This window comes from Streptomyces sp. NBC_01497 (assembly GCF_036250695.1).
Taxonomy (GTDB): Bacteria; Actinomycetota; Actinomycetes; order Streptomycetales; family Streptomycetaceae; genus Streptomyces.
Window position 1 is genome coordinate 7420969 of the sequence record NZ_CP109427.1, and the last position, 230686, is coordinate 7651654.

Genomic DNA, 230686 nt, shown 5'->3' on the forward strand with positions numbered 1-230686 from the left:
GGCGGTGGACTGGGTCGCCGCGAGCACGCCCCGCGGCTCGGGTCCGGCCGACACCACCCCGCTCTCGTCGCTGGTGCAGTCCTCCACGAGCGGCCCTTCGTCCGTGAACTCGTACCCGCCGCGCGCGCACCGCTCCGTGCGGCAGCGGCTCAGGGTCGTGCGGCACCCGTCCATGATGTGGAAGCCGTAGCCGCCGCTGCCGGTCACCCGGCAGCTCCGGAACGTGCCGCGGCCCTCCGCCGAGACGTAGAACCCGGCCTCGGTCGGTGAGGTGATGACGCAGCGCTCGATCGTCGGGTCGGCGCCCTTCGTGACGATCACGCCCGTCTGCACGGAGTCGATCGTGCACGCGGCGAGGGTGCCGCCGCTGCCGTGGTCCCTGAACCAGGCACCTGTGGAGGCGTGGCTGATCCGGCAGTCGTCGAGTTGCACCGTCGCGCCGTCACTGACGGAGACCGCGGTGTTGCGCACCTGCGAGAGGTCGCTGTCGACCACGTCCACGCGCGAGCCCCGGTCCAGGACGAACAGTGCGTCCGGCACGTCGTGCACGCGGCACGCGTCCAGCACCGCCGTCGCCCCGTCGCTCACCCAGACCGCCGGGTAGTCGCCCGTGGAGTCATGTATCTCGCACTGGTTCGCGTCGACACGGGTGCCCGGGTCCCAGACCGACAGGCCGTTGCGGCCGAAGCGGCGCACCGTCGAGCGGGTCAGCGTGAGGACCGACCGCGAGCGCAGGTCCACCGCGTTCTCCGGCACGTCGTGGATGTCGCAGTCGGACAGGGTCAGCACGGCGTCCGTGTCGAGCGTGACGCCGTCCGCGGTCGTACGGTGAATGGAGGAGTCGGTGAGATGGGCGGCGCCGCGCGAGGAGACATGCACGCCGGTGCCCTTGACCTCGTAGACCTCGCAGCCGATCGCCTCAAGTCCGGTGTTGTCGCCGGACACGCTGATCCCGGCGCTGGAGGCGTGGTGCACCCGGCAGCGTTCCAGGCGCGGATGCGCGCCGCCGCTGACCGAGATGCCGGCCTGGCCCGACGCGACGATCTCGCACTCCTCGTAGACGCCGCCCGCTCCGTCGAGGACCGCGATCCCGACACCGGCGGGGTTGTCGACGGTGGTGCGCCGCACCGTGGGCCTGGCCCCGCCGCGCACCTCTATGCCGCTGGCGGACCGCGTCACGATCCTGAGGTCGAGCAGTTCCGGCGTGCCGTCCTCGACGAGCAGCGCGGGCGCGGCCGAGTCCTGGCCCTCCACATGGATGTCCTGCACGGTGGCCGAGGCGCGCACCGTCAGCGGCACCCCGTCGTACGGCGCGATCCTGACGGAGCCGAGCGAGCCCTCGGGGCCGCGCAGCGTCACCGCGCGTCCGACGACGAGGTTCTCCCGGTAGGTGCCGGGGGCGACCGTCAGGATGTCTCCGTCGGCCGCGGCCTCCAGGGCTGCGGCGAGAGAGGTGTACTCACCCGTGCGGCGCCGCCACCGCGATGTTCCCGAGTGCGTCACCTGGACCGTGCCCTGTGCCATGGCGCTGTGCTGCCCCCACCTCGTGCGACTGTGGTGCTCCCGGCCGCGGCTTCAGGACCGGGCCGCGCACCACGTTAGCGCGCGCGGCGGAGGTGAGTTGACGTCACGACCGGACGCCGGGGGAGGCACCGGGGTGCGGACCGCCCCCGCGAACGCGCTCCGCACGCCCCGCGTCCCGGGCGGCAGGCCGCCCGGGGGCCTCAACTGCCCGTGCCCGTACGTCCCCAGCGGGGCCCGACTTCGGCCCACTGCCGGTCCAGGCGCTTGTACCGCCGGTGTACGAGACGCCATACGGCGAGCCGCCAGGCGCCCAGCAGCAGGGCAGCGGCGAGGAGTGCGGCGACGATCCCGGAGAAGACGGCGTGGAAGTGGGCCACGTCCCCGTTCAGCGGGGGCTGCACCTGAGCGCCGTGCGTGTCGGTCCAGATGCTGAAGGTGTCGCCCGGCTGCAGCCGGGCGCGTGGCGCCGTGACCGTGCCGACGTGCTTCACGTTGCCCGGTGTGGTCCACCGGGCGAGCACGCGCGCGTCGGAGTCCTGGGTGGCCGCCGCGTTGGGGTCGAAGAAGCCGACGTTCCCGTGCTGTTTCGCGTCGCCCACCATGACGGCCTTCGACTCGTGCCTCTCGTCGTGCTGGGTGGCGACCGTCCGCTGCAGCGACGAGTTGAGCGCCGCTCCGCTGAGCCAGCCCGCCGCGGGCGCCCCGAACACCAGCAGAAGGGCTGTCATGACTGCCAGCCACGCCTCCACCAGGTCCGTTGTACGACGCAGGGGGTTGTGCCGCCACTGCCAGATGCCCAGTATCACTCTCACTGTCCCGCGCCCCCTTCCGTCGGAAGCAACGCACCTGCCGGAGGCTCGGGTTCCCGCGGTGGTGGGGCTCACACAGGAGGCGCACAAAGAAACAGGGCGGCTTCGTAGCGAAGCCGCCCTGCCGTGGCGTACGGGACCTCCCATTGGGTCCGGTGCGTGCCCGTCTGTTACGGGTCAGTACCCCCTGCCCTGGTAGGGCCTGTTGTACGGGTCGTCGTACGGCGACTGGGCCGCCGGGGCGGGAGCGGGGCGCATCGGCGCCGCGGGGCGCATCGCGTCGTACCCGCCGGCCGGCGCGGGGCGCTGCTGCATCGGGCGCTGCGGCTGCTGCTGGTAGCCGGGCTGCGGGCCGGGGTAGCCGCCGCGCGGCTGCTGGACCTGCTGCGGGATGTAGGGCGCGGGCGCCTGCTGGAGCGGCACGGGCTGCTGCTGCATCTGCGGGTAGCCGTACTGCTGCTGTATGGGTGCGGAGGGCGCCGCGGGCAGCGCCGGGAGGGACGACGGGAGGGCCGGCAGGTAGCTGGGGCCCGAGTCGTACGCGGAGGGCACGCGGATCGGAGCGATCTGCGGCGTGCCTCGCTCTGCGACGAGTGAGTCGTAGATCGGAGTGTCCGGAAACGACGGAGCGGTGTAGTAACCGCCGCCGTAGGAGCGGGGGGAGGTCATGGGACAGAGATTAAGCCCACCATGTGTCGATTGGGGAGTCTGCTTAGACGGTTCTTTAGGCAGCTCTGGGTTACTTCGGATCGCCAATGCGAGCGAACTTGCCAAAATCGGTCGTCGTGGCGCGTTTGAATCCTGTAAAGGGCAAGTGAGAACCGGGTTACCGACGGGTCGCACCGCGTCCTGATGCGCCGCCGCGATTACGTTGGGAAGATGGACCGAGAGGTACGGACGCGGCGCGATGGGGGAGATCATGTCCATGCTTAAAGGGGCCAATGTGCGGGTCCCCGTGCCTGCCGTCCGCGTGGAATTGGGCTGGAGTTCGCGGCCCGGTGTGCCGGACGTCGACGCCTCGGCGCTGCTGCTGGTCGCCGGCCGGGTCAGGTCGGACGCCGACTTCGTCTTCTACAACCAGCCGTCCGACACCGCGGGCACCGTCCGCCACGAGGGGAAACACCCCGGGGCATCGGCGTTCACGGACACCCTCTCCGTCGATCTGGCGCGCGTCGAGCCCGCCGTGGACCGCATCGTGATCGCCGCGTCCGCCGACGGCGGCACCTTCGGCCAGGTGCCGGAGCTGTCCGTACGGATCACCGACGCCGCCACGGGCGAGGAGATCGCGCGCTACGACAGCGCGGACGCCACCGTGGAGACGGCGTACGTCATCGGGGAACTCTACCGGCGCCAGGGGGAGTGGAAGTTCCGCGCGGTCGGGCAGGGCTACAGCACCGGACTCTCCGGTCTGGCACGGGACTTCGGCATCTCGGTGGACGAACCGGGAGGCGACGCAGGGGCGTTGGGCGCCCCGACCGCTCCGCCGGTCTCGCCCGCAGGCTCGGGGGCGCCCGCGCCGGCGACACCCCCGCCGCCGTCAGTGACACCGCGGGAACCACCGGCACCACCGGTGGCCCCGGCCGCTCAGGTGCCACCGGCACCGCCCGCACCGTCCGCCGCACCGCTCTCTTCCACACCACCGGCCCCACAGGTCCCACCGGCGGCGCCGTTCACACCGGCCTCACAGGACCCACCGGCCCGTCCCGTTCGCCTGTCGAAGGTCACTCTCACCAAGGACGCCCCCTCCGTCTCGCTCGCCAAACAGGGCGGCGGCTCGGGAGCACTGCGGGTCAACCTGCACTGGCAGGTGCGCAAGCAGCAGCAACCCAAGGGCTGGGGAGCCAAGTTGAGCCGCGCGCTCGCCGCGCCGGGCAACCTCGACCTCGACCTGTGCGCCCTCTATGAACTCGCCGACGGACGCAAGGGGGTCGTGCAGGCGCTCGGCAACGCCTTCGGGTCGCTGGAGAGGCCCCCGTACATCCACCTCGACGGCGACGACCGCACCGGCGGCCTCGACGCGGGCGAGAACCTGACCGTCAACCTCGACCGTACGCGCGACTTCCGCCGCATCCTGATCTTCGTCACCATCTACGAGGGGGCCAGCAGCTTCGCCGACCTGGCGGCCACGGTCACCCTCCAGCCGCAGCACGGTGCCGCCATCGACTTCGACCTCGGCGAATCCACCGTGCCCTCGCGGGTGTGCGCGCTCGCGCTGCTCACGAACACCGGTTCCGACCTGGTGGTTCAGCGCGAGGCGCAGTTCCTCGTACCCGACCGGGGAGTGAGCCCGCAGCGAGCGGTCGACCGGGCGTACAACTGGGGCATGAACTGGACGCCGGGCCGCAAGTAGCGCGCGGGCGGGGCCGGGTGCCGGTCACCCGCGGCCGGACGCGGGTGACCGGGCGCGCGGGCCGGGCGGCTCAGGCCTCGGGCGTCGCCTCGGCCTCGGGCCGGGAGTAGGTGCGGCCCTTCCAGGCGGCGCCCCGCCCCCGGTAGTGCTGCACGGCCGAGTCGACGGTCATCAGCAGGTACAGCAGCGCGGTGAAGGGCAGGAGCGGCGCCGTCCACCACGGCTCGCGGTAGTAGCGCAGCATCGGCAGGTACGTGCCGGTCATCAGGGCCCAGGCGGCGGCACCTGCCCAGCCCGCCCAGGCGTCCGCGCCCGCGAGCCCGGTGACGGTCATGACCGGCGGCACCAGGTAGATCAGCGCCAGCCCCACCACCGTGCCGAACAGCACGAGGGGGTTGTGCCGCAACTGCGCGTACGCGCTGCGGGAGACCATCTTCCACAGGTCGGCGAGGCGCGGGTAGGGCCGGACACTGTCGACCCGGTCGGCGAGGCCCAGCCAGATCCGGCCGCCGCTGCCCTGCACGGCACGCGCCAGCGACACGTCGTCGATCACGGCCTGCCGGATCGACTCCGGCACCCGGGCACGCTCCGCCGCCTCGGTCCGCAGCAGCACGCAGCCGCCCGCGGCGGCGGCCGTGCGCGACCCGGCCCTGTTGATCCAGCGGAACGGGTACAGCTGGGAGAAGAAGTACACGAACGCCGGCACCACGAGCTTCTCCCAGAAGCTCTCGACCCTCAGCCGCGCCATCTGGGACACCATGTCGTAGCCGCCGCCGCGCGCCGACTCCACCAGTCGGCGCAGGCTGTCCGGCTCGTGGGCGATGTCCGCGTCCGTCAGCAGCAGGTACTCGGGCTCCTTGGCACGCGCCCGCGTGATGCCGTGGCGTACGGCCCACAGCTTGCCCGTCCACCCCGCCTCCGGCTCACCGGGCGTAAGGACCGTCAGGGGCAGTCCGCCGTCCCGCTCCGCGAGCGAGCGCGCCAGATCGCCGGTGCCGTCACTGCTGCCGTCGTCGACGAGGAAGACCTCGGCCGTGCCGGGGTAGGCCTGTGCCAGCAGCGACGGCAGGCTCAGCGGCAGCACTTCCGCCTCGTCGCGCGCGGGCACGACGATCGCGACCGAGGGCCACCGCTCCTGCGCGGGCACGCCCTGCGCCCGCTCCGGCAGGCGCTGGTCCGTACGCCAGAAGAAGCCCTGCCCCACCAACAGCCAGCACCAGAGGGCCAGCGACACCACCGAGATCCACCCAACGACGCTCACCCGCCGCAGTCTGCCCCACCGGGGCCGGGCGGTCACGGTCGACTAGGGTGGCGTCGTGAAGATCGCGCTCATGGACTCCGGCATCGGGCTGCTCGCGGCGGCGGCCGCTGTACGGGGGCTGCGGCCGGACGCCGAGCTCGTTCTCTCCCATGATCCCGACGGTATGCCGTGGGGCCCCCGCACCCCGCAGGACGTCACCGCGCGGGCGCTCGCCGTGGCCCGCGCCGCCGCCGAGCACCGGCCCGTCGCGCTGATCGTCGCCTGCAACACCGCGTCGGTGCACGCCCTGCCCGCGTTGCGCGCCGCGTTCGAGCCCGGTCTGCCGGTCGTCGGTACGGTCCCCGCGATCAAGCCCGCGGCGGCGGGCGGCGGCCGGATCGCCGTGTGGGCGACCCCGGCGACCACCGGCAGCCCCTACCAGCGGGGACTGATCGCCGACTTCGGCGCGGGCGCCGACGTCACCGAGGTGCCGTGCCCCGGTCTCGCGGACGCGGTCGAGCACGCCGACGACGAGGCGATCGACAAGGCTGTCGCCGCCGCCGCCGCGCTCACCCCGCGCGACGTCCGGGCGCTGGTGCTCGGCTGCACCCACTACGAACTCGTACGGGAACGGATCGCCGCGGCCGTCGCTCCCGGCACCCTGCTGTACGGCTCGGCGGGCGCTGTCGCGACCCAGGCACTGCGCAGGGCGGGACTCGAACCGGATCCCGAGGCGGCCCCGGCGGGCCCGCCTGCCGTCCTCGCGAGCGGCCGGGACGCCGAACTGCCCCGGGCGGCGCTCGGCTACCCCGAGGGCCTGCTGCTCGCCATGGTGGGCCAGCCGGGCTGACGCGGGGGCGGGCTCCGTCCGTGGCCCGGCTCCTTGCGGCGAGCGGTGGACCCCGGCCACCGACCGCCTGCGGTCACCGGCGCCCCGACCGTCGGCCGCCCGGTACGGCCCGGGCCCTCTCCGGCCCCCGGGAACGGTGTGTCCCGGCCCCCTCCAAGGGCCCCGTTCTTCCGGAATCTGGGTACGCTGCATGCCATGACGGAGCACTCACGGCACGACGGCGCCCCCGCCGACGCCGCGACGAACCTGACCGAGATGTGGTCGGGCCGGGCGAGGAACCGTGTGCAGTGGCTGCTGGCCGCCTGCGGGGCCGGGTGCATCGCGCTGGGCGTCGGGCTGGTCGTCAACGCGAACTGGACCTCAGGGGTCGCCGCCCTGCTGATCGCGATCATCGGCTGCTTCGCCGCCGGGCTGCTGGTGCTGTTCGGCACGCTCGCCTTCGTGCATGTCGGTGTACGGATCGACGAGGAGTGCCTGGAGGTGCGGTGCGGGCACATGGGCGTGCCGCGCCGGCGCATCCCGCTCGCGCAGGTCGTCGACGCGGACTTCGCACCGCGCGTGACACCGCACCAGTGGGGCGGCTGGGGATACCGCTGGCTGCCGGAGAAGGGCACCGCGGTGGTGGTGCGCCGGGGCGAGGGCCTGGTGCTGCGCATGCGGGACGGGCGCGACTTCACCGTGACGGTGGACGACGCCCAGTCGGCCGTACGCATCCTGCGCGCCCGCTGCCGCGGAGGGCGCGCCGCCGCGTAGGGCGGGCGGGCCGGCAGCGGATCGAGTCGCGGCGCGCCGCGAAGCCGGCTGCTCCCATCCCGCCTCCCGTGCCCCCGTGCCGAAGACGCCGAGCCGCACACACCGGGGCGGGACGCGCCCGTGAACGCACCGGGCGGGACGCGCCCGTGAACGCACGCGCCGAGCCCGGGCGTGTCCCTCCAACCGCTCGTCGCCTGAGCCCCGCACGTCGTCCCCTCGCGCCTTATCCATCCCCGCCCGCCCTGGACGGCCCGGGCCGTGAGGGTCCGCGCGTCACCCGTACGGCGCAGCGCCCGCCCGGTTCGTCGTGGCCAGGCCGGCGAGGACGCCCGCCGCCGCCGTCACCGGCGCGAAGCTCAGGGCGTCGCTGACCGTCGCAAGGACCGCGAGGCTCGTCAGCGACGCGCCCGCCGCCACCGCGACGGGCGTCGCGCACGGCGAGCGCGCGAGCCCGTACAGCAGCCAGCCGTATCCGCAGGCCAGCAGGGCGAGACCGACCACGCCCTGTTCCGCCGCCTCCTGGAGCGCCGCCGAGTGAGGGCTGTCGTCCGGCGGCACCGACAGCGCGGCGGCCGGGCTCAGCTCCGCGAAGCGGCCGGGACCCGCACCGAACACCGGATGCCCGGCGGCGATGGCCGCCGCGTCGCGCCACAGCGCGACCCGCTGCGCGGACACCGCGCCGCCCGGCGCCGGCTCGCCGCGCGCGAGAGCCCAGGTGCCGCCCACCGCCGCCGCCGCGACGAGCCCGAACACCGCCAGCGCCAGGCCGCGGACCCGCCCGCCCGACCGCTCCCGTACGGCCAGCGCGCTCAGTGTCACGGCGACGGCGGCCACACAGCCACCGGTCGAGCCCAGCGCGACGGCTTCGGCGATCACCGCCGCGACCAGGAGCCGCAGCGGCCAGGCCCACGGCCCCGTGGTGACGGCCCGGGCCGCGCAGCAGGCCGCGCCCGCGGCCAGCGCCAGCAGCGCCGCGACCTCGCCCAGATGGTCCGGGCGCAGGGCCCGCGCGGTGACCACGGCCAGCGCGAGCAGCGTCAGCGACGCGCTCGCGGCCGCGGCGACCGGCACGAGCGATCCGCTGATCCGCCCGCACGCGTATCCCGCCACCACGGCGAGCACCGCGAGCAGGACCCCCTCCGGCCTGCCGTTGCCCGCCGCCGCGCTGATCAGCGCCCATACGGCACAACAGCCGGGCACGACGACCCCCACCGATCCGGGCGCCCCGCCGCGCCCGGAGACGGCAGGTCTCTCCTGTGTCGCTGCCAATCCCTCGACCCCCCGTCGAAGACTGGCGACACCGTAACGGCTTCTCTCCCCGGCGCGTGCATACCGTGCGAAGGAAAGAACGCTCGAACAAGAAGACCCACGCCCCGGACACCCCACGAGCCCCACCGTGCTCGGCTGACGTCCACACAACTACGCGCCGTACACTCCCGAGGGTGAGCGCCACCGTAACGTCGGTCGAGACCCCGCAGCCCGAGCCCGCCCCGGCTCCCGCCACCGCCAAACAGCGCTTGCCGGCCCGGCTGGCCAGACCGGCCGCCGCGGTCGCCGGGGGGCTCCTGCTGTACGCGAGCTTCCCGCCGCGCCCCCTGTGGTTCCTCGCCCTGCCCGGCCTCGCGCTGTACGGCTGGAGCCTGTACGGACGCAGGCTGCGGGCCGGCTTCGGCCTCGGCCTGCTCGGGGGACTCGCGTTCCTGCTGCCGCTGCTGGTGTGGACGAGCGTCGAAGTGGGGTCCTTCCCCTGGATCGCGCTGTCCGTCGCCGAGGCGGTGTTCATGGGCTTCGCCGGTCTGGGCATCGCGGCCGTCAGCAGGCTGCCCGTATGGCCGCTGTGGGCGGCCGGGATGTGGATCGCCGGGGAGGCCGCCAGGTCCCGGTTCCCGTTCGGCGGCTTCTCCTGGGGAAAGATCGCCTTCGGCCAGGCGGACGGCGTGTTCCTGCCCCTCGCCGCCGTCGGCGGCACGCCCCTGCTGAGCTTCGCCGTCGTCCTGTGCGGCTTCGGACTCGCCGAGGCCGTCCGCCAGGCCGTCGCGTACCGCAGGACCAAGGTGGTGCCGCGGGGGGCGGTGACCGCCGCGGCCGTCACCGTCCTCGCGCCCCTCGCGGGCGCGTTCGCGGCGCTGCCCCTGGTGTCGAACACCCCCGAGAAGGGCTCCGCCACCGTCGCCGCGATCCAGGGCAACGTGCCGCGCATGGGCCTCGACTTCAACTCCCAGCGCGCCGCCGTGCTCGACAACCACGCACGGCAGACCCTCAAGCTCGCCGCGGAGGTCAAGGCGGGCAAGCGGCCGAAGCCCGACATCGTGCTGTGGCCGGAGAACTCCTCGGACATTGACCCGCTGCATGACGAGGGCGCGCGCCTGACCATCGACGCCGCGGTGAAGGCCATCGGGGTGCCCACCGAGGTCGGCACCCTCGTGCAGAACCCGGGGCCCGACGGGAAGCTCTACAACACGCTCATCAACTGGAGCCCCACGAGCGGCCCCGGCGCGATCTACGAGAAGCGCCACATCCAGCCGTTCGGCGAGTACATGCCGATGCGCTCCATCGCGGAGAAGTTCAGCAAGGACGTCGACCTGGTCCGCGAGGACTTCACCCCGGGCACCAAGGTCGGCGTGTTCACCATGGCGGGCATCAAGGTCGGCTTCGCCACCTGCTACGAGGCGGCCTTCGACAACGACGTGCGCGACCCGGTCACGGCGGGTGCCGAGATCCTCGCCGTACCCAGCAACAACGCGACCTTCGACCGCAGCGAGATGACGTACCAGCAGCTCGCCATGGACCAGGTGCGCGCGGTGGAGCACAGCCGCGCCGTCGTCGTCCCGACCACCAGCGGTGTCAGCGCGATCATCCGCCCCGACGGCACCGTCGCCCAGCGCAGCGGCATGTTCACGCCGGCCATCCTGGAGGAGAAGGTCCCGCTGCGCACGTCGCTCACCCCGGCGACGCGGCTCGGTACCGGTCCCGAGTGGCTGCTCGTCGCGGTCGGCGCCGCGGGCGTCGTCCTCGTGGTGGTGCGTACCGTACGGGCCCGGCGCAGCGGTGCGGCGGCGTCCGACGCCTGACCTGTTCGCACGGGGCCGCGGGGGCGGGCCGTAGGGTCGGGCGGCATGGGAACACCTGACTTCATCAAGGACATCCGGACCGGCGCCGGTCACCAGCTGCTTCTGCTGCCCGGAGTCACCGCGATCGTCTTCGACGACGACGGACGGGTACTGCTGGGCCGCCGCGCGGACAACGGCGAATGGGCGCTCATCGCGGGCATCCCCGAGCCGGGTGAACAGCCCGCCGCCGCCGCGGTGCGCGAGGTGTACGAGGAGACGGGCGTGCACTGCGAGACGGAACGCGTCGTCTCGGTGCACGCGACGCGACGGCCCATCACGTACCCGAACGGCGACGTGTGCCAGTTCATGGACATCACCTTCGCCTGCCGGGCGGTCGGGGGCGAGGCGCGCGTGAATGACGAGGAGTCCCTGGAAGTGGCCTGGTTCCAGGTCGACTCGCTGCCCCAGTTGCGGGACTTCGCACTGTTCCGCCTCAAGCAGGCGCTCGCCGAGGCGCCCACCTGGTTCGAGCCGGCGACCGGCTGACCGGCACCGGCCGGCCCACGCCGCACGCGGTGCCCGGCCCGGAGGAGCTCGTGGTCCCCGTCCCGGAACAGGCCGTGATGCCCGCCCCGGAACGGTCCTTGATCCTCGGGCCTAGGCTGGGCGCATGACGCAGACCGACGCGAGCGGCACCGCCCCCCACCCCTCAGGCCGCCCGGGCGGCCTCGCCGGTCTCGACCTGCGGGGCCGCACCGCCCTCGTCACCGGTGCCGCGAGCGGCATCGGCAGGTCCTGCGCGCTGCGGCTCGCCGCCGCCGGGGCGAGAGTCAGGGCGCTGGACCGGGACGCGGCGGGGCTCGACGCGCTGACCGCCGCGTACGCCGCCGGCGGTGACGGGAGCCTGGCGGCCGAGGTGCTCGACCTCACCGACCTCGACGCCGCCGAACGCGCGGCGGCCGGCGCGGACATCCTCGTCAACAACGCCGGGCTGCAACTGGTGAAACCCATCGAGGAGTTCCCCGGCGAGGTCTTCCACACCGTGCTCACGGTGATGCTGGAGGCGCCGTTCCGGCTCATCAAGGGCGCGCTCCCGCACATGTACGCGTCCGGGTGGGGCCGGATCGTCAACATCTCCTCGGTGCACGGGCTGCGTGCCTCGCCCTACAAGTCCGCGTACGTGGCCGCCAAGCACGGCCTGGAGGGGCTGTCGAAGACCGCCGCGCTTGAAGGCGCGGCCCACGGGGTGACCTCCAACTGCGTCAACCCCGCCTACGTACGCACGCCGCTGGTGGAGCGGCAGATCGCGGACCAGGCCGCGGCGCACGGCATCCCGGCGGAGCGCGTGGTGCGCGAGGTGATGCTCACGGACACGGCGCTCAAGCGGCTGCTGGAGCCCGAGGAGGTCGCCGAGGCCCTCGCGTACCTGTGCACGGAGCAGGCGTCGTTCATCACCGGCTCGTCGCTGCCGCTGGACGGTGGCTGGACCGCGCACTGAGCGCCGGGCGGGGCCGGGCGATCCCCGGCCCCGCGTGGTCCGCCGCGTGCGACGGCCGCGGGCGCCGCTGTGCGTCAGCGGCCGGGCTCCGGTGGGAGCGGGGCGAGCGCGGCGAACGCGCCGTCGTGGTGCACGAGCGCGGGACCCGAGTGATGGCCGCCGCCCCGCTCGACCTCGCCCACCACCAGCAGGTGGTCGCCGACCACCTGACGCAGGGTCACCTTCGCGGTGAGCCACGCGGGTACGCCGTCGAGGAGCGGCAGCCCGTCCTCACCCACCGTCCAGGACGCGCCCGCGAAGCGGTCGACGCCGCTGCGCGCGAACCGCGTCGCGAGCGCCGTGTCGGCCGTGCCGAGCACATGGACGGCGAACCGGTCCGCCGCGCGGACCGCCGCAACCGTCGAGGCCGTGAGCCCCAGGCAGAACGAGACGAGTGCCGGGTCGAGCGAGACCGAGGTGAACGACGTCGCGGTGAAACCGGCGGGGCCCGGCACGGTGATCACCGTGACACCCGACGCGTGGCGCCGCAGCGTGCGCCGCAGGACCGCACCGCTGTGCCCGCCCGGACCGGTGGCCGGTGGGCGATGACCGGGCGAGGCGGCCTCCTGCCCCGCCGCCTCGCGGACGGGGTGCTCGCGGGTGGTGCTCTCACGGGCTGTGCGGTCACGGGTCGCGGTCTCACGGCCCGGGGTGTCGCGGGTCGCGGTGTCGCGCGTGCTGTGCTCACGGGCGGCGGGGGAGTGCTGCGCGGAGACGGTCATGCCGCTTCTTCCCTTCGAGGAGGACGGTGCGGGCGGGTCCTGGCGGCGGCGCGGGCCGGCCGCCTTCATGCGTCGGTGAGGGTGAGCAGCGGCCGTGCCGCGCCGTTCGCGCGCAGCCGCTCCAGCCAGAGCACGACCGTGGCCGCCGTGGTGCGGTGCGTGATGTCGTTGAGGGTGTCGTGCACCCCGCCGTGCACCACACCGAGCGCGGCGCCCGGCAGGCGCCCGGCCCGCCGCACCGCCTCCTCCAGGGGGGTGACCGGGTCCGCGTCGCCGTGCAGCAGCAGGACGGGGACCCCGGGCACCGCCTCGGCGCGCAGCGAGTCCGGCACCGGGTCGGCGAGGCCCCCGCGTACGAACACCTCGTCACCGCTCAGCCGCGCCCGGTGCGTCGGGCAGGACGTACGGGCGGCCAGTTCGGCGTCCCAGCCGGCGTCCCTGTGCCGTGTGCCGCCGGGCCCGGTGGGCGCGGTACCCGCCGCCACCACGGCGTCGATCCGCGGCGCGGACTCGCGCGAGGCGGCGGCGTGCAGGGCCTGGAGCGCCCCCGTGTCGGAGCCCACGAGGACGACGGGTGCCACCGGGTCGGGTCCCGCCGCCGTGTGCGCGGCGGCCAGCACCTCGGCCGGCCCGTCCTCGGGACGGACGGGGACCGCGTGCACCACATAGCCGTCGAAGGCGAGGCGCCTGCCGAACCGCTCGTACACCAGCGGGTGTTCACCCCGGCCGGGCAGGACGAGCAGGGTGCCGCGCGGGGCGATGCCCGCCGGCGGGTGCCAGCCGGCGCGCGCGGGGGAGGACGTCACGGTCATCGGGTGCTCCCCGCGGTGGCGGGCCGCGCCGCGGTTGCCGCGCGGTGCGCCAGCTCCTGGCGGACGAGCGGCAGCAGGTGCCGGCCGTAGTCGATGGCGTCGTCCAGGGGGTCGTATCCCCGGATCAGGAGGGTCGTCGCGCCGATGTCGACGTAGTCGAGCAGGGCCCGTGCCACCGTCTCCGGAGTCCCCACGAGGGCGGTGGTGTTGCCGCCCGCGCCCGTCGCCGAGGCGGTCGGTGTCCACAGCGCGCGATCGTGCAGGTCGCCCTTCGCGGCGGCGGCGAGCAGCCGCCGCGAGCCGGCGTTCTGCGGCGCCCCGAGCTGCGGGCCGCGCCGCGCCTGGTCGAAGAACGCCCGCCCGGAACCGGACTTGATGGTGTCGAGGATGCGGTGTGCCCGCTCCCAGGCGAGCTCCTCGGTGGCGCCGAGGATCGGCCGGAACGACACACTGATACCGGGTCGTCCGGCGCGTCCGGCTTCAACGGCCGCCGCGCGTACGGAGGCTATCTGCTCCGCCGTCTCGGCGAGGGGTTCGCCCCACAGCGCGAACGTGTCCGCGTGCCTGCCGCCGACGCGGTACGCGGCGTCGGAGGATCCGCCGAAGTACAGCGGGATGCCGGTGCCATGGACCGGTGGCACCCCGTTCGCGTAGTCCTCGAAGCGGTAGTGGCGGCCCTCGTGGCTGAACGGTTCCGGCGACGCCCAGGCGCGGCGCACGATCGACAGGTACTCGTCCGTGCGGTCGTAGCGCTCGTCCTTGTCCAGGAAGTCGCCGTCCCTGCGCTGCTCGGTGTCGTTGCCGCCGGTGATGATGTGCACGGCCACCCGGCCGCCGGTGAACTGGTCGAGCGTCGTGAACGTACGGGCCGCCAGGGTGGGCGCGATGAACCCGGGCCGGTGCGCGACGAGCAGACCGAGGCGCTCGGTGTGTGCCGCCACGTATGCCGCGACCTGCACCCCGTCGGGGCGCCCCGAGCTGTAGCCGATGAGGATGCGGTCGAAGCCCGCGTCCTCGTGGGCCCGGGCGAAGCGCGCGGTGTAGGCCCGGTCGATGGCGGGACCGCTCGGCGCGTGGGTCTCCGAGGCGTGCTGGGTGCCGATCATGCCGATGAACTCGACGGTGGTGGGAGCGGCGGCCCCGGCCGCCGGCGCGTCGCTGGGCGCCCCGGGCGCCGGTGTGTCCCGCGCGGGTGTGCCGGCTCCGGGCGTGCTGGTCGTCGGTGTGCTGGTCATGGTCAGTTCCCCTTCTGGGTACGGGATGTGGTGGCGGGCGGGGTGCCGTGCGAGGTGGCGGCGGGGGAGCCGGGCGCGGCACGGTCGAGGACCGCGCCGCCGAGGGCGAGGAGCACGGAGTCGTCCTGCGGGGTGTGCACGCGGGAGCACAGCACGTCGCGGTGGTGGCGCTGGAGCGGGTTGGCCCGGGTCAGGCCGTGGTTGCCGGTCAGTGCGACGGCCGCTTCCACGGCGCTGATCGCCGCGCGGGTCGCCAGCACCTTGATGGCGCCCGCCTCCCGCGCCGCCTCCGCGTCCCCCGCGTCGACGCGCCGGGCGTAGGTGTCCACCAGCGTGTCGGCACCGAGCAGGGACGCCTCGATCTCACCGACGGCCGTCCGGAACCGGGGCAGGGTGGCGAGCGGTGCGCCGAGCGCGGTCGGCACGCGTTCGTGCAGGAAGCCGGTCAGCCAGTCGAGGGCCGCGCGCGCGACGCCGAGGTAGAGGGCGGGCAGGCCGAGCGCGTTCCACGCGCCGGTCACCGCGTCCGGGCGGGCGCCGGGGGTGTCACCGGCCGGCGCGAGGTGGAGCACGTCGTCGAGCGGTACGCGTACGGAGTCGAGGACGACGTCGTCGCTGCGGCTGGCGCGCAGACCGACATGGTCCCAGGTCGGCTCCACGGTGAGGCCGGGCCTGCCGGCCCTGACGACGAACGAGCCGACGCGCACGGGGTCCTCGTCGGTCCTTGCGAAGACGAGCAGGTGGCTGAGGCCCACCGCGCCCGTCGAGTAGATCTTGCGCCCGGTCAGCCGCCAGTTCCCGCCGTCCCTGCGGGCGGTGGTCGCGGGCAGGCCCCCGCGTACGGGGCTGCCGAGTTGGGGTTCCACCCGCAACGCGTTGACCAGTGCGGGCCCTTCGGCCGACGCGGCGAGGAGCTCCGCGTAGGCGGCCCCGGGCCAGCTCGGTGTACGGGCCTCGGCGGCATGGGTGAACAGGGTCATCGCGCTCACCAGGGCGACGGCCGGGTCGCCCGCGCCGAGCGCGCGCAGGATGCGGACCGTGTCGGCGAGTGAGGCGCCGGGGCCCCCGTGCCGGGCGCCCACCGTCGCGGTCAGCAGCCCTGCGGCGTGGACGTGCGCGAACCCCTCGTAGGGGAAGGTGGCGTCGCGGTCGTGCTCCGCGGCCCGCTCGGCGAGGGCGGCGGTGACGGCGGGCAGCCGCCCGAGGTCGAGGGGCGGGGGCGACCCGCCCCTGAGGGGTGGTGTGTCGGTGGTGGAGCGGGCACGGCTCATGGGACCTCGATCGGTGCGGGTGCGGGTGCGGGTGCGGGTGCGGCGGGGTGGTGCGTGGTCGCGGTCGCGGACCTGGGCTGCGGGGCGCGATGCCGCGCGTGTCGCCGGTCGTGACGGGGCTCGGCCGCTTGCCCGTCCGGCCGGGATCGCGCATCCGCCGACCGCCGGGGCGGGCGTACGCGTGGACCGGCGGAGGACGTCATGTGCCCAGCCGGGTACGCCAGTTCGCCGCGTGGTGGCACGCGACGGTGTGCGGGACGGCCCGCCCCGGCGCTCCGGAGGCCGGACCACGCGCGGCACGCGAACTCGTGCCGCCTGCCGACGCGTTCACTTCGCCGCCCGTCGACGGCCCGCCGGGCAGCACCTCTTCGCTCCCGTTCCCGCCGGGCACCGGCTCGGCCGTGGGTTCCTCGACGCACTCCGGCCCCGCGAAGCGGCAGCGCGGCGCGAACACGCAGCCCCGGTCCTCGGGCCACGGCACCCGGTCCGGATCGGGCCGCAGCAGCGCGGGCCGGGGCCCTCGCGTCCCCGCCACCCTGGGCGCGGACGCGGTCAGCAGCGCCGTGTACGGATGGCGCGGCGCGCTCAGCACGCCGTTCGCCGGACCGTCCTCGACGAGGCGGCCCCGGTACAGCACGGCCACCCGGTCGGCGATCCCCGCGAGCGAGCCGAGGTCGTGCGAGATCACCACCACCGCGAGGCCGAGTTCGGCGCGCAGCCGGTCCAGCAGTCCGAGCACCAGGTTGCGGTTGGACGCGTCGAGGGCGCTGGCGGGCTCGTCGGTGATGAGCAGGCGCGGCCGGGTCACCAGGGCCCGGGCGAGCGAGACGCGCTGTCGCTGCCCGCCGGACAGCTCGCCCGGGGTCCGGGGGCCCTGGAGAACGGGATCGAGGCCCACGAGGCCCAGGGCCTCGTCCGCGCGGGCCGCGCGTTCGCGGCGGTCGCCGGTCCGCGCGGCGGCGAGCGGCTCGGCGACGACCGCGCGGACCGTCAGTTCCGGGTCCTGCGAGCGCAGCGGGTCCTGGAACATGTACTGCATCCGTCCCGAGCGGCGGAAGTCCCGCAGTTCCGCGCCGTGCGTCCGGGCCAGGTCGCGGCCCTCGAAGAGGACGCGGGCGCCCGGTTCCGGCCGTACGAGGCCGACGGCGGCGCGGGCCAGGGTCGTCTTGCCGGAGCCGGTCTCGCCGATGATCCCGACGATCTCCCCGGCCCGCACGGTGAGGCCGACGCCGCTCAGTACGCGGGTGGCCGGGCCGCGCGGGCGCGTGCCACCGCCGGCCGGCGTGCCGTACGAGACGGACAGTCCTGCGATGCTCAGCAGCGTCCCGTCCGCCCGCTCCCGTGGCGGGGACAGCACGCGCGACGCGGGTGCGGTGCTCACGCGCTCGCTCCTTTCGGTGCGGGGGCCGACGTGGTGGCGCCCGTCGCCTGCCCGGTCTGCGGCGGGGCCGCGCGGTCGGGGTTTACGGGGTGCAGGCAGCGGGCCGTACGCCCGTCCTCGAAGGTGCGCGTGGCGACGGGCCCCGCCGTGCACTCGGACGTGACGTGGGCGCACCGTTCCGCGAACCGGCAGCCCGGCAGGTCGGCACCGGCCTCGGGCGGCCTGCCCGGGATGACGGCAAGGTCGCGCCGGTCCGCCGGATCGACGGACGCGACCCGCAGCAGGGCCTCGGTGTACGGGTGCGCCGGTGCGGCGAGCACCCGCGTCGTGGGGCCCTCCTCGACGATCTCGCCCGCGTACATGACGAGGACACGGTCGCAGTTCTCCGCGACCACTGCCAGGTCGTGGGTGACCAGCAGCAGGGCGAGCCCGCTGTCCTCGCGCAGCCGCCTCAGCAGCTCCAGGATCTCCGCCTGGACGACGACGTCGAGCGCGGTGGTCGCTTCGTCCGCGACGAGCAGCCGGGGCTCGCAGGAGACGGCGGTCGCGATGAGGACTCGCTGGAGCATGCCCCCGGACAGCTCGTGCGGGTAGCGCCGGTACACCTCGTCGGGCTCGTGCAGCCCTACGGCGGCCAGGAGTTCGACCGCCCTGGCCCGTGCCCAGGAACGCGAGAGGCCGCGCCCCACCCGGAGCTGCTCGGCGAGTTGCCGCCCCACGGTGAGGGAGGGGTTGAGGTAGGAGGCCGGGTCCTGGAACACCGCGCCGATCACCCGGCCCCGCACCCTGTTCCACTGCGCGCGGGTGTACGCGGTGAGGTCGGCGCCGGTCGCGGGCAGGCCGATGCGCCCGCCCGTGACCGCGCAGCCCGGTGGCAGCACACCGAGCACCGAGCGGCAGGTGAGGCTCTTGCCGCTGCCGGACTCGCCGACCAGACCGACCGATTCCCCGTCGGCCACGGTGAACGAGACGTCGCGCACGGCGCGAGCGCCCGAAGGGACACTCACGTCGAGCCCGTCGACGGACAACACCGTTTCCACCGGCCGCCGGGGTCGCACCGGCCGCTCATCAGCCCGTACTGACATGGCTGTCCGCGTCCTGTTCACGGGCCGGGGACACCGGCTCGTCGTCGGCTGCCGGGGTGGGGAGCACCACCGGACGTGGGGGAGCGGGCGCCGCCACCGCCGTGCGCCGCGCGGAGCGCCGCCGGCTTGTGCCGGCCCGCCCGCCGGGCGCGGAGGCGTCCCGGATCGCGTCCGCGAGCAGGTTGAGGGCCCCGACCGTGATCATGATCGCCACGCCGGGCACCAGCGGTGCCCACGGCTGCTGCGACAGGTAGCCGAGATCGGAGGCGAGCATGCCGCCCCAGGTGGGCGCCGGGGGCTGCACCCCGAGGCCGAGGAACGTCAGCGACGCGACGACCAGCAGCGCCTGCCCCATGGCCTGGGCCGTCGTCACCGCGATCGTCGGGAGGATCTTGCCCCACACGTGGGTCCGCAGGATCCAGCCCCGCGACGCGCCCATCAGCTCGGCGGCCTCCACGTACTGTGCCTGCCGCAGGCCGAGCGCGGCGGCCCGGGTGACGCGGAAGTACAGCGGGGCGAACAGGAGACCGAGGGCGAGCATCGCCTGGTGCACACCGTTGCCCAGCACCCCCACCACGGCGATGGCGAACACCGTGAACGGCATGATCATCAGGGTGTCGGCGGTGCGCTGCGACACCCACGCGAAACTCCTGCCGAACCACACGGACGCGAGACCTGGCAGCACACCGAGCACCAGCGCGGATCCGACGGCCTCCAGCGCGCCGACAATCGACGGGCCCGTGCCCGCGAGCACCCTGCTCAGCACGTCGCGGCCCAAGTAGTCGGTGCCCAGCAGGTGGTGGCCGCCGGGGCCCTGGAGCAGGTCCTCGGGCCGCTGTCCCAGCGGATCGTGCGGGGCCAGTGCCCCGCCCGCGACGGCCACGACGGCGATCAGCAGGAGCACACCGAGCGCCACTCGGGCGGACGGCCGGGTGAGTGTGCGGCGCAGTGTCCTCATGACGCGTCCCGCCGTTCCGGGCGCCGGCCCTGCCTGCTGCCGCCGCGTGCCGCCGGGTTGAGGGCGGCGAGCGCCGCGTCGACCGCGAGGTTCGCGATCAGCACGACAGCGACCGTGACCAGGAGTGTGCCCTGGATGACCGGAATGTCGTGCTGCTGGGCCGCCTGGAGGGAGAGCTGGGCGAGTCCCGGCAGGTTGAAGATCTTCTCGGTGACGACGGCGCCGCCGAGGATCACCGGGACGCTCATCCCGAGGACGGTCAGCGCCGGTCCGGCCGCGTTGCGCAGCACGTGTCCGAACAGCACGCGGCGTGCGGTGAATCCGCGCATCTCCGCCCCCGTGACGTAGTTCTCGCGCAGCGCCCCGACGAGCGAGGTGCGCAACTGCCGGGCGATGGAGGCCGCCGCGTCGAGGCTGAGCGCGAAGGCGGGCAGCAGCGCGTACCGCAGCCATTCGCCGGCGCTCTGGTCGAGCGGCACGTACCCGCCGGTCGGCAGGGCACGGAACTGCACGGCGAACACCACGATCAGCACGATGCCGATGAGGAACGGCGGCAGGGTCGACAGCACGGAACACACCACCGTGACCGCCCGGTCGACGCGCCCGCCGCTGTGCAGCGCGGCCGTGATGCCCGCGCCGCCGCCGAGTACCACGGCGAACAGCAGCGCGAGCCCCGCGATCGAGAGGTCGACCGGCAGCGCCAGTCGCACACTGTCGGCGACCGGCACACTGGTGAACCAGGACGTGCCGAGGTTCCCCGTCAGCGCGTGCCCGAGCCAGTCGAGGAACTGACGGGGCAGCGGCTGGTCCAGGCCGAACTGGTGCTCCATCCTGGCGATGTCGGCCGGGGTCGCCGTGTCGCCGAGGACCGCGGCGGCCGGGTTCGCGCCGGACAGCGCGCCCAGGGCGAACGTGAGGACACTGGCCAGGACGAAGACCGTGCAGGTCGTGACCAGCACCCGGCCGGCGGAGCGCGGGGCACGGGCGAACCGGCCGCGCCATGCCGGGGCCCGGGGCGCCGGGGGCGCGAGCGGCTGAGCACTCATGCGACGGTCACCCCCTCGAACCGCTGCACGACGGGGAACGGTGGAATGGGGGAGACCTGCGCGGTGCGGGCGAGGATGCGCGGCACGGTGTAGAGGAAGACGTTCGGCATGGTGCGGACGGCGATGCCGGTGGCCTTGCGCAGTGCGGAGGGGTAGCCGGGTGAGTCGAGGGGTGTCCGGCTGACGGCGGCGATCGCCGCGTCCAGTTCACCCGGGCTGCGGCGGGCCGGGTTCATCAGCCCCTGCCTCCCGAAGAGGACCTGGAACGCCTGGGTCGCGGACTCCCGTCCCGCGAACTGGTCCACGTAGAGGGACTTGCTGCGCTGCACGTAGACGAGTTCGGTGGCGCGGGCCGTCGGGACCGTCTCGATGGACGCCTTGATGCCGACCTTCGCGAGCTGTGCCTGGATGACCTCGGGCACGCCCTCCGCGTTCTGTGCGGACAGGGTCAGGGCGATCTCCCGGCCCGCCCCGGCGGACTCCACCAACTGCCGTGCCTTTGCCGGGTCGTAGGGGAACAGCCGCTCCAGGGCCGGATCGTGCCCGACATAGCCGGCGGGGAAGGGCTGCCGGGTGGTGCGTCCGTGACCGAAGGCCGCTGTCTTCAGCAACTCATTCCGGTCCAGGGCGTACTTCAGTGCCTGCGCCACCTGGGGATGGGTGAAGGGCGACCTGTCGAGGTTCACGTCGAGGACCGCGACCACCATGGAGTCGATGACCTGCACCTTGAGCCCGGCCGCCGTCGCCGCCTCGACCTGGCTGCCCGGGATCTGCGCGAGGTTGTACTGGCCCGAGGTCAACGCGGCCACCACGGTGGAGGGTTCGGGGAGCGGATACACCTCGACGTCGCGGATCCTGATGCTGCGGGCATCCCAGTAGCGGGGGTTGCGGCGCAGCACCGCCTTCGAGTTCTGGACGTACGACCGCAGGGTGTACGGCCCCGCCCCGTCGGGCCGGGTGGCGAGCGACCCCGCGTCCTCGCCGAACGCGTGCGGGTTCACGACCATGCCGGTCTTGCCCGCGAGCAGGGCCGGTATCTGGTAGTCGGGCGCGGCCAGTTCCAGGCGCACCGTGCGCGAATCCAGCGCGATGACGTCCTTCACACCCACGAGCTGGGAGGCGATCAGCGACTTCTCGTCGTCGCGGCCCCGTTCGAGGCTCTTCTTCACGGCATCGGCGTCCAGTACACCTCCGTCGCCGAAGCGGAGCCCGGGCCGCAGGGTGAACGTCACGGCGGTGCCGTCCTCGTCGTACCGCCAGGACGACGCGAGCGCGGGCACGGGGGCGCCGTGCTGGTCGAGCTTGGTCAGGGCGGCGTACACGAGCGACAGCGCGTGGACGTCCCAGCCCGCGGACGAGGTCACCGGGTCCCATGAACTGGGCAGCGCCCAGCCCCATTTGAGGGTGGAGGCGGCGTTTCCCAGCGCGGTCGTCGCCTGCCCGCCGCACGCCGTCAGGGCGAGCCCCGCGCCGGCGCCGAGGGAGAGGCCGAGGAAGGACCGGCGGCGGAGGGCGGCCGGGCGTGGCCCCGCGCGGCCCGTGAGCGTGGGTGGGACGGGGAGTGTGGACATGGATGCGCCACCTTTCTCGGCCTTGCCTGAGAGGGGGAGGTACGCGGCCGCGGGGCCCGGCCCGATGGCGCAGTGACGGGAGGGCCGGGGCAAGGACGCGGTGGTACGGGGAGGGGAGCCACCCGCCACGACGTCGGGGCAGGGGTGGCGCGGTGACCGGCGGTGCGAAGGCGCCGGCGTTCGCAACGGCACGGGTCAGGGGTGTGCCGGACGGCGAGACGCCGGACGACGGGCGATGAGAAGCCCGGACGGACGGCGAAGCGCCCTGCCCGGTGGGCGTGGGGGAGCCGGTGACGCCGCTGAGGGCCGGGTGTTCAGGAGTGTGCGGGCGGCGGAGCGCTGAAGGGGCCGGCGGCCGGCCCGTCCGGGTGGCCGACGGGAACGGACCTACCCGAAGGGCGGGTTCCCGGGGCCCCGTCGCACGGCGGCGGCACGGGGCGCCACCGGCCGAGAGGGGCCGGCGGACGCGGTCGCGTCAGCGACAGAGGGCGCTGGAGGTGCGCAGGAAGTCCACGTAGCGGCAGACCACACCGGGGTGCATCGCATGCATGGCAGTCATCCTCGCCCCACCCCGGGGAGCTGTCAATGGACACCTGTAGGTGTCTCATTCACCGAGACCTCATCGACCTGCGCTTCTTGCCGCGGTTTCGGCGGGATGCAGCCACAGCGGGCCGCCCGCTGTGCGGATGCGCACGGCGTCGCGCGGCGGCGCCTGCTCCCGTGTGAGCAGCGCGAGTTCGGGCCCCGAGAGGCTGCGCCAGCGCTCCAGGGCGGCGCTCGCGGACGGCCTCGCGGCACGCTGTGCCGACGAGCCCGCCGCGCGTCCCGCCGCCGCGAGGAACGCGTCGAAGCTCTGCCAGCCCGGCGCGCACACCCGCCCGCCCGGCCCCTCGAACAGCAGCGTCGGCAGCGCGTAACGACGCCCGCGTGCCAGCTCCTTGGCGCCGCCCGGATGCGGACCGTCGCCGTCCAGGCCGACCACCTCGGCGATCGGCCTGCGCGCCTGCGCGCGGTCCGCGGCCACCGCCGCCCGGGTCGCGGCGGACGCCGCCTCGTCCATCAACCGCCCCACGTCCAGCCCCGGTACGCCGGTCACGGCCCAGCGGATGCCGTCCGCCGTGTCGGCCGGGGTGCCATGCACGAACGTCGACTCGCGCAGCCGCCGCAGCACCCGCTCGCCGACCTCGCGGCCCTGCGTCTCGGCTGCCTTCGCCGCCGCCGAGGCGGGCCAGCTGCTGCGCGTGAGCCAGCGCAGCGCCTCGGGGTACGGCGCCCCGGTGTGCGCGGCGACCTCACGGATGAAGCCGTCGTACCAGCGGGCCTCGGCCGACGGGTCGGGCGCCTCGTCGTCGTCCTCGTCGAAGAGGATCCCGAAGACGCGGCGCCAGCGCCAGAGTGGTCCGAGCGTGTGCCCCAGCAGCCGCAGCGCGGGCTCCGACCCCCACGCCCAGGGGCACGCCGGGTCGGTGAACTCGGTGACGGTGAGCGCGAGTTCGGCTCCTGTCGCCGGTTGCCGCACCGGCGCGGGGTCCGCGAAGGGCCGCGGGTCGGGCCGTCGTGGCTCCGTCGCCCGGGCGGCGAGTGGGCTCGTCCTGCCCGGCGTACGTGCGGCCGCGGCGCCGGGAGCCGTCATGCCCGCACCGCGGAGAGCGTGAGGTCGGCGATCGTGGTCGACGCCAGTACGCCGAGCGCCGCGTCCGCCGCCGCGCGCCACACGTCGGGCAGCGCGCCGGCCGCTCCGGGGTAGGAGAGCCCGGCGAGCGGGGCGCCCCGAAGGGTGAAGAACTCCCCGTCCACGGCCGTCATCACGTCCGCGACGGAGATCGCCGCCGCGTCCCTGCCGAGCCAGTACCCGCCCTCGCAGCCGCGCTGGCTGCGCACCAGCCCCGCCTGCCGCAGGTCGCGGAAGACCGACTTGAGGAACCGGAACGGAATGCCCTGCGCCGACGCCACGCTCTCGCAGTTGAGCGGTCGCGCGGCGTCGGCCGCCAGCTCGACGAGCGCCCGCACGGCGTAGTCGGTCCTGGCCGAAATCTGCATGGGAGGGCCTCTCCTCGGGGTCGCCCGGGGCCCGGGCCGACCGTCCCGGCGTGAATGGACACATCTTGACATCCATTCGCCCCGCTCTCTACGGTCGCACCGGGCCCGCAGCCCGCCGCACCCCGCCGAGCAGGGATGAACCCATGGCTTCGCAGACCTCTTCGTCCGACGCAGCAGCCGGGCCCGGGGCCCGCCCAGGACGCGACGCGTTCCACCCGGACCTCCCGGGACCGGACCACGCCACCGCGCCGCTGCGCACCCGCCTGCACCACGTACGTGCCGACGCGCTCGACGCCGACACCGCGCAGAGCGGTGGCATGCGGCGCTTCGCCGCGATCAGCGGACGCACCGTCGGCTCCGAACGCATCTGGATGGGCCAGACGCACGTCGCACCCGGCACCGCCTCCTCCGACCACCACCACGGCGCGTCCGAGACCGCCATCCATGTTGTCTCGGGCCACCCCGAGTTCGTCTTCCTGGACGGCACGGGCCCGGAGCCCGAGGAGATCAGGATCCGCACCTCGCCCGGCGACTACGTCTTCGTGCCCCCGTACGTGCCGCACCGCGAGGAGAACCCCAGCCGTGACGAGGAGGCCGTGGTGGTGATCGCCCGCAGTACCCAGGAGGCCGTCGTGGTGAACCTGCCCGGGCTCCACGTGCTGCGTGAGCGGACGGAAGAGGAGCGGGACGCGTGAGTCAACAGGCTTGGCAAAGTGCTCCGTTGGCCCCCGGCGGCCCGGTCGCCTGCGTCCCTGCCCTGCCACGTTCCGCGATGCTCACCCGGCGCGGCCACATCGACCTGCTGCGTGTCGCGTCCGCCGCGTGTCGTCCCGCGCGCTGACGCCGAAGCACCACCGCGCACCCCAGCCCCCCGCGCCCGGGCACCCCGACTCCCGGCCCGCCTCCCGGGCGGCCCGCCGTGCGGCCCCGCGGTGTGTTCGCGGGCGCGGCCGCCGGACCTGCCGGGGCCGGTCCGCGCCCTGACACACCGCCCCGCGCCGCTCGTCGGCCTGCTCTCCCGTCGTACCGACGAAAGGCACTGCGATGAGCCTGCACCTGCACTGGTTCCTGCCCACCGGCGGTGACGGCCGCACCCTCGTGGACCGGCACGCGTACGCCGGAGCCGCGGGGCCGGGCGGCCCCGTCCCGGTCCCGGGCATCCGGCCGCCCGACATCGAATATCTGGCGCAGATCGCCAAGGCCGCCGAACGCCTGGGCTTCGAGGGCGTCCTCACCCCGACCGGCACCTGGTGCGAGGACGCGTGGCTCACCACGATCGCGCTGTCCCAGCAGACCGAACGGCTCAAGTTCCTGGTGGCGTTCCGGCCCGGTGTGATCTCGCCGGTGCTCGCCGCGCAGATGGCGGCGACGTATCAGCGCGTCACCCGCGGCAGGCTCCTGCTAAACGTCGTCACCGGCGGTGACAGCACCGAGCAGCGCCGGTTCGGGGACCACGCGGACCACGACAGCCGCTACGCCCGCACCGACGAGTTCCTCACGGTGGTACGCGGAGTGTGGTCCGGCGCGCCCTTCGACTTCGACGGCGAGCACTACCAGGTGGCGGGCGGTCTCACCGCGCAGCCGCCCGACCCGCTTCCCGAGGTCTTCTTCGGCGGCTCGTCCAAGGCGGCGGGTCCGGTCGCCGCGCGTCACGCCGATGTGTACCTGACCTGGGGCGAACCACCCGGGCAGGTGGCCCGGAAGATCGAGTGGATCCGGGAGCTTGCCGCGCGGCAGGGACGTACGGTCCGGTTCGGCGTCAGGCTGCACACCATCACGCGCGATCGTGCGGCGGACGCGTGGGCGGCGGCCGGCCGGCTGCTCGACGACCTCGACCGGGACACCGTCGCCGCGGCCCAGGAGGCCCTGGGGCGCAGCGAGTCGGTGGGCCAGCGGCGGATGCTCGCCCTGCACGGCGGTTCCAAGGACAGCCTGGAGATCTCGCCGAACCTGTGGGCGGGAGTGGGACTCGTCAGGGGAGGCGCCGGCACCGCGCTGGTCGGCGCCCACGCGGAGGTGGCCGACCGGATCGAGGAGTACCACCGGCTCGGTATCGAGCACTTCATCTTCTCCGGCTATCCGCACCTGGAGGAGGCGTACTGGTTCGGCGAGGGAGTGATCCCGGAACTCGCCGCCAGGGGCCTGCTGCCGGACGGCGGGACCGCGCCGGTGGCGGCTCCGATCCTGCTCGCGCGGGGCCGCTGAGCGAGGTTCGGCGGGGCCGGCGGGCCCCCGCCGGCCCCGCCCGGCTACCTTTGCTCCTATTGACGCGAGCACGTCATTCTGTAGGGTCGGGGCCAGGGCGGTGCCGCTGTTCCCCGCACCCCGGCAGGGGAGCGAAAGGGCGGCTCCGCACCGCCGCCCTTCGCACAGCCAAGTCCCCACACTCGACCAGAGGCGCGCACCGCCGTCCGCGCGGCGACTCCCCACGGTCCGCGAGCAACCGGGGTGCGTGCCAGGTGAAGGAGTTCGCGATGCGTGGAAGCAGGAAGCTCAAGGTCGCCCTCGTGGCCGCGGTGATCTCACCGGTGGTCGCCGTGGCGCTCCCGGCGAGTCAGGCCGCCGCGCACGGCTACGTCTCCACCCCGCCCAGCAGGCAGGCGCAGTGCGCCGCCGGAACCGTCAGCTGCGGCGACATCAGATACGAGCCGCAGAGCGTGGAGGGCCCCAAGGGGCTCAAGAGCTGCAGCGGCGGCAACGCCAGGTTCGCCGAGCTCGACGACGACGCCAAAGGCTGGCAGGTCACACCGGTGGGCACCAGCACCACCTTCAGCTGGACACTGACGGCACGTCACGCGACCAGCACCTGGCAGTACTTCGTCGGCGACCGAAAGATCGCCGAGTTCAACGACGACGGCCGGATCCCCGGTGCGACCGTGACCCATCAGGTCGACTTCGGTGACCTGCGCGGCAAGCAGAAGGTACTGGCGGTCTGGAACATCGCCGACACCGCCAACGCCTTCTACACCTGCGTCGACGTGAACATCGGCTGACCGGCGGGGCCGGCCCGGTCCGCCGGGCCCGGCCCGTCAGGCACCGGGACGTACGTCCCGCAGCGCGGCGAACGCCGCGTCCAGGGTTTTGCGCAACCGCAGGCCGTCGGCCGCCACCGCGGTGGCCAGGGCGGCGGGACCGGCCAGCGGCGTGAGCACCGCACTCTCGCCGAGGGACCGGCTGGGTACCGGTGCGTTCTCGAAGTCCGGTTCCACGCAGAGGAGTTGGCCCAGGGCACGGTGACCGCCGAGCACCGCGCCGCCGTCCCATCCCGGCGGCGCGCCGGGGCCGGACGCCGTCTCCTGGTCCAGCAGCGGCATGCCCCCGTACCGGACGCTCAGGCGGCTCGTGACCGTGCCGGACGCTTCGCCGTGCCGGCCGAGCACCAGCTCCTCCCGCGCCACCAGCCGTGCACCCTGGGCCAGTTCGGCCCGCGTCCGCAGGAACAGCAGGGAACCGGCCACACTCACCAGGGGCCCTGGCAGCCACCGCAGCGTGGCCCCCGCCGCCACGACGATCCGCACGTCGTAGTGGGCGGCCCCGCCTTCGCGGCCCGGCAGCGCGATGGTCGCGGCGGCGGCGTCCACGGTGAGCTCCGCGCCGGGCCGTACGTCGATCTCGACGGCCAGCCGGTCCCCGCCGAGCGGTGCGCTCATCGCGCCGACCAGGGTGACCCGCAGGCCGCCGTCCACCGCCCGCGTCCGGCGCGGCGCCAGCGGCCCCTCGCCGCTGAGCACGGTGAGCCCGTCCCGGGTGGCGACGATGCGCGCCGTGGCGCGGACGCCCCCGCTCATGCCGTCCAGGCCGCAAGCCGCTCGCGCACCCAAGCGGCCACCGGTGCGATCCCGTCCGGCGCCTTCAGCGAGGTCAGCAGGACCGGCAGCGCGCCGCGTCGCTCGCCCGCGTCGCGCGCCATCCGGCCGAGATCGGACCCCACGTACGGGGCGAGGTCCGTCTTGTTGATGACCAGCAGATCGGACCGGGTGATGCCGGGCCCGCCCTTGCGCGGGATGTCGTCGCCGGCCGCCACGTCGATGACGAAGATCTGCGCGTCGACCAGACCGCGGGAGAACGTGGCGGTGAGATTGTCCCCGCCCGACTCCACCATGATCAGATCCAGCGGGCCGACCGTGGCCTCCAGATCCTCCACGGCCTCCAGATTGGCGGAGATGTCGTCGCGGATCGCGGTGTGCGGACACGCGCCGGTCTCCACCGCCTGAATGCGCTCCGGCGGCAGGACCGCCTCACGCAGCAGGAATTCGGCGTCCTCGCGTGTGTAGATGTCGTTGGTGACGACCGCCAGCGAGAGGGTGTCGCGCAGTGCGCGGCACAGCGCGGCCACCGTCGCCGTCTTCCCGGAACCGACCGGCCCGCCGAGGCCGATCCGCAGTGCCCGCCGGCCACCGTCGGGGCCTCGTGCGTCGGCACTGAGCGCACGGGGCCCCGCGTCCGTCAGCAGGGCGGATTCCGCATGGTCGAGGTGCATGGCATGACTCCTGTCGGGGTGGGCGGATCGAGGGCTGGCGGGGGAGGCAACGGGGGCGGGCGGATACGGATGGCGGCCGCGGCCGATGCGGCGACCGCGCGGACCGTCGTACGGCCGGACCGGACCGGACCGGGACCGCACTGGACCGGACCGAGCCGGCCGATCCGTGGTGCCGCCGCCGCGTACGGACCGGCCGCCCGGCTCAGGACGAGAACAGCCGGACCGGCCACGCCGCGTGCGCCTCCGCGCCGATGTCCAGCAGGGGTGCCGACGCGGCGGGCAGTGCGTCCGGGCCCTCGCGCGCCGCCCGTACGGCCCGCTCCGCGACCTCGTCCAGCACCGGCGCGAGCCGGGCCAGTACCGCCGTCGCCTCGAAGGGGTCGAGGCCGAGCAGGCGCACGGCGGCCGTGGCGGGTCCGCCGACCGCTTCGTACACCGCGCAGTGCGCGGCGTCCACGGCGCCGAGCCCGGCGGCCCGTGCCGTCACCCCGAGCACGACCGGCTGGTGCGCTCCGCGGGGCCGGGCCGCTGCGAGCGCGTCGAGTTCGTCTCCCGGCCAGGCGGCCCGCGCGGCCCGCATCAACTGCCTGCCCAGCCGTCGCGCGGTGGCCCGCAGTGCGGGGGACGGCGTACGGGCGTCCGCCAGTGCGTCGAGCGCCAGCGGCTCGTGTCCGTACGCGCACCCGTACGCGGCGGCTGCCGCGAGGCCGGCTGCGGTGAGGCCGGCCGTGTGCAGTCGGCCGCGGCAGAACGACTCCAGCGTCCGCGCGTCGTGCACGCGTCCGGCCGCGACGGCGGCCTCCATGCCGCCGGAGTGGGCGTGGGAGCCGGCCGGGAAGCGGCCGTCCGCGAGGACGAGCAGGGCGGCACGGCCCGTCCGGTACCGCCCGTCGCCCGGCCCGTCGTGGAGAGCACCGTCGCGTCCGTCGCCGGGCAGGTTCTCGAAAGCGCGGTCCCCCCTGTCGCCGGACCTGTCGTCCACCGGGCCGTCACATCCCGCGCCGAACGCGCCGCCGGCGCAGGCGCCGGCGCCTGCGTGCGGGGCTTCGCCCGGCCCCTGGCCGACCACTGCCGCTGCCATTCTCAGAAGAGGAAGTACCGCTGTGCGAGCGGCAGTTCGGTGGCAGGCTCGGGCTCGACCGGCTCGCCGTCGATACTGACGGTGAAGGTGTCCGCGTCGACCTCCACGCGGGGCAGCGCGTCGTTCTCCCGCATGTCGGCCTTGGTGACCTCGCGGGTGCCGCGGATCGCCGCGAACCGCTTGTCCAGGCCGAGCCGTTCCGCCAGTCCGGCCTCGATCGCGGCCTCGGACACGAAGGTCACGGAGCCCGCGGCGGCGGCCCGGCCCAGCGCGCCGAACATGGGCCGGGGCAGGACCGGGCCCGGCGTCGGGATCGACGCGTTGGCGTCGCCCATCTGCGCGTACGCGATCTGCCCGCCCTTGATGACCAGTTGCGGCTTGACCCCGAAGAACGCGGGCTCCCACAGCACCAGGTCGGCGAGTTTGCCGGGCTCCACCGAACCGATCTCGTGGTCCATGCCCTGCGCCACCGCGGGATTGATGGTGTATTTGGCGACATAGCGACGGGCCCGGTGGTTGTCCGCGCGGCCGTCGCCCGGCAGTGCGCCCCTGCGCCGCTTCATCACGTGCGCGGTCTGCCACGTCCGCATGATCACTTCGCCGATGCGTCCCATGGCCTGCGAGTCGGAGGAGATGATCGAGATCGCCCCGAGGTCGTGCAGGATGTCCTCCGCCGCGATGGTGGTGGGCCGGATCCGCGACTCCGCGAAGGCCAGGTCCTCCGGCACCGCCGGGTTGAGGTGGTGGCACACCATCAGCATGTCGAGGTGCTCCTCGACGGTGTTGACGGTGTGCGGCCGGGTCGGATTGGTGGAACTGGGCAGGACGTACGGCTCGGACACCACCGTGATGATGTCGGGGGCGTGGCCGCCGCCCGCTCCCTCGGTGTGGTATGCGTGGATGGTCCGCCCGGCGATCGCCGCCAGGGTGTCGCCGACGAAGCCCGCCTCGTTGAGTGTGTCGGTGTGGATGGCCAGCTGGACCCCGCTCTCCTCGCACACCCCGAGTGCGGTGTCGATGGCCGCCGGCGTCGCGCCCCAGTCCTCATGGATCTTGAATCCGGCCGCGCCGCCGCGCAGCTGGGCGTACAGGGCCGCACGCGATGTGGTGTTGCCCTTGCCCAGCAGGCCGATATTGACGGGGGAGGCGTCCAGCGCCTGGAACATCCGTGCCAGATGCCAGGAACCCGGTGTGACCGTGGTCGCCTTCGACCCCTCGGCCGGCCCCGTGCCACCGCCGACGAGCGTGGTGACCCCGGTGGCCAGGGCCTGGTCGATCAGGGTCGGGGAGATGAAGTGGACGTGCGCGTCGATCGCGCCCGCGGTCACGATCTTCCCGTTGCCCGCGATGATCTCCGTCTCCGGGCCGATGACCAGCCCCGGATGCACCCCGTCCATGGTGTCGGGGTTGCCGGCCTTGCCGATCGCGCGGATCCGGCCGTCAGTGATGCCGATGTCGGCCTTGACGATCCCCCAGTGGTCGATGATCACCGCGCCCGTGATGACGGTGTCCGGCGCGCCCTCGGCCCGTGTCGTCCGCGACTGCCCCATGGACTCGCGGATGACCTTCCCGCCGCCGAACACGGCCTCGTCGCCCGCCCGTCCGGGGCCGCCTGAGCGGTCCTCCTCGATCTCCACCAGCAGATCCGTGTCGGCGAGGCGTATCCGGTCGCCCGTGGTCGGTCCGAACAGGTCGGCGTACGCGGGCCGTGACAGTTCAGCCATCGAGAGGGCCTCCCGTCTCGCCGCGCAGCCCCGGCACGATCCGGCGCCCCGCCAGCGGTACCAGCGTGACCTCGACCGGGATGCCCGGCTCGAAACGCACGGCGGTGCCCGCGGCGATGCCGAGGCGTCTGCCGCGCGCCGCCGCCCGGTCGAAGTCGAGTCCGGGGTTGGCTTCGGCGAAGTGGTAGTGCGAACCGACCTGCACCGGGCGGTCGGCGGTGTTGAGGACCGTCAGGACGGTCGTCCGCGCCCCCTCGTTGAGGACGACGGGCCCCTCGCCGTAGAGGATCTCACCGGGAATCAAGGCGCCCCCTCAGACGATCGGCTCGTGGACGGTGACGAGCTTGGTGCCGTCCGGGAAGGTCGCCTCCACCTGCACGTCGGGGATCATTTCGGCGATGCCGTCCATCACGTCGGCCCGGGTGAGGACCGTGCGGCCCGAGGCCATCAGCTCCGCGACCGTACGGCCGTCCCGCGCCCCCTCCAGGATGTGCGCCGTGATCAGCGCGACCGCCTCGGGGTGGTTCAGCCGCAGCCCGCGCTCCCGGCGGCGTGCCGCAACATCGGCGGCGACATGGATGAGCAGGCGCTCCTGCTCGTGCGGGGTCAGTTGCACGGTGCACCTCACGTTGGTGGACCTCGCACGCTAGATCCGGCGTGTTACACCCGCGTTAACCAGCGTCCCCTGGCGGGGCCTTGACGCCTGAGCCGTGCGGCGGCCCCGGTCAGGCCGGGTGTTCCACGGTCCGCGCGAGGATGCCGAGCGTCGCGCGCAGCGCCGCTTCGGGGATCACCGGGAAGACCCCCTTCTCCCGGTACACCGGGTCGATGCCGCTCCAGTCGTAGTACGAGGCGACGCGGGTGCCGCCGCCGTCCGGCAGGGCGTCGAGCCGGTAGCCGTACAGGTGTCGCAGCGGCGGCTGGATGGTCCCCGAGATGGTCCACTCGACGTGCCGGTCCTGCTCGAACGCCGTGATGATCACCGTGACGTCGTACCGGCCCATCGGGCGGTCGCCCAGCGCCTGCCGGTCCATGTGCACGACGAACGCGTCGCCCACCGCCCGCACCGGCTCCCCGTCGGCGGACTGAAGCATTCCGGAACTGTCGATCGTCACATGGCCCCGCGGATCGCACAGGAGCGCGAACACCCGCTCGGGGGGCACCGCGACATCCCGCCGCACCTCGAACCGCTCTGCTGTTCCTGCCGTCCCGGCCGTCTCAGTCACCATCTTCGCACTCTCGCACACCGGCGGGCCGCCGGGGACAGGGCCCGGGAGCGGGCGTCGGCCTGCGGTCGTTCCCCGGCCGCCCGCGCGGCCCGTCGCACCCGTCACGGGGTGCCGCCCGCCGCCCGCGCCCCCGCCACGGGGTGCCGCCAGGGGGTGCCGCCCGTCCGCGGCTCCCCGCCACCGCCCCGATTGCCGTCACCGCGCGGCCCCTCAGGATGGGGCACATGCAGACCTTCCTGCCGTGCCCGGGCTTCGCGGCCAGCGCGGGCGTCCTCGACCCGCGCCGCCTCGGCAAGCAGCGGGTGGAGGCGCTGCAGGTGCTCAGAGGGCTGACCGTGCCCGGCCACGGGTGGCGACACCATCCGGCGGTGCGCATGTGGACCGGGTACGAGGAAGCCCTCGTCCGCTACGGCCTTGAGGTGTGCCGTGTCTGGAGCGAGGCCGGGCGGGCCGACACCTGCGCGGCCAAGCTCGTGGCCGGGTTCGCCACGCACCGTCCGGGTGCTCCGGTACGGGAGGCCCGGGTGCTCGCGGAGGCCGGCGAGGTCCCGCCGTGGCTCGGGGAGGAGGAGTTCCACCGCAGCCACCGCTCCGCGCTCGTCACCAAGGACCCGGAGTACTACCGGCCGCTTTTCCCGGACGTCCCGGCCGGGCTGCCGTACGTGTGGCCCCGCTCCGACCGCGATCCGCGCCCGGGAGCCTGAGCACGCGCCAGGAGAGATCACCCGGTCGGAGCAGTTGGGGCCGGCGAATCGGGGGCAGACGGAGTCACGCACGGCTCGGCAGTGACGACCGGCTCGGGGCGAGCATGCCGTGTGGCGGAGGCGGGTGCGGGCACCGGATACTGGAGCCGGTGTCCGCGTCCGCCCTTCGTCACCGGGAGGATCGGCGGTGACGGCGGTTCCCCGCGATGCCCGGGACTCTCCGGCGCGGGTCGCCGTGCAGCGGTCACCGCATGCCGGGGCGGGTGCGGGCGGGAGCGTTCCCCACGCCGGCGCCATCGAAGTCGCGGCCGCGTTCACGCCCACGGGGTGGGGGCGGTAGACATGACGGGACAGCACACAGCGCCTCCAGGGAGTCCTCGCGATGACCACCTCCTTCCCCGTCCGCACTCTGGGCGCCTCCGGCCCCACCGTGTCCGCCCTCGGGCTCGGCTGCATGGGCATGTCCGCCTTGTACGGCGATGCGGACCGCGCCGAGTCGGTCGCGACCATTCACGCGGCGCTCGACGCGGGCATCACCCTCCTCGACAGCGGTGACTTCTACGGCATGGGGCACAACGAGCTCCTCATCAACGAGGCGCTGCGGACCGCGTCGCCCGGCGCGCGCGAACGGGCCCTGACGAGCGTCAAGTTCGGCGGGCTCCGGGACCCCGACGGCGGCTGGTCGGGTTACGACGGGCGGCCCGCCGCGGTGAAGAACTTCGCCGCGTACTCGCTCACCCGCCTCGGTGTCGACCACATCGACATCTACCGGATGGCGCGGCTCGACCCGGCCGTGCCCGTCGAGGAGACGGTCGGCGCGATCTCGGAGCTGGTGCAGGCCGGACACGTGCGCCATGTGGGGCTGTCCGAGGTGGGCGCCGACACCATCCGCCGGGCCGCCGCCGTGGCGCCGATCAGCGATCTCCAGATCGAGTACTCGCTCATCTCGCGCGGCATCGAGGAGCGCATCCTGCCCACGCTGCGCGAACTCGGTATTGGCGTCACGGCGTACGGCGTCCTCTCACGCGGTCTGATCAGCGGGCACTTCAGCAGGGAACGGGAACTCGCGGCGAACGACTTCCGTGCTCACAGCCCCCGCTTCCAGGGCGACAACCTCGGCCACAACCTGGACCTCGTGGAGAGGCTGCGGCAGGTCGCGCGGGACAAGGGCGTGAGCGTCGCGCAGATCGCCATCGCGTGGGTGCTCTCCCGCGGAGACGAGATCGTGCCGCTGGTCGGCGCGCGCCGGCGCGACCGGCTCGACGAGGCGCTCGGCGCCGCGGAGGTCACCCTCGACGGCGACGACCTGGCCGCGATCGAACGGGCCGTGCCCGTGGGGGCCGCGGCGGGCGAACGGTACGCCGCCGCCCAGTTGGCCACCCTGGACAGCGAGAACTGACCGACCGCCCGCCGCACCCGCCGGCACGTACCGACGGATGCGCGGCGGACGGCCGGTGGCCGGGTTGCGGTGGGTGCCGTGCTCGCCTGATCGGCTCGGCACTCCGCGTGCCCCGGCCCTCCGGGGGCCGCACCTCGGCCCCCGGCAGGACCGGGGCCGGGGGTGGCCGGGCTCAGGATGCCGCGGTGCCGCCGTCCGCCGCGTGCGCCGCGGTGGTGGCGGGCGCGCGGTCGCGCCCGCCCGGGTGCCGGTGGCGCCACACCCAGAAGATCGCCGTGGACGGCGCCGCCCACAGCAGCAGTACCAGGTACGGGAAGGCGTGCTGCGCGTCGCCGAAGTACACCGCCGTGTGCTGGGCGTTCACCGACGCGCCCGGCGGCAGCCACTGCCCGATGCGGCCGAGCACCGACGGCAGCAGCGGCCACGACACCGCGCCCCCGGACGACGGGTTGCCGAGCAGTACCAGCAGTCCCCAGGTGGGCAGCAGCGCCCACCGTCCGAACAGGGTGTTGAACGCGGTGAAGACCATGCCCGAGGTGAACATCGTGCAGGCGAGGATCAGCCACGACTGCGCGAACGGCAGGTTCAGCGCGCCGAGCCACCAGTCCACCACCGCGGCGATGGTGAACCCGCCCAGCAGCGAGTTCGCGACGATCGCCAGCACGCGTTCGAACGGCACGAGCCGGCGCGCGTTCACGCTCAGCTGGATGGCGCCGACGAACCCGAGGATGGTGGCCGCCAGCGTGATGTAGAAGATCGCCAGGCCGCGCGGGTCCCCCTTCTGCAGCGGCTTGAGGTCCCCCAGCGTGAGCGGCACCGACGCGGCCCTGGCCGCCTTGGGCGCGGCCGTCGCCAGCACCTGGGCCACCGACTGGCCCGCCGCGCTCGCCACGTCCATCCGTACGGCCGTGCGGGCACCCGACGTGCGGAAGGTGATGACCGCGAAGACCCGCTGCTCCTCGACCGCGTGCCGGGCAGCCGCCGGGGACGGGTACGCGTGCAGGCCGATGGAGGTGTTGAGCCCCTTCTCCAGCCCGTCCGTGAAGGCCTTCGCGCGGGGCGCGGAACCGTCGCCCACGACGGCCGCGGGGATGTGCCGGGGCGTCGGGTTCGCCATGTTGTACGTGTACGAGCCCGCGAAGAGGCCCGCGCCCGCCGAGGCGATGAGCACGATGACGACGGCGGGCAGGAACGGCGATCGCGTGAACTCCCGCCACCGGTCCCGGACACCCCGGGGCCGTCCGTGCCCGCCGTGCCGGTGGGCGCCGCCGTCCGCGGGCGGGGCGGGCACGGGCTCCCCCGGGTCCGGGACGTGCCGGCTGTCGTCGTCGTGGTCAGGGGCCATGAGACCCACCGTATGCACCATCTGATGGCGTATACGGTAAATGCCGCCCGCGCCCGGGACGTGGTGCGCGGTCCGGCCGGGCCGCCCGCACCGGGCGCGTGCAGGGGCACTCCCGTCGGGGGAGTGCCCCTGCACGCCGGTCGCCGGCCACGCGCACCGGTCGTCCAGCGACGTCGTCCGCTCAGCGCAGGACGGTCGGCCCCCCGGAGTTGAAGCCGGTGAGCTGTACGGCCGGTGCGGAGCCGTGCAGGCCGGCCCCGTCGTACGACGCCGTCAGGGTGACCCGCTGGCCGGGGAAGAGGGTCACGTCGTTGTCGCTCCACGACACCGGCGCGATGTGCGTGCCGCTCGGGCCGCGCACCACGGTCGTGTGCAGGTCGACGGCGGGCACCTTTCCTGTGTTGCGCAGGGTGACGGCCGTACGCGTACGGCCGCCGTGCCCGGTGGTCTCCACCGTCGCGTGGATGTCCGCGCCGGCGAGCGACTGCAGCCCTGTCAGGTCGGCGTAGCCGCTCTGCGGGGTGTAGTACCAGGTCGTCCTTGCGTGGTTCAGGACGTCCGGTTTCGTGGAGTTCCAGTAGACGTTGCGGCTGACCTGCCGGCCGTGCGCGTCGGTCAGTGTCAGCTCCACGAAATAGGCCGTCGACAGCCCGGCCGGCGGCTTCAGCGTGAGCGCGGTGGCGGTGTGTCCGCCACCGACCGGCGCCAGATCCGCCCGCTGGTCCAGCCGTACCGACCCGTCGAGGTCACGCACCAGGACCCGCGCGGTGAGCGCCCCGGTCGGGTCCGGTGTGTGGTTGACGACCTGCACCGCGCCCGTGTCGTAGGCGAACTGGACGTGCACCGGCTCGTCCGCCTTCTTCGCGCCGAAGTAGGCGGCGTCCTGGTCCAGGTTGCTGTCGAACAAGTGCCAGTGCAGGCTCGGCCAGGCGTTGTTGAGCATCCAGTAGATGACCCCGGTCGCCGGCTGGGCCGCGTCCTGGTTCGCGCCGAACGCCTCGAACTGGGCGCGCGTCGTCTCGTAGTTGGACAGCTGCGCCTTGCGCACGTAGTCGCTCAGGCCCGTCGGCGGGCCGTAGCGCTCCGACAGCGCGTTGTCGAAGATCGACAGGTCCGAGAACTGCGAGCCGTTGCCGCCCGCGTGGTACTGGTCGGTCTTCGGCTCCTGCCACAGCTGACGCTGTTCCTGCGGCGTCATGAACTGGTCGAGGTTGTCCTGGTTCGGGATCGACTCGCCCGCGCTGACCTCGGAGTCGAAGCCGATCGCGCCCCCCTCGTCGTCCCGTTTCGAGTACCAGTAGTCGGGCGGGACGTACGCGTACGGGCCGTTCATCTTCATGCCCGAGTCGCCGGTGGGCTGCGTCGACTGGTCCGAGGCCGCGGAGATGAGCGGCACTGACCAGCCGGCCGTTCGAAAGGCGTCGGCGTAGGCGGTGGCGATGTCGGACGGCGGCGCGTTGTCGCTGCCGATGAGGAAGGCGACGACGGACGGATGGTTGTGCAGGAGTACGGCCTCGTCGGCCGCCGAGCGTGTGGCTACCGTGTGGTCCGCCGCGTCCCACGGCTCACCGCCGGTGCCGGCCCAGGCCTCCCACTTGTCACAGCATTCCCACCCCGCCAGCACCATGATGCCCGCGCGGTCCGCCAGGTCGTAGAACTCCGGGTTCTCCAGTTTCCCTTCGAGCCGGACCGTGTTGAGGCCGAGGTCGCTCACGTAGCCGAGCTGCGCGCCCGTGCGCCGCGGATCGTCCCGCAGGAACATGTCGGGCGCCCAGCCGCCGCCACGCAGTTGCACCGTACGGCCGTTGACGACGAACTGCTGCCCGCCACCCGGAGCCACCGAGCTGGTGACCGTCCGGATACCGAACGAGGCCGACGCCCGGTCGCTCACACGGCCGCCCTGCGTCGCCGTCAGACGCAGGCCGTAGAGCGGATGCGCGCCCTGACCCACGGGCCACCACACGGCGGGGTGGCGCACCGTCGAGGTGAAGGTGACCGTACGGGTCTGGCCCGCGGCCAGGCCGACCGTGCGGCGCAGGACGATGGGCGTGCCGTGGCCGCCGATCGTGCCGCCGACGGTGACGGTGGCCGGCCGGTCGGAGGCGTTGTGCGCGTCGACGGACACGGTGAGGGACGCCCGGTCGAGCGAGGGCAGATCGAGCGACGGTGTGACGTGGGCGTCGCTCAGGGAGACGCCGCCGGTGCGGAGGATCTCCACGTCCCGCCAGATCCCCATGTTGTTGTCCGGCGGGTCCTGATTCCAGTCGACCCAGCCGAGCGTGAGGTCCTTGTCGGGATCGGCGGGCGGGACGCTGAACGCGAGGGCGTTGGTGCCGGGGTGGACGACGTCCGTGATGTCGACGTCATGGACGGTGTAGCCGCCCCGCACCGTGTCGCGCGAGGCGACCTTCTTCCCGTTCACCCACACGTCGGCGCCGGGAATGATGCCGTCGGCGCGCAGCACCGTACGGCCCCCCGACGTGCCGCCCCGCACGGTGAAGGTGGACCGGTACCACCAGTCGACCTGGAACATCGCCGGGTCGACCTGGCTGAGGTTCTTCGAGTAGAAGATGTCCGGATACAGGCCGTCGGCGAGCATCGCGGCCATCACCGTGGAACGCGCGGGTGCGACGTACCAGCCGTGGGTGCCGTAGCCGGTACGGGACACGGTGCCGCCCGCATCGTGGGTGACGGCGCTCGACTGGACCTGCCAGGAGCGGATGGGGGTGGCCGAGCCCTGGCCGCCGACGGTGGTGTCGGCGAAGCGAGGGGTGCTGACGGGCGGGGGCGGGAGCGGTGCGGGGGCGGCGGACGCGTCGGCGCGCGCGTTCGCTCCCGCGCCGAGCGGCACGAGTGCCGCGAGCAGGACGCCGGACAGGGCCGCTGCCCAGTGCCGGTGACGTCGGGTCAGTAGGTGCACGAAGGGCCTCCGGACGGATGCGGTACGGAGCGATGGCAGGCCCATGATTCAGGAAAGATGCCTAACTAAGTCAACCCCGCGGGCGATTCTCGCCGCGGGCACCCGGCTGGCTCCCAGCTCACGCAGAACATTCTCGTTAAGTGGCCTAACTTGTCCAACTGGAGCGGACCGGCTCCGGACCGGGGGACGACGCGGCACGCCCGGTGGGGGCCGGCGCGGATCCGCGCGCGGACGACGCCATCGGGGCCGTGCGGCACGCCGGTGCGCCCACGGGGCTCCAGCGCTGCTCCGGCGGTGGTACGGACGAGGGTGCGACGGCCCGCCGGGACGCGCCTGCCGCACCGTAGCCGCGGGCCGCGGTGGATCCCGGACGGCCTCGGTCCCGCTCTCTCAGCGGCGCGGCCGGGCCGGAGGACGGGTCGCGAGCCGCGCCGTCGGCGCGGTCCGGTCCGGTCCGGTCCGTGGAGCGCACGGACGGGGCGGGCCCTGCGCGTGCACCCGGCGGGGCGGAGCGACCGCGCGGCGGGAGCGGGGAGTTCACTCGCGGGGAGCTGGGTGTTCACCGCACTCGGCCCGGGTGTCCACCGCCGCGACACACGCAGCCCGACGTGCTGCCGCCGTACGCCGGAGCCTGGGTGAGCGGCCCGTGGCTCACCGGTGCCGAACGGGCCGGCGCACCGGCAGCCGGGGGAGCCGCATCCATCCGCCCGATCCAGCAAGTCCCCGCGTGCGCACGGCAGGGCGGGGCGACGGGAGGCCGAGCCCCTGACGGTCCGACCCGGCCTGTCCCACCCGCTGGAGAGCCCGTTCGTGCCCGCGTGCCCCGGCGCTACGATGCGGACATGTCTCGACTTCAGTCACGCGATGAAGCCCGGGTCGTCGACCACGCCATGGAGCTGTTCTGGACCAAGGGGTACGAGAGGACCTCCCTGGGCGAGCTCACCGAGGAACTCGGCATCCCACGCGAGCGTCTGTACCAGGCGTTCGGCGACAAGCACGGCCTCTTCCTGCGCGCGCTCGAACGCTACCGCGACGCGCAGGCGCGCTCCCTCGCGCCCGCGCTGCTCTCGGAGGGGCTGGTACTGCCACGCATCCGCGCCATCATGCTGGGCTACCTCCAGCTCGCCGCCGAGGAGGCGGAGCCGCGGGGCTGCCTGATCGCCAACACCGCGGGCGAGGCGCTGCCCGGGGACCCGGCGGTCGCGGACTGCCTCGCCGAGGTGCTGGCGGTGGTGGAGGACGGCTTCCGCCAGGGCCTCGAACATGCCGTGCGGCAGGGTGAGTTGCCGGAGGGGGTCGACCTCGCGGCGAACGCCGCGATGCTCACCATGCTCCTTCAGGGCCTGCAGGTACTGGTGAAACTCGAACCGGACCCGTTGCGCCTCACCCCCGCCGTGGACGCCGCGCTCGCCGGCCTCAACGCGCTCAGCCGCAGGGCCGCACTGCGGTCCGTCTAGGTGCTGTCCGGGTTTCGGAGCCGGGTGGGGTCAGGCGTTCTCCTTCGGTGTCCTCGGCCACGCTGGTAGCGTGCGTGAATGGATGATCTCAGGCCCGTCGCCTGGCCGCCTGAGCCGATCAGGACCGAGCGGCTCGTGCTCCGTGAGTCCGAGGCCCGGGACCGAGCGGCGTTCATCGAACTGCTCGCCTCGCCGCAGGTGCACGCCTACCTCGGTGGCCCCCGGCCGCGTGACGAGATCGAGCGCGCGATGCCCGCGGTGCCCGAGCGGTGGCCCGGGAGCTTCGTCGTTGATCTCGACGGGTCGATGATCGGCCAGATCCTGCTCAGGAGAGCGACGGGGCACCGGCGCCCGGCTGCCGCGGGGAAGCCCGATCTCGGCTACCTGTTCCTGCCGCGGGCCTGGGGATTCGGGTACGCCGCCGAGGCCTGCGCGGCGGCACTCGGCTGGCTCGCCGGCGCGCTGCCCGGCGAGCCGGTGGTGATCACCACCCAGACCGCCAACGTCGGCTCGACGCGCCTCGCCGCGAAGCTGGGCTTCACCGAGGTGGAGCGCTTCGAGGCATGGGGCGCCGAGCAGTGGCTCGGCATGCGGTCCCCGCGCACGCCGTCGAGTTGATGTCCCGGCGGACCGCCGAGCAGCACCCGCCCTCCCCGCGCGAGCGGTCCGCCCACCGTGCCGTGCCCCGCGCATGCCGGGCCTCACCAGCGGTGCCCGGGACCCGGTGGTGTGCGCGTCGGGTCGCACGCCGGTCTCGGCGGGGAGGGGAGGACATGGGGAGGATGACGGCGACGGGTGCACACCACGCCCCTGCTCGCCACTTCCCGCGGGGGCGGCCGGAGTTCGGCGGCCCCCGCTGCCCGCGGCTGCTCCCTGCGGCGCCCGCTCAGGACGCGAAGACGCTCACCCCCGACAGCTGGCCCGCCGGCCAGCCGGTGTTCGCCGTGAACTGGAGGCGGACGTAGCGCGCCGTGGCCGCCGAGGTGAGGGAGACCGTGACGGAGTTGCCGGTCGCCGGGTCGAAGGTACGGCCGCCGGCGGCCGCGAGAGTGCTGAACGTGTGGCCGTCCGAGGAGCCGAGCACGGCGATGGTCTGCGTGCGGGTCGCCCACGCCGTGTCGGGCGGCAGGCTCAGCACCAGCCGCTTGACCGGCTGCGCCGTCCCGAGGTCGACCTGCCACCACTGCGGGAAGGCGTTGTTGGCGCTCTCCCAGTACGTCGAGGCGTTGCCGTCCACGGCGTTGGACGGGGCGTAGACCTGGGTGGTGCTGCTGGCGTCGGTCGCGCGGCCGCGTGCGAGGTCACCGGTGGGCTGCGTGGGTCCCGTAGCGCCGACGACGGGCTGGGTGGGCCGGGTCGGGGTGAGGGCGATCTGCTTCTTCAGCATCCGGCCGCCGTCCGCGGTGAGCCGCAGGTAGTAGTCGGCGGAGCAGGCGGTGCCGTCCTCGTCGAGCGGCAGGAAGCCGGAGCCGGCCGGGACGTCGGCCGTGGTCTCGGCCGTCTTGGCGATCTGGTTGCCCTCGTTGAACTCGTCGAACATGGAGATGTAGAAGCCCTGCACACCGATCTTGGTCAGGTTGTAGAACTGCCGCCACATCAGGTCGCCATGGGCCCGGTCGCCCGTCTGGAGGTTGCCGGGGATCACACACGGCTGGTAGTCGATGCCGTGTGCCTGGCAGTCCGCGAGGTCGCCGGTGTTGAGGTTGGCCAGGAAGTTGTCGGCGTCGGCGACGGTACTGATCCGCCCGACCATCCAGGGCGAGATCATGTGGAAGGCGTGGTAGACGTCGAGGAATCCGGGCCGTGAGTCGTCGGTGCCGGCCCGCCAATGGGTCGGCACCCCGCCGATCACGTAACAGCCCTGGCTCTTGAACCAGTTGACGACGTCGAGGCAGGCCGGTGCCGCGAAGTCCCGGTGGTCGTCGCTGAAGCCGAAGCCCCAGACGCACACGACCGGCTTGCCGTTCTGCGTCGCGTACGCGGCCGAGGCGGTGTGCGCCTTCATCTTGTTCGTCCAGTCGGTCTTGATCTCCGACTGCATGTTCGTCCACTGCGTGACGTCGTACATCACGTAGAACTTCACGCCGTGTGCCTCGGCTGCGGTGCGCACCTTCTGGGCCATGCCGTCGCGGGTGGGCCCCTCGCCGCCGACCGGGTCGAAGCGCTGGAGCGCCGCGGTGTCGCAGCCGTTCTCGGCCATCCAGCGGAAGTGGGTGTCGACACTCTGGTCGTCCCAGGACGAGAAGAGGGTGGCGGGCTGCCCGTTGCCGAGGTTCGCGTACGCCGTGCGGTAGGTGTGCTGGTACTCGCGCATGTCCGGCCAGGAGGTCAGCGTGGTGTTGCTGGGGGACGGCGGCTGGCCGCCGTTCGCGCTCCAGTGCCACCAGCTGTTGATGGGGGCGCCGTCGCCCGGGCAGGCGAACCAGCCCTGGTAGCCCACGGTGATCTTGCCGACCACGTCCCCGGGCCCGGAAGCGGCAGGCGTTGCGGTGGCCGCGGCGGCGGGGGCCGCGCCCGCGGCGGCGAGGCCGCCCGCGGCGGCGGTGGACGCCAGCGCGGAGAGGAGGACGGTTCGTCTGGAGATGCTCACGGGATCCCTCGCATTCGGCTTCGGAGCTGAGGTACCTCTGGCGGCGGTCCGCGTCCCGACGGGCCGTCGGCCGATAATCTATGGACATGACAAAGCATGGACAAGGCAGTTGACCGCAAATACTTGACCGGTTATCACAAGTCGCCGGTGAAGAGTCTGGAAAATTCCTACGATCGTCGCCGGTGCCCGGGAATCGGGCCAGGGCACCGCACCTGAGGGGCGGCCGGCGGCCCGGTGGTGCGCGACGCACCGGCGGGTGACGATGAGCGGGTACCGTACCGGCCCCCAGCGGCGCGGGCCGAGAACCGATCCCGACCCGGAGGCAGCCCCCATGGAGACCATGCGCGCGGTCCGCGCCCACGAGCGTGGCGGTCCCGAAAAGCTCCGCTACGAGACAGCGCCGCGGCCAGGACCCGGCCCGGGAGAGGTACTCCTCGCCGTCGCCGCGGCCTCCATCACCGCGGGCGAACTCGCCTGGCCCGCCAGCTGGACGGACAGCTTCGACGGCTCCGGGCGCGACCGGACCCCCGTCATCCCCTCGCACGAGGTCTCCGGCACCGTCGCCGCGCTCGGCGAGGGCGTCACGGAGCGGGCCGTCGGCGACGAGGTGTACGCGCTGATCCCCTTCACCCGCGACGGCGCCGCCGCCGACTACGTCACGCTGCCCGCGGACGTCGCCGCGACCAGACCGGCGGGGATTGGCCACACCGCGAGCGCCGCCGTACCGCTCGCCGGGCTCACCGCCCTCCAGGCCCTCGACGGACACGCCCGGCTGCGCGCCGGCGGGCACGTCCTCGTGCACGGCGCCGCGGGCGGGGTCGGCTCCTTCGCCGTGCAGATCGCCGTGGCCATGGGGGCGACCGTGACCGCGACGGCGTCCGGCAGCAGCGCCGACTTCGTCGCCGCGCTCGGCGCGGACCGCGTCCTGGACCACCGGACCACCCGCTTCGAGGACGAGGTCTCCGCCGTGGACGTCGTCCTCGACTGCGTGGGCGGCGAAACCCAGACCCGGTCCTGGCAGGTCCTGCGGCCCGGCGGGGTCCTCGTCAGCGTCGTCGCCCCGCCCGACGAACAGGAGGCGCGGCGCCACGGGGCACGCGGCGTCTTCTTCGTTGTCGAGCCCGACCGGCACGGCCTGGACCGGCTCACCGCGCTCATCGACGACGGGCGGCTCACCCCGCGCGTGGACCGGATCGTCCCGCTGTCCGGCACCCGGGCCGCGTACGAGGCGCTGGAACGCGAGCACCGCAAGGGGAAGATCGTCATCTCGGTCACCGAGGAGGACGCGCACACCGGCTAGCGCCCGGCCGAACGGCCCGGTGAGCCCGCCCGCCCGCGACCCGCCCGTCCGGCCCCGTCCCGCGAGTCGGGCGGGCCCGGACGGGTTCGGCGCGCCCGACCGCCACCCGAGCGTGCCCGGCCGGTTTCCGCTGGATAGGGTCCCCGCGAGGGCCCCGTCCCACGCGGCCCGCCCGCCCGGCACCCCCGGTGCGGGGACGAGGAGAGGACACGCTGTGGTGGAGCGTCAGCCCGCGACGGACGGCACCGACGTGGACGCGCCAGACCCGCGCCGCTGGCGCGCTCTCGCCGTCTGCCTGGTCGCCGGATTCATGACCCTGCTCGACGTGTCGATCGTCAATGTGGCGCTGCCGTCGATCCGTTCCGGACTGCACACGCCCGAGTCCGACCTGCAGTGGGTGCTGTCCGGGTACGCACTCGCCTTCGGCCTCTTCCTGATCCCGGCGGGCCGTCTCGGCGACGCGCGCGGACGGCGCGCGGTGTTCATCACCGGCCTCTCCCTGTTCACCCTCGCCTCCGCGGCCTGCGGTCTCGCCCAGACCAGCCTCTGGCTGGTGATCGCGCGGCTCGTGCAGGGCGTCTCCGGCGGCATGGTCTCGCCGCAGATCTCCGCGCTCATCCAGCAGATGTTCAAGGGCCGCGAACGCGGCAAGGCATTCGGCGCGTTCGGCACGGTCGTCGGCATCTCCACCGCCGTGGGCCCGCTCCTCGGCGGCCTGCTGATCCAGGCCGCGGGCCCCACCGAAGGCTGGCGCTGGGTGTTCTACGTCAACCTGCCCATCGGTGTGGTCTGCGTCCTGCTCGCCCGGATACTGCTCCCTGACACCCCCTCGGCGTCGCGGGTGCGGATGCGGGAACTCGACCCGCTCGGCGTGCTGCTGCTCGGGGCCGGCGTCTTCTGCCTGCTGCTGCCGTTCGTCGAGGCCCAGCAGTGGAAGGGCGGCGGGAAGTACCTGCTGGTGCTCGTCTCGGTGGTGATCCTCGCGCTGTTCGTGGCCTGGGAGGCCCGTTGCACCTCGCGCGGCACCCACCCCGTCGTCGAGCTCGCGCTCTTTCGTATCCGCTCGTTCTGGATGGGCAGTTCGCTCATCCTTCTCTACTTCGCGGGCTTCACCTCGATCTTCTTCATCAGCACGCTGTACCTCCAGAGCGGTCTGCACTACTCGGCGCTGCTCGCGGGTGTCGCCATCACGCCGTTCGCCCTGGGGTCGGGCTTCTCGGCGGGGATCGGCGGCCGGCTGGTCGGCCGGTTCGGCCGGCCGCTGGTCGCCATCGGGCTGGCCATGGTGGTCGTCGGGCTCGGCTTCACGGCGCTCGCCGTGCACCAGGTGAGCGGGCGGGGGGTCGGCTGGGCGATGGCGGCGCCGCTGCTGTTCGCCGGCCTCGGCAGCGGGCTCGTCATCGCACCCAACCAGACCCTGACCCTCTCGGAGGTGCCTGTCAGGACGGCCGGCAGTGCGGGCGGCACGCTCCAGACCGGCCAGCGGGTCGGTTCGGCGATCGGGATCGCGGCGGTCGGGTCCGTGTTCTTCGCACAGGTCGCGAGCGACGGCTGGCGCCAGGCGTACGACCACGGGCTGATCGTCTCCGTCGCCTTCGTGCTGGCCGGGCTGATCGTCGCCCTGATCGACGTGTTCACGGGGCACAGCTCGCGTACGAGCTGACGCCGGCCCCGCCCCGCCCGCCCCCGCCCGGTGCCGGGCTCCGGCGATCCCTTCGGCAGGGCTGCGTACCCCGGCCCGTGGTGGAAAGGTGGAGGGGGAGCACCGTCGGAGGGATGACTACCATGGCGACGCGCCCCACCACCACGACAGACACCGGCACTGACGGCGACGGCGGTACGCGCCCGGGCAACGCGGAGTACGGTCGCCGGCCCTTCAAGCGCTCGCGCAGCCACTTCGTCGACCGCGTCACGGCGGACGGCCGGGACGGCTGGCCCGTCGAGGCGGGCCGCTACCGCCTCGTCGTGAGCCGCGCCTGCCCCTGGGCGAGCCGCGCGCTGATCTCGCGGCGGGTGCTCGGCCTGGAGAGCGCGATCTCCCTCGCGGTCACCGACCCGATCCAGGACGACCGCAGCTGGCGCTTCACCCTCGACGCGGGCGGCCGTGACCCGGTACTCGGCATCCGCTACCTCGCCGAGGCGTACGACGCGCGCGAAAAGGACCATCCCGGCGGGGTGAGCGTGCCCGCGATCGTGGACGTACCCACGGGCAAGCTGGTGACCAACGACTTCAAGCAGATCACCCTGGACTTCGCCACCGAGTGGCGCGCCCTGCACAGGGAAGGCGCACCCGACCTCTACCCCGAGGCGCTGCGCGAGGAGATGGACGAGGTGATGGACGGCATCCACCGGGACGTCAACAGTGGCGTCTACCGGGCGGGTTTCGCCATCACGCAGGACGAATACGAGGACGCCTACCGCGCGGTCTTCGCCCGGCTGGCCACCGTCTCCCGGCGGCTGGCCGACCGCCGCTACCTGATGGGCGACACCCTCACCGAGGCCGACATCCGGCTGTTCACCACGCTGGTCCGCTTCGATGCGGTCTACCACGGCCACTTCAAGTGCAACCAGTACAAGATCGCCGAGGATCCGGTACTCCGGGGTTACGTGCGCGACCTCTACCAGACGCCCGGTTTCGGCGACACCGTCGACTTCGACCACATCAAACGGCACTACTACCTGGTGCACACCGGGGTGAACCCGAACGGCATCCTGCCGCTCGGGCCCGACCTCGCGGGCTGGCTCGCGCCGCACCACCGCGAGGAGCTGGGCGGCCGGCCGTTCGGCGACGGCACCCCGCCCGGTCCGGTACCGGCGGCCGAGGAGGTCCCGGCGGCGGGGCGCCCGTAGAGGGTCCGGCCCCCGGACCTGTCCGGCGGGGTCCCGCGGCGTGCCGCCGGGGCCGCGGCGGGACCGTCAGGCGGGCCGGGGCGGCCTGCGCAGGACGTACAGTCCCACGCACACGGCCAGCAGCATCACGCACGCGGAGAAGATGAGCCCCGCGTCCCGGAGCCCCGTCAGCAGGCTGATCGCGCCGACCCCCACCACCGGCAGCGAGATGCCCAGATAGGCGATCACGAAGAACGACGAGATCGTGGCCCCCCGATGCTCCGGCGGCGCCGCCGCGCTGAGGGCACCGATCGCCGCTCGGAACGAGAGCCCCTGGCCGAGGCCGCCGCACAGCGCGCCCGCCACCAGCAGCGGCAGCGACTCCCAGTAGAGCGCGCCCGCCACCAGCAGCAGGCCGGCCACCAGGACGAAGCTGCCGCCGGGCAGCGTGCGCCGGGCACCGATACGGTCCGTCAGCGACTGCCCGACGACGGACGCGAGGAACACCGAGAACACCACGGCGCCGGCCACCGCGAGGTCCCGCTCCTTCAGCGTCTGCGCGAGGAAGCTCGGCGCGACGGCCGTGAAGAGACCGAGCAGCGCGAACCCCGCGAACCCGGCGACCGCGGCGGGCGCGAACACGCCCCGCACCTCCGGCGGCACCCGCAGACCCTGGGGCCTGAGCCGGGGCCTGCGCCGCTGCGCCACCGTCTCGGGAAGGCCCCACAGCAGCAGGCACGCCACCACGATCAGGGCCAGGTCCACCAGGAACGGCAGACTCAGGGGTGAGGGCTCGAACTGCGCGAGCAGCCCCGCGATCAGCGGCCCGCAGCCGAGGCCGCCCATGTTCGCGGCGGTCGCGGCGAATCCGGCCCGCCGGGCCTTGTCCGGGGGAGCGACCTCCATGACGGTGACCGTGGCGGCGCCGCTGAACAGGCCCGCGGAGAAACCGGAGAGCAGGCGGCCCACCAGCAGCACCGCGAGTCCGCCCTCGAACAGGAAGCACAGGGCGCTCGCCGCCGACAGGGCGAGCGCACACAGCAGCACAGGCCTGCGGCCGGCCTCGTCGGAGAAGTTGCCCGCGAGCAGCAGCACCGCGATCACGCCCACCGCGTACACGGCGAAGACGATCGTCACCACGAACTCCGAGAAACCGAGTTCCTCGCGGTACAGCCCGTACAGGGGGGTGGGGAGTGTCGTACCCAGCATGCCGATGGCGAACACGAGGGCCGCCGCGGGATAGCCGAGCCGGGGACGCGTACGGGATGGATCACTCATCCCGCCACAGTACGAGGGGGCGCCGCCGCTGCCGCGGACCGGGCCCCGGGCTCACGGCCGCGTCATCGGCTGCTGCCTGACGCCCGCCCGGCGGACCGTCCGCCCCGGCGCCGTCCCGCGCGCCTGACGCGGTGCTGCCCGGCGGCCCGTCCGCCCTGTCGCCGCGCGTGGCGTGCCACGCGCGGGGGCGTCCCGGTCATCTCGGGCTGGTCGAGGTTGAGTTGCTCCGTCGCGGCCGGTGCCGGCTCCCGGCGCGCGTCCGGTCGGCCCGAACTCCACCGGCCGCCCGTGAACGTCCGACGAGGCCCGTACCGCCCCCTGGTCCCCTCGTCGTTGCGGCCGCCGCGGGGACACCTCCCCGGGCCTTTCGCTCCCGCACGCGCGGTCCGTACCCGAACGGATGGATGCCGTCTGCACTCTTGACGAGGACACGTCGGTGGGTATGGTCTAGTCCAAAGCCGGGGTCTTTGCGAACGCATCGAATCCACACCCCTCGCGCCCCCACCTGCGCGGGAGGTGTGACCCCGTTGTGCCCGGGGTCCCTCGCGGCTCCCACCCGCGTCTCCGGGCTCCCCCCACAGGATCCGGGCCGTCGTGGGGACGGTGGCCCGGGGAGGAGTGAACTCCCTTGCGTCGAAGCCTCATCGCCCTGTTCGCAGCCGCCGCATCCACGGCCGCGCTCTCCGCCCTCACCCTCGCCCCCGCACAGGCCGCCGCCCCGGGTACCTCCCCGGCCGCCGGCGCGCGGGCCGCCGCCTCCTTCGTGGTCAGCGAGTCCCAGTTCGACCAGATGTTCCCGAACAGGAACTCCTTCTACACGTACGGCGGACTGACCGACGCTCTCGCCGCGTACCCGGGCTTCGCCAACACCGGCACTGACACCGTCAAGAGGCAGGAGGCCGCGGCCTTCCTCGCGAACGTCGGCCACGAGACCGGCGGGCTGCAGTACGTCGTCGAGCAGAACACCGCCAACTACCCGCACTACTGCGACACCAGCCAGCCCTACGGCTGCCCCGCGGGCACGGACAAGTACTACGGGCGCGGCCCGCTGCAGCTGAGCTGGAACTTCAACTACAAGGCGGCGGGCGACGCGCTCGGCATCGACCTGCTCGACAACCCCGACCTGGTCCAGAACGACGCGTCCGTCTCCTGGAAGACGGGCCTGTGGTACTGGGACACCCAGAGCGGCCCCGGCACCATGACCCCGCACGACGCCATCGTCAACGGCAGCGGGTTCGGCGAGACCATCCGCTCCATCAACGGGTCCATCGAATGCAACGGAGGCAACCCCGCCGAGGTGCAGGACCGCGTCAACAACTACACGGACTTCGCCCAGATACTCGGCGTCGACCCGGGCGGCAACCTCAGCTGCTGACCGGCGAACGGCGAACGGCGAACGGCGAACGGCGTACGGCGACCGGCGTACGGCGTGCGGCGTCGCGGTGACTCACGGTGTCGCGGTGACCGGTCCTGCCGCGGGCCGGCGCGCCGGGCGCTCCGGTGCCCGGTGACGCACCTCGCCTGGCGGGCGCCACCGCCGCGCGGGTGCCGGCGGGCGCCACATCGGCACCGCGTCGGCACGTGCGGGCGGCCCGGGGCTCCTCAGCCTCCGGGCCGCCCGGGCCGTGTCGCGCCGCCGGGCTCCCGCAGCCGCTTCTGTGTCCGGTTCTCGTGGTAGAGCCGTCCCACCAGCGCTCCGCCGTAGACGACGAACCCCACGCCGACCAGCCAGGACTGGATCACCAGGACCGTGCCGAACGGGCCGTAGGTCACCGCGCTCGACGCGATCAGCGGCGAGAACACCAGCTGGGAGAAGATCCGCAGGCCCAGCATGCCGAGCGCCGTCGCGATGGCGCCGGGCAGCAGCGCGCCCCACCGCACCCGGCCCGCGAGCAGCACGCGCTGCGACCACCAGAGGAACAGGAACGCGGCGACCACGTCACCGATCGTGCCGAAGAGCTTCCAGGCCACCGAGTCCGATGTCACCGGTGTGTTGACGAAGATGATCAGGTAGACGACCAGGGCCGCCAGCCACACCACATGGCGCCACGCCGTGTGCCAGCGGGCCGTCGACAGGTCCCAGACCCGCTCGTACCCGGTCTGCACCGCGCCCCCGAAGCTCAGACCGAACACGGCGAGCGCCGCGAGGCCGAGGGCCGTGGTTCCCTGGAGCGCCTGCCTGGGCCGGCCGAACAGCTGCTGGATCTCCCGCTGCGGCCCCGCGGAGACGCCGATGCCCTGCCCCAGCCAGCGGGCGAAGCCGTGGCCGCTCGCCGGGTCGGCGGCCGCGACCAGGATCAGCAGGGGAACGAGGGTGAGGAAGCCGAGCGCCGCGAACCCCATGGCCCGGTGCATCAGTTCCATCTCGCGGCCCCGGATCCAGGCCAGCTCGACCGCGGAGCCCGCGATCCTGCGTCTGATGCGCAGGACCCGGCCCGGCCGGTCGGTCTCGCTGACATGCTTCCGGGTCATATCGCGTCGTTACCCCTCAGCTCGCTGTGGCTCGGCGGGTGTTCCCGAACGGCTGCTCGGACACGCACACGGCGTGGACCGGATCATATAGGCGGTTCGCCCGTAAACGACCGTCATCCCGGGGGTCGCACGCAGTCCGTAACCCGTTCACAACAGCCCGACTACCGGCTCTTTCTCCTGGAGGACCAGTCCCGCAAGATCACCTGCACGCGTGTCACCGTATGAAGCGGCACGGATGCGGGGCGGCCGGGAGACGCCGGGCCCCTGGCGGCCTCGGGTACCGCGGCGCCAAGCGGGCGGGGTGTCCCTCGGTGGAGCGGAAACGGGCCGGGGCCGAGGCGAAGGCGGGTGCTCGCACTCCGGCGCCGCGTCGGCATGACCTCGCCACGCCGTTCGCCGGCCCGGTGCAGCAGCGGCGCCCCCGCGCGGCCCGGCCGCGCTCACGACGGACGCGCCGCGCCGCCGGGGAGGCCGGCCGGGGCCCCGGGCAGGGCCGCGCCGCCGGGCGCGGCCCTGTGCCGTCCGCGCACCCCGCCGGTCGGCTACGCCTCGGCCGGGCCCGCGAGGTCCGCGAGTTCCTCGTCCAGCGCGCGCAGCGCCGTCGCCGAGACACCCGGCGTCGTCGCCGCCAGCTGGTACGGGGACCGGTCGGCGACACGCCGCGCGAACTCGGGGTTCGCCACGAGCGGCAGATGGCGCAGCACCGCCGCGCGCGCCCGCTCGTCCGTGAGCAGGTCGCCGAGCGGTGTCGTCACGTTGGGCGAGACGCGGGCGAACTCCTCGGCCGGGGGCATGGCCTGTGTCGACGCGAGCACCAGCGCGTACTGGCGGCGCGCCAGCAGATGCTCCTCGCACACCGGCCCCGTCACCGGCAGGCCGAGCCGCTCGAACTGGCTCTCCGGGGCGTCGGAAGCCCGCATCCGCTCCGTGAGCAGGGTCGCCATCCGCAGCTCCAGCTCGTCCGAGAGCAACGGACGCCGCTGCTCCGGATCGTTGTCCAGGTCGAACAGCAGCGTGCCGAACGCGTGCGGATTGCCCCAGGTGCTCCCCGGGATCCGCAGCACGGGCACGTTCTTGGTGAACGGCAGCGGCTTCACCAGCTCCGCGTCCCGGAGTTCCCCGGGCGCGAACCGGCTCGCCATGTGCGTCGGCATCAGTGTGTGCTCGTAGAGGGGGTCATTACTCTCCCGCAGCGGCGCCCGCATGTACACGTAGCGGCCGTCCGTCACGTTGACGTGGCTGCCGAACGCGCCGAACAGCCCCGCCTCCCGCACCGGCGCGTCCTCGGCGACCGTGTCCCCGAGCGAGGCGCCCTGCATCAGGCCGGGCGTGGGGACGCCGAAGTAGTCCAGCAGCGTCGGACCGAAGTCGATGGTCTGCACGAGGCTCGCGCGCCGCTCGCCCCGCACCGCGCTGCGCGGGTCCCAGATGAACAGCGGTGTGTGGATGTTCTCGTCGTACCAGGGCTGCACGTTCTTGCCCCACCAGCCGTGCTCGCCGAGGAGCAGGCCGTGGTCGGTGCAGACGATCAGCATCGTGTCGTCCCACAGCGCGTGTTCGTCCATCGCGTCGAGCACCCGGCCGAGCGACGCGTCGCACATCGTCAGCAGCGACGCGTACTCCGCGCGCATCCGGGCGACCTGCGGACCGCTCTCGGTGACCCGCCGGTAGGCGGGCCAGTCGGCCTGCACGGTGTCGTCGTCGGTGAGGTCGTGCACATAGTGCGAGCGGTGCTCGTCGTAGGTGAAGAACGGCTCGTGCGGGTCGAAGCACTCGATCTGGAGGAACCAGCGGTCGGCGGCGGCGTTCGTGCCGATGAACTCCAGACCGGCGTCGACCGTCAGTGTCTGCGGGTGGAGGTCCTCCGTCGCCATGTACTGCCGGTTGATCCAGTCCTGGCGGCGCCCCGCGTCCGACCGTCCGCCAAGGGCCGGCGGCAGCACCGGGTCGGCCACCTGCCCCTTCCACTTGTCGCCCTCCTGGCCGCGGAAGAACTCGTAGGAGTCGTAGCGGTTGTGGTACGTCGCGCCGCCGTCCTCCCAGTAGTGCTGGTGGTCGGTCACCAGGTGCGTGTGGACACCGGCGTGGGACAGGATCTCCGGCACCGAGTCGTCGTAGGGCTCCAGCGGGCCCCACGAGCGGTGCAGGAAGTTGTGCCTGCCGGTGTGGATCTCCCGCCGGGCCGGCATGCACGGCATGCTCCCCGCGTACGCGTTGTCGAACACGGCCGTGAGACGGCTCAGCCGCTCGAAGTGGGGCGCGTGTATGCCCTGGGCGCCGTAGGGCGGCAGGAAGCGCCGGTTGAGGGTGTCGAACATGACCATGATCGCGCGCACGCGGGGGGCTCCTTCAGGGGTGGGACGGTCCTCGTGGGCAGGGCCGGGCCGGGCCGGGCGGTCGCAGCGGTCAGGACGGCGCGGGCGGTGTGGTCACCCCGGCCGCGTCCAGCACGACCAGCATCTCCTTCAGCCAGGCGATCCAGGAGTCGATCTCGGCCATGCCCCGGATGTGGGTCAGCTCCTCCAGGAGCCGGGCCCTCGGGATGTCGACCTCGGGGACCGGCGAGAGGAACCGCGCTGCGCGATCGCGCCCCCGGTAGCGGGCCACCTGATCCTGGCGGGCGGCGAGTTCCGTGCAGATCAGCGAGCGCAGCCCGACGGGGTCGACGATCCCGCCGAAGTAGAACCGCGCGAGGAAGTCCGGGTCCTGCAGACGGGCCGGCGGCCGGTAGGGAGAGCGCGCCCAGGCCAGCAGTTCGGCGCGCCCCTCGTCGGTCATCGTGTAGACCTTCGCGTCCGGGCGCTTCTCCCGCGCGTCCACGGTGTGGGTGATCCAGCCGCTGTCCTCCATCCGGCCGAGCAGCCGGTAGATCTGGCTCTGGTCGGCGTTGGATCGGAAGAACTTGCCGCCATCCGACAGCCATTTCTTCAGGTCGTACCCGCTCCAGGGCCGTTGGGCGAACAGGCCCAGCAGGATGTGTTCGAACTTGATCACCACGCGGTCCCGTCTCCGGCCGGCCACGGGGCAGCTATAGGATTAGTCCCCTATTGGCCCGCGCCATTCTACGCAAGGAGGCGGAAGATGACAGCGCGCCCCTGCTGCGCCCCGCCCCGCGCCGGCGAGGAGAGACCACCGGGCGGCCAGGACCGGCAGCCGCACCTCCCACCCGCCGTGACACGCTCGCCCCGGACGCCCCCGCCCGTCGCCCGCGGCCAGCACCCCCTCGCCCAGGCGCGGATCCCGGCCGGCACGTTCCTGATGGGCGACGCCTTCGGGGAAGGCAGGGCGGCCGACGGCGAACTGCCCGTCCACCCCGTACGCCTCGGCGCCTTCAGCATCGACGCCGTACCGGTCACCAACGTGGCGTTCGCCGCCTTCGTCGCCGCGACCGGCCACACGACCGAGGCCGAACAGGCCGGGCACTCCGCCGTCTTCGCGCTCCACCTGCTCGCCGGACCGGCGGACGTCCTCGCCGTCTTTCCCGGGGCCCCCTGGTGGACCGACGTGCGGGGAGCCGACTGGCGCCACCCGTACGGGCCCTTCTCCACCCTCGATGACCGCGCCGACCACCCCGTCGTCCAGGTGAGCAGGACCGATGCCGAGGCCTACTGCGCCTGGGCAGGGCGGCGGCTGCCCACCGAGGCCGAGTGGGAGTACGCGGCGCGCGGCGGCGCCGAGTCCCTGCGGTACCCGTGGGGCGACGAACTCACGCCCGGCGGCGAGCACCGCTGCAACATCTGGCAGGGCACCTTCCCCGTGGAGAACACGGAGGAGGACGGCTGGAGCGCCACCTCGCCCGTGGGGACCTTCCCCGCGGGCGGTTTCGGGCTCCACGACACGGCGGGCAACGTCTGGGAGTGGTGCGCCGACTGGTTCGACCCCGGCTACTACGCGCGCTCACCGGTCCACGACCCACGCGGCCCGCGCACCGGCTCCGTCGCGGTCATCCGCGGCGGCTCGTACCTGTGCCACGACTCGTACTGCGACCGCTACCGGACGGCGGCGCGCAGCGGGAACACCCCGCACTCGTCCGCCGCCAACTGCGGCTTCCGCACCGTCGCCGCCTGAGCGGGAGGCCGGCGGCCCCGCCCCTGCCCGCGAACGGCGACGGGGCGGTCCTGTCCTCGAACGGCGGCCGGCTGTCCTGTCCGGTGCCTGAACAGGGGCGAGGCTGTCCGGACCGCGAACGGCGGCGGGGCTCTCCTGTCCGGTCCTCGAACGGCGGCGGGGTGGTCCGGTGCAAGAGCGGCGGGGCGGTCCTGGCACCCGCGCCCGGACCGCCCCGCCCCCGCCCTGCCTAGCGCCGCCCGAGCCGCCGCTCTCCACCCGCGCCGGTCTGGTACGGCATGCCGTAGTGCGCGAAGATCTTCGGCTCCTCCTCGGCCGGAAGCTCGCCGTCCACATCGATGGAGGGGGCCTCCTTGGCGAGCTTGCGATCCACCGTGACCTTCAGGTAGTCCGGACCCACGGTGGCGTTGACCAGCGGTACGAACACCAGCCGACGCTTCGTCGGCATGCCCACCGTCACCGTCGCGAACGACGGAAGGTCGGAGGCCGTGTCCACGTAGATGGCCTCCAGCGATCCGATCTTCTTCTTGCCGACGTCCACCACGTCATGGTCGCGCCACTCCCGGATGTCCTCTGGTTCGAACATCGTCCACTCGCCTCTCTGACCCGGTCTGCCTGCGTGGCATCAGTCTGGCGTCTACCCGGTGCGGACGCCTGATCACGGACACGGCGTGACCACCTGTACGGAGCAACGCGAACAGGGGCTGCGTGTCCGGCGGCGGGCCGGGTTCCTGCCTGCCGTCCGGCCGCGGGGAGGACCTGCGGCCCCCGGGCCCTTCAGGCCGGCCGGTCCTGGAGTACGGACAGCACATTGCCCGCCGGGTCGGTGAACCACGCGATGTACGGCCCGGCCTCGCGCATCACGCCCCGCTCGTCGGCCGGCATGCCCGGATAGCGCTCCATGCGCACACCCCTGCGCACCAGTTCGTCCACCGCCGCGTCGATGTCGTCGACCGGGAAGTTCAACACGGTGAAGGACGCGGGCGTGTGGCTCTCCTTCGGATAGACGATGACGTGCGTGCCGCCCACCAGCTCCAGGCTGAGCAGCCCGTTCTCCTCCGCCACGTCGAGCCCCAGGGTGTCCTCGTAGAAGCGCCGGGCCGCCTCGATGTCGTCCACCGCGAAGCCGCTGAACGCCTGGGATCCGCCGAGCATCACATGCCCCTCTCGTCGTCGGGCTGTCGAGGGGGGACCGTATCGGGCCCGCGAACTCATCGCTCCCGCCGCGCCGTGTACAGGCGCCCCTCACGCACCCACGCGGCGTAACCAGACCGTCTCGCCGAACGGTTCCGGCACGCTGCCCGCGAGCACGGGGAAGCGTTCCTCCGCGCGCGGCACGGCCGACACCAGCGGCACCGGTGCCGCTCGCTCCATCCGCAGCGCGTCCACGGACTCCGCGAGCAGCTCGTACTCCGTGGTGTCATCGCGTGTCGCCACCCGGATCAGCCGTCCGTGCGCCAGGTGCTCGGCGATCATCTCCTGGTGGTCGGTGTCGTCGCGCCAGGCCCGCAGGGTGCCCGGTACGTCCGGCACGTCGGCGCCGACCGGCGCGAGCGCGTGGGCGGGGATGCCGCCGCCGTCCGGCACCGGGTCGAGGCGCTCGGCGATCCAGGTCGCGCGGTCGCGCAGCCACCACAGGGCGAGGGCCAGGGTGGGCGCCCGGTAGGTGCCGAGCGGGACACCGACGCGCTGTCCGCCGCACACGCCGTAGGCGGTGACATGGCACAGGAATTCGTCATGCACGGCCGCTCTCCTTGCGCCGTCCGTCGGGGGTCGGTTGGCCGTGGGGCGATGTCCGGGAGAGCAGAGACGAAGTCGATCGCCCCACCGTGCGGCCACGCCATTATGCGAGCGGTGCTGACGCGCTGTCACTACCTGATTCCGGCCAGTTTCCACGCGGCTCCGGCACCGTCGACTGGCTGAAAGCGCGGCCGAGCCTGGCAGGATGAGCGGCCATGAACGCACACCGCAGCGCGGACGCCCTCACGGTCGCCGACGGCCGCAACGTCCTGACCATGGTCCGCGGGTTCCCGCAGCCGCCGAGCGCGGTGTGGGCGGCGCTCACCGAACCGGCCGCCCTGTCTCAATGGTTTCCCTTCCAGGTCGACCTGGATCCGCGCCCCGGTGGCACGATCGCGTTCGCGGCCCCCGTCAGCGAGGTCCCCCTGACCACCGGGACCGTCACCGAGGTGCGGGCCCCGCTCGTCTTCGCGTTCAACTGGGGCGCCGACCACCTGTCCTGGGCGGTCACGGCGGACGGTGAGGGATCACGGCTGACACTGGCGCACACCTTCGACGACCGGGCGGGCGCGCCCAGCTTCGCCGCCGGCTGGGATCTGTGCATGGCCGCGCTCGGCCGGCTGCTCGACGGGGCGCCGGTGGAGCAGCGCCGCGACGAGGGCCAGAGCCACGACGCGTACGTCCATCTCTTCGGACTGGACCGTGGCACCGTCACGGCGGTGGGCGACACCCGTACCGTGCGCTTCGAACGGCAGCTCGTCGGCGCGGCCGAGCGGGTCTGGGAGGTGCTGGCGGACGGCATCGAGCCCGTGCCCGGTCTGCCGGTGCCGGTCGGTTTCACCGACCGGGACGTGACCGCGGGACATGTCACCGAGGTGCGTCCGCCGCACTTCCTCAGCTACGAGTGGACCGACGGCGGCACGGTCGGCTGGGAACTGAATGAGGGCACCGGCTACGGCGCCCGGCTCGTGCTCACCCAGACGGGCCCGAAGACCTTTGACACACAGGCGGCGCTCGCCGCGTGGCGCGCCAGGATCGAGGATCTGGCGGGCCGCCTGCGAACGCGCTGACCGGGCCGGGCGGCCCGACGCGCTCTCAGATGCCCGCGTCCTCCTCGCCCCGCAGCGACGACACGCTCAGCAGCTCCTCGAACTCCGAGAGCTCCGCCACCAGGCCGGCCACGCTGCCGCTGCCCTCGACGTCGACGTAGACGAGCGCGGTGCCCGCTTCGCCGGTTCTGGGGAGCGCGCCTTCCTCGTCCGGCGGTGGCGCCGCACGGTCCACCCGTACCTGCACGACCTGGAACCCCCGCGCGGCGGTGAACTCCAGAACCCGCGTCAGCACGCCCGTGCCGATCCGGTACGCCAGATGGAGCCGGGACACCTCGGGCGTCGAAAGGGCGGGGATGCGCCGGGTCGCCCACGGATAGCCCTGGACGACCAGGTAGTGCACGCCCGTCACCCCGATGGCCAGCAGCGGCAGTCCGCCGCCGCACGCCATGCCCACGGCACAGGTCACCCATACCGTGGCGGCCGTCGTCAGGCCGCGCACCGCGTCGCGCCGTACGAAGATCAGGCCGCCGCCGATGAAGCCGATGCCCGAGATGATCTGGGCCGCCACACGCGACGGGTCGAAGGACACGTTCTGCAGGCCGAGCACCGCGTTGAAGCCGTGCTGCGAAACCTCCATGAACAGCGCGCTGCCGACGCCGACCAGGGTGTGCGTCCGCAGACCCGCGCTCTTCTGCTGACGGGCGCGCTCGGCCCCGATCAGCGTCGACAGGAGCAGAGCCAGCCCCAGCTCGGCGAACTGACGGCCACCTTGTCCGGCTGCCGGATCGAACAGGGGAACAGCCAAGGCTTGCAACGAAGAACCTCCCTCACCCGACGCCCTTCGACGGGACGGACAACGGGTACGAGGGTATGACAGACCCGGAACGTCCGGCTTCGCGCCACCGTCGAGCGGGCGGACCGGACATTCCTCGCGGGACGACGGCCCCGCGTGTCAGGGCGCGCCGCGCCCCGGCCGCACCGTCCGGCGGACGGCCCGGCCGGGGTCCGCCGCGGCGCCCGGCCGCGGCGCGGGGATCAGAGGTCGAACTCGTGCGGCGGCAGGCCCAGCGCGTAGCACGCCTCGCGGACCACGCCCTGCTCCGACTTGTCGAAGTCGCCGTCCGCACCGCCGATGACGATGCCGATCTGGATCACCGCGCGGGCCTCGGCCGGCTTCTTCTTCGCCTTCGCGATCTCCTGGAGCACCCCGACCTTGCCGAAGGCGAAGTCCGCCTGGAGCTTGCCGACGTTCTCGTCGAAGCGGCGCTGGAGGTCGGCCGCGGGGAAGTTCTGGAGCACGTCGTTGGCCGTGATCAGCGAGGCGACCCGCTGGCGCTCGGAGGGGTCGACGGAGCCGTCCGCCGCGGCCACCAGCGCGCACATTGCCATGCTCGCGTCACGGAACGCCCCGCTCTTGAGGTCGTTCTTCTTCGCCGTCAGCTGCGTCTGCATCGTCGCGGCGGATTCCTTGAAACGGTCCCAGAGGGCCATGCCGTCATCTCTCCTCGTAGATCAGGTCGAGCACTGGTGACAACGGCCGAGCGATGCGGAAGGTGCCCGATGTGACCTGGTGACTTGCGCCGTTCGGGTGCCGGCCCCGTCCCGTCCACCCCCTGCCCTCCTTCGATCCCTCGCCACCGTCACGGCACGCTCACGCCAACGGCCAGTGGCCGCGACCGCCGTCAGGACGCCGCACCCTGCCACAGCAGCAGCACCACATCCACCCCCGCCACCAGGATCGCCGTGAGGAACGGCACCCGGGGCCGCCGCCGCCCCACCACCGAACCGGCCACCGCCGCCGCGAGGGCCACTCCGACAACTACACCGCCCGCACCGCCCGCCGCCCCCGGCCGGCCGGCCGCCAGCAGCACCGTCGCCGCCACCAGCGGTACCGGAAGCAGCAGCCGTACGGCGCCGGGTCCCAGGCGCTGGGGCCCGCCCCGCACCCCGGCGGCGAGGTCGTCACCGATGTCCGGCAGTACATTGCCCAGGTGGGCGCCCACACCCAGCAGCGCTGCCGCCACAACCACCTGCCACGCGGGCGCCGGTCCGCCGGGCAGCCCCAGCGCGACGAAGGCGGGCAGCGAGCCGAAGCCGACCGCGTACGGCAGCGCGGAGAACACTGTCGCCTTCAGCCCCAGGTTGTACGCCCACGCGCCCGCCACCCCCGCCAGATGCACGGCCCCCGCGAGCGGGCCGTACAGCAGCGACAGCGGGACGCACAGCCCGAACGCGACGAGCGCCGCCGTCAGCACCCCCGACGCGGACACCGCGCCCCCCGCGACCGGCTTGTCGTGGCGGCCCGCCGCCACGTCACGCGCCGCGTCGACGGCGTCGTTGCTCCAGCCGATCGACAACTGCCCCGCGAGCACCGCCAGCGTGGCGAGTACGCAGCCGCCGGCCCGCACGCCCGACGCCACCGTCAGTCCCGCGACGAGGACGGTCACCGCGGCGGTCGGCCCCGGATGGCAGGAAGCAAGCAGTGCGAGGGCCCCGGAGCGGGGCCGCGGGGCGTCCGGATGCGCGGCCCGTGCCGGCTGTTCGACGGCGTCCATCCGGCCATCGTAGGCACGGGCGGTCCGCAGGGCGCCGCATGTCACGCCGCGGCGGGGGAAGAGGGAACGTCATACTTCCGTCAGGGGCCGAACCGGCGATCTGGCGTGTGACAGCACGCAGTACGGGCAGTGATGTTCCGTTCCCCACCTGATCGGACTCCAGATGACACGTATCGCAGCCGTCCACGGAGTGCTCCCTCCGTACCGGTACAGCCAGCGCGAGATCACCGAGATGGTGGCGCGGACGTGCCTGCCCGACGGCGCCGACCGCCGCCTCCTCGACCGGCTGCACGCCGGGGCCGGGGTCGCGGGCCGGGCGATGGCGATGCCACTCGAACGCTACCCGGACCTGGGCGACTTCGGTCACGCCAACGACGTGTTCATCGAGACGGCGGTGCCGCTCGGGGCCGAGGCGGTGACCGGCGCCCTGGACGCGGCCGGCCTGTCGCCGCGCGACGTCGACCTGCTGATGTTCACCTCCGTGACCGGCATCGCCGCGCCGTCCGTGGACGCCCGGCTGGTCGCCCGGCTCGGCCTGCGGCCCGACGTGAAACGGATCCCGGTGTTCGGACTCGGCTGCGTGGCGGGCGCCGCCGGCCTCGCCCGGCTGCACGACCACCTGCTCGGCCGGCCGGACGACGTGGCGGTGCTCCTCTCCGTGGAGCTGTGCAGCCTCACCTTCCAGCCGAACGACGCCTCCCCGGCGAACCTCGTCGCGTCCGGTCTGTTCGGCGACGGCGCCGCCGCGCTCGTCGCCTGCGGCGCGCGCCGCGCCGCGAGCGGGCCGGCCGTCATCGACACCCGCAGCCGGATGTACCCGGACACCGAGGACGTGATGGGCTGGGACATCACGTCCTCCGGTTTCCGCGTGGTGCTGGACGCGTGCGTGCCCGACCTCGTCCGCAAGAACCTCGCCGCCGACGTGGACCAGTTCCTCGCCGATCACGGACTGGCGCGCGAGGACATCACCGCCTGGGTGTGCCATCCCGGCGGGCCGAAGGTGCTGCAGGCGGTGGAGGAGTCGCTGGACCTGCCCGACGGGGCCCTCGACATGACGTGGCGTTCGCTCGAATCGGTGGGCAACCTCTCGTCCTCCTCCGTCCTGCACGTCCTGCGTGACACATTGTCCGAACGGCCACCGCCGGCCGGCAGCGCCGGACTGCTCCTCGCGATGGGCCCGGGCTTCTGCGCCGAACTCGTCCTGCTGCGCTGGTGAGAGCCCCGGGTCCGCGGGGGGAACGGACGAAGGAGATCGGGGAGCGACTGTGATCTGGTACACCGTGCTGGTCCTTGCCGTGGGCGCGGAGCGCCTCGCCGAACTGGCCGTCGCCAAGAGGAACACGCGCTGGAGCCTTGAGCGCGGCGCCGTCGAGCACGGCCGGGGCCACTACCCGCCGATGGTCGTGCTGCACACGGGCCTGCTGCTCGGCTGCCTCGCCGAAGTATGGTTCGGGCCACGGCCGTTCGTTGCCGCCCTCGGCTGGCCGATGCTTGCCGTCGCTGTGCTCGCGCAGGGGCTGCGCTGGTGGTGCATCACCACACTCGGGCCGCGCTGGAACACCAAGGTGCTCGTCGTACCGGGCCTGCCGCTGGTCGCCGGGGGGCCCTACCGGCTGCGGTGGCTGCGCCACCCCAACTACGTCGCGGTGGTGGCGGAGGGCGTCGCGCTGCCGCTCGTGCACACCGCGTGGCTGACCGCCCTGGTGTTCACCGTGCTCAACGCCTGGCTGCTGACGGTGCGGATACGGTGCGAGAACAAGGCCCTCACCCTCGCGGGCGCGCCGGCGTGATCGACGTGCTGGTCGCCGGCGGCGGGCCGGCCGGCCTCGCCGCGGCGCTGCACGCCACCGCCGCGGGCTTCGAGACAGTGGTGCTCGAACCCCGCACGGGCCCCGTCGACAAGGCGTGCGGCGAGGGCGTGATGCCCAGCGGCGTCGGGGCGCTGGCCGCGCTCGGTGTCGGCCCCACGCCGGGCCGGCCGCTGCGCGGCATTCGCTACCTGCGCGAACACCACCACGCCGAGGCGCTGTTCGACCCCGGGCCGGGCCGGGGCATCCGCCGCACGGACCTGCACGCGGCACTGCTGCGGCGGGCCGCGGCTGCGGGCATCGAACCGGTCGTCGGCCGGGTGACGGACGTCGAGCAGGACCCGGAGGGGGTGACGGCGGGCGGATTCCGCGCCCGCTGGCTGATCGCGGCGGACGGCCTGCACTCCCCGGTGCGCCGCGCCCTGGGCCTCGACCTGCCCCCCGGCCCGCGCACCGCGCGCCGCTTCGGGCAGCGCCGCCACTACCGCACGGCCCCCTGGTCGGACTTCGTGGAGGTGTACTGGTCGCCGGCGGGCGAGGCGTACGTCACCCCGGTCGCGGACGACCTGGTGGGGGTGGCCGTTCTCAGCTCGCGCCGGCAGGGCTACGACGACCACCTGGCGGGCTTCCCCGCGCTGCGCGCCCGACTCGGCGGCGAACCCGCGACGGCGGTGCGCGGCGCGGGCCCCCTGCGGCAGGGTGCCCGTACCCGTGTCGCGGGCCGGGTGCTGCTGGTGGGCGACGCGGCGGGTTACGTGGACGCGCTGACCGGCGAGGGCATCGCCCTCGGCCTCGCGTCGGCGCGCGCGGCCGTCGCATGCCTGGCCGCCGGACGGCCGGAGGCGTACGAGCGGCACTGGCGTGCCCTGACGCGCCGCCACCGGCTCCTTACCACGGCGCTGGTCGGGGTGGCGGGCAGCCCGGCGGCGGCCCGCCTGCTGGTGCCCACGGCCGCGGCGCTGCCCGGCGTGTTCACCGCGGCGGTACGGGCACTGCAGTAGCCCGTGGCCGGCCCGCGCACCGACCGGCAGCGGGTCAGCCCTCCTGCTCCGGGTCGAGGTGCTGGACCGTCGTCGCCGCCAGGTTCTGCGGCAGCACGTTCGCCACGTAGTCCTTCACCGTGGCCTCAAGACCGACGTCGTGCCCCGCCTCTTCGGAGAGGTACCAGCGGTGTTCCACCACCTCGTGGTAGATCTGCGCGATGTCGCTCTCGCCGCGCAGCGTGGGCGGTACGGCCCGGACCGTCGGCCGGAACACGTCCCGTACCCAGCGGTGCGCGAGGACCTCGGGACGGGCGCCGAGCGGGTCGCCCGGCGCGTAGTCGTCCTGCGTGGCCATCCACGACTCCAGGTCGCCGAGCAGCCGGCGTGCCTGGTTCTCCTCCGCGTCGAGCCCCGTCAGCCGCAGCAACTGGCGCTGGTGGTGGCCCGCGTCGACCACCTTCGGCAGGAAGCGGACGGTGTCACCCTGGGGTGAGCTCTCGATCCGCATCTCGGCCACGTCGAAGCCGAGGTCGTTGAGCCTGCGCACCCGCCGGTCGATGTAGTGGCGCTTGTCGAGGGGGTAGACGGACTCGCGGGTCAGCTCGTGCCACAGCTCCTCGTAGCGCTCCACGATCGCCGCGCCGAACGGCACCGGGTCGATGGACGGGTGCAGCGCCCCGGACGCCTCCAGGTCCATCAGCTCCCCGGCGATGTTCATCCGCGCCAGCTCGATGTCGTACTCCCGCTGCCCCTGGCTGAGGGCGGGGTGCATTTCACCGGTCTCCGCGTCCACCAGGTACGCGGCGAACGCGCCCGCGTCGCGGCGGAACAGCGCGTTCGACAGCGAGCAGTCCCCCCAGGCGAACCCCGCCAGATGCAGGCGTACGAGCAGCACGGCGAGCGCGTCCATCAGCCGCTTCACGGTGCTCGGCCGCATCGTCGACTCGAACATCGAGCGGTAGGGGAGGGAGCCCTTGAGATGGCGGGTGACGAGGGCAGACTCGATCTCCTCGCCGTCCGCCGCGACCCGGCCCGTGACGACGGCGAGGGCCTCGACGGCCGGGATGCCCAGCCGGTGCAGACCGCGCAGCAGCTCGAACTCCCGCACGGCGGCGCGTTCGGTGATCTCCTTGACCGCCACCACCTCGGGGCCTGCCGAGGCGAACCGCACGACGTGCCGCGAGATGCCGCGGGGCAGTGGCACCAGGCACGCCTCGGGCCACTCCTCAAGCACGGTCTCCCAGGGCAGGTCGAGCAGTTGGGCCGGATGCTCCGGATTGGTCGCGCTGATCTGCAGCGCCATGGCGCCTCCCGCGGTCGGCTGGGCAGGGTCGGGTGGGTCCGGGGACGCCGCTGTCCCGCCCCCAGTGTGCCGGGTGGGCGCGGCACGCCGGCGACCGCGGGCCCCGTACGGCCCGCCCGCGCCTCAGCGGCTCAGCAGCAGTTCCGTGTTGCGGTCGTCCGCCGAGCCGTACGCGGTGGTGCTCGCGCCCGGCGCGTTGTGTGCGAACTCGCGGTACATGGAGGCGAGTCCGGTCTGCGACAGGTCCTGCATGTCGGTACGCGCGGGAGCGCCCGACTCGATCAGGGTGGTGAACAGGGACAGGGTGCCGTCGCCGTTGTCCGCGATCTCGATGACACGCGCGAGTTGCGGACGGTCCACGTGCGAGGCGGTGGAGATCTCCCAGAAGCTGCCGTGCGGCAGGATCCGGTTGCGGTGGCTGTGCCCGTTGACCCACGCGCGGACGTTATGGTGCCGGCGCAGCAGCGCGACCATCTCGTCGCCGGTGTGCCGTGCCTCGTGCGGCTTCGCCGGGTCGGGATGGGTGTTCGTCATCGTCCAGCTGTTGTGGTGGCTGAAGACGATCACGTGCGCGTCCTGGTGGAGGGTGAGCGTGCGCTCCAGCCAGGTCAGCTGCTCGGTGCCCACCGAGCCGAGGAAGTGGCCGCCCCGGTCGGTGGTGTCCACGCTGACGCCGATGACGTTCTCGCCCATGGGGAAGGTGTAGTACTGCGTGTTCGCCGCGAGGTTGTCGGCCGTGTAGCCGTGGCCGTGCGGCCCGGGGCCGGTGCGGGACGGGTCCAGGTGCGCGGCGAGGTAGTCGCGCGGGGTGAACGGCGCCCTGCGCTCGTCCGGGGTGACCGCCCGCATGTGGCGCCGCTCGCGCCGGAGCAGGGCCACGAGTTCGTCGCCCGAGGGGTGGCTGCCCGCGGTGAGGATCTTTCGCAGCGGCTCGGCCTCGCTCTCGGTCACGGCGTACAACTTGCGCCCGCCCACGGCGAATTCGGCGAGGTACCCGGACCTGTCGGCCATGGCGCCGCTCGCGAGGGCGTCGTGGTTGCCGACCGTCGAGTACCAGGGGATGCGCAGACCGGGGCTGGTGACGGGACGGATCACCGCGTCGAGGTAGCCGGCGAGACGGGGGAAGCCGAGGCGTGTGTCGACGTCGCGGACCGTGGACCCGGGCTGCCAGTACAGCTTCTCGCCGGAGTTCTGCGTTCCCTCGTAGTGCCGCGGGTCACCGGTGTTGGGAGTGATCCGTCCGCCGCTCATCACGGTGAGGTACCAGTCGAGCTCGGCACGGGAGTTGTTGTCCGTGTTGTCCCCCGTGGTCACCGCGAAGGACAGGGGCGATCCGGTGGCGGGGCCGTTCCTGATCGCGTTGATCCGCTCGACCAGCGCCACCGCGCCCGGCACCGACAGCGCCTCCTGGGGCCGCCAGCCGGTCAGGTCCGCGCCGCGCAGGTACTCGGTGCGTACGGGGTGCTGCACGTCCGCCAGATGCAGGTCGGTCAGCTGGACGAACGCGGTGAGCGTGGTGCGCCGGGAGGCGCGTGCCGCTCCCGGCGCGGCCAGTTCGCGGCGCACCACCCGGCGCCATCCGGGGCCGTCCGCGAGCCGTTGGTAGCGGGTCCGGGTCTCGACGGGTGTCGCCACCGAGTCGAGGGTGGTGCGCGCCGGCACCCTCGGCGCCCGTGCCCCGGTCGTGGTGTCCGCGGCGCTGCGGGGAGAGGGCACGGCGGGATGCGCGGGAGCGGCGGCGGGAGCGACGGCCGTCGCCTCGCCCGAGCCCCGGCCCACGCCCAGCGTGAGGCCGATTCCGGCGGAGGCGCCGACGGCCCCGGCGGCGGTGAGGAAGTGACGGCGGTCCAGGGAGGTGACTGCGGAGCGTATGCGGGACATGGTGGCCTTCCTCGGGTGAGGATGCGACGTCGGGGTGGCCCCACGGGCGACGCCCCGGGCACACTTCGATGCTTGACACCGGGTGTGGCCTGTGCGTGAACGAGGTTCCAACGTCTGGCGCCCATCACCGGACAGGGATCACCGGCGCCCGGAGCCGTCCCCGACCTCATGCCCGCGCGACCGGATCCGGTCACTCACCGTTCACCGCTCGGGGAAGGGGAGCGGACAGCCGGCGCACAGACGGCCCATGGCGGCTGCCCGCCCCGCGGCCCCGACGGGCGTCCCCGGGGCCCCGGGCCCGCCGCCCCGGGGGGAGCCCCTTGCGAGGCTGCGCGGGCCGGTGTCGCGGCGATCCGCCGGGCACAGCGGGGGGCCTGGCGCCTCCGGGCCCGCGCGGCCGGGACACCCGACGGGAAGAATCTTGGAAGCGGCGTGCATGAGGCCCCCGCGCCCGGGGCACACGCATTCTCGACCCGAGCCCGCGGCCTCTCCCCCCTTGGCCGCCGGAGCTCGTCGGCCCCACCGGTCCGTCCCCCCGGCCGGTGGGGCCGCCCCTTTTCCGGCGCGGCCCGCCACCTTCCGGCGCGGCCCGCTATTTCTCCGGGGCGGTCCGCTGCCGCGAAGCCGTCACCGTGTGCCCGCCACGAACTCCCGCGCCAGCCGGTCGCCCATCCGCACGGCGGCCGCGTGGCTCTCCAGCGGCTCCACCTTCGTGTTCCTGAACAGGATGTACGTCACGTCCTTCGGCGTGCCCCCGCCCGCCGGGTCCGGCGTGATGCCGAGCGCGTGCGCCGTCGCGTACGACGCCTCGCCGATCAGCCCGGCCGGACCGGTGTCGCCGACGATCGCGTACTGCACCTGCCCGTCGTGCACGACGGCGGCGAGCCCGCCGCCGCGGATGCCCGAGGCCCGGTAGTCCCATGTGCCGCTCGGGTCGGGCACCACGACGTAGGGCAGTTCCTCCGCGTCGAGCGGCTGCCCGTCCGACTGCGGGAACGCCGTCATGTTCTGGAACTCGGAGTCCGTGTCCTCGTTGCAGTGGGCGGTGGCCCGGCCGTCGCAGTCGATGTCCAGGTCGGCCTTCCAGAACACGGCGCCCTTCGTGCCGCACACCGGCACGGCCGGCTCGTCGTCCTCGTCGTCCATCCGGAACATGCCGTTGGACTCCGGCTCGCAGCGAGCGGCCCGGGCGAGCAGTTGCGCCGCGGTCACCGAACCCTCCTGGAGGAAGGCGGTGGGCGGCCCGGCCGCGCCGGTGAGCGCGTCCGGCAAGGCGCCTCGCAGGGCGCTCGTCCGTTCGGCCGGCGCCGAGGAGGACAGGGACAGGTGGGGGAGTACGGACGCGGCGGCCAAGAACGTGCCGGCCGCGGCGACGACATGCGTGCGGTAACGCACCGAAGGGGGCCTTTCGTCATGACGGGGAGCGGAGAACGGAGAGCGGAGAACGAGCACGGGCGGCGGCGCCTGCCGTCCCGGCCCCGGCGGCGAGGCGAGGGCTGTGGCGAGGCGAGGGCGGCGGCCCGGGCCGGTCGGCCCGGCGCTGCGGCACCGGAGAACGGGTCAGCCGGCGTCGGATATGTGCAGGCCGAGCCGGTCGAGGAAGATCCGCTGTCCCGCGACCAGCCGTTTCTCGGCCTCCTCGGCGGACACCCAGGCCACCCGGTCGAGCTCGGGGAAATCGCGCTGGATGCCGGAGCCGCGCGGCCACTCCATGCGGAACGTGCCGAAGACGGCGTCGGCCGGGTCCAGCTCCCCCTCGACGGCCCAGGCCGTGACCGTCTTGCCGCCGCGCTGCCGGTGCTCGCCCAGGGGGATCCAGGGGCCCTCGGGCGGCGTCAGCCCCAGCTCCTCGCTGAACTCGCGGCGCGCCGCGTCCTTCGGCCGCTCGTCGTCCTCGTACTCGCCCTTCGGCATCGACCAGGCCGCGGCCTCGCGGCGCGCCCAGAAGGGGCCGCCCATGTGGCCGATGAGTACCTCCGTACCGTCGCCCGTGCGCCGGTACACCAGGAGTCCCGCGCTTCGCTTGCCCGACATGCCGTCAAGTCTGCTGCGGCCCGCGGCGCACCGCTCGAACTGATGCGCCATCCGGGCGCGGTGGCGGGCCGGCCGGGGACGGGGAGGGCGGGATCCGGGCCGCGGCCCGGCGCCGCGGCCCCGGGCAGGGGGCAGGGCCCGGCCGGTGGGGGGTGCGGGGGGAGCCTGGCCGGGCCCTGCGGGAGTGGTGGCACGGTGCCGGCGTCACGTCCGCGCGGGGCACGGGCGCGACGCCGGTGGTGGCGCCGGCCGCCGGCCCAGGACCGGCGGCCGGCGCGTCGTCACGGGTAGGAGACCACGTTGGAGGGAACGGTGCTGGTGCCCGAGGTGGCGGTGCCGGTGCTGTTGATGGCGTGCTTGTACTGGCCCATCCCGCCGAGCGAGACCACCAGCACGTCGTGGAACTTCACGCCCGACTTCTGCGGGACCTCGAAGCCGTGGTCCACCTGGATGCTCGGGGCCGCGGTGAAGTTGCAGTAGCTGCCGACCCCCCACGCCTCGTGCGTGTTGACCGCGGCGTCCACCTTGTAGGCGGCGTAGCCGGCCGTCGAACCGTTCTGGATGGCGGCCTGGTTGGGGGCGTCGTAGGCCAGTTCGTTCTGGAAGAAGATGGTGCGGCCGCCCTCGCCGCTCCACTCCACGCAGTACTTGTTGAAGTGCTCGACGAACAGGCCGGTGGCGAGCACGTTGGCACCGTTGACCTTGAGCCCGTAGTCGGCCCTGTTGGTCTCCCAGCCGACGCCCGCGCCGTGGTCCGCGCGCCAGATCCAGGTGTGGTCGATGATGGTGTTCGCGCTGTTGATCTCCATGCTGGTGGTGGCCTTGCCCGCGCCCGCGCCGCCGATCCGGACGAACACGTCCTGCACCGTTGTCGGGTTCGAGGCGTGGCTCGCGGACGCGCCCGCGGGCCCGACCCGCAGCAGGTACGGCGAGTTGGTGGTGCCGGCGTCGAGCAGGAAGCCCGCCAGCTTGATGCCGTCGACGTCGGCGGTCTGCATGGCCGTCACGCCGTTGTCCGGGATGATCGTCGGGTAGCCGATGCCGAGCACCACGGTGTTCGCACGGGTGATGTTGATCGTCTGGTCCACGTGGTAAATGCCCGGCGTGAACAGCAGGTTCAGGCCCTGCGAGAGGGCCTGGTTGATGGTCGCGGCGGTGGCTCCGGCCTTCACCACGTAGAACTGCGAGAGCGGGATGGACGTGCCGGGGGTGGAGCCGTTCGCCCAGGACACACCGCGGGCGTTCGTCCGCAGCGACGGCACGAAGACCGCGTAGTCACTGCCGTTGAGGTAGAGGTACGGCTTCTCCCGGGAGACGGGCGTCGTGTCGAGCGTGGTGTACACGGGGTTGGGGAAGCTCTGCCCGGGCGCGCCGGTCACGCCCGAGAACACCATGTTCCAGACGCCGTTGCCCCAGCCGCCGATCTGGCTGTCCCGGGTGTACCACTGCTGTTGCGAGTACGGCGAGATGGTGCCGTCGACTTTGCTGTCGGCGATGTAGCCGCCACTCGCCCAACCGTAGCCGTTGGGGGCGAGGTTGAGCCCGCCCTTGATGTGCATGCGGCGGAACGGGGCGGCCTGGGCGACCGCCCACCGGTCCGTGCCGCTGACCGGTGTCAGCGCCATGTTCTCGGCCGAACGCCAGAAGTTCTGCGTGGCGTTGCCGTTGAACCAGCCGGCGTCCACGGTCACGTCGCCGTTGATCTGCACGTCGTCGGGGTTGCGGCCGAGACCGGCGATCGAGGTGTAGAAGCCGATCTGCGCGTTGAGGCCGTTGTACGTACCGGGCTTGAACAGCAGCGCGTACCGGCCCGTGCCGAACTGCGCGGACTCCTGCTGGTGGAAGATCGTGTCCAGGGTTCCCTGGATGTTGGCGGTCGAGGGGTCGAAGACGATGACGTTGGGCCCGAGGTCGCCGCCGCCGGAGACGGCGGGCGACGCCGCTCTCGCCGGCCGGCCGGCGGCCCGGGGTGCGGCACCCGCCGTGGCGGCGGGCAGGAACGCGGAACCGAGGACGGCACCGGCGGCGGCAGCGGTGAACGCGCGGCGGCTGAGCCGGGAGGACCCGTTCTCGCGGGAAGGGTCCTGAGGAGGTTGCTGCATGGGGGGATGGACCTCCTGGGCAGAGGGAGACATGGGGGCGGGGCACCCGGAGAGCGTGAGAGCGCTCTCTGGGTAGGTGCGATGGTTCTCCGGTGTTACGTACGCGTCAAGACTTGTGCGCGAACGAGCGGTTCCCGGGACCAGATTCGTCAACAAGTAACGGCGAAAAACGGGTGGTTGGCCCTGCATGGCGGGCCTTGGGGCAGATGCCCGTTCGGCTTGTGACGGCAGGTTCGCGGCCCCCGAACCTGATTGACGCGGCTCCTGGCGGGAACCAGGAGGACCGAGGCCTGAAACCGCCCACGCAAAGTGGAGAGGAGTGGTCCGGATGCACGCGAGCGGGCACACCCACCGGGGTGCCGCACGTGTCACCTATACCTTGCCCAGTTCGGACACGTCACCGGGCTGGGCGCGCTACCTCACCGACGCCTACCTGACCCGTGACCGTGCGGGGAACATCGATCGCGAGCAGATCGAGGACGCCCGGATCGTCGTGTCCGAACTGGTCACCAACGCCACCCGCCACGGCAGCGGCAGCTGCCTCCTGCGCCTCACGGTGCGGCGGGGCTGCGTCACGGTGGAGGTCCACGACGACAACCCGGCCCGGCCCGTGCTCAGGGAGCTCCGGGCGGACGACCCGGTGCTCACCGCCGAATCGCCCGAGGCGCTCCCGGAGAGGGGCCGTGGCATCGCCATGGTGCGCGGGCTCTCCCACCGCTTCTCCGTCTGCGGGTCGCCCGAGGACGGCAAGACCGTACAGGCGGTCCTGAGCGGCTGACCCCGGCGGCTCCCACGGACGCGACGGGGGTACGGCAGCGCGGTCGCTGTCCGCCGAGCCACGGACAGGCCGGGAGCGGGACCCGGCCGTCCGCGATTCCGCTTCCCGTACCGGCGCTCAATTGGCCGATCACGGGATCGGACCACCCGCCGGATCCCCGGATCGCGCCGTCGGACCGCATCACCGGACCCCGGATCGCGCCGTCGGACCGCATTACCGGACCCCGGATCGCGCCGTCGGACCGCATCACCGGACCCCGGATCGCGCCGTCGGTCCGCATCACCGGACCCCGGATCGCGCCGTCGGACCGACCGCGGATCGCACCGTCGGACGGACGGACGAAGGGCCCGTCCGCTCCCGGCCCCGCCCCCGGCCCGCCTCCTGCCTCCCGCCTTCCTCCGGGTTCGCGGGTTGGCGGGTTCGGGACGATCCCCGCGCGTAGGCACCGGTCGGGGCCCTTCGCCCGGCGGCGGCCCCGGCCCGGACCGGAGCAGGCTCCCGCGCGCCGGCCTGTCACATGGCGTCGGCGACCGTGTCGAAGAAGCGCGCGTGCGCGTGGTGGCTCGCAGGCGGCTCCGGATTCCAGGGCAGGACCTGCGCCCGCTCCACGATCTCCCGCCAGCCCGCGCTCCCGGCCAGTTGCCCGGCCGGCGCGGCGTTCGCCCGCACGTCCGCGAGGACGATGTCGGGACGTAGCCCGGCGGCCTCGGCCCACTCGACGGTGCGCCAGTTCCCGCCCCCGTCGCCCTCCGGGTCGGCCAGGGAGACGCCGAGTTCGCTCAGGGCCCGCAGATCGGGCCACGCGGCCGGACGCGCCAGGTACGCCGTGTCCGCTCCCGCCGCCGACAGGGCAAGGACGCGCGGCCGTACCGTACGCGCCGCCAGCGTCCGCAACCGCTCCTGCGCGCGGGCGAGTTCCGCCTCGCCCGGCGCGCTCGCGCCGGACGGGGCGCCGAGCGAACGGGCAAGCTCGGTGAACCGGTCCCGCACCCCGGCCAGCGAACGGGACGTGCCCACGTCGAGCACGACGAGCGGCACCTGCTCGCCGAGGTGCTTCGCCGCGTCCGGGTCCAGGCCGTAGACCTGGTCGCCGCCGTAGGTCACCGCCACGACCAGGTCCGGCGCGGCCGCCACCAGCGCGTCGACGTCGACGCCACTGCCCGATCCGAAGGACCGTATCTCCGTCAGGGGCAGGCCGCCCGCCTTGGCCGGGTCCTGCCGCTCCCCGTCGTGGTGCGAGCCGAAGATGCCCGCGGGGTGCAGCCCGTGGTCCCACAGCGTCGCCCCGGCCTGGATGTATGCGACGAGCCGCGCGGGGCGGCTCGGTGCGGTGACCCGAAGGCCGCGATCGTCTGTGAAGTCCCAGGTGTGCTGCGCATCCATGGTCGAACCCGCCTCGATCCCGTCGATTCCCGTCCGTGCACGGCGCGTCGGACGCCTGGAGACTCCCTGCCCAGCCGGGAGCGCACGGATACCACCGGGATCGTGGGAAGGGCCACATAGCGCCACGGGAAGCGCACACGCGGTCAACGGGGCTCCCGCTACGGCCGGATGCGCCCGCGCCGAAGGCATCGACGTCGCACGGTGCCGCGCATGCCCGGCGGCGCTCCCGCCGCGCCCCGCATCGGGCGCACCCCGGCCACCGCATGGCCCCCGCGGCGGCCCGCACCCGGCGGCCGGGCGTCAGAGCGCGGGGGCGCGGCCCGCCGGCTCCAGGCGTACGACCAGCGACTTGGAGACGGGTGTGTTGCTGACCTCGGCGACCGCGTCGAGCGGGACCAGCGCGTTGGCCTCGGGGAAGTACGCGGCCGCGCAACCGCGGGCCGTCGGATAGGAGACCACGCGGTAGTCGAGGACGGCCCGGTCCACGCCGTCGGCGTATTCGCTGTGCACGTCCACGAGTTGACCGTCCGCGAAACCCAGCTCGGCGAGGTCCGCCGGGTTGACGAAGATCACCTGGCGACCGTGACGCACGCCCCGGTAACGGTCGTTGAGGCTGTAGATCGTCGTGTTGAACTGGTCGTGCGCGCGGACCGTCTGGAGGATCAGCCGCCCGACGGGACGCTCGACGTGTTCCAGCTGGTTGACGGTGAGCTGGGCCTTGCCGCTCGGCGTCGGGAACGTACGGGTGTCGCGCGGTCCGTGCGGCAGCACGAAGCCGCCGGGTACGCGCGTCTTCTCGTTGTACGCGTCGCAGCCGGGCACGACGTTCGCGATGTGGTCCCGGATCCGGTCGTAGTCGGACTCGAAGCCGGCCCAGTCGACGGGCACACTGTCGCCGAGCACCGCACGGGCGAGCCGGCAGATGATCGCCGTCTCGGAGAGCAGGCGCGGCGAGACCGGTTCGACCTTGCCCCACGAGGGGTGGACCGCGCACACGGTGTCCTCGACCGTGACGTACTGCTCGCCCGAGGTCTGCCGGTCGATCTCCGTACGGCCCATCGTCGGCAGGATCAGCGCCTCCCGGCCCACGACCGTGTGCGAGCGGTTGAGCTTCGTCGAGACCTGCACCGTCATGTCCAGCATCCGCATCGCCCGCTCGACGGCGGCCGTGTCCGACACGGCCCCCACGACGTTGCCGCCCAGCGAGACCCACATCCGCAACGTGCCCGCAAGCGCCGCCCGGATCGCCTTCACGGAGTCGAGGCCGTGCGCGCGCGGCGGGTCGAAGTGGAACTCGCGCTGGAGCGCGTCGAGGAACGGCTCGTCCATCTGCTCCCAGATGCCCATGGTCCGGTCGCCCTGCACGTTGCTGTGCCCGCGGATCGGCGAGGCGCCGGCGCCCGGCTTGCCGATGTTGCCGCGCAGCAGCAGGAGGTTGATGATCTCCTTGATCGTGTCGACGGCCTTCTTGTGCTGGGTGAGCCCCATCGCCCAGGTGACGATGGTCCGGTCCGAGGCGATGTACGCGTCCGCCAGGTCGTCGATCTGCTCGCCCGTGAGGCCCGTCGAGGCGAGTACGGCCGCCTCGTCGAGACCGTCCAGGTGCGCGCGGAACGCGTCGAGCCCCTCGCAGTGGCGCTGAAGGAAGGAATGGTCGAGGACGGTGCCCGGCGCACGGTCCTCGGCTGCCAGCACCCGCTTCGAGACGGCCTGCAGAAGCGCCATGTCGCCGGAGAGCCTGATCTGGAGGAACTCGTCCGCGATGACGGTGCCCCGGCCGGCCAGACCGCGCGCCGTCTGCGGGTTCTTGTAACGCGAGAAGGCGGCCTCCGGCAGCGGGTTGACGGCGACGATCCTCGCGCCGGCCCGCTTCGCGTCCTCCAGCGCCGTCAGCATCCTCGGATGGTTCGTGCCCGGGTTCTGCCCCATGACGATGATGAGGTCGGCCTTCTCGAAGTCGTCGTACTCGATGGTCGACTTGCCCACGCCGATCGACTCGCCGAGCGCGGCGCCCGTCGACTCGTGGCACATGTTCGAGCAGTCGGGCAGGTTGTTCGTACCGAAGGCACGGGCGAACAACTGGTAGACGAAAGCCGCCTCGTTCGAGGCGCGCCCGCTCGTGTAGAAGGCGGCCTCGTCCGGGGAGTCCAGGCCGGTGAGCCGCTCCGCGATCAGGGAGAACGCCCGTACCCAGCTGACCGGTTCGTAGTGATCGCCGTCGGCGGGTTTGTAGACGGGCTCGACCAGGCGGCCCTGCTGGCCCAGCCAGTACTCGGAGCGTGTGCTGAGGTCGGTCAGCGAATGCGCGGACCAGAACGAGGCAGGGACCGTCAGGGGAGTGGCCTCCCAGGTGACGGCCCGCGCGCCGTTCTCGCAGAACTCGGCCGTCTTGCGGTGCGTGGGATCGGGCCACGCGCAGCTCATGCAGTCGAAGCCGTCCCGCTGGTTCATGGCGGTGAGCAGCTTCGCGCTGCGGGACACCCCCATACGGCGCAGCGCGGGACCCATGGAGTGCATGATCGCGGGCAGTCCCACGGCGTAGTCGTGCGGACGCGACACCTCCACACGCTCCTCGCGCCGACTGGCTCCCCTGTCCGCCATCGCCATGACCTGCCGCTTTCTCTCGCCCGGGTGCCTACCAGGTGCGTGTACCCGCCTCTCACCGTGGAATTCTGGGGGCCGGGCCGCAACGTGGGGAGGAAGAATCCCCCGGAGATCGGTGGGGTCCGGGGGCCCGCGGTTCATCGGTTCCTGTGATGTCCCGGATGCGCGATTGCACGGGTCTCGATTGCACAGGTCGCGGTTGCATGGGTTCGTGGCGCACGGTGAGCGCATCGGGCCGCGAGGACGCGGGTGTGCTGGGGACGCAGGTGAGCGTGGGGGGCGCGCCGGACGTACCAGGGCCCCGTACGCGACTGTCGCATCGCGGACGGGGCCCAGGTGTGCAGGGGTCGGCCGACGTGCTCCATCCGGCCGGCGGGTGCCCGGCGGCCCGTGGACGCGGGTACACGGGCCCGCGGGCCGTGCGCGGCCGACACCCACGCCGCCGCAGGGTGCCGCAGCGGCGTGGTGCCCGGGCGCTCTACTCCTTGCGGTAGTCGTACGCCTCGGTCGCCGCCGCCACCACCGCGTCGAGATCGGCGCCCGCCGACGCGGTCACCACCGCGGCGAGCGCGCCCTCCACGAACGGCGCGTCCACCAGCCGTGAGTTCTCCGGCAGCTCGTCGCCGTCCGCCAGCAGCGTCTTCACCGTCAGGACCGCGCTGCCCAGGTCCACCAGCAGGGCCACCCCCGCACCGCTGTCCACCTGCGCCGCGGCGGCGCTGATCAGGTCGGCGCTGGTACCGAGGCCACCGTCCGGGGTCCCGCCCGCCGCCGCGACCGGCGCCGTGCTGCCGCCGCCCGCGAGGCCCTTCGCCAGTTCGGCGACGGCGGACGCGACAGCGGCGCTGTGCGAGACGAGCACGATCCCCACGAGGGGCGCCGGGCTCCCGGCGTCCGCCGCGCTCACTGTCCGCCCTCCGTCGAGGCGCCCGGCCCGACCGTCTCGGCGAGGGTCGCGACCAGCAGCGCGGCCGAGGTGGCCCCCGGATCCTGATGACCGATGCTGCGCGGGCCGAGGTAGCTGGCCCTGCCCTTACGCGCCTGGAGGGGCGTCGTCGACTCCGCGCCCTGCTCGGCCGCCTGCGCGGCCCCCGTGTATGAGCGGGCCAGGGCCAGGGCCGCCGGCTCCAGCGCGTCCAGCATCGTCTTGTCGCCCGCCTTCGCGCCGCCCAGCTGCGCCACCGCCGCGACGGCCTGCCCGAGCGCGTCGGCCAGCTGCCGCCTGTCGACCTCCGCCGCGTCGCCCAGGCCCTTGCCCATACGCCGCAGCAGCGTGCCGTACAGGGGTCCGGACGCCCCGCCGACCGTCGAGATCAGCTGCCGCCCCGCGAGGGTCAGCACGGCCCCCGGCGTGGCGGGTGCCTCCTTCGCCAGAACCTCCGCGACCGCGCGGAAACCGCGCTGGAGGTTGCTGCCGTGGTCGGCGTCACCGATCGCCGCGTCGAGATCCGTCAGGTGCGCGGCCTCGCGTTCCACGGCCGCCGCACACGCGGTGAGCCACCTGATGAAGAAGGCCGCGTCGAGGCCCGGCCCGGACTGTTGCTCTGCCACGTCATCTCCTCGCGCCCGTAATGCCTGCTGCCCGCACCGCGCGTGCGGACGAAGCCCTGCGAGCCGTACGGCTCCGTGGCATGTCAGCGGCCCCAGCGCAGGGCGGGTGTCTCCACCGGTGCGTCCCACAGTCGCAGCAGGTCCTCGTCCACCTCGCAGAGGGAGACCGAGCAGCCCGCCATGTCCAGGGACGTCACATAGTTGCCGACGAGCGTACGGGCCACGGATATCCCACGCTCACCCAGCACCCGCTGTACCTCGGCATTGAACCCGTACAGCTCCAGGAGGGGCGTGGCGCCCATGCCGTTGACCAGGGCGATCACCGGCCTGCGGGGCTGGAGGTCGTCGAGCACCGCGCCCACCGCGAAGTCCGCGATCTCGCGGGAGGTCATCATGGCGCGCCGTTCACGACCGGGCTCGCCATGGATGCCGATGCCCAGCTCCAGCTCGCCCTCCGGCAGGTCGAACGTCGGGCTGCCCTTGGCGGGCGTGCTGACGGCGGTCAGCGCCACGCCGAAGCTGCGCGAGGCCTCGTTGACCTGGCGGCCTATCGCCTCGACCCGCTCCAGCGGCAGGCCCTCCTCGGCGGCGGCGCCCGCGATCTTCTCGACGAACAGGGTGGCGCCCGTACCTCGCCGGCCCGCGGTGAAGAGACTGTCGGTCACGGCGACGTCGTCGTTCACGAGGACTTTCCCGACCTGGACGCCCTCGTCCTCGGCCAGCTCGGCGGCCATGTCGAAATTGAGCACGTCGCCCGTGTAGTTCTTCACGATGAACAGCACACCGGAACCGCTGTCCACGGCGGTTGCCGCGCGCACCATCTGATCGGGTACGGGGCTGGTGAACACCTCACCGGGACACGCGGCGGAGAGCATGCCCGGCCCGACGAACCCGCCGTGCAGTGGCTCGTGCCCGGATCCGCCGCCGGACACCAGCCCGACCTTTCCGGCCACGGGCGCGTCCCGCCGTACGACGACGCGGTTCTCGACATCCACGGAGAGGGACGGGTGGGCGGCGGCCATACCGCGCAAGGCGTCCGCGACCACGGTCTCCGGCACGTTGATGAGCATCTTCACGGGTACCTCCTATGTTGCGTAGCAGCAGGGTCAGCGACCTGTGTTTGTGCTGGTCAGAGCTAAGCGGGGTGGTTCGCGATCGTGGCGCTCCAGGGCGGTCGCGAGCGGGTTGAGGCGGTGCTGATGCTGACGGGACGCTGACATCACTGACGGGGCGTCAGGCCTCCGCGACGACTCGGCTGGAGCCGCTGGGAGCCCTACGGAGCCAGTATCGGCCTCGTAGGGGTGAAGGTCACCTGGGAGGACAACCGCAGTGTTCGGGCGGGGGAGGCGGCGTTTTCGCTGGACAGCTGTCTCATGATTCCCGGACCGGAAGCAGAACATGCGTGCGTTGCGCCGACATGGCGGCGTCAACACCGCCGCCCGAGCAAGGTCATTAGCCATCATGTGCTTCACCGCCGCGATGATCCGCTCAGGCCGTGGAAAGCAATCAGGTCCACGGCGTTGAGTTCTGCCGCTATACGGTCCTTCATGGTGCTCTTTCGCACTTTACCCCAGCTCAGAAGCAAGAACAGCTTGAGTGCCGACGTCGGGACCGCCGTAAGGGAAACGCCGCTCAGTGGAGATCCTCCCGGTGGACGCGATGGCCCGATCGTCCTGGTGACGCAGCGGCGTCACAGGTGGCTCTCCGTGTCCACCGATGTCCCGCGGGCCCGGCCGGAACGACTCTCGTGCGCCCGCTTCGGCGGCCGGCCCCGCGGGCCGATGACGCTGTTGCCGGTTGCTTCGGTTCGGCATTCCGCTGCCCGATCCACGCGCCAACCGCCCCACGTGCCCTGGTCGTTTCGCGGACGGCCGGTTCGCGTGTCTGCGTGCCGCCGTACCGCAACGGTCCGGCTCGGTCCCCCCGTGTTCACCCTCCCAACGCGGCCAGGGACGATGCGGTGAGCACACCGAGACGGCGGTGGATGCCTGCCGCGGCAAGACGGGAGGTGACGCGAACGTGGCGAGGCCGGGCAGGTTCGTCATGCGCGGTGCCCGCTGAGCAGCGCGGTCGGGCGGAAGCCCTGATGCGGCGGGCCTTCAGGCTCGCTTGACGCTCGGAGCCGTCAGGTGTGTTGAGGTGCGATCCGGGTGCGGCCAGCCCTGGACGGGAGCATGGTTCAGCGTGCACTCCGCACTCCGCACTCCGCACTGCGCGGTCCGGCCGTCGCTCTGATGAAGATCGCCAACGACATGCGCTGGCTGGCCTCCGGGCCGCGTACCGGCTTCGCGGAGTTGCGGCTGCCCCCCGAACGAACCCGGCTCCTCGATCATGCCCGGGAAGGTGAACCCGGCCCAGTGCGAGGCCATCGTGATGATCGCCATTCAGGTGCTGGGCGACGGGACGGCACGCGGGATCCTGGTCCTGCGTACCGGCCGGCCCCGCTCACACACACTCTTCCGCCGATCACCGCTGCGGCTATCACCCCAAACATCCGCCGAGCCGCCGCGACTCCGGCAAGAGTCGCGGCGGCCGGATACACGCGGCCTTCGTCAGATCAACTGGACAGGCCGGGAAGAGTCAGTGACCCGGGGGTCGCCTGATCCGCCGGGCACGGCCCCCGGCGCCGCAACGACCGAGCGAGGCCTGGGAAGAAGCTCATGCCGTGCCGCGCGCTCCACTTGTCACGAAACGCGTCACCGCCTGCGCAAAGGCTTCCGGCTCCTCGATGTGGCCGAAGTGTCCGCTCTTCTCCAGGATCAGCAACTCCGAACCGGGGATGAGCCGGTGCAGTTCCTCGGCCCACCGCACCCCGCAGATGACGTCGTGGCGGCCGACGAGAACGAGGGCCGGCACGGTGAGGGACCCGAGGTCCCCACGGTCGTCGATCACCTGCGGGGACAGGGTCTCGTCGAGCCCGGAGATGTGGGTGGCCCGCAGCGAGGAGCGCAGGGGAGCGAACTCCCCCTCCCGGCCCCAGTAGTCGGCGAAGTACGCGGGGATCAAGCCTCTGGCGACGGCTGTCATCTGTGCGTCGTCGGAGATGGTGGCGATGGCTTGGAAGGCAGCCAGGACCGCCGGGAGCTCCGGATGGTCGGCGTGCTGTGCGGCGAACAGCTCGACCTGGCGCATCGCTTCGGCGCCGTGCTCGGGCCCGGTCAGCGGCGCGCTCTCGTAAAGGACGATCCCGGCGACCTGTTCGGGGTGGTGCAGGGCGTGGTACTGGGCGACGAAGCCGCCGTGCGAGTGACCCAGAAGGTGCACCGTGGAGACGCCGAGGTGCTCGATCAGCGCTTCCAGGAACCGGCTGTAGCGGGTCCGGGTGTAGCCGTGGGGGTGGGAGGGCAGGTGGCCGGAGGTGCCGGTGCCGATCGGCTCCGGGTAGACGATGGTGAGGTGCTGTTCCAGCACGGGCATGCGCAGGTACTCCCAGTCGATGCCCGGTCCGCCGGAATGAGCGACGCACACCGGTCCCGTGCCGTGGACGTGGTAGCGCTGGACGACTCCGTCGATTTCGACGGTGTGCGTTCCGGTGGCCAGGGGGCTGGTTGCCGAGGTGGTCATGGGTTCTCCGTATCCGGCAGCTGTTGATGACAGCTGCAGGACGATGGAGGGATGACAAAGTTCGCGCGGGGGAATGTGATGCCCGTCACATTGGCGTGAGTGACTGGAGGGCCTGCACCGGCCTGGGATGCACGAGACGCAGCCGGTGCGGACGGCCGGCGTCGTCCTTGGTCATGAGCCAGGCCACCGAGGGCGGGCAGTGGCCGGGATCGTCGGCGGGGTTGAGGAGGTCCATCTCCCAGACGACGACGGAGCGGCCGGCCACGGCGTGGACCAGGCGCTGCCGTACGCCGGCGTCGAGATCACCGTTCATACCGTGCACGAGGACGCTCCTGCCACCCACGGGTTGCTGCCCCCTGAGCAGAGTGATCTCCGGCGACCAGCGCTCCCTCAGCAACGCGTCGAAGCGTCCGCTCTCGGCGGCGGCCAGTGTCTCGCGCGCCTCGCTGCCGCTGGCCCGGGTGCGCTGCGCGGCGTCGCCGTACGGGACGTCCGCAGTGGCGGCGAGGGCCGTCGCGAGCTTGGTGCGCCCCTGGTGGAGCCGGCTGCGGACCGTGCCGACCGGGACCCCGCAGGCGTCGGCAATCTGCTCGTAGGACGTCACGCGGGTGCTGAAGTGACGCAGTACCAGGGGCAGGCGCAGCACGGGGGACACCCCTTCCAAGGCTTCCCAGATCCAGTCCCGCATCGTGTGGTGCTCCAGCCACTGCTCCGGGCCGGCGTCCGCGGACGTCAGGTGCAGATCGTCGATCGGCCGGGTGGGAACAGAGCCGCGCACCAGGGAACGGCAGGCATTGCGCACGATCATCCGCAGCCACGCGCCCACAGCGGCCGGGTCGCGGACGTCGCCGACGCGGCGGAGTGCGGCAACCGCCGCGTCCTGGATCACGTCGTCGACGTCGGGCCCCGGCCCCAGAATGCTCAGCGCCACTGCCCGCATCCCTGCCCGGTGCCGTTCCAGCAGCAGACCCAGAGCGGCGACATCACCCGCCTGTGCGGCACGCGTGAGCACAGCGTCCTCGATGTGCGTGGCCTCACCGGCGTTCCAGTCCATGGGATGGCATTCCTCTCTCCACGTCTCCCGCCCTGCCACTGACGGTACTGCGGGCGGTTCGGTGGCGTCACGGCCGTCAGCGGGGCGCCGCACCGCGGACACCGCGGGGAAGGAGACGGCAGGCGCGCCGATGTGACCCTGCTCCTCACCGTGTCCCGCCGGTGACTGAACGTGACAGCTGGGCCCGCCGGAGGCGATCCCGGTGGCAGGGCCGGGGCCGCTCGGCAGGGCCGGTGCCGCCCCCAGGGTGGGGCCGTCGGATCTTCGCGTCGCCCGTGGCTGTCTCCTGGGACGTCGAAGCGGCCTTCGTGGACGATGACACGGTCGTTGGCGGCGCCTCCGAATGTCATCAGCACTATTTGACGGCTCGTCACTGGCTGGTCGACGTCGAGCATATGGACCTGCTGGATGGGCTCTCCTACTCCCCGGTCTCCGGGCCTGCGCGCGCGGCTGGGAGCGGCCGATGGTCCACGATCGCGAAGGACGGGACGGTGCACCTGTGGGAGTTGGGCCAAGAGAAGTGACGTCGGCCTGGTGGCACTCGCGCCGTTCGGGCGACGTCGCCTGTTGGCGCCCGGACGCGTGGGGCACGGTACGCGTGGGGCACGGTACGCGCGGGGAACGGGATACGTCCGGTGCGGCGGGATATGCGCGGTGCGGCAGGTCGGCGGACGTCGGGAGTGCCGACGTCGGGAGTGCCGACGTCGGGAGTGCCGACGTCGGGAGTGCCGACGTCGGGAGGGTCGGCGGAAAAGGGTTTGTCGCTCCAGGCCGTGGAGCGCTCCGAGGCCGGTCGGAGGAACCGGCAGATCACGATGTGCTGTTCCACCTCTCGTACAGCGCGGTGCGGCGCGTTGGTCGATGGTGCCGGCTTCGCCGCTCTCTCGGCGGTGCGGTGGCCCCGGTGACGGCTGCGACAGCTGTGACGGATGTGACGGCTGTCACGGTCTGGGACAGGAGGGGTGGGGTAACGGGATGTTGAAACAAGACGCGGCAGAGGCCTGGGGAGGTCAGTGCCGCGGCGGCCGCGAGGCCCCCGCTCCGGCGGGGCCCTCGCCGCCCGCGCCGAGTAACCGGGCCGTGGCCGGCGTGAGCACTGTGCCCGGCCGGGCACCGAGGCGAACCCCACGGGGCCGGGCGCTCGAAGGCTCCCAGGCCGACCACCTGGCGTCGCTGTGATCGCCGGCCCATGACAGGGGCCCACGGCCTCTTGTATGCAGTCAACTCGCCGGCAGCGGCAGCGGCAGCGGCACCGTCACGGTCCTCGCCGTCGACCGCCTCGCGCGGCTCCGGGTCGTCCCTCGGGCGGCGGGGCCCCGGTGAGCGTCGCTGTCCATGACGGACTCGTCTGCTCGGCGTGCGGCACGGCCAGTGAGGATTCCGCCCGTGCACCGACGGTCCGTTGCCGGGGCCGCTCCCCGAAGTCCCTTTAGGATGAGAGCCATGGCTGCCGCAGACGACGTCGACGAGGAGGATGACGGCGAGCCCGTCCTCGAAGCCTCAGGTGAGCGGCCCGGACAGCCCCCGGTCCTCCTCGATGCCGTGTCCCAGGGGTGGGTGGACGCCCTGGCGTCCCGGGGAGTGCGCTACGAGGAGGCGTGCTCCCGGTTGCACGCCGAGCTGTTGCGTATCGCGTTCAAGGAACTGCACCGGCGGCGGGGGCGGCACCGGATCTCGGGTCCCGAACTGGACGATCTCGCCCATCAGTCGGCGAACGACGCGCTCCTCGCCATCACCAGGAAGGCCGGCGGCTTCCGGGGTGAGAGCCGCTTCACCACCTGGGCCTACAAGTTCGTCGTCTTCGAGGTCTCCACCAAGATCGGCCGGCACTTCTGGCGGACCGCGGGGATGCCTCTGGAGACGGAGGACTGGGAGCGGCTGCCGGACCGGCTCGGCATGGATCCGGAGACTCAGTCGCAGGCCAGGGAACTGGCCGACGCACTGCACAGGGCCGTGGACGAGGTGCTCACCGTCCACCAGCGCCGCGTCTTCGTCGCCGTGGTCCTCCACGCGGTCCCCCTCGAAGCGCTCGTCAAGGAATGGGGGACGAACCGCAACGCCGTCTACAAGACGATGTTCGACGCGCGGCGCAAGCTGCGATCCCGTCTTGAGGCGCAGGGCTATCTCGACACCGGTGCCGGAGGGCGGGCATGAACCATATCGACGAGTCGGCGCCCGCGGCCCGGCTGAACGCCTTCCTCGCCACGGATCCACGCGACGTGGGCTGTGAGCGGGCCATGGAACTCCTGCACGTGTACGTCGACGTGGTCGCGGACGGCGGGAGCCAGGAACGCTTCGCCGGCGTCGTGGCCCACCTGCGGGCGTGCGGGCCGTGTTCGGAGGAGTTCGACGGGCTGCTCGACGCGGTGTCCGAGGGATGGGGCGGCCCGGGGGTTCCGCGAGACCGCTGAGAGCCGGGAGCCCCGGGGGAGCCGGAAGCCCTCGGGGGCCCGGGCGCGGCCTGGACCGTCGGTTCCGCGGGCCCCGCGGGTGAGCGGCTGCGACGTCATGGCCTCGCACACCCCGTCGGTGACGGCGAACCGATCGCCCGCGCGGCTCCCCGGCCCGGATCGGCTCCCTGAGCCGCGCGGCTCCGGCGCGGATCGGCTCCCGCTGCCGGGCGGCCCGGGCGGCCGGGCGGCCCGGGCGGCCCGGACGAATTCCCCTGACGTCCTGTGCGAAGGACCGTGTGCGCGGATCGTTGCGGACCGGATCGCCGAGAAGCCGGATCGTTGCGGTCCGGGCCGCCGAGAAGCCGGATCGTTGCGGTCCGGGCCGCCGAGAAGCCGGATCGTTGCGGTCCGGGCCGCCGAGAAGCCGGATCGTTGCGGTCCGGGCCGCCGAGAAGCCGGATCGTTGCGGTCCGGGCCGCCGAGAAGCCGGATCGTTGCGGTCCGGGCCGCCGAGAAGCCGGATCGTTGCGGTCCGGACCGCCGAGAAACCGAATCGCCGCGGACCGGACCGGACCGACGGGCGAGTGTGCCGTGGTGGGCGTACGGCCCGGACGGCCCGGCCGGGGAGACGCACGTTCCAGGACATGCCACCTGACGCCCTCGCCGCTCCTCGGGCCGGACTCGGCTCCCCGGGCGGGTCGGCTGTGTGCCACGATCGGCGCCCCTACCTGCCGGGGGAGGAGACACCCGCCGTCCTGGACGTGTCCGGCCCGCCACTGGCGCCGTCGGCGAACGCGGTCGCCTGGGGCATGTGGTGGGGGAAGCGGATACGCAGCACGCCGGCGGCCAGTGCCGCGGCGGCGGTGACGGCGGCCGCCAGGAGCAGGGCCTGGTGGTAACCGTGGTGCAGGAGCGGGGCGGCGGTGAGCGGGCCGAGGATCTGCCCCACGGAATAGCCGGCGGTCAGCAGGGCCACGGCACGCGGGAACCGCAGGTGGGTGCCGGTGGCGAGAGCCAGGGTGGCGACTCCGAGGAAGGTCGCCCCGAACAGGAACGCGGAGACCAGAGCCGCCGCGACGCCGCCGACGAGGGCGGGCAGCGCGATCCCGATGCCCTGGACCGTCAGGGACGCGGCCAGCAGGGTGGGGCGGGAGAACGTCCTGCCGAGCCAGGTCCACAGCGCGGAGGCGGGTACGGCCGCGAGCCCGACCAGGACCCAGGCGCCGCTGCCGATCCAGCCGGGCGAACCCTGGCCGATCGCCGCGACGAGGAAGGTCCCGGCGATGATGTAGCCGACGCCTTCGAGGGTGTAGCTGACGAACAGCGCGATGAACCAGCGACGGGTGCGCGGCACGTTCGCCCTCGCGCCTCCCTGTGCACGGGTGGCGCCGTTGCCGGCCTGGGCCTGCGCCTGGTCCTGTGCCGGCAGCGGGGCCTGTGGTGGCGGTGGTGATTCGGTGCGCAGATTCCACGAGGCAACGGCGAACAGGGCGGTCAGGGCCGCGGACGCCCACCAGGCGTCCCGCCAGTCCCCGGCGGAGCGCAGCAGCAGGACGAGGATCCCGGACAGGGCGATGCCGGCGCCGACCCCGCCGAAGGCCCAACCGGGCAGGTGGGCCGGGTGCTCCCGCAGGTGGCCGAGGAGCGAGTTGACGGCGATGACGAAGATCAGGGCGCTGGTCAGTCCGGCCAGCAGCCGCAGCGCGAGCCACATCGTGGTGCTCTGCGTCAGGGGCATGGCGGCGAGGGTGGCGACCAGGACGACCAGGGAGGCCCGCAGGAGCGCCGCTGAGCGGACCAGACGGGGGGCGAGGGTCCCGACCAGGGCGCCCGCGAGGTAGCCGACGTAGTTGGAGGTGGCGAGATCGGCCCCCGCCGATGCCGACAGACCCGCCTGCGCGTGCATCAGGGGCAGGATCGGGGTGTAGACGAACCGCCCGACACCCATGCCGGCCGCGAGGGCCGCGGCGGCCTGCACGACATGCGCCCAGGGGGACAGGGCGGCGGGGCTCCGCAGGGTTACCGCGCTCATGACAAGTACGTCCTCGAAGGATCGATACGCGCTGACGTGCCGGGCGACGGATGCCGGGAGCCGGACACCTCGTGCCGGTGGTGCCGGCCGTCTCGCGGAGAGAGGCGCCCGGGGTGCCGGCCGCCCTGCCCGTCCTGCCCGTCCTGCACGTCCTGCCAGGTGGCGTCCCGCCGGGGTTGCTGGTCCCGGCTACCGGGCGAGCGCCGGGTCCCCCGGATCGTTGGGGTGCGGCTCGACCGGGGTGATCACCGGTGTCATCCAGATGTGGAGCGGGAGGGTGCCGAGCACGTTCTCGCGCAGATCGCTCTCGTCGTCGGCGCGCCACAGGCCGATGCTGCGCAGCTCGCCCACCGGTCGCCACAGGCGCACCAGGTGCCCGTCGGCGGTGAGTTCCCCGGCACGCACGGCCTCGGCCGCCCGTCGCCGGTCGACTTCGGCGGGGTCGGTGCCTGCCGGGATCGTCGTGGTCAGTTCGACCAGGTATTCCTTCACGATGTCTCTCCCCTTCGTCCTGTGCGCCGGTCGGGACGCCGACGGCGGGTCATGCGGCACCGACGGTCCTGCCGACCGCACAGCGGCGCGTCCGTCCCGACGACCGGGCGGACGTCGGACGCCGGGCCGCGGTGGGGACCGCGGTCCCGCGTGTCTCCATGCTGCGCCGGTCCGTGCCGGAACGCCACGACCTGCTGCCTTCCTGCTGGGAGGCCAGGCCTCCTGCCGCACGTAGCATCGCCGGTGTGGAACTGCGTCAACTGCGTTACTTCGTCGCCGTCGCCGAGGAGCTCAACTTCGGCCGGGCCGCCGAGCGGCTGCTGATCGCCGGGCCCTCGCTGTCCCAGCAGATCAAGGTGCTCGAACGCGACCTCGGAGTCCGGCTCTTCGACCGGGACCGCCGCTCCGTCCGGCTCACCCCGACGGGCTCCGCGCTCCTGCCCCACGTCCGTGACCTGCTGGACCGGGCGCGGGACGTCGAGCGGCGTGCCGCGCAGCTCGCGGGATACGAGTCCGTGCGGCTCGGCTACGTCAACTGGCTGCCGCCGGACGTGGTGGCCCGTACCTCGCACGTGGCGCGGCTGCACGTCGACGCCTGGGTCGTCCCCTCCCACGCGCAGGCCGCCAGGGTGGCCGAGGGAGGCCTCGACCTGGCCATCTGCTGGGTACGCGAGCAGGATCTGGAGCGGCACGGCCTGCGTGCCCGCCTCGTCGGCGTGGACCGGCTCTACGCGGTCTCGACCGGCGGCGACACGAGCGAGGTCGCCGCTCGCGACACCGCGGTCCTCATCGACGACGACACGGTGTCGTGGTCGTCCTGGAACGACTACGCCGGCCGACTCGCCCGGGACGTCGGCGCCCACGTCGTACGGATCGACGACGGTGGTGTCACCGGGCCCGCGTTCTTCGACCACGTACGCCGTTCGAGCAGGCCCGTCGTCAATTCGCCGAAGGGGCAGGCCGCACCACTGCCGCCGGATCTCGTCCAGCGGCCCGTCGCGGGTCCCGCGCTGTACTGGACCTGGTCCCTGGTGTGGCGCCGCGGTGAGACAAGCGCAGCCGTGCTCGCGGTCGTCGAAGCCCTCACGGGCTCCGGGCCCGGCGCCGTCCCGGGGCAGGCCGACGGCGACGGCTGGCTGCCGGACGGGGATCCGTACAAGGCCGGATAGCGACTCGACGGGGAAGGCGGGCCCGTGTCCCGCCACGACCTGTCTCCGGACGACACCTGTGGCGGGACGATTCCGGTCCCTTCCCCTTGGGCTCCGCGCCCGGTCCTGCCGCTTGGCCGCCGTCTCTTGACAGGCTTTTGTCATGAGCGCAACACTCCGAGCGGGAGAGCGCTCTCCCAGGCAACCGGCTACCCGTCCGCGGCGGTGTTCGCGCGGCCACCGGTTCCGTCTTCCTCGACGCAGCACAGGAGGTCCCCATGGCACGCAGGTCCAGAGTCTTCTCCGGACTGCTCTTGTTCACGGCGATGAGTCTGACCACGGTCGGTGTGGCCGACATCGCGATGACGGGGAGCGCGTCGGCGGACAGCGCCGCCCCGGCGCACGCGGCGCCCGCCGCCGGTATGGCGGGTGCACGGATGGCGGGTATGGCGATGCCGGCGTCCACCCGGGCGTCGGGCGACGACCCGGACGGCGACGGGTACATCATGGCCGACCCACCGGTGACGGGCGTCACGCCGTCCACGTACGACCCCCCGCACGCGTACTTCCACGAGTTCCAGGCCAAGTGCGCCGCCGACCACACCCTCCCCGACGACCCGATCGTCTTCCCCGGACAGCCGGGGAAGTCCCACGACCACACCTTCATGGGCAACACCGGCACCAACGCCGCTACGACGACGGCCTCGCTGGACACCGCCGGGACCGCCTGCCTCGCGCCCGGTGACAAGTCCGCGTACTGGATGCCGAGTCTGTACAACGGGGATCAGAAGATCCTCCCGATCGGTCCCCAGACGATCTACTACAAGTCCGGTGTCACCGACTACACGAGCGTGCGTCCGTTCCCCAGGGGGCTGCGGTTCGTCGTCGGCGACCCGATGCAGACGCTCGACCAGTTCAAGAACCTGAAGGGAACGGTGGAAGGCTGGGAGTGCGGGACGTCGTACAAGAACTTCGACTTCCCCGCCACCTGCCCCACCACCCCCGACACACAGCTCAACCTACGCTTGCAGGCTCCGAGTTGCTGGGACGGCATGCACCTCGACACGCCGGACCACAAGAGCCACATGTCCTATCCGGTGGCCACGGGCAACAACCAGAACGTGTGCCCCGCCGACCATCCCGTCGCGCTGCCGATGATCGAGTTCAAGATGGCCTGGCCCGTCAACGGTGACATGTCCCAGGTGCGGCTCTCCAGCGGCACGGGACACTCCTTCCACTTCGACTTCTTCGACGGCTGGGACAACGCCACACTGAGTGCGATGATCACGCACTGCGTCAACGGCGGCCTTCAGTGTGACGCCCACGGATACGACGAGGCACAGCCCGGCAAGGGCGCGGTGCTGGACGACGACTACGAGCTGAAGTAGGGCGATCGGCACGACGCCGGTCGATCGGAACCCGCGCCGGGCGCCGCAACCCCCTCGACGGGGGCGGGTTCCCCGCCCCGCCCCGGCCCGGCGACTCGGCAGCCCGGCAGCCCGGCAGCCCGGCAGCCCGGCAGTCCGGCACGTCAGCTGGTCACCCCCCGAGCACTACGAGCGCCGATCGAGGACCCGTGGAGCGCTCTCCCGCTTTCCGCCTGTCGGCCCGGCGCGCTCCGTCGGGCCGGCCCTCTCCCGCCTTCCCGCACACCACGCGAACGCCCCCACGAGCCTGCCTCGCACATGTGCCGGTCCCGGCCCTCCCGTACCCCCGGCTCCCACCCCCACAGGCTCCTGAGCCAAGGAGAACACGATGCACCGATACCCCGCCCGGGGCTTTTGGCCCGCCGGAGCGAAGCGCGCAGCCGTGCCGCTCGCGGCCGCCGCCCTGCTCGCCGGAGCCATGGTGGGCCTCCGGGCCCCGGTGGCACACGCGGCCGGCAACGTCGTCAAGGTGACCGGCTCACAAGGCAACTGGCAGCTGACCGTCAACGGTTCCCCCTATCAGATCAAAGGCCTCACCTGGGGCCCCGCCGCCGCCGACGCGGCCAGGTACATGCCGGACGTCGCGTCGATGGGCGTCAACACCGTGCGGACCTGGGGTACCGATGCCACCAGCGCGCCCCTGCTCGACGCCGCCGCGGCAAACGGTGTCAAGGTCATCGCCGGGTTCTGGCTGCAGCCCGGCGGCGGGCCCGGCTCCGGTGGCTGCGTCAACTACCTCACGGACACGGCATACAAGAACGACATGCTCGCCGAGTTCCCGAAATGGGTCGACACCTACAAGGACAACCCCGGCGTACTGATGTGGAACGTCGGCAACGAGTCCGTGCTGGGGTTGCAGAACTGCTACAGCGGTGACGAGCTGGAAAGGCAGCGCGACGCGTACACGACCTTCGTGAACGACGTCGCGAAGAAGATCCACCAGGTCGACCCGGACCATCCCGTGACGTCGACCGACGCATGGACCGGGGCGTGGCCGTACTACAAGAAGAACGCCCCCGACCTCGACCTGTACGCCGTCAACTCCTACGACGACGTCTGCAACATCAAGAACACCTGGGAGCAGGGCGGTTACACCAAGCCCTACATCGTCACCGAGACCGGGCCCGCCGGTGAGTGGGAGGTCGCGGACGACGCGAACGGTGTGCCGGACGAGCCGACGGACCAGCAGAAGGCCGACGGATACACCAAGGCGTGGAACTGCGTCACCGCGCACAAGGGCGTCGCGCTCGGCGCCACGCTGTTCCACTACGGGACGGAGGACGACCTCGGCGGTGTGTGGTTCAACCTCCTGCCCGACGGGCTGAAGCGGCCGTCGTACTACGCGGTGAAGAAGGCGTACGGCGGCGACACCTCGCACGAAAACACGCCTCCGCAGGTCACGGACATGACGGTCGGCGGCGCGACGCAGGGCGTCGAGACCGGCGCCGACGTGAGCGTCAGCACCAGGACCACCGACCCGGACGGCGACCCCGTCACCTACCAGGTCCTCTTCAGCAGCAACTACATCGACCAGAACAAGGCGCTGGTACCCGCCGCCGCCACCGACCGGGGCCATGGCACCCTCACGGTGAAGGCGCCCGACAAGGTGGGTGTCTACAAGGTCTACGTGAAGGCCACGGACGGACACGGCAACGTCGGCATCGGGACGAAGTCCCTCAAGGTCGTCGCGCCGAAGCCCGCCGGCACGAACCTCGCGCTGGGCAGGCCCGCGACCGCCTCGTCGTTCCAGACCGACCCGACGGGCGGCTGCCCGTGCACGGCGGCCGACGCGGTCGACGGCAACGCGGCCACCCGCTGGTCGAGCGACTGGAGCGACCCGCAGTGGCTCCAGGTCGACCTGGGGGCCTCGACCTCGTTCCACCATGTCCAGCTCTCGTGGGAGGCGGCCTACGCCAAGGCCTACGAGATCCAGACGTCGAAGGACGGGCTGAGCTGGACGACCGTGAAGTCCGTGACGGACGGGAACGGCGACATCGACGATTTCGATGTGAACGGCACCGGGCGGTACGTACGCGTGAACGGCACCGCGCGCGGTACCGGATACGGCTACTCGCTCTACGAGTTCGGCATCTACAGCTGACGGCTGAGCCGGCAGCGGTGTGAGTGCGACGTGCGCCGCGTGATGTGTCCCGCTCGGCGGCGTCCGGACCCGGCGGGCTCCGGACGCCGCCGGGTCCTCGACCCGGCAGTCCCGCTCCGGGCGGTGCGTTCCCGTCCGGGTCTGCCGCAATGCTCCTGGACGTTCGGTGCGTCACGCGCCCGGGGGGTCAGGCCGACTCCCGTACGACCAGCTCCGGTGTGAAGATGACAGAGGTCACGGCGCGGTCCGGGTGCTCGATGCGTTCCTGGAGCAGCCTGGCCATCTCCGCGGCCATGGCCTCGACCGGCTGGCGCACGGTGGTGAGCGGTGGATCGCAGGCGGCGGCCACGGAGCTGTCGTCGAAACCCACCACGGCCACATCGTCCGGCACCCGCCTGCCGTGGTCCCGCAGGGCCTGGCAGGCGCCTTGCGCCATCAGGTCGTTGGCGGCGAACACCCCGTCCAGGTCCGGGCACCGCGCAAGCAGCAGGGCCATCGCCCGGGCGCCGCCGCGGAAGGTGAAGTCGGCCTCGGCCACGTCCGGATAGGGCAAGCCGTGCCGGGCCATCGCGTCCCGGAACCCGGCCAGCCGGTCGTGGCCCGACGCGACGTCCTGCGGTCCCGCGATCGTCACGGGACGGCGGCAGCCCCGGGCCAGCAGGTGCCCGGCCGCGAGCCGCGCGCCGTCCTGGTGGGCGAGGTCCACGTAACTGATGGGGACGGCGCCGGCCGGGCGGGCGAACAGCACGGCGGGCAGCCCCGCCTCGGTCATCATGGCGGGCAGCGGGTCCTCGGCGTGGGTGGAGACGATCAGCGCCCCGTCGGCGCTGCCCTGGCGCAGAAAACCGACCGCCTGGGCGCGGGCGTCGGGAGTCTCGGCGAACATCAGCACCGGATGCATGGAGCGGGGCCTGAGGTAGGCGATGACGCCGCTCACCACGCGTCCGAAGAAAGGGTCGGCGAACACCCGGGAGGCGAAGGCGTTCTGCTCGGTCTCCGAGTCGTCGCCCGCCCCGGAGACGACGAGGGCGATGATCTCGGCCCTGCGCGTCACGAGGGACCGGGCGGCCCGGTTCGGCGCGTAGCCCGTGGCGGCGACGGCCTGCCGCACGGTCTGCTGGATCGCGGGATCGACGTTGCGCACCCCGTTGACGACCCGCGAGACGGTCGCGCGGGAGACGCCCGCCGCGCGTGCCACATCCTCCAGTGTGGGGCCGCCGGACGAGGCACTCGACTCTTGGTTCATGACCGGAAACTCTACAGGGGAGAGCGCTCTCCATCGGCCGCGACGGTTCCTGAACGGCCTTCGCCGGCCGCGTTCCCCAGCTGGCGCCGGGAGGGACGGAGGCCGTGGGCCGCACGGCGGTACGGGTGGTGCGGTGTCCGGTTCCCTCGCCGGTCGGCCCGGTCGGCCCGGTCGGCCCGGTCGGCTCGGCACCGGGGCAGTCGGGTCCTGCGGACGGGGTCAGGCGCCGCCGCCCCGGCCGTGATGGCGTCGGTAGTGACGGCCGACCCGGGCCCGGTTCCCGCAGCCGGCGGAGCACCACTGCCGGCGGGGGTGGTCGCGCACGAAGTACCGTACGCAGCCCGGCGCGTAGCAGGCCCGTAGCTGCTCCCTGTCCGGGCCCGCGAAGAGCAGGACCGCCTCCTCCGCGATCTCGGCGAGCGCTCGCGTCATCACGTCGCCTGCGGCGAGCCGGTGCCGGTGCGGTTCCCCGTCGGCGGCCCAGGCGAGACGGGACCACGCGGAGGCGCCCGCGCAGGCCTCGTTGAGGACGCGGACGGCTGTCGCGAGGTCCGTCCCACCGGGCGTGCGGCCCGGCCGGGTGTCGGCCGTCGCCTCCGCCGCCAGGCGGCGCAGTGCGTCACGCAGCCGGGTGAACGACTCCGTCCCCGTGGTGGCCGGGGGCCGGCCGTCGGGAGGCGTGGCCGGGTGCAGCGAGAGGCGGGGGGCCACGGCGAGAAGCCAGGCGTCCGCTCCAGCGGAGCCGTCGTCGCGGGGGGCGAGGGCGTCGTGCACGCCCTCGCGGTCGGCCCAGACAGTGTTCATCAGCTCGACGGGCAGCGGCTCGCCGAGCAGCAGGGACGCCACGGGCGTGGCCGTCGCGGCGGGGTGGTCGCTCTCGCGGTCGGCGCTCTCCATGGCAAGGACTCTAAAGCGTGTTTCTAATGGTTACAACCATCGACAACCATTTGACACAGCGCATGAGGCGTGGTTTTCTGGCGCCGGTGGAGTGGGGGGAAACCCGTTCCGCGGACCGCGTGAGGAGTGAGGGCCATGACCCCCGTGAGTGGATTCCACGAAGGCGAGCTGGCTGTCCAGCGCAGGGCCGGGGTCCGAAGCGAGGCCCAGCGGCTGTCCCCCATGCTGGAACGGCCGTTCCTGGGGGGAGGGGCGGGACGTTTCCTCGCCGACCGGGACCTGGCCGTCCTGAGCGCCCGCGACGGGGACGGGACGCTGTGGGTGTCGCCCCTGGTCGGGGCCCCGGGCTTCCTCGACGCGTACGGCACGGCACTGCGCGTGGGCGTGCTGCCGCGGCCGCGGGACCCGCTGGAGGTGCCACTCGCGGGCGGAGCGGCCGGGCTGATCGCCATCGACTTCGCGACGCGCCGGCGGATGCGGGTCAACGGCACCATCGAGGCGAGCGGTCCGTACGGCTTCGCCCTGGCCGTCGACCAGGCGTACGGGAACTGCCCCCAGTACATCCAGCAGCGCAGGGTCGAGCACGGGCACGAGGACGCCGGAGGCGCGGATGCCGTGCCGGAGGCGGGCGTCGTCCGCGGACCGGGTGCCCGCGAGGACCGCCTCACCGAAGAGCAAGCGGCGCTGATCGGGCGCGCGGACACGTTCTTCCTGGGTACCGCCCATCCCGAGCGCGGCAGTGACGCCTCGCACCGGGGCGGCCCCGCGGGCTTCGTCCGGGTCGACGACGACGGCGGCCTGTGGTGGCCGGACTATCCCGGCAACAACATGTTCAACAGCCTCGGCAACCTGGCCGTCGACCCCACCGCGGCCATGCTGTTCGTCGATTTCGCGACCGGCGACACCGTCCAGCTCACCGGTACGGCGGCCGTCGACTGGACGCGGAGCGGCGTGCCCGGGGACGACGGCGGCACTGGCAGACGGGTCCGGTTCATGCCCCGCGCGACGCTGTCGGGGCGAGTCGACCTGTGGGCGGCCGAGGTGGCCCCGTACCGTCTCAATCCGCCGCTCACCGCCTGACCGGCGCCAGTTGCGGCCCGGCATCGCTGGACGAGCATCACCGGCCGGGCGCCGTCCGGGTGGCGTGAGCGGGGCGACGACGGCGGCCGGCCGGCCGGACGGACGGGACATCCCCAGCGGGAAGTCGGAAGGGAGACCGGAAACGATGGGCGAACACCCCCCGGCCGGCCGCCGTTCTGGCGGGAGTACCTCCGGCGTGGTGCCCGAAGGCGCCGCGGCCGGGTCCACGGAGGCCGGCGCCTCCCGGGCCGCCGCTGAACTCCGTGAGCGGGCCTACGGGGAACTCGCCGGGCGGGACGCCGTGTTGCGGCGGCTCGTCGAGACGCGCGGCCGGCCCGACCCGTTCGTCTGGGAGGACGGCGGGCGCACCGGCGACGACCCGTTCGCGGCCCTCCTGCTGCACATCGCGGGCCAGCAGATCTCCACGCGCGTCGCGTTCGTGCTGTTCGACCGCATCCGGGACGCCGTGGGCCGCATGCCCGACCCGGCCGGGATCATCGGGCTCGGCCCGGAGCGCCTGCGTGCCTGCGGCCTGTCACGCGCCAAGGCGTCGTACATGCTCGGACTCGCCGGCCTGCAGGAGGACGGCGGGATCGACGTGTACGGCCTGGGGGCGCTGGACGACGAGGCCGCCCTCGCGTCCCTCACGGCGGTGAAAGGGCTCGGGGTATGGACCTCGGAGATGTTCCTCCTCCACCAGTTGCGACGGAAGGACGTACTGCCCTCGGGGGACGTCGGTATCCGGCGGGCGATCGAGCGCGCCTGGGAGCTCCCCGGCATCCCCACGGTGCGGGAGACCGAGCGGCGCGGGCGGTCCTGGGCGCCGTACCGCTCCTTCGCGACGGCGCTGCTGTGGGCGTCCCTGCGCCCGGCCGCCGGGGCGGGCGCGGGGGGCACGGGAGCCCGCGCCTGACCGGGCCCGTCGATCGGGCCCGCACGGCGGTGCCGTGCTCACCGCCGTGCGGGCGCCCCACGGACAGCGTGCTTGACCGACGGTTGTGCCCGGCATTGAATGGATCACGGGAAAAGCTCTGTCGGCCCATGAGTTCGAGGAGGCGCCACCGTATGGCCGAGCTGCAGGTCATCGCCCGGTACACCGTCACCGAAGGCAAGGAGGCGGACGTCCTCGCGCTGCTCGGCGAGCTCGCCTCCGCCAGCCGGTCGGAACCGGGGAACCGGGCGTTCGAGGTCTGCCGGCGGGTGGACGAGCCGCGCGGTGTGGTCCTGCTGGAGCGGTACGCGTCGCGGGCGGCGTTCGCCGCGCACCGGGAGACGCCGCACTTCAAGGACCTCGTGCTCGGGCGCATCGTCCCACTGCTCGACAGCCGGGTCGTGGAGCAGTACGACGTTGCCGAGTAGTCCCGTCGTCCCGCGCAAGGGGGAGACCGGTGCACGTTGGGGTGCACGGGATCTCACGCGCCTCTCTCCTCACGCGGGTGTACGACACGTACAAGGACGCACGAGAGACATGAGGCGCATGTGAAAGGTGCCGGGGCCATGACCTTCCTGGAACTGCACCACCGAGACGGCCCGCCGCTCCTCCTTCCCAACGCGTGGGACGTCCCGTCCGCGCTCGCGTTCGCCGAGGCCGGTTTCCCGGCCGTCGGCACGACCAGCTTCGGCGTGGCCGCGTCAGCGGGGACCCCGGACGGCGCACGGACTTCGAAGGACGCGACGCTCGCGCTGGTACGGCAGCTGGCGCCGCTTCCCGTCCACGTGTCCGCGGACATCGAGGACGGATACGACGACACACCCGAGCGGGTCGCCGCGTACGTCGCCTCGCTGGGCGCCGACGGCATCAACATCGAGGACAGCTCGGCCGAGCGGCTCATCGATCCCCGGCGGCACGCCGCGAAGATCGCGGCGATCAAACAGCGCACCCCCGACGTCTTCGTCAACGCCCGTGTCGACACGTACTGGTTGCGGCAGGACGCCCGTCGTGCCGCGTCGCTCGAACGGGCGAGGGTGTACGTGGAAGCGGGCGCCGACGGTGTCTTCGTCCCCGGCGCGTCGGATCCGGCGGATCTCCGGGCGTTCGCGGACGCCCTTCCCGTACCCCTCAACGTCCTCGTGGTGCCCGGCGTGTCCCTCGCCGAGCTGGGAGAACTCGGGGTGCGGCGCGTCAGCACCGGCTCGTTGCCGTATCGCAGGGCCGTCGACGCCGCCGTCGAGGTGGCCGCGTGCGTGCGCGACGGCCGGCCTGTACCGACCGCGACGCCGTACCCCGTGATGCAGGAGCGCCTCGTCCGGTACCGGGACTCGCGCGGGAAGTGACCGCCGGGGTGGGCACGCCGCACGGCGTGGGAACGCGCCGGACAGGGAGGAGAGGACGAGCGGGGCGCGGACGGCGGCGGCCACGGGGGCCCACGCCGCACGAGACGGCATACGCCGTGTGCCCGGTGCGCATGGGGCCGATTGCGCGCTGTGCACGGGCGTGGTGCACGGGCGTGGTGGGCGTGGCATTCGGTGTGTGTGGCCCCGGTGGGTACGGCACTCGGTGCGTGCGCACGGCATCCACGGGACGTCCGCGCTGTGCCGGGCGTCCGACGCCGTTAGTGTCGAAGCAGGGTCGACATCGGTGCGGGGGCCGAAGCGGAACACGAGGAACGTCCCGATCGAGAAAGACACATCGCCGAGCATGAGGTGACGCCATGGCCACCCTGGTTTCGTTGAACGTGGGTCTGCCCAAGGATGTGCCCTGGCAGGGCAGGACCGTCTACACGGGGATCTGGAAGCAGCCCGTGTCAGGGCCGCGCAGGGTCCGCCGGCTGAACATCGACGGTGACGGGCAGGGCGACACCGCCGGACACGGCGGCGAGATGCGGGCCGTGATGGTGTACCAGCTCGACTCGTACCGCCACTGGGCGAAGGAGCTGGGGCGGGACGACCTCGGCAACGGTGAGTTCGGTGAGAACTTCACCGTGGAGGGGCTGCCCGACGACGAGGTGTGCATCGGGGACCGGTACCGGATCGGCGACGCGGTGTTCGAGGTCTCGCAACCCCGCGTGACCTGCTACCGGGTCGGGATGCGTCTCAACGAGCCACGCATGCCGTCGCTCCTGGTCTCGCACCGGCGCCCCGGTTTCTACCTCCGGGTCATCACCGAGGGCGATGTGGAGGCGGGCCAGGAGATCGTCAAGGTCGCCTCGGGACCCGGCGCGATGACCGTCGCCGAGGTCGACGGCCTGCTCTATCTGCCGGGCCACCCGGAGGAACGCCTGCGGCAGGCGGTGCGCATCGGTGCGCTGAGCCCGGGCTGGCACCAGTCCTTCTCCACGATGCTGGAGCAGGGCGACGCCCCCGCGACGGCACCCTCCGCCCCGGCCTGGGCGGGGTTCCGGCCGCTGCGGGTGGTCCGTACGAAGGTGGAGAGCCGCAGTGTGCTGTCGCTGTGGCTCGCCGCGGAGGACGGCTCCCCGCTGCCCGCCGCGTCACCCGGCCAGTACCTCACTGTGCGTCTGGACGCGGAGCGGTCGGTTGACGCCACCGGGGACGCGGAGGCGTCGGTCCACGCCACCGAGGATGTCGGCGCGTCCGTCCGGGAAGGCGCGGAACACGCCGGGCCCGGCTCCGCCGCGGCGCCTCGCGGTGCGGACGGGAAGACTCCGGCGGACGGGACCGCGGGGGCGGCCACCGCCGGGCCGCCGCTCGTACGGAGCTACTCGCTGTCCGGCAGGCCGGGCGGCGACCAGTACCGCATCAGTGTGAAACGCGAGTCGCACGGCGTCGCCAGTACCCGTATCCACACCCAGGTGCACGTGGACGACCTGCTCCAGGCCGCCGCCCCGCGCGGCGCCTTCGTCCTGGAGCCCGGCAGCGGACCGCTCGTCCTGGCGTCGGCGGGCGTGGGGGCGACGCCCGTCCTCGCCATGTTGCGCGCGGTCGTGGACCACGACCGCCAGCGCCCTGTGTGGTGGCTGCACGGCGCCCGTGACGGCGCCGACCACGCGTTCGCGCAGGAGGTACGGCAACTGCTGGACGAGCTCCCGCACGGCCGCCTGGTGGTCTGCTACAGCCGTCCTCGCCCGGAGGACCGCCGGGGCACCGACTTCACGTACGCCGGGCACCTCGACGCCGGGACCCTCGGCCCCCTGAGCCTGCCGCCCGACGCTGAGGCCTACCTGTGCGGCCCCGTCGCGTTCATGGACGACCTGACCGGGGCCCTCGTCGCCGGGGGAATGCGGTCCGAGAACGTGCGCCGCGAGGTCTTCGGCGCGGGATCCGCCCTCACGCCCGGCATCGCGGCCGCCGCGAAGCGCCCGCCGCATCAGCCGGAAGGCGCCTCGGCGACCGCCACGGGGCCCGCGGTGACGTTCGCCCGCAGCGGCCTCACGGTCCCGTGGGGGAGCGGCGCCGGCGCAACGCTGCTGGAACTGGCCGAGGCCTGCGACGTACCGGTCCGCTGGTCGTGCAGGACCGGCGTCTGCCACACCTGCGAGACGAGTGTCTTCTCGGGCGGTGTCGCCTACGACCCGGAACCCATCGAACCTCCCGCAGACGCGACGGTCCTCATCTGCTGCTCGCGGCCGGACGGGGACATCGTCCTCGACCTCTGACCCGGTCCTCGGCCTTCCTTCCGCCCCGGCCCTCCCCGCGGCCCTCGACCTGCCTCCCGCCCCCGGCCCGGGAGCGGGACACCCGCCGGTCTGCTGCCCGGCGTGCTCGGCGGCCCCCTACGCCATCGCCGCATACGATGCGGGGAACGGGGAACGTGCTCCGACGGCATGAGCCTGGGAGGCCGGTGTGACACGGAGCGTGACACCTGCCGGCACCGACGGCCCCGAGCGTTTCGCGGCGCTGCGTGACACGGGCCTGTCGGCCGCGCGGGACGACGGGATGGACCGCTTCGCGCGGCTCGCCGCCCGGGTGCTCGACACACCGGTGGCGTTCGTGTCGCTGCTGGAGGAGGACCGGCAGGCACTCCCGGGCATGTGCGGACTGGCGCAGCCGTGGGCGGGTCGCCGGTCCGCGCCGCTGTCCCGCGCGCCCTGGCGGGACGTCGTGGTCTCCGGTCGGCCGTTCGTGCCGGAGCGGCCGCGGCGGCAGGAGGCGCCGCACGCGCAGTGGGCCGCCCGGGAGCTGGGCGGTGCCGCCTGCGTGGCGATGCCGCTCACGGACGGCGAGGGCAGCCGCGTGCTGGGCGCGCTGTGCGTCATCGACGACAGGCCGCGCGAGTGGGGCTCCGCCGATCTGGCCGTCCTGGAAGACCTGGCCCGGGCGTGCTCGGCCGACCTCGGATCGAGGATCCTGGCCCGGCGGAACCTGGACACGCAGCGCCGGGCCCGCTCCGCACAGGAGACCGCCGAGATCACCGGCGCCCGCGCGGTCGTGGCACGCGGCAGGGCGGAGTCGGCGCGCCGCACGGCCGAGGTCGCCCAGGACGAGGCGGAGGAGGGCCGGCAGTCCGCACGCCTGCTGGAGCAGCAGGCACGCCAGGGCCTGCAGCACGCCGAACTGCTGCTGGCGGCCTCGGAGGGTCTCGCGCAGAGTGTCGGCGTCGATGACGTACGCCGTCGCCTGCGCGATCTGTTCGCCGAGCCGGTCGGCTATGTGGGGCTGCTGCTCGTGGAGGGCGGCGGACTGCGCCGCGTACAGGACCCCGACGTGGAGTACCGGGTGGAGGGCGACCTTCCGTACATGCCGCTGTCCGCGGGTTTTCCCAGCGCCCAGGCCTTGCGTGAGGGCCGGACCGTGATGGTGGCCGACCGGGAGGACTTCGCCGCGAGATACAGCGCCGAGGCGTTGTCGGGGCTGGACGCGCTGGGCATGCGGGCCACCATGTGTGTGCCGCTGACCGGCAGCCGGGGTGCGCTGGGTGTGCTCGCCCTGTGCTGGCCGGAGCGGCACGACGCGCCCGTGATCGAGCGCGCCACGTTCACGGCGGTCGCGGGTTATGTCGCGCAGGCCGTGGAGCGCGCCCTGTTCGTGGACGAACGGATCTCCGTGGCGCACCAGTTGCAGGCCGCCATGCTCACCGACCTGCCGGCGGTCGAGGGCCTGGAGATCGCCGCCGTCTATGTGCCCGCCGCAGTCGACGACATGGTCGGCGGGGACTGGTACGACGCCTACCGGCTGCCCACGGCCGAGCCCGGGGAGCCGGTCTCCGTGGCGATGACCGTCGGTGACATCACGGGCCACGACATGCACGCCGCCACCGTGATGGGGCAGGTCCGCAGCATGCTGCGGCAGGCGACCTTCGACCATGTCTCGGAGGGTCCCGCCGCCGCGCTGACCGCCCTCGACCTGACCTCCACCTCCATGGGACTCGAACCGGGCGGTACGCTCGTCCACGCCCGCCTGGAACGGTCCGTGTCCGACACCTGGGTCCTGACCTGGTCCAACGCGGGACATCCCGTACCGCTGCTGCTGGACGGCCCGGGACGGGCGGGCCGGCTGACGGAGCACGACGCGATGCTCCACCCGGTCCTCGGGATGCCGTCACGGTCGGAGCGGCGGCGCGTGCTGCGGCCCGGCTCGATCCTGCTCCTGTACACGGACGGGGTCGTGGAACGGCGGGGGGAGGACATCGACGCGGCCACGGACCGGCTCGCGGAGATCCTGGCCACGCACCGGGAGCTCCCCCTGCCGGACCTGCTCGACCGGGTCGTCCGCCACGTCGCGGCTCCGGGCGAGGACGACATCACCCTGCTCGCGGTACGAATCGGGCCCGCGGACGGTTCCCCGCGCCCGGCGCGGGCAGTCGCCCTACAGTGAGGTTCCGTCGGCGGGTGTCCGCCGACGGGTTTCTGTCCCGAGGGGCCTCACCCCGTGCCGACCCGGCGCGCGGCCCCCACACCGGTTGAAGGATGCTGCTTCATGGCTGTCCACGGCCTCGCTGGACGAGCCGACGTCGTCACCCGGGCCTTCGACCACAACGGGCACCGTGTCGTCGTGCTGCACGGCCCCCTCGACCGCTTCACGGAGGACGCCGTCCGCGAGGCCCTCGCCCCCGGGCGGGGCCTGCCGCTCGTGGTCGACCTCTCCGACGTCGGGCGGCTCGGTATCGACGTGGTGGCGGTCTTCCTCGGGGCTCGCGCCCGGGTCGGCCTCGTCCTCGCCGGTCCGTTCGCGCGGGGAGTGGTCCGCACACTCGAAACCTCCGGCACTGAGGACTTCTTCGTGAAGTACGGGACGCTGCGTGACGCCCTGCGGGCCGTCGACGCCTGAGGTCGCGGGGGTGCGGCTCCCGGGCAGCGCGCCCCGCCGGTCCATGGCCCACGCGGTCGCTGACGACACCGGTTCTGACACACGCGGGTCGCTGACGGACGTCCGTACCGTCCGGAGGCGCCACGAGGGGCCGGTCCGTACTCACCTCTTACTGACCGTCCCGCCTTCGGGTGGCCTGCCGCCGGGCCCCGGCGGCGCGGAGGGACACTCCCCGCCAGGGCTGGGCACTGATCAAGTGGCTCACCCGGAAGGGTCACGTCGGGTCGCGGATCGGTACAGGCGGTGCGGAAAGGGTGAGGGAACCGCTGTCACCACCACCAGCGGGAGGTACCGCATGCGTATGAACATCGTCCGCGCCGCGGCCGTCGTCGCCCTGGGCATGGCCGCTCTCGTCCCCGTCACCGCAACGGCGTTCGCGGATGGTCCCGACGCGGGCACCGGGCACGGCTTCATCGCCGGTCAGGGCAGCTTCACCAACATCGGCGGCCCCTACGGCATCACGCACGCCGAGGGCGGCTTCCTCGCGGCCGGCGCCGAGTAGTCGTACACGTCTGTTCGGATCCGGCTCTTTCCGCACGCCGCGACGGCCTCGCTCCCGACCGGGGGCGGGGCCGTCGCCCGTGTGCGCCGGGGGCCGGCGCGCTCGGCGGGTCAGCCGTCGCCGAGCACGGCCAGGGTGCGGGCGGCCATCTGCTGTTCACCGAAGGCGTTGGGGTGGACCGGGACGAAGTTCGTGCCGAACAGGATGGGTTCGATCCAGCGCGTGCCCGCCGGGGCACAGGCGTCGTGACCGTCCGACGCCGCCGCCATGTCGACGAAGGTCGCCCCGGTGTCGTGCGCCGCGCGTTGCACGGCCGAGTTGAGGTGGGTCTGCAGGTCCCTCAGGTACGGCACGTCGCCGGACGCGATCGGCATCTTCGCGAAGCACGACGGGTCGGCCGTCGCGGGCACGATCCAGGGGTAACCGAGAACGGCGACGCGGGCGTTCGGTGCCTTGTCCCGCACCTTCTGGAGCGCCGCGCGGAGCGCCGGATACGTGGTGTTGTCGATCGTGTTGTCGAACGAGTTCCCGTACAGGGCCTTGCAGGGGCTTCCGTGGCCCGCCGTGACGACGCCGGCGGAGCCGCACGCCAGGATCGCGTCGATGAACGTGTCGCTGTCGTTGCCGCCGATGGTGAGGGTCACCAGGCGGGTGCCGCCACTGAGCGCGTCGAGTTGCGGCGCCACGCCCGGGTACTGGGACCCGGCGAAGTCCGTGGTCTCGGCACCGCCACAGGTGACGTCGTGGAGCTGCGCCCCGAGGCGGGACGCGAGGACGTGGGGGTAGTCGGCCGTGGACCGGGCGCAGAGCAGGGGGGCGGTCGGGTCGAGCGGCAGGATGCCGGACCCGGCGCTGTAGCTGTCGCCGAGAGCGACGTAGGCAAGGGGCGTCGCGGCCTGGGCGGTGGGGGCGGTGAGTCCGAGAGCCACCGCGCCCGCGGCGGCAGCGGCGGCGGTGAGACCTCGGACCAGGGCGCGCATCGACATCTGTGTTCTCCTCGGATTCGGCGTGAGGGTGCCCGGCGTACGGCCGGGTGGTGAAGTGAGCGGCGCGCTGCGGAAGTTACTTGCGAGTTAAGTTCCGGTCAACGGTTCGCGCAACACCACTCGCGTACGGCTGGAAAAAGCCCCTGCCGGGGGAGGGGACCCGCCGGGCCGAACACGTTCAGGGGGCGGACCGCGCGCCTCGAAACGGAACGCGCTCACCTGCCCCGGGGCCACGGCCGGCGCGGCCCGCCGCGGACGCGGGGTCGTCGCGCCGGGCCGCACCCGGTCATGCCAGTAGATTCCGCAGGGTCTTCACCGTCTCGGCCGGTGCCTCCTCGGCCATGAAGTGACCGCAGGTGACGGTCGTGTGGCGCACGTCGGGCGCCCAGGCGCGCCACAGGGCCGCCGCGTCGTAACCAAGGGCGGCACCCCAGTCCTGCTGGAGCACGGCGACGGGCATCCGCAGCCGGTTGCCGGCCGCCAGGTCCGCACGGTCGTGGTCCACGTCGATGCCGGCCGAGGCGCGGTAGTCCGCCACGATGGACGGGACGGCAGTGCGGCAGGCGTCCAGGTAGGCGGCGCGGATCTCGGCGGGCAGGGCATCCGGGTCCTTCGTCCACACGTCGAGGAAGTGGCCGAAGAAGCCGTCAGGGTCGGCGCCGATCATCCGCTCGGGAAGGCCGGGCGGCTGCGCCATCAGGTACAGGTGGAAGCCGACGGCCGCCGACGCGCCGTGCAGCGCGTCCCACATGTCGAGTGTCGGCAGCACGTCCAGGCATGCCAGGTGGGTGACGGCGGCAGGGTGGTCGAGCGCCGCACGGAAGGCCACCAGCGCGCCGCGGTCGTGCCCGGCCAGGGCGAACCGGTCGTGGCCGAGCGCCGCCGCGAGCGCGACGACGTCCTCGCCCATCGTGCGTTTCGCGTATGTGCCGGGACCGGCCTCGGCGGGCTTGTCGCTCGCCCCGTAACCGCGCAGGTCCGGACAGATCACGGTGTGGTCCGCCGCGAGGTCGGCGGCCACGTGCCGCCACATCAGATGGGTCTGCGGGAAACCGTGCAGCAGCACGACGGCGGGACCCGTACCGCCGACCGCCGCGTTCAGGGACACGCCCTCGGCGACGCGGACACGGTGGTACGCGAAGCCGGGGAGGGCGGGAGCCGGGGACGTCATGGTTGGGGTTCCTTTCGTGGACGACCAGGGCCCAAGCCTCACGCCCGCAGATGAGCATCGGATCAGCACGGCCTACGCTTAGCGCATGGGGTGCCTGAGTGGGGCCCTGGTGGGCGTGGCGCCCTGTTGGACGGGCGGCCGGGCGGTTCGTACGACGTACGACCGGGCGCTCCCGCGCCGGGAACCACGGGTGGCAGCGCTCCACCGTCCCCGGTACCGGCGGGAACCGGGCGGTGCCGTCCGAGGGCCGGCGGCCGGGCCGGTGGTGCGCTTCCGCGGATCGCGGCGCCGTGCGGGCGGCGGCGCCGCGGTCGGTGCTGAACCGAGGGCGTCGGGTGCCGAACCGAGGGAACGGAGAGGAAGGGCGGGTCAGGGCGGTGCGGGTCGCGATCGGAGTACTCGGGCCCGTACAGGCCTGGGACGAGGCGGGGCAGGAACTCGCCCTGAAGGGGCCGCGCCACCGCGCCGTGCTGGCCCGGCTGGTCGTGGCGCGCCGCCGTGTCGTCCCCGTGAACCGGCTGGTCGCCGATCTGTGGACGGAGCCGCCCCCTGATGCCGTGGGCGCGGTACGCACCTTCGTCGCGGCCCTGCGACGGGCACTCGAACCCGAACGGGCACCCCGCGAACGCCCCCGCCTCCTGGTCACCGAGGGTCCCGGCTACGCGCTGCGCGCCGAGCCGGAAACGGTCGACGCCTGGTCCTTCGAACGCGACGCCGAAGCCGCGGCGACACTGCCCCCCGGCCCGGCCGCGAAGCTCCTTGGTGAGGCGCTGGCCCGCTGGCGCGGACCCGCCTACGCCGACTTCGCGGACGAGCCGTGGACCCGTACCGAACGGGCGCGCCTCGCCGAACTGCGCCTCCAGGCGGTCGAGGCCGAGGCAGAGGCCCGGCTCGCGCTCGGCCTCGCGGCGGAGACGGTCCCCGGCCTCGACGCTCATGTGGCCGACCACCCGTGGCGCGAACACGCGTGGGGTCTGCTCGCGCTCGCCCTGTACCGCAGCGGGCGGCAGGGCGACGCGCTCGCCGTGCTGCGGCGCGCCCGCGCCCTGCTGGCCCAGCGCCTCGGGATCGACCCGGGGCCCGCGCTGCGCCGGCTGGAACGCGACATCCTCGATCAGGCCGACCACCTCGGCCCCGGCCCCGGCGGGGTGGCGCAGCGTGTGTGGGCCGGCGCGTCCGCCGCGTACGACAAGGCTGTGGCGTCCGGCGCCCGGGTCCGCCTTGAGTCGACGGTGGGACTGCTGCGCGGTCTCGCGGTCACCGGCGGACCCGGGCTCGTCGCCGCCCGCGAGCACCGGCTCGCCGCTGCCCTCGCCGCCGAGGAACTGGGTGACGCGGAACTCGCGGCGCGCGTGATCGGCGCGTACGACGTGCCCGCCGTCTGGACCCGGGTCGACGACCCGCCTCAGGCCGCGGGGATCGTCGGCGTGGCCGAACGCACTCTCGCGGCGCTCCCGCCCGAGGGGTACGAGGCCGCTCGCGCCAGGCTCCTCACCACGATCGCCCTGGAGGCCCGGGGCGCCCCGCCGGCCGCCGAGCCCGGTCCGCTGCCCCGCGGCCGGCGGGCCGCTCTGGAGGCCGAACGGCTCGCCCGCTCCCTCGACGACCCGGCGCTGCTCGCCTTCGCCCTCAACGGCCGGTTCATGCAGAGTTTCCACCGCACCGGCCTCGCGTCCGACCGTGACGCGACCGGCGCGGAACTCGTCGAGCTGGCCGCCCGGCACGGCCTCGTCACCTACGAGGTGCTCGGTCACCTGATCCGGTGTCAAGCGCGGTCCGCACTCGGTGACTTCCCCGCCGCCGACCGGCACGCCGGGGCCACCGACAGCCTCGCGGAGCGCAACGAACTGCCGCTGGCGGGCGTGTTCACCCGCTGGTACCGGGTCCTGCGCCGTGCCGCCACGGGCGCCGACACACTGGCCGGAACCGAGGCCGCGTACCGGCGGGCCGCCCGGGTCCTGGACGGTGCGGGCATGCCGGGGCTCGAACAGGGCCTGCTCCCGCTCGCGTTGCTGTCCCTGCGCGTCGCACGCGGTCTGCCGGCGCCCACCGATGCGAAGGACACCGCCTGGGGCCCCTACGCACCGTGGATCCTCCCGTTGGTGATCCTGGCGCGGGAGGGCGACGATGGCCGTGCCCCCGCCCGCGCGGCTCTGCGGGCCCTGCCCGACCCGCCCGGCGACCTGCTGACGGAGGCGATGTGGTGCCTGGCCGCCCGGGCGGCCGTGGACGCGGGCGACCGGCCCACGCTGCTGCGTGCCCGCGCCGCGCTCGCCCCGGCGTCCGGCGAACTCGCGGGCGCGGGCAGCGGGTTGCTCACCCTCGGTCCTGTCGACGTCTGGCTCGGCGTCATCGGGGCCGCCCTCGAAGGACCATCCGGCCGGTAGCGCGTCCGCCCGGCACCGTCAGGGGCTGTACGGCCGTACGGCGTTGTGGGTCTGCGTCCGTACGGCGCTGTGATCCTGCGTACGCAGGGCCCGTCGGGTGCCCGGACCCGCGACGGCCGTGACGGTGCTGAGCCGGGTGTCCCCGTTCCGGGGGCGGGGCCGGGTCCGCTCAGTAGCGGGTGGGGCTCTCCGCCAGCGGCGGGTAGACAGTGGTCCGCACGCCGTCGACGGTCGCCCCCGCGTACTGGAGCATCGCGCCGACCTGCCGGTTGAGAGCGGCGGGGAAGTTCAGCGCGGGCTCCGAGACGGCGTCCAGGGTGGCGCGCTGGGACTCGGTCAACCGTACCGTGAGACCCGCCAGGTTCGCCTCCAGGTGCGTGACGCTGCGCGGCCCGATCAAGGTGGAGGTGACGCCGGGCCTGCCCTGGACCCAGGCGAGCGCGACGGCCGCCGGGCTCGCCCCGGCCTCCTCGGCGACGGCGCCGAGCGCGTCGATCACGGTGTACTGGGCCTCGCTCGGTTCGCCGAGGATCCGCGCTCGGCGGGTGTCCGCGGGAATCCCGCCCGTGCGCGTGTACTTGCCGGACAGGTAGCCGCTCTTGAGGGGGCTCCACGGCAGCATTCCCATGCCGGCGTCGCGCGCCAGCGGGATCAGCTCGCCCTCGATGGTCCGCTCCAGCAGCGAGTACTCCATCTGGAGCGCGGTGAGCGGGGTCCAGCCGCGCAGCAGGGCCGTCGTGTGGGCCTTCGAGGTGAACCAGGCGGGCGTGTCGGAGAACCCCACGTAGCGGATCTTCCCCGCCGTCACCAGGTCGTCCAGTGTGCGCAGCGTCTCCTCGACGGGTGTCGATCCGTCGTGGTTGTGCAGCCAGTACAGGTCGATGTAGTCGGTACCCAGGCGCCGCAGCGACGCCTCCAGTTGGGCGACGACCGCCTTGCGTCCGGCGCCGCCGCCGTTGGGGTCGCCCACGTGCAGGTTGCCGAAGAACTTGGTCGCGAGGACGACTCGGTCGCGCAGTCCCGGCTGACCGGCGAGGAAGTCGCCGAGGATCTTCTCCGAGTGACCGTTGCTGTACAGGTTGGCGGTGTCGACGAAGTTCCCACCGTGGTCGAGGTAGGTCCGCAGGATCCGTTCCGACTCGGCGACGTCGCAACCGTTCCCGCCGTCCTCGCCGAAGTTCATCGCCCCCAGGCAGAACGGGCTCACCCGGAGACCGGAACGGCCGAGGCTCACATAGGAATCGAGTGTCATTTTTCCGCTCCCGCGACAGATGGGATGTGCTGGTGTCTTCGAGTAAACCCGCACGACCTGCGATGACGTGAGACCGATCCTGCCGCACTCTTGCACGATCCTGGCGGCTTCGCCCGACGGCCGCCCTTGCCGTGCAAGGTCCCCGGTGGTTGGATCGAAGGGTGTCCCACCCCGACCCGGGGTCCTCCGGTGGACCCCCTTGCCTCGACGAGCTCCGCGAACTGATCACCTCGTACGTCCGGCGGCCGGGCCGCGCCCCTGCCGGCGTGCTGCTGTCGTGCGTGGAGGAATCCGGCCCCCCGGCCTCGTCGGTCGCGGAACCCGTCCTCGCCGTGGTCGCGCAGGGCGCGAAGCGGCTGACGGTCGGTGACCGTATCCACGACTACGGGGCCGGCCAGTACCTGGTCGTCTCGGTCGGCCTGCCGGTGACCGGCCACTACACGCGCGCCACCCCCGAGCGGCCCTTCCTCGGATTCGGGCTCACCCTCCGGCCCGCCGCCATCGCCTCGCTCCTGCTGGAGGCGGGGCCGGCCGGGTACGCGGGGGAAAGCAGCGGACCGGCGGGCGGGGACGGGACGCGCACCCCGCCGGGCATCGCGGTCGGGGACGTCTCCCGCGACCTGCTCGACGCGGTGGTGCGGATGCTCCGGCTGCTGGGCCGGCCCGGCGACGCGCCCGTCCTCGCGCCGATGATCGAGCGGGAGATCCTCTGGCGCCTCGTCACGGGACCGCAGGGCGCCCTCGTCCGCCAGATCGGCCTCGCCGACAGCCGGCTGTCCCACGTCGGCCGGGCGATCCGCACGCTGCGGGAGCGCTTCGCCGACGCGCTCCGCGTGGACGACCTGGCCCGGATGTCGGGCATGAGTACGTCCGCGTTCCACCGGCACTTCCGTGCCGTCACCGCGATGACGCCCATCCAGTACCAGAAGAACATCCGCCTCCAGGAGGCGCGCCTGCTGCTCGTCGGCGGGCCGCGGGACGTGGCGTCCGTCGGGTTCGCGGTCGGGTACGACAGCGCGTCGCAGTTCAGTCGCGAGTACCGCAGGCACTTCGGGGTGCCACCGGGCCAGGACGCCGTTCGCCTGCGGGAGTTGGCCGGCAGCGCGGCGACCGGCGCGGCCCCGCTCTGAGATCCGGCCGCGGTGCGCGTCGCCTCTGCCGCGCCCAGGTCGAGTCCGGGCCCCGCGCCCAAGGTGGGTGCGGGCCCGGACTGCGGAAGGCCCCGGCCGCGGGCGGTGCGGGTCCCCGCGCCGTCGTCGCCGAAGCGTCCTCAGGGGGACGTCAGTTGCCCGCCCGCGTCCCGTGGCGAAGAAGAGTCGTTCACCGCAGGGGGAGCGGCGGCTCCCGGGGGTCTGCCCGCGGCCGTCCTCAGCCCGTGTCGGGGCGTGAGCCCCGCGCGCCCCGGGGACCGCGCGCGGTGTGCTGCGCGCCGGACCCGTGCGTGCTCGCCTCCTGCCGCTCGGGGGCGGCGGACACGGTCAGATGGGCCAGGGTCCCGGTGATCTCCAGCATGCGCTGGAGCGGCGGCCGGCGGTTGTCCAGGTGCAGCGCGACGCCGGCTGCCGTCGTCAGGCGGCGGGACATCAGCAGCACGGACAGGCCGGTCGAGTCGCAGGCCGTCAGCTCCCCGCAGTCCAGGCGCAGTCCGTCGGGCCCGATACCGGGCAGGTGTGCGCGCACCGCGTCCAGCAGTTCGCCCGCGCTCTCGTAGTCCAGCTCCCCGGCCAGCCGCAGGAGGACCCCGCGCTGCGTCCGCTCCGCGCTGATGGTGAGGACGGGGTACGGAAATGTTGTCATGCCTGCTCCCCGGTGCCGTTCAGTGTGCTGTGTGCGTGTGTCAGGAGGCCGACCGAGCGGGGGAAGTCCGTCAGCCGGCGGGCCAGGATGTCGAGGGCCTGCCCGAGCGAGGCGGTCGGTACCCGGCGCGCCGTGAGGATCTCCGCCGTCCAGGCGACGAAGTCCGTGAACAGCCGCGCGTCGTCCACGTACAGGGCGCTCGCCAGGAACTCCACGACGTGGGCGATGTCCTCGGCCGTGTGCTGGTGCTGTGCCTCCGTGTAGGCGCGCATCGCGGGGAAGCGCTCGGTGAGGTCGGACAGCACCTCCTTCACCAGCTCGGGGGCCGACCGTGACACCAGCGTGTACTCCTGGTCCGCGAGGTGCGGCAGGTCGTCCAGGGGCTGGTGCGCGGAGCCGGGGGAGGGGCGTCGCAGGCCCCGCGCCAGCAGGTCGGCGGCGGCGCGCGCGTCAGGGGCCCAGGCGTCGGCGCCGAACGCCCTCGCGTAGCGCCCGTCGGCGCCGAAGGCGGCGCCGCCCGCGAGCACGGGGGTCCCGGCGGCCCGGCACGCCGCGATCGCGGCGTGCGCCGTGGGCAGCCGGGTCGCGAGCGAGGAGGACAGCGCGACCACGTCGGGCGCGCTCCGGTGCAGATGCGCCACGAGATGCGGCGACGGGACCTGCCCGCCGAGGAACTCGACCTGCCAGCCGCGCAGTCGCAGGACCTCGGTGAGCAGCCGGGCCGGCAGCGCGTGCCACTCGCCGTCGACGCATGCCACCGCGACCCGTCCGAGCCCCGGCTCCGGCCGGGCCCCCGCACGGTGGGCCAGCGCGCCGATGACCCGGTCGTTGATGGCGCTGGCCGCGTGTTCCGCCGCCACACTCAGCCGGTTCGCCGCCCATTCGGTGCCGACGTGGCGCTGTACCGGCGCGACCACGTCGAGCAGTACCGATTCCGCGGATATGCCCTCATCCAGCGCGGCGAACACGGTCGCGGCCGCGGCGAACTCGTCGCCGGCGCACACCGCGTCCCACAGTCGCTCACGCCACACGGCCGCGCCCCCGCGGGACCCGGTCCCGGTCGCGGACCGGTCGGGGGCCCGGGTGTTCGTGAGGTCCCCCGCCCGGGGGACCGGAGAGGCCGCCGAGGCGGCCGGTGTGGACGTCATGCGGTGAACCTGCCCCGCGTGTGGCCGTTCACCGCACTCAGATGCGTCGTCCGTGGTGCGGTGATCGCGACGACGGCCATGTCGTCGTGCCGTCCCGCGCCGACCCACTGCGACGCCAGCATCTGGACCCGCTCCACCACGGCCTCGGCCGGCAGGCCCGCACACTCCGCGAGTGCCCTGCGCAGGCGGTGCTCCCCGAACAGGTCGCCGCCCAGCGGCCCGCCCCGTGCCTCCGTGATGCCGTCCGTGAACAGCAGGCACGTCTCGCCCGCCGCCAGGTCGGCCGTGACCGTCCGGGACGTGACCTCGGGCAGCACACCGATCAGCGACCCCCGTGTGGCGGTCTCCTCGACCCGGCCGTCCGCGCGGACGATGAGCGGGGCCAGGTGCCCCGCGCTCGTCAGCCGCAGCCGTACGGTCCCGGCGAACCGGCTCACCGAGGCGAGCACCATCGTCGCGAAGCGGGTGTGGTGGGAGTTGACGAGGGCGCCGTTGAGGAGGTCGAGCACCCGCTGGTGATCGCCCGCCATCGGCAGCAGCGCCTGCACGGTGTTACGGATCTTGCCCGTGAGCACCGCGGCCTCCAGGCCCTTGCCGCACACGTCACCGAGGACCACCAGCGACTCGGCGTCCGCGTCGTCGCCCGGGTGCACGTCGTAGAAGTCGCCGCCCGCGTGTTCGCCGGCGCCCGCGGCCCGGTAGCCGCCCGCGAACTCCACACCGTGCACCTGGTGCAGCCGGGGCGGCAGAAGGTCTCGCATCAGCGTCTCGGTGATGCTGGACTGCTCCGCGTACAGCCGCGCCGCGGACAGGGCGGCCCCGGCGCGCGCGGCGAACAGCCGCGCGAAGATCTCCTCGCTCTGGTGGAACCCCTGCCGGTCGCCGTGGCGCAGCAGGATGATCGCGCCGGCCGGCACCCCGTGCCCGGGCAGTGGGGTGACCAGGACCGAGCCGGCCGGACCGGTGAAACCGGCCGGAACGGCCCAGGCGGGCAGTTGCGCGGGGTCGATCCACCGCGACGGCACCGGCGGGAAGCCCTGCAACGCCTCGTCCAGGCCCGGCACCTCGGCCGGGTCCGCGGCCAGGCTCCCCCGGGTCAGGGCGCCGTCGGGGCCCGCGTAGGCCACGGCGCGGGGGCCGGCGGACGGGACGACGACCACGGCCGCGTCGGCCAGGTGACGCGCGGCGAGTTCGGCGGTCACCTCCATGCAGCGGTCCACGTTCAGGGAGGCGAGCAGTGAACTCGACGCCTCGGCGAGGAACGCCGTGCGCTTCTGCTCGGTGCGCAGGGCCTCCTCCGCCAGCCGCCGGTCCGTGTCGTCGACGAGCCACCACACGACGTCGCCCGCGTCGACGGGTGTGGGGTGCGCCTCGAAGGTGCGGCCGTCCACCTCGCCGTGCACAGGCGCCGGCCGGGGGAGCCCCTCCGTCACGCCGAAGTGCGCCTCGGTCAGCCAGGCGGGGGCCACCTCGGCCAGCGGCGTGCGGGGCCGCGCCGACGGGAAGAGCGCCGCGGCGGCGGCGTTGAGGTCGATCACGGTGCCCGCGGCGTCGGCCAGCAGGACGGGGTAAGGAGCGTCGGCCCAGGCCGCGCGCAGTGTGATCCGGGCGCTGCGGGGCTCGGCCGTAAGGCCCTCGGAAGTCTCCACGATCAACGGCTCGCGCGATGCGGGCCCCACCACCCTTCCCATGGGACAGATCATTTCCAGTCGACAACCTTCCCGCAGACAGGAGGGTGAAGCAATCTTCGGCACATCCATGCGGAGATGGGTGTGATGAGGAAAGTGTCAGAAATACCCCCTATGGGGTAATGAGGGGGTTTGGTGATGAGGCCGGCCGCGAGGAGCCGCCGGCGGATCTGCCGGGTGGGAGCGGTCCGACGCCGCCCTTCCCCGCGTGCTCAGCGGCCGAGAGCCGCGGAGCGCGCCGAACCCGGCGAGGAGGACGGCGCGACGGGCCGTTGGAGGCCCCCGGCGATGCGCCGGTGATCCGCCGGCACGGATGCAGGTTGATCCGGCCCGTGCCCGATCGTGGCGGGGTCAGGGGTCGGGGGTCAGGGCGCGGGGCGCAGCGGCATCACCGCGCGGACGGTCTTGCCGGTCGCGGTCACGACCACGTCGGGCGTCCCCGCGAGCCGGCACACCAGGGGCCAGCCGTAGCCGCCCGCCGCGAAGTCCTCCCGCCGGGGACGGGCCGTGGGGATGCGCGTGCTCGCGTCGGCGACGACGAGCACCAGCGCGCCGTCCACGACGCTCGCGGAGAAGCCCGTCACGCCGCCGCCGTGGCGCAGCGCGTTGGTGACGAGCTCGGAGGTGAGCAGGAGCGCGTCGGCGAGCACCGTCTCGTGCGCGGCGTCCTTCGCCACCAGCCCCTCCCGCAGCAGCAGGGCGTGGACCACACGGCGGGCCTCCGCCGCTCTGGTCGGGACACCGGCGCCGTACGTGCCCCAAGCCCCGTCGCTCCCCGTCGCGTAGGTCACTGCGTCCCACCTCGTCCCAGCCGCGCGCGAATACGTCCTGTCACCACTTGCGGCACCAGTCGTCCCTCTGTCGTGGTGTGCCCCGGAACGGGCCCCGCGAAAGCCGTGCGTCGCTTCGCAGGTCGGGCCCGTCGCGTTCACAGTTCGAGAGCGTCCTGAACCGTCGCGGCGAAGGTGAACGCGGACCGGGTTCCCGTCACGTCGAAGAGGCGCTCCACCACAGCGCTGAGCGGCCCGGCGATCACGAGCCGCCGGCTCCTGCCCCGCGCGCGCAGCAGCACGTGCAGCACCGTCGAGTCGGCGAACGACACCCCGGAGAGGTCGACCACCACCAGCCGGGCGTCCTCCCGGTCCGCCTTCTCCAGCGCGTCGTCCAGCAGTGACGCGTTCTCGTCGTCGAGGGACCCGGTCGCCCGCACGATGCGGCTGCCGTTGTCCGTCGTACGGGCGACGACCGTCGCAGAGTTCTCCACCACGGCCACAGGTTCTCATGCCGCGTTCCGGTCCGGACGGGGACCTCCGGGGATCGCGTGAAGGAAGTGATCCGACGGACCCACAGGGGGCACGGCCCCGCGCGGTACGCGGCGTCCGCGGGACCGTGTCCGGTGGCCGCAGGACGGGCCCGCAGGGGTTCGGCCGGCAGGGGACGCCGTCGCGGGAGAGGTACGGACGTGACCGCCTCACCCTCACCGCGGCGGCGGCCCGGCCGAGCGGGTGGACGCACAGAACGGGCCGCGCCGGCCGCCGGGTCGGACGACCACGGGCACGCGCCGGCCGGAGCGCCGCTCGACGACGCGGAGTGCGCGCAGAGCGCCGGGCGCCGCCCGACGGAGTCGGCGCCGTACGGTCCGGAGCGCCGGCGGACCCCCGGGGGGCGTCCTCCACGACGAGGCCCGAGGGTGCGCGTGCTGCCCGGCCGCGGCCTCAGGCGAGGTCGAGCAGTTCCTCGTGGAAACCGCCGAAACCCCGTTCCCGGTCCACGAGGTGGATCTCCAGGATCCAGTGGCAGGTCCGGCCACGGGCGTCGGGGCGGCGCATCGGGCGGTCGCTGCCGGGTGTGATGTACGAGGCGATCTCGTCGCCGTTGATCTTCTCGTGCGGGAACTCGCCCACCAGGTGCCCGCAGTGGTGCCCGCCGAACTCCCAGCCCGCCTCCTGCGTGAGCCGGACGACCTCCGCGTACAACTGCTCGCCGGTGATCGCGCGGTCCGACTCGAAGACCCGGCGGCCCGCCCCGAAGATCTCCGGCAGGGCGTCCCGCAGCCGCAGCTTGGCCGGGTCGTCGCCCAGCACGAAGGTGCGGCCGAAGTCGGCCTCCCACTCCTCGAAGAGCGGTCCGAAGTCGGCGAAGAGGATGTCGCCCTCCTCGATCACCCGGTCCGGCGGGTTCTCGCGATACGGGTGCAGGGTGTGGGGACCCGCACGCACGATGCGCTTGTGCCAGAACCTGCGTACCCCGTACAGCTCGTTGGCCAGATCCCTGATCCGGTCGCTGACCGCCCGCTCGCTCTCGCCGGGGGCCAGCAGGCCGCGCTTCTCCACCTGGGCGAACAGATCCTCGGCCTTGGCCTGCGCGTCGAGCAGCCGCCGCGCGCGTTCCGTCTCTTCAGCTGCGCCATCACTCATGCGCCGAGCCTAGGGCCCCCGGGGCCTGGACCGCCCGGACATGGGCGCGGAGGGCCGGCCCGCGGTGGACGGGACGTCCCGACGGCCGCGGCGGGCGGGTGGACCCGGGCGACGGCGCCGGGCCGGGCGCTCGCATAATGCAGGGATGGCACGCAATGCGAAGACAGCACGGAAGAACCCCCTCATCACGGCCGCGACGGCGCTCGCGGCGCCCGCCGTGCTGGCGGCCTGCCTCACCGGCTGCGGCGGTCACTCCTCGCCCGACGCGTCCCCCGCCGCTCCCACGCCGAGCGGGACCCCGGGCCAGGTCGAGGCCAGTTCGAACGGTGCGGTGGTGTCCGTGACCGGGGCCGTCGCCCATCTCGACCACTCCGGTGACGGCACCCTCACCATGACCGTCAGCAACTCCGGTACGGTCACCGACCATCTCGACATGGTCGGCGTCCCCGGCGGGGCGCGCGGGGCGCTCGGCGGCGGCAAGAACCCCAAGGGCAACGGGGCGATGAACACCGCGGGCATCCTGATCCTGCCCGACGGCAGTACCACCTTCGGTTCTGCGGGCGGGCCCAGTGTGGCACTCCGCCACGTCAGCGGAGTGACGAGCGGTCATACCCTGCCGGTGATCCTGCAGTTCGGCGTGGCGGGACTCGTCCGCCTCCAGGCGCACGTAACGGACTGATCCGCCGGGTCACTTGATGTGCTTCATCGTCAGGTGCGAGTCCACGCGGGCGATGCCCGGCACGTCCTCCAGCATGTCCGTCACGAAGGACTCGTAGTGCTGGAGGCTCTCCGTCGCGACCCGCAGGAAGTAGTCCGGCAGGCCGAACATCCGCCGGAACTCGACGACTTCGACGAAGGACGTGGCACGCTCCTCGAACGCGAGCACGGTCGCCCGGTCGCTGCCGCCCGCCCGGGGCGTACCGCCGGCACCCGCCGGCGCGTTGGCGTGGCCGGTGGCGCGACTCGTTCCGGTGCTGGTCACCGTCGCCCTGCACGCCTGGCGTCGCTCCACCCTGCTGAGCATCGCGGCGGGCACGGCGGTGTCCCTGCTCCTGAACTGAGTGGGGGCTGGACCGCTGCGGGCGGACGCCGGGCGCGCGGGCCGGGTCCCCGCGCGGACGGCCGAGCCCGGGCTCTGCCGGTGGCGTAAGGGCCCGCACGCGGTCGGGTGCCGTGGTTGGTCTCGCCGTGACGGCACACATGCGCTCGACGGCCGGCGCGAGCCGGTCCACGTGCCGCACGTGCCCGGCCACACACCGGGCGGTGTCGCCGCCATCTGCTGGACAGTGGTGTGCTGTTCTCCGGCGACTCCGTCGCCACCGGCGAGGGGCGCCCCGTGTTCGGCCCCTTCCACGTGGAACGGACCACCGCGATCGCCTCGTTCCACCGGCTGGCCGCACTGGAGCCGACTCTGGTGTGCGTACCGCACGGGGACCCGTTGACCGAGTCGGGCCGCAGCGGCCCTGAGAGCGGCTGCCCCGGAGACGGACTGGCTCTGAACACCGCGTCGGGAGCGGGGAGTCGAGGTGGCCGCGGGCACCCGGGGTCCGCCCTGAGAGTGAGTGTTCGCGCATATGTGCCCGTGGGGCGCGGGGCGCTTCCCGGCCTATAGTTACACGCTGTCCGCCGCTCGGTAGGGCGGTCGCCGGCGATTCATGGTTCGGTTCGGCGTCAGGGGAGGCCGCTCATGGCCAGTGTGTTTCAGGAGCGCAAGCTCAAGGGGATATTCGCGGCGTTCGACGCGGACGGCGACGGCTATCTGCGGGAAGAGGATTTCAGGGCGCTCGTCGTCCGCTGGAGCCGGCTGCCGGGAGTGGGTCCCGGGACGGAGCTGCGCGGCCGGGTGGAGACGCTGCTGATGGGGTGGTGGGCGGCGCTGCTGGAAGTCGGCGACGCGAACGGGGACGGTGCGATCGACATGAGTGAACTGCTCGCCCTGGTCGACAAGCTGCCCGTGATGGTGGGCAGTGTGACGGCCACGGCCGAAACCGTCTTCGACGCCGTGGACGCCAACGACGACGGTGTCATCTCACCGGAAGAACACCGCAGGCTCGTCGAGACCTGGAACGGCAGGCCCGTGGACATGACGGGCGTCTTCGAACTGCTCGACCTGAACGGGGACGGTCACCTCAGCCGCGACGAGTTCGCCCTGCTGTGGCGGCAGTTCTGGATGAGCGACGACCCGGTGGAGCCGGGCAACTGGCTCTGTGGCCGGTTCTCGGTCTGAGGCGGATCGCCGCATGCCTCTGGGGGAGCGGCGGGCGGCCCTGGTGCGACGCGGGTGAGGCATCTTCCAGCAGCCCACCCAGGTCCGCCTGCGTGGCTCGGTGCTCGCCGACCCGTGTGAACGCCGAACGGTCCGGCGTCCACACCGAAACCGTCGTCTGATACGCCGTCAACGACGGCGAGGGCTCGTGCGTCGACCGGGCCGCCGCTCCTACCGCCTCGCGCCGGCGCGCCTGCCAGTGCGCGCGGGCGGGGGCGGCGGCCCGGCCGGTCGCGGCGAGATGGTCCGACACCGCCGGGACACCATCGCAGATCAGGGCGAGGTTGCTGGTGGGACGGATCAGCGCGAGGGCGCGGCCGGCCGCGCCGTGCGCCGCGGCACGGTGAGCCATCTCCGCGGTGCTCGGGGGGTGGTGCGGCAGCCCTGGTCCCGGACACCGGCCGACCGCCGCGGCACGTGACCATGAGCACGTCGGTCGGCCCCGGCGCTGTCGGCCGGCTGCCGGCAGCTCGGTGGGCCGCACCGACGGAGCCGAAGGGGCAGCGTCCGCGAGGCGAGGGCATGTGCCGGGGGCTTGCGCCGGGAGCGACGTCGCGGACTCGGCTCGGGGCCGGTCCGAAGCGGCGATCGGTGCCGGGGAAAAGGGATTGGAGGGACGATGATCAGGCTGGTAGCTTGCAGTCGACCGTGACACCGCCCGAGGAGGTGAGACCCATGAACGCTGTATCGATGTGGGTGCTCCCCCTTCCCGTCATGGCCGGCGACTGACGTAGGTGTCGCCGGGAGCGCCTCGACAACAAGGCACTCCCGAAAGGCAACACCCTTGCACGCACTGCAGTTCACCGCCGAGTCGTCGTCGAACGGCGTACGCGAACGCGATTTCACCGTGGGCGACGTCCCCGGCGTTCTCTGGTCGCCGGTCCCCGGCGACGATCCCGCGCCGCTGGTCCTGATGGGCCATGGCGGCGGCAGCCACAAGAAGCACCGGTCGATGGCGGGCCGCGCGCGCCTTCTCGTGACCGGCTGCGGTTTCCATGTCGCCGTCATCGACGCGCCCGGTCACGGAGACCGGCCGCGCACCGCGCTCGACGAGCAGGACATCGCGGCGTTGCGCACGGCGCAGGCGGCGGGTGAGCCGGAAAGCCCGATCGTCGTCCCGTACAACGCCCGCCTGGCGCAGCTCGCCGTGCCCGAGTGGCAGGCGACGCTGGACGCCCTTCAGGATCGTCCGGAGATCGGTGCCGACGGCCCGGTGGGCTACCTCGGCATCGGCCTCGGCACTGCGATCGGGCTGCCTCTGGTGGCGGTCGAGCCCAGGATCACGGCGGCGGTCTTCGGTTTGATGTGGCCCGATGCCCTGGTCGAGGCGGCGAAGCAGATCACCGTGCCGGTCGAGTTCGCTCTGCAGTGGGACGACGAGCGGATTCCGCGTGAGGACGCCCTCGCGCTGTTCGACGCCTTCGCCTCGAAGGAGAAGACGCTGCACGCCAACGCGGGCAAACACATCGACTTCCCCAGGTTCGAGGCCGACAGCGCGGTCCGCTTCCTCGCCCGGCACCTTGGGCGGGCGGTCGCCTCGACGGCCTGAAGGTGACAGGCAGCGGCGTCCGGTCCGCCGGGCGGGCGCCGCTGCCGCGGCTCGGGGCGGGGCTGCGTTCGCGGATGACGGATCGGCGTGGCCGGAGTCCCGCCACGTAACTCGCGGGCGCCCTGTCATAGCGGGGACGGCGGGGCCTCGGGGCCGAAGCGGACCGTACGGAGCGCGACGTCGGACAGGCTGTACCACGGCCGCCAACCCCTCGCAACCCTGTGCGAGAAGGAAAAGCTTGCGTTTCGCCGGGGCAGAGCCTACGGTCTTAACGGTACGAGGTCGTTTCGCTAGTGCCGCACGGAAAGGGGGCGACGGGACCATGATGGTGTCGCAGGCCTCCCCGCGGAGCGACCGGACGGACCCCGCGGACGGCGGGCCCTGTCCGCCGCGCAGGCGTAGCCGGATCTCCGCCGAGCGCGAGTCCGAGATCTACGAAGGCGTGCTGAGTCTGCTGCGTGAGGTGGGGTACGAGGCCCTCACGATGGACGCGGTGGCTCTCGGGGCGCGCTGCAGCAAAGCGACCCTCTACCGGAAGTGGAGCGGGAAGCCGCGGCTCGTGGCCGCCGCCCTGCGGCACAGCAGACCGTTCGACTTCGAAGGCCTGGACACCGGAAGCCTGGCGGGCGACCTGCACGAGCTGACCGTACGCATCGGAGAGGCGAAGAAGGACACCGATCTCCTGCAGGCCGTCGTGCCCGCGGTGACCAAGGATCCCGAACTCGCCGCGGCCTTCGGCGAAGTACTGCGACAGGACCATGACGCCCTCTACAGCATGTTCGACCGGGCCGCCGAGCGCGGTGAGGTCGCCGCCGACTGCCCGGCCCGTGCCTACCTGCCGCATCTCCTGCTGGGTGCCGTCGTCGCCCGCACGCTCATCGATCTGAAGGAACCGGACCCCCTCTATCTCCAGCGGTACGTGGACGCCGTCGTCCTCCCCGCCCTGACCCGGCGCTGAACCGCGAGTCGACAGGGCGTCGTCACGCCCCCGACCCCGCGCGTGACCGGGCGCCGCTCATCCCCTGAAAGACCTGGAGGACCCCGGCGTGTCAATATCCGCCGTCGACCAACCCGTTGAGGCCGCCACACACGTGGAGCGCCCCGGCGCCGAAGCGCGGCAGCACCCACCGAAGCGCTGGTGGGCCCTGGCCGTCATCGGACTCGCCCAGCTCATGGTCGTCCTGGACGCGACCATCGTGAACATCGCCCTCCCGTCCGCCCAGCAGGACCTGGGCTTCTCCAACGACGGCCGGCAGTGGGTCATCACCGCCTACTCCCTCGCCTTCGGCAGCCTGCTGCTGCTCGGCGGGCGCCTGGCCGACCTGCTCGGCCGGCGCCGTACGTTCATCATCGGCCTGGTCGGTTTCGCCGCCGCGTCCGCCCTCGGCGGCGCGGCCAACGGATTCACCATGCTCGTTGTGGCGCGCGCCCTGCAGGGTGTGTTCGGTGCCGTGCTCGCACCGTCCGCGATGTCCCTGCTGACGACGACGTTCGTCGATCCCAAGGAGCGGTCGAGGGCCTTCGGTGTCTTCGGCGCCATCGCCGGATCCGGCGGTGCCATAGGGCTGCTGCTCGGCGGCGTGCTCACCGAACACCTCGACTGGCGCTGGACGCTCTACGTCAACGACGCCATCGCGGTGTTCGCCGTGATCGGCGCGACGCTCTTCGTCCGCGGGGCAGCGCCGGCCCAGCGTCCCAAGCTCGACCTGCTGGGGACGGTCCTCGTGGCGGCGGGACTCTTCGGGGTGGTGTTCGGCTTCGCCAACGCCGAGACGCACACCTGGAGCAACTGGATGTGCTGGGCCTTCCTGGCCGTCGGCGGCGTCCTGCTCGTCGTGTTCACCCTGTGGGAGAGGCGGGCCCAGCACCCGCTGCTGCCGCTGCGCGTACTGGCCGACCGCAACAGGGCCAGTTCGTACGTCAGTGTGTTCATCTCCGGCGCGGGGATGTTCGGCGTCTTCCTCTTCCTCACGTACTACCTGCAGCAGACCCTGCACTACACGCCCGTCCAGACCGGTCTCGGCTTCCTGCCGATGGTCGGGATGCTCATGATCACGGCCCAACTGGCCACCAACCTGCTGATCCCGCGGATCGGGCCGAAGCCCGTCGTGCCCGTGGGGATGGGTCTGGCCGGCGCGGGCCTGGTCTGGCTGACGTCGCTCGACCTGCACAGCACGTACCCCGCGCACGTCCTGCCGGGTCTGCTCCTGCTGGGCCTCGGCCTCGGCCTGGTGATGCCGCCCGCGATGAGCCTCGCGACGCTCGGTGTGCAGCCCCGGGACCAGGGCGTCGCGTCCGCGACGGTGAACACCATGCAGCAGGTGGGCGGTTCCATCGGCACCGCGCTCTTCAACACCATCGCGGCCACGGCGGCCACGAGCTATGCCAAGGACCACATCGGTCAGCGTGACCTGCCCGTTCAGGCCGCGCTCCACAGCTATGCCAGTGCCTACTGGTGGGCGGCCGCCTTCTTCGCCGGGGGCCTGGTCGTCTCCGCGCTGCTCTACCGCCGCGGCCGGCCCGCCGCGTTCGCCCCGGCCCCCCAGGACACGGGGAGTACGGCCGCCGGCGCCGAGGCCGCCGACGCGGCGACCGCGGTGCCGCAGGTGGACACCGCTGTGCGTACGCCCGCACACCACGCCAAGGGACCGGCCCGGGCCGCCACCGCGGCGCCGGGCGTGCTCGGCCGTGTCCGTGACCGGGCCGGCCGGCCCGTGCACGGCGCCTCGGTCACCCTGATCGACGCGGCCGGACGCCAGATCGCCCGCACGGTCGCGGACCACGACGGCCGGTACGCCCTGCCCCACCCGGGGGCCGGTACCTACGTGGTGATCGGTTCGGCGTCCGGCCTGCACCCGCACGCGGCCACCGTCACGGTCGGCGACACGAACCTTGAGACGGACCTGCTGCTGACGGGCTCCGGCGGACTGACCGGCACGGTCCGCTCCGCCCTCGGTCCTGTCGCGGGTGCGCTGGTGGTGGCGGCGGACCAGTACGGGGACGTCGTGGGAACCGCCACCACGGCGGACTCGGGGTCCTATGAACTGCCGGACCTCACGCCGGGCGCGTACACCCTGGCCGTCACGGCCGAGGGACACCAACCAGGCGCGGTGGCCGTGGAGTTGACTGACGGCCTGCCCGGGACGTGCGAGGTGGAACTCCTCCCCGCCGCCCACATCCGCGGCACCGTGCGCAACACGGGCGGGACGCCCATGCCGGACACACTGGTCACCCTCATGGACCGGGCGGGAAACGTGCTGACACGGCACCTGACCGATGGTGAGGGAACCTATGCCTTCGAGGCGCTTCCGCACGGCGACTACACCGTAGTGGCCAACAGTTACCCGCCCCGGGCGGTTCCCTTCTCCCTCGCCGACAGCGGCCGGGCCGAGGTGGACATCGACCTCGGCCACGAGAGCCCGGCGCCCGACGGACCCCCCGTCGGCCGTACGGAGGCCGGCGTGCCGGACCAGGGCGCAGACCGGGAGCCGCTGGGCTGACAGCGGGACGGATACCGCGCAGACGGCAGTTCATGGGCGGCGGCACCGCGTCGGCGGTGCCGCCGCTTCGGCGCGCGGGGCCGCGGGGCCGGCGTCCGGCCGTGGCAGGACGGACCCCGGCAGCACCCGCCGCGCCACCGCGGTCCGCCCGCCGCTCCTCACGCGTCGGGCTGGATCTCCCGGGCGACCGCCTCGGCCCCCGCGGCCGGGCCGCCGTCCGAGAGGCCGTCCCGGTCCACCTTCAGGGTCCCCATGTCCAGCGCTCCGCGCACCGCCTCGCGCACCGCGCGGGCCGCCGGCGCCTCGCCGAGATGGTCCAGCATCATCGCCGCGGCCAGGATCTGGCCGACGGGATTCGCCCGGCGCCGCCCGGCGAGGGCCGGCGCGCTGCCGTGGACGGGACCGAAACAGGCGGCACGCTCGCCGACGGCGCCCGAGGGGCACAACGCGGTTCCGCCCACGGTGCCGCAGCCGAGGTCGCTGAGGACGCCGCCGAGGGGGTCGGCCGTGACGATCACGTCGAAGTGCTCGGGCGACATCACCAGGGCCTCCGCCGCGGCGCCCGCGTAGAGGCATTCCGCCTGGATCTCCGGGTAGTCCCCGGCGACGTCGAGGAAGACCTCACGCAGCAGACGCATGCCGCGCAGCGTGTCCGCCAGGTCGGCGCAGGTGACCCGGCGCACCCGGTCCCGCCGCGCGCCCGCACGGGAGCGGGCGAGGTCGAACGCGTAGCGCGCGATCCGCTCGCACCCCGCGCTGGTGACGGTCAGTGTGTCCGCCGCCGTACCGCCGCCCCCGTTCTCGTCCTGCCCGCCGGCCGCGCCGCGCGGGGCATGCGGGAGCCGGGTGTTCTCCTGTACGACGACGTAGTCGACACTGCCGTGGCGCGCCACCAGCCGCGTGGAAACGCGCGGCAGCAGTTCGACGGGCCGCACCCGCGCGTACAGGTCGAGTTCCGTGTGCAGGACAGCGCCGAGCCGGCCCGCCTCGCTGCCGTCCGGCAGGCGGACCGACGGGAGTCCCACGGGCCCCAGGAGGGTCGCGTCCGCCGCGCGTACGGCGGCACGCCCGGCGCCGGGCAGCGCCTCACCCGTCCGCTCGTACGTCCCGGCGCCGCCGTCGACCTCGGTGATGCCGAGGTCGAACCCGTAGAGGTCCGAGGCCTTCGCCAGGACGAAGAGTGCCGCGTCGACCAGTTCAGGGCCGACGCCGTCGCCCCTGATCAGCGCGATGTCATGGACGGTCATGCTTCCCCTCTCGCCTCGGCCGGCGGGCGCGCCGCCGGGGAGCCCCGTACCGGATCGTACGGCGGCCGTCCGCCATCGCTCCAGGAGGTGGGGGCGCCGACCGCTCCTCGCTGACGGGGCGTTACCGGTCAGCCGCTGATCGGCCCATGTACGGGGCTCCACCACCGTCCGCGTCCGCGCGTGGGCCGAGCGGCGTGGCGGGGAGCCGGCAGGGGCGGGGCCCCTGCGCGAGTGGACCGGCGCGGTGCCTCACCTCGGGCCGCCGGCGCCGGGGGTCGCGCGTCGCGAAACGATGCGTGCCGTGGCGGAACGGCGGGCGCGCTGCCGCGCCGCGATCAAACGTGACGGCTCCAGGATCGTCGACTGGACGCTGCGCACCGCACGGATGTGGTCGGCCGTCCAGATCATCCGGATCGCCGTCGCCGACCAGCCGCGGTCGTCGCCGGCCAGGTCCTGACGCACCGTGCCGAGGAGCCTGTCGGCCGCCGCCGCGTCGTGGGGGAGAGGGCCCGGCACCGGGCCGTGCCCGGTCAGGGCGCCCGCCACCGACTCGAACCACGTCACGAGCGCGTCGGCTGCCGCGTCGATCTCGCGGCGGGCCGCCGTGCGGTCGCCCGCCGGCCCCCGGTGGTCGCGACCCCACAGGTCGAGCACCGCGTCCCCCGTCAGCCTCAGTACCGCGACGGCCGTGATCAGCGCGGTGACGTCGGCCAGCGGCACGTGCTTCGTCCCGCGCTCGGCGAGGAATCCGCGGAACGCGTCGTCCAGCCTGCGGGCCGCGGCCGCCGCCCTGGACCGTTCGTCCTCGGGGGCGGGAGCCGTCGGTGCGAGGACGTCGCAGCGCGTCACCCCGTACCCGATCGCGCCCCGCACATACCGGGCGCTGTGCGTGAACGCGTCGGCCAGCGCCTCCCCGAGGGCGTCCCCCGCGCCACGCGGCCAGAACAGCACGCCGACCGCCACGCTCACCGCACAGCCGATCGCGACGTCCTCGATCCTGACGAGACCGATGCTCCAGCCGGCCGGCTGGATGATCGTGAACAGGATCAGGATCGACGCCGTGAACCCGGCCTGCCCCGCGGCGAACGAGATGGCCGACGGCGCGAGCCCGGTGAACAGCACCGCGAGCGGGAGCAACAGCCACAGAGCTGTCTGGTCCGAACCCACCCCGTAGATCACCGCACCGCCGATGGCGATGCCCGCGGCGGTGCCCGCCACCGCCCGCAGCGAGTTCTGCCCGGTCAGCAGGGCACTGGAACGCAGCACGGCCATCGTCCCGAAAGCGACCCAAAAGGAGTGTTCGACCCCTGTCAGCGCCGCGACGAGGACCGCGAGCCCCAGCGAGATCGACCCTCGCACACTGTTGTGGAGCCAGACCGAGTGCCGCTCCACGTGCGCGCCCGCGCGTTCCTGAGCGGACGCCAGCGGCGACTCCACCCCCGCCGGGCGACGCCCGGCCAGCCGCTGCCACCACGAGCGGCGACGCGCCGCCAGCGTCAGCTCGATGTTCTCCGCGATCGCCCGGATCGCGAAGCTCGTCTCCTGGGCGCGGAAGCTCGGTTCCAGACAGCTCACGAAGACGGCGACCGCGGAGGACCGCTCCCGCGTCGTCACCGCCGGGGGGCCGTCGGTGCCGGTGCGGTCCCCGGGGCGCGCCGCGGTGACCGTACGTTCCATGACGGCACGCGCCTCGTCCAGCCGCCGCATCGCCGCGTCGAGCGCACCCGGCGCGCTCCCGTCCGGGGTCCGCAGCCGCTCGGCGCCCTGCTCCAGCAGATCGGCCGCCGCCAGTCGCACCGCGTGCACCACCGCGTCCGCGGGACCCGGGCCGCGGTCCAGCGGCGTCCTCATCAGCACGGTCTGAAGCCACATGACCTCGTCCACCAGCCGGACCAGGGTGCGCGTCGCCGTACTGAGGCCGGTGGGCCGGTACGGCGTGCCGAAGAACGTCGTCCGCAGCTTCGCCACGGCCGCCTCCGCGTCGGACACCACCGCGTCGAGCGCTTCGCGGTCAGCGGCCGCGAACCCGCCGCGTACGCAGGCGACCTCCGCCCGAAGCCGCTCCGCCAGCGCGGCACAGGCCCGCGCGGCAGTCGTGCGCAGCGGGTCCCTGGCCGGGGCCGGCCACAGCACCCCGACGGCCACCAGCGAGGCGGCACCGGCGAGGCCCCAGCCGGCGAGGCGGTCCGGGACCGTGCCCGGCGCGCCAGGGAGCGTCACCGGCAGGATGAAGGAGATCAGCATCGTCGTGGACGCCCCGGCGACCGTGGAGCTGATGATCCCGGAGAACAGGATGCCGAACGTGACGACCACCGTGGCGATCGCGGCCGGCCACGGCGCCCCGGAGGCCAGCGTGCCGAGAGACACGAGGACGGCGCCCGCGCAGACCAGGGCCGACTGCGCAGCGAGCCGGTCGCGCACCGGTCCGCCGAAGTCCACGAACAGCAGCAGGGCGATCGAACCGAAGGCGGCGAACAGCCCCATCGTCTCGTTGCCGAGCACCTCGACACAGAGGGCGAACAGGCCCGGCGCCACGATCGCGGCGCGCCCACCACGGCGCAGGGCCGCGAATCCGGCGTCGCGGGCGCGCAGGTGGCGCAGGAGGTTCACGGTGACTCCCGTGGGTCGGGGGCCGCGGTTGCCCTGGTGGTGCGCGCCGCTCCGCTACTGCCCCGCACGGGCGCGGGCCCGTGCCTGAGGAGCCCGGCCAACTCTCCCACGGGTGAGCGGCGGTGCGTGCGGTGGCCCGCGAACTCCCGCACGGGCCGGCGCGCGTGCGGGAGGTGGCCCCGAAACCGAGCGGGTACGGCCCGCGCCGCCCGCCGCGCCGCGTACGGCAGCCCCCGCACCCGCTCTCCCGGCACTCGTTCCCCCACCCCGCTCGCTGCGCACCTGTCCCGCCCGTGACCGCGCTGTCCCGGCGCCCACTGTGCCCCTGACCGGTCTTCCGGTCGCCTGGCTGCAGGGCGGTGTCGGTGGAGACGCGCACCCGTACCGTCGCATGGCTGAGGCCGATCTCCTCGGCGGCGTTCAGCAGGGCACACCGGGCTCTGGCCGCACCGTTCGCCGAGGTCGTCGAGGGCGGCGGACTGTCCCGGGCCGGCCGGTTCGGCCCGCTATCGCGCGGCGGACTCCCCGAAACGCTCGTGCCCGTACCAGTGCCCCAAGGCGGTGGACGGCGCCACGTCCTTGGACCACTCGTCCAGCCGCGCGGCCTGGCGCGAGGGTCCCCGGGGCCGGCGCCGGTCGACGAGGACACGGGCCCCGCCGTCCGCTTCCGGCTACTCGTACACGCGCGCGACCCGCACGTCCGGTACGGTCTCCATCCGCCCGTTCTCCGACGTCCGCCGGGTGCCCCGCCAGTCGTGCGGCGGGCACCCCTGGGACAGAAAGCGCTTCTCCCGCCGTGCGCGAACGGCCGCCATCGACACGGTCGCTCCGCGCCCCTCGCCCGTCACGTCCGTCCAGGCCGTGCCCCCAGCGGTACCGGCCCGGCGCGGACCCGGTCGCCGCCCCCCGACCCCCGCGGAGAAACAGATGCCCCTGCGCGTGCCCGCCGACTCGACGATCCTCTTCCAGGGCGACAGCATCACCGACACCAGCCGGCGCACCCAGCCGGGCGACGGTCTCGGCAACGGCTACGTCAGGATGGCCGCGGACCTGATGCGCGAACGCCCACAACCGTGCGAGCTGACCTTCCTCAACCGGGGCGTCAGCGGGAACCGGGTGGCGGACCTGGTGGCCCGGTGGGACGAGGACACCATCGCCCTCAAGCCCGCCCTCGTGTCCGTGCTGATCGGTGTCAACGACACCTGGCGCCGGTACGACTCGGGCGAGGTGACGACGACCGCCGACTACGAGCGCGACTATCGAGGTCTCCTGTCGCGCGTACGGGACGAACTCGGCGCGCGGATCCTCCTGGTCGAGCCGTTTCTCGTGCCGGTCGAGGAGGAGCAGTGGGACTGGCGGGAGGACCTCGATCCGCGCATCCAGGTGGTACGCAGGCTGGCGGAGGAGTTCGACGCGGCCCTGCTCCCGGCGGACGGCCTGCTCAACCAGGCGGCACGCGAGCACGGTGGCGCGCCGGCGGTCGCGGGCGACGGCGTCCACCCGACGCCGCTGGGCCATGCGGTCCTTGCCCGCGCCTGGGCGGGCCTGGTGGAGACCGCCTGATCCCGCGGGCCGGGGGCGGCGCCTGAGTGGCGGCCTCGGCGTAAACCCGGCCGGATCTGATCGCCGGAGGAGGCAGCCCGAGCGTGGCCGGGGCCGCCCCGGGCCTGGAGTGGACCGGCCGGGCGGGGCCCCGGCCGCCCCGCCCCGACCGCCGCGACCGTTCTGACCGGGCGGCCTCCCCGAGGTCCTCGCCGAGTGGTGGGCCGCGTCCGGAGCCGTCGCCCCCGGGCGCACCGGACGCGGCGCGGCGCGTCGCTCCGCGCGGAAAGGGATCGTCGGGGCGTCGGCGTCGCTGTCCTGTCCTGACCCTTGACGGGGGGTCAGGCCACCGACAGACTCCACGGCGTGTGACAACGATGTCACATCATGGCGGCTGGACGCAGGGCGGCAGCAGGGAGGCCCACGGTGCATCGACGACGCGGTCAATGGAGCAGACTCGGGATCGGGGCGGTGGTGATCGCCGCGTGCGTGACGGCCGCCCCCGCGGCGGCCTCCGCCGCGCCCGCCCGGAGCGGTCCGGCGCACACGTCCCTCGTGGCGGATCCGACGGCCTATGTCGATCCGATGATCGGGACGATGAAGGGCGTCGACGCGGAGAACACCTTCCCCGGTGTCACCGCGCCCTTCGGCATGATGCAGTTCAGCCCCGACACCACCTCCGGGGCCACAGGCTACGAATACACCTCGAACGCCATCAAGGGCTTCAGCCTGGACCACTTCTCCGGTGGCTGCTCGTCGTTCGGCGACATTCCGATCCTGCCGGTCACCGGAGCGGTCGGCGACGACCCGGCCGCCCGTACCGAGCACTTCTCCCACGACGACGAACACGCCACGGCCGGCGCGTACTCGGTCACGCTGGCGGACTCCGGCGTGGCGGTGGACATCGGTGCCACCACCAGGACCGGTATCGCGAACTTCCGCTACCCCAAGGGGAGTCAGGCCCAGGTCCTGGTCAAGTCGGGAACGAGCCTGGGCGGTGACCTCGCGGCCCAGGTGCAGGTCGTGAACGACCACGAGCTGCGGGGGACCACCACCCCGCACGGCCTGTGCAACAACAGCCAGTACACGATGTACTTCGACATCACCTTCGACCGGCCCTTCACCGCCCATGGCACCTGGGGCTCCGGCAAGGTCACCGCGGGCGCCGACAGTGCGTCGGGCGCCGGCTCGGGCGCGTACCTCACCTTCGACACGACCCGCACGGCGAACGTGACGGCCAAGGTCGGCATGTCGTACGTGAGTACAGCGGGCGCCGCGCGGAACATGGCGACGGAGATCCCCGGCTGGGACGTCGCGCGGGTGCAGGACAGGACCCGCGCCGACTGGCGCGATGTCCTGGGCAAGGTGCGGGTCGGCGGGGGCACGAAGGACCAGCTGACGACGTTCTACACCTCGCTGTACCGGTCCTTCCAGTCACCGAGCGTCTTCAACGACGTCGACCGGCGCTACATCGGATTCGACGGCAAGATCCACACGGTGGCGCCGGGCCACACCCAGTACGCGACGTTCTCCGACTGGGACATCTACCGCTCGCTCGCCCCGCTGCAGACCATGCTCTACCCCAAGAAGGCCGGGGACATGGCCGACTCGTTGCTGCGCGACGCCCAGCAGCAAGGCGGCTGGTGGCCCAAATGGCCCTCGCAGAACATGACGGGCAACGTCATGAACGGTGACAACGGTGTGCCGTTGTTCGCCCAGTACGTGGCGTTCGGCGCGCAGGGCGTCGACGTCAAGGACGCGCTGCCCATCATGGAGAAGGGCGCCACCACCGCGCAGCAGGTCGGCTGGGGCTGGACCGAACGGCCCGGCGTCGAGGACTACGTACGTCTCGGCTACGCGCCCAACAACGCCGACTCGCAGGGCGACCACGGCCTCCAGGGCGCCTCCGAGACCCTGGAGTGGGCCACCGACGACTTCACGATCTCGCAGCTCGCCGCCACGGTCGGCGACCGGGACACCGCCGCCGAGTACGCCCGTCGCGGCCAGAACTGGCAGAACATCTTCGACCCCGCGACCGGCTACCTGCGCCCGCGCGACGACAACGGGGCCTTCCCCGCGGGCCCTGGCTTCCAGACGCCGCCCGCGAACGCCTTCGGCCAGGACGGCTACGACGAGGGCAACGCCGCCCAGTACAACTTCTCGGTGCAGCAGGACATCGCGGGCCTCGTCGCCGCGATGGGCGGCAAGGACGAGGCGATCCCGCGCCTCGACGACTTCTTCTCCCAGCTCAACGCGGGTGGCAACGCCCCGTACGACTGGGCCGGCAACGAGATCGACACCACGGCCCCGTGGATGTACGACTACGTCGGCCAGCCGTGGAAGACGCAGGCGGTCACCCGCCGGTTCGAGAGCGAACTGTTCACCACCCGGCCCGACGGACTGCCCGGTAACGACGACAACGGCGCGCTGTCCTCGGAGTACGTGTGGGCGGCGCTCGGCATGATGCCCGCCACACCCGGTACGCCGACCCTCGCGCTCAGCAGTCCGCTGTTCCGGCGCGCGGAGATCACCCTGGGCACCGGACACCGCATCGGCATCGACGCGCCGAAAGCGGCGACCGACGCGCCGTACGTCACCGGCATGACGCTGAACGGCCGGGAACACGAGTCCAACGCGCTGCCCGCGTCGTTCGCCACGCGCGGCGGTGACCTCGGCATCGCCCTGTCCACCCGGCCCGACACGCACCGCGCCACGTCGGCCGCGGACGCGCCGCCCTCGTACCGGGCGTACGAGGACCCGGCGATCGGCTACCTGACCCCGACCGGCGCGCAGGTCACACCGCCCGGTGGCAGTGTGCCCGCCACCGTCGGCGCCTCGGTGCTCGCGGGCGGCGCGGGCAAGGTGAGCTGGACGGCCCACTCCGACGTCCCCGGGGTGAGCGTCACCCCGTCCTCCGGCACGCTCGACCTGACGCGCGCGCCCACCGCGAAGGCACCCGTCACGATCAAGGTCGCGCAGGACACACCGTCCGGCTACCACCCGGTGACGATCGCCTTCCGGACGGCCGCCGGCCGCACGCTGCCCGGCGGCGCGGCGGTGATCACCGTACCGGCCGCCGACGGCGCCGCCACCGCCTGCGACACACTGGGCGCCAGCGACACCGAATGCGGGCTCAGGCTCCGGGACAACGGGGACGGGCACACCGTGCCGGTCACCGCGGGCGGCCGGTCCGGCCGCTCCACGACGGACGGCTCGCCGTACGCGTACTTCGACATCGACAACACCACCGTGCCCGGTGGCACCTACCGGGCGACGGTGACCGTCGACTACTACGACCACGGCACCGGCAGCTGGAGCCTGCAGTACGACGCCGTGGGCAACGCGTACAAGTCGACGGCGCCGGTGGCCAAGACGGGCACCGACACCTGGAAGACGGCCACGTTCACGGTCGACGACGCGGCCTTCCACAACGGCGAGAACGCCGGGACGGACTTCCGCCTGGCCAACAGCGGCGACACCGGCACGATCGGACGCGTGCACACCTCCGTCACCGGCGACAACGCGCTGGCCCTGCATCTGTGCCCGGACGACAACTGACCGCCGGCGTCCGCCGGATCCGAAACCGACGGCCGCCCCTTCGGCGCGAGGCCGGTCTCCCGAGCGGAGGCCGGCCTCGCGCCGTGTACGGGGGCGGCGAGGAGGCGCGCGGGTGACGCGCCGGCCGCCGGCGGCCGGGCCCGCTCCGCCGGCAGGCCCGCCGTCCCGGGGGCGAGACACGGCGGGCGCCTGCCGGCCCCGCCCGATCGACCTGCCCGATCGACCCGCCCGATCAACGGCCCGATCAACCCGCCTGAGCAACCGACCCGAACCCGCCGGTGACCGGTGCCGGCGATGGCCCTGCCGCAGAGAACTGCCGTTTCCGACAGAACTTTTGATGGATCATCAAGAACTTTTACCCGGTTCCGGTGAAACCTCTGGACAGTGCCCGGGAGCGGCCCCTAATGTCTCGGGCCACCGGGCGGATGTTTCGTCCGGGTAACGCCAGCTCCTCACGCCTCCCTCCCCCACGGGGGCCCGCCCCGTACGCGGCCGGGCCGCCCCGAGGCGCGCGCTCACGCAACCCGCAGCACCCCCGCTCCGTGCGGGGCCCGGCCGCGCACCGGTGCGGCCGTGTCGGCAGCAAGAAGGGGAAGCGCAATGAAGCTACGTACCTATGTCGTGACGGCGACCGCCGCCCTCATGGCCTCCGGGAGCCTGGTGGCGCTCGCCACGACCGCGCAGGCCGCGCTCTACACGACCTGTGTCGGGGACGGCGGGGCCGTCACCGTGCGCGGTGACCTGGTGGTGCCGGCGGGGGAGTCCTGCACCCTCGACGGCACCAAGGTCGCCGGCAAGGTCACCGTCCAGGACGGCGCCGACCTGGTCGCGTCCGGGGTCACCTTCAGCGGAGCCGTCGACGTCGGCGAGGGCGGCTACCTGGACGTCACCGACTCCACGCTCAAGGGTGCCGTCACCGCCACCGGCGCCTTCGGCACCCACCTCCAGCACTCCACCGTCAAGTCCGCCGCGGCGACCGGCGGTTTCCTGTACGCGGTCGACGCCACCCTGAACGGCGCGGTCGGCGCGGACGGCGGTGAACTGTACGTGTCCGGCAGCACCGTCAAGGGCGCGGTCGCCGGTGCCGACGGCCTCTACGCGGACGTCTACGACACCACCGTCAAGGGCGACCTGACCGTCAGCGGCAACTCCCTCGGCGGGGTGCTCTGCGCGAGCGAGGTCAACGGGAGTACCGACTACCACCACAACGGCGACACCCTTCAGCTGGGCGGCGACGGTCCTCTCGGCTCCTGCGCGGGTGCCACCTACCTGGCCAAGAACCTCACCGTCACGGACAACACAGCCGCCGCCGTGCTCGACAACACCATCGTCGCGGGCACGCTCACCGCGACGGGCAACTCCCCTGTTCTGAGCGTGGGTTCGCTTGCCCGGGTGCGAGGAGCCGTCGTCGGGGAGACCGCTCCGGCCACCGCCGCCGCCACGTCCTCGCGCGCCCTGAGGGCCGCTCCGCAGGACCGGGGCCGGGCACTCGCCGGGCAGGTGGCCGGGCGCGCCGCCGCCGCACGGGCAGCCGCGGGCGCGGCCGGCGACGCGGACCTGTGACAGCGGACCTGTGACCGTGCGGCCCCGGCCGCCGGCCGGCCGCCGCGGCGCGCCGCCCGTGCGGCACCCCGGGTGCGGCCACGCGCGGGCCGGACACCGCCGCACGCCCTGCGTCGCGCCCCGCCGCACCCGGTCCCACCGGGCCGCCGCAGGCGCCCCGCCCGTACCCCGCCGTTCATCCCCCGTCTCATCACCTGGAGTGACCGTGGGCCATCTGCAGAAGTCCTTCGACCGCAGGACGTTCCTCCGCGCCACCGCGCGCACCACCGTCGCCGTCGCCGCCGCGTCCGTCGTCGGGGCGTCCGCCGCCTCGGCATCCGCCGCTCCGGCCGCCGGCGCGCCCTCCCGGCTGCCCATCCCGAAGAACCGCGTCTCGATCCAGCTCTACAGCGTGCGCGACAAGGTGACCTCGCTCGGCTTCGCCGTCGTCCTGCCCGAACTGGCCAGAATGGGCTACAACGAGGTCGAGTTCGCGGGCTACACGCAGAACACCTCCATCCTCGGCCGGCAGATCACACCGAAGGAGATCCGCCGGATCCTCGACGACAACGGCCTGCGCGCCACCGGCAGCCATGTCGGCCTGGGCAACTTCGCGGGCAACCTCGAAGGCGAACTGGACACCGCCGAGATCCTCGGCATGCCGCACGTCGGCACCGCCAACGCCCCCTCCGGCACCAACACCGTCGCCGCCTACCAGGCGGCAGCCGAGGACTTCAACGAGTGGGGCCGGGCCGCCACGGCCCGCGGCCTCAAGCTCTACCAGCACAACCACTCGGGCGAGTTCGCCTTCGCGAGCGACCAGCCGTCGGTCCGCCTCTACGACGTGTTCCTGCGTAACACCGACCCCCGTTACGTGTATCTGGAGATGGACGTCTACTGGGCCTTCGTCGGCCAGTACCGCTATCCCGGGTTCGAACCCGCCGCGTACGTACGCGACCAGCCCTACCGCTACCCGCTGTTCCACCTCAAGGACGGCGTCTCGGCACCCGGTTCCGGTGACGGCTACAGCATGGTCGAGTTCGGCGCCGGCGACCTGCCGTACGAGCGGTTCGTGCGGGACATCGGTCCGCGCGACAGCCACATCGGCATCTACGAGCAGGACAACGCGGTCAACACCCTGCCGAACCCGCCCGGTTCGCTGGGTGCGGCGGAGCGCAGCCTGGGTGGCATCAAGCGCCTGCTGGGCGCCTGAGCACCCGCATCCCACCGTTGTCGGCACGCGACCAAGGAGACGCACCACCGTGCACCGAACCCTGAGACGTCTGATCACCGGGGTCGTGCTGGCGGCGCTGCCCGCGCTGGGCGGGGCGAGTCTCGCCCCGGCCGCGCAGGCAGCGCCCGCCGCGACGGCGCCCGTACACGCACCCGCCCCCCGGCACGCCCCCGCGCACGAGGGCGACGAGGCGGCCGACCCCGCACTCGACTGGGCCAACTACGAGAAGGTCACCCTCACCAAGGAGACCGGTGAGCCGATCGACCTCGCCGTGCTCCCCGACAGCCGCGTGCTGCACACAGCGCGCAACGGCGACCTGCGACTGACCGACCCCGGTACCGGTGTGACGAAGATCGCCAACCACATCGACGTGTACCAGAACTCGGAAATGGGTCTCCAGACCGTCACCCTGGACCCGGACTTCGCCACCAACCACTGGGTCTACCTCTACTACTCGCCGCCGCTCGACACCCCCGCGGGTGCGGCGCCCGAGCAGCTGCCGGCCGGACAGGACGACTCGTACTGGAAGCAGTGGGAGGGACACGACAGCCTCTTCCGCTACAAGTGGACCGGCGACAAGCTCGACCTGACGACGGGCCAGGAGATCATCCAAGTCAACACCAACCGCGGCCAGTGCTGCCACGTCGCGGGAGACGTCGACTTCGACGCGCAAGGCAACCTCTACCTGTCCACCGGCGGCAACACACCGGCGTCCGGCCCCAACGTCAACGGCTACAACCCCATCAACGACGCACCGGGCTACAACCCCGGCCTCGACGAGCGCCGCGGCTCCGGCAACACCAACGACCTGCGCGGCAAGATCCTCCGCATCCACGTGCGGGACGACGGGAGTTACACCGTCCCCGACGGGAACCTCTTCCCCGCGGGGACCCCGAAGACCCGGCCCGAGATCTTCGTGATGGGCCTGCGCAACCCGTACCGGCTCAGCGTCGACAAGGCCACCGGCGCGGTGTCCTGGGGCGACTACGGTCCCGACGCCGGCAACGCCGACCCGAACCGCGGCCCCATGGGCTACGTGGAGTGGAACACCACCACCAAGTCCCTGAACAGCGGCTGGCCGTTCTGCACGGGGGACAACACCCACCCGTACCGGGACTTCGACTTCGCGACCCTCACCCCGGGTCCCGCCTTCGACTGCTCCGCTCCGGTCAACGACTCCCGCTGGAACACGGGCCTGCGGGACCTGCCGCCCGCCCACCCCGCCACACTCTGGTACGGCGACAAGGACACCGACCAGCCCTGGCCCGAACTGACCGCGTTCCGCGGTCCCGGCGGCCCCGGCGGCCAGGCCCCCATGGGCGGACCGACCTACCACTACGACGCGGACAACCCGTCCACCGGCAAGTTCCCCGCCTACTGGGACGGCAAGGCGTTCCTGGGCGAGTTCTCCCAGGACTACGTGGCGGCCCTCACCCTGGACGGCCCCGACGGGCCGGTCAGCAAGATCGAGAACGTCCTGCCCAACAGCGAGCGGTCCGAGAACGGCATCCCGCCCTGGGACAACCCGATGGACCTGGAGTTTGGTCCCGACGGCGCGCTCTACGTCCTCGACTACGGCGACGGATTCTTCCGCCAGAACCCCGACGCGGGCCTGTACCGGATCGAGTACGCGGAGGGCAACAAGGCGCCCACCGCCGTCATCGCGGCCCAGCCGTCCTCCGGGCACGCGCCGCTCAGCGTGACCTTCGACGCGAGCGGTTCCACCGATCCCGAGGGATCCGCGCTCACCTACCAGTGGGACCTGGACGGTGACGGAACCTTCGACGCCACCGGACCGAAGGCCACGCACACCTACAGCGCGAACGGCCAGTTCCAGGCCCGCCTGAAGGTGACCGACCCCCAGGGCAAGACCGGCCTCACGAGCCACCAGATCACGGTCGGCAACACCGCGCCCACCGTGAAGATCACCACGCCGCCCAACGGCGGGTTCTTCAACTGGGGCGACACCGTCGCGTACGGCACCGACATCAACGACCCCGAGGACGGGACCGACGTCGACTGCGCCAAGGCGGCGTGGACCTTCGGCCTCGGTCACAACCAGCACGGCCACCCGGTCGACAGCGGCACCGGCTGCTCCGGCGCGGTCCTCACTCCGGCCGACGCCGGACACGGGGACACCGAGAACGTCTTCGGTGTCTTCGGTCTCACCTACACCGACAAGGGCGCGGGCGCCGTGCCCCCGGCCTCCAGCGACGCGCAGGTGATCCTCAACCCGGCCCTCATGCAGGCCGAGCACTACGACGCGGCCGAGGGCGTCACCGTCACCGACGACGCCACCGCGTCCGGACAGCGTCGCCTGACCTCCTTCGATCCCGGCGACTGGATCGCCTACGACCCGGTCTCCTTCTCCGGCATCACCGGCGTACGGACGAGGGCCACCGGTGCGGGCACCCTCTCACTGCGCTGGAACTCGCCGGACGCGGAGCCCTTCGCCACCGTCCCGGTACCGGCAGGCGACGGCTGGCAGACCGTCGACACCCCGCTCACCGGGGCGCCCTCGGGCAGCGGCAAGCTGTACGTCACCTCCACGGGTGGTGTGGAGCCCGACTCCTTCACCTTCCAGGGCGCGGGTGTCGCGGACCGTACGGCACCCACCGCGACGGCCACCCTCGACCCGGCGAAGCCGACCGGAACCGGGGGCTGGTACACGGGGGACGTGAAGCTCACCGTCACCGCGAAGGACAACGGCAGTGTCAAGAGCCGTGAGTACTCCCTCGACGGCGGAAAGACCTGGAAGGCGGCGAACTCCGCCGTCACCCTGTCCGCCGAGGGTGTGACGACCGTCAGCTACCGGGCAACGGACACCGCCGGCAACGTGTCAAACGTCGGGTCGACGACCGTACGGATCGACCGGACGGGCCCGTCCGTGACGGTCACCGGCGTCGAGGCGGACTCCGACCACGGCGACTCCACCGCGATCACGCCCGCGGTCACCGCCACCGACACCGTCTCCGGGGGCGCCACCGCAACGGCCACCCTGGACGGCGCCGCGCTCGCCCCGGGCAAGCCGGTCGAGCTGTGGCGGCTGCCGCTCGGCGGCCACGACCTGAAGGCCACCGGGCAGGACGCGGCCGGCAACTCCGCGACGAAGACCGTGCACTTCACCACGCACACGTCATTCGCGGAGCTCACCGCCCTGGTGGCCGGGCTCAAGGCCGACGGGCTGGTCACCGCCCAGGGGCAGCAACGGCTCGACGTACGGATCGGCCAGGCCGCGGCACATGCCGACGCCGGCCGGACCGGGCAGGCGGCCGCCGTACTCGACGCGGTGGCGGACCTCGCGGGGCAGCGCTCGCTCGTCCCCGACACGGCGGCAGGTGACGCGCTCGCGCGGGACGCGTCCGCGGTGAAGGGAGGACTGGCCGGCTGACCCGAACGCCGGTCGCGGGGGCGGGAGCCACCGGGTTCCCGCCCCTCGCGCGCCGGACACCCCCCGGCGGCGTACGGGGTTCCGCGCCCGTCGGGAGCGGGAGATCCATCGGCGGGAAAAGAACTTTCCCCGCTTCGTGCAAAACGGCGGGAGCCGGCCGTGACCCCGGTCTACGGTCGCCGTGACCGCGACCCGGATCCCGCCGTCGGCGGCCCCCGTGGCGGTGACCTCCCGCCGGCGACTTCGAGGATGTGAGCCCGTGAGCATTCCCTACCGGGTACTGAGCCTGCTGCGTGACCAGGGACCGCTCTCCCGGGCCCAGTTGCCCGACCGGCTGGAGGTGCCCCGGCCACGCCTGCTCGCCGAACTCGACCGGCTGGTCGCGGCGGGCCGCCTCCTCGAAGCGGGACCCGCCGCCTCCCGCGGCGGGCGCCGCTCCACTCTTGTCCGGCTCGACCCTGGACTCCGGTTCGCCGCCGTCGATCTCGGAGTGGGCTCCGTCGACATCGAGATCACGGACGGTTCACTCAGTACCGTCGCCGCGCTGTCGGAGGAGACCGACATCCTGGCGGGACCGGACGCGGTGCTGGCCCACGTCGGTGAACTCCTGCGCACCCTGCGGGAGGCGGGCCACTACGAACGGCTCGACGCCCTCGGCATCGGCCTGCCGGGGCCGGTCAGTTTCCGGGAGGGCATCCCCGTGTCGCCCCCGATCATGGCGGGCTGGAACCGCTTCCCCGTACGGGACACCCTGGCGCGCGACCACGGCTGCCCGGTCGTCGTCGACAACGACGTCAATGTCATGGCCATCGGGGAGAAGCACGCCGGCGCCGCGACCACCGTGGAGCATCTGCTGTTCGTGAAGATCGGCAGCGGCATCGGCTCCGGTGTGCAGGTCCACGGTCGCATCTACCGGGGTGCCGAGGGGTGTGCGGGCGACATCGGCCACATCCAGGTGGACGGGGACGGGCCGGTGTGCGCCTGCGGCAACTCCGGCTGCCTCGAAGCGTACTTCGGTGGTACCGCGCTGGCGAGGGACGCCACCGCGGCGGCCCGCTCCGGCCGTTCCGAGCAGCTCGCGGAACGCCTCGGCACCCGAGGGGCCCTGACGGCCGTGGACGTCGGCGCGTGCGCGGCGGCCGGCGACGCCGTCAGTGTGGGGCTGATACGCGACGGCGGGCGCCGGGTCGGCCAGGTCCTCGCCACCGTCGTGAGTTTCATGAACCCTTCCATGATCGTGATCGGCGGCGGGCTGGCCGGCCTCGGCCACGTCCTTCTCGCCGAGATCCGCAGTGTCGTCTACAAACGCTCACTGCCCCTGGCCACCGGCAACCTGCCCATCGTGATGTCGACCCTCGGCCCGCGCGCCGGTGTGGTGGGCGCGGCCTTCCTGGCGAGCGACGCGTGCTTCAGGGGCGAGAACATCGTGGCGGGCTCCGGCGCCGGCAGGCCGTAGAGGCGGCCGGGCGCGACGAACGCGAGCAACGCGGCGAACAGCCGTCCCCGGCACGCCGGTATCCGCCGTCGGGCGGCCACCGCCCGCTCCGACCACTGGGGCGTCACAGCCGCAGCCGCGCCGCGACCGGGAGGTGGTCGCTGCCGGTGCGGGGCAGGGTCCAGGACGCGACGGGGACGGCGCCCCGCACCAGGATCTGGTCGATGCGGGCCACCGGGAACGCGGCGGGCCAGGTGAAACCGAAGCCGTCACCCGCCACGTCCTGCGTCGAGTGCAGGCCGCGGACCACGGGGGACAGGGCGCGGTCACCGGTGCTTCCGTTGAAGTCGCCCATGACCACCGTGCGCCGCAGGGGGTCGTGGCCCAGGGCGGCGGCGAGCAGCCGGGCGGAGTCGTTGCGGCGGTCCGTGGCGAAGCCGGTGGGACCGACCCGGACCGAGGCGAGGTGCGCCACGAACACGGCGACCGGTCCCCGGGGCGTGTGCACGGTCGTGCGCAGCGCGCGGGTCCACGGCATGATCGCCAGGGGACTCGTGCCCGTCAGCGGGTATCTGCTCCACAGGCCGACCGTGTCCTGGACGGTGTGGTACCGGTAGGCCGCGCCGAGCACGTTCTCGTACGTGGAGGCCGCCGCGCCGCCCAGTTCCTCCAGCCCAACGACGTCGGCGCCCGAGGCGGCGAGTGCCCGCGCGGTCCCGGCGGGGTCGGGGTTCTGCTCGTCGACGTTGTGGCTGAGCACGGTGAGATCGCCGCCCCCGGACTGCCGGGACGCGAGCGTCCCGCCGAACATCGACAGCCACACCACGGACGGCAGCAGGAGGGCGATGAGGGCGATCGGAGCCCGGCGCACGAGCGCGGGCACGAGCAGGACGGGAACGGCGAGCCCCACCCAGGGGAGCAGGGTGTCCAGGAGACTGCCGAGGTGACCCACCCGGTCGGGCAGCGCCCGGTGCAGGAGCAGCACCAGCCCGTCCGCCGCCGCGAGGGCCGCGGTGGCCCGGCCGCGCCGCCACCCGCCCGTGCGGGCCAGGGGTGGCGCGGGCGGCGGCGCGGTTGCGCCCGGGGTGTCCAGGGCGCTCGTCACGGAGTCCGCACCCCCCTCGTCGCACGACTGCCGGTCCCGCTGCCCGCTCCGAGCACGTCGCGCAGTGCCACGAGCAGGGTCCTGCTGTTGTTCAGGGCAGCCGAGAGCCCCTCCTCGGAGTCCGTGCCGGCGTTCTGGTGCAGCACCACACCGAGAAGCAGCCGGTCGCGCCCGTCCACCGTGAGGTGCGCGGCCCACATCAGCGCACCGCCGGCCGGGGTGCTCGACCCCGTCTTGACGCCTATCACGCCGTAACGCCCCAGCAGAGTGTTGGTGTTGGCGACGGGACCCCCGCCGCGGGGCAGCTCGACCGTCCGCTCCGAGACGATCGACCGGAAGACGGCGTCGTCCATCATGCGCCGGGCCAGGACGAGTTGGTCGGCCGCCGTGCTGCGCGTCGTCGCCTCGATGCCGCTCGCGCCGGTGTAGGTGGTGTGGCGCATCCCGAGGGCGGCCGCCGCCGCGTTCATCTTCCTCACGAAGGCGCCTTCCGACCCCGCGTCCCAACGGGCCAGCAGGCGAGCGATGTTGTTGCCTGAAGGGATCAGCATCAGTTCCAGCAGCCGCCGTTCGGCCAGGTGCTGCCCCGGATCGACTCGTACGCTGGACTCGTCCGCCGTGCCCGCCTCGTACGCGGCGGTGCGGTCCACCGTGACGTCCGGCCCTCTGCCGTCCGCCCGCAGTGGGTGGTCCGCGAGGACGACACGGGCCGTCATGACCTTGGCGACGCTGGCGATCGGGACCGGTGCGGCGGCGCCGGTCGTCGCGGGCGCGCCGAGCCCGATGACCGTCACGGCCGCCTGGCCGCCCCCGGGCAGGGACCGCAGGGCGGCGGCGATCGCCGCACCGGCCCTGTCCTGACCGGTGCCCCGACGCGGGTCTCCGTGGCGCTGCGGGGCGGAAGGCACGGAGACTGCCACGAGGACGGTCAGGGCGGTCAGGACGGTGAGCGCGGCGAACGCCACCCAGAGTCCCGGGCGGCGCCCGGGGCGGCCACCGGGAGAGGGCTGAGCTCCGCCGGGGGAGTGTGCGCCGCCTGTGAGCGACGGGGGTGGATGGACAGCGGGCATGGAGAGGCCTCCGGCACCGGGAGTGGGATGGAACCGCGCGAGGATCGCGCAGGACCACCACTTTCCGTGCCGGTGATCTCCATGGTGCCGACGCCGCCCGTCTGCGGACGCTCAGCCGGGTATCAGCCGTGTGTCGGGCCGTCCTGGGCCGCGCGCTCCGGCAGCCGGAGGGTGGCGAGCGCCCCGCCGCCGGGGGCGTTCGCGAAGTCGAGGCTCCCCCCGACGACCCCTGCCTGGCCGAGTGCGACGGTCAGCCCGAGCCCGTGGCCGTGGCCCCGCTCCGTCGCGCCGGTACGAAAACGCCGCGGTCCGTGCGCGAGCAGCGTCGCGGGATACCCCGGACCGTGGTCGCGCACCACGACGGTGGCCCCCACCACACCGACCTCCACCGGGGCCGCGCCGTGCCGGTGGGCGTTGATGACGAGGTTGGCGATGATCCGGTCGACCCGTCGCGGATCCGTCTCGACCGTCGCGGCGCCGGCGGCGGTGAACCTGACGTCGAGTCCGGTACGGGCCACCGACTCCTCGACCATCTCGGCCAGCGGCACCGCCACCGGGTCCGCGACCTCGGCGCCCGCGTCGAGCCGTGAGATCTCCAGCAGGTCCTCCACGAGGACACGGAGCACCGCCACCCTGCTCCGCACCAGATCGGTGGCCTCCGACTCCGGCAGCAGTTCGGCGGAGGTCACCAGGCCCATGAGCGGGGTGCGCAGTTCGTGGGCCACGTCGGCGGTGAAGCGCTGCTCCCGCTCCAGCCGGTCCCGCAGGCTGTCGGCCATCTCGTCGACGGAGGCCGCGAGGCCTGTGATCTCGTCGCCCCGTGAACGACGCCTCGCGGCAGGGGAGTTCCTCGCGCCGAGGTCACCGTCCGCGACCCGCCGCGCGACCCCGGCCACCCGGCGGAGCCTGCGGTTGGGCAGTTCGGCGGCCAGCACGGACAGCGGTACGACGATCGCGAGGACACCCAGCGACGCCTTCACCATGTGCCGGTCGAGCGCCTGGCGGGTCAGCAGGTCGGACGTCGTGTCGACGTACGTGACGAACACCTCGCCCCGGTCGGTGGAGGCCGCCCACATGCGCGGGGCGGCCGGCGGGTCGTTCTCGTACCACGTACCGCCGCCGTGCCGCCGGACCTGCTCGGCGAGCTGCGGCGGCATGACCGCCGGGCTGATCAGCCCCTCCTCGCCGCCGGACCTGCGGTGTGCGGCCACGTCGCCGGCGAGGGCCACCAGGGCGCGGGCGCCGTCGTCGTTCATGGAGCGCGTCAGTGTGCTGGTGTGCACCAGCAGTCCCACGGCCAGGGCGACCGAGCAGGCGGCGACGGCGACGAGCGCCGCGATCCGCCAGCGCAGGGAGCGCCAGTCGAGCAGTGCGAGCAGCGCGCGGGTCAAGCGTCCGGCCATGTCAGCGCCGCAGCTTGTAGCCGAAGCCGCGGACCGTCTCGATCCGGTCCGGGCCGATCTTCCTGCGCAGCCGCTGGACGCACAGGTCGACGACCCTGCTGTCACCGTCCCAGCCGTAGTCCCACACCTCGCGCAGCAGCGTCCGGCGGTCCAGCACGATGCCCGGGTGCGCCGCGAACTCCAGGAGCAGGCGCAGCTCGGTGGGTGCCAGCGCGACGGGCTCCCCGGCCCTGGACACGTCGAGGCCCGCCGTGTCGAGCGTGAGGTCGCCGAAGACGAGCGGAGCGGGCGTGACGGCGGAGTCCGGCTGCGGGCTCCCGCCGGGCCCCGGCGAGAAGACGGCACGCCGCAGCAGCGACCGGATCCTGGCCACGAGCACCGACGTGTCGACGGGTTTGACCACGTAGTCGTCGGCCCCCGCCTCCAGCCCCGACACCACGTCGAGGGCGTCGCCGCGCGCCGACATCATCAGGACGGGCGCCAGGCTGAACTCGCGTATCCGCCGGCACAGTCCGATGCCGTCGAGGTGGGGCAGCATGATGTCCAGGAGCAGCAGGTCGTGCCCGTGCTCGCGGAACAGTTCGAGGCCGGTGAGGCCGTCCCCCGCCACGGTGACGCGGTAGCCGTAGCGCTCCAGCGCCATCGCCACGGTCCTGCGGATCACCTCGTCGTCCTCGACGAGCAGGATGGAGACGGGGGCGGGTGAGCCACCACCGTCGGCTGAAGCGGCCATGTGTCCTCATCTGTGCGGTGCGGGGTCGGCCCGTGTCCGGGGGCGCCGGGCGGCACCGGGGCGCCGGCGCCGCGCGTATCTCGGCGGTGCGGGACGCGCTGGGAGCCATGATGCCTGCCGCCGTGTATCAGCCACGTATCACCCGGATGCGATGAGGTGCCCGGGTACGGACGGTGAGAGGTCGAACGGCGGTGAGAGGGCGCCCGGCGGTGAGAGGGCGCACGGCGGTGAACGGCCGCGCCGGGGCGCGTCCCGCTCACCGCCGCGCCGCAGCCACGCGTCCCGCCGTGGCGAGCCCGCCGATCGGTCAGGGAGGACGGAGGAGAGTCAGGGCGGACGGAGGAGACCGGACGGAGGTGGACCGGCCGGACGTTCAAGGCCCGGCCGGAGGTGAGGCCGGCCGGACAGGTGCCGGGCCGGCCGGAGGTCAGAGCAGGACCGGTGTGAGGTCGGGGCCCGTGCCGTCCTCGTACGCGTTCTCGTCGAACGGGTACAGCGGACGTGCCACCTTGTGGTGCCCGAGCCGCAGCAGATCCTGGTCGACCCCGCCGGGCGTCAGCGCGAGCAGCCAGTCCGCGGCCATGTCGTACAGCTCCGGCTCCAGGTAGCCGATCTTCACGACCACCAGGTCGAAGGTGCGCGGGTCGATGCCGAGCCCGCCCTCGGCGGGTCCCATGAAGTCGGCCAGCGTGTGGAAGGGCTTGCGGCGTTCGGTGACCACGACCGTGAGACCGCCGGAGGTGATGGCCGCCATGTCGCAGCCGCGGTCGTAGGCGCCCCCCTCGGCGCCGTCGGGCTTGTCCGCGGCGCGCTGGAGCGCGGTCACGGTGCCGGTCAGCAGGTACGGGCCGCCCTGCGTGGTGTCGACCTTGTTGCCGATCCCGAGAGTGACCTCGGCGCCCGTCCCGGCTTCGAAGCAGGCGGCCACGGCGGCCGGGTCCATGATCCCCGGATGGACGGCCGTCACCTTCCCGGAGGCGATCTCCTCACGCTCCAGCAGCTTCCCGAGCATGTACGCGAGGTCGCCGGCGCCGCCCGCCGTGGGGTTGTCGCCCGAGTCGGAGAGGAGGAACGGGCGCTTGTCGGACGCCACGGCCCGGTCGATGGAGTCCTCGGCGGTGCCGGTGGGGCCCACGAACACGAAGTCGCGCCGCGCGTCCCAGTACTGCCGGGCCAGCGACTCGGCCTCGGCCGCCGCCAGTTCCGCGTCGTCCCCGCTCACCACGACGGCGGCGCGGCAGCGCGCCTGGTCGGCCCAGGCGTAGCCGACCCAGATCGCCGCGTCCACGATGCCCGGCTTGGCCTCGATGCCGGGCAGCCGCCCGTACAGGCCCTTCGCGGGCTCCAGCCGGGTGCTGGTCTTCTCACCGGGCAGCAGGACCGGCACCTGGACCCAGGCGCGGTGCGGACGACGCTGGTCCGCGGGCAGTCGGAGCCGCTCGACGAGCTTGCGGGCGGCGCGCTCGCGGGTGTGCCAGGCGTCCTCGTGGGGCGCCATGCGGTGCGCGGTCAGCAGGTCGAGCGGTTCGGCGAACCGGCGCGAGACGTTGCCGTGCAGGTCCATCGCGGCGGAGGCCAGCGGACGTCCGTGCTCCGGGTCGTCGGGGGTGCCGACGAAGTCCAGCGCGGCGCGCACGGCCTCGGTGAGGTCGCCCTCCGCGTCGTCCAGGCCCATGACGCTCATCGCGCCGTGCAGGTCGTAGACCATGCCGTCGAGCGGTCCCGCGGAGCGGATGCGCTCCACGAGTTCGTCCTTGAGCAGCAGGTACGAGTCGGCCTCGACCGGACCGCCGGGCAGCGCGGTCGCGTGCAGCAGCGGGACCCACTCCACGAGGTCCGCCAGGTCGCAGTCCGGCCGTGTCCACGTGTAGCGGTCGAGGAGGGCCTGCCCGCGGGTCTGCCGGAAGTCGTCGGCAGTGGAGCGGTGCGGGCAGAAGGTCGAGGACTCGATGCCGATTCCGCCGATCGCTATGCGCAGTCGGCGGGCAGGGGTGGCGGTCGTCATGGTGGTGCTCTCCGGTTCCGGTGTGGACGTGGTGGTGTGACGGACTCGGTGGCGCGGTCGTGCCGGTACTCGGCGGGTGGCGTGGCGTTGTTCGGCGATGCGGCGATGTGGTGTGACGGGTTCGGCGAGCGGGTGGTGCGGTGCTCGCGGCTGTCGGCGGCCCGGGTGGGGCACGTCCCACCGGAGCGCGGGCCCCCGGTGCGCCCTTCGTCGCGCGGGCGCGGCCCGGGGCTGTCCGTCCCGCCCGACCCTCTCAGTCCGCCGGTGCGTGCGGCAGCGCCTGGTGCAGGACGGTCAGTCCGGCACCGAGCAGCCCCGCGTCCCGGCCGGTGACGGTGGTGGTGATCTCCAGACCGGCCGTGGCCATCGGCAGGCAGCGCTCGTAGAGCACGCCCCGCACCGAGGCGACCAGTGGTTCCGCGACGGCGAGCGCGCCGCCGAGCACCACGGCCTCGGGGTTGAAGAAGTTCACGACGACGCTCAGCACGGTACCGATGTGCCGCCCCGCCGCCCGTACCAGTGTCGTCGCGTACGGGTCCCCGTCGGCGACCAGGCGCAGGAGGTCGTTGGTGCCGTCCACGGTCGGGCCGTGGAGCGCCAGTTCGCGCTGGAGCGCGGCGCCGCTCGCGACCGTCTCCAGGCAGCCGATGTTGCCGCACGAGCAGGGACGGTCCTCGGCGGCGTCGACCCGGACATGGCTGATGTCGCCCGCCGCGCCGTTCGCGCCCCGGTAGGGGCGCCCGGCGGAGATGACACCGCAGCCGATGCCGCGGCCCACCTTGACGACCACCAGATGCCGCAGGTCCTGCCGTGCGCTCAGGTGCTCGCCGACGGCCATCAGCGTGGCGTCGTTGTCGACGGTGACCGGCATGCCGAGCCGCTTCGAGAGGACGTCGGCGAGCGGGTAGCGGTGCCAGCCCGGCATCCGCGAGGGGGTCTGGACGCGGCCCTGCGCGTCCACGGGACCGGGGAAGGCCACCCCGGCCCCGGCGACGGTACGGCCGGCCTCACGCTGCCGCGCGGCGGCGGTGCCCAGATGCTCCACCAGCCACTCGACCGCCGGTTCCGGGCCTGCCGCGAGGTCGTGCCGGTGGTCGTCCACGTCCATCACCATGCCGTCGAGCGCGACCGCACCGATCCGGGCGTGGTGGGAGCCGAGGTCCGCGGCCACGCACACGTCGTCGCGCTGGCGTACCCGCAGCAGCCGGGGACGGCGGCCGCCGCGGGAGGCGCCCTCACCGGACTCGGTGAGCAGCCCGGACGTCACCAGCTCCTGGACGCGCAGGGAGACAGTCGACGCGGCAAGGCCAAGTTCGCGCACCAGGTCGGCCCGTGAGGAGGCCACCCCGGAGGACACCATGCGGATGATGTCCTTCGTCGAGGCACTGTCCGTCATGGTGTCCCCTGTCTTGGTTCGATATATGAATCAAGTTGCTGTGGTCTCGATGCAAGTTACCGACTTCGATCGGACTTCCGCCACCATGTGGGAAAGATTTTTCGGCATTGGGGTGGAACGAAACGGGTCATATAGCCTCAACTGTCAGCAAGTAGTGCCTGTGAGCTGTACGGAAGGGCCTTGACTTACTTTTCGTTACGGACCTAACTTTCATCCATCCTTGGTCGAACATCTGTCGGCCTTTTCACTGGTTCCGATGGAGGCCCCCTACATGCGCTCAGGGCGTTCACCCGCGCGGTTTCGCGTCATCGCCGCAGCGCTTGCCGCCGCGCTCGCCGTAGTGCTCTCCGGCTGCACGCAGCAGAGTGGCAAGATCGACATGGCCCCCACCGGGGGTACGCCCGTCAAGGGCGGCACCGTCACCATGGCGCTGCCGCCCGCCGCCGCACCGAACTGGATCTTCCCCATCGGGCCTCCCGGATTCAGTGCGACCTACAACTCCTCCTTGCAGGAGCTGTTCTTCATGCCGGTGTACGACGCCGTCCAGCAGGGCAGCGACCTGGTGCCCACCGGGCCGAGCACACTGGGCGAGAAGCCCGTCTACAGCGACGGGGACAAGACGGTGACGGTGCCGCTGCGCACCGACATCAAGTGGTCCGACGGCACACCGGTGACGGCCAGGGACATCGAGTTCTGGTTCAACATGGTCAAGGCGAACAAGGCCGACTGGGCTAGCTACTCGGTCGGCACCATGCCGGACGACGTGAAGAAGTTCGAGGTGGTCGACGACCACACCGTCCGGCTGCACCTCGACCGCTCGTACAACCCTGACTGGTTCACCGCCAACCAGCTCACCCTGATGAGGGCGCTGCCCCAGCAGGCATGGGACGCGAAGACCGACGGCGGGAAGATCGGCGACTTCGACCGCACCACCGCGGGCGCCAAGGCGGTGTTCACCCGTCTGACGAACCACTCGAAGAACCTCGGCTCGTACGGCACCGACCCGCTCTGGCAGACCGTGGACGGGCCCTGGAAGATATCCCAGTGGCAGGACACCGGCCAGGTCACCATCGTGCCCAACCCGAAGTACACCGGCACCCAGGTCCCGCATCTGGACAAGGTCGTCTTCAAGCCCTTCACCACCGCGGACTCCGAGTACAACGTGATGCGCTCCGGCGGTGTGGACTACGGCTACATACCGCCGTCCGTCCTCGCCCAGAAGTCGCAGTTCGAGAGCCGGGGCTACCGCATCTCCCCGTGGACCGGCTGGGCCGTCAGCTACATCGTCTACAACTTCAACTCCACCCACGCGGGGCCGGAGATGAGCCAGCTCTACATCCGCCAGGCCATGCAGCACCTGGTCGACCAGAACGGCATGAGCAAGGTCGTCTGGCAGGGCAGCGCGAAGCCCAGCCTCGGCCCGGTGCCCGTCTCCCCGAAGACGCAGTACCTCTCGCCGCAGATGACGCGGAACCCCTACCCGTACGACGTGGCCGCCGCGCGCGACCTCCTCACCTCGCACGGCTGGACGGACCGCGGCGGCCACGCGCTCTGCACCCGGCCCGGCACCGGCGCGGACGAGTGCGGCGCCGGCATCAAGAAGAACGCGCCCCTGGACCTCACCCTGCTCTCCCAGTCGGGCTCGACCGAGACGACGAACATGATGCAGGTGCTCAAGTCCTCGCTGAGCCAGGCCGGGATCGACCTGAAGGTGCGGCAGCAGCCGCTGAACTCGGTCCTCGGCAACTCGGTCGCCTGCAAGGCCACCGACCCGGGCTGCGACTGGGACATGTCGTTCTTCGGCACGGCGGGCAGCTGGTACTTCCCGCTCAACCCGAGCGGTGAGGAACTGTTCTCCACCGGCGCCTCCGCCAACTTCGGCAACTACTCCTCCCCGCAGGCGGACAAGCTGATCCACGCGGTCCTGTACTCCTCCGACCAGGACGCCATGCACGCCTACGGCGAGTACCTGGAACAGCAGCTCCCGGTGATGTGGATGCCGAACCCCGCCTACCAGGTGTCCGTCATCCGGAACGACCTGCGCGGCGTCCAGCAGAACCCGACCGCCACCTTCTCCCCGCAGAGCTGGTACTACGTCAAGAAGGGGGCCAGCAAGTGACCGGCTTTCTCGTCAAGCGCCTGCTCCAGGCACTGGTTGTCCTCTTCCTCGTCACGATCATCGTGTTCCTGCTGCTGCACTCCCTGCCGGGCGGCCCGGCGCGGGCCATCCTCGGCCCCAAGGGCACACCGCAGCAGATCGCCCACTTCAACGAGGTCCAGGGGTACAACGACCCGCTCCCCGTCCAGTACGGGGACTACCTCGTCCGCCTCTTCCACGGTGACCTCGGGCAGTCCTACAAGCTCAACGAGTCCGTCAGCTCCCTGCTCGGACAGCGGCTGCCCAAGACGCTGATCCTCACGGTCCTCTCGACCGTCCTCGCGGTGGTCATCGCCGTGCCGCTCGGCCTGCTCCAGGCCGTGCGCCGCGGCAAGCCGGTGGACTACCTGATGACCGCGCTCGCGTTCCTCGCGTACGCCACCCCGGTGTTCTTCCTCGGTCTGATCTTCATCATCGTCTTCAGCCAGGCGATTCCGATCTTCCCCGCCGAGGCCCCGCAGGGCACGACGATCGGCTCCATATTCAGTGGCTTCTCCGGCATGGTGCTGCCCATCGTCACCATGGCGTTCGGCATCATCGCGATGTTCAGCCGGTACATGCGCTCGGCGACCCTCGACAACCTCACCGAGGAGTACGTGCGCACCGCGATGGCCAAGGGCCAGTCCAGCCGCCGCATCCTCGCCAAGCACGTCCTGCGCAACGCGCTGATCCCGCTGGTCACCCTGCTCGGCCTGTACCTGCCGACGCTGTTCAGCGGCGCGCTCGTCGTCGAGTCCATGTTCAACTTCCCCGGAATGGGCCTGCTGTTCTGGAACGCGGCCCAGGGCAGCGACTTCCCCGTCCTGCTCGGTGTGACGCTCGTCGTCGGTGTCGCCACCGTCATCGGGTCCCTGGTGACCGACATCGTCTACGCCCTCCTCGACCCCCGCATCCGGAGCGTGTCATGAGTGTGATCTCACCTGCCGTCGCCCCCGGGCACGAGGAGGCGGCCCAGGCCACGCCCTCGCTCGCCCGGCGCACCGTCCAGGTCTTCACCCGGAACAAGCTCGCGCTCGCCGGTGTCGTCGTCCTGGTGCTGCTCCTGCTGTTCTGTTACGTGGGACCGCTCGTCTACCACACCGACCAGGTCCACACCGATCTGGCGCAGGCCAATCTGGCACCCGGCGCGTCCGGCCACCTGCTCGGTACCACCGACCTCGGGTACGACCTGATAGGCCGGCTCATGGTGGCGGGCCAGTCCTCCCTCGAAGTGGGTCTCGCGGCCGGCGTCCTGGCGACGGTCTTCGGCACCGTCTGGGGCGCGGTCTCCGGCTACTTCGGCGGCTGGGTCGACGCCGTCATGATGCGCGTCACCGACGCGGCGCTCGCCATCCCGGCGATGTTCCTGCTCGTCGTGGTCTCCGCGATCATCACCCCCAGCAAGATCGTCCTGATCCTGATCATCGCGGCCGTCGCCTGGCTCTCACCCGCCCGCCTCGTGCGCGGCGAGGCACTGTCCCTGCGCGACCGCGAGTACGTCCAGGCCATGCGGATGATGGGCGGCGGCGGTGCACGAGCCGTGTTCCGCCACATCGTCCCGAACGCCATCGGCACGGTCATCGTCAACGCGACCTTCCAGGTGGCCGACGCGATCCTCTACGTCAGCTACCTCGCCTTCCTCGGCCTGTCCATACCGCCGCCCGCCACGGACTGGGGCTCGATGCTCTCCTCCGGCATCACGTACACCCAGAACGGCTACTGGTGGCTGATCTTCCCGGCCGGTGTCGCGATCGTTCTCGTCGTCGGCGCGTTCAACTTCATCGGCGACGGTCTGCGGGACGCCTTCGAAGTACGGCTGCAGAAGAAGTGACGACGCAGCGGGGACACGGTCCCCTGACCACTCACCGCGCCCGCACCGCCCGCGCCACGCCCGTACGCCGGCCCCCGGCCCCCCGATCCCCGGCTCCCCGGCCCGCTGCCCGCGAAGCGGCGGCACACCGGCCGGCCGTCCGCGCCACCGCCCTAAGGACCCAGCCATGAGCGAACCCCTGCTCAGCGTCGACGACCTGCACGTCGAGATCGCGAGCCGCGACCGGACCGTCCACGCACTCGACGGCGTCAGCCTCGACCTGGCGCCCGGCGAGGCCCTGGGTGTCGTCGGCGAGTCCGGCTCCGGCAAGACCATGACCGCACTCAGCGTCCTCGGCCTGCTGCCGAGCGGCGGCTCCATCACCCGTGGCAGCGTCCGCTTCGATGGCGAGGACCTCGTCGCGGGCGGCGAGAGGCGGCTGCGCGACGTGCGCGGCAACACCATCGGTGTCGTCTTCCAGGACCCGCTGACCTCGCTCAACCCCACCATGACGATCGGCGCTCAGGTGGCGGAGCCGCTGCTGCTGCACCAGGACATCACCAAGAAGGAAGCCTGGTCGCGCGCCCAGGACATGCTGGGCTTCGTCGGCATGCCGCAGCCCGCGGAGCGGATGAAGAACTATCCGCACCAGCTCTCCGGCGGCATGCGCCAGCGCGTCGCCATCGCGATGGCCCTGGTGTGCGAGCCCAAGCTGCTCATAGCCGACGAGCCGACCACCGCGCTCGACGTCACCACGCAGCACCAGATCCTGGAACTCACCGACGACCTGCGCTCGCGCCTCGGCATGGCGATGATCCTGGTCACCCACGACCTCGGTGTCATCGCCAACCGTGTCGACCGGGTCGCCGTCATGTACGCGGGCCGGATCGCCGAGAGCGCGGGCGTGCGGCCGTTGTTCCGTGCGCCCCGCCACCGCTACACGGAGGCGCTGTTCGCGGCGCTTCCCGAGAAGGCCGTCCTCGGCGCCACCGAGCTGCGGACCATCCCGGGGCTGCCGCCCAACCTCGCCGTCCCGCAGCACGGCTGCCGGTTCGCGGCGCGGTGCGCCTTCGCGAGTGACGTCTGCCGGAACGAGGAGCCCGTACTCACCGGCGAGGAGCATGCCTTCGCCTGCTTCCATCCGGTGCCGCTGGAGTCGGCGGACCCGTTGGAGGACGTGGTGCCGGGCCAGGAGCGGCACACGCCGGCCGTGCGCTCCGGCGCGCCGCTGCTGGAGATCACCGACCTGCGCAAGGACTTCCCGCTCAGCGGCGGTCCCTTCTCGCGCAGTCGCGGCACGGTCAGCGCGGTCGGCGGGGTGACGCTCACCGTCCGTAAGGGTGAGACCTTCGGCATGGTGGGCGAGTCCGGCTGCGGCAAGACCACCATGGGCCGCATGGTCGCCGGTCTTGAGGACCCCACCTCGGGCTCCATCACCTTCGAGGGCCAGGACCTGGCGACGATGAGCCGGGCGCAGCGCCGCGCCCACCGCCGCAGCATCCAGCTGATGTTCCAGGACTCCACGGCCGCGATGGACCCGCGCATGCGCGTCGGCACGATCCTGCGCGAGCCGCTCGTCATCCAGGGCGTCGGCGACCGTGCCGAGCAGGACCGCGTCGTCGCAGAACTGCTGGACGCGGTCGGTCTGCCGCGCGGCGCCGTGGACCGCTACCCGCACGAGTTCTCCGGCGGTCAGCGCCAGCGGCTCGGTCTCGCCCGCGCCCTGACGCTCTCGCCCGAGCTGATCGTCGCCGACGAGCCGGTCTCCGCTCTCGACGTCTCCGTACAGGCCCAGATCCTCAACCTGATGCGGGAGTTGCAGCGCGAGCGCGAGCTGACGTACCTGTTCATCTCGCACGACCTCGCCGTGATCCGCTATCTCGCCGACACCGTCGGCGTGATGTACCTCGGCAAGCTCGTCGAGTGCGGGCCGGCCGGCGAGGTGTACGCGCATCCGCTGCACCCCTACACACGCGGCCTGCTCGACACGGTCAACGTGCCGGACCCGGAGCTGATCGACACCAGCAGGACACCGCTCGGCGGCGAGACGCCGTCCGCGGCGAACCCGCCGTCCGGCTGCCGCTTCCGCACCCGCTGCCCGATCGCGCAGGACATCTGCGCGAAGGTGGAGCCCGCCGCCACCACGCCGCTCGGCGCGGGGCACCAGGTGGCGTGCCACTTCCCGCTGGTCGAGGAGCCGGCTGCGGCAGCCGCCTGACGGGCGGGACGACAGCCCGAGGCGCCGAGCCGTACAGGCCCGGCGCCTCGCCGGCGTCCGGAACCGGGACACCCACGCGTGTGGCCGGGTACCGGCGCCCTGAGCGTGGCCGCGACTCCAAGCGGTGATCTTCGAGCCGTGAGCCGTGAGCCGTGAGCCGTGAGCCTGAGCACGAGCGGTGAGCCGTGAACGGTCAGTCCTCGGCCGCCAGGCGGTCGTCGGGCGCGGCTCCGGGGCCGGCGAGTGGATCGGCGCAGGCGCCCGCCGGGTGGTCCAGCACCGCGCCGCCCGCGACGAGGTCCACCGCGCCGCGCACCGTCCAGTCGTCCAGCACCTGCCCGCCGTCGCCGCCCACCGGACGGGCCGCGGGCGCCACCCGGGTCGGAGTGGCGGAGAACCGGGGCGCGGGGGAGGGGACGTCGCCGCCGTCCACCCGGTCGTGCGTGCCGCGCGCCGCCAGGTGCGGGTCGCGTACGGCCTCCGCCCAGTCGAGGACGGGGGAGGCGCACGCGTCCGAACCGTCGAAGACGTGCTCCCACGCGTCGCGGGTACGGGAGGCGAACGCGGCGGCGAACGCTTCCCGCATCGCGGGCCAGCCCGCCGGGTCGTACTGGCTCCCGGCCCACTCGGGCAGCTCCAGCAACTCCACCAGGCGTGCGTAGAACCGCGGTTCCAGCGCGCCGACCGCGAACCACCCGCCGTCGGACGTCTCGTACACGTCGTAGAACGGCCGCCCCGTGTCCAGCAGGTTGGTGCCCCGCTCGTCGCGCCACCCGTGGTACCGGCGCTGGGCCCACACCATCGAGGACAGGTGGGTGAGGCCGTCCACGATGGCCGCGTCCACCACCTGCCCCTGACCGCTCGCGCCGGCGTGGTGCAGCGCGGACAGGATGCCCACGAGCAGGTACATCGCGCCGCCGCCGAAGTCCCCGAGCAGGTTCACCGGCACCTGCGGGGGCCCGCCCGCGCGGCCGATCGCCGACAGCGCCCCGGTGAGCGAGACGTAGTTGATGTCGTGTCCGGCGGTCGTCGCCCGCGGGCCGGACTGACCCCAGCCCGTCATCCGCCCGTACACCAGCCGCGGGTTGCGGCGCAGTGCCTGTTCGGGTCCCACACCGAGCCGCTCCGCCACCCCCGGCCGGTACGCCTCGATCAGTACGTCGGCGCGTTCCGCGAGCCGCAGTACGGCCTCGGCGCCCTGAGGGTGTTTGAGGTCGATGACGACGGAGCGCCGGCCGCGGTTCAGCCCGTCGGTGACCGGCGAGGGCACCGGCCGGTCGACCCGTACGACATCGGCGCCGAGCTCCGCGAGGGTCATGGCGGCCATCGGCGCGGGGCCGATGCCCGCGAGTTCCACGACACGGATGCCCGCGAGCGGGCCCCCGGTGGTGCGTACAGGACCGGGCCACGGATGTGGCCCGCCGCCGGGTCGCCCCGCCGGATCCGCCGGATCGGTGGGGTGCGGCGGGCAGCCGGGGGCCGGCGGGTGCCCGTCCTTCGGTGCGGTCGGGGCGCGGTCGCGGTCGTCGGTCACGGAACCTCCGTCGTCGTGCGGCACGTCGGGCGTCCCCGGCGGGGGCCGGGGAGCCCGGCGGGATCAGGGGCCCTTCCGCGACGATGTTACTGACCGGTCCGGGTAAGGGGACGGGCTCCGCGACGGGTCCTTCGGCCGACCTCTCGGCCCTGCCCTCCCCGTACGCTGCCCGGCCCGCACCGTGACCCATGTGGGCCGCATGCGCCCACGTACCCGCGGCCCACGTACCCGCGGCCCACGTACCCGCGGCCCACGTGCTCGCGCCCTGCGCCCGCGCCCCGGGCGCCCCCGCGTACCCGGGCCCCAGGCGCCGGGCAGCCCCCGCTACCCTGACGCACCGGAAGTGCGGCTCTGGCAGGGGGAGGCCGGCTCATGGCGGGGCAGGGGCGGCGGGTACCCGGGCCGGGCGGGGAACGCGGTGACGAGCGCGAACGGATCGTCGAGGCCGCCTACCGCTGCCTGGAGGCAGGCGACGGCGCGTCCGTGTCCGTGTCCGTGGGACGCATACTCGCCGGAGCCGGCCTGTCCACGCGGGCCTTCTACCGCCACTTCGGGTCCAAGGACGACCTGCTCATCGCCATGTTCCGCAAGGACGCGGACCTCTTCACCGCCGAGATGCGCGCCACCGCGGCGGCCACCGCGTCGCCGGCCGACGCGCTGCGCCGGTTCGTACGCGGCACCCTGCGGCTGACCTCGGACCCGCGGCGTCGCCGGCGCGTGCTGGTGATGGTCTCGGAAGAGGCCCTGCGCGCCAGGGGATACGCGGCGGAACGGGCCCGCGTCGACGCGGCGGCCGAGTCCGTGATCGCCGGGATCATCGAGCGCGGCCGGGCCGCCGGGGACTTTCCCGCTGTGAGTGATGTCGCGGCGGACGCCGGGTCCATCGGCGCCCTGCTGCGCCACGCGGTCGACGAACAGCTCGCCCGGCCGTCGCCGGACGGCGCGCGGGCCGCCGCTGACCGTGTGGTCGGCTTCGCCCTGCGGGCACTGGCCGGCCCGGGAAAACGGCCGTAGTACGTTACGGTGCCTGATCGCGAGAGGGAGGGCCGACCGATGCCGCGCACCACCACCGCGGCCGACGCCGCGATACCGGGTACCCGGCGGGAACCGCCGCCGGTCGAGCGGGTGGCGCCGGGCGTGTGGAGCGTCCCGGTGCCGCTGCCGGCCGCCGCCCCGCCCTACGTCCTCGTCCATGTCTTCGAGACGGACGAGGGCCCGTATCTGGTCGACGCGGGGTGGGACACCGACGAGGCGTGGGACGCCCTGCGCGGGGGGGCTCGCCGCTGCGGGCACACGCGTCGAGGACGTCCGCGGGGTGATCGTCACCCACGCCCACACCGACCACTACGGTCTCGCCGGACGGATCCGCGAGGCGTCGGGCGCCTGGATCGCGCTGCACGAACTGGACGTGCCGCTGCTGGCCGCCGCCGAGTGCGACCCCGCGGGGCGCCTCGCCGGGCTGCTGGAGCGTGTCGGCGCGCCCCCGCGCCTGGCCGACCGGCTCGTCTCACGGGCCCGCACCCGCCGGCGTCCCGAGGACCTGCCGCACCCCGACCGGATCCTCCAGGACCGTGAGCGGCTCGCCGTCCCGGGCTTCGACCTGCGGGTCCTGTGGACCCCCGGGCACTCACCCGGCCATATCTGCCTGTGGGAGGACCGCCGGCGCCTGCTGCTGTCGGGCGACCACGTCCTTCCCGAGTTCGCCGTGGGCCTGCACGAGCCCGCGCCGGGCCGCGAGGACCCCCTCGGCGGCTATCTGAGCTCCCTGGACCGCCTCGCCGGCCTCGACCCGGCCGAGGTGCTGCCCGCCCACGAGCACCGTTTCACCGGGCTCGACGCCCGCCTCGCCGCCCTGCGCGCCCACCATCGACGGCGCCTCGCGCAGGTCGCGGGCGCCCTGAGGATCGGGGCGGTGCACGGCTGGGACATCGCCGCCGCCGTCACCTGGCACCGCCCGTTCGAGGAACTGCGCGGCTTCGCGCTGCGCGCCGCCCTCCAGGACACCCTGGCCTGCCTGGGCCTGCTGGACGCCCGGGGGCTCGTACGCCGGGAAACCGGGCCGCCGGAGCGGTGGTACCCGAGGGCCTGAGCCCCGCGACCGGGCGCGGGCCCTGAACGACGCGAGCCGATTTCGTGCCGGGGGGCGCGGGCCGCGTGCCGCGGGCCGGTGCCGGGCACCCGGGGCCACATCGTCCGGATCCCGTGCCCGCCACCGCTGCGGCTCCTCCCGGCACCCGGCCGCGGGCGCCCCGGCGGAGGGTCCGGGGCGGGACTTGCGGCATGATGACTTCTCTCCGTCGGCATCGTTCAGAGTGCGGCGGCACTTCCGCACGCACCCTCCAGAAGTGGATTCCATGAGCGCGATCAGCATCGGGCAGTCAGTCATCCTCGGAGCGGTCGAGGGGCTGACCGAGTTCCTTCCGGTCTCTTCCACCGGGCATCTGAAAATCGCCGAGGGGCTGATGAACATCCCCGTCGAGAACGCTTCGGTGGTGGGTTTCTCCGCGGTCATCCAGGTCGGCGCGATCGTCGCCTGCATCCTCTACTTCTTCAAGGACCTGGTGCGCATCATCGGCGCCTGGGGCCGCGGCCTGCTGCACAAGGAGGAGCGCTACCACCACGACTACAGGTTCGCGTGGTGGGTGATCGCGGCGACGGTCCCGATCGTGGTGGTGGGCCTGGCGGCCAAGCCCCTGATCGACGGGCCGCTGGCGTCCCTGTGGGTGGTGGCGGGTTCCCTCATCGTCGGCAGTGGCGTGATGTGGGCGGCCGACCAGATGGGCCGCCACAAGCGCGGCGAGGACGACACGTCCTTCAAGGACGCGATGCTGGTGGGCTGTTCACAGATCCTGGCACTCCTCTTCCCAGGCTTCTCCCGCTCCGGCGCCACCATGTCCACCGCCCTCGTCCTCGACCTCGACCGGGTCGCCGCCACCAAGGTGTCGTTCTTCCTCGGTATCCCGGCCCTGACCGGCGCCGGGATCTACGAGCTCAAGGACGCGCTCGGCGCGGGGGTGGGTGCGGCCCCGCTGGCCGTCGGGACGATCGTGTCGTTCCTGGTGGCCTACGCCTCCATCGCCTGGCTGATGAAGTTCGTGGCCAGCCATTCGCTGAACTCGTTCGTGATCTACCGGCTCATCATCGGTGTGCTCCTCTTCGGACTGCTCGGCACCGGCGTTTTGAACTGACGCCGTGGCGCCCGCACGGGCGCCGCTCGCGCGGTACGCGAGGGGCACGGACCCGATTCCATCGGGTCCGTGCCCCTTTTTGTTGTCGGCGCTGTTAAACGTTCATTACAGTGAACGTGGAATGTGCGTTATAGCGAACGCTCAGGGGGTGTGACCGGTGGGTTCCGAGCCGCACGAAGGGTCCGTCAGGGATCTGCTCGCCGCCAATCTGAAGGCGGCCAGAGCCCGCAGGCAAGTGTCGCTCTCGGAGGTCGCGCGCCTCTCCGGTATCAGCAAGGCGACCCTCTCGCAGCTGGAGTCCGGCACCGGCAACCCCACCATCGAGACGGTGTTCAGCCTCTCCCGCGCGCTCGGTGAACCCCTCTCCGGCCTGCTGGAGCCGCCCGCGCCCGGCGGCATGACGGTCATCCGCGCGGCCGACGTCGCGCCCCTGGTCGGCGAGGGCGTCGACCTGCGCCCCTACGGCCGTGTCGAAAGCGCCGGGTTGATCTGCGAACTCTACGACCAGCAGGTCAGAGCGGGTGCGCGGCAGGAGTCCCCGGGGCATGCCGGGACCGAGCACACCGTCGTGCAGTCGGGGCTCCTGCGGGTCGAAGTGGACGAGGTGCGGGTGGAACTCGGCGCCGGGGACTATCTCTCCTTCGACGCTGTCACGCCGCACGTGTACACCGCGCCCGAAGGACCCGTACGGTCGGTGCTGCTCATCAACTACCGTGCGGACGGCCGGGGCCCGGCCGAGGCACCGCACTGACCCGCGCCCCGGGAGCCGCCGGGGCGGGTGACCGGTCGCTGACGTGCGAGGTTACGGCGGGCGAACTCCGCGTGGAAAGAGCATTGACACCCCCTGGGTGGTGGCCTACGTTCTGGGTGTTCGCTCTATGGAACAAAGCCAGTTCGGTTCCATGTACGAGAACGCGTCCGGGGGAGAACTGATCGTCCGCCACGGCAGCCCCCACAGGATCACTGCACCGAAGGGCGGATCCGGCATGAACGAACTCATCTCCACGGCACCTCCCCGACTGCCCCGGCTGGGCGAACTGCCCTCCTTCATCAGCTTGATGGGCAGCGGCTGGGCCGACGCCGACCGCACGCCCGACCTCGTGCCGGGCGCCGTCGACGCGGCTGCCGCGCACCGCGGACTGCTGAGCGCGCTGTACCCCGGCAGGGCCCTCGTCGTGGGCTCGGGCACCGCGCCCGTCCGCAGCAACGACACGTACTACGACTTCCGGCCGGACAGCGACTTCCTCTGGCTGACCGGAGCCGCCGTCGAGCGCGCCGTCCTCGTCCTGACCCCGTCCGGGGCGGGGCACGACGCCGCGCTGTACCTGCCGGCCCCGGCCCGTCCCGGTGGCCGCGAGTTCTTCACGGACGCGGCGCGGGGCGAGCTGTGGGCCGGGCCCGTGCCCGGCCTGACCGAATGGCGCGACGCGCTCGGCATCGACGTGCACGACACCGCGGACCTCGACACCGCGCTCGGCCGGCTGCGTGACCCGCTCGTCGCCGGGGCGCCCGCCCCGGACCTGCTGGCCGCCCACGGCCTCATGCCGTCCGGCCGGCTGGGCCGGAGCCTGGCCGACCTGCGGATGATCAAGGACGACTGGGAGATCGAGCGGCTGCGCGAGGCCGTCGACCGTACCGTCGAGGGGTTCGCGGCCGTCACCGCGGAGATACCCGCCGCTGTCCGCGGCGGCGGCGAACGCTGGCTCCAGGGCACCTTCGACCGCTACGCCCGCACCGTGGGCAACGGTCCGGGCTACGCCACCATCGTCGGCAGCGGCAAGCACGCGCCGACCCTGCACTGGGTGCGCTGCGACGGACCGGTGGCCGAAGAGGAACTGCTCCTGCTGGACATGGGCGTGGAGACCCGCAGCCACTACACGGCCGACGTGACCCGCACCTTCCCCGCGTCCGGCGCCTTCTCGCCCGTCCAGCGCCAGGTCCACGACCTCGTCGAGCGCTCCCACCGGGCGGGGCTGGCGGCCGTCGGACCCGGCCGCCCCTTCACCGACTTCCACCACGCGTCGATGGAGGTGATCGCACGGGGCCTGCACGACTGGGGGCTGCTGCCGGTCTCCGTCGACGAGGCGCTCAGCGACCAGGGCCAGCACCACCGCCGCTACCTGGTCTGCGGCATCGGCCACCACCTCGGCCTCGATGTCCACGACTGCGCCCGCTCCCCCTACGAGGCCTACCACGGCCGGGCGATGGCGCCCGGCATGGTGATCACCGTCGAACCGGGCCTCTACTTCCACGCCCACGATGAGACGGTGCCGCCGGAGCTGCGCGGTCTCGGCGTCCGCATCGAGGACGACATCGTCGTCACCGCCGACGGCTCCGAGGTGCTCTCCGGCGAACTGCCGCTCGACGCCCCGGGGCTCGAACGCTGGATGCGGGCGCACTGACACCGGACGGGCCGCCGCGCGAAGGGGGCGGCCCGCCGAAGCCGTGACCGGCGGGGCGCCACCCGGCCCGCCCGGCCCGCGGCCGTCCCCACCGCACGGACCGCACCGCAGGACCCGTCAGCGTCCCACCGCACGACCCGCGAGCACCGCACCGTCGCGGGCCCCCCATACCGTCCAGTCCGTATGTACCGGCACCCGAATCCGCAACCCGGCCCCTACCGCCCCGTCCCGCCTCGCTCCGGCTCAGGCCCAGGATCGCGCCACAGCCGTGGGCCCCGGCTCATCCCCTGCCCACGCGCAACCCATCGAGGACTCATGCGTCCACGCACCTTCGCCGCGGGAGCCACCGCGGCCGCGGCAGTCCTGCTGCTCTCCTCCTGCTCCACGCCCGGCGGTGGCACCACCGCCGGCGCCGGTTCCAACACGCTCGTCGTCTCCACCCCGACGGAACCCGACAGCCTGGACCCGACGCTCGCCAACACCTTCGCCGCGCGCCTGGTGTTCACGAGCTTCTGCGAGAAGCTCTACGACGTCGACTCGCACCTCAAGGTCGTCCCGCAGCTGGCGGCCTCCCTGCCCGTCATGTCCAACGGCGGGAAGACCATGGACATTCCGCTGCGCCAGGGCATCAAGTTCAACGACGGCACACCACTCGACGCGTCCGCCGTGAAGACGACACTCGACCGCGACCTGACGATGAAGGCGTCGGCGCGCGTCAACGAGCTGAACGCCGTCTCCAAGGTCGAGGTGAAGGACCCGCACACCGTACGGCTCGTCCTCAAGCACCCCTCGGCCCCGCTGCTCTCCCAGCTCGCGGACCGATCCGGCCTCGTCATGTCGCCCACCGCGCTCAAGAGGCTCGGGGACGACTTCGGTACCGCGCCGGTGTGCGTGGGCCCCTTCTCGTTCAAGAGCCGCGTCTCCGGCAACGAGATCTCCTTCGTCAAGTCGCAGGACTACTACGACCGCAGCAAGGTGAAACTCAAGGGGATCGTCTACAAGTTCATCACCAACTCCAGTGTGGCCACGGCCAACCTGGAGTCAGGTGACGTGCAGGCGGCGGAACACCTCGACCCGAGCGACGCGGTCAACCTGAAGAACGAGAAGGGGGACACGGTCCTCCACTCCGACACCATCGCGTACCAGTCGCTCTCCATCAACGTCCGCAAGGGTGCGAAGACCGCCCTCAGCCAGTCCCCGGACCTGCGCAAGGCGTTCGAGATGAGTATCAACCGGAGCGCCCTCAACCAGGCGGTGTGGAACGGGCAGATGGTGCCCGACTGCGGGCCGCTACCGGTGCAGAGCGCCCTGCACACCAAGGTGAATTGCACGCCCTTCGACCCGGACGCGGCCCGCGCCCTCGTCAAGAAGTCGGGTGTGAAGACCCCGATACCGGTCGAGCTGATGGTGGCGACCGGTTCGGCCACCCAGCGCGAGGCGCAGGTCGTCCAGTCGATGGCCAACGACGTCGGGTTCAAGGTCAGCGTGCGCCCCATCGACCTGGTCTCGGGCCTCGACCTCGCGCGCAAGGGCCAGTTCGACACGTTCCTCGAAGGCTGGTCCGGCCGGGTCGACCCGGACGGTGACACCAACGACATCATCACCACCGGCGGCGCGAACAACTTCTCGGGATCGAACGACAAGGTGGTCGACCGGCTGATCGCGCAGGCGGCGCAGACCACCGACGGCAAGAAGCGCGCCGCCCTGTACGGCGCAGCGGTCAAGCGTGTCGGCGAACAGCGCCCCCTGCTGTACCTGTACCACGACCGCTGGTTCCTCGGCACGAGCGACAAGCTGCACGGTGTCGTCTACCCGCCGGACGGCATCCCCCGGTTCAAGAGCGCGTACTTGTCCCACTGACCTGCCTTCATCCCAGGAAGATCCGCATGTCTCATGATTGAGTTCATACTCCGTCGCACAGGCGCTGCCGTGGTCACCCTCTTCCTCGCCAGCATCGCGGTGTTCCTCGGCGTACGGGCCCTGCCCGGCGACCCGGCCACCGTGCTGGCGGGCGAGAGCCCCACCCCGCAGGCCATCGCCGCGATCCGCAAGCAGTTCGGCCTCGACCAGCCTCTGCCCCTGCAGTACCTCCACTACATGGGCCAGGCGCTGCAGGGCAACCTCGGCCTGTCCACGCAGGACAAGGCGCCCGTCACCCAGGTGCTCGGCGAACGCCTGCCGGTCACCCTCGAACTGACCTTCCTCGCCATCGTCGTCGGCGTGCTGGTCGGGGTGCTCGCCGGTATCCTCTCGGCGGTCCGCCGGGGCACGGCCGTCGACTACGCGGCCAACGGATTCGGCCTGTTCGGCCTGTCCGTGCCGCACTTCTGGCTGGGCCTCCTCGGCATCGTCGTCTTCTCCGTGCACTGGCACGTCCTGCCCGCGTCGGGGTTCGTGGGACTCGCCGACGATCCCGTCGGCAACCTCGAACGCATGGTGATGCCGGTCCTCGTGCTCGGGCTCGGGCTCTCCGCCGTCGTCATGCGCCAGACCCGCTCGTCGCTGCTCAGCCAGCTCAACGCGGAGTACGTGCGCACCGCCCGGTCCAAGGGCCTCTCCCGGGCCCAGCAGATCCGGCACGCGCTGCGCAACAGCCTCACCACCGTCACCACGGTCGTCGGCCTCCAGCTCGCCGGCCTCATCAGCGGCGCCGTCATCACCGAGCAGATCTTCGTCATCCCGGGCTTCGGCAAGCTCATCGTCGACGGGGTCTCCTCCCGCAACTACCCCGTCATCCAAGGCGCCGTACTGGTCACCGTCGCGGGCTACGTGGTGATCAACCTCCTGGTGGACATCACCTACGCCTACCTCGATCCCCGCCTGCGGATGGCCGGAGGCTCCCAGTGAACGAGACAGCGATCGACACCACGGACCCCGCCGCCGCCGGCGCGGACACCGAGGACATACCTCCGCAGGTCTCCTGGCGGCGGACCGTGCGCAGACTGCTGCGCCGCAGGATGGCCGTGATCGGCGCGGTCATGGTCATCGTCTTCCTCGGCGTGGCCCTCATCGGGCCGCTGGTCGCGGGCAGTTCGACGAAGCTCGGGCTGACGGACATCCTCGCGAGCCCCTCCGGCGCGCACTGGCTCGGCAGCGACGACCTCGGCCGTGACGTGCTCGCCCGCATCTGCAACGGCGCCCGTGTCTCCCTGCTGGCCGGTGTGGTGTCCTCCGCGCTCGCCATGGCCGTCGGTGTGCCGCTGGGCCTTGCCGCCGGCTACTTCAGGGGCTGGACCGACTCGGTGCTCATGCGCGTCACCGACGTCGTGCTGTCGTTCCCGTACCTGATCTTCGCGGTCGGCATGGCGGCCATCCTCGGCCCGTCCCTGCGGAACGTCATCATCGCCCTCGCGGTCGCCGAGGTGCCGTCCGTCATCCGCGTCGTGCGCGGTGAGACGCTCGTACTGCGGCAGCAGGACTTCGTGCAGGCCGCCGTCGCCGACGGCGCCCGGGACCTCGCCATCATGTGGCGGTCCATCCTGCCGAACATGACGAACACCCTCATCGTCAAGGCGACCGTCGCGATCCCGGCCGGCATCCTCGGCGAGGCGGCGCTCAGCTTCCTCGGCCTCGGCGTCCAGCCGCCGCAGGCGTCCTGGGGCGTCATGCTGACGAGCGCGCAGCAGTTCCTCGCGCAGGACCCGCTGCTCGCCGTCTTCCCGGGCGTCGCGATCGCCCTGACCACGCTCGGCTTCAACCTCCTCGGTGACGGCCTGCGCGACGTGCTCGACCCCAGGGAGCTGTGATGCCACTCCTCGAAGTGCGGGACCTGCGGGTCCAGTACCGGACCGAGGACGGTCCGGTGTACGCGGCGAAGGACGTGTCGTTCTCGCTGGAGCGCGGCGAGATCCTCGCCCTCGTCGGTGAGTCCGGGTGCGGCAAGACCGCCACCGCCATGGCCATCCCGCGCCTCCTCGACAACACCAACGCCACCATCGGCGGATCGGTCGTCCTCGACGGCACCGACCTGACGGCCCTGTCCGAGAAGCGGATGCAGGACATCCGCGGCAAGGACATCTCCGTCGTCTTCCAGGAGCCGATGACCTCCCTCAACCCCGCCTACACGGTGGGCAAGCAGATCGGTGAGGTCATCAGGCGCCACACCGGCCTGAACCGGGCCCAGGTGCGGGCACGGGTCGTGGAACTGCTGGAACTCGTCGGCATTCCCGACGCGGCACAGCGGGCGAGCGCCTACCCGCACGAGCTGTCCGGCGGCATGCGGCAGCGGGTGATGATCGCGACGGCCGTCGCCTGCGACCCCAAGGTCCTCATCGCGGACGAGCCGACGACGGCGCTCGACGTCACCATCCAGGCGGCCGTGCTCGACATCATCAAGAGGCTCCGCGACGAACTCGGCACCGCCGTCGTCCTGATCACCCACGACCTGGGGGTGGTCGCGGAGGTCGCCGACCACGTCGTCGTCATGTACTCGGGACGCCATGTCGAGCACTCGCCCACCGCCGCCGTCTTCGCCGGCCCTCAGCACCCCTACACGGTGGGCCTGATGGAAGCGCTGCCCTCCCGCGCGGCCCGCACCCCCGGCCGCCGCAGGCTCACCGAGATCCCCGGCATGGTGCCACCGCCCACGACCGACCCGGACGCCTGCCAGTTCGCGCCCCGGTGCGTCCGCGCCACCGCGGACTGCACCGCGAAGCGGCCGGCCCTCGCCCGTGTCGGGGAAGACCACCTGGTCGCCTGCTACCACCCGGGCCCTGGAGAGACCGCATGAACGACACAGCACACCGCGCGGACGCCGCGCAGGAGGGACCGGTCCTCGACGTCAGGGGCCTGGTCAAGCACTACGCGGGCCGCTCGCGCGCAGCCCGCAGGAACGGGCCCATCCGCGCCGTCGACGGCGTCGACCTGCGCATCGGGCAGGGCGAAGTCCTCGGCCTGGTGGGGGAGTCCGGCAGCGGCAAGTCGACCGTCGGCAAGTGCGTCTCGCGGCTCACCGACCCCACGGCCGGCCGGATCGAACTCCTCGGGCGCGACATCTCCACCATCAACCGGCGCGAGATGCGGCCCCTGCGCCGCGACGTCCACGTCGTCTTCCAGGACGCGTACTCGTCCCTCGACCCCCGGATGAAGATCGGCGACATCGTCGGGGGGCCGCTGCGCCAGCACGGTGAGGGCGACGCGGCGCAGCGCCGCCGGCGCGTCTCCGAGATGCTGGAACGCGTCGGATTCCGGGCTCACATGGCGGCCCGTTTCCCGCACGAACTCTCAGGCGGCCAGCGCCAGCGCGTCGCGCTGGCCCGCGCGCTCGTCATGAACCCCCGGCTCGTCGTCGCCGACGAGCCGGTCTCCGCGCTGGACGTGTCCGTGCAGGCGTCCATCCTCAACCTGCTGCTCGACCTCCAGGCCGACCTGGGTTTCTCGTGCCTGTTCATCACGCACGACCTGTCCGTCGTGGAGTTCATCAGCGACCGCATCGCCGTCATGTACCTCGGCAGGATCGTCGAGACGGCCACCCGCGAGGAACTCTTCGCCCACCCCCAGCACCCGTACACCCAGGCGCTCCTGTCGGCGGCCCCGGTCCCGGAGCCGGGTGGCACGAGGACGCGTGAGCGTGTCGTGCTCAGCGGTGACCTGCCCAGCCAGTCCAAGCGCGTCCCCGGCTGCCCCTTCCATCCCCGCTGCCCCGTCGCGGTGGACCGCTGCCGCACCGAGGTGCCCCCGCTGGCGGGCGTCACGGTGCCCGATCACCTCGTCTCCTGCCATCTGGTGGACGCGGCCACCGGCGGGCCCGACATCTCCCAGGGAAGGAACGGCATTGTTCACCACACGTCCTGAACTCGTGGGCGACTTCGGCATGGTCGCCTCCACCCACTGGCTCGCCTCCGCCACCGGCATGAGCGTGCTGGAACGGGGCGGCAACGCCGCCGACGCCGCCGTGGCCGCGGGCTTCGTCCTCCAGGTCGTGGAACCGCACCTGAACGGGCCCGGCGGCGACGTCCCGATCCTGATCTTCGATCCGGCGCAGGGCAAGGTCGAGGTGGTCTGCGGCCAGGGCACCGCGCCCGCCGCCGCGACCGGTGAGGCGCTCGGCGCGCTCGGGCTCGACCTCGTGCCCGGCACGGGCTTCCTCCCGAACGTCGTGCCCGGTTCGTTCGGCGCCTGGCTGCTCCTGCTGGAGCGCTGGGGCACCTGGACCGTACGCGACGTCCTCGCGCCGGCCATCCACTACGCGGACAAGGGCCATCCGCTGCTCGGCCGGGTCTCGTCCGCGCTGGAGACCGTGGCCGACATGTTCCGTACGCACTGGCCCACGTCCGCGGCCACCTGGCTGCCCGGCGACGCGGTGCCGAAGGCCGGGAGCCACTTCACCAACCCCGTGCTGGCCGCCACCTACCGGCGGATCGTGGACGAGTCGGAGGCCGCGGGCGGCACCCGCGAGCACCGGATCCGGGCCGCGCGCGACGCCTGGTACCGGGGCTTCGTGGCGGAGGCCATCGGCGCGTACTGCGGCGGTACGGAGGTGATGGACACCTCCGGCACCCCGCACCGCGGCCTGATGACCGCTGACGACCTCGCCGCGTGGGAACCCACCGTGGAAGAACCCGTCACCTTCGACTACCACGGGCACACCGTCTGCAAGACGGGCCCCTGGGGGCAGGGACCCGTCTTCCTCCAGCAACTCGCCCTGCTGGAGGGCTACGACCTGGCCGCGATGGGCCCCGGTTCCGCCGACTGGGTGCACACCGTGGTCGAGGCGGCCAAGCTCGCCTTCGCCGACCGCGAGGCCTGGTACGGCGACCCGCGGTTCAGCGACGTACCGCTCGGCGACCTGCTCAGCCGTCCCTACGCCGAGGAGCGCAGGAAGCTCATCGGGGACACCGCGTCGCTGGAACTGCGCCCCGGCGCGCCCGGCGGCCGGGCACCGCGCCTGCCGCACTACCCGGACCTCCCCGACGGACCGGCCACGGCGGGGGCCGGCGAGCCGACCGTGGCCGCGTCCGGTGAGGTGCGGGGCGACACCTGCCACCTCGACGTCGCCGACAGCGGCGGCATGATGATCTCGGCCACGCCCAGCGGCGGCTGGCTCCAGTCCTCGCCCACCGTGCCCGGCCTCGGCTTCTGCCTGTCGACGCGCGGCCAGATGTTCTTCGTCGAGCAGGGCCTGCCGAACTCGCTGCGCCCCGGCGCCCGCCCCCGCACCACGCTGACCCCGTCGTTCGCGATGAAGGACGGCAAGCCGTGGCTGGCGTTCGGCACGCCCGGCGGCGACTTCCAGGACCAGTGGACGCTCCACTTCTTCCTGAACGTCGTGCACGGCGGGATGAACCTCCAGGAGGCCATCGACTTCCCCGAGTTCCACACCACCCACATGCCGAACTCGTTCTACCCGCGCGACACCCACCCGGGCCACATCCTGCTGGAGGACCGCCACGACCCGGCCGTCGTGCAGGAACTGCGTAGGCGCGGTCACCTCGCTACCGTCGGCGACGGCTGGTCGCTGGGCCACGTCAGTGCCGTCGCCCGCGAGGACGGCTGGCTCAAGGCCGCGGCCAACCCCCGCGGCATGCAAGGCTACGCGGTGGGAAGGTGACACCATGATCACAGCCGAGTACACACTGCCGGGCCTGCACGTCCGGGACCACCGCGTCGAGGTCCCGCTGGACTGGGCGGACCCCGAAGGGGCCACTCTCCACGTCTTCGCCAGGGAACTGGTCGATCCCGAGCGCAGAAGGGACGACCTGCCGTTCCTCGTCTACCTGCAGGGCGGCCCCGGCGGCAAGTCGCCGCGGCCGCTGACCAGGAGCGGCTGGATCGGCGAGGCCCTCGCCACCCACCGGGTGGTCCTGCTCGACCAGCGGGGCACCGGCCGCAGCACCCCCGTCGACGGGAGGGTGATGGCCGCGCTCGGCACGGCCGAGGCGGGCGCCGCGTACCTCTCGCACTTCCTCGCGGACTCGATCGTCGCGGACGCCGAGCACCTGCGGAAGACGGTCTTCGGCGGCCGGCCCTGGACCACGCTCGGCCAGAGTTACGGCGGCTTCCTGACCTTGTGCTACCTGTCGAGGGCGCCCGAGGGGCTGCACGCCTGCCTGGTGACCGGCGGCCTCGCGTCGGTGACGCCGGACGCGACCGACGTGTACCGGCACACGTATCCGCGGGTCGAGGCGAAGAACCGGATCTACCGTGAGCGCTACCCGCACGACGTCGACGTGCTGGGGCGGGTGGCGGACCGGGTCGCCGCGGGCGACGTGAGACTTCCGGACGGCGACGTCCTGACCGTTCGCCGGCTGCAGACGCTCGGCCTGGACTTCGGCATGAAGCCCGGCTTCGAGCGGGTCCACTGGCTGGTGGACGAGGCGTTCGCGGATGGTCCCGGGGACGCAGAACGGCTGACGGACACCTTCCTCGCGGGGGTCAGGGAGCGCACGGCCTTCGACACCAACCCGCTGTTCGCCGCGCTCCAGGAGTCGGTCTACGCGAGCGGGTCGAACGGGCCCACCGCGTGGGCGGCCGACCGGGAGCGCGCCGACCGGCCGCAGTTCCGCGAGGACGCGAGGCCGCTGCTGCTGACCGGCGAGATGATGTACCCCTGGATGTTCGAGGAGATCAGGGCGCTGCGCCCGTTCGGTCCCGCGGTGGAACTGCTCGCCGCGCGCGAGCAGTGGCCCGACTTGTACGACCTGAAGCAACTCGCGGCGAATGATGTCCCGTTGGCGGCGGCGATCTACTTCGACGACATGTATGTCGACTCCGCTCTGCAGCGGGAGACCGTCGCGCGGGTCGGCAACGCGCACGCCTGGGTCACCAACGAGTACGAGCACGACGGCCTGCACGAGGGCGACCACGTCTTCACGCACCTGACGGGCATGCTCAAGGACAGGGGCGGCTTCACCGGCCGCTGAAGGACCCCGCCGCGGCGCTCCCGGAGCGGGGCCCGGAGCGGGCCCGCCGGCGACCGGAGCGCCGTACGCGGGCCCCCTCAGGCGCTCCAGCGTCGGGTCGGCCGGTGACCGGACCGCCGTACGCGCCGGCTTCCCGCCATGTGGCGGGGGGCCGGCGCGCGGTGTTTCCCGGGTCTGTCCGCGTGCTCCGGCCCCCGATGGATGCGCGGTCAATATTTCATGATTCAATCACCGGGCCACCGGCGGCCGGACACACCTCTGTTGGTGGCACGCGGGGCCCGCCCGCGCACCTGGCCGCACCGCCCCAGGCCGACCGATCGAGGAGCGCTCATGCCACCCAGCGACACCTACGACACCGACGTCATCGTCGTGGGCAGCGGGCCCGCCGGCGGTTCCGCGGCCCTGCTCCTCGCCACCTACGGCGTGCGCACCCTGCTCGTCACCAAGTACGGCGGACTGGCGAACACCCCCCGCTCGCACATCACCAACCAGCGCACCATGGAGATCCTGCGCGACCTCGGCGTCGAGGAGGAGGCCCGCGCGGCCGGCACCCCGAACGAGCTGATGGGCGACACCGTGCTGTGCACCTCGCTCGTCGGCGACGAGATAGGCCGGATCCGGGCCTGGGGCTCCGGTCCCCGCTCGGCGACCGAGTACGGGGCCGCGAGCCCCAGCAGCCACATCGACCTCCCGCAGAACTACCTGGAGCCGATCCTCGTCAACAACGCGGCGGAGCGCGGCGCGAAGGTCCGCTTCGACACCGAGTTCGTCAGCCTCACCCAGGACGACGACGGCGTCACGGCGCTGCTCCGCGACCGCCTCAGGGGCGACGAGTTCACCGTACGGGCCCGGTACCTGATCGGTGCCGACGGCGGCCGCAGCGCCGTCGTCGAACAGCTCGGCCTGCCCGTCGACGGGCAGATGGGCAAGGCCGGCAGCATGAACGTCGTCTTCAAGGCCGACCTGTCGCCGTACGTCGCGCACCGCCCGAGTGTCCTGTACTGGGTCCTCCAGCCCGGCGCGGAGACCGGCGGCATCGGCATGGGCCTCGTGCGCATGGTCCGGCCGTGGAACGAGTGGCTGCTGGTCTGGGGGTACGACATCGATCAGCCGGCCCCCGAGATCGACGACGACGCGGCCCGCGCCATCGTGCGCGACCTCATCGGCGTGCCGGACCTGCCGGTCGAGATCACCTCAACCTCGCTGTGGACGGTGAACCACAGCTACGCCACCACCTACTCCGCCGGCCGCGTGCACTGTGCGGGCGACTCCGTGCACCGCCACCCGCCGTCGAACGGCCTCGGCTCCAACACCTCGGTCCAGGACGCCTACAACCTCGCCTGGAAACTCGCGATGGTCATCAGGGGCGAGGCCGGCGAGGCGCTGCTCGACAGCTACAGCGCCGAGCGGGCCCCGGTCGGCCGGCAGATAGTGGAGCGCGCCAACCTCAGCCGCGACCAGTTCGGGCCGGTCTTCGAGGCGCTCGGAGTCGCCGACAAGCTGGACGAACAAGGCCTGCGCGACGGCGTCGCCGCCATCCGCGAGACCACCCCCGAGGGGGCCGCCCTGCGCCGCCGCCTGGAGGCGGCCGTCGAGCTGAAGAACTACGAGTTCAACGCGCACGGCGTCGAGATGAACCAGCGCTACGTCTCCGGTGCGGTGGTCGCCGACGGGAGTGCGGCCGAGGTCTTCGCGCACGACCCGGAGCTGGTGCACCAGCCGACGACCCGGCCGGGCGCCAAACTGCCGCACGCCTGGCTCGTCGACGGCGACGGCCGCAGGATCTCTACCCTCGACGTCGTCGGCAAGGGCGCCTTCACCCTGGTGACCGGCCTGTCGGGCGGCATCTGGGACGAGGCGGCGGCCGGTTGCCGAGACGCCCTCGCGCTCCCCCTGAACGTGGTGACGATCGGCGCCGAGGGCAGTCGCGACCCGTACGGGGACTGGAGCCGCGTCGCCGGGACGGCGGAGGACGGGGCGCTGCTCGTGCGCCCTGACGGCCACATCGCGTGGCGGACGGGCACGGCGCCCGGCACGGCGGACGAGGCGCAGGACGCCCTGCTGGCCGCGCTGCGCACCGTGCTGGCCCGCTGAAGGCTGCCGGTGCGCTGAGAACCGCGCCGGCCCGCTGAACGTCCCGACGGCCGCCGGGGGCTGTCCCTTCCCCCGGCGGCCGTCACCGAGCCGGTCGCGTCAGCGCCCGCCGTCCGAGCGCTTGCGGTGCAGGGAGAACGTCTCGAACACCGACAGGTCGCCGTTCGGCTTGTTCACGTTGTAGTACGTGACGTGCATCGTGGTGGTATCACCCGGGTGCCGGCCCGGGTCGACCGTGAACGCCGCGAAGCCGTAGGGGTGTTCGACGTCCCGGTTGCCCATCCAGACGGCCTGCTCCTTGACGTACGTCGGGGTGCGCTTGCCGTTGGACCCGGCCGTGGCGGACACGGCGGTCAGCACCTTGCCCGTACCGTCCTTGAAGAAGGACTGGTTCGTCGTGCCGGACACACCGCCGCCGCCGAGCACCATGTGCACCGTGCCGTGCGAGGTGTCGATCGACTCGGTGTCGTGCGACGCGGGGTTGGGCGTCAGCGTCTCACTGCCGCCCACGACACCGCGCACGGCGAGCGAGCGCTCGTAGTTGTGCTCGTGGCCGCACACCACCAGGTCCACACCGTACTTGTCGAACAGTGGGCCGTACGCCTGCCGCAGGCCCAGGTCGGCGCCGTTGGCGTCCGAGGAGCTGATCATCACCTGGTGCATGGCGACGACGATCCAGTCGATGTCGCGCGATGCCCTGGCCTTCTTCAGCTCCTTTTCCAGGAAGGCCAGCTGCCGGCCTCCGGAGTACCCGTGGACGTAGATGTCCCCGCCGTCCTGAAGGGCGATGTCGTCGTTCTGCAGGACGAGGACCCGGACGGCGCCGGCCGTGAACGCGTACCAGAGGTTCTTCAGTTCGGTGTCCGTCTCGGTCGACGGCAGGTCGAAGTAGGTCTGGTAGGCGCCGAGTCCGATGGGACCGTTGGCCGACTCGATCTCGTGGTTGCCGGCCGCCGGCATCCACGGGCGGAAGCGGGCCGAACGGGTGTTGTTCGTGAAGAAGTTGTTCCACGTACGGACCCGGTCGACGTCCAGGTTCGCGTAGCACAGGTCCCCGTTGAGCAGGTGGAACAGTGGCGCGACCTGCTCGATGCCGGTGACGATGTCCTTCGTCGCGGGCGTCGAGTTGGCGTCCAGCGCGACGGTGCCGTCCGAGGCCCAGGTCACCTGCGGCGCCGACTGGTCGCCGAAGCTGGTGAACGTCAGCGGGGCCCGGCCGCGCGGCGCGGTCTTGAACATGCCGCTGTCCGGGGCGGCCCCGTCGTGCGACACCAGGTACACGTAGTCCTCGCCCGGCCGCAGCCGCTTCAGCTCCGCGTGGTGCACATGGACCGTACGGCCCGACGTGCCGTCCTGGTAGGTACGCGTCGACGCGTCCGCGCTCGAACCGAGGCCGTGCTCCAGGGTGCCGTAGAGCACACGCGGTCTCTTCACCGCGCCGTCGGTGATCCACGAGACGTTCATCTGCGTGCTCGGGTCAGGACCGAAGGTCAGGTGCAGGCCCTGGACGGGAGAGGCGCCGCCGGAGTCGGGCGAGGGGTGGAAGGCCGGTGAGGAGGAGTGCCCCGTGTCCGCCACCGCGGGCGTGGAGCCCAGCAGCGGTACGGCGGCGGCCCCGGCGCCCGCCGTGCCGAGCAGGCCGATGGCGTGGCGTCGGGACAGCCCGCCGCCGGACCTCCCACCGCCCTGTTCGACCACACCGTTCGCTGTGTCCATGTTCGTCCCCTCCCGGGTGCCTGGTGAACGCAGGAACACTCGCGCATCACCGCGACCGGGCGGTGAACGGCAGCTTGCCGCGACGCGACGGGACATGACGTCATGTCAGGAAACGTCGGACCCGGGGCGCCGTCCGCGAGACCAGTTCGCGCCCCGGCGGTTGCGGCTCGACGGCTCGACGGCTCGACGGCATGAGGACGCCACGACGCGGCCGTCCGTACGGGAGCGGGGACCGCGTCGTGGTGGGGCACCGGAGGATCCCGGGGCGCCGGGGGAGGGGGCCTACAGCACGAACCCGTGCGGGAAGGGGTCCTGGGGATCGAGCAGATAGGTGGCGGTGCCGGTGATCCACGCGCGCCCCGAGAACTCGGGTACGACGGCGGGGAGCCCCGCGACCTCCGTCTCCGCCAGCAGCCGTCCCGTGAACCGGGTCCCGATGAACGACTCGTTGACGAACTCGGCCCCGAGCGCCAGCTCGCCGCGCGCGTGCAGCTGGGCCATCCGCGCCGACGTACCCGTGCCGCACGGCGAACGGTCGAACCAGCCCGGCTGGATGGCCATGGCGTTGCGCGAGTGCTTCGCGTCCGATCCCGGGGCGAGGAACTGCACGTGCTTGCAGCCCCGGATCGCCGGATCGGCCGGATGCACGGGCGCGTTGTGCGCGTTGACCGCGTCGGAGACGGCGAGACCCGCCGCGAGGATCTCGTCCTTGCGCGCCCGGTCGAAGGGCAGGCCGATCGACGCGAGGTCCACGATGGCGTAGAAGTTCCCGCCGTAGGCCATGTCGTAGCGCACCTCGCCGAGGCCTGGGACGTCCACCGCGGCGTCGAGTTCCAGCGCGAACGCGTCGACGTTGCGCAGGGTCACCCGCTCCGCGACCCCGTCCCGGACCGCGACACGCGCCTCGACGAGCCCGGCCGGCGTGTCGAGCCGTACGACGGTCTCCGGCTCGCTCACCGCCACCATGCCGGTCTCCACCAGGACCGTCGCGACCCCGATCGTGCCGTGGCCGCACATCGGCAGGAAGCCGCTCACCTCGACGTACAGGACACCCCAGTCGGCGTCCTCGCGCAGCGGCGGCTGGAGGATGGCGCCGCTCATCGCCGAGTGCCCGCGCGGCTCGTCCACCAGGAAGCGCCGCAGCTCGTCCAGATGCTCGATGGCGTACCGGCGCCGTTCGGCCATGGTGGTCCCCGGGATCGGCGGCACCCCGCCCGTGACGACCCGGGTCGGCATGCCCTCGGTGTGCGAGTCGACGGCGCTGAGGGCGCGGACGCTGCGCATCAGACCCGCTGCCCGTCCATGCCGAGCGCGGCCAGCGCGTCGATGGCGCGCTTCATGTCGGCGGTGACCTGCTCGCGGAAGGCGGGCACCAGCGGCCCGCGCGGCGGGCGGCAGGGGCCGCCGTACCGGCCCACCATCTCCATCCCGAGCTTGATGGCCTGCACGAACTCGGTACGCGAGTCCCAGCGGAACGCGGCTACGAGGGGCTCGTACAGCGCCCGCGCCTCCTCCAGCTTGCCGGCCCGCGCGAGCTGGAACAGCCGGGCGGACTCGGCGGGGAAGACGTTCGGGAAGCCGGCGAACCACCCGGTGGCGCCCATCAGCAGGCTCTCCAGCACGACGTCGTCGGCGCCGCTGATGACATCGAGCCCGGGCGCCTGCTCCTTGATCTCCAGGACGCGCCGCACGTCGCCGGAGAACTCCTTCACGGCGACCACGTTGTCGATCGCGGCGATCTCCGCGAGCAGGGCGGGCGTGAGGTCGACCTTCGTGTCGAAGGGGTTGTTGTAGACCATCACGGGCAGACCGACGGCGGCGACGGCCTCGAAGTGGGCGATGACCTCACCGGGGTTGGCGCGGTACATGGTCGGCGGCAGGCACAGCACACCGTCGGCGCCGTCCTCGGCTGCGGCCTCTGCCCAGTGGGCGGCCAGGTGCGAACCGACCCCGTGCACACCGACGACGACCTTGCCGCGCCCGGCGACGGCCGCGATCGCCGTACGGGCGACGGAGCGGCGCTCGTCGTCCGAGAGCGACGAGTACTCGCCGAGCGACCCGTTCGGGCCGACGCCGTCGCAGCCGTTGTCGACGACCCAGGCGCAGTGCTCGGCGTAGCGGTCGAGGTCGACGGCGAGGCCCGCCGGTGCGGAGGGGTCCTCCCGGTAGGGCAGGGCGGTGGCGACGACGACGCCGCCCAGGGCGCCGTCCAAGGATGTGGTGCTCATGGGCTGGGGCTCCTTCATGACGAAGACTCGGTGGTGAGGGGGTGGGAGAGAACGGTGTCGGTGCCGGCGGCCACACCGGGGCGTGCCGGGACGGCCCGCTGGGGGGCGGGGGGCGGCGCCGGGGTGCGTACGCCCCCGTGCGGGGCCGTGCGCGGTGCGGCGGACGTGCGGTGCGGGCCAGTGGCACGGGCGCGGCCGTTGTACGCCTGCGCCGGCATGCGCGCGGCCGCTGTACGCGTGCGGTGACACCGGCGCTGCCGCATCGTGCCGGGCTCGGGCGGGTGATCCGGTGGGGGTCCTTCACCCGTCGTACTCCCGTGCAGGGGCGGCCAGTTCGCCCAGGCGGACCGGTTCGGCCAGCGGCCTGCGGTGCGGTGCCGCGGCATCCGCGTCCGGCGCGCCCAGACGCGCACGCAACTCCGCGACCGTCACCGCGCACATACGGCCCTGGCACGGCCCGAGGCCCGCCCGGGTACCGAGCTTCGCGACCCGGGCCTCCGTCGTCGCCGGGTCACCGGCCGCCGCGCGCACCGACGCGTAGTCGCTCTCCTCGCACCGGCACACCACGGTGTCGTCCCGCAGCCAGCCGGGCCATTCCCGGCCGATGGGGTGCGCGGCGGCGAGACGTCCCGCGAACGCCCGTCCCTGGTCCCGGCCGCGCCGCAGGGCGGTGAGCGGCCGGGCCGAGGGGGCGCCGCCTGCCGCGTGCCACCCCGCGACCGCGCCCTCGGCGCGCGATGCCGGGGCGCCCGCGATGCCGGTGACCTCGCCCGCCGCGTACACCCCGGGACTGCTGGTCAGCTGGTCGTCGTCCACCTGGACGAACACCGCGTCCGGGGTACCTCCGCGCACCGCGCAGCCCGCGGCGACCAGGAGTTCCAGACGCGGTGTGAAGCCGTGCCCGACGCAGACCGCGTCCACCGCGGTGACCCGCTCGCTGCCCGGTACGACCGACCAGTCGGCCCGCACCCGCGCGCTCACGATCTCCTCGACCCGCCCGTCGCCGCGCGCCTCGACCACCGCCCTGCCCAGCAGGTACGGCACGCGGGCCCGCGCCAGCGCGGCGGTGTACGAGACGAGTTCGCCGGTCTTGCCCGCCTGCGCCGCCAGCTCCCAGGGCCTGCGCAGCCAGCCGCGCGTCACCCGGGCGCCCCCGGCAGCCTCCAGCACCTCCGCCACCTGCGACCCCGCCTCCAGCAGTGAGACCGCCACCGGCAGCAGGAAGGGGCCGGTGCCCGCCACCGCGACCCGCTCACCGACCGCGACCCGCTCGCCCTTCGCGAGGGCCTGAGCCGCTCCGGCGGTGAACACACCGGGCAACTCCCAGCCGGGGAAGGGCAGTACACGATCGTGTGCGCCCGGCGCCAGCACCAGTGCGTCGGGGGTGAGAACACCCCGACGGCCGGGAGAGCCCTCGCCCAGTACGTGCACGAGCGGCGCTCGCGCGGGGTCCTCCCGTTCGAGTGCCCACACCGACGTCCCTGCCAGCCAGGTACAGCGGTCGTGCGCGAGCACCCGGCGCACGCGCCGGTCGAACGCGGCCCAACCGTGGTGCAGTACCTCCGGATTGGCCGCCTCGTACGCGTCCGGCAGCATCCGGTGGTACTGGCCGCCCGGCCGCTCCGCGGAGTCGACCAGGGTCACCCGCGCACCTGCGGCCAGGGCCGCGTCGGCCGCCGCGAGGCCCGCGGGCCCCGCGCCCACGACCACCACATGACGGCGGCTCACGATGCCTCCTCCGGTCCCTGGCGGATGCCGTCCGCTTCCGGAGGCCGACGGTTCTGGGTGGAGACCGCGTCGCCGTCCGCGGCGCGCCGCCGGCAAGCCCGCACGTCCTGCTCGCCGTTGACGCTCACGAGGCAGTCGAAGCACACGCCGATCCCGCAGAACACACCGCGCCGCGCACCCGAGGGCCCGGTCCGCCAGGCGCGTCGCCCCGAGGCGAGCAGCAGCCCCGCGATCGTCTGGCCGGCGATGCCCGTGACGGCTTCGCCGTCGACCGTGACGGCGACCGGCCGCTCCGTACGGCGCACCGGGTCCGACCCGGCCGGTACGAGCCTCGGACTCATGCTTCCTCCTCGTCGCGCCCCTCGGACGCTCCTGTCCCGGACGTGTCGTGCCCAGCGGCCGCCGCTTCGCCCGAGGCGGCGTGCGAGCCGCCCAGGACGGCGGGCCGGTCGACCCGGAACGGTGCCGCGTCGATCTCCGGCTCCTCGCCCGTCAGCAGCGCCCGCAGCAGCCGGGCGGTCCCCACCGACAGTCCGATGCCCGCGCCCTCGTGGCCGCCGGCGTGCCACAGCCCGGCGAGCCGGGGGTCGGCGCCGATCACCGGCAGGTGGTCCGGCACGTACGGGCGGAAACCGCCGTACGCGCGCATGACCGGCACCCCCGCGAGCGAGGGGAAGAGTCGCAGTGCCTTGGCCGCGATCGCGGAGAGCACCTCGGGGCGTGTCCTGTCGTCGAAGCCCACCCGCCGGCGTGACGAGCCGAGCAGCACACTGCCGGCGAGCGTGGCCTCCACGACCGCCGACGTCTGCAGCTCCCCGTCGCCGCTGCCGACCGCGCCCACGTAGTCGGCGTCGTAGACCTTGTGGAACACCGTCGGCGGCAGCGGGGTCGTCACCAGTACCTCGCCGCGCCGGGGCCGGATGTCGACCGGTGCGCCGAGGCGTGCGGCCAGCTCGCCGGACCAGGGGCCCGCCGCGTTGACGAACACGTCCGCCTCCAGCGAGCCGTGCGAGGTGCGCACGGCCGTGAGCCGGCCGCCGCGGACGACGGCGCCGAGCACCTCGCGGCCGGTGCGCAGGGCCGCACCGGCCGCGAGGGCGTCCGAGAGGAGGGCCGTGGCCGCCCCGGCCGGCTGCACCTGGGCGTCCTGCGGGTAGGAGACGGCCGCCGTGTGGTCGCGGGTGACGTACGGTTCCGCGGCCCGCAGCGCGTCCGCGTCGAGTGCCTCGGCGCGCACGCCCGCCGCGCGCTGGGCATCGGCGAACGGTCGCAGGCCGGCGGCGCCCGCCTCGGTGGTGGCGACGACGATGCCACCCTTGGGCTGCCATTCGACCTGCGCGGCGCGGTCCCCGAGCTCGGCGAGGACCTCGGGCCACAGCCGCCTGGACCATTGCGCGAGCGCGAGTTCGGGTCCCGGCCCCTTGTCGGAGACCAGGATGTTCCCCTCGCCGTGGGACGTGGTCGCGGCGGCGGCGCCACCGCGGTCGACCACCAGCACGTCGAAACCCGCGAGGGCGAGTTCACGGGCGCAGGCCGAACCGACGATCCCGGCGCCCAGGATGACCACGCGCGTTCGGTCCACCCGTCCTCCTCGTTCTGTAAAGCGAACGCCTTGAGATTAAGTCGCCCCGTGGGGGGTGTCAACGGGCGCCCGGCCACCCGCGTACGGACGCCGAGGCGAACGGGGGACCGCGCCCGCCGGGCGGGACCGGCGCGCTTCCCCCACGGCTCAGTGCGGGGCGTTCCCCGGCTCCTGCGGGTCACGCAGCCCCGAGCGGTAGTGGAGCAGGAGCACCGAACGGACCGGCCCGTCGGGCGCCGCGTAGCAGTGCGGCAGCGAGGCGTCGAACGACACGTAGTCGCCGGGTCCGAGCTCCACCCGGTGCCCGTCCACCTCGACCGCGAGGGTGCCGCTCTGCACCACCGTGTGCTCCGTGCCCGCGTGCCCCAGCGACGGCTGCCGGGAGTCGGCCCTGACCTGCTGGTCGTAGAGTTCCATGATCACGCCGCCGGTCTCGATCCGCTGGAGCGGCCGCAGGTCGACGCCCTCCCCGCTGAGGACGTCCGTCTCCGCCGCGCGCACCACCGTGACCGTGTCCACGTGGTGCGTGTCCAGCAGGTCGGAGATGGGCATCTCCAGAGCGCGGGAGAGGCTGAAGACGGTCTCGATCGTCGGGTTCCCGGTGGCCGACTCCAACTGGGAGAGCGTCGCCTTGCCGATCTTCGACAGGCGTGACAGCTCGGACAGCGACAGGCCGCGGCGCGTCCTCTCGCGTCTGAGGTTCGCGGCCAGCACGTCTCGTACCGCACTGTTGACCGGCTTCACGCGGAACTCCTAGGGGCTGTCGGGCACGTTCGCTTCAGCGTACGGGCGGCGGGATCCATCCGTTCGACATAGTGAACGGTCGGGGAGGGTGAGGCGGAACGTACCTGGCCTCGGAGTGTAAAGCGCCCGTCCCACCCGCCTGCCCCGGGCTCCGGATGGGGGCAGAGTGGGATGACGGCACTCGTGCCGGACGACGACACTCTCGCCAGGGGAGCGCACCGATGACCGTGAAGCGGATGGGGCTCGTGGTTCACCACGGCCGCAAGGAGGCGATGCGGGTCGCCGCGGCCGTCCACACCTGGGGCGCCCTGCACAACGTGCAGTGCACGGAGATCGACGTGTGGGACCAGGACAAGCCGCGCCACGGCGAGAAGCACGATCAGAGCGCCGCGGGCAACCCCGACCTCGTCGTCACCCTCGGCGGGGACGGCACCTTCCTGCGCGGGGCGCGGATCGCGGCGAAGGGCGACGGGGCCGTGCTCGGTGTGGACCTCGGCACGGTCGGATTCCTCACCGAGGTGCCCGCCGAGGACGCGGTGGCCGCGCTGGACGCGGTCGACCAGGGGCGCGCCATCGTCGAGCACCGCATGACGCTCTCGCTGCGTGCCTCCCGCCCGCTGCGCATCCCGTCCCGGATGGAGGCGCTCCTGCGCTACGGGCGCGGGCCGTCACTGCCGCCGCCCGAGGTGCGCGAGGACACGAACGGCATGGACGACTGGGGCGTCGCCCTGGACACCATGGCGCTCAACGACATCGTCGTGGAGAAACTCGCCCGCGACCGGCAGGTGAGCCTCGGTGTCTACCTCGCGGGCCGGCTGTTCGCGTCGTACTCGGCGGACGGCGTCATCGTGTCCACGCCCACCGGTTCGACGGCGTACAGCTTCGCCGCGGGCGGCCCGGTGCTCTCACCGCGCATGGACGCGGTGGTCTTCACGCCGGTCGCCCCGCACATGAGTTTCGACCGCACGGTCATCGCCGCCCCCGACGAGCCGGTGGCCCTGCGGGTGCTGCCGCACTCTGGCGCCGCCGCGCTGAGCATCGACGGCCAGTTGCGCGGCGTGCTCGATCCCGGCGACTGGATCGCCGTCTACGCGAGCCGGTACCGGCTGCCGCTCATCAGGCTCGCGCCCACGGATTTCTACCAGCGGCTGCGCCACCGCTTCCGGCTCAGCGACGCGCCCGCGACGGACGTGGACGCCCAGACGGACCCGCTGGCGAGGCCGCCGGGGCCCGTCCCCCCGGACCTCGCCCACCTGCGCCTGCCACCGGAACGCGCGCGCCCCGGCGCGCCGGGGCACGGAGGGGAAGGCGGCGACGCGGACGGGAGCGGCGCGCACGAGGAGGAGGGCGGGAGCGGCCGGGGCGCCTGACGGCGGGCCGCCCCGGCCGCGACTCAGTGGCTGACGTCGTGCGAGAAGTCGTCGGCGCACTTGTGCTGGTCGGCCCGGCCGTGGGCGTGCTGGAGGCAGTCGCTGTAGCTCTTGAAGCCGTCCGAGTTCAGGATCGAGACGCCGAGGCCGAGGATGACGCCCCCCGCGATCAGCCCCAACACGCCGAGCACGACGCCCACTACGGCCATCCCGCGCCGCGGCGCCCGCCCGCCGCGCGCCCTGCGGGCACCGACGAACCCCAGCACGATCGCGACGACGCCGAGCACGATGCCGCCGAAGACCGTCCAGAACAGGACGCACGCCACGATTCCCAGCACCAGCGCGGCGACCGCCATGCCGTTGCCGGGCCGGGGCCGGGGTCCGGCGTCCGCGTAGGGCGGCGCGGACGGGACGCCGTACGAGGAACCGGCGCCCGGCCCGCCCGCGCCCCAGGGCGAGGCCTCGCCAGGACCGGGGGAACCGGAGTGTTCCGAGGGCTCCGGCTGACGCGGAGGTTCCGAAGGACTGGAGGAGGACGGCATCTGACATCACTTCTTTCCGCGGGCTCGGCGGATCGTCCTTCCGCTTGTGCCCCCGCACGGCGCGGCCAGTCCGGCCCGGTCCCCTCGCGCGTCAGTGCGCCCAGTCGAGCAGGTCCGCCAACTCCCAGGTGTTCACGACCCGTTCGCGCGGCACACCGCACTCCTGCGCACGTGCGCAGCCGAGTTGCCGCCAATCGAGCTGACCCGGGGCGTGCGCGTCGGTGTCGATGGCGAACAGGGTGCCCGCCGCCACCGCGGCACGCAGCAGCCGGCGCGGCGGATCGAGGCGCTCGGGACGGCAGTTGATCTCCACGGCCGTACCGGACTCCGCGCACGAGGCGAACACCGCGTCCGCGTCGAAGTCCGACTCGGGCCGCCGCCGCCCCGACAGCAGTCGGCCGGTGCAGTGCCCGAGCACATCCGTGTGCGGATCGCGTACGGCCGCGACCATGCGGCGGGTCATGGCGGCCCGGTCCATGCGCAGTTTGGAGTGCACCGAGGCGACCACCAGGTCGAGTCGTGCGAGGAGCCGCGGATCCTGGTCCAGCGAGCCGTCGTCCAGGATGTCGCACTCGATACCGGTGAGCAGCCGGAACGGCGCCCAGCGGGTGTTGAGTGAGGCGACGACGTCCAGCTGTTCGCGCAACCGGTCCGCGGAGAGCCCCCGTGCGACGGTGAGCCGGGGGGAGTGGTCCGTGAGCACCGCCCACTCGTGACCGAGCGCGATCGCCGTGCGGCCCATCACCTCGATCGGACTGCCGCCGTCCGACCAGTCGGAGTGCAGATGGCAGTCGCCGCGCAGGGCCGCGAGCAGCCGCTCCCCGCCCTCCACGAGCGGGCCGCCCGCCTCCTCCTCCAGCCGGGCCAGGTATCCGGGCACGGACCCGTCGGCGGCCTCCCGTACGACCTCGGCGGTACGCGGACCGATGCCCGCCACCTCGGTGAGCGTTCCCGCGGCGAGACGGCGCGCCAGCTCCTCACCGGGCATCTTCGACACCACGGAGGAGGCGGTGCGGAACGCGCGCACCCGGTACGTCTTCGCCCCGGACCGCTCCAGCAGGAACGCGATCCTGTCGAGCGCCGCAACCGGGTCCATGCCCGCCATTGTCGGCGAGGGGCCGCGGACGCGCATCCGCCGGGTGCGGGGCCGAGCGCCGGGACGCGAGGAGGCCCCGCGATACGGGCGGGCCCCGGGACACGAGCCGGCGCCGGGACGCGAGGAGGCGCCGGGACGCGAGGAGGCCCCGCGATACGGGCGGGCCCCGGGACACGAGCCGGCGCCGGGACGCGAGGAGACCCCGCGACACGAGGAGGCCCCGCGATACGGGCGGGCCCCGGGGACACGAGCCGGCGCCGGGACGCGAGGAGACCCCGCGACACGAGCAGACCCGGGGACGCGAGGAGCCCCGGGATGCGAGCGGGCCCCGGGACACGACGAGGCCCCGCAGCGCGAACGCTGCGGGGCCTCGTACGCCCTGCCTGTCCTCGAAGAGGCGCCGCGTCCCCCGACGCACCGCTCCTTGCCGTACGGAACCTGCCCGGCCGCCCCGGTGGGGGCGGCCGTCCGTTCCCTGCCTCGTGGTCGGCGGTCAGCCGGCCGGGTGCCGCCGAGTGCCGGCGGTGGAAGACCCGGCCGTGAACCGACATGGCCGGCGGAACGGGGCGATCCGGTTCATTGCTGATCCGGTCGCGCGGACCTCAGCGGGAACGGGTCAGTGCTGAGCGGCGCGACGCCTGCGCGACGCCCACAGGATGCCCGCACCAGCGACCACGACGACCGCGGCGGCACCGGCGATGACCGGCGTCGAGCTGGACGAACCGGTCTCCGCGAGGTCGCTGCCCGACGGGCTCGGCGAGGAGACCGGGGCGGCAGCGGCGGACGAGGTGGACGACGACGGCGCCGGGGTGGCGGGCGTCGAGCTCGCCGGGGTGGAGCTCGCCGGCGTCGACGGCGGCGTGGACGCCGGAGTCGTGGCAGGCGGGCTCGACGGCGGAGTGGACGGCACGGGGCAGCCCGTGGCCGTCTTCGTCTCGTCGTCGTTGTACTGGGAGCCGTCCCCAGCCGTCACTACGAGGTGGACCGACTGGCTGCTCTGGGTGGGCAGCTTGAAGTCCTGGTGGAACGTGCTCTTGAAGTCCTGGTCCACGGTGAGCGAGTCGTCACCCTGGACCGTGACCTTGACGTGGTTGGTCGCATTGCCGTTGTAGGCGGACAGGTCGACCGTCGCGGTCGAACAGTCGACCGTCAGGTGCGGTGTGTGCGCGGATGCCGAGCCGGCCGAGAGGCCCACGCTCAGCACGCCGGCCGCCGCGACCGATATCAGGGCACCGGGGCGCCTGAGCGATCCGAAACGAGTCACAGATTTCCTCCGCGGAAATTACAGCGCCGCCTCCGATGGCGGTCGCGCGCGCACAGTACCGCCCTCCCCTCGCGTGCCTTCAATCGCCGGGGTCAACTCAGGCTCCTCACGCACCGGATGTCCCAGGTTGGGAGGGTGCCGGCGCCCTGGAAGCGATCGTTCGGGCGGGCGAAATGCGCCGAACTTCCCCACGTCAGGCCGCGTTTGTCACAACTAAACGATAGGTGAGTAAAGAATCAGTCAAGTGTCGTGGTGGCGCCTCTGTCCGCCGTCACCGACACCCCGGCGCACCAGCGAAGGCACCTCCGCGGCGCACTCCCTGACGCCCGGACAGCGGCAGCGCGGCCCCCCGCATGCCCTCCGGGCCCGGCCCGTCAGGACAGCCTCCGCGTCGGCCCCGGACCGCCCCCGGACTGCCCGGGCCGCCGCATCGCTGCCCGACCCCTGCCGCCGGCCAGTGCATCACGCTCCCGCCGGATCGGGCCCCAGCCCAGGCGCGGTCCGGCCGAGTCCGCAGATTCGGGCCGGTCCCGGCGGGTCCCGGCCCGGGGCCGCGCGGTCCGGCTCCCCGGATCCCGGCGACGGGCCGTGGTCCTGACGGACCGGCCGGCCGGCCGTCGAAGGACCCGCCTCACCTGCCGCTGCCCGCCCGCTCCCGGCGGGCCGCCCGCCGCGCGTCCCACGCGCTGCGGGAACGGCGGGACATCCGGCGGGTCCGGGCGCGGGCCTCGGTCAGCCGGGGGTGCCGCTCGCGCTGCTCCCGTGTCGAGCGGTCCAGTTCCTCCATCAGCCGTTTGGACCGGCTCTCCATGTCCAGCTCGGCGAGGATGCGGTCGAGTTCCGCGAGCAGAGCACCGTGCAACTGCCACTGGCGGGGGTGCTCCTGCACGACGTCGAGCAGCAGCTGTGCCGCGTACTCCCGCTCCCTGCGGGCCCCCTCCAGGTCCTCGGCGAGCCGGGTCTCGGCCCGCTCCGCGCTGGAGCTCGCGGACGAGGTCACGAGGACCGCGAAGCTCACGATCGCGTCGGCGATCCTGCCGATGGCGCTCTCCAGCGCGGCGCCCGTCTCCGGCGGGAAGAGCGGTTCGTCCCTGCGCTCCTTCGCCAGGTCGGTCAGGGTCCGCGCGAGGACCCGTACGACCACGGCGCAGATCTCCAGCGTGTCGAGCCCCGTTCGCAGCACCACGCGGTGCAGCAGTCCCTCCCGTACGCGGGGATTGAGGCGCAGACTCTCCTCGGCCTGCCGCAGCTCGGCGTCCACCTCGGTGATCTCCTGGTCGATACGGCGCGCCTCGTGCAGCCTGGCCGCAGCGGTCTCCACCGCCGTACGGCTCGTCAGCCCGTCGCTGACCCGCAGCAGCAGCTGGCGCATGCGGCGCGCCAGGCCTTCCATGGACTCGCCCGCCGTGTCGACCCACACGGGCGGGATGAACAGGAAGTTGAACAGCAGGCCGACCCCGGCGCCGATGAGCGTGTCGAGGATCCTCGTCCACGCGGTGGACTCCACCTGCACCTGGGTCACGCCCAGCACGAGCATCGCGCTGATCGCCACCTCGACGACGAAGTCCCCCGCGCGCACGATCCGTCCCACCACGAGCGCGAGCAGGATGATCGACGCGAGGCTCCACCAGGCGAGGCCGACCAGGGAGCTGAAACCGACCGCCACCAGCACGCCGGTGACCACGGCGTTCACCCGCGTGAGGCTGAGCCGGATGGTCGAGTACAGCGTCACCTGCGTCACGAGCAGCGCGGTCAGCGGCGCGGTGAGCGGTGCCGCCTCGTTGGACAGCCGCTCCGCCACGATGAACGAGATGGTCGCCGCCGCCGTCGAACGGAGGATCTGGACGACCACCGGCTCCTTGCGCAGCCGAAGGAGGCGCGCGAACGCGGCCTTCACACTCTCTCGGACGTCGGACACGTCACGTCCCTTCCCCCTCGTAGGTCACTCGGAACGGCGCGGACCTGCGTCCTCAGGTACCGTCACCCGAATGCGAGACCCGGAGGACCCGGCGTTTCCGGTGGCGGCGGCCGGATCCGCCACCACGGTGACGGAACTGGACGAGCGCCTGCCCCAGTGCGCCGCGTGCCCGCGGCTGGTCGCCTGGCGCCGCGAGAAGGCGCACGACGACCTCCCGGCCTACCGAGGGCAGGAGTACTGGGCACGTCCCGTACCCGGCTTCGGCCCCGTCGACGCACCCCTGCTGATCGTGGGTCTCGCCCCGGCGGCGCACGGCGCGAACCGTACGGGCCGCATGTTCACCGGCGACCGGTCGGGCGACGTGCTGTTCGCCGCCCTGCACGAACTGGGGCTCGCGTCCCGCCCCGACCCGGTCTCGGCGGACGACGGCATGACCCTGCGCGGCGTCAGGATGAGTTCGCCCGTGCGGTGCGCGCCCCCGCAGAACCGCCCGACGCCGGGCGAACGGGACACCTGCCGCCCCTGGCTCGCCCGCGAGCTGGAGCTCCTCGCCCCCACGCTGCGCGCGGTGGTCGTCCTCGGCGCGTTCGGCTGGCAGGCGCTGATGCCGCCCCTCGCCGCGGCGGGCTGGTCGGTTCCGCGCCCCCGCCCGGCCTTCGGGCACGGCACACGCGTGACCCTGCGCGATCCTGCCGGGAACCGGCCCCTCGACGTATTCGGCTGCTACCACGTCAGCCAGCGCAACGTCTTCACGGGGCGTCTGACGCCCGGCATGCTGCGGGAGGTACTGGCCGGCGCCGCCGGCGTGGCGGGCGCGCTGCCCTGACGCCCGGCGCGGGCGCCGCGGCCCCGAGCCGGCGCGGCCCGGGCCCGGAGAGCGCCCTCACAGCTCCCGCAGTGCCGGCAGCAGCTCCTCGCGCGACCACTGAAGGAACGGCTCCTGCTGGTCACCGCCCACCTGGATCAGCGCCACCTCCGTGAACCCTGCCTCCACGTAGGGTCGTACGGCGTCGACGAACGCGCCGACGTCGTTCCCGCAGGGCACCGCGGCCGCGACGTCCTGCGGTGTCACGTTCGATGTCGCACCCGCGAACGCCTTCGTGGTGGGGAGCTCCGCGTTGACGGGCCACGGGTTGACGTTCCACCGGAACTGCTCGTGGGCCCGCTCGATCGCCGCCGAGCGATCCCGGTCGAACGCCACCGGAACCTGGCCGACCACGGGCTTGCCCGCGCCGCCCGCGCGCCCGAAGTCCGCGACGACGGCGGCGTCCGGGTCCGTCGCGATCAGCAGATCGGCCGACCGCCCCGCGAGCGCCGCGGACTTCGGGCCGGACGCGGCCACCCCGATCGGCGGTGCCTCGTCCGGCAGGTCCCAGAGTTTCGCGTGCTCGACGTCGTAGTGCGCGCCGTGGTGCGTCACGTACCCGCCCGCGAACAGCGCGCGGATGATCTCCACGGCCTCCTCCAGCATCTCGTGCCGGACGCTCGCCGCCGGCCACCCGGCCCCCACCACGTGCTCGTTGAGGTTCTCGCCCGCGCCGAGACCGAGCCGGAACCGGCCCTTCGAGAGCAGCTGCAGGGTGGCGGCCTGCTGCGCCACCACGGCCGGGTGGTAGCGGATCGTCGGACAGGTCACGTACGTCATCAGCGGTATGCGTTCCGTAGCCCGCGCGGCTGCCCCCAGTACGCTCCAGGCGTACGGGGCATGGCCCTGTTCGTCCAGCCACGGGAAGTAGTGGTCCGAGGTCACGGAGAAGTCGAAGCCGGCCTGTTCGGCGCCGACCACGTGCTCCACCAGCTCCAAGGGCCCGGCCTGCTCCGTCATCATCGTGTATCCGATACGCACCATGGGCGCCGGGTAGCCGGATCGCGGCGCTCGAAACTCCGCCTTTCGGTGCGCGGTCCGCGTTTCGCCGCCGCGCCGGGGGTAACCGGAAGCGTCGTACGGCGAGCCGAGCCGGCCGGCCGGGCCGCCAGGGACAACCAAGGGACAACCAGGGGAGAGCCGATGGACGGACGGGGACGGACTCGCCCCGCGGCGTTACCGCCTCGCGGTGTGCTACTGCCGATCGGACTGGGAGCGCTGGCCGGGGCGGTGATCGGCGCCCTCGGCGTCGCGCTGCTGTGGCACGGGCGCCCCGAAAGGCCGGACGCCCCCGCCCGCCCGGCGGCGGTCACCGGGCACGTCGCCGAGGAGCGCGCCGGGTCCGCGCGGACCTGCCGGGAGTACGGCCCGCGCGCCGGGCACGCCCGCGCGGCCCGTCACCATGCGGGATCCTGACCCGGGTCCGCCGGGCCGAGGCGGAGGACCCTGGCCGCCGTCTGGCGGCCGAAGAAGGGACCACGGCGTGAGCGGGATCGCTGACCTCCATGACGGCCCGATGTTCGTCGTGACCGCTGCCGCGGCCGGTGACCGCGCCGGCTGCCTCGTCGGTTTCGCCGCGCAGTGCTCCATCGAGCCGGAGCGCCACATGGTGTGGCTGTCGAAGGCGAACCGCACCTGGCGGGTGGCGTCGGCCGCCGCGTACCTCGGGGTGCATCTGCTGGGGCCCGACCAGCGCCCGCTCGCGGAGCTGTTCGGCGGGCGGACCGGGGACGACACCGACAAGTTCGCCGGGGCCGGGGCTCAGGACGGCCCTGGGGGTGTGCCGCTGCTGCCCGGCGTCCCCGCCTGGTACGTGGGCCGGATCGAGAGCCGCACGGACGGCGGTGACCATGTCGGCCATCTGCTGACGCCCGTCGCCTCGGGGGTCGGGAGCGGTGCGCGGCGCGGCCGCGTACTCACCCTCGCGGACTGCCTCGACATCACCCCGGGACACCCGGCCGGCTGAGGCGCCGGGCCCGCGGCGGGCCCGTACGCGATCGACGGCCGGTACGTGCTCAGAGCACGTACCGGCCGTCGGGCCGTTGTCCACCCTCGCGGGTCCCGGTGCGGGGCCCGCCCTGCGGCGTCTCAGGCGAGCGGCGGCGGCCCCTTGGGTTCCTCGTCCGAGCCGTCGTGCGGCTTGACCTCGTCGCCGTGACCCCCGAGTTCGTGCGGCAGCAGCCGCCCGCCGTCGGTCGGGAAGGTCTCGTTGGAGTCCGCGGAGCCTTCCACGTGGCTCTGGTGCTCCGGCCTGCGGGGCTGGTCGCCCGGCTTCGGGTGGCGGTTGAACTCGGACCTGCGGCGGAAACCCAGCCAGAATCCTCCGATCAGGATGAGCACCACGACCAGCCCGATCACGAACGCCCAGACGCCCGTCGTATTGCTCATCGCCAGGACGATGTCGTGTGCCTGAAGTGTGTGCGGTGGGTTCATGGTCATCCGGGTACCCCTTTGCCCGCGGGTGATGACCACGGCTCGGCCGTGAGCGGCGTTTTCTTCACCCGGCTGGGCGAAAACCGGGCAGACCGCGTGTTTGTGCACCGTCCGCAGGGGCGGGCCCGCTGCCGCGAACGCCCGCCGCACCAGGAAGGGCCGGGCCGCGGGTCTCCTGCCACCGGGCCACGCGGACCGTCCCGCCGGGTGGCCCGGCGAGCGTAGGGGCGGGCGTTTGCGCCCGGGGGCCGAGGGCACGCGGTGACCGTGCGCGTCCGGTGCGCACACCGGCCCACCGGCCGCCCCCCGGGGCGCGCGGTAGGAGGTGTGCCACACCGGTGATGCCCCGCTCGCATGTCGGTACGGCGTCCCCGTCCGCGTGGTTGTGCGCCCCGCCCCGGCCCGACGGCGGCGGGGTGCCGTGCGACGCCATGGCGGTCCCCTCGCCGTCCCGCCGTGCCCGAGAGGCCTCGCGCCGGGCAGTCGGCAGACGAGGCCCCGAACACGTCGGGGCAGAGGTGGGGTGGGGCGATTGAACCGGGAACAGCCCGAGACGACGTACGACGCGGCGCACGGCGGCGCCGACGGCGACCAGCGGGGCGCGACAGCGGGGGAGGCGGCACGGACCGCCCGGGCCGGCGGCGCGCCCGGTCGCGAGGAAGCGACTGCCCCGGACGCCGGGCCCGCGGACGGCGAACGGGGCATGGACACGGACGGGGACCGCGCCGGGGACACCGGCGGTGAAGACACGCCGGAGACGGCGGGAAAAGCGCAAGGGTCGGGAGAGGCGGCCGACAGCAAGACGCGCGTGACCGTCCTCATCGCTCTCGCGGCGAACCTGGTCATCGCCGTCGCCAAGGCGGTGGGCGGACTGCTCTCCGGCTCACCCGCGCTGCTGTCCGAGGCGGCCCACTCCGTCGCCGACTCGCTGAACGAGATCTTCCTGCTGGCTTCCCTGAAGCGCAGCCGCAAGGCGCCCGACAGCGACCACCCCTTCGGCTACGGCAAGGAGCGCTACTTCTGGGCACTGCTCGCGGCCGTCGGCATCTTCGTGATGGGCGGGTGCTTCTCCGTCTTCCAGGGGGTGCAGGCGCTCGGTTCCGACGAGAACGAGGGCTCAACCGGTTATATCGTCGGCCTGATCGTCCTCGCCGTGGCTCTCGTGGCGGAAGGCACCTCGTTGACGCGGGCCCTGATCCAGCTGCGCGCGTCGAAGAAGGGCGCCGCGCAGGATCCGACGCTGCGCACCGTGCTCGCGGAGGACTCGACGGCCGTGCTCGGTGTCGTCCTCGCCATGCTGGGCATGGCGCTGCACTGGATCACCGGGAACATCGTGTGGGAGGCGAGCGCGTCCTTCGCGATCGGTGCCCTGCTGGTCTACATCGCCTACCGCCTCGGCTCCGAAGCCCGTGCCCAGCTGATCGGCGAGACGGTCGACAAGGAGACGGTCCGGCGTATCCGGGGGCTCCTCGACGAGCAGCCCGAGATCGACAACGTCGCCGCCCTGCTGACCATGAAGCTCGGCCTGGACTCCGCGCTGGTGGCCGCGCGCGTCGACCTCTCGCCGGGCATGGACAGCGAACGGGTCGAGCTGGTCTGCGAACGCATCAAACGCGACGTCACCCGGACCTGGCCCGAGGCCGATCAGGTGTTCATCGACATCACCGAGGCGCCTCCCGCCGAGGGACGCGACGCTGAACGGCAGAGGTGAACCGCGGCCTCATGCGACGCCCGCGGCGGTTCCCGGCCCGCGACGCCGTGCGGCACCGGCGCGCGTCGTCGTGCGCAGGCCCCGTGGGGCGCCCTTCCGTGTCGTCGTCCGACGGCGCGGGTGGACTCGCGCGTCGTGTCCTGGCCGTCCCCGGCCCGGTGCTTTCATGGCCGGACCCCGGGACCGTCACGAGTGGAGGTGAGCGGACCATGGCCCACAAGGGTGTTCTCGCCGCGGAACTCGTTGGCTGGTGGGCGGCTCTCGTCGCGCTGTGGCTGATGCTGATCGGCCCCGTCGACCCGGTGGAGTGGGCTGTCGGTGTTCCCGCCGGGCTGCTCGGCGCGCTGGCCGCGTGCGGGGCACGGCGGGCTGTGGGGCGGTGGTGAACGGCTGGCTGCTCGCCGCGGTCCTCGTCCTCGGCTGTGGGGTGGGACCCGCCCTGTGGGGCGCGGCGACGGGTCCCGTACGGCGGCGGGTCGTCGCACAGAACGTCGCGACCCTGCTGGTCTGCCTGGTGCTGATGCTGCTCGCGCAGGGGTACGACCGTCCGTCGGCCTATCTGGACGCGGCGTTGCTGCTCGCCCTGCTCGGTCCGGCCGGCACGCTGATCTACGCCCGGCTGTTCGCCGAGGAGCTGGCCGCGGACCCGCCGCGCGCACGCGCCACCGATGTGGCGGGGGTCCTCGCCTCGGCTGCCGTCGTCGTCGCGCTGTGCGCGGTCACGACGCCCGGCAGGGCGACCGTGAAGATCGTGCTCATCGGGGTGCTGCTGGTGGTGGGCAACCAGGTCTCGTCGAAGGCGCTGCGGGCCCGTCCCCCGACCGGGGCGCCGCGAGCGCCCGATCCCCAGGAACCGGTGCGCCATGAATGACACCGTGATCGTCGTCGCGCTGCTGCTCGTCGCCGCCGCCGCGACGTCCGCTGTCCTCGTGCGCGATCCGGCCCGGCAGGCGCTGGTCCTCTCGATGCTCGGGCTGAGTCTCGCCGTCCTCTTCCTGGTCCTGCAGGCCCCCGACGTGGCGCTGTCCCAGCTGGCCGTGGGCTCCGCGCTCACACCGCTGCTGTTGCTGCTGTCCGTGCGCAAGATCAGGCGCGCCCCGGCGCGGGCACCCGAAGCGCGGACGGAGCCGGGCGGGCAGGCGGGCTCCGGCACGGTGGCGGGGTCCGATGGCCGGGCCGGCCCTCCGGGCGAGGGGAGCGGCGGCGCCGCGGACGGCCCGGGGGAGGGGCGTTGAGCCGCCGCACCCGCCTGTGGACGCTCGCCCTCGGCATGCTCGGTGTCGCCGCGCTGCTTGTCTGGGCGTACACGGGGCTGCCGCACTTCGGGCAGCCGCACCATCCCTACGGCGACCGGGCGGTGCACGCCTCGCTGTCCCGGCGGACCGCGAACGTCATCTCCTCCGTCAACTTCGACCAGCGGGGCTTCGACACCCTCGGCGAGGAGTCCATCCTCTTCGGGGCGGTGCTCGGCACTGTCGTCCTGCTGCGGCAGACCCGCGACGAACGCACGGTGGCGCCCCGTCCGGCCGGCGTGCACCCGGCCGTCCGGCGCTACGCCCTCCTGCTGCTGCCCGTCACCCTGGTCGCCGGGATCTACATCGTCGCCCACGGGCAGCTCAGCCCCGGCGGCGGCTTCCAGGGCGGCGTGGTGATCGCGACGGCCATGCACCTGCTGTACATCGCGGTCGACTACCGCGCCCTGGAGCGGATCAGGCCCCTCGCCCTGTACGAACTCGCCGACGCCGTCGGAGAGGGCGCGTACCTGATGCTGGGCATCGCGGGAACGCTCGCGGGAACCTCGTTCCTCGCCAACTTCCTGCCGCTCGGGACGTTCAACACCATCGCATCCGGGGGGACCGTGCCGCTGCTGAACGCGGCGATCGGGGTGGAGGTGGCCTCGGCGGTGGTCGTGCTCCTCGCCCGCTCCTCGACCAGGCCCTGGAGATCGAGCACCGGCCCGGCAACGGAGGGCAGCGCGGCGGACGGTCGGGCGGCAGCCGGATCGGCCGGAGCAACCTGCCGCCAGAGAACGGAAAGTGAGTCGGCCCCGATGTCCCTGCTGCCCTACCTGATCGCTGCCTGGATCTTCCTCGTCGGCGCCTACGGCCTCGCCACCAGCCGGAACCTGATCCACGCGGTCGGATGCCTCGCTGTGTGCCAGTCCTCGACGTACGTCCTGCTGCTGGCGGTCGGTTACCGCACGGGCGGCACGGCTCCCGTCTTCTCCGACCTGAAGCCCGGCTCGCGCCCGCTCGTCGACCCGGTCGTCCAGGCCCTCACCCTCACCGATGTCGTCGTGGGCGCCACCCTGACCGCCCTGCTGCTCGCCCTGGTCATCCAGATCGACAAGCGGCACGGCACGGTCGACCCCGACCACCTCTCCGAGCTGCGCGGATGAACGAGCTCCTGCCGTTGATCGTGGCGGCGCCGCTGGTCGGTGGCGCCCTGCTCGTCGCGTTGGGCCGGCGGCTGCCGCGCCGGGCCGCCGAGACGCTCGGCATGGTCTTCGCGGCCGTGCCCGCCGCCCTCGCCCCGGCGCTGCTCGCCGGCTCGTCCGCCACGGCGGGCCTGAGCGAGTGGGTCGGCGGCTGGACCCCGGTGCACGGGCACAGCGTCGGCATCGTCCTGACCGGCGACCACGTCGGCCTCGGTCTCGCCGCACTGGTCTCGCTGCTCGTCCTTGCCGTACTGGCCTATTCCTGGCGGTACTTCGACGAGCCGCCGCACCGCCACTCGGGGTCGTTCCCCGCGCTCGTGCTGCTGTTCCAGGCCGGTATGTGCGGATTCGCGATCACCGGGGACCTGTTCAACGCGTTCGTCTTCTTCGAGCTGATGAGCGTCGTGGCGTACGCGCTGACCGGCTACCGGGTCGAGGAGGCGCGGGCCGTCCAGGGCGCCTTCACCTTCGGTGTCGTCAACTCGCTGGGTGCGTACGCCACTCTCACCGGCATCATCCTGCTGTACGCCCGTACCGGCGAACTCGGGATGCGCGCCGTCGGCCGGGCGCTCGACCGTCAGGGTGGGCCCGACGGCCTGGTCCTCGCGGCCTTCGTGCTCGTGCTGACCGGGTTCCTGGTCAAGGCCGCCGTCGTGCCGTTCCACTTCTGGCTGCCCGACGCGCATGCCGTCGCCCCCACCCCGGTCTGCATGCTGCTGTCCGGGGTGCTGGTCGAACTCGGCGTGTACGGCGCGTGGCGGGTGTACTGGACGGTGTTCGCGGGACCCGGCGGCGTGCCGCACCCCGACGCGGGGCGCGCCCTGATCATCCTCGGTACGCTCTCCGCGCTGGTCGGGGCCGTCATGTGCTGGAAGCAGCGTCATCTCAAGCGGATGCTCGCCTACTCGACCGTCTCCCACACCGGCCTGTTCCTCATCGGTGTCGGCGTGCTCACCCCGGCCGGCGCGAGCGGTGTCGCCCTGTACGTCATCGGGCACGCGGGCACCAAGGCAGCGCTGTTCGCGTGCGTGGGCATCCTCCTGGACCGGTACGGCAGCGTCGATGAGCACGAACTCCACGGGAAGGGCCGTGAACTCCCCGTCGTCGGTGTGCTCTTCGCCGTCGGCGGGCTGGCACTCGCCGGAGCACCGCCGCTCGGCACGGCACTGGGCAAGGCACTCACCGAGGGGGCGTCCGGCGCGTGGCTGACCGTGGTGTTCGTGCTGACGTCGGCCGTCACGGGTGGTGCCGTCCTGCGGGCGGCGGCCCGTGTCTTCGGCGTGAGCGCCCTGACCGGTCGCGCCGCCCCGCCGCCCGGCCACCAGGCGTACGAGACGAGCGGAGAGGACGAGGAGCCCGAGTCCACCGGCACCCTCACCAGGGTGCCCGTCACGATGCTCGCCGTTCCGGCGGTGCTCCTGCTCGGCTGCCTGCTCACCGGTTCCGTGCCGGCCGTGGCGCGGGCCGTCGCCCGTTCCGTGGACGGCGCCCTGCCGGGCGGGGTGACCGCGCCCGCCGTGTGGTCCGTGCCCGGGGTGCTCCTCGGGCTCCTCTCGACGGGCCTTGCCGCGGGGCTGGCCGCGTACGCCGTCCGGCGCCCGCACGGCTCCCGCTCCGGGGGCCGCGACCTGACGGCCCCGCTGCGCAGGCTGCACTCAGGGCACGTCGGGGACTACGTCGCCTGGATGCTCGTCGGGATGGCCGTGCTCGGGGCTCTGGCCCTGCCCGGTGTCATCAGTGGCTGAGAGTCCCGCTCGGAGAGGGCGGAGGCCGGCGGCGAGCCGCAGGGGCGCCCGCGTGCCGCGCGATCGCCCGCGGGGACGTCGTGTCCGGCCCGCTCAGACCTCGCTGACGCCCGGGCGCTCCAGCTCGCCCAGGTCCAGCCGCAGCCCCCGGCCGCGGCCCGCGGTCTCCAGGGTGCGCTGGAGCGGGGACGGCGGGACCGTGAGAACCGGGCACGCGGCGTGCGCCACGCAGTAGCGCGCCACGGACGGGAAGAGGGCCCGGTGCAGCAGGCCCCGGTGGCCGGTGCCCACCACGAGCAGGTCGTTCTCCCGGTCCGCCACGCCCACCAGGGCCTGCCCCGGCATGCCGCGCGCGACGAAGCACTCGGTCGGTACTCCCGGCTGCCCACCGCCGAACGCCCGCTCGACCGTCCCCAGGAGTTCGTGCACGGCGGCGCGGCGGCAGTCCTGCGAGAGCGAGGTCGACCCGACGGCGCCGCGCGGTCCCAGTTCCGCCGGTGGCGCCTCCCAGGCGAGCACGACCCAGAGTTCCCCGCCGGCGCCGCGTACCTCCGCCACCGCCCGGTGCAGGGCCGCGAGGCTGCCGAGCGACCCGCTCACCCCGACGACCACACGGCGTCCACCCGCTGTCTGCATGGCTCTTCACACTCCTCGCCGAGGGTACGGCGCTTGTCCTCCGGTCTCCATTGAACTGCGGCCCGCACCCGAGGCGGGGTGGCGTTGGCACGTTCCTGACGCGCCGGGCCGCCGCCCTTGCGCGGCGTTGACGGACGGACGCGGGGCGATGCGCCCGCAGGGCCCACCGCGTCCCGTGGCACCGGTCCGGCGCGTCCTACTGGATCGGGAACGGCACCCCGTACTCCGATTCGGGACGGGGCCCGTGGACGCGCCGCTCGCTCTCCTCGATACGGACGTCGTTGATGCTCGCCTCGCGGCGCCTCATCAGGCCCTGCTCGTCGAACTCCCACAGTTCGTTGCCGTACGAGCGCCACCACTGGCCGTACGCGTCGTGGCTCTCGTACTGGAAGCGTACGGCGATGTGGTCGCCGTCGAAGGCCCACAGCTCCTTGCGCAGCGCGTAATCGAGTTCCCGCTGCCATTTGTCCGTCAGCATCGCGACGATCTCGGCCCGGCCGGTGAGGAAGGTCTCGCGATTGCGCCATACCGAGTCCTCGGTGTACGCGAGCGAGACCTTCTCGGGGTCGCGGGTGTTCCAGGCGTCCTCGGCGGCCTGGACCTTCTGCCGCGCGCTCTCGGCGGTGAAGGGCGGGAACGGGGGCTTGGCGCTCATGGGACGGGCCTTCCGACAACGGGGAGAACCAGCGTTCTCCCTTCCGCTGATACCGTATGGACGACCGGATATCAGGTCAAGCTCACGCGACGAACGGGACGAAACCATGGATGGCACGGCCGCCCGGCAGCAGGCGCTGGACGCGGCGGAACACCTGTTCTACGGGCGCGGCATCCGGACCGTGGGCATGGACGAGATACGTACCGCGTCCGGGGTCTCGCTGAAACGGCTGTACCAGCTCTTTCCGGCCAAGGATCAGCTCGTGCAGGCGTACCTGGAGCGGCGCGACATCGCATGGCGGCAGCGGCTCGCCGATCGCGTGGACCGGGAGAGCGACCCCGCCGCCCGCATCCTCGCCGTCTTCGACCATCTCGGCGAGTGGTTCTCCGAGCCCGGCTTCCGGGGCTGCGCCTGGATCAACTCCTACGGAGAGCTCGGCGCCACCAGTGCGCCCGTCGCCGCGCTCGCCCGGGCGCACAAGGCGGCCTTCCGCGGATACCTGCAGGGGCTCGTCGAGGCGGCGGACCTGCGGGACGAACTCGCCGACCACCTGCTGCTGCTCGCCGAGGGCGCGATGGTCACGGCGGCCATCTTCGGCACGCCGGACCCGGCGGCCCAGGCCCGCTCGGCCGCGGCCCTGCTGCTCGCCGCCCAGGCCTGATCGGGTCTGCTCCACCCGCGAGACGACCGCTCGCCCGGGGCCGCGCACCGACCCCACCTGGAGCAGTATGGAACGAACGGGCCCAAAGAGCTCGTACGCGTGTGAAAGGGGCGGTGGCCGGGGGACCACGCGCCGGGACAGCGGGCGACGGGACGCAGGTGATGGCCGAATCCACCGCAGGGGCCGCGTGGGCGGCGCTCGACGCGTCGGGCCTCGCGGAGGCCGCGACGGCGGTGATCGACGGGGAGGGAACCGTCCTCGCGTGGACCGGGTCGGCGGAGCGCGCCCTCGGGCACCGTGCCGCGGACGTCGTGGGCCGGCCGGTCACGGCCCTGCTCGCGGAAGGTGACGGCGCCGAGCGGACGGCGAACTGGCGCGAGCAGGCCCGCACCCGCCGGCCCTGGTCGGGGGTGCTGTTCCTGCGGCGCCGCGACGGCAGTGGCCTCAAGGCCGTCGTGGAGGCCCAGCCGCTGCTCGGCGAAGGGCGCGCGGACTGGCTGGTGTCGGCGACGGACCCCTCCGGATCGTCCGCGTGGCCGCCCGCCCGGTCCGCGGTCGCCACGACGCTCCTCGCGCGCGCACCCGTCGGCCTGTCGATCTGGGACACGGACCTGCGGTGCGTCTGGGTGAACGGCACGGCGGCCCGGCAGGACGGCTTCCTGCGCAGGCGGCGCCTGGGCCGCCTGATGACCGAGGTGCAGCCGGGGCCTCCCGGACGGGCGATCACCGCCGCGATGCGTCAGGTGCTCAAGACCGGCGAGCCGGTGATCGAGCGCGAGTACCCCTGGCGGGTGCCCGGCGAGAGCGAGGACCGGGTGCTGTCCGCGAGCTACTTCCGCCTCGACGGGGCCGACGGGCAGCCGATCGGCGTGTGCAACATGGCGACCGACATCGAGAAGTCCCTCGTGCGCCAGCACCTGCTCACTTTGGGCGAGGTCGGCAGCCGGATCGGCACCACCCTCGACGTCCTGAAGACCTCCCAGGAACTGGCCGACGCGGCCGTGCCGCTGCTCGCCGACTACGTCACGGTCGACCTGGCGGACACCGTCCCGATCGGTGGCGAGCCGCTCCAGCGGCTGGCGTCGTCGAAGGGCGGCATCCCGGTCTTCCGCCGGGCGGGGATCGCCTCCGTCCACGAGGGGGTGCCGGAGTCCCCCTGGAAGGTCGGCGAACCGGTCTTCGTCCCGCGCACGTCCCCCTTCACCCAGGCCCTGCTCTCGGGCGAGACCCATTTCGAACCGGTCCTCGACACCTCGATGGACACCTGGTTCGGAAGGGACCCCGAGCGGCGGGCCAGGGCCATCGAGACCGGCATGCACTCCCTGATCATCGTTCCGCTGCGGGCACGCGGGGTGGTCCTCGGAGAGGTCGTGTTCGTCCGTACGGAGAACCGGACGCCCTTCTCCCGCGACGATCTGCTGCTGATCGAGGAACTGGTCGAACGGGCCGCGCTGAGCCTCGACAACGCGCGGCGGTACACCCGGGAGCGTGAGGCGGCGGTCGCCCTCCAGCGCAACCTCCTCCCGCGCACCCTGTGGGGCGGTCCCGCGGTCGACATCGCCTTCCGCTACCTGCCCGCCGACATTCACGAAGGGGTCGGCGGCGACTGGTTCGACGTGATCCCCCTGCCGGACGCCCGGGTCGGCCTGATGATCGGCGACGTCGTGGGCCACGGCATCAACGCCGCCGCGCTGATGGGCCAGTTGCGTACCGTCATGGGCACCCTGGCCGACCTGGACCTGCCGCCGGAGGTACTGCTCGCGCGGCTGGACCGGCGGGTCGTGCAGATGGCGGGCGGGAGTGACCGCCCCGAGGGCCCCGCCGCGCCGGTGATGAGCTGCACCTGCGCCTACGCGGTGTACGACCCGGTGACCATGCGCTGCACCGTCGCGTCGGCCGGACACCCCCCGCCCGCCGTCAGGCGTCCGGACGGTGAGGTCTCCTTCGTGACCGTGCCGCCGGGTCCGCCGATCGGCCTGGGCACCATGACGTACGAGTCGGCCACCGTCGAGCTGCCCGAGGACAGTGTCATCGCGCTGTACACCGACGGTCTTATCGAGACCCGCAACGCCGATATCGACGACGGTCTCGACCGGCTCGGCGCGGCCCTGTCGTGGGACGCACCCTCCCTGGAGGAGCTGGGCTCGCATGTGACGGAGACACTGGCGCCGCGCCGGGCCCGCAGGGCCCAGGCGGCGAGCGCCGCGGGCGGGGAGTTCGTGGGCGGATCCGGCCGGTTGCCGCGTTCCGAGGACGACGTCGCGCTGCTGCTCGCGCGCACCCGCCTGCTCAGCCAAAGGGACGCCGCCGCGCAGAAGCGGGCGTGAGGGCGCGCGGCCCCGGGGGGCTCGTGGGCCCCGGCGGCCCGAAGCTGCGCCGGCCGGTGGAGGCCTGAAGCCCGACGGCCCGAGGCCCGGGTGGCGAGTGGCGGCCCGGACCCCCGTGGCCCGTAGCCCGTACGGCGCGGGGCGCCCGCCTGCCGCTGCTCCCGGCACCGTCCGCCGGGACCCGGGCAACGCGTGGCTCCCGGGCTCCGGTGGACGGTCGCGGGGGGCGGGGCCCTGCGGGCATGCTGGTCGCGCACACCGCTCGCCAAGGACGCGTTCGCCGCAGAACGCTCCGTCGTCACCCGCGAACCGCTTGCGATCCACCAGGATCCCGTTCATGACAGGAGCCGCGCCCGAATGAAGATCATCGCAGCCGACACCGTGGTCACCGGCCCCGGCCGCAACTTCGTCACCTTGCGCATCACCACCGAGGACGGTCTCACCGGCGTCGGCGACGCCACCCTCAACGGCCGGGAACTGGCCGTCGCCTCCTATCTCCGGGACCACGTGGCGCCGTTGCTGGCCGGCCGGGACGCGGGACGGATCGAGGACACCTGGCAGTACCTCTACCGGGGCGCCTACTGGCGGCGCGGTCCGGTGACGATGGCCGCCGTCGCGGCCGTCGACACCGCGCTGTGGGACATCAAGGCGAAGGCCGCGGGCATGCCGCTGTACCAGCTGCTCGGCGGCGCCTCCCGCGTCGGCGCGCTCACCTACGGACACGCGTCGGGCCGCGACATACCGGAAGTCCTCGACTCCGTGCGGGAGGTGCTGGCCCAGGGCTTCCGCGCGGTGCGCATCCAGTCGGGTGTCCCAGGACTCGCCTCCGTCTACGGTGTGGACGACGCGACGCGGGCCGCGGGCGGCACCGCGCCGAACGGGCACCCGAGGCCCCACGAGGAGACGTGGGACACCCCGGCCTACCTGCGCCACATCCCGCGCGTCTTCGAGGCCGTACGAGCCGAGTTCGGCCCCGAACTGCCGCTGCTGCACGACGGGCACCATCGGCTGACGCCCATCCAGGCGGCCCGGCTCGGCAAGGACCTCGAACCGTACGACCTGTTCTGGCTGGAGGACGCCACACCCGCCGAGGACCCGTCGGCGCTGCGCCTCGTGCGGCAGCACACCACCACGCCGCTCGCCATCGGCGAGGTCTTCAACTCGGTCCACGACTACGGTCCGTTGCTGACCGAGCGGCTCATCGACTACGTCCGCTCCGCGGTCACCCACGCCGGCGGGGTGAGCGGTCTGCGCAAACTCCTCGACCTGGCCGCCGTGCATGGTGCGAAGTCGGGCATCCACGGACCCGCCGACATCTCGCCGGTCGGGATGGCGGCGGCCGTCCATCTCGACCTGGCCGTGCACAACTTCGGCATCCAGGAGTACACCCGGCACACCGACGAGACGCTGGAGGTCTTCCGGCCGTCGTACACCTTCGCCGACGGCATGCTGCGCCCGTCGGAACTGCCCGGTCTCGGCGTCGACTTCGACGTGGAGGCGGCGGCCAGGTTCCCCTACGAACCGGCCTACCTGCCGGTCAACCGGCTGCTGGACGGCACGCTGCACGACTGGTGACGGTGCTCGGCGTTCGGTGTTCGCCGGGCCCGGCCGACCCTGGTGACCACCCTCGGACTGCTCGCCGCGCACGGGACACCGGCCGCGCACGGGACACCGGCCGCCCCGGCCGCGTCCGGCGGGGCGGCGTCCGAGCGGGCGGGAGCCGCCGAGGCGCTGCCCGGCGGACCCGTGCCGTAAGGCCCCGCGGCCGCGTCCGACGGGCGCGCGCCCGCCACGTCCGCGGCGGGCGGGCCGGCGCGCCGGCAAAGCCGTCACCTGTGACAAGGGCGCCGGCGGCGAGGCCCCGGGACGGAAACCGTGAGCCGCGCTTGTTTTGTCCGAACGAGCGGTACGGCGCGCCGCCGCGTGCGATGCTCGTCACGGAAGGTGGCGGTCCGTCCACACGGGGAACGAAGGAAAGTGACGCCATGCCCGCCCTCTGGCTCCAAGTGCTGCACTCGCTCTCCCGGCCCGGCGCGGCGCGCGACGGCGACATCCTGGCCCGTGCCGCCGCGGACATCGCCCTGCGTGACCATCCGCGGCCCCCGGCGAGCGCCGACGTGGTCCTGGAGATCGCCAGGACCGAGTTCGCCGCCGTGCTGAACCGGACCCAGGCGCAGACCGCCCTGGACCGCGCCCGCAGGGCGTCCCGCGACCGCGGCGACGGAGCCCGTACACGCGACGGCTAGCCTGTTCACCACCATGGACGGTTTGACGACACCCTGGGGCGAGTTCGTCCTCACGCGCTATCCGGAAGATCCGCACGACCCTCTGCGCGCCTGGGACGGCGCCGACAGCTATCCGCTGCGCCACCTCGCGGACACCGGGGCCGACCTGTCGGGCGCCGTGACCGTGCTGGGCGACCGGTGGGGCGCCCTGAGCACCGCCCTCGCCGCCGCCCGCCTCGAAGCGCCGGCGGCCGGGCCGCTCGACCAGATCACGGACTCGTACCTCACCCAGCGCGCCACGCGTGCGAACCTGCGCCGGGCGGGTATCGACCGCGCCGCCGTGCGCCTGCTCTCCTCCCGCGCCGCGCCGCCCGAGCGAGTCGACGTGCTCCTCGTCCGCGTCCCCAAGAGCCTCGCCCTGCTGGAGGACCAACTGCACCGGCTGGCGCCAGCGCTGCACCCCGGCACCGTCGTCGTCGGCACCGGCCGCACCACCGAGATCCACACCTCCACGCTGCGCCTCTTCGAGGGGATCGTCGGGCCGACGAGGACCACCCTCGCGGAACGCAAGGCACGCCTCATCCTCACCACCCCCGCCGGGAGCCTCGTCGGCGACGGGCGTGCGGGCCCAGCCAACCCCTGGCCCGCGCGGTACGCGCTGCCCCGCGACGTGGGCGTCATGTCGGGGCGCCAGGTCACCGGCCACGCCGGGATCTTCTGCGCGGACCGGCTCGACCTCGGCACCCGTTTCCTCCTGCGCCATCTGCCGCAGCGGCACGGCCACGAGCACGTGGTCGACCTCGGGTGCGGCAACGGCGTCGTCGGCACCGCGGCCGCCCTCGCCAACCCCGGCGCGAGGGTCACCTTCATCGACGAGTCGTACGCGGCCATCGCCTCGGCCGAGGCCACGTACGGACAGAACGTCGGCTCACCCGCCGCCCCCGCCGCCTTCGTGCTCGGCGACGGACTCAGTGAGGTGCCCGCGGGCAGCGTGGACCTCGTACTCAACAATCCACCGTTCCACAGCCACCAGGCGACCACCGACACGACCGCCTGGCGGATGTTCACCGGATCGAAGTCGGCGCTGCGAGCAGGCGGTGAACTCTGGGTCGTCGGTAACCGGCACCTGGGATACCACGCGAAACTCCGCCGCCTCTTCGGCAATTGCGAGGTCGTGGCCGGCGACCCGAAGTTCGTCGTGCTGCGCGCGGTCAAGGCCTGAGAACGCCCCTTGGACTTTCCTCCGCCTGGGCACGCATCTGCCCGGTAGATTCCCATGAAGAGTTGTAAATGCCAGGCCAGGCGGCCTATCTTGTCGCGTATGCAGTCGTACACAATCGGTCAGGCGGCCAGGCTGCTCGGGGTGAGCCCCGACACGGCACGCCGCTGGGCCGACGCAGGGCGGGTCGCCACGCACCGCGACGACGGCGGCCGCCGTCTCATCAGCGGCCCGGATCTCGCGGCCTTCTCCGTGGAGATCGCCCAGATCGACACCGAGGACGAAGACCCCCAGGTCACCTCGGTGCGTAACGCTTTTCCCGGCATCGTCACCGCGGTCAAGGTGGGCGACGTGGCCGCGCAGGTGGAAATCCAGGCGGGCCCCCACCGGCTCGTCTCCCTGCTCACCCGGGAGGCCGTGGAGGAACTCGGCCTGGAAGTGGGCATGCGGGCCACCGCCCGGGTGAAGGCCACCAACGTGCACGTCGACCGCACCTGACCCACCGTCGTACGACCGGCGTCGTCCGTCCCCGGCGCTCCTTCCCCATCCGCTCGCGGGGCCCCGCGGCCCCGTCACGCCCAAGGAGTCCCAGACCCATGTCTCTTGTGACCCGCCGCCGCTCAGCCGCCGTCGCCGTCGCGGCCCTCGTCCTGCCGCTCGCGGCGGCCTGCGGCAGCAGCGACGACAGTGGGAAGAAAGCCGACGCGGGATCGTCCGCCTCCGCGGCCGCGCCCTCCGCCTCCTCGTCCTCAGGCAGCGCCCCCGCCGCGAACCTGACGGTGCTCGCCGCCGCCTCGCTGACCGACGTGTTCAAGACGGCCGGCGACACGTACATGAAGGAGAACCCGGGCACCAAGCTGGCCTTCTCCTTCGCCGGCTCCCAGGACCTGGTCGCCCAGGTGAAGCAGGGCGCTCCCGCGGACGTGCTGGTCACGGCGGACACGAAGACCATGGACAGCGCGAAGTCCGAGGTCGACGTCCCGACGGTCATCGCCAAGAACCGGCTCGTGATCGTGACGCAGAAGGGCAACCCGGACCACGTCACGTCCCTCAAGGACCTGGCGAACCCGAAGCTGTCCGTCGTCCTGGCCGCGCCCTCGGTGCCCGTCGGCAACTACGCCGACCAGGTGCTGAAGAAGCAGCACGTCACCGTCCACCCCAAGTCCGAGGAGACCGACGTCCGTTCGGTGCTCACCAAGGTGGAGACCAGCGCGGACGCCGGCATCGTCTACAAGACCGACGCGGCCACCGCCACCGACAAGGTGGACGCCGTCACCATCCCCGACGCCCAGAACGCGGTCGCGTCCTACCCGGCCGCCGCCCTCAAGGACTCCAAGCAGTCCGCCGCCGCCCAGGCGTTCGTGAAGTGGCTCAGCACTCCCGAGGCCCAGAGCATCCTGCAGAAGGCGGGCTTCCAGCAGCCGTAGCCTCCGCTCCCCTCCGCCGCGCCGCCCGGCCCCGCTCGCCGGACGGCGCGACGGTGCCCGGCTCCCACCCCCAGGCGCACCCAGGTCAGGACGCACCGGATGACTCGGACGACTCGCATACGAACGCGTGGGGTGGGCACCCCGATCGCCCTCGCGCTGCCGGCCCTGCTGGCGGTGGCGTTCCTGCTGCTGCCGCTCATCGCGGTGATCACCAACACCGAGTGGCACGAGCTGTGGCACCACCTGACGACCCACGACACCCTTCTCGCGCTCAAGCTCTCCCTGGTGGTCTCGTTCAGCGCGCTCGGCCTCTCCCTGCTGTTCGGCGTGCCGCTGGCCTGGCTGCTCGCGCGCGTCGACTTCCCCGGCAAGACGCTGGTGCGTTCCCTGGTCCTGCTGCCGATGGTCCTGCCGCCGACCGTCGGCGGTGTGGCGCTGCTCCTCGGCTTCGGCAGGCGCGGCCTGATCGGGCCGTTCCTGGAGAACACCTTCGGCATCGTCCTGACCTTCCACACCTCAGGGGCCATCGTCGCCGCCGCGTTCGTCGCGATGCCGTTCCTCGTCATCAGCCTGGAAGGCACCCTCGCGGGGCTCAGGCCCGCCTACGAGGAGACGGCGGCGTCCCTCGGCGCCTCGCCCGTACGGGTGTTCCTCACTGTCACCCTGCCGATGGTGGCCCCCGGCCTCGTCGCGGGGTCCGCCCTGACCTGGGCACGCGCGCTCGGCGAGTTCGGTGCCACCATCACCTTCGCGGGCAACCTGCCCGGCACCACCCAGACGCTGCCGCTGGAGGTCTACCTGCTGCTGCAGGACTCGCCAGAGGCCGCCACCTCGGTCTCACTGCTGCTGCTCGTCATCGCCATGGTCGTGCTGGTCGGACTGCGTGGCCGGTGGGCCGGCGTGAGCGCGCGCCGCGGGCCCGAGCCCGGACACCGGGCCGAGGAGCCGGGCGGCGCGGGCGCCGCGCCACCGCCGCAGCGGCCGGAGCCGCCCGAGGAGCCGGCCGTCCCGGCCGAGACCTGGAACCTGCACGCCGACGTCACCGGCTTCAACCAGCTCACCCTGGACGCGGAGGGCGGCACCACCATCGCCGTCGTCGGCCCCAACGGAGCCGGGAAGACGACGCTGTTGCGCGCCCTGCTCGGCCTCACCCCCCGGGCCCGCGCCGACCTGCGCCTCGGCGGCCACGACGTCAGCCGGCTGCCGCCGCACCGGCGCGGTGTCGCCTGGGTGCCGCAGAACGGCGCCCTGTTCCCGCACCTGAACGCGCTCAGCAACACCGCGTACGGGCTCCGCGCGCACGGTGTCGCCCGTGCCGAGGCGCGGCGCAGCGCGCAGCGCTGGCTCGACCGGCTCGGCGTCGGGCACCTCGCCCACCGCAAGCCGCACGAACTCTCCGGGGGGCAGGCCCAGCGCGTCGCCCTGGCCCGCGCGCTCGCCGCCCGCCCCCGGCTGCTCCTCCTGGACGAGCCGCTCGCGGCGCTCGACCAGACGACCCGCGCCCAGGTGCGCCACACGCTCCGCAGCCACCTCGGCGGCTTCGGCGGGGTCTGCCTGATCGTCACCCACGACCCCGTCGAAGCGGTCTCGCTCGCCGACCGTGTCCTGGTCCTGGACGGCGGCCGCAGTCTTCAGGACGCGCCGCCCGCCGAGGTCTCCCGCCACCCCCGTTCGCCCTGGGTGGCCCGCATGCTCGGACACAACGCCTGGTCGGGCACGTGCCAGGAGGGAGCGCTCGACGTGGTGCCCACCGGCCGGCTCGTGGTCGCCGAGTCGCTGCCCGAGGCGACCGCCGCGCTCGCGGTGATCGGTCCCGAGGCGGTCGCCCTGCACCGCCGGCGTCCCGAGGGCAGCCCCCGCAACGTATGGCCGGGTACCGTACGGGAGATCACCGCGAGCGGCAGCAGACTGCGCGTCCTCGTCACCTCCGACGAGGTGCCCGATCTGGTGGCCGAGATCACTCCTGCCGCCGCCGCCGAACTCGCCCTGGCCGACGGGGTCCGGGTATGGACCAGCGTGAAGGCCACCGAGGTCACCCTGGTGGCCCTGTGAACGAGCCGATGCCCGCCGGGCGGTGAGGGCGGGGGACAGGGGAGCGGGCCGTGCTGCTGCGTCAACTGGAGTACCTGGTCGCACTCGCCAGGGAGCGCCACTTCGCCCGCGCCGCAGCCGCCTGCTACGTCTCCCAGCCCTCGCTCTCCGCGGGCATACGCAAACTGGAGCGGGAACTCGACGTGCCCATCGTCCGGCGGGGCCGCCGCTTCGAAGGACTCACGCCCGAGGGCGAGCGGGTCCTGCTGTGGGCCCACCGCATCCTCGCAGAACGGGACGCCCTGCGCCACGAACTCTCCGCGATGCGCGGCGGGTTGGCCGGGACCCTGCGGCTCGGCGCCATCCCCACCGCGCTGACCGTGGCGTCGCTGCTCACCACACCCTTCTGCGAACGCCATCCACGGGCCCTGGTCGTCATCGACTCGCTGCCGTCCCGGGACATCACCCACCGCCTCGCCGAGTTCGAAATCGACATCGCCCTGACCTACCTGGACGACGACAGCCTCGGCAAGGTGCGCAGGACACCGCTGTACGAGGAGCGCTACCTGCTGCTCACACCGAAGGACGGGCCGCTGGCCGGGCAGCGGGAGGCCCAGTGGTCCGAGATCGCCCGGCTGCCGCTGTGCCTGCTCACCCGCCAGATGCGCAACCGCCGCATCATGGACGAGTTCTTCGCCGCGGACGGTGTCGGAGCGGTCACCCCGTCCGTGGAGACGGACTCCGTCGCGGGCCTGTACGCGCACCTGTCGGCGGGCCACTGGTCCAGTGTCATCTCGCACGCGTGGCTGCACATGTTCGGCGTGCCCGAGGGCATGCGGGTGCTGCCGCTGTCCCGCCCCGACCACGGGCCGCGCGTCGGGCTCGTCATCGCCGACCGCAGCCCCGAACCCCTCCTCGCCCGCGCCCTGCTGGAGACCGCCCGTCAGGCGGGGGTGCGTGAGGCGCTCGACCGCCTTCTCGACGTGTATCTCCAGAAGTCCTGAGATCACCCCCGTTTCCAACGACCCTGCGGGCGGCCGGATCGTGAGCGACCGGATCCGGCGCGGCGGCCCGGACCGCCGGTGATAGCCGCCGTCTATCCGCGTACAGGAACTTTCACTTTGACCGCGCCCGCTGCACCCGCCACCGTGAGGACACGTTCCCGAAACACACCGATGAGGAGTCTGTCATGGCGAAGGTGCTGTGCGTGCTGTACGACGACCCGGTCGACGGGTACCCGACCTCCTACGCCAGGGACGACATCCCCGCCATCACGAGCTATCCCGGCGGGCAGAGAGCGCCCACGCCCGAGGGCGTCGACTTCACCCCCGGGGAGCTCCTCGGCAGTGTCTCCGGCGCGCTCGGCCTGCGCGACTGGCTGGAATCGGCCGGGCACACCCTCGTCGTCACCTCGGACAAGGACCGGGAGGGCTCGGTCTTCGACCAGGAACTCGCCGACGCGGACGTGGTGATCTCCCAGCCGTTCTGGCCGGCCTACCTGACGGCCGAACGGATCGCGCGGGCCAAGAACCTCAAGCTCGTCGTCACCGCGGGCATCGGCTCCGACCACACCGACCTCGACGCGGCCGTCGCCCACGGCCTCACCGTCGCGGAAGTCACCTTCTCCAACAGCATCAGCGTCGCCGAGCACGTCGTGATGATGATCCTCTCGCTCGTGCGCAACTACCTGCCCAGCCACCAGTGGGTGCGGGACGGCGGCTGGAACATCGCGGACTGCGTGGCCCGTTCGTACGACCTGGAGGGTATGCACGTCGGCACCGTCGCCGCCGGGCGCATCGGGCTCGCCGTGCTGCGCCGCCTCGCACCGTTCGACGTCCAGCTGCACTACACCGACCGCCACCGGCTGTCCGCTGACGTGGAGCGCGAGCTCGGCCTCACCTGGCACGACAGTACCGAGGCGATGGTGCCGCACTGCGACGTCGTCACGGTCAACGCGCCCCTGCACCCGGAGACGGAGGGCCTGTTCGGCGACAAGCTGCTCTCCACCATGAAGCGCGGCACCTACCTCATCAACACCGCCCGGGCGAAGATCGCCGACCGGGACGCCGTGGACCGCGCACTGCGCGACGGCCGGCTCGCCGGCTACGCGGGCGACGTCTGGTACCCGCAGCCGCCCCCGGCGGACCACCCCTGGCGCACCATGCCGCACCACGGCATGACACCGCACATCTCGGGCTCCTCGCTCTCCGCGCAGGCCCGTTACGCGGCGGGCACCCGCGAGATCCTGGAGAGCTTCTTCGCGGGCCGGCCGCTGCGCGAGGAGTACCTGATCGTGGACAAGGGGGCCCTCGCGGGCGCCGGCGCCCACGCCTACTCCGTCAACACGTGACGTCCGTGCGCCCATCCAGTGATCCGGTGATCGGCTGATCCCACGCCCCGTGCCGCCGCGCGGAGCACCGCGCGACCGCCCCGGCCCGCCGTCCACGGCCGGGGCGGCCATCACGTCCTGACGGCGGTTCGGCACACTGGGGCCGTGCCCTCACTTCCCCGACAGACCCAACACGACGGCGGCGCCGACCCGGACGCGGACGGCGAGCGGTCCGGCGACCGCGACGGCCACATGATCGTGTGCGGCGACGACGGGCTGGCCCGGCGGCTCGCGAGCGAACTCCACGAGCTGTACGGCGAACGCGTCGTCCTCGTCATGCCGCCCGCCGCCACCGCCGTGCGGCCGCGCGCCCGGTTCGGGGCGCGGCGCGCGAGCGGCCTGCGCGTGGTCGAGGCACCGGAACTGCGCGACGAGACACTGACCGAGGCCGGCATCGCCGACGCGGCGGCCCTCGCCCTGGCCTACGAGGACGACGAGATCAACATCAGGGCCGCGCTCGCCGCCCGCCGCGCCAACCCCGGCCTGAGGCTGGTGATCCGGCTCTACAACCGCAGGCTGGGAGAGCAACTCGCCGACCTCCTCGACCAGGCGGGTGCCGGTACGGGCCCCGCCGGCGCTCCCGGCCCCACGACCGGTGCCCTGACCACCGTGCTCTCGGACGCCGACACCGCGGCCCCCGCGCTCGCCGCCACGGCCGTCGCGGGCACCAGCAGGGCCATCGCCGCGGGCGGTGTCCTGCTGCGCGCCGTGGAGCGCGGCGCGCCCGGCGCGGGGGCGGACGCCGAGCCGCCGCTCGCCACGCTCGCCCTGCTGTCCACGGGGACCACCGCCGACGGCACGCCCTACCGCGGAGGGGACAGTCCCGAACTGCTGCCGGACGACGCGGCGGTGGCGGGCGCGGCGGAGCGCGGCCGGGTGGTGCTCGAACGGGTCGGGACGGACCGGCAGGGCACCGCGCGGGCGGCCGGCCGGGGCGCGCCGCTCACCGCGCTGTTCTCCCGGCAGGTGCGCTGGTCCTTCGCCGGTATCAGCGCCGCGGTCCTCGCGCTGGCGGGCGCCACCTGGATCACCATGGGGACCACCAGCCCGCTCGGCGCTCTCTATCTCGTGCTCCTCGACCTCTTCGCCATCGACGATCCGGCCCGCGGTCAGCCCGCGGACCGCAAGATCCTCCAACTCCTCGCCGGTTTCGCGGGACTCCTGCTGCTGCCGCTCGTCACGGCCGCGGTCCTCGAAGTGTTCGGCACCTTCCGTACGGCGTCCTCGCTGCGCCGTCCGAGCCGCGGGCAGTCCGGCCACGTCGTGCTCCTCGGCCTCGGCAAGATCGGCGGCCGGGTGCTGCGGGAACTGCGCGACCTGCGCATCCCGGTGGTGTGCGTGGAGGTCGACCCGACCGCACGCGGTGTCTCCGTGGCGCGACGGATGCGCGTACCGACGGTCATCGGGGACGTCACGCAGGAAGGCGTCCTGGAAGCGGCGGGCATCGGCAGGGCCGCGGCGCTGCTCGCGCTCACCAGCAAGGACACCACCAACCTGGAGGCGGTGCTGTACGCGCGGACCCTCGCCCCCGACCTGCGGGTCGCACTGCGGCTCTACGACGACGACTTCGCCACGGCCGTCTACCGCACCATGCGCGCCGCCTACCCGGCGGCGCTGACCCGCAGCCGCAGTGTGTCGGCGCTCGCCGCACCGGCCTTCGCGGTGGCCATGCTGGGCCGCCAGATCGTCGGCGCGATCCCGGTCGAGCGGCGCGTCCTGCTGATCGCCACTCTCGCCGTCGCCGGCCAGCCGCGACTCGAAGGGCGCACCGTGGACGAGGTGTTCACAGCGGGGACGTGCCGCATCGTCGCGGTGGACCGGCCCGCGGAGCGCCGGGGCTCCGGTACTCCCGTACCGCCGGGGGACTATGTCCTGCGGGCCGGCGACCGGGCCGTGGTGGCGGTCACCCGGCGTGGACTCGCAGGACTCGTCGGCCGCCAAGCAGCTGTCCTTTAAGATCGCGTCCTCCCGTTCGTCACCGAACTCGCCTACGCTCCATGCTGTTTGGCACTGAACCGGCATGCCCCATCCATGCTTTCGGGAGGACGAACCCCCATGTCCAGATCCGTCCGCAGCGCCGTCGCCCTCGGCGCGGCCGCGCTCGTCGCCCTGCTCGGCTCGCCTGCCTCCGCGGCAGACGTGCAGCAACTCCCGTACTCCCAGTCGACGGCGGTAGGCATCCACAACACCTACGACCCGGCGGCGTTCCCGTACCTCGCGGACGGTCTCGGCACCGGAACCGGGCTGATCGAGCTGGACACCTGGACGAACCTCGTGGGGTCCGCTTTCCGGGTCTCCCACGACCCGGTCGGCAACAGCAACAACTGCACGGGCTCCACCACCGTGGCGGGCCTCACCTCCGGTTCCACCAACAAGGACCTGGCGGGCTGCCTCACGGACCTGAAGACCTGGAGCGACGCCCATCCCGACCACGCCCCGGTCGTGGTCAAGGTGGAGATGAAGGACGGCTTCCTCGCGAACAAGGGCCGCGGGCCCGCCGAGTTCGACACGCTCGTCAACAGCAAACTCGGCACCTCCCTCTTCCGCCCGGCCGACCTCACCGCGGGCACGTACGCCACCCTCGACGCCGCCGCCCGGGCCAACGCCTGGCCGTCCCGCGCGCAGCTCCAGGGCAAGTTCGTCATCGAGCTGATACCGGGCACCGTCGAGGAGCAGAACCCCTTCGACACCTTCTGGACCGACCAGGAGTACGCGACCCACCTGCGGGACCTGCAGGCGGCCGGCAACCTGGCACAGGCCACGGCGTTCCCCGCCGTGCACACCGTCAACACGCCGGGCGACCCGCGCACCCGGTACGCGGATGCCACCCTGCGTCCCTGGTTCGTGTTCTTCGACACCGACGCCAGCGGTTTCGTGTCCAACGGCATCGACCTCAACTGGTACGACCAGAACCACTACTTCGTCGTCCTGACCGACGCCCAGAACGTGGCCCCGGCGATCGACGGCACCAACCCGACCGAGCAGCAGGCCAGGGACCGGCTGAACCTGCTGGCCCAGGACCACGCGAGCATCGTCTCGGCGGACTGGCGCTCGCTGCCGAGCGTGGACTCGGCCGTCGTCCCGCGCGGCTCCGCGCAGTAGCGTCCCCCGAGGCGCCCCGGCCCGCCATACCCGGGCCGGGGCGCGCCCCATCCGCGTCCGGCACGCAGCGGCCCGCGGCCCGCTGCGTGCCGCGACCCGCTCAGCCGTGGCCCTCCAGCACCGTCTCCACGGTGTCCGCGTCCTCGGCCCGCTTGTCCTCGCGGTGGCGCAGCACCCGCGCGAACCGCAGCGTCACCCCCGCCGGATACCGGGTGGAGCTCTGGAGCCCGTCGTAGGCGATCTCCACCACCAGCTCAGGGCGGACGGACACGGTGAACCCGTCGTCGTCCACGGCAAGTTCCCGCAGCCGGTCGGTCTGCCAGGCCAGCATCTCGTCCGTGAGGCCCTTGAAGGTCTTGCCGAGCATCGCGAACGTCCCGTCCGGCCGGCGTGCCCCCAGATGCAGGTTCGACAGCTTGCCCGTGCGCCGGCCGTGCCCCCACTCCGCCGCCAGCACGACGAGGTCCAGCGTGTGCACCGGCTTCACCTTCAGCCAGCCCGCGCCGCGCCGGCCCGCGCCGTAGGCCGTACCGAGGCCCTTCACCACCACGCCCTCGTGACCGCGCTCCAGCGTCGTCCGCAGGAAGGCATCGGCCTCGGCCCGCCCCACCTCCCCGGAGTCGTCCGCCACCACCACCCGGCGGACCCGCAGCGGTTCGGGCACCAGCCGGGCGAGGGCCGCGTGCCTCCGCGTGTACGGCAGGTCCAGCAGGTCCCGGCCGTCCCGCGCCAGGATGTCGAAGAACACCGGGGACAGCGGCAGCGCCGCGGCCGCCGACGGTACGTCCGTGCGTGACCCGACCCGTCCCGCCACCTCCTGGAACGGCCGCGGTCTGCCGTCGGCGCCGAGCGCGATCACCTCGCCGTCCAGCACGAACCCGTCCCCTTCCAGGCCGCTCGCCACGGCGCGGACCTCCGGCAGCCGGTCCGTGATGTCGTCGAGCGTGCGGGTGAACACCCGCACGCTGTCGCCGTCGCGGTGGACCTGCACCCGGATCCCGTCGAGCTTCTCCTCGACCGCGCAGCCCCCGAGACGGTCCGCCGCGTCGGCCACCGACGACGCGGTCTGGGCGAGCATCGGCAGCACCGGGGAGCCCACCGTCAGCCGGAACTCCGCGAGCACGGCCGGTCCTTCGGCGAGCAGCCGCTCCGCCACCCGCGACACCGACCCCGCGAGCATCACCGCCCTGCGCACCCCGGCGGCCGGCGTCCCCGCGGCGATCGCCACGGCCTCCACCGCGATCGCGTCGAGCGCGCCCTGCCGCACCTCTCCCGAGAGGATCCCGATGAGGAACCGCTGCTCCGGCGCCGTGGCCGCGCCGAGCAGGGCGCCCACCAGCTCCCGTCGCCGTGCCTGCGAGCCGGGGCCGGCGACGGCGGCGAGCGCCGTGAGCGTGGCGTCCACCTCCCGTACCGTCAGTGAGGGCCCGGCGGCGGGCGGCGGCGGATCCTTCAGCGCGCTCCAGCCCACCCCGATCCGCCCCTGCGGCAGTCGCCCCGCCAGGTACGCGATCACAACGGGCACGTCCTCGGGGTCCGCCTCGCGGAACACCTCGGCGATCAGGGCCGTCTTGCGGGAGCGGGCCGATGTCTCGGCGACCTCCCCGGACACACGGGCGAGCGGGGCCAGCAGCATGCCGCCATAGTGCACCGCGTCCCGCCGGGGCCGCCGCGCGGAGAGGGCCGGGCGGGTCGTAGGCTGGCTGCCGGGATGCCCGGCGCGGCGCCCGGTGGGTACGACGAGGCGGCTGGGGGAGGACCGATGGACGAGAGGGACCCGGGCCTGTTCGGCCCCGCCTCGGTCACCTGGCAGACGCACAGCGATCCCGCCATGTGGATCGCGGGCATCCGCGCCCTCTACCTCCAGGCGCTGCACCCCCGCGCCGTGCGCGGCGTGATGCAGAACAGCGACTTCCGCGAGGACACCTGGGGCAGGCTGCTGCGCACGGCCCGGTTCGTCGCCACCGTCACCTACGGCACCACGCCGGCCGCCGAGGAGGCGGGCGCCCGCATCCGGGGCATCCACCGCCGGCTGAAGGCCACGGACCCCGGCACCGGCGAACGCTACGGTGTGGACGAGCCGGAGCTGTTGCTGTGGGTGCACTGCGCCGAGATCGACTCGTACCTCGACGTCACACGCCGCTCCGGCCTGCCTCTCGACGGCGCGGCAGCCGACCGCTACGTGGCCGAGCAGCGCCACAGCGCGCGCCTCGTCGGGCTCGACCCGGCCGACGTGCCCGCCACCACCGCGGAACTCGCCGCCTACTTCACCCGTGTCCTGCCCGACCTGGCCTGCGGCCCCGAGGCGCGCGAGGTGGACGACTTCCTGCGCCGCCCGCCCGTACCCGGGCCGCTGACCCCGGCGCGAGCCGTGCTGTGGAGCAGGGTGGCGTCCCTCGCGTACGACGCGCTGCCGCACTTCGCGCACGTGGCCTACGGGCGGCCTGCTCCCGCGCCCGAGGCCGTGGACCGGCGGCTGAGGATCGCGGGGAACCTACTGCGGCTCATCCCCTCGACGGTGCGCTGGCAGCTGCCTCCGAAACACATCCTGCGGGCCGTGGCCCGACTCGGGCCGGGGACCAGGCCCGACCCGTACTCCCCGCGCCGCCGCCCGGCCATACTGGAGCGGCCGGGAGGCGAGAAGCGAAGCGACGGGGGCGACAGCGGGCCATGGCCGACACCAGGCTGATCCAGAGCCGCTACCGACTGCTCGAACTCATCGGGCGCGGTGGGATGGGTGAGGTGTGGGAGGCCCGCGACGAGGCACTCGGCCGCCGCGTCGCCGTCAAGTGCCTCAAACCCCTCGGTCCGGAACAGGACGCCTCGCTCGTGCGGGTGATGCGGGAGCGGTTCCGCCGCGAGGCCCGGGTGGCGGCCCAGCTCCAGCACCGCGGCGTCACCGTCGTGCACGACTTCGGCGAACACGACGGCGTCCTCTACCTCGTGATGGAACTGCTCGCCGGGCGCAACCTCGGCCAGATCCTCGCCGACCACGGCGGCCCGCTGCCCGTCGCCGACGTCCTCGACATCACCGACCAGGTCGCCGACGCCCTCGCGTACACCCACGACCAGGGCATCGTGCACCGCGACTTGAAGCCCGCGAACATCATGCGGCTCACCGACGGCACGGTGAAGATCTGCGACTTCGGCATCGCCCGCCTCGGCCACGACGTGGGCCTCACCTCGAAGCTCACCCATACCGGCATGGCCATGGGCACACCCCACTACATGTCGCCCGAGCAGATCTCCGGCGGCGAGATCGACCGCCGCAGCGATCTCTACTCCCTGGGCTGCGTGCTGTACGAACTCGCCACCGGCGCGCCCCCGTTCGACAAGAGCCACGCCTGGGCGATCCTCGTCGGCCACCGGATGACCGAGCCGACCCCGCCCCGTGAGCACCGGCCCGAACTGCCGGGGTACCTCGACGCGCTCATCCTCGACCTGCTCGCGAAGAACCCCGAGGACCGCCCGGCCGAGGCGTCCGAACTGCGCCACAGGCTCCTCGCGGCGCGCGCGGCCGAGGGGTTCCCGGCCGGGCCCGGCGCCGGCGTGTCGTTCCTGCGTCCCGCCCCCGTCCCCGTGGACGGCTGGACGGGCGAGCACGCCTGGCCGGCCCCCGCCCGCGGCGAGGGTGACGCCGTGCCGCTGCCGCCGCAGGTGACCGACCCGGCGCTTGCTGCGCCGATCGCCGTCACCCCCACCTCGGGCACACCGGTGTCGACCCCCGTGGGCGCGGGCGCCGCGCCGCGCGATCCGCGACTGCCCGACTGGACCCGGGGCATGACCGTGGGCCACCGTGCGACCTCTGCCGTGGTGCTGCGGGAAACCGCCCCGGGGCCGGTCGACGGGCTCACCGGCGCCTGGACGCGGGCCGTTCCCGACGGACCGCAGGCGCCGGTCACCGGGCAGCGGTCCGAGCGGCGCCCCACTCCCACCCCCGAGCGGCTCGCCGCCCTCGCCGACCGGCACCGCGCGGGCCTCGGCCTCGGCCGGCTCGGACGCTGGGAGGAGGCCGGTGAGGTGTACCGCGAGGTCGCCGCGGAGCGGGAGCTCTACCTCGGCCCGGACCACCCCGACACCCTCGACAGCCTCTACGAACTCGCCTTCACCCTGGGCAGGACCGGCCGGGCCCCCGAGGCGTTGCCGGTCTTCACCCGGGTCGCCGAGGGCAGGGAGCGCACCCTCGGCCCCGATCACTCCGAGGCGCTCGCCGCGCGCCAGGAGACCGCCTACGTCCTCGGCAGGCTCGGCCGCCACGTCGAGGCCCACGAGGTGTACGCCTCCGTACTCGCCTCCCGGGTACGCACCATGGGCCCCGACCACCCCGACACCCTGCGCTGCCGCCACAACCTGGCCTTCAGCCTCAGCCGTCTCGGCCGCCTTGAGGAGTCGCTGGCGATGGCGCGGCAGGTCGCCGTCACCCGCGCCCGGGTCCTCGGCGACGTCCATGCCGACACCCTCGTCACCCGTTACGAGGTCGCCTACGCGCTCGGCCGGCTGAGCCGCTGGCAGGAGGCACTCGACCTGTACCGCGAGGTCGCCCTCGCCCGCGCCCAGGCGCTCGGAGCCGACCACCGCGACACGCTCGCCGCGCGCTACGAGATCGGCATCTGCCTCGGCCGGCTCGGCCGCAGTGAGGACGCGTTGAAGCAGTTCCGCTCGCTGATCGACGACCGGGCCCGCGCCGGGGGACCCGCCGACCCGGAGACGCTGCGCGCCCGGCACGGCTTCGGGGTGAACCTGGGGCGCCTCGGGCGCTGGGAGGAGGCCCTCGCCGAGGCCCGTGACGTCGCCGCCGTACGCGGCCGGGTCCTCGGCCCCGATCACTTCGACACCCTGGTCAGCCGCCGGGAGGTCGCCGTCGCACTGGGCTGGCTCGGCCGCTGGTCCGACGCGCTCACGGAGTACCGGGACGTCTCGGCGGCCCGCGCCCGCGTCCTCGGCGAGGGGCACCCGGACACGCTGACCGCCCTCGGCGACGAGGTGCACTGCCTCCAGCAACTGGGCAATGACGAGGAGGCGCAGCGGCTGCGCCGCCGCATCGACGCGCTCACCCAAGGGCGCGGTTCCGCAACGGCTTGACCTCGGGCGCCCCGGAACCTTGGCCGCCGTTGATCCGCGTGTTACGAAGGGTCATGCCCGCACATGCCACGTACGACGCAGTGATCGTGGGCGGCGGCCACAACGGACTGGTCGCCGCCGCCTATCTCGCCCGGGCCGGCCGCTCGGTGCTGGTCCTCGAACGCCTCCCCACGACCGGGGGCGCGGCCGTGTCCACCCGGCCCTTCCCCGGCGTGGACGCCCGTCTGTCCCGGTACTCCTACCTCGTGTCCCTGCTGCCGCAGAAGATCGTCGCCGATCTGGGGCTGCGGTTCGAGGTGCGGCGCAGGACCGTCTCCTCGTACACACCGCACGGCGACGGAGGCCTCCTGGTGGGCGAGGGCCGCACGCGTGCGTCCTTCGCCGAACTCACCGGCGGCGACAGCGAGTACGTGGCGTGGCAGCAGTTCTACGGCGCCACGGCCCGGGTCGCCGAGCGGATCTTCCCCACGCTGACCGAACCGCTGCCCACCCGCGCCGAACTGCGCGAGCGCGTCGACGACGAGGCTTCCTGGCGGATGCTGTTCGAGGAGCCGATCGGCGCCGCCATCGAGAAGCGCTTCGACCACGACCTGGTGCGCGGAGTCGTCCTCACCGACGCGCTGATCGGCACGTTCGCCGACGCTCATGACCCGTCCCTGATCCAGAACCGCTGTTTCCTCTACCACGTGATCGGCGGCGGCACCGGCAGCTGGGACGTGCCGGTCGGCGGCATGGGCGCGCTGACGGACGCGCTCGCCGGGGCCGCCCGCGCGGCCGGCGCCGAGATCCTCACCGGCCACGAGGCGCTGCGGATCGACACCGACGGCACGAGCGGAGAGGTGACCTACCGGGCCGGGGAGGAGGAGGGAAGCGTCACCGCGCGGCACGTCCTGGTGAACGCCTCCCCGCGCGCGCTCGCCGAACTGCTCGGCGAGGAGCCGCCCGTACCGGCCGAGGGGGCGCAGTTCAAGGTCAACATGGTGCTGACCCGGCTGCCCCGGCTGAAGGACACCTCGGTCGATCCGCGTGAGGCGTTCGCGGGCACCCTGCACATCGCCGAGGGATACGGGGAACTGGCCGCGGCGCACCGGGAGGCGGCGGCCGGGCAGCTGCCCTCCGCGCCCCCCTCCGAGATCTACTGCCACACACTGACCGACCCCTCGATCCTCGGGCCGGACCTCGTAGGGAGCGGCCACCAGACCCTCACCCTCTTCGGACTGCACACACCGGCGCGGCTGTTCTCCAAGGACAACGACGCCGTGCGCGAGCGGCTGCTGGCCTCGACGCTGGCCCAGCTCGACGCCCGGCTGGCCGAGCCGATCGGTGACTGCTACGCGCTGGACGCCGAAGGCCGCCCCTGTGTGGAGGCCAAGACGCCGCTGGACCTGGAACGCGAACTCGGCCTGCCCGGCGGCCACATCTTCCACCGGGACCTGTCCTTCCCGTACGCCGGGCGGGACTCCGGGCGCTGGGGCGTCGAGACCGCGCACCCGAACGTGCTGCTGTGCGGTGCCGGCGCGGTGCGCGGTGGCGGAGTCAGCGGTGTACCGGGCCACAACGCGGCGATGGCCGTTCTGGGCCGGTGACGCGGGGCCGAAGCGGCCGGCAGGCGGACGGTGCGGCGACCGCCGCCGCGGCGAAACCGCCCCTCTGAGGCAGTGGCGGAAAAACTCGGGTCACCACCCGCCTGGGGCGGCCCGAACGGGCCGCCCCAGGGGGAGTTTCCGGCGACGTGGCGCACGTGTCCGACGGCCGCGGTCAGCGGCGGTAGCGCTCGGCGGGCACCGAGCGTGACACGCCGGACGCGAGCCTGCGCAGCGCTTCCTCGTAGCTCTCCCAGTCGGCGATGTCCACCAGGGAGGGAACGGTGACGGCTTCACCCGCGTCGAGGCCGGCGAGTGCCGCGTCCACGACGTCCTCCGGCGACATGACGGCCTCGTCGGGGAACGCGGACAGTTCGACGCCCGAGCCCTCCCAGAACTCGGTGCGCATCGCTCCGGGCACCACGGCCTGCACCACGACACCCGTGCCCGCGAGTTCCTGCTGGAGCGCCTGGGTGAACGTCAGCACGTAGCTCTTGGTGGCGCTGTACACCGCGCTGACAGGAAGAATGTAGAAGGCGAGCGCGGACGAGATGTTCACGACCGTCCCGTGTCCGCGCCGCGTCATCCCGGTGAGCGCGGCGGTCGTCAGCCGGGTCAGCGCGGTGACGTTGACCGCGACCTGCTCGTCGATGGCGCTCGCGGCGAAGCCCGGGGCGGGGGCGTACACCGCCGCGCCCGCGCTGTTGACGAGCAGGTCGATCGCCTCGTCACTGCTGAGCCGCTCCTCGACCCCCTTGAGCTGGACGGGTGAGGTGAGGTCCGCGACCATGATCTCGACGCCCGCACCGGTGCGCTCCTCGATGTCCCTCGCCACGGCGCTGAGGCGGCTCTCACTGCGGCCGGTCAGCACGAGGGAGTACCCGCGCTGCGCGAGCTTCAGGGCGTACGCGGCTCCGAACGTGGACGAGCCGCCGGTGACGACAGCGGTCTTCGATGCGTTGACGGTCATGATGTCGCTTCCGATCTCCGTGTGCGGGAACCAGCGCCGAGGGATGCCCTGCGGGTGATCCACCGATTCCGGGGCAGTCGGCCGGGCCCGCACGGACTCTTAAAGTCTCCTGTTCTGCGAAGAATGTCGCAATGTGCGAGGCCGTGGGTCCGGTGTGTCAGATGGTTGAAAGTCCACCAGGGCTCCCGTCGAAGGTGCGTCCGCCGTCCGCGGAGGCGCGCCGGCCCGGCCGCCCTCACCGCGCGAGGCCCGGGCCCCACGCCGGTCCGGGCCGGTGGCGCGCGTCCCGGCCCCGGCCGCGACGGGACCCCGCACATCCCGGGCCACGGCCGGGCCGGCCGCGCGGCGGGGCCGGATGAGGGGCCGGAGTCCGGTCCCCCTCAGCGGGGCGGCGCCGACGGGGCGTCCGTCTCGCCGACTGCCCGGCCTCAGGTGTGGCTGGTCGCGTCATGGAGCCTCGAATGCCACCAGGCTCTTCCCGGATTCTGCGCAGCGCGGCAGCCGGGCACGGGTGCGCCCGGCCTGCCGAGACGCCGGAAGGCCGTGGGCCGGCTCTCAGTCAGTCCTCCGCAAGCAGACCGCCCGGTTCCCCTCGTCCCACTGGACCTCCTCGACCCGCTCGACGGCGTCCCGGTTGATGGGCCCGAACACGTGGGGGAACAGGGTGCCTTCCGCGACGCCGGGCGGCGGCGCGGGGGTCGCCGCCTCCCATCGCAGCTCGGCTTCCAGCCGGTCCTCGTCGAGGACCAGTACCCGCAGGGGCCGTGGCGCGTTCCGGTAGAAGGCGTTGATGACGGCCAGGGTGGTGCTTTCGTCGGGGGAGCAGTGGATGAAGCCGTCCTCCGCGAGGGAGGGGGGTGCGTAGGGGCGGTCGGAGCGTGCGTTCCCGTCACCCGGGACCAGGGCGTGGTAGATCATGACCCGGTTATACAGCGCCGTAGACGCGGGGTTTCCAGGGCCGGGGTCCCACCGGAGCCGTGGCGGTGGCACTGCGGCACGGCGGCGCTTCGACGGCGACGGCGTCGGCGTCGACGCCGGTTCGGCCGCGGCGGGTGGGGGACGGGGGCGTGCAGGGGGCTTTTCGCCCGGTTCGCGGTGACCGTCGGTGCGTCCCGTGCGCCGGGTCAGGGCAGGATCACGCCAGGGCCGGGCGCGAGGGAATGGCCGGGTCCGCCTTGTTCGTTGCGTCCCAGGAAGACTGTCTACGACTTGGAGACGCGAAACATGCCACTCAATGGCGAGTACGAGCCGAGCACGACCCGTTTGGTACGCGAGCAGGTCGAGCTGTACGAGAAGTCCGGCGGTACGGAGGGGACGACGCTGGGCAGCCTGGTCGGTTCCGACGACGTGCAGCGGCGTGACCTGCCCGTCATCATCCTGACGACCCTGGGTGCGAAGAGCGGCAAGATACGCAAGGCCCCGCTCATGCGTGTGGAGCACGAGGGCACCTATGTCGTGGTCGCCTCCTTGGGCGGGGCCCCCAAGCACCCGGTCTGGTACCACAACGTGGTGGCGGACCCGCGTGTGGAACTGCAGGACGGACCGCTCCGCCAGGACATGGTGGCGCGTGAGGTGACCGGGAGCGAGAAGGCTCTCTGGTGGGCCCGGGCCGTCGAGGCGTTCCCGGACTACGCGGACTACCAGAAGAAGACGGAACGCGAGATACCGGTCTTCGTTCTGGAGCCGGCGGCCGCAGGGCACTGACGCCCCGCATGAGGCGGTGGACCGGGCCAGGAAGGCGACCCTGCCCTCCCGGTCCACCGGCCGGTGACGCCTCGCTCCGGGCTGCGGCGCGAGGCGGCCCTAGCCGCAGCGCCCAGGCCCGGGGCGACCCACGGGCACCGGGCGCGGCCGGCTGGCCGTGCCCGGTGCTCACATGCCGCGCCCGGCGGGAGCGTCAGGTGTCCGAGCGGGTCCAGCCGACGGGGGTGACGCGGGAGGCATCCGCGCGGCGCGCCCCGTCGAAGACCGTGCGCGCGCCGTCGATGACGCGCTGCCCGTCGACGTAGACCCCGCGGCCCACGTACAGCGGGTCGGTCGTGTACCGCCACCGCAGCCGCACCGGCGCCCCGCGCAGGGCCGTGAGATCCGCGGTGAGCCCGTGCCAGACGCGGCCCGACCAGCCGGTCGCGGCGCCGTCCGGATGGTCCTGGGCCGCCCCGCCACCGGTGGTGGTGAAGGGGACGGGCCGCCAGCTCGTGCCCCCGTCCACCGACGCCTCCAGGTGGACGGCGTCGGACGCCGGCTCGGTGTCCCACCACAGCGAAGTCTCGTAGCGCGGGTGCGCGGCGGCGAGCGTGAGGTCGGGGAGGGTGAGCGTGGCCGTGGTGGCGCTCGCCATGCCGGAGAACCAGGCCGTGCGTCCCCCGTGCGGCGTGACGGCGACGGCCCGTGCCATCCGGTTGCCGGTCGCCACCCGCGGCGCACTGCCGGAGCGCCAGTTCCGCACCGGGTGGACCGAGTTGCCGAGCACGATCAGGAACGAGTCGCTCGTGGGGTCGATGACGATGCTCGTGCCGGTGAAGCCGGTGTGCCCCGCCGTCGCCGGAGTGGCCATGGCGCCCATGTACCAGTGCTGGTAGAGCTCCCAGCCCAGAGCGTGGTCGTCGCCGGGGAACCCCGTGTTGAAGTTGGTGAACATCAGCCGCACGGAGTCCGGCTCCAGGATCCTCCTGCTGCCGTACGCGCCGCCGTTGAGCAGCGTCCGGGCGAGGACCGCGAGGTCCCAGGCGCGGGAGAACACCCCGGCGTGGCCCGCCACTCCGCCGAAGGCGTACGCGTTCTCGTCGTGCACCTCGCCCCACACCAGCCCTCGGCTGAGCGCGGACCACGGCGGGCGCTCGACCTCCGTCGCGGCGATCGCCGGTTTCCAGGAGGCGGGCGGGTTGTAGCGGGTGCGGGTCATGCCGAGGGGTTCGGTGATCCCGGTGCGGACCAGCTCGTCGAGCGGACTGCCGGTGATCTTCTCCAGTACCAGCTGGAGGGAGATCATGTTCAGGTCGGAGTACAGGTAGACGGTGCCCGGAGGGTGGATCGGTGCCTCGTCCCACAGCAGGCGGAGCATCGCCGCGCGGTCCGGTTCGTCGTAGAACGGCAGGTCGGCCTGGAGCCCCGAGATGTGCGTGAGCAGCATCCGGACGGTGATGTCCTGCTTGCCGCCGCCCGCGTACGCGGGGAGGTAGGCCGCGACCTTCGCGTCGGCGTCGAGGCGTCCGCGCTCGATCTGCTGCACGGCCACGACCGAGGTGAACAGCTTGGACAGGGAGGCCAGGTCGTAGACCGTGTCCTCGGTGGCGTCGATCTGCTGTCCGGCCGGGAACTCGATGCCGGTGTCGGTGGTGTCGTCGTAGCCCGAGTAGCGGACGGCTTTGCCGATGGGGTGGTGGAGGGCGACCGTGCCGCCCCGGGCCGCGAGCAGTACCGCGCCCGCGTAGTAGGGGTGTTCGGGGGAGGGGCCGAGGTAGGTCTCCGCGTCCGTGACCAGATGGTCCAGCTCGTCACCGAGGAGCCCGGCCTCACGGGCGGTGCCGTGGCGCAGCGTGGTGGCTCCGCGCCGGGGCCGCTCGGCGGGCGCGCCGTGGGCGTTCCCTGCGGCACGCGCGGTCCCGGTGAACGGCAGCGGCCCGAGCGCGAGGGCGCCGCCGAGCGCCAGCGCCGCGCCGCCGAAGCGGCGCCGGCTCATCGCTCTGTCCGCTCCGGCATGATCCCCCGTCAGTTCCTCTGTCATCAGGTGCCCTTCCCTGAAAATATCTTTCGGGATTCAGCAAACAGCTGAAACTTTCTTGCGGGAGGGCGGGACTGTCAACCCTCAGGAGGTGAGTCCCGTCAGACCGGCCAGGACGCGCCGGACCATTCGGGCGAACAGGGGCCGGGGGTCGTTCTCCAGTGGGTGCGCGACCGGTCCCGCCGCCAGTGCCTCGGTGAGCAGCGGGTGGCTCCCGCCCGCGGCGGCCCGTGCGAGATAGGCCGCCTGAGCCCGCTGGCGCGGGGTCGGGGAGCCGCCCGACTGGACCTCGGCGCGGGTCAGTGTGGTGACGAGCGCGGTCAGCATCGCCACGGCCTCCAGCTTGGCCTGCCCGGTCAGCGGCGCGGGGGCGAGGGCGGCCAGCGCGTGTTCCAGGTATGCGAGGCCGTTGGGCCCGATCCGCAGCGGCTCGTCGGGCACGTCCAGCAGCCAGGGGTGGCGAAGGTGGACGGCGCGCACGGCGAGGGCGAGGGACGTGAGGTCCTCGACGGGGTCGCCGGAGGGCGGCACCGTGAGGTCGATCTCCCCGGCCGCCGCGTCCTGCATCAGGTCGACCAGATCCTCGCGGCTCGTCACGTACCGGTACAGCGACGCCGGCCCCGTACCCAGTTCGCGCGCCACCCGCCGTACGGACACGGCGGCGAGGCCGCCCGAATCGGCGAGCGCGACGGCCGCGGCCGTGAGCTGGGCGTGGGTGCGGGCGGGCGCGGGCCCTCTGGTGCCCCGTACGGGTCGTTCCCACACCGTCACCGGTACGTCGCCGCTCACGCCGCTCACTCCCTGTCCGGCCGGCCGACTCGCCGGCTCACCGATACCGCCCGGGCCGCTCGTGCGCCCGGCGGCCGTTGTGCTCTACAGTAATAATGGCGAACATCGATCGCAGTTTCAGGGGGGATGATCGATGAACGAAACCGACGGGACCGCGCACGCGGGCTGGGGACCGGTCGGCAGGGCCCGCAACGACCGGGTCGAGCTGGCGTACGACCGGTTCGCCGACGCGCCGGCGGACGGCGACCGCGCACCGCTGCTGCTCGTCACGGGGCTCGGCGTGTCCCGCGCGTGGTGGCCCGACGGGCTCGCCCACGCGTTCGCCGTGCGCGGATTCGCCGTGGCCCGCTACGACCAGCGCGACGGCGGCGCGTCGACCCACTTCCCCGCGACCGCGACCCGCGGTCCCCTGCGGGCGCTGTTCGGCCGCCGGGGCCCGGCGTACACGGCCGAGGACACGGCGGACGACGCGATCGCCGTGCTCGATGCACTCGGCTGGGAGTCCGCCCACCTCCTCGGCCAGTCCCTCGGCGGCGCCATCGCCCAGCGGGTGGCGCTGCGCCACCCGACCCGGGTGCGTACCCTCACCTCCGTCTCCGCGGTGCCCGGCGACGCGGCCGGCCTCGGCACGCTGCGCTTCATCCGTCTCGGCACCCTCGCCCGGCTCGCCCGGCTGTCGTTCCCGGACACCCCCGAGGGGCACACGGACGCGGGCGTCGCCGTGGCGCGGCTCATGGCCTCGCCCGGCCATCCGTACGACGAGGCGGCCGCCCGGGAACGGATCGCCGCGCTCGCGGACGCGGGCGTGATCGACGCCCCGAGCCAGAGCCGTCAGATCGGCGCCCAGTGGCACGGCCCCGCCATCGAGGCGGTCGCCGCACCCACGCTGGTCGTGCATGGCGCCGCCGATCCGCTGATCAGGGCGTCCGCCGCCCGCGCGATCGCCCGCCGGGTCCCCGGTGCCCGGCTGCGACTGCTCCCCGGCGTCGGGCACGACCTGCCCGAGCCGGTCTGGGCGGAGGTGGCGGACGAGGTGGCTGCCCACGCCGGTCTGGGCACCTGGCGGGCGAGCGGCCGGTGAGCGGCCGGTGAGGGGTCGGGAGGGGTCGGGAGGGGCGGGAACAGCTTGCATCTATGCATGCATCCAACGCTGATATCGTGCGGCCATGCACGATCCCACGCGCCCGGCCCGGACCTCGGCGTCCGACACCGCCTACGCGCTCACCAAGGAACTCATCCTCACCGGCCGGCTGCCCGGGGGGAGCCTGATCAGCGAAGGCGAGATCGCCGAGCGGGCGTCGCTCAGCCGCACGCCCGTACGCGAGGCGTTCCTGCGGCTCCAGAGCGAGGACCTGCTCGAACTCCACCCGAAGCGGGGGGCCGTCGTCGTCCCGGTCAGTCCCGGCGAGGCGCAGGACGTGCTCGAACTGCGCCAGGCCCTGGAGACGGCCGCCGCGGCGCGCATCGCACGCCGAGGTCTCGGGGCGCACGACGAGGAGCGGCTGCGGGAACTGATCGAGAGCCAGGGCGAACGGGCCGCGGCGGCGGACGTCGAGGGGTTCGCCGAGGTGGACGAGGCGTTCCACCGCGCCCTCGTGGACGCGTCGGGCAACGCCCTGTCCAGCCGCTTCTACGGCACCCTCACCGACCGGCAGCGCCGTATGAGCGTCTTCGCCCTGACGCCGCGCCCTGAACGGCTGGGCCTGCTGGTCGAGGAGCACACCCGGCTCCTTGGCCTGCTGCGCGACGCGGACGTGGCCGGTTTCACCGCCGCGCTCGACGCGCACCTCACCGGCACCCACCAGGGCGTTGCCGCGCCCGGCGGGGCACGGGACGGGGGAGCGGCGTGAGCGGCCCGCCCGCGGGCACGCGTGCCCGCGCGGAAGCGGGGACCGCCGCCGCGACCGGGAGCCAGGCCCGCACCGCCGCCTTCGCGATGTTCGCCTGCGGCTGGGGAGGCAACCAGTTCACCCCCCTGCTCCTGATGTACCGGCGCGTCGGCGGCTACTCCGTGCTGAGCGTGGACGCCTTCCTCGGCGCCTACGTCGTCGGCCTCATCCCGGGCCTCCTCCTCGCGGGCCCGCTCTCGGACCGCTACGGCAGGCGACGCGTCATGCTCGCGGGCACCGCCGCGTCCGCCGCGGCCAGCGCGGTCCTCGCGTTCGGCGTGGACGGCGCCGTGCCCATATACGCGGGCCGGCTGCTGACCGGGGTCGCCGTCGGCATCGCCATGTCCGTCGGAAGCAGCTGGGTCAAGGAGCTGTCCGCGGACGCGGCGGACCCGACCCTCGGCGCCCGCCGCGCCTCCCTCTGGCTCACCGCCGGGTTCGGTCTCGGCGCGGGCGTCGCGGGCGTCCTCGCCCAGTGGGGGCCGTGGCCCATGGTCCTGCCCTACGTCGTGCACATCACGCTCACGCTGCCCGCGCTCTTCCGCCTGCCGCGGGTGCACGAGACCCGCGGCGCTCCGGCCGGCGCCCGCCGCGGCCTGCTCGCCGACCTGCGGGTGCCCGCGCACGGCCGCCGCCGCTTCCGGCTGCTCGTGCTGCCCATGGCGCCCTGGGTGTTCGGCGCCGCGGGACTCGCCTACGCGGTGATGCCGCAGTTGGTGGACGACCGCCTCGGCGACTGGGGGCTCCTGTACGCGACCGCGCTGACCGTCCTCTACCTGGGCACCGGCGTCGCCGTGCAGCCGCTCGCCAAACGCCTCGACCGTGCGGCGGCCGGGCCGAATCCCGGTGTCGTCGCCATGACCGTCCTCCTGGCGGGCACCGTCCTGTGCGCCGCCGACGCCGCCCTGCGCTCGCCCTGGCTCGCGCTGGTGGCGGCCGTGGTCCTCGGCGCCGGCTACGGCATCGCCGTGGTCACCGGCCTGCTGCAGGTGCAGCGCATCGCCTCGGCGGACGACCTCGCCGGGCTGACCGGCGTGTACTACACGCTCGCGTACGCGGGATTCCTGCTGCCGACCGTGCTGGCCCTGGTCTCCTCCCAGGTGTCCTACCCCGTGCTCCTGACCGTGGTGGCACTGATCGCCGCGGGTTGCCTCGCCGTCGTCGCGGCCGGCGCCCGCAGGCAGCGCCGGGAGGCCGAGGAGCCCGTGGCGACCGGCGTCTGAGCCGCCTGGGGCCCGGCCTCGACGGGGGCCAGGAGGCGTCTTCGGGCGCACGCCATCGGTGGCGCACCGTCACCCGCCGCCCGCCCGCGCCCCGTACGGCCCAGGGCCCGGCCCGCGGGCACCCCGCCGACGCGCGCTCACGGCCGGGCTCTGGCAGCGTGTCGCGTATGACGACGAGCACCACGCTGCGGTCCCTGCTCTCCCGCTGGACCGTCGCGGTGCCCGTCGTCGCCTTCGTCGCGCTGCTGCTGAGCTGGGGCCGCAAGGGCCTGCCCGGCTTCGCCGTGGCGCTCGTCGCCCTCTGTCTCGCGGGTGCCGTCCTCGCCGCCGTCCACCACGCGGAGGTGGTGGCGCACCGGGTGGGGGAGCCGTTCGGATCGCTCGTCCTCGCGGTCGCCGTCACCCTCATCGAAGTGGCCCTCATCGTCACCCTGATGATCGACGGCGGCGCCAGGAGCCACGCGCTCGCCCGCGACACCGTCTTCGCCGCGGTCATGATCACCACCAACGGCATCGTGGGTCTGTGCCTGCTGATCGGAGCGCTGCGCCGCCGCGTCGCGGTCTTCAGCGCCGAGGGCGCGAGCGCGGCGCTCACCACGGTCGGCACGCTCGCCGCCCTGGGCCTCGTCCTGCCGACCTTCACCACCAGCACGCCGGGACCGCGCTTCTCCGGTTCCCAGCTGACCTTCGCCGCGATCACGTCCCTCGCCCTCTACGCGCTGTTCGTCACCGTGCAGACCGTCCGCCACCGCGAGTACTTCCTGCCGGTCGACGACGAGGGCCGGCCGTACGAGGCAGGCGGCGGCCGGAACGCGGACGACGAAGCGGACGAGGAGGAAGCCGGCCACGGTGGACGCCCCACGCGGCGCGCCGCGCTGCTGAGCCTCGTCGTGCTGCTGCTGGCCCTGGTGGCCGTCGTCGGGGACGCCAAGGCGGTCTCGCCGACCATCGAGTCGGGTGTCGAGTCCGCCGGCCTGCCCCAGGCCGTCGTCGGCGTGATCATCGCCCTGCTCGTCCTGCTGCCCGAGACACTGTCCGCCCTGCGGGCCGCCCGCCGCGACCACATCCAGACGAGCCTCAACCTCGCGTACGGCTCGGCCATCGCGAGCATCGGCCTGACCATCCCGGCGATCGCGCTCGCCACCGTCTTCATCAAGGGCCCGCTCGTCCTCGGCCTGAACCCCACGCACATGGTGCTGCTCGCGCTGACCCTGGTGGTGAGCGCCCTGACGGTGCTGCCGGGCCGTGCCACCCTGCTGCAGGGCGGGGTGCACCTGGTGCTCTGCGCGGCGTTCATCTTCCTCGCGGTCAGCCCGTAGCGGGGAGGGACCGGCGAGGCGGCCGACGTTGCCGGTGCTGCGGGCGAGGTGCCGGGCCCCCGCACGGGCCCGGCTGCCGGGGTGCGTCAGGCCGCCTTCTCGCGCAGGTCCACGATCCGGCGGATCTTGCCGACGGAGCGCTCCAGCGTCTGCGGGTCCACGATCTCCACCGCCACCGAGACGCCCACCCCGTCCTTGACCGCTGCCGCGATCGTCCGTGCCGCTTCGGCCCGCTGCGACGGTGTCGCCCCCGCGCGGGCCTCCGCCCGTACCGTCAGCGCGTCCATCCGGCCCTCACGCGTCAGCCGCAGCTGGAAGTGCGGAGCGACGGTGGGCGTGCGGAGCACGATCTCCTCGATCTGCGTCGGGAAGACGTTCACCCCGCGCAGGATCACCATGTCGTCGGAGCGGCCCGTCACCTTCGCCATGCGCCGGAACACCCGCGCGTCGCCCGGCAGCAGCCGGGTGAGGTCACGGGTGCGGTAGCGGATCACCGGCATGGCCTCCTTCGTGAGGGAGGTGAGGACGAGCTCGCCCTCCTCTCCCTCGGGCAGCACCTCGCCGGTCACGGGGTCCACGACCTCCGGATAGAAGTGGTCCTCCCAGATCGTCAGCGCGCCCTTGGCCTCCACGCACTCCTGGGCGATCCCCGGCCCCATCACCTCGCTGAGGCCGTAGATGTCGACCGCGTCCAGCGCGCACCTCTCCTCGATCTCCCGCCGCATCTCCTCGGTCCACGGCTCGGCGCCGAAAATGCCCACCTTCAGCGAGGTGGAGCGGGGATCGACGCCCTGCCGCTCGAACTCGTCGAGCAGCGTCAGCATGTAGGACGGCGTCACCATGATGACCTCGGGACGGAAGTCCTTGATCAGTTGCACCTGCCGGGCCGTCATGCCGCCCGACGCGGGGATCACCGTGCAGCCGAGGCGCTCCGCGCCGTAGTGCGCCCCGAGGCCGCCGGTGAACAGGCCGTATCCGTATGCCACGTGCACCTTGTGGCCGGGCCGCCCGCCGGCCGCCCGGATCGAACGCGCCATCACATCGGCCCAGGTGGTCAGGTCACGCTCCGTGTACCCGACGACGGTGGGCAGGCCGGTCGTGCCGCTGGAGGCGTGGATGCGGCGGATCCGGGACTCCTCGACCGCGAACATCCCGAACGGGTAGTTCTCCCTCAGGTCCGCCTTCGAGGTCAGCGGGAAGCGCGCCAGGTCGGCCAGGGTCCCGCAGTCCTCGGGGCGCAGGCCCGCCGCGTCGAAGGCCGCCCGGTAGAAGCCGACGTTGTCGTAAGCGTGGCGCAGCGTGGCCCGCAGCCGCTCCAGCTGCAGCGCGACCAGATCCGCACGGGTCAGCCGCTCCCCGGGGTCGAGCAGAAGTTCCATGGCGTGCTCCCTTCCGTCGACCGATCATTCGGTAGAGCGGTCTCGGATCAAGTTATTCAGCCACCGTGGCCGAGCGTCAATAGGCGGGACGGTCGTGGCGGGCCCCCCGGGCCCACGGCTGCGATCATCGGGTCATGGCCTCTTCACCGACCGACACGCGGGCGCACCCCGCGCTGCCCCCGGTGCGCACCGTCCGGGTGAACGGGCTGCGCCTCGCCTACCGGACCTGGGGCGAGGAGCACGGGACGGCGCCCGTCGTCCTCGTGCACGGCCGGACCGCCGACAGCGGCGACTGGGCGGGGATCGCGCGGGCTCTCGCGGGGCGGCGCCGCGTCGTCGCGCTCGACCAGCGCGGCCACGGCCGCAGCGACCGGCCCGGTACCTACACGCTGCCCGCCTTCCGCGACGACCTCGGCGGCTTCCTGACCGCCCTCGGACTGACGGGCGCGGACGTCGTCGCCCATTCGATGGGCGGCTTCGCCGCGTCGCTGCTCGCCCAGGAGGCGCCGGACCTCGTCGCGCGGCTCGTCCTGGAGGAGTCCCCGCCGCTGCTGCCGTTCGACCCGCCGCGCCCGCCCGCCGTGCGGCCCCCAGGAGAACTCGGCTTCGACTGGGCACTGGTGCCCGCGGTGGACGCCGCGCTGAACGCGCCGGACCCCGCGTGGTTCGAGGGTCTCGTCCGCATCCGGGCGCGCACGCTCGTCGTCGCCGGCGGTCCGGACAGCCCCTTCCCCCAGCAGTGGTTCGTCCGGCAGGCCGCCCGTGTCCCGGGCGCGGAACTGGTCACGATCCGGGCGGGGCACCTCGTGCACACGACCCGTCCCCGGGAGTTCCTCGCCGCGCTGGCCGATTTCGGCATCTGACGCGTTCCTGAGCCGGGCGCACCCCCCGTACGCGGCGCTCCGAGCCGGGCGTGCCCGCGTACCCCTGGATTTCTGGGCCGGACGTGCCCGCGTGCGCCCGGATCCCTGATCCGGGCGGGCCTGGGTATCCCCGGGTCCCTGAGCCGGACGTACGTGCCCGTACCCCTGGATCTCTGAGCCGCACGTGCCCGGCCCGCCCCCTGGGGCCGGCGCTGCCGCTCCCGCGTTCCCGAGCCCCAAGCCCGTCCCGGGACACGGCTTCCCAGCGTGTCCGGGACGCGCCCTGGGCAGCACGCGACGGATGGCGGAAACGTCCCGGTAGATCACCCCGACCCGCCGCGGTAGAGGGGTCGCCCCCGCTCCGGCCCAGGCGGCAGAACCCGTACGATGGGCAGATGTCCTTCCTCCGCCGCCGCAGCGCAGCCACGCCCGCGGGCCCCGACTTCGACGTCCTGGCCATGGATCCCGGCGACTGGCCGGGCAACCTGGGCGCCGGCCTGCTCCCCGCACCCGACGGGAGCTGCCAGGGCGTGTTCCTGCGGTACGACCTGTTCGGCGGCCGCGGACCCGCGATGATCATCGGCAACCTCCCCGAGGGCTCGCCCGCCCGCGAGGTCGCCGAGGGCGAGGTCCCCTTCGAGGTCGCCCAGCTGCTGCTCGCTCTGGAGAACGACGAGCCCGTGGAGGTCGTCGGCGCGGAGGACATGCCCGTGATGCAGGGGGACAACCTGCTCATCGTGCGCCGGCTCAAGCTCTCCGAGGAGCGCATCTCCTGCGTGCAGTTCGACCGCAGTGACAACGTCCTCGTCACCATCGCCAGCTGGGACCGGCCCATCACCGACGACCTGTACGTACTGCTCAAGCCGCTGCCGGCGGAGCTCTTCCAGCAGGGCTGATCCGGCGGGGCCGACACCCACCCCCGCGCCCGGTTTCGCGCCGCCCCGCTCGGACGCGGGCATCCCCGAGAACGTCGCTCGACGCGGAACGCCGGTATTCCCGAGAACGTCGCTGGACGCGGAACGCCGGTATCCCCGAGAACGTCGCTGGACGCGGCGACGGGCACCATGCTCGGGCGCCGTCCCCGGGCCGCTGTACCTGGTGGGCCCCGCGTC

191 protein-coding genes and 6 pseudogenes (1 of these 197 cut by a window edge) are annotated in these 230686 nt (G+C 73.2%); 104 read left to right on the forward strand and 93 right to left on the reverse strand.

Annotation, left to right across the window (positions count from 1 at the left end; translation table 11 throughout):
- From OG310_RS31460 to OG310_RS31470, 3 genes are all read right to left on the reverse strand, one after another.
- Positions 1 to 1524 carry the 5' portion of a right-handed parallel beta-helix repeat-containing protein gene (locus OG310_RS31460; protein ID WP_329459225.1) on the reverse strand. The gene continues 888 nt to the left of window position 1, outside the view, so only the first 1524 of its 2412 coding nucleotides appear in the window; the start codon lies at positions 1522 to 1524; its stop codon lies off the left edge, out of view.
- A gap of 200 nt (positions 1525 to 1724) precedes the next feature.
- Positions 1725 to 2336 carry an Rv1733c family protein gene (locus OG310_RS31465; protein ID WP_329459226.1) on the reverse strand — a complete coding sequence of 204 codons (612 nt, stop codon included), beginning with the start codon at positions 2334 to 2336 and terminating at the stop codon, positions 1725 to 1727.
- Positions 2337 to 2510: 174 nt separating this feature from the next.
- The gene (locus tag OG310_RS31470) at positions 2511 to 3002 is read right to left on the reverse strand and encodes a DUF6643 family protein (protein WP_329459227.1); all 492 of its coding nucleotides are present in this window, start codon (positions 3000 to 3002) and stop codon (positions 2511 to 2513) included.
- Positions 3003 to 3252: 250 nt separating this feature from the next.
- Here OG310_RS31470 and OG310_RS31475 point away from each other — a divergent pair, with 250 nt between their 5' ends.
- On the forward strand, positions 3253 to 4683 hold the full coding sequence (locus OG310_RS31475; protein ID WP_329459228.1) for a TerD family protein: 1431 nt from the start codon (positions 3253 to 3255) through the stop codon (positions 4681 to 4683).
- A gap of 70 nt (positions 4684 to 4753) precedes the next feature.
- On the opposite strand, the gene OG310_RS31480 is transcribed toward OG310_RS31475, so the two are convergent.
- The gene (locus OG310_RS31480) at positions 4754 to 5944 is read right to left on the reverse strand and encodes a glycosyltransferase (RefSeq protein ID WP_329459229.1); all 1191 of its coding nucleotides are present in this window, start codon (positions 5942 to 5944) and stop codon (positions 4754 to 4756) included.
- 55 nt (positions 5945 to 5999) lie between these two features.
- Between OG310_RS31480 and OG310_RS31485 the strand changes: the two genes are divergently transcribed.
- Together OG310_RS31485 and OG310_RS31490 are read left to right on the forward strand one after the other, a co-directional pair.
- Positions 6000 to 6773 carry a glutamate racemase gene (locus tag OG310_RS31485; RefSeq protein WP_329459230.1) on the forward strand — a complete coding sequence of 258 codons (774 nt, stop codon included), beginning with the start codon at positions 6000 to 6002 and terminating at the stop codon, positions 6771 to 6773.
- A gap of 195 nt (positions 6774 to 6968) precedes the next feature.
- A complete protein-coding gene (locus OG310_RS31490; RefSeq protein ID WP_329459231.1) occupies positions 6969 to 7526 on the forward strand; it encodes a hypothetical protein in 558 nt (185 codons plus the stop codon).
- A 273-nt stretch (positions 7527 to 7799) separates the two neighbouring features.
- Here the strand turns inward: OG310_RS31490 and OG310_RS31495 are convergent, their stop codons facing one another.
- Positions 7800 to 8795 (reverse strand): O-antigen ligase family protein, encoded by a 996-nt coding sequence (locus OG310_RS31495; RefSeq protein ID WP_329459232.1) that lies wholly within the window; start codon positions 8793 to 8795, stop codon positions 7800 to 7802.
- A 173-nt stretch (positions 8796 to 8968) separates the two neighbouring features.
- Here OG310_RS31495 and lnt point away from each other — a divergent pair, with 173 nt between their 5' ends.
- The 3 genes from lnt (at position 8969) to OG310_RS31510 (ending at position 12074) form a co-directional block, all read left to right on the forward strand.
- Entirely contained in the window at positions 8969 to 10597 is a 1629-nt protein-coding gene (lnt, locus tag OG310_RS31500) for an apolipoprotein N-acyltransferase (RefSeq protein ID WP_329459233.1), read from the forward strand.
- Positions 10598 to 10642: 45 nt separating this feature from the next.
- Positions 10643 to 11122: an NUDIX hydrolase gene (locus tag OG310_RS31505; protein ID WP_329459234.1), complete on the forward strand. Its 480-nt coding sequence runs from the start codon at positions 10643 to 10645 to the stop codon at positions 11120 to 11122.
- A gap of 124 nt (positions 11123 to 11246) precedes the next feature.
- The gene (locus OG310_RS31510; protein WP_329459235.1) at positions 11247 to 12074 is read left to right on the forward strand and encodes a 3-hydroxybutyrate dehydrogenase; all 828 of its coding nucleotides are present in this window, start codon (positions 11247 to 11249) and stop codon (positions 12072 to 12074) included.
- A 74-nt stretch (positions 12075 to 12148) separates the two neighbouring features.
- On the opposite strand, the gene OG310_RS31515 is transcribed toward OG310_RS31510, so the two are convergent.
- From OG310_RS31515 to OG310_RS31565, 11 genes and pseudogenes are all read right to left on the reverse strand, one after another.
- Positions 12149 to 12835, reverse strand: a complete 687-nt coding sequence (locus tag OG310_RS31515) for a flavin reductase family protein (protein WP_329459236.1) — start codon at positions 12833 to 12835, stop codon at positions 12149 to 12151.
- Positions 12836 to 12900: 65 nt separating this feature from the next.
- Complete coding sequence (locus OG310_RS31520; RefSeq protein WP_329459238.1) at positions 12901 to 13647, reverse strand: alpha/beta hydrolase; 747 nt, start codon at positions 13645 to 13647, stop codon at positions 12901 to 12903.
- Entirely contained in the window at positions 13644 to 14753 is a 1110-nt protein-coding gene (locus tag OG310_RS31525) for an LLM class flavin-dependent oxidoreductase (protein WP_329460480.1), read from the reverse strand. Before OG310_RS31525 ends, OG310_RS31520 begins: the two co-directional genes overlap by 4 nt.
- Before the next feature lie 131 nt (positions 14754 to 14884).
- The gene (locus tag OG310_RS31530) at positions 14885 to 16153 is read right to left on the reverse strand and encodes an acyl-CoA dehydrogenase family protein (RefSeq protein ID WP_329459239.1); all 1269 of its coding nucleotides are present in this window, start codon (positions 16151 to 16153) and stop codon (positions 14885 to 14887) included.
- Positions 16154 to 16352: 199 nt separating this feature from the next.
- Complete coding sequence (locus OG310_RS31535; RefSeq protein ID WP_329459240.1) at positions 16353 to 17534, reverse strand: ABC transporter ATP-binding protein; 1182 nt, start codon at positions 17532 to 17534, stop codon at positions 16353 to 16355.
- An 83-nt stretch (positions 17535 to 17617) separates the two neighbouring features.
- Positions 17618 to 18619 (reverse strand): annotated as a pseudogene (locus OG310_RS31540) (ABC transporter ATP-binding protein); the annotation flags it as partial.
- Complete coding sequence (locus OG310_RS31545; protein ID WP_329459242.1) at positions 18603 to 19577, reverse strand: ABC transporter permease; 975 nt, start codon at positions 19575 to 19577, stop codon at positions 18603 to 18605. The pseudogene OG310_RS31540 and the gene OG310_RS31545, both read right to left, overlap by 17 nt.
- Positions 19574 to 20623: an ABC transporter permease gene (locus OG310_RS31550; protein WP_329459243.1), complete on the reverse strand. Its 1050-nt coding sequence runs from the start codon at positions 20621 to 20623 to the stop codon at positions 19574 to 19576. The genes OG310_RS31545 and OG310_RS31550 overlap by 4 nt, the downstream gene beginning before the upstream one ends.
- Positions 20620 to 22194, reverse strand: a complete 1575-nt coding sequence (locus OG310_RS31555) for an ABC transporter substrate-binding protein (protein ID WP_329459244.1) — start codon at positions 22192 to 22194, stop codon at positions 20620 to 20622. The genes OG310_RS31550 and OG310_RS31555 overlap by 4 nt, the downstream gene beginning before the upstream one ends.
- A 619-nt stretch (positions 22195 to 22813) precedes the next feature.
- The gene (locus OG310_RS31560) at positions 22814 to 23827 is read right to left on the reverse strand and encodes a DsbA family protein (protein WP_329459245.1); all 1014 of its coding nucleotides are present in this window, start codon (positions 23825 to 23827) and stop codon (positions 22814 to 22816) included.
- Complete coding sequence (locus OG310_RS31565; RefSeq protein WP_329459246.1) at positions 23824 to 24234, reverse strand: RrF2 family transcriptional regulator; 411 nt, start codon at positions 24232 to 24234, stop codon at positions 23824 to 23826. Before OG310_RS31565 ends, OG310_RS31560 begins: the two co-directional genes overlap by 4 nt.
- A gap of 143 nt (positions 24235 to 24377) precedes the next feature.
- On the opposite strand from OG310_RS31565, the gene OG310_RS31570 reads away from it, so the two are divergent.
- The 4 genes from OG310_RS31570 (at position 24378) to OG310_RS31580 (ending at position 27227) form a co-directional block, all read left to right on the forward strand.
- Positions 24378 to 24929 (forward strand): cupin domain-containing protein, encoded by a 552-nt coding sequence (locus OG310_RS31570; protein ID WP_329459247.1) that lies wholly within the window; start codon positions 24378 to 24380, stop codon positions 24927 to 24929.
- 77 nt (positions 24930 to 25006) lie between these two features.
- Complete coding sequence (locus OG310_RS38630; protein ID WP_443078912.1) at positions 25007 to 25075, forward strand: putative leader peptide; 69 nt, start codon at positions 25007 to 25009, stop codon at positions 25073 to 25075.
- Between the two features lie 203 nt (positions 25076 to 25278).
- A complete protein-coding gene (locus OG310_RS31575; protein ID WP_329459248.1) occupies positions 25279 to 26439 on the forward strand; it encodes an LLM class flavin-dependent oxidoreductase in 1161 nt (386 codons plus the stop codon).
- Between the two features lie 269 nt (positions 26440 to 26708).
- Positions 26709 to 27227 carry a lytic polysaccharide monooxygenase auxiliary activity family 9 protein gene (locus OG310_RS31580; protein ID WP_329459249.1) on the forward strand — a complete coding sequence of 173 codons (519 nt, stop codon included), beginning with the start codon at positions 26709 to 26711 and terminating at the stop codon, positions 27225 to 27227.
- A gap of 36 nt (positions 27228 to 27263) precedes the next feature.
- Here the strand turns inward: OG310_RS31580 and OG310_RS31585 are convergent, their stop codons facing one another.
- The 7 genes from OG310_RS31585 to OG310_RS31615 form a co-directional block, all read right to left on the reverse strand.
- Positions 27264 to 28022 carry an urease accessory protein UreD gene (locus OG310_RS31585; protein WP_329459250.1) on the reverse strand — a complete coding sequence of 253 codons (759 nt, stop codon included), beginning with the start codon at positions 28020 to 28022 and terminating at the stop codon, positions 27264 to 27266.
- On the reverse strand, positions 28019 to 28714 hold the full coding sequence (gene ureG, locus OG310_RS31590; RefSeq protein WP_329459251.1) for an urease accessory protein UreG: 696 nt from the start codon (positions 28712 to 28714) through the stop codon (positions 28019 to 28021). Before ureG ends, OG310_RS31585 begins: the two co-directional genes overlap by 4 nt.
- Before the next feature lie 202 nt (positions 28715 to 28916).
- The gene (locus OG310_RS31595; RefSeq protein WP_329460481.1) at positions 28917 to 29576 is read right to left on the reverse strand and encodes an urease accessory protein UreF; all 660 of its coding nucleotides are present in this window, start codon (positions 29574 to 29576) and stop codon (positions 28917 to 28919) included.
- A 221-nt stretch (positions 29577 to 29797) separates the two neighbouring features.
- On the reverse strand, positions 29798 to 31519 hold the full coding sequence (locus OG310_RS31600) for an urease subunit alpha (RefSeq protein WP_329459252.1): 1722 nt from the start codon (positions 31517 to 31519) through the stop codon (positions 29798 to 29800).
- Entirely contained in the window at positions 31512 to 31823 is a 312-nt protein-coding gene (locus OG310_RS31605) for an urease subunit beta (RefSeq protein WP_329459253.1), read from the reverse strand. The genes OG310_RS31600 and OG310_RS31605 overlap by 8 nt, the downstream gene beginning before the upstream one ends.
- Positions 31824 to 31832: 9 nt before the next feature.
- A complete protein-coding gene (locus OG310_RS31610) occupies positions 31833 to 32135 on the reverse strand; it encodes an urease subunit gamma (RefSeq protein ID WP_329459254.1) in 303 nt (100 codons plus the stop codon).
- Positions 32136 to 32244: 109 nt separating this feature from the next.
- A complete protein-coding gene (locus OG310_RS31615) occupies positions 32245 to 32748 on the reverse strand; it encodes an SRPBCC family protein (protein WP_329459255.1) in 504 nt (167 codons plus the stop codon).
- A gap of 224 nt (positions 32749 to 32972) precedes the next feature.
- Between OG310_RS31615 and OG310_RS31620 the strand changes: the two genes are divergently transcribed.
- Positions 32973 to 33452 carry an MSMEG_6728 family protein gene (locus tag OG310_RS31620; protein ID WP_329459256.1) on the forward strand — a complete coding sequence of 160 codons (480 nt, stop codon included), beginning with the start codon at positions 32973 to 32975 and terminating at the stop codon, positions 33450 to 33452.
- A gap of 382 nt (positions 33453 to 33834) precedes the next feature.
- Complete coding sequence (locus tag OG310_RS31625) at positions 33835 to 34851, forward strand: aldo/keto reductase (RefSeq protein WP_329459257.1); 1017 nt, start codon at positions 33835 to 33837, stop codon at positions 34849 to 34851.
- A gap of 172 nt (positions 34852 to 35023) precedes the next feature.
- On the opposite strand, the gene OG310_RS31630 is transcribed toward OG310_RS31625, so the two are convergent.
- Both OG310_RS31630 and OG310_RS31635 read right to left on the reverse strand, forming a co-directional pair.
- Positions 35024 to 36196 (reverse strand): ABC transporter permease, encoded by a 1173-nt coding sequence (locus OG310_RS31630; RefSeq protein WP_329459258.1) that lies wholly within the window; start codon positions 36194 to 36196, stop codon positions 35024 to 35026.
- 181 nt (positions 36197 to 36377) lie between these two features.
- Positions 36378 to 39116, reverse strand: coding sequence for a glycoside hydrolase family 2 protein (locus OG310_RS31635; protein WP_329459259.1), 2739 nt, complete (start codon positions 39114 to 39116; stop codon positions 36378 to 36380).
- 842 nt (positions 39117 to 39958) lie between these two features.
- Between OG310_RS31635 and OG310_RS31640 the strand changes: the two genes are divergently transcribed.
- Positions 39959 to 40573: a TetR/AcrR family transcriptional regulator gene (locus OG310_RS31640; protein ID WP_329459260.1), complete on the forward strand. Its 615-nt coding sequence runs from the start codon at positions 39959 to 39961 to the stop codon at positions 40571 to 40573.
- 78 nt (positions 40574 to 40651) lie between these two features.
- On the forward strand, positions 40652 to 41191 hold the full coding sequence (locus OG310_RS31645) for a GNAT family N-acetyltransferase (protein ID WP_329459261.1): 540 nt from the start codon (positions 40652 to 40654) through the stop codon (positions 41189 to 41191).
- A gap of 268 nt (positions 41192 to 41459) precedes the next feature.
- Here the strand turns inward: OG310_RS31645 and OG310_RS31650 are convergent, their stop codons facing one another.
- Positions 41460 to 43163, reverse strand: coding sequence for a discoidin domain-containing protein (locus OG310_RS31650; protein ID WP_329459262.1), 1704 nt, complete (start codon positions 43161 to 43163; stop codon positions 41460 to 41462).
- Between the two features lie 331 nt (positions 43164 to 43494).
- On the opposite strand from OG310_RS31650, the gene OG310_RS31655 reads away from it, so the two are divergent.
- The 3 genes from OG310_RS31655 (at position 43495) to OG310_RS31665 (ending at position 47313) form a co-directional block, all read left to right on the forward strand.
- Positions 43495 to 44463 (forward strand): NADP-dependent oxidoreductase, encoded by a 969-nt coding sequence (locus tag OG310_RS31655; protein ID WP_329459263.1) that lies wholly within the window; start codon positions 43495 to 43497, stop codon positions 44461 to 44463.
- 214 nt (positions 44464 to 44677) lie between these two features.
- Positions 44678 to 46126: an MFS transporter gene (locus tag OG310_RS31660; protein WP_329459264.1), complete on the forward strand. Its 1449-nt coding sequence runs from the start codon at positions 44678 to 44680 to the stop codon at positions 46124 to 46126.
- A gap of 113 nt (positions 46127 to 46239) precedes the next feature.
- The gene (locus OG310_RS31665; RefSeq protein WP_329459265.1) at positions 46240 to 47313 is read left to right on the forward strand and encodes a glutathione S-transferase family protein; all 1074 of its coding nucleotides are present in this window, start codon (positions 46240 to 46242) and stop codon (positions 47311 to 47313) included.
- Positions 47314 to 47379: 66 nt separating this feature from the next.
- Here OG310_RS31665 and OG310_RS31670 read toward each other — a convergent pair whose 3' ends face one another.
- Positions 47380 to 48570 (reverse strand): MFS transporter, encoded by a 1191-nt coding sequence (locus tag OG310_RS31670; protein ID WP_329459266.1) that lies wholly within the window; start codon positions 48568 to 48570, stop codon positions 47380 to 47382.
- Positions 48571 to 49198: 628 nt separating this feature from the next.
- Here OG310_RS31670 and OG310_RS31675 point away from each other — a divergent pair.
- The gene (locus tag OG310_RS31675) at positions 49199 to 49945 is read left to right on the forward strand and encodes a chitinase (RefSeq protein ID WP_329459267.1); all 747 of its coding nucleotides are present in this window, start codon (positions 49199 to 49201) and stop codon (positions 49943 to 49945) included.
- A gap of 227 nt (positions 49946 to 50172) precedes the next feature.
- Here OG310_RS31675 and OG310_RS31680 read toward each other — a convergent pair whose 3' ends face one another.
- The 3 genes from OG310_RS31680 to OG310_RS31690 form a co-directional block, all read right to left on the reverse strand.
- Positions 50173 to 51042 carry a YhjD/YihY/BrkB family envelope integrity protein gene (locus OG310_RS31680; RefSeq protein ID WP_443078780.1) on the reverse strand — a complete coding sequence of 290 codons (870 nt, stop codon included), beginning with the start codon at positions 51040 to 51042 and terminating at the stop codon, positions 50173 to 50175.
- A gap of 542 nt (positions 51043 to 51584) precedes the next feature.
- Complete coding sequence (locus OG310_RS31685) at positions 51585 to 53378, reverse strand: sulfatase (protein ID WP_329459268.1); 1794 nt, start codon at positions 53376 to 53378, stop codon at positions 51585 to 51587.
- A gap of 70 nt (positions 53379 to 53448) precedes the next feature.
- The gene (locus OG310_RS31690) at positions 53449 to 54036 is read right to left on the reverse strand and encodes a PadR family transcriptional regulator (RefSeq protein ID WP_329459269.1); all 588 of its coding nucleotides are present in this window, start codon (positions 54034 to 54036) and stop codon (positions 53449 to 53451) included.
- An 87-nt stretch (positions 54037 to 54123) separates the two neighbouring features.
- Between OG310_RS31690 and OG310_RS31695 the strand changes: the two genes are divergently transcribed.
- Positions 54124 to 55110 carry a formylglycine-generating enzyme family protein gene (locus OG310_RS31695; RefSeq protein ID WP_329459270.1) on the forward strand — a complete coding sequence of 329 codons (987 nt, stop codon included), beginning with the start codon at positions 54124 to 54126 and terminating at the stop codon, positions 55108 to 55110.
- Positions 55111 to 55339: 229 nt separating this feature from the next.
- Here OG310_RS31695 and OG310_RS31700 read toward each other — a convergent pair whose 3' ends face one another.
- From OG310_RS31700 to OG310_RS31710, 3 genes and pseudogenes are all read right to left on the reverse strand, one after another.
- A complete protein-coding gene (locus OG310_RS31700; protein WP_329459271.1) occupies positions 55340 to 55696 on the reverse strand; it encodes a PRC-barrel domain-containing protein in 357 nt (118 codons plus the stop codon).
- A gap of 191 nt (positions 55697 to 55887) precedes the next feature.
- Entirely contained in the window at positions 55888 to 56265 is a 378-nt protein-coding gene (locus OG310_RS31705; RefSeq protein ID WP_329459272.1) for a VOC family protein, read from the reverse strand.
- Positions 56266 to 56463: 198 nt separating this feature from the next.
- Positions 56464 to 56853 (reverse strand): annotated as a pseudogene (locus OG310_RS31710) (hypothetical protein); the annotation flags it as partial.
- Between the two features lie 212 nt (positions 56854 to 57065).
- On the opposite strand from OG310_RS31710, the gene OG310_RS31715 reads away from it, so the two are divergent.
- Complete coding sequence (locus OG310_RS31715) at positions 57066 to 57920, forward strand: SRPBCC family protein (RefSeq protein ID WP_329459273.1); 855 nt, start codon at positions 57066 to 57068, stop codon at positions 57918 to 57920.
- 25 nt (positions 57921 to 57945) lie between these two features.
- Here the strand turns inward: OG310_RS31715 and OG310_RS31720 are convergent, their stop codons facing one another.
- From OG310_RS31720 to OG310_RS31730, 3 genes are all read right to left on the reverse strand, one after another.
- The gene (locus OG310_RS31720) at positions 57946 to 58716 is read right to left on the reverse strand and encodes an MgtC/SapB family protein (protein ID WP_329459274.1); all 771 of its coding nucleotides are present in this window, start codon (positions 58714 to 58716) and stop codon (positions 57946 to 57948) included.
- A gap of 221 nt (positions 58717 to 58937) precedes the next feature.
- Positions 58938 to 59393, reverse strand: a complete 456-nt coding sequence (locus tag OG310_RS31725; protein WP_329459275.1) for a tellurite resistance TerB family protein — start codon at positions 59391 to 59393, stop codon at positions 58938 to 58940.
- A gap of 191 nt (positions 59394 to 59584) precedes the next feature.
- Positions 59585 to 60457, reverse strand: coding sequence for a UbiA family prenyltransferase (locus OG310_RS31730; RefSeq protein WP_329459276.1), 873 nt, complete (start codon positions 60455 to 60457; stop codon positions 59585 to 59587).
- 163 nt (positions 60458 to 60620) lie between these two features.
- Between OG310_RS31730 and OG310_RS31735 the strand changes: the two genes are divergently transcribed.
- From OG310_RS31735 to OG310_RS31745, 3 genes are read left to right on the forward strand one after another with little or no spacing between them, the layout of a single operon-like run.
- On the forward strand, positions 60621 to 61673 hold the full coding sequence (locus tag OG310_RS31735) for a type III polyketide synthase (protein WP_329459277.1): 1053 nt from the start codon (positions 60621 to 60623) through the stop codon (positions 61671 to 61673).
- A 49-nt stretch (positions 61674 to 61722) separates the two neighbouring features.
- Positions 61723 to 62247, forward strand: a complete 525-nt coding sequence (locus OG310_RS31740; protein WP_329459278.1) for an isoprenylcysteine carboxyl methyltransferase family protein — start codon at positions 61723 to 61725, stop codon at positions 62245 to 62247.
- Positions 62244 to 63266: an NAD(P)/FAD-dependent oxidoreductase gene (locus OG310_RS31745; RefSeq protein ID WP_329459279.1), complete on the forward strand. Its 1023-nt coding sequence runs from the start codon at positions 62244 to 62246 to the stop codon at positions 63264 to 63266. Before OG310_RS31740 ends, OG310_RS31745 begins: the two co-directional genes overlap by 4 nt.
- Positions 63267 to 63300: 34 nt before the next feature.
- Here OG310_RS31745 and OG310_RS31750 read toward each other — a convergent pair whose 3' ends face one another.
- The 5 genes from OG310_RS31750 to OG310_RS31770 all read right to left on the reverse strand — a co-directional run bounded on the left by OG310_RS31750 (position 63301) and on the right by OG310_RS31770 (position 70568).
- Complete coding sequence (locus tag OG310_RS31750) at positions 63301 to 64551, reverse strand: DUF4032 domain-containing protein (RefSeq protein ID WP_329459280.1); 1251 nt, start codon at positions 64549 to 64551, stop codon at positions 63301 to 63303.
- 123 nt (positions 64552 to 64674) lie between these two features.
- On the reverse strand, positions 64675 to 66432 hold the full coding sequence (locus tag OG310_RS31755; protein WP_329459281.1) for a TIGR03767 family metallophosphoesterase: 1758 nt from the start codon (positions 66430 to 66432) through the stop codon (positions 64675 to 64677).
- Between the two features lie 627 nt (positions 66433 to 67059).
- Positions 67060 to 67827, reverse strand: a complete 768-nt coding sequence (locus tag OG310_RS31760; protein WP_329459282.1) for a glycoside hydrolase family 75 protein — start codon at positions 67825 to 67827, stop codon at positions 67060 to 67062.
- 165 nt (positions 67828 to 67992) lie between these two features.
- On the reverse strand, positions 67993 to 68466 hold the full coding sequence (locus tag OG310_RS31765; protein ID WP_329459283.1) for an NUDIX domain-containing protein: 474 nt from the start codon (positions 68464 to 68466) through the stop codon (positions 67993 to 67995).
- A 281-nt stretch (positions 68467 to 68747) separates the two neighbouring features.
- The gene (locus OG310_RS31770) at positions 68748 to 70568 is read right to left on the reverse strand and encodes a coagulation factor 5/8 type domain-containing protein (RefSeq protein ID WP_329459284.1); all 1821 of its coding nucleotides are present in this window, start codon (positions 70566 to 70568) and stop codon (positions 68748 to 68750) included.
- A 328-nt stretch (positions 70569 to 70896) separates the two neighbouring features.
- On the opposite strand from OG310_RS31770, the gene OG310_RS31775 reads away from it, so the two are divergent.
- Positions 70897 to 71346 carry an ATP-binding protein gene (locus tag OG310_RS31775; RefSeq protein WP_329459285.1) on the forward strand — a complete coding sequence of 150 codons (450 nt, stop codon included), beginning with the start codon at positions 70897 to 70899 and terminating at the stop codon, positions 71344 to 71346.
- 513 nt (positions 71347 to 71859) lie between these two features.
- Here OG310_RS31775 and OG310_RS31780 read toward each other — a convergent pair.
- The 5 genes from OG310_RS31780 to dhaK all read right to left on the reverse strand — a co-directional run bounded on the left by OG310_RS31780 (position 71860) and on the right by dhaK (position 77960).
- Entirely contained in the window at positions 71860 to 72729 is an 870-nt protein-coding gene (locus OG310_RS31780) for an ABC transporter substrate-binding protein (protein WP_329459286.1), read from the reverse strand.
- Between the two features lie 300 nt (positions 72730 to 73029).
- Positions 73030 to 75336, reverse strand: a complete 2307-nt coding sequence (locus OG310_RS31785; RefSeq protein ID WP_329459287.1) for an FdhF/YdeP family oxidoreductase — start codon at positions 75334 to 75336, stop codon at positions 73030 to 73032.
- A gap of 475 nt (positions 75337 to 75811) precedes the next feature.
- Positions 75812 to 76240, reverse strand: coding sequence for a dihydroxyacetone kinase phosphoryl donor subunit DhaM (gene dhaM, locus OG310_RS31790; RefSeq protein WP_329459288.1), 429 nt, complete (start codon positions 76238 to 76240; stop codon positions 75812 to 75814).
- A complete protein-coding gene (gene dhaL / locus OG310_RS31795; protein WP_329459289.1) occupies positions 76237 to 76884 on the reverse strand; it encodes a dihydroxyacetone kinase subunit DhaL in 648 nt (215 codons plus the stop codon). Before dhaL ends, dhaM begins: the two co-directional genes overlap by 4 nt.
- Positions 76885 to 76967: 83 nt before the next feature.
- Entirely contained in the window at positions 76968 to 77960 is a 993-nt protein-coding gene (gene dhaK, locus OG310_RS31800) for a dihydroxyacetone kinase subunit DhaK (RefSeq protein WP_329459290.1), read from the reverse strand.
- A gap of 1134 nt (positions 77961 to 79094) precedes the next feature.
- Here dhaK and OG310_RS31805 point away from each other — a divergent pair.
- Positions 79095 to 79284: pseudogene (locus OG310_RS31805) on the forward strand (lyase family protein); the annotation flags it as partial.
- 258 nt (positions 79285 to 79542) lie between these two features.
- Here OG310_RS31805 and OG310_RS31810 read toward each other — a convergent pair.
- Together OG310_RS31810 and OG310_RS31815 are read right to left on the reverse strand one after the other, a co-directional pair.
- Positions 79543 to 80448 carry an alpha/beta fold hydrolase gene (locus tag OG310_RS31810; protein ID WP_329459291.1) on the reverse strand — a complete coding sequence of 302 codons (906 nt, stop codon included), beginning with the start codon at positions 80446 to 80448 and terminating at the stop codon, positions 79543 to 79545.
- Positions 80449 to 80533: 85 nt separating this feature from the next.
- A complete protein-coding gene (locus OG310_RS31815; protein ID WP_329459292.1) occupies positions 80534 to 81502 on the reverse strand; it encodes an RNA polymerase sigma factor in 969 nt (322 codons plus the stop codon).
- A 275-nt stretch (positions 81503 to 81777) separates the two neighbouring features.
- Between OG310_RS31815 and OG310_RS31820 the strand changes: the two genes are divergently transcribed.
- The 3 genes from OG310_RS31820 (at position 81778) to OG310_RS31830 (ending at position 83913) form a co-directional block, all read left to right on the forward strand.
- Positions 81778 to 82026, forward strand: a complete 249-nt coding sequence (locus tag OG310_RS31820; protein ID WP_329459293.1) for a hypothetical protein — start codon at positions 81778 to 81780, stop codon at positions 82024 to 82026.
- 919 nt (positions 82027 to 82945) lie between these two features.
- Positions 82946 to 83656: an RNA polymerase sigma factor gene (locus tag OG310_RS31825; RefSeq protein ID WP_329459294.1), complete on the forward strand. Its 711-nt coding sequence runs from the start codon at positions 82946 to 82948 to the stop codon at positions 83654 to 83656.
- Positions 83653 to 83913 carry a hypothetical protein gene (locus OG310_RS31830; protein WP_329459295.1) on the forward strand — a complete coding sequence of 87 codons (261 nt, stop codon included), beginning with the start codon at positions 83653 to 83655 and terminating at the stop codon, positions 83911 to 83913. Before OG310_RS31825 ends, OG310_RS31830 begins: the two co-directional genes overlap by 4 nt.
- A 706-nt stretch (positions 83914 to 84619) precedes the next feature.
- Here OG310_RS31830 and OG310_RS31835 read toward each other — a convergent pair.
- Positions 84620 to 85843 (reverse strand): YbfB/YjiJ family MFS transporter, encoded by a 1224-nt coding sequence (locus tag OG310_RS31835; RefSeq protein ID WP_329460483.1) that lies wholly within the window; start codon positions 85841 to 85843, stop codon positions 84620 to 84622.
- Positions 85844 to 86116: 273 nt separating this feature from the next.
- Positions 86117 to 86419 (reverse strand): muconolactone Delta-isomerase family protein, encoded by a 303-nt coding sequence (locus OG310_RS31840; protein WP_329459296.1) that lies wholly within the window; start codon positions 86417 to 86419, stop codon positions 86117 to 86119.
- Positions 86420 to 86655: 236 nt separating this feature from the next.
- Here OG310_RS31840 and OG310_RS31845 point away from each other — a divergent pair, with 236 nt between their 5' ends.
- From OG310_RS31845 to OG310_RS31855, 3 genes are all read left to right on the forward strand, one after another.
- Positions 86656 to 87588 (forward strand): LysR family transcriptional regulator, encoded by a 933-nt coding sequence (locus OG310_RS31845; RefSeq protein ID WP_329460484.1) that lies wholly within the window; start codon positions 86656 to 86658, stop codon positions 87586 to 87588.
- Positions 87589 to 87845: 257 nt separating this feature from the next.
- A complete protein-coding gene (locus tag OG310_RS31850) occupies positions 87846 to 88955 on the forward strand; it encodes a DUF1996 domain-containing protein (RefSeq protein ID WP_329459297.1) in 1110 nt (369 codons plus the stop codon).
- Positions 88956 to 89322: 367 nt separating this feature from the next.
- Positions 89323 to 91095 carry a discoidin domain-containing protein gene (locus tag OG310_RS31855; RefSeq protein ID WP_329459298.1) on the forward strand — a complete coding sequence of 591 codons (1773 nt, stop codon included), beginning with the start codon at positions 89323 to 89325 and terminating at the stop codon, positions 91093 to 91095.
- A gap of 187 nt (positions 91096 to 91282) precedes the next feature.
- Here the strand turns inward: OG310_RS31855 and OG310_RS31860 are convergent, their stop codons facing one another.
- Complete coding sequence (locus OG310_RS31860) at positions 91283 to 92341, reverse strand: LacI family DNA-binding transcriptional regulator (protein WP_329459299.1); 1059 nt, start codon at positions 92339 to 92341, stop codon at positions 91283 to 91285.
- A 219-nt stretch (positions 92342 to 92560) separates the two neighbouring features.
- Positions 92561 to 93238, reverse strand: coding sequence for a CGNR zinc finger domain-containing protein (locus OG310_RS31865; protein WP_329459300.1), 678 nt, complete (start codon positions 93236 to 93238; stop codon positions 92561 to 92563).
- A 135-nt stretch (positions 93239 to 93373) separates the two neighbouring features.
- Here OG310_RS31865 and OG310_RS31870 point away from each other — a divergent pair, with 135 nt between their 5' ends.
- From OG310_RS31870 to OG310_RS31905, 8 genes are all read left to right on the forward strand, one after another.
- Entirely contained in the window at positions 93374 to 94318 is a 945-nt protein-coding gene (locus OG310_RS31870) for a pyridoxamine 5'-phosphate oxidase family protein (protein ID WP_329459301.1), read from the forward strand.
- 145 nt (positions 94319 to 94463) lie between these two features.
- Positions 94464 to 95231, forward strand: coding sequence for a DNA-3-methyladenine glycosylase family protein (locus tag OG310_RS31875; RefSeq protein WP_329459302.1), 768 nt, complete (start codon positions 94464 to 94466; stop codon positions 95229 to 95231).
- A gap of 152 nt (positions 95232 to 95383) precedes the next feature.
- On the forward strand, positions 95384 to 95677 hold the full coding sequence (locus OG310_RS31880) for a putative quinol monooxygenase (RefSeq protein WP_329459303.1): 294 nt from the start codon (positions 95384 to 95386) through the stop codon (positions 95675 to 95677).
- A 138-nt stretch (positions 95678 to 95815) separates the two neighbouring features.
- Positions 95816 to 96592 (forward strand): isocitrate lyase/PEP mutase family protein, encoded by a 777-nt coding sequence (locus OG310_RS31885; RefSeq protein WP_329459304.1) that lies wholly within the window; start codon positions 95816 to 95818, stop codon positions 96590 to 96592.
- A gap of 377 nt (positions 96593 to 96969) precedes the next feature.
- Positions 96970 to 98874 carry an MOSC and FAD-binding oxidoreductase domain-containing protein gene (locus OG310_RS31890; protein ID WP_329459305.1) on the forward strand — a complete coding sequence of 635 codons (1905 nt, stop codon included), beginning with the start codon at positions 96970 to 96972 and terminating at the stop codon, positions 98872 to 98874.
- Positions 98875 to 99061: 187 nt separating this feature from the next.
- On the forward strand, positions 99062 to 101032 hold the full coding sequence (locus tag OG310_RS31895) for a GAF domain-containing SpoIIE family protein phosphatase (RefSeq protein WP_329459306.1): 1971 nt from the start codon (positions 99062 to 99064) through the stop codon (positions 101030 to 101032).
- A 102-nt stretch (positions 101033 to 101134) separates the two neighbouring features.
- On the forward strand, positions 101135 to 101485 hold the full coding sequence (locus OG310_RS31900) for an STAS domain-containing protein (RefSeq protein WP_329459307.1): 351 nt from the start codon (positions 101135 to 101137) through the stop codon (positions 101483 to 101485).
- A 334-nt stretch (positions 101486 to 101819) separates the two neighbouring features.
- Positions 101820 to 102026: a hypothetical protein gene (locus tag OG310_RS31905; protein WP_329459308.1), complete on the forward strand. Its 207-nt coding sequence runs from the start codon at positions 101820 to 101822 to the stop codon at positions 102024 to 102026.
- 110 nt (positions 102027 to 102136) lie between these two features.
- Here OG310_RS31905 and OG310_RS31910 read toward each other — a convergent pair whose 3' ends face one another.
- Positions 102137 to 103012 (reverse strand): SGNH/GDSL hydrolase family protein, encoded by an 876-nt coding sequence (locus tag OG310_RS31910; protein WP_329459309.1) that lies wholly within the window; start codon positions 103010 to 103012, stop codon positions 102137 to 102139.
- A gap of 286 nt (positions 103013 to 103298) precedes the next feature.
- Positions 103299 to 104183, reverse strand: a complete 885-nt coding sequence (locus tag OG310_RS31915) for an alpha/beta fold hydrolase (RefSeq protein ID WP_329459310.1) — start codon at positions 104181 to 104183, stop codon at positions 103299 to 103301.
- A 377-nt stretch (positions 104184 to 104560) separates the two neighbouring features.
- On the opposite strand from OG310_RS31915, the gene OG310_RS31920 reads away from it, so the two are divergent.
- Positions 104561 to 106570, forward strand: coding sequence for an AfsR/SARP family transcriptional regulator (locus tag OG310_RS31920; RefSeq protein WP_329459311.1), 2010 nt, complete (start codon positions 104561 to 104563; stop codon positions 106568 to 106570).
- 169 nt (positions 106571 to 106739) lie between these two features.
- Here OG310_RS31920 and OG310_RS31925 read toward each other — a convergent pair whose 3' ends face one another.
- Positions 106740 to 107822: an aldo/keto reductase gene (locus tag OG310_RS31925; protein ID WP_329459312.1), complete on the reverse strand. Its 1083-nt coding sequence runs from the start codon at positions 107820 to 107822 to the stop codon at positions 106740 to 106742.
- 149 nt (positions 107823 to 107971) lie between these two features.
- On the opposite strand from OG310_RS31925, the gene OG310_RS31930 reads away from it, so the two are divergent.
- Complete coding sequence (locus tag OG310_RS31930; protein ID WP_329459313.1) at positions 107972 to 108952, forward strand: AraC family transcriptional regulator; 981 nt, start codon at positions 107972 to 107974, stop codon at positions 108950 to 108952.
- Between the two features lie 238 nt (positions 108953 to 109190).
- On the opposite strand, the gene OG310_RS31935 is transcribed toward OG310_RS31930, so the two are convergent.
- The 6 genes from OG310_RS31935 to OG310_RS31960 form a co-directional block, all read right to left on the reverse strand.
- Positions 109191 to 109619 (reverse strand): STAS domain-containing protein, encoded by a 429-nt coding sequence (locus OG310_RS31935; RefSeq protein ID WP_329459314.1) that lies wholly within the window; start codon positions 109617 to 109619, stop codon positions 109191 to 109193.
- Entirely contained in the window at positions 109616 to 110767 is a 1152-nt protein-coding gene (locus tag OG310_RS31940; RefSeq protein WP_329459315.1) for a cobalamin B12-binding domain-containing protein, read from the reverse strand. Before OG310_RS31940 ends, OG310_RS31935 begins: the two co-directional genes overlap by 4 nt.
- Positions 110764 to 112458: a PP2C family protein-serine/threonine phosphatase gene (locus tag OG310_RS31945; protein ID WP_329459316.1), complete on the reverse strand. Its 1695-nt coding sequence runs from the start codon at positions 112456 to 112458 to the stop codon at positions 110764 to 110766. Before OG310_RS31945 ends, OG310_RS31940 begins: the two co-directional genes overlap by 4 nt.
- A gap of 362 nt (positions 112459 to 112820) precedes the next feature.
- A complete protein-coding gene (locus OG310_RS31950) occupies positions 112821 to 113246 on the reverse strand; it encodes an ATP-binding protein (RefSeq protein WP_329459317.1) in 426 nt (141 codons plus the stop codon).
- Positions 113247 to 113383: 137 nt separating this feature from the next.
- Positions 113384 to 113722, reverse strand: a complete 339-nt coding sequence (locus tag OG310_RS31955; protein WP_329459318.1) for an STAS domain-containing protein — start codon at positions 113720 to 113722, stop codon at positions 113384 to 113386.
- Between the two features lie 448 nt (positions 113723 to 114170).
- Positions 114171 to 114872 (reverse strand): M24 family metallopeptidase, encoded by a 702-nt coding sequence (locus OG310_RS31960; protein WP_329459319.1) that lies wholly within the window; start codon positions 114870 to 114872, stop codon positions 114171 to 114173.
- A gap of 145 nt (positions 114873 to 115017) precedes the next feature.
- Between OG310_RS31960 and OG310_RS31965 the strand changes: the two genes are divergently transcribed.
- Positions 115018 to 115551, forward strand: coding sequence for a hypothetical protein (locus tag OG310_RS31965; RefSeq protein ID WP_329459320.1), 534 nt, complete (start codon positions 115018 to 115020; stop codon positions 115549 to 115551).
- 9 nt (positions 115552 to 115560) lie between these two features.
- Here the strand turns inward: OG310_RS31965 and OG310_RS31970 are convergent, their stop codons facing one another.
- Positions 115561 to 115854: an Lrp/AsnC ligand binding domain-containing protein gene (locus tag OG310_RS31970; protein ID WP_329459321.1), complete on the reverse strand. Its 294-nt coding sequence runs from the start codon at positions 115852 to 115854 to the stop codon at positions 115561 to 115563.
- Between OG310_RS31970 and OG310_RS31975 the strand changes: the two genes are divergently transcribed.
- The 5 genes from OG310_RS31975 to OG310_RS31995 all read left to right on the forward strand — a co-directional run bounded on the left by OG310_RS31975 (position 115844) and on the right by OG310_RS31995 (position 122187).
- Positions 115844 to 115933, forward strand: coding sequence for an AzlD domain-containing protein (locus OG310_RS31975; protein ID WP_329459322.1), 90 nt, complete (start codon positions 115844 to 115846; stop codon positions 115931 to 115933). The genes OG310_RS31970 and OG310_RS31975 overlap by 11 nt on opposite strands.
- A gap of 626 nt (positions 115934 to 116559) precedes the next feature.
- Positions 116560 to 117099: an EF-hand domain-containing protein gene (locus OG310_RS31980; RefSeq protein ID WP_329459323.1), complete on the forward strand. Its 540-nt coding sequence runs from the start codon at positions 116560 to 116562 to the stop codon at positions 117097 to 117099.
- An 823-nt stretch (positions 117100 to 117922) separates the two neighbouring features.
- Positions 117923 to 118687 (forward strand): dienelactone hydrolase family protein, encoded by a 765-nt coding sequence (locus OG310_RS31985; RefSeq protein ID WP_329459324.1) that lies wholly within the window; start codon positions 117923 to 117925, stop codon positions 118685 to 118687.
- Positions 118688 to 119009: 322 nt separating this feature from the next.
- Complete coding sequence (locus OG310_RS31990; protein WP_443078783.1) at positions 119010 to 119645, forward strand: TetR/AcrR family transcriptional regulator; 636 nt, start codon at positions 119010 to 119012, stop codon at positions 119643 to 119645.
- Between the two features lie 88 nt (positions 119646 to 119733).
- Positions 119734 to 122187, forward strand: a complete 2454-nt coding sequence (locus OG310_RS31995; RefSeq protein ID WP_443078784.1) for a DHA2 family efflux MFS transporter permease subunit — start codon at positions 119734 to 119736, stop codon at positions 122185 to 122187.
- A gap of 158 nt (positions 122188 to 122345) precedes the next feature.
- Here the strand turns inward: OG310_RS31995 and OG310_RS32000 are convergent, their stop codons facing one another.
- The 3 genes and pseudogenes from OG310_RS32000 to OG310_RS32010 form a co-directional block, all read right to left on the reverse strand.
- Positions 122346 to 123434: an isocitrate/isopropylmalate family dehydrogenase gene (locus tag OG310_RS32000; RefSeq protein ID WP_329459325.1), complete on the reverse strand. Its 1089-nt coding sequence runs from the start codon at positions 123432 to 123434 to the stop codon at positions 122346 to 122348.
- A 249-nt stretch (positions 123435 to 123683) separates the two neighbouring features.
- Positions 123684 to 126044 carry an FUSC family protein gene (locus tag OG310_RS32005; protein WP_329459326.1) on the reverse strand — a complete coding sequence of 787 codons (2361 nt, stop codon included), beginning with the start codon at positions 126042 to 126044 and terminating at the stop codon, positions 123684 to 123686.
- Between the two features lie 506 nt (positions 126045 to 126550).
- A pseudogene (locus OG310_RS32010) lies at positions 126551 to 126700 on the reverse strand (DUF488 family protein, N3 subclade); the annotation flags it as partial.
- Positions 126701 to 126971: 271 nt separating this feature from the next.
- Here OG310_RS32010 and OG310_RS32015 point away from each other — a divergent pair.
- From OG310_RS32015 to OG310_RS32040, 6 genes are all read left to right on the forward strand, one after another.
- On the forward strand, positions 126972 to 127607 hold the full coding sequence (locus OG310_RS32015; RefSeq protein WP_329459327.1) for an SGNH/GDSL hydrolase family protein: 636 nt from the start codon (positions 126972 to 126974) through the stop codon (positions 127605 to 127607).
- 405 nt (positions 127608 to 128012) lie between these two features.
- Complete coding sequence (locus OG310_RS32020; protein ID WP_329459328.1) at positions 128013 to 131144, forward strand: GH92 family glycosyl hydrolase; 3132 nt, start codon at positions 128013 to 128015, stop codon at positions 131142 to 131144.
- A gap of 600 nt (positions 131145 to 131744) precedes the next feature.
- On the forward strand, positions 131745 to 132707 hold the full coding sequence (locus tag OG310_RS32025) for a hypothetical protein (RefSeq protein WP_329459329.1): 963 nt from the start codon (positions 131745 to 131747) through the stop codon (positions 132705 to 132707).
- A 205-nt stretch (positions 132708 to 132912) separates the two neighbouring features.
- Entirely contained in the window at positions 132913 to 133899 is a 987-nt protein-coding gene (locus OG310_RS32030; RefSeq protein WP_329459330.1) for a sugar phosphate isomerase/epimerase family protein, read from the forward strand.
- A 49-nt stretch (positions 133900 to 133948) separates the two neighbouring features.
- Positions 133949 to 137311, forward strand: a complete 3363-nt coding sequence (locus OG310_RS32035) for a PQQ-dependent sugar dehydrogenase (RefSeq protein ID WP_329459331.1) — start codon at positions 133949 to 133951, stop codon at positions 137309 to 137311.
- Positions 137312 to 137570: 259 nt separating this feature from the next.
- The gene (locus OG310_RS32040) at positions 137571 to 138767 is read left to right on the forward strand and encodes an ROK family transcriptional regulator (RefSeq protein WP_329459332.1); all 1197 of its coding nucleotides are present in this window, start codon (positions 137571 to 137573) and stop codon (positions 138765 to 138767) included.
- Between the two features lie 103 nt (positions 138768 to 138870).
- On the opposite strand, the gene OG310_RS32045 is transcribed toward OG310_RS32040, so the two are convergent.
- The 6 genes from OG310_RS32045 to OG310_RS32070 all read right to left on the reverse strand — a co-directional run bounded on the left by OG310_RS32045 (position 138871) and on the right by OG310_RS32070 (position 146458).
- Positions 138871 to 139797 carry an endonuclease/exonuclease/phosphatase family protein gene (locus OG310_RS32045; protein WP_443078913.1) on the reverse strand — a complete coding sequence of 309 codons (927 nt, stop codon included), beginning with the start codon at positions 139795 to 139797 and terminating at the stop codon, positions 138871 to 138873.
- Between the two features lie 50 nt (positions 139798 to 139847).
- The gene (locus OG310_RS32050; protein ID WP_329459334.1) at positions 139848 to 140816 is read right to left on the reverse strand and encodes a D-alanyl-D-alanine carboxypeptidase family protein; all 969 of its coding nucleotides are present in this window, start codon (positions 140814 to 140816) and stop codon (positions 139848 to 139850) included.
- Positions 140817 to 141043: 227 nt separating this feature from the next.
- On the reverse strand, positions 141044 to 142324 hold the full coding sequence (locus OG310_RS32055) for a sensor histidine kinase (RefSeq protein ID WP_329459335.1): 1281 nt from the start codon (positions 142322 to 142324) through the stop codon (positions 141044 to 141046).
- Between the two features lies 1 nt (position 142325).
- Positions 142326 to 143057, reverse strand: coding sequence for a two-component system response regulator CseB (gene cseB, locus OG310_RS32060; protein ID WP_329459336.1), 732 nt, complete (start codon positions 143055 to 143057; stop codon positions 142326 to 142328).
- Positions 143058 to 143484: 427 nt separating this feature from the next.
- The gene (locus tag OG310_RS32065; protein ID WP_329459337.1) at positions 143485 to 145062 is read right to left on the reverse strand and encodes a M81 family metallopeptidase; all 1578 of its coding nucleotides are present in this window, start codon (positions 145060 to 145062) and stop codon (positions 143485 to 143487) included.
- Positions 145063 to 145315: 253 nt separating this feature from the next.
- Positions 145316 to 146458 (reverse strand): ROK family transcriptional regulator, encoded by a 1143-nt coding sequence (locus OG310_RS32070; RefSeq protein WP_329459338.1) that lies wholly within the window; start codon positions 146456 to 146458, stop codon positions 145316 to 145318.
- 271 nt (positions 146459 to 146729) lie between these two features.
- Here OG310_RS32070 and OG310_RS32075 point away from each other — a divergent pair, with 271 nt between their 5' ends.
- The 4 genes from OG310_RS32075 to OG310_RS32090 all read left to right on the forward strand — a co-directional run bounded on the left by OG310_RS32075 (position 146730) and on the right by OG310_RS32090 (position 152623).
- On the forward strand, positions 146730 to 148577 hold the full coding sequence (locus tag OG310_RS32075) for a peptide ABC transporter substrate-binding protein (protein WP_329459339.1): 1848 nt from the start codon (positions 146730 to 146732) through the stop codon (positions 148575 to 148577).
- Complete coding sequence (locus OG310_RS32080) at positions 148574 to 149524, forward strand: ABC transporter permease (protein WP_329459340.1); 951 nt, start codon at positions 148574 to 148576, stop codon at positions 149522 to 149524. Before OG310_RS32075 ends, OG310_RS32080 begins: the two co-directional genes overlap by 4 nt.
- Positions 149521 to 150426 (forward strand): ABC transporter permease, encoded by a 906-nt coding sequence (locus OG310_RS32085; protein WP_329459341.1) that lies wholly within the window; start codon positions 149521 to 149523, stop codon positions 150424 to 150426. The genes OG310_RS32080 and OG310_RS32085 overlap by 4 nt, the downstream gene beginning before the upstream one ends.
- 166 nt (positions 150427 to 150592) lie before the next feature.
- Positions 150593 to 152623, forward strand: a complete 2031-nt coding sequence (locus OG310_RS32090; protein WP_329459342.1) for an ABC transporter ATP-binding protein — start codon at positions 150593 to 150595, stop codon at positions 152621 to 152623.
- Between the two features lie 193 nt (positions 152624 to 152816).
- Here OG310_RS32090 and OG310_RS32095 read toward each other — a convergent pair whose 3' ends face one another.
- Positions 152817 to 153989, reverse strand: coding sequence for a CaiB/BaiF CoA transferase family protein (locus tag OG310_RS32095; RefSeq protein WP_329460487.1), 1173 nt, complete (start codon positions 153987 to 153989; stop codon positions 152817 to 152819).
- Positions 153990 to 154529: 540 nt separating this feature from the next.
- Between OG310_RS32095 and OG310_RS32100 the strand changes: the two genes are divergently transcribed.
- The 13 genes from OG310_RS32100 to OG310_RS32160 all read left to right on the forward strand — a co-directional run bounded on the left by OG310_RS32100 (position 154530) and on the right by OG310_RS32160 (position 170702).
- On the forward strand, positions 154530 to 155171 hold the full coding sequence (locus tag OG310_RS32100) for a TetR/AcrR family transcriptional regulator (protein WP_329459343.1): 642 nt from the start codon (positions 154530 to 154532) through the stop codon (positions 155169 to 155171).
- 178 nt (positions 155172 to 155349) lie between these two features.
- Positions 155350 to 156246 carry an MBL fold metallo-hydrolase gene (locus OG310_RS32105; protein WP_329459344.1) on the forward strand — a complete coding sequence of 299 codons (897 nt, stop codon included), beginning with the start codon at positions 155350 to 155352 and terminating at the stop codon, positions 156244 to 156246.
- Between the two features lie 265 nt (positions 156247 to 156511).
- Positions 156512 to 157345, forward strand: coding sequence for an undecaprenyl-diphosphate phosphatase (locus OG310_RS32110; protein WP_329459345.1), 834 nt, complete (start codon positions 156512 to 156514; stop codon positions 157343 to 157345).
- 157 nt (positions 157346 to 157502) lie between these two features.
- Positions 157503 to 158096 (forward strand): helix-turn-helix domain-containing protein, encoded by a 594-nt coding sequence (locus OG310_RS32115; RefSeq protein ID WP_329459346.1) that lies wholly within the window; start codon positions 157503 to 157505, stop codon positions 158094 to 158096.
- A 127-nt stretch (positions 158097 to 158223) separates the two neighbouring features.
- The gene (locus OG310_RS32120) at positions 158224 to 159747 is read left to right on the forward strand and encodes an aminopeptidase P family protein (protein WP_329459347.1); all 1524 of its coding nucleotides are present in this window, start codon (positions 158224 to 158226) and stop codon (positions 159745 to 159747) included.
- Positions 159748 to 160062: 315 nt separating this feature from the next.
- The gene (locus OG310_RS32125) at positions 160063 to 161607 is read left to right on the forward strand and encodes an ABC transporter substrate-binding protein (protein ID WP_329459348.1); all 1545 of its coding nucleotides are present in this window, start codon (positions 160063 to 160065) and stop codon (positions 161605 to 161607) included.
- Positions 161608 to 161640: 33 nt separating this feature from the next.
- Entirely contained in the window at positions 161641 to 162594 is a 954-nt protein-coding gene (locus OG310_RS32130; protein WP_329459349.1) for an ABC transporter permease, read from the forward strand.
- Positions 162591 to 163493 carry an ABC transporter permease gene (locus tag OG310_RS32135; RefSeq protein ID WP_329459350.1) on the forward strand — a complete coding sequence of 301 codons (903 nt, stop codon included), beginning with the start codon at positions 162591 to 162593 and terminating at the stop codon, positions 163491 to 163493. The genes OG310_RS32130 and OG310_RS32135 overlap by 4 nt, the downstream gene beginning before the upstream one ends.
- The gene (locus OG310_RS32140; protein ID WP_329459351.1) at positions 163493 to 164476 is read left to right on the forward strand and encodes an ABC transporter ATP-binding protein; all 984 of its coding nucleotides are present in this window, start codon (positions 163493 to 163495) and stop codon (positions 164474 to 164476) included. The genes OG310_RS32135 and OG310_RS32140 overlap by 1 nt, the downstream gene beginning before the upstream one ends.
- A complete protein-coding gene (locus OG310_RS32145; protein WP_329459352.1) occupies positions 164473 to 165540 on the forward strand; it encodes an ABC transporter ATP-binding protein in 1068 nt (355 codons plus the stop codon). Before OG310_RS32140 ends, OG310_RS32145 begins: the two co-directional genes overlap by 4 nt.
- Positions 165521 to 167296: a gamma-glutamyltransferase family protein gene (locus tag OG310_RS32150; RefSeq protein WP_329459353.1), complete on the forward strand. Its 1776-nt coding sequence runs from the start codon at positions 165521 to 165523 to the stop codon at positions 167294 to 167296. The genes OG310_RS32145 and OG310_RS32150 overlap by 20 nt, the downstream gene beginning before the upstream one ends.
- 4 nt (positions 167297 to 167300) lie before the next feature.
- On the forward strand, positions 167301 to 168608 hold the full coding sequence (locus tag OG310_RS32155; protein ID WP_329459354.1) for an alpha/beta fold hydrolase: 1308 nt from the start codon (positions 167301 to 167303) through the stop codon (positions 168606 to 168608).
- A 330-nt stretch (positions 168609 to 168938) separates the two neighbouring features.
- Positions 168939 to 170702: an FAD-dependent oxidoreductase gene (locus OG310_RS32160; protein WP_329459355.1), complete on the forward strand. Its 1764-nt coding sequence runs from the start codon at positions 168939 to 168941 to the stop codon at positions 170700 to 170702.
- A 99-nt stretch (positions 170703 to 170801) separates the two neighbouring features.
- Here the strand turns inward: OG310_RS32160 and OG310_RS32165 are convergent, their stop codons facing one another.
- The 7 genes from OG310_RS32165 to OG310_RS32195 form a co-directional block, all read right to left on the reverse strand.
- On the reverse strand, positions 170802 to 172418 hold the full coding sequence (locus OG310_RS32165; RefSeq protein WP_329459356.1) for a purple acid phosphatase family protein: 1617 nt from the start codon (positions 172416 to 172418) through the stop codon (positions 170802 to 170804).
- A gap of 282 nt (positions 172419 to 172700) precedes the next feature.
- Positions 172701 to 173702, reverse strand: a complete 1002-nt coding sequence (locus tag OG310_RS32170) for a proline racemase family protein (RefSeq protein WP_329459357.1) — start codon at positions 173700 to 173702, stop codon at positions 172701 to 172703.
- Positions 173702 to 174646, reverse strand: coding sequence for a dihydrodipicolinate synthase family protein (locus OG310_RS32175; RefSeq protein ID WP_329459358.1), 945 nt, complete (start codon positions 174644 to 174646; stop codon positions 173702 to 173704). Before OG310_RS32175 ends, OG310_RS32170 begins: the two co-directional genes overlap by 1 nt.
- 300 nt (positions 174647 to 174946) lie before the next feature.
- Positions 174947 to 176374, reverse strand: coding sequence for an FAD/NAD(P)-dependent oxidoreductase (locus OG310_RS32180; RefSeq protein WP_329459359.1), 1428 nt, complete (start codon positions 176372 to 176374; stop codon positions 174947 to 174949).
- A complete protein-coding gene (locus OG310_RS32185) occupies positions 176371 to 176715 on the reverse strand; it encodes a (2Fe-2S)-binding protein (protein WP_329459360.1) in 345 nt (114 codons plus the stop codon). The genes OG310_RS32180 and OG310_RS32185 overlap by 4 nt, the downstream gene beginning before the upstream one ends.
- Complete coding sequence (locus OG310_RS32190; RefSeq protein ID WP_329459361.1) at positions 176712 to 177956, reverse strand: NAD(P)/FAD-dependent oxidoreductase; 1245 nt, start codon at positions 177954 to 177956, stop codon at positions 176712 to 176714. Before OG310_RS32190 ends, OG310_RS32185 begins: the two co-directional genes overlap by 4 nt.
- A gap of 147 nt (positions 177957 to 178103) precedes the next feature.
- The gene (locus tag OG310_RS32195) at positions 178104 to 178700 is read right to left on the reverse strand and encodes a helix-turn-helix domain-containing protein (RefSeq protein WP_329459362.1); all 597 of its coding nucleotides are present in this window, start codon (positions 178698 to 178700) and stop codon (positions 178104 to 178106) included.
- 221 nt (positions 178701 to 178921) lie between these two features.
- On the opposite strand from OG310_RS32195, the gene OG310_RS32200 reads away from it, so the two are divergent.
- Entirely contained in the window at positions 178922 to 180070 is a 1149-nt protein-coding gene (locus OG310_RS32200; RefSeq protein ID WP_329459363.1) for an NAD(+)/NADH kinase, read from the forward strand.
- 23 nt (positions 180071 to 180093) lie between these two features.
- Here OG310_RS32200 and OG310_RS32205 read toward each other — a convergent pair whose 3' ends face one another.
- The 4 genes from OG310_RS32205 to OG310_RS32220 all read right to left on the reverse strand — a co-directional run bounded on the left by OG310_RS32205 (position 180094) and on the right by OG310_RS32220 (position 184890).
- Entirely contained in the window at positions 180094 to 180612 is a 519-nt protein-coding gene (locus OG310_RS32205) for a DUF4190 domain-containing protein (protein WP_329459364.1), read from the reverse strand.
- A 91-nt stretch (positions 180613 to 180703) separates the two neighbouring features.
- A complete protein-coding gene (locus OG310_RS32210) occupies positions 180704 to 181708 on the reverse strand; it encodes a PHP domain-containing protein (RefSeq protein WP_329459365.1) in 1005 nt (334 codons plus the stop codon).
- 616 nt (positions 181709 to 182324) lie between these two features.
- Positions 182325 to 182972: an LAETG motif-containing sortase-dependent surface protein gene (locus OG310_RS32215; protein WP_329459366.1), complete on the reverse strand. Its 648-nt coding sequence runs from the start codon at positions 182970 to 182972 to the stop codon at positions 182325 to 182327.
- 631 nt (positions 182973 to 183603) lie between these two features.
- Positions 183604 to 184890 (reverse strand): FUSC family protein, encoded by a 1287-nt coding sequence (locus OG310_RS32220; protein ID WP_329459367.1) that lies wholly within the window; start codon positions 184888 to 184890, stop codon positions 183604 to 183606.
- 70 nt (positions 184891 to 184960) lie between these two features.
- Here OG310_RS32220 and OG310_RS32225 point away from each other — a divergent pair, with 70 nt between their 5' ends.
- On the forward strand, positions 184961 to 185716 hold the full coding sequence (locus OG310_RS32225; protein ID WP_329459368.1) for a uracil-DNA glycosylase: 756 nt from the start codon (positions 184961 to 184963) through the stop codon (positions 185714 to 185716).
- 57 nt (positions 185717 to 185773) lie between these two features.
- Here the strand turns inward: OG310_RS32225 and OG310_RS32230 are convergent, their stop codons facing one another.
- Positions 185774 to 186739 carry an LLM class F420-dependent oxidoreductase gene (locus OG310_RS32230; RefSeq protein ID WP_329459369.1) on the reverse strand — a complete coding sequence of 322 codons (966 nt, stop codon included), beginning with the start codon at positions 186737 to 186739 and terminating at the stop codon, positions 185774 to 185776.
- A gap of 207 nt (positions 186740 to 186946) precedes the next feature.
- Here OG310_RS32230 and OG310_RS32235 point away from each other — a divergent pair, with 207 nt between their 5' ends.
- The gene (locus OG310_RS32235) at positions 186947 to 187171 is read left to right on the forward strand and encodes a hypothetical protein (protein ID WP_329459370.1); all 225 of its coding nucleotides are present in this window, start codon (positions 186947 to 186949) and stop codon (positions 187169 to 187171) included.
- A 100-nt stretch (positions 187172 to 187271) separates the two neighbouring features.
- A complete protein-coding gene (locus OG310_RS32240) occupies positions 187272 to 187721 on the forward strand; it encodes a flavin reductase family protein (RefSeq protein ID WP_329460488.1) in 450 nt (149 codons plus the stop codon).
- A gap of 122 nt (positions 187722 to 187843) precedes the next feature.
- Here OG310_RS32240 and OG310_RS32245 read toward each other — a convergent pair whose 3' ends face one another.
- Positions 187844 to 188194 carry a DUF6479 family protein gene (locus OG310_RS32245; protein WP_329459371.1) on the reverse strand — a complete coding sequence of 117 codons (351 nt, stop codon included), beginning with the start codon at positions 188192 to 188194 and terminating at the stop codon, positions 187844 to 187846.
- Positions 188195 to 188891: 697 nt separating this feature from the next.
- On the opposite strand from OG310_RS32245, the gene OG310_RS32250 reads away from it, so the two are divergent.
- From OG310_RS32250 to OG310_RS32280, 7 genes and pseudogenes are all read left to right on the forward strand, one after another.
- Positions 188892 to 189899 (forward strand): cation diffusion facilitator family transporter, encoded by a 1008-nt coding sequence (locus OG310_RS32250; protein WP_329460489.1) that lies wholly within the window; start codon positions 188892 to 188894, stop codon positions 189897 to 189899.
- A 209-nt stretch (positions 189900 to 190108) separates the two neighbouring features.
- Positions 190109 to 190285, forward strand: a complete 177-nt coding sequence (locus OG310_RS32255; RefSeq protein ID WP_329459372.1) for a hypothetical protein — start codon at positions 190109 to 190111, stop codon at positions 190283 to 190285.
- Positions 190282 to 190770: a monovalent cation/H+ antiporter complex subunit F gene (locus OG310_RS32260; protein WP_329459373.1), complete on the forward strand. Its 489-nt coding sequence runs from the start codon at positions 190282 to 190284 to the stop codon at positions 190768 to 190770. Before OG310_RS32255 ends, OG310_RS32260 begins: the two co-directional genes overlap by 4 nt.
- Positions 190763 to 190999 (forward strand): annotated as a pseudogene (locus OG310_RS32265) (Na(+)/H(+) antiporter subunit B); the annotation flags it as partial. The gene OG310_RS32260 and the pseudogene OG310_RS32265, both read left to right, overlap by 8 nt.
- A 131-nt stretch (positions 191000 to 191130) precedes the next feature.
- Positions 191131 to 191939 (forward strand): annotated as a pseudogene (locus tag OG310_RS32270) (MnhB domain-containing protein).
- Between the two features lie 10 nt (positions 191940 to 191949).
- Entirely contained in the window at positions 191950 to 192297 is a 348-nt protein-coding gene (locus tag OG310_RS32275) for a sodium:proton antiporter (protein ID WP_329459374.1), read from the forward strand.
- Positions 192294 to 194081 carry a complex I subunit 5 family protein gene (locus OG310_RS32280; RefSeq protein ID WP_329459375.1) on the forward strand — a complete coding sequence of 596 codons (1788 nt, stop codon included), beginning with the start codon at positions 192294 to 192296 and terminating at the stop codon, positions 194079 to 194081. Before OG310_RS32275 ends, OG310_RS32280 begins: the two co-directional genes overlap by 4 nt.
- Positions 194082 to 194174: 93 nt before the next feature.
- On the opposite strand, the gene OG310_RS32285 is transcribed toward OG310_RS32280, so the two are convergent.
- Positions 194175 to 194717 (reverse strand): universal stress protein, encoded by a 543-nt coding sequence (locus tag OG310_RS32285; RefSeq protein WP_329459376.1) that lies wholly within the window; start codon positions 194715 to 194717, stop codon positions 194175 to 194177.
- Between the two features lie 196 nt (positions 194718 to 194913).
- Positions 194914 to 195372, reverse strand: a complete 459-nt coding sequence (locus OG310_RS32290; RefSeq protein WP_329459377.1) for a nuclear transport factor 2 family protein — start codon at positions 195370 to 195372, stop codon at positions 194914 to 194916.
- A 106-nt stretch (positions 195373 to 195478) separates the two neighbouring features.
- Between OG310_RS32290 and OG310_RS32295 the strand changes: the two genes are divergently transcribed.
- The 13 genes from OG310_RS32295 (at position 195479) to OG310_RS32355 (ending at position 210753) form a co-directional block, all read left to right on the forward strand.
- Positions 195479 to 196033 (forward strand): TetR/AcrR family transcriptional regulator, encoded by a 555-nt coding sequence (locus OG310_RS32295; RefSeq protein WP_329459378.1) that lies wholly within the window; start codon positions 195479 to 195481, stop codon positions 196031 to 196033.
- Positions 196034 to 196194: 161 nt separating this feature from the next.
- Positions 196195 to 198360: a SpoIIE family protein phosphatase gene (locus OG310_RS32300; protein ID WP_329459379.1), complete on the forward strand. Its 2166-nt coding sequence runs from the start codon at positions 196195 to 196197 to the stop codon at positions 198358 to 198360.
- Between the two features lie 357 nt (positions 198361 to 198717).
- Positions 198718 to 199935: a D-mannonate dehydratase ManD gene (manD, locus tag OG310_RS32305; RefSeq protein WP_329459380.1), complete on the forward strand. Its 1218-nt coding sequence runs from the start codon at positions 198718 to 198720 to the stop codon at positions 199933 to 199935.
- A 42-nt stretch (positions 199936 to 199977) separates the two neighbouring features.
- Complete coding sequence (locus OG310_RS32310) at positions 199978 to 200115, forward strand: hypothetical protein (RefSeq protein WP_329459381.1); 138 nt, start codon at positions 199978 to 199980, stop codon at positions 200113 to 200115.
- Between the two features lie 230 nt (positions 200116 to 200345).
- Complete coding sequence (locus OG310_RS32315; protein WP_329459382.1) at positions 200346 to 200606, forward strand: hypothetical protein; 261 nt, start codon at positions 200346 to 200348, stop codon at positions 200604 to 200606.
- 22 nt (positions 200607 to 200628) lie between these two features.
- Positions 200629 to 201807, forward strand: coding sequence for a methyltransferase (locus OG310_RS32320; RefSeq protein WP_329459383.1), 1179 nt, complete (start codon positions 200629 to 200631; stop codon positions 201805 to 201807).
- 99 nt (positions 201808 to 201906) lie between these two features.
- Entirely contained in the window at positions 201907 to 202302 is a 396-nt protein-coding gene (locus OG310_RS32325; RefSeq protein WP_329459384.1) for a TOBE domain-containing protein, read from the forward strand.
- Positions 202303 to 202400: 98 nt separating this feature from the next.
- Positions 202401 to 203231: a molybdate ABC transporter substrate-binding protein gene (gene modA / locus OG310_RS32330; protein ID WP_329459385.1), complete on the forward strand. Its 831-nt coding sequence runs from the start codon at positions 202401 to 202403 to the stop codon at positions 203229 to 203231.
- 99 nt (positions 203232 to 203330) lie between these two features.
- A complete protein-coding gene (locus OG310_RS32335) occupies positions 203331 to 205283 on the forward strand; it encodes an ABC transporter permease (RefSeq protein ID WP_329459386.1) in 1953 nt (650 codons plus the stop codon).
- Positions 205284 to 205333: 50 nt separating this feature from the next.
- Positions 205334 to 206266, forward strand: coding sequence for a LysR family transcriptional regulator (locus tag OG310_RS32340; RefSeq protein ID WP_329459387.1), 933 nt, complete (start codon positions 205334 to 205336; stop codon positions 206264 to 206266).
- 185 nt (positions 206267 to 206451) lie between these two features.
- Positions 206452 to 207612, forward strand: a complete 1161-nt coding sequence (locus OG310_RS32345; RefSeq protein ID WP_329459388.1) for an NAD-dependent formate dehydrogenase — start codon at positions 206452 to 206454, stop codon at positions 207610 to 207612.
- 231 nt (positions 207613 to 207843) lie between these two features.
- Entirely contained in the window at positions 207844 to 209607 is a 1764-nt protein-coding gene (locus OG310_RS32350; protein WP_329460490.1) for a potassium channel family protein, read from the forward strand.
- A gap of 99 nt (positions 209608 to 209706) precedes the next feature.
- Positions 209707 to 210753 carry a phosphatidylinositol-specific phospholipase C domain-containing protein gene (locus OG310_RS32355; RefSeq protein ID WP_329459389.1) on the forward strand — a complete coding sequence of 349 codons (1047 nt, stop codon included), beginning with the start codon at positions 209707 to 209709 and terminating at the stop codon, positions 210751 to 210753.
- A gap of 100 nt (positions 210754 to 210853) precedes the next feature.
- Here OG310_RS32355 and OG310_RS32360 read toward each other — a convergent pair whose 3' ends face one another.
- Entirely contained in the window at positions 210854 to 212389 is a 1536-nt protein-coding gene (locus tag OG310_RS32360) for an ATP-dependent DNA ligase (RefSeq protein WP_329459390.1), read from the reverse strand.
- Between the two features lie 126 nt (positions 212390 to 212515).
- On the opposite strand from OG310_RS32360, the gene OG310_RS32365 reads away from it, so the two are divergent.
- Genes OG310_RS32365 through OG310_RS32375 form a run of 3 tightly spaced genes read left to right on the forward strand, consistent with a single transcriptional unit; the run spans position 212516 to position 217421 of the window.
- The gene (locus OG310_RS32365) at positions 212516 to 213442 is read left to right on the forward strand and encodes an oxygenase MpaB family protein (RefSeq protein WP_329459391.1); all 927 of its coding nucleotides are present in this window, start codon (positions 212516 to 212518) and stop codon (positions 213440 to 213442) included.
- Positions 213424 to 215835, forward strand: coding sequence for a serine/threonine-protein kinase (locus OG310_RS32370; RefSeq protein ID WP_329459392.1), 2412 nt, complete (start codon positions 213424 to 213426; stop codon positions 215833 to 215835). The genes OG310_RS32365 and OG310_RS32370 overlap by 19 nt, the downstream gene beginning before the upstream one ends.
- Before the next feature lie 53 nt (positions 215836 to 215888).
- Positions 215889 to 217421: a phytoene desaturase family protein gene (locus tag OG310_RS32375; protein WP_329459393.1), complete on the forward strand. Its 1533-nt coding sequence runs from the start codon at positions 215889 to 215891 to the stop codon at positions 217419 to 217421.
- Positions 217422 to 217593: 172 nt separating this feature from the next.
- Here OG310_RS32375 and OG310_RS32380 read toward each other — a convergent pair whose 3' ends face one another.
- Positions 217594 to 218388, reverse strand: a complete 795-nt coding sequence (locus tag OG310_RS32380; protein WP_329459394.1) for an SDR family NAD(P)-dependent oxidoreductase — start codon at positions 218386 to 218388, stop codon at positions 217594 to 217596.
- Positions 218389 to 218943: 555 nt separating this feature from the next.
- Positions 218944 to 219306: a DUF952 domain-containing protein gene (locus tag OG310_RS32385; protein WP_329459395.1), complete on the reverse strand. Its 363-nt coding sequence runs from the start codon at positions 219304 to 219306 to the stop codon at positions 218944 to 218946.
- Positions 219307 to 219612: 306 nt separating this feature from the next.
- On the opposite strand from OG310_RS32385, the gene OG310_RS32390 reads away from it, so the two are divergent.
- On the forward strand, positions 219613 to 220092 hold the full coding sequence (locus OG310_RS32390; RefSeq protein ID WP_329459396.1) for a nitroreductase family deazaflavin-dependent oxidoreductase: 480 nt from the start codon (positions 219613 to 219615) through the stop codon (positions 220090 to 220092).
- A gap of 193 nt (positions 220093 to 220285) precedes the next feature.
- Here the strand turns inward: OG310_RS32390 and OG310_RS32395 are convergent, their stop codons facing one another.
- Complete coding sequence (locus OG310_RS32395; RefSeq protein ID WP_443078914.1) at positions 220286 to 222103, reverse strand: serine hydrolase; 1818 nt, start codon at positions 222101 to 222103, stop codon at positions 220286 to 220288.
- A 93-nt stretch (positions 222104 to 222196) separates the two neighbouring features.
- Positions 222197 to 222901, reverse strand: coding sequence for a TetR/AcrR family transcriptional regulator (locus tag OG310_RS32400; protein ID WP_329459398.1), 705 nt, complete (start codon positions 222899 to 222901; stop codon positions 222197 to 222199).
- A gap of 133 nt (positions 222902 to 223034) precedes the next feature.
- Here OG310_RS32400 and OG310_RS32405 point away from each other — a divergent pair, with 133 nt between their 5' ends.
- From OG310_RS32405 to OG310_RS32420, 4 genes are all read left to right on the forward strand, one after another.
- Positions 223035 to 223982: an alpha/beta fold hydrolase gene (locus tag OG310_RS32405; protein ID WP_329459399.1), complete on the forward strand. Its 948-nt coding sequence runs from the start codon at positions 223035 to 223037 to the stop codon at positions 223980 to 223982.
- A gap of 85 nt (positions 223983 to 224067) precedes the next feature.
- Positions 224068 to 224751, forward strand: coding sequence for a GntR family transcriptional regulator (locus OG310_RS32410; RefSeq protein ID WP_329459400.1), 684 nt, complete (start codon positions 224068 to 224070; stop codon positions 224749 to 224751).
- Positions 224748 to 226013, forward strand: a complete 1266-nt coding sequence (locus tag OG310_RS32415; protein ID WP_329459401.1) for an MFS transporter — start codon at positions 224748 to 224750, stop codon at positions 226011 to 226013. The genes OG310_RS32410 and OG310_RS32415 overlap by 4 nt, the downstream gene beginning before the upstream one ends.
- A 167-nt stretch (positions 226014 to 226180) precedes the next feature.
- Complete coding sequence (locus OG310_RS32420; protein WP_329459402.1) at positions 226181 to 227332, forward strand: calcium:proton antiporter; 1152 nt, start codon at positions 226181 to 226183, stop codon at positions 227330 to 227332.
- Positions 227333 to 227418: 86 nt separating this feature from the next.
- On the opposite strand, the gene paaK is transcribed toward OG310_RS32420, so the two are convergent.
- Positions 227419 to 228711, reverse strand: a complete 1293-nt coding sequence (gene paaK / locus OG310_RS32425) for a phenylacetate--CoA ligase PaaK (RefSeq protein WP_329459403.1) — start codon at positions 228709 to 228711, stop codon at positions 227419 to 227421.
- Between the two features lie 134 nt (positions 228712 to 228845).
- Between paaK and OG310_RS32430 the strand changes: the two genes are divergently transcribed.
- Positions 228846 to 229574: an alpha/beta fold hydrolase gene (locus tag OG310_RS32430; protein WP_329459404.1), complete on the forward strand. Its 729-nt coding sequence runs from the start codon at positions 228846 to 228848 to the stop codon at positions 229572 to 229574.
- Positions 229575 to 229969: 395 nt separating this feature from the next.
- The gene (locus tag OG310_RS32435) at positions 229970 to 230470 is read left to right on the forward strand and encodes a hypothetical protein (protein ID WP_329459405.1); all 501 of its coding nucleotides are present in this window, start codon (positions 229970 to 229972) and stop codon (positions 230468 to 230470) included.
- Positions 230471 to 230686: the final 216 nt, after the last annotated feature.

Bases quoted from the DNA above. Each gene is read 5' to 3' on its own strand.
- OG310_RS31770 (WP_329459284.1), bottom strand. From the start codon at position 70,568: ATGCAGCAACCTCCTCAGGACCCTTCCCGCGAGAACGGGTCCTCCCGG.
- OG310_RS31550 (WP_329459243.1), bottom strand. From the start codon at position 20,623: ATGAGTGCTCAGCCGCTCGCGCCCCCGGCGCCCCGGGCCCCGGCATGG.
- OG310_RS31520 (WP_329459238.1), bottom strand. From the start codon at position 13,647: ATGACCGTGACGTCCTCCCCCGCGCGCGCCGGCTGGCACCCGCCGGCG.
- OG310_RS32170 (WP_329459357.1), bottom strand. From the start codon at position 173,702: ATGCGCAGCGTCCGCGCCCTCAGCGCCGTCGACTCGCACACCGAGGGC.
- OG310_RS31835 (WP_329460483.1), bottom strand. From the start codon at position 85,843: ATGGGTGTCGGGCGGTTCGTCTACACCCCGATCCTGCCCCTGATGCAC.
- OG310_RS31705 (WP_329459272.1), bottom strand. From the start codon at position 56,265: ATGCTCGGCGGATCCCAGGCGTTCAGCGGCTTCGCGGTGGACGACATC.
- OG310_RS32405 (WP_329459399.1), top strand. From the start codon at position 223,035: ATGAACGAAACCGACGGGACCGCGCACGCGGGCTGGGGACCGGTCGGC.
- OG310_RS31510 (WP_329459235.1), top strand. From the start codon at position 11,247: ATGACGCAGACCGACGCGAGCGGCACCGCCCCCCACCCCTCAGGCCGC.
- OG310_RS32110 (WP_329459345.1), top strand. From the start codon at position 156,512: ATGAGCGCGATCAGCATCGGGCAGTCAGTCATCCTCGGAGCGGTCGAG.
- OG310_RS31915 (WP_329459310.1), bottom strand. From the start codon at position 104,183: ATGACGTCCCCGGCTCCCGCCCTCCCCGGCTTCGCGTACCACCGTGTC.
- OG310_RS32355 (WP_329459389.1), top strand. From the start codon at position 209,707: ATGTCCAGATCCGTCCGCAGCGCCGTCGCCCTCGGCGCGGCCGCGCTC.
- OG310_RS32385 (WP_329459395.1), bottom strand. From the start codon at position 219,306: ATGATCTACCACGCCCTGGTCCCGGGTGACGGGAACGCACGCTCCGAC.
- ureG (WP_329459251.1), bottom strand. From the start codon at position 28,714: ATGCACCTCGACCATGCGGAATCCGCCCTGCTGACGGACGCGGGGCCC.
- OG310_RS31560 (WP_329459245.1), bottom strand. From the start codon at position 23,827: ATGACGGCTCCCGGCGCCGCGGCCGCACGTACGCCGGGCAGGACGAGC.
- OG310_RS31680 (WP_443078780.1), bottom strand. From the start codon at position 51,042: ATGACCCGGAAGCATGTCAGCGAGACCGACCGGCCGGGCCGGGTCCTG.
- OG310_RS31645 (WP_329459261.1), top strand. From the start codon at position 40,652: ATGGATGATCTCAGGCCCGTCGCCTGGCCGCCTGAGCCGATCAGGACC.
- OG310_RS32430 (WP_329459404.1), top strand. From the start codon at position 228,846: ATGGCCTCTTCACCGACCGACACGCGGGCGCACCCCGCGCTGCCCCCG.
- OG310_RS32130 (WP_329459349.1), top strand. From the start codon at position 161,641: ATGATTGAGTTCATACTCCGTCGCACAGGCGCTGCCGTGGTCACCCTC.
- OG310_RS32210 (WP_329459365.1), bottom strand. From the start codon at position 181,708: ATGGACCCGGTTGCGGCGCTCGACAGGATCGCGTTCCTGCTGGAGCGG.
- OG310_RS32090 (WP_329459342.1), top strand. From the start codon at position 150,593: ATGAGCGAACCCCTGCTCAGCGTCGACGACCTGCACGTCGAGATCGCG.
- OG310_RS31990 (WP_443078783.1), top strand. From the start codon at position 119,010: ATGATGGTGTCGCAGGCCTCCCCGCGGAGCGACCGGACGGACCCCGCG.
- OG310_RS31825 (WP_329459294.1), top strand. From the start codon at position 82,946: ATGGCTGCCGCAGACGACGTCGACGAGGAGGATGACGGCGAGCCCGTC.
- OG310_RS31490 (WP_329459231.1), top strand. From the start codon at position 6,969: ATGACGGAGCACTCACGGCACGACGGCGCCCCCGCCGACGCCGCGACG.
- OG310_RS31815 (WP_329459292.1), bottom strand. From the start codon at position 81,502: ATGGACTGGAACGCCGGTGAGGCCACGCACATCGAGGACGCTGTGCTC.
- OG310_RS32280 (WP_329459375.1), top strand. From the start codon at position 192,294: ATGAACGAGCTCCTGCCGTTGATCGTGGCGGCGCCGCTGGTCGGTGGC.
- OG310_RS31665 (WP_329459265.1), top strand. From the start codon at position 46,240: ATGACTACCATGGCGACGCGCCCCACCACCACGACAGACACCGGCACT.
- OG310_RS32325 (WP_329459384.1), top strand. From the start codon at position 201,907: ATGCAGTCGTACACAATCGGTCAGGCGGCCAGGCTGCTCGGGGTGAGC.
- OG310_RS32120 (WP_329459347.1), top strand. From the start codon at position 158,224: ATGGAACAAAGCCAGTTCGGTTCCATGTACGAGAACGCGTCCGGGGGA.
- OG310_RS32125 (WP_329459348.1), top strand. From the start codon at position 160,063: ATGCGTCCACGCACCTTCGCCGCGGGAGCCACCGCGGCCGCGGCAGTC.
- OG310_RS32435 (WP_329459405.1), top strand. From the start codon at position 229,970: ATGTCCTTCCTCCGCCGCCGCAGCGCAGCCACGCCCGCGGGCCCCGAC.
- OG310_RS31830 (WP_329459295.1), top strand. From the start codon at position 83,653: ATGAACCATATCGACGAGTCGGCGCCCGCGGCCCGGCTGAACGCCTTC.
- OG310_RS31515 (WP_329459236.1), bottom strand. From the start codon at position 12,835: ATGACCGTCTCCGCGCAGCACTCCCCCGCCGCCCGTGAGCACAGCACG.
- OG310_RS31545 (WP_329459242.1), bottom strand. From the start codon at position 19,577: ATGAGGACACTGCGCCGCACACTCACCCGGCCGTCCGCCCGAGTGGCG.
- OG310_RS31640 (WP_329459260.1), top strand. From the start codon at position 39,959: ATGTCTCGACTTCAGTCACGCGATGAAGCCCGGGTCGTCGACCACGCC.
- OG310_RS31620 (WP_329459256.1), top strand. From the start codon at position 32,973: ATGCAGACCTTCCTGCCGTGCCCGGGCTTCGCGGCCAGCGCGGGCGTC.
- OG310_RS32200 (WP_329459363.1), top strand. From the start codon at position 178,922: ATGACCGTGAAGCGGATGGGGCTCGTGGTTCACCACGGCCGCAAGGAG.
- OG310_RS31725 (WP_329459275.1), bottom strand. From the start codon at position 59,393: ATGGCCCTCTGGGACCGTTTCAAGGAATCCGCCGCGACGATGCAGACG.
- OG310_RS32380 (WP_329459394.1), bottom strand. From the start codon at position 218,388: ATGACCGTCAACGCATCGAAGACCGCTGTCGTCACCGGCGGCTCGTCC.
- cseB (WP_329459336.1), bottom strand. From the start codon at position 143,057: ATGGCCGCTTCAGCCGACGGTGGTGGCTCACCCGCCCCCGTCTCCATC.
- modA (WP_329459385.1), top strand. From the start codon at position 202,401: ATGTCTCTTGTGACCCGCCGCCGCTCAGCCGCCGTCGCCGTCGCGGCC.
- OG310_RS31730 (WP_329459276.1), bottom strand. From the start codon at position 60,457: ATGGACGCCGTCGAACAGCCGGCACGGGCCGCGCATCCGGACGCCCCG.
- OG310_RS31565 (WP_329459246.1), bottom strand. From the start codon at position 24,234: ATGCAGATTTCGGCCAGGACCGACTACGCCGTGCGGGCGCTCGTCGAG.
- OG310_RS31625 (WP_329459257.1), top strand. From the start codon at position 33,835: ATGACCACCTCCTTCCCCGTCCGCACTCTGGGCGCCTCCGGCCCCACC.
- OG310_RS32420 (WP_329459402.1), top strand. From the start codon at position 226,181: ATGACGACGAGCACCACGCTGCGGTCCCTGCTCTCCCGCTGGACCGTC.
- OG310_RS32145 (WP_329459352.1), top strand. From the start codon at position 164,473: ATGAACGACACAGCACACCGCGCGGACGCCGCGCAGGAGGGACCGGTC.
- OG310_RS32240 (WP_329460488.1), top strand. From the start codon at position 187,272: ATGTTCGTCGTGACCGCTGCCGCGGCCGGTGACCGCGCCGGCTGCCTC.
- OG310_RS31695 (WP_329459270.1), top strand. From the start codon at position 54,124: ATGACAGCGCGCCCCTGCTGCGCCCCGCCCCGCGCCGGCGAGGAGAGA.
- OG310_RS32165 (WP_329459356.1), bottom strand. From the start codon at position 172,418: ATGGACACAGCGAACGGTGTGGTCGAACAGGGCGGTGGGAGGTCCGGC.
- OG310_RS32025 (WP_329459329.1), top strand. From the start codon at position 131,745: ATGAAGCTACGTACCTATGTCGTGACGGCGACCGCCGCCCTCATGGCC.
- paaK (WP_329459403.1), bottom strand. From the start codon at position 228,711: ATGGAACTTCTGCTCGACCCCGGGGAGCGGCTGACCCGTGCGGATCTG.
- OG310_RS31780 (WP_329459286.1), bottom strand. From the start codon at position 72,729: ATGGATGCGCAGCACACCTGGGACTTCACAGACGATCGCGGCCTTCGG.
- OG310_RS32185 (WP_329459360.1), bottom strand. From the start codon at position 176,715: ATGAGTCCGAGGCTCGTACCGGCCGGGTCGGACCCGGTGCGCCGTACG.
- OG310_RS32300 (WP_329459379.1), top strand. From the start codon at position 196,195: ATGGCCGAATCCACCGCAGGGGCCGCGTGGGCGGCGCTCGACGCGTCG.
- OG310_RS31670 (WP_329459266.1), bottom strand. From the start codon at position 48,570: ATGAGTGATCCATCCCGTACGCGTCCCCGGCTCGGCTATCCCGCGGCG.
- OG310_RS32230 (WP_329459369.1), bottom strand. From the start codon at position 186,739: ATGGTGCGTATCGGATACACGATGATGACGGAGCAGGCCGGGCCCTTG.
- OG310_RS31735 (WP_329459277.1), top strand. From the start codon at position 60,621: ATGACACGTATCGCAGCCGTCCACGGAGTGCTCCCTCCGTACCGGTAC.
- OG310_RS32360 (WP_329459390.1), bottom strand. From the start codon at position 212,389: ATGCTGCTGGCCCCGCTCGCCCGTGTGTCCGGGGAGGTCGCCGAGACA.
- OG310_RS32250 (WP_329460489.1), top strand. From the start codon at position 188,892: ATGGACACGGACGGGGACCGCGCCGGGGACACCGGCGGTGAAGACACG.
- OG310_RS32275 (WP_329459374.1), top strand. From the start codon at position 191,950: ATGTCCCTGCTGCCCTACCTGATCGCTGCCTGGATCTTCCTCGTCGGC.
- OG310_RS32365 (WP_329459391.1), top strand. From the start codon at position 212,516: ATGGACGAGAGGGACCCGGGCCTGTTCGGCCCCGCCTCGGTCACCTGG.
- OG310_RS32375 (WP_329459393.1), top strand. From the start codon at position 215,889: ATGCCCGCACATGCCACGTACGACGCAGTGATCGTGGGCGGCGGCCAC.
- OG310_RS32155 (WP_329459354.1), top strand. From the start codon at position 167,301: ATGATCACAGCCGAGTACACACTGCCGGGCCTGCACGTCCGGGACCAC.
- OG310_RS32335 (WP_329459386.1), top strand. From the start codon at position 203,331: ATGACTCGGACGACTCGCATACGAACGCGTGGGGTGGGCACCCCGATC.
- OG310_RS32015 (WP_329459327.1), top strand. From the start codon at position 126,972: ATGCCCCTGCGCGTGCCCGCCGACTCGACGATCCTCTTCCAGGGCGAC.
- manD (WP_329459380.1), top strand. From the start codon at position 198,718: ATGAAGATCATCGCAGCCGACACCGTGGTCACCGGCCCCGGCCGCAAC.
- OG310_RS31900 (WP_329459307.1), top strand. From the start codon at position 101,135: ATGGCTGTCCACGGCCTCGCTGGACGAGCCGACGTCGTCACCCGGGCC.
- OG310_RS31475 (WP_329459228.1), top strand. From the start codon at position 3,253: ATGTCCATGCTTAAAGGGGCCAATGTGCGGGTCCCCGTGCCTGCCGTC.
- OG310_RS31505 (WP_329459234.1), top strand. From the start codon at position 10,643: ATGGGAACACCTGACTTCATCAAGGACATCCGGACCGGCGCCGGTCAC.
- OG310_RS31905 (WP_329459308.1), top strand. From the start codon at position 101,820: ATGCGTATGAACATCGTCCGCGCCGCGGCCGTCGTCGCCCTGGGCATG.
- OG310_RS32175 (WP_329459358.1), bottom strand. From the start codon at position 174,646: ATGAGCACCACATCCTTGGACGGCGCCCTGGGCGGCGTCGTCGTCGCC.
- OG310_RS32345 (WP_329459388.1), top strand. From the start codon at position 206,452: ATGGCGAAGGTGCTGTGCGTGCTGTACGACGACCCGGTCGACGGGTAC.
- OG310_RS31870 (WP_329459301.1), top strand. From the start codon at position 93,374: ATGACCCCCGTGAGTGGATTCCACGAAGGCGAGCTGGCTGTCCAGCGC.
- OG310_RS31885 (WP_329459304.1), top strand. From the start codon at position 95,816: ATGACCTTCCTGGAACTGCACCACCGAGACGGCCCGCCGCTCCTCCTT.
- OG310_RS32290 (WP_329459377.1), bottom strand. From the start codon at position 195,372: ATGAGCGCCAAGCCCCCGTTCCCGCCCTTCACCGCCGAGAGCGCGCGG.
- OG310_RS31785 (WP_329459287.1), bottom strand. From the start codon at position 75,336: ATGGCGATGGCGGACAGGGGAGCCAGTCGGCGCGAGGAGCGTGTGGAG.
- OG310_RS31530 (WP_329459239.1), bottom strand. From the start codon at position 16,153: ATGAGCCGTGCCCGCTCCACCACCGACACACCACCCCTCAGGGGCGGG.
- OG310_RS31750 (WP_329459280.1), bottom strand. From the start codon at position 64,551: ATGGCGCTGCAGATCAGCGCGACCAATCCGGAGCATCCGGCCCAACTG.
- OG310_RS31615 (WP_329459255.1), bottom strand. From the start codon at position 32,748: ATGGTGACTGAGACGGCCGGGACGGCAGGAACAGCAGAGCGGTTCGAG.
- OG310_RS31965 (WP_329459320.1), top strand. From the start codon at position 115,018: ATGGCACGCAATGCGAAGACAGCACGGAAGAACCCCCTCATCACGGCC.
- OG310_RS31655 (WP_329459263.1), top strand. From the start codon at position 43,495: ATGGAGACCATGCGCGCGGTCCGCGCCCACGAGCGTGGCGGTCCCGAA.
- OG310_RS32315 (WP_329459382.1), top strand. From the start codon at position 200,346: ATGCCCGCCCTCTGGCTCCAAGTGCTGCACTCGCTCTCCCGGCCCGGC.
- OG310_RS32085 (WP_329459341.1), top strand. From the start codon at position 149,521: ATGAGTGTGATCTCACCTGCCGTCGCCCCCGGGCACGAGGAGGCGGCC.
- OG310_RS32225 (WP_329459368.1), top strand. From the start codon at position 184,961: ATGCGAGACCCGGAGGACCCGGCGTTTCCGGTGGCGGCGGCCGGATCC.
- OG310_RS31865 (WP_329459300.1), bottom strand. From the start codon at position 93,238: ATGGAGAGCGCCGACCGCGAGAGCGACCACCCCGCCGCGACGGCCACG.
- OG310_RS32350 (WP_329460490.1), top strand. From the start codon at position 207,844: ATGATCGTGTGCGGCGACGACGGGCTGGCCCGGCGGCTCGCGAGCGAA.
- OG310_RS31570 (WP_329459247.1), top strand. From the start codon at position 24,378: ATGGCTTCGCAGACCTCTTCGTCCGACGCAGCAGCCGGGCCCGGGGCC.
- OG310_RS32000 (WP_329459325.1), bottom strand. From the start codon at position 123,434: ATGACCGTCCATGACATCGCGCTGATCAGGGGCGACGGCGTCGGCCCT.
- OG310_RS32065 (WP_329459337.1), bottom strand. From the start codon at position 145,062: ATGACGACCGCCACCCCTGCCCGCCGACTGCGCATAGCGATCGGCGGA.
- OG310_RS32075 (WP_329459339.1), top strand. From the start codon at position 146,730: ATGCGCTCAGGGCGTTCACCCGCGCGGTTTCGCGTCATCGCCGCAGCG.
- OG310_RS31880 (WP_329459303.1), top strand. From the start codon at position 95,384: ATGGCCGAGCTGCAGGTCATCGCCCGGTACACCGTCACCGAAGGCAAG.
- OG310_RS31980 (WP_329459323.1), top strand. From the start codon at position 116,560: ATGGCCAGTGTGTTTCAGGAGCGCAAGCTCAAGGGGATATTCGCGGCG.
- OG310_RS32255 (WP_329459372.1), top strand. From the start codon at position 190,109: ATGGCCCACAAGGGTGTTCTCGCCGCGGAACTCGTTGGCTGGTGGGCG.
- OG310_RS32100 (WP_329459343.1), top strand. From the start codon at position 154,530: ATGGCGGGGCAGGGGCGGCGGGTACCCGGGCCGGGCGGGGAACGCGGT.
- OG310_RS31945 (WP_329459316.1), bottom strand. From the start codon at position 112,458: ATGGGAAGGGTGGTGGGGCCCGCATCGCGCGAGCCGTTGATCGTGGAG.
- OG310_RS31700 (WP_329459271.1), bottom strand. From the start codon at position 55,696: ATGTTCGAACCAGAGGACATCCGGGAGTGGCGCGACCATGACGTGGTG.
- OG310_RS32205 (WP_329459364.1), bottom strand. From the start codon at position 180,612: ATGCCGTCCTCCTCCAGTCCTTCGGAACCTCCGCGTCAGCCGGAGCCC.
- OG310_RS31935 (WP_329459314.1), bottom strand. From the start codon at position 109,619: ATGACAACATTTCCGTACCCCGTCCTCACCATCAGCGCGGAGCGGACG.
- OG310_RS31575 (WP_329459248.1), top strand. From the start codon at position 25,279: ATGAGCCTGCACCTGCACTGGTTCCTGCCCACCGGCGGTGACGGCCGC.
- OG310_RS32160 (WP_329459355.1), top strand. From the start codon at position 168,939: ATGCCACCCAGCGACACCTACGACACCGACGTCATCGTCGTGGGCAGC.
- OG310_RS32370 (WP_329459392.1), top strand. From the start codon at position 213,424: ATGGCCGACACCAGGCTGATCCAGAGCCGCTACCGACTGCTCGAACTC.
- OG310_RS31775 (WP_329459285.1), top strand. From the start codon at position 70,897: ATGCACGCGAGCGGGCACACCCACCGGGGTGCCGCACGTGTCACCTAT.
- OG310_RS32285 (WP_329459376.1), bottom strand. From the start codon at position 194,717: ATGCAGACAGCGGGTGGACGCCGTGTGGTCGTCGGGGTGAGCGGGTCG.
- OG310_RS31630 (WP_329459258.1), bottom strand. From the start codon at position 36,196: ATGGCCCCTGACCACGACGACGACAGCCGGCACGTCCCGGACCCGGGG.
- OG310_RS32140 (WP_329459351.1), top strand. From the start codon at position 163,493: ATGCCACTCCTCGAAGTGCGGGACCTGCGGGTCCAGTACCGGACCGAG.
- OG310_RS31855 (WP_329459298.1), top strand. From the start codon at position 89,323: ATGCACCGATACCCCGCCCGGGGCTTTTGGCCCGCCGGAGCGAAGCGC.
- OG310_RS31890 (WP_329459305.1), top strand. From the start codon at position 96,970: ATGGCCACCCTGGTTTCGTTGAACGTGGGTCTGCCCAAGGATGTGCCC.
- OG310_RS32070 (WP_329459338.1), bottom strand. From the start codon at position 146,458: ATGACGGACAGTGCCTCGACGAAGGACATCATCCGCATGGTGTCCTCC.
- OG310_RS31860 (WP_329459299.1), bottom strand. From the start codon at position 92,341: ATGAACCAAGAGTCGAGTGCCTCGTCCGGCGGCCCCACACTGGAGGAT.
- OG310_RS31925 (WP_329459312.1), bottom strand. From the start codon at position 107,822: ATGACACTCGATTCCTATGTGAGCCTCGGCCGTTCCGGTCTCCGGGTG.
- OG310_RS31470 (WP_329459227.1), bottom strand. From the start codon at position 3,002: ATGACCTCCCCCCGCTCCTACGGCGGCGGTTACTACACCGCTCCGTCG.
- OG310_RS31525 (WP_329460480.1), bottom strand. From the start codon at position 14,753: ATGATCGGCACCCAGCACGCCTCGGAGACCCACGCGCCGAGCGGTCCC.
- OG310_RS32390 (WP_329459396.1), top strand. From the start codon at position 219,613: ATGCCACTCAATGGCGAGTACGAGCCGAGCACGACCCGTTTGGTACGC.
- OG310_RS31910 (WP_329459309.1), bottom strand. From the start codon at position 103,012: ATGTCGATGCGCGCCCTGGTCCGAGGTCTCACCGCCGCCGCTGCCGCC.
- OG310_RS31755 (WP_329459281.1), bottom strand. From the start codon at position 66,432: ATGTCCCGCATACGCTCCGCAGTCACCTCCCTGGACCGCCGTCACTTC.
- OG310_RS31765 (WP_329459283.1), bottom strand. From the start codon at position 68,466: ATGTCGGGCAAGCGAAGCGCGGGACTCCTGGTGTACCGGCGCACGGGC.
- OG310_RS31600 (WP_329459252.1), bottom strand. From the start codon at position 31,519: ATGGCTGAACTGTCACGGCCCGCGTACGCCGACCTGTTCGGACCGACC.
- OG310_RS31585 (WP_329459250.1), bottom strand. From the start codon at position 28,022: ATGAGCGGGGGCGTCCGCGCCACGGCGCGCATCGTCGCCACCCGGGAC.
- OG310_RS32410 (WP_329459400.1), top strand. From the start codon at position 224,068: ATGCACGATCCCACGCGCCCGGCCCGGACCTCGGCGTCCGACACCGCC.
- OG310_RS31715 (WP_329459273.1), top strand. From the start codon at position 57,066: ATGAACGCACACCGCAGCGCGGACGCCCTCACGGTCGCCGACGGCCGC.
- OG310_RS31940 (WP_329459315.1), bottom strand. From the start codon at position 110,767: ATGACGTCCACACCGGCCGCCTCGGCGGCCTCTCCGGTCCCCCGGGCG.
- OG310_RS32295 (WP_329459378.1), top strand. From the start codon at position 195,479: ATGGATGGCACGGCCGCCCGGCAGCAGGCGCTGGACGCGGCGGAACAC.
- OG310_RS31580 (WP_329459249.1), top strand. From the start codon at position 26,709: ATGCGTGGAAGCAGGAAGCTCAAGGTCGCCCTCGTGGCCGCGGTGATC.
- OG310_RS32105 (WP_329459344.1), top strand. From the start codon at position 155,350: ATGTCTTCGAGACGGACGAGGGCCCGTATCTGGTCGACGCGGGGTGGG.
- OG310_RS32055 (WP_329459335.1), bottom strand. From the start codon at position 142,324: ATGGCCGGACGCTTGACCCGCGCGCTGCTCGCACTGCTCGACTGGCGC.
- OG310_RS31875 (WP_329459302.1), top strand. From the start codon at position 94,464: ATGGGCGAACACCCCCCGGCCGGCCGCCGTTCTGGCGGGAGTACCTCC.
- OG310_RS31960 (WP_329459319.1), bottom strand. From the start codon at position 114,872: ATGAGTGATGGCGCAGCTGAAGAGACGGAACGCGCGCGGCGGCTGCTC.
- OG310_RS31555 (WP_329459244.1), bottom strand. From the start codon at position 22,194: ATGTCCACACTCCCCGTCCCACCCACGCTCACGGGCCGCGCGGGGCCA.
- OG310_RS31810 (WP_329459291.1), bottom strand. From the start codon at position 80,448: ATGACCACCTCGGCAACCAGCCCCCTGGCCACCGGAACGCACACCGTC.
- OG310_RS31850 (WP_329459297.1), top strand. From the start codon at position 87,846: ATGGCACGCAGGTCCAGAGTCTTCTCCGGACTGCTCTTGTTCACGGCG.
- OG310_RS32245 (WP_329459371.1), bottom strand. From the start codon at position 188,194: ATGACCATGAACCCACCGCACACACTTCAGGCACACGACATCGTCCTG.